This is a genomic window from Rhodococcus sp. ACPA4 (assembly GCF_002300185.1).
GTDB lineage: Bacteria > Actinomycetota > Actinomycetes > Mycobacteriales > Mycobacteriaceae > Rhodococcus_F > Rhodococcus_F globerula.
Genome location: NZ_NSDY01000001.1, coordinates 4772671 through 5003356, shown reverse-complemented (window position 1 = coordinate 5003356; position 230686 = coordinate 4772671). Strand labels below are relative to the sequence as shown.

Genomic DNA, 230686 nt, shown 5'->3' with positions numbered 1-230686 from the left:
GTGGATGACACGGGCGATGTTGGAACGCTTCGTGATGACCGCACCGCCGCCCGCGACAACTCGCACCGTGGTGTGTCGCAGATAGAACAGCACGTCCTTGGACCAGCCCCACAGGTCGTCGGTGTCCGTGAGCACCAATCCGGCTGCAACGGCGCCGAACTGGGAAGCGCCGAACAGCGGCGTAGCCGCTTGCAATCCCTTGGCCACCATCCCGAGTGGGGTGGTGACTGCTTCGGGGAGTGCATCGGAGAAGAAGTAGTTGTACGGGCCGTGCACTTCCCTCGACTCGGGCGGTTTGACCGGCGTCGGTGTCCAGATTTTCAGCCACGGCGTGGACGTGAAGGGGAACCAGATAGCTTCGACGCGTCCGGACGCTTCGACAAAGCTCTCGTAGGTGCGACCCGGCGATCCTGGCGGTGCAAAGAGTTCCTGCCACGGGATATCGGTGAAACTCTGGCAGCGCAGCCGGTAGTTCTCGCCGGCTTGCAGGGTGACGGAGGTGACGAATGTGCGCCCGAGATGGGTCAGAAATGCCGTGCTCTCGACATCGGAGCGGGCGAATTCGCGAAGCGTGTAGCTACCCGAACTGCTGTCCCACACCACGACGGTCATGGCCGTGATCAGGTTGCTCAGTGATCCGAACGACTGTCCGGGGGTAATGGTTTCTCCCGCTGCAGGATAGGTTGCGCCGTGGGCTCCGATTGCGAGCGCGCCGGCAATGGACAGATCCCCGATGGCCGGAGAGTTGGCCCAACCCAAGCCATGGTCCTGCAGCGCCGTGAGGATCGACTCGATGCTGGCACCGGCACCGGCGGTTACGACGGATTGCTCTCCGTCGCTGTGCACCTCGACGGAATTCAGGTGAACCATTGTGTCCACCAACAGCACTCGATCCACTGGTGCACCCGGGACCACTGTCAGCGGGCTCCACCCGTGCATCGTGCCGCGAGCGCGGACGGTGTACCCGTTGCGGTGCGCCCAGTTGGCAAGGGTCACCACGTCATCGGAGCTGCGAGCCGTTGCCGTCCACACACGATCGAGAACGATCTCCTTGGACCAGTTGGCGTAGGCCTGTTGGGAAAGCGGGATACCGGCCGGGAAGTCGGGCGGCGGGGCGAGGGTGGATTGTGGGCCCCATGGCACCGCTCCGGCCGGCGACCAGGTCAGGCCTGCGAGCGCAGCGGCGCCGACCCCGGCCGCCAGGAATCCCCGCCTGCTGACGGATCCGGCGTTGGATGGTCGATCCACTGCGCTTTGATCTGCTGAACCGCTGCGTTCCACGGACTACTCGTCTCTGCCGAATCGGACTTACGTTAGAGATGAACCTAGAACAAGTTCCATTACGATGCCAGTGGTTCCGTAATAAAAGGTTACGGAGTCGGTGAGAACACCGCATAGATGGCTTCGGACGCACCGTCGAACGCACCGACGATCAGCCAGACAGTGAGGAGCGTGAGCGCCGGGCCGATCAACACCTTTTCGAGGTTGCCACCCGCGCGGATCGACAGGAACGACGGAAGTCGCTGTTCCCACCATCGTTTGCCACCCAGCGGAATGAGCGGCGCAAGAAACGGCACGCCTTCCTTGGTGATGGCATCACCCAGACAATGCGTCGCACATCCGAGCGCAACTGCGACGCCCAATCCGGTGGACCCAGCCTCGCTCGGATACTGCTGCCACGTCACCGCAGACAGGACCAGCGCCAACGCGGAGACGACCAGCCAGCCCTTGTCCTTCGCAAAGTCCCCCGCGAGACCGCGAATCGCCAGCCCCAGACAGAAGAACAACGTGATGATGATTGCGGGCTTTCCGAACTGGACAACCAGCGCGGAAACGCCGGCGCCCAACCCGGCCGCAAACAAAGCCGTGTGGGTGAGTGTCCGGTGACCACCACGACGCTTACCGTCCTTCTTGCCTTTGGTGATCCGATAGAAGGCAACCGATATCGCGTCCACACCCTGCGCCAGTGCCTTGCTCAGTGGCCCGAACGACCGGGAAACCGTCGACTGGCTCGTGTCGAGATCCGGCAGCAACGCAGCACCCGCACACACCCCGGCAAACGTCAGGGTTTCGGCAGTGGAGGTAGGCCCACCCCAGTCGAGGGGCAAGAGTTCGGCAACCACCAGACCCACAGCAGCACCGGACATCGCGTGGGTGGGGCCCATGACCATGAAACACAACACCTTTCGAAACGCGCCCTGCGTCGAGTCCATCGGACTCGACCCAAGACACCACACACATGACGCCGACGGCGACGGCCTCGGCATGCTCGCCGAGACCGCCACGAACGTAGCAAGTGCTACCGACAGACTTCACCGTCGTCGTTCTCGAGTTCAGTACGGTCGTACCGTTCCCGGTCAAAACGGTTCATGCGTAGTTCCTTTCACGTGTTACCCCGCTGAGTCCTTTCGCGTGTCACCCCGCTGAGACCTTTCGCGTGTCACCCCGCTGAGTCCTTTCGCGTGTCACCCCGCGGCGACAGCGCAAGACAGAGCAACCCCTTCAACCAGCGGAGCGACGCCCGCCACGTCGAGTACCTCTGCCGGAACACCCTCGATCGTCGGGGCCCACTCGACGGTCGGCAGCGCCGGCATTCCCTCACGTGCAATGAAGATCGCAGCTTCGCTCGGTACTTCAATCGTGAGCGCCGCTGTACCGGCCTCCTCCGCGCGCACAACCTTGCCCTCGTCGATGAGCTTCTGCAGCTCCTCGTCGGAAATCGGCGTCGCGGCACCGCACGCTACTTCCGCTGCCACACCGGCTTCGGACGGAGCAGTCGCGATGGATCGCACGGCCACCGGCGATCCATCGGCAATGGGGTTGGAAGCCCAGGCGATTCCCGGAGTCACGGCCAGCCCGAGTACCGCCATGGACGCCACCACCACGCCGGTTCGCCTGGCTCGCTTGCCGTTCACTGTCAATCGCGTCATCGTTGTTCTCCTTGATCGAACGTTCTCGAATTCTCGGCGCGGTCGCATCCGAGAAACCCGAGGCTATGAAGCCAACCCTGCAGATCTGTTGTCGGTTTCTTAGGAGTTGATGAGAAAGCGGTGGCCCTCGCTCGGCGCGAGACCGTCGACAGAAATCCGGTGGCACTATGGCTGGGGTGAGTACACGCGAGCGCATCCTGATCGTTGACGACGACGCAAAGGTACTGAATTCGCTTGAACGTGGACTGCGACTGTCCGGCTTCGACACGGCAACAGCGGTAGACGGCCGTTCTGCCTTGGCCTCGGTGAGCAAGCAGTGCCCGTCTGCCCTCGTTCTCGATGTCAACATGCCCGGCCTTGACGGTGTCGGGGTAGTGACAGCCTTGCGGGCGATCGGCAACGACGTTCCGATTTGTGTACTCAGCGCCCGAAGTTCGGTGGGTGATCGCATTGCCGGGTTGGAGGCGGGCGCCGACGACTACCTCACCAAGCCTTTCGAGTTGGCGGAGCTTGTTGCCAGACTGCGCGCCTTGCTACGACGAACGACGCGAAGCGCCCCGACTCTCGATCACCCGATCACGGTGGGACCTCTGACGGTGGATCTCCGCGGTCATCGCGCCCATATCGGCGGCCGGCGAATCGAACTCACCAAACGAGAATTCGACCTGTTGTCCGTCCTCGCCGAGCATGCCGGCGTGGTGCTGAACCGCGCACAACTCCTGCGACTCGTCTGGGGCTACGATTTTGCCGCCGACACCAATGTCGTCGATGTGTTTGTCACCTACCTACGCAAGAAACTCGAGATCGACGGTGCACCTCGGGTAATCCACACAGTCCGCGGGGTCGGCTTCGTCTTGAGGGCCGAACGGTGAAGCGGCCGCTGTCACTGCAGACCCGAGTAGCCATCGCGTCGGGCCTGGCCGCCGGCATCGTCATTGCCGCGATCGGAATTGCGTTTGCGGTCTTCCTGCGCGTGGGCGGCTCCGAACAACTGGAACGCACTCTCGATTCGGTCACTCTCGGCATTGCGTCGAGTTCTCCGGCTGCAATTCTGTTCGAGTCACCCACCGCAACAACACAACCGCTCGTAGTCGACCCCGGCTTCAATGCCACGGGCATCAGCGCGTTGGCTACTACCGAGGTCCGCAGTCGAGATGTGCTCCTCCCGGGCGACAGCGGAGCTGCACTCGCCGTCACCATCCCCGAAGATCCACTCGCGCAGGCAATCCGCGAGCAGCAGTTCCAGGTGGCGGCTGCGGCAGTGGTCGCGATTCTCGCCGCGGCCGGGCTCGGTTGGTTCCTCACCGGCCGAGCTGTCCGCCCCCTGCAGCAATTAACCGAGACCACCAGTTCGATCGGCAGCAACCTCGACGTCGAAGGACTCTCCCTCCGGGCACCGTCAGTCCGTGGGACGCGCGAAGCCGAGGAACTGTCCGAAGCAATCCACAGCATGCTCAGCCGGATCGAAAGCGATCGAAGCCGCACCGAGGAAGCGCTGGAGTCGGCACGCGATTTCGCTCGCGTCTCCGCTCACGAGCTGCGTACCCCGCTGACGTCGATGCGCACCGATCTGGAAGTTCTCGCGACGCTGGACCTCACGGAAAGTCAACGCCGCGAACTGGCCGGCGAGTTGTTGGAGGCGCAGCGCCAGATCGAGCGCACCCTCACCGATCTGGAAACACTCGCCCTGGGTGACGTGGCCGATCCGAAGGACTGCGCCGACGTCGATCTCGTGGAGGTAGCCGATCGCGCCGTCGCAGATGTCGCTCGACTGCACCCCCAGGTCGCCGTCCGTTTGAAAGCGCCGGACGAGCTTTCGGTCCAGGCATTTCCCGCAGGCATTCGTCTGGTGCTGACCAACGCCGTCACCAACTCCGTCCGGCACGGCCACGCCGACGCGGTCGAGATCACCGTCCGAGCCGGGGTAAGCACGGGATCCGCCACGATATTCGTCGACGACAACGGTGCCGTCATAGCCCCGGCCGAGAGGGAAGCGATGTTCGAACGCTTTGTTCGCGGAACCGGCGCAGGCGAATCCGGGAGCGGCCTCGGACTTGCCCTTGTCGCTCAACAGGCTCAATTGCACGGTGGCAGCGCACGACTCGACGCAAGCCCTCTCGGCGGAACCCGATTGACCTTCTCCATCAACCCAATTCGACGTGCAGGGCCTCCAACAGCGGTTTTGCAGCCTCGTCGAAAAAGCGGTCTTGCGTATCGCCACCGATCTGCACCAGCGCCACATCGGTGAAGCCCGCATCCTTGTAGGCTTTGACCGCTTCGACGATCGCGTCCAGATCTGGACCGCACGGGATGTTTTCTGCCACATCTTCTTTGCGGACGAACTGCGACGCGGCAGCAAACCCGGCCGGGGTCGGCAGCTCGGAGTTGACGGGCCAGCCGAGGCCGAACCATCGGAATTGCTGATGCGCCCTGGCGATGGCGACGTCTCGATCGTCATCCCAGGAAATCGGAATCTGACCGATTGCCGTGCGCGCCGGAGGAAGTCCGAACGCGCGACCATGAACATGCTTCCATTGATGAACGAGCCGCGAATCAGGTTCCACACCGATCAGATCGTCCGCCATCGGCCCGAATCGCTCGACGGACTTGTCACCGGACATCGCAATCGCGAGTGGGACAGGAATTTCGGGCAAGTCCCAGATACGTGCCGACTGAACGTCGAAGTACTCACCCTTCCAGGTCACCAGATCTCCGGAATGCAGCGCCCGAATGATGGCAACCGCTTCCTCCAGCATGTCCATCCTGGCATCGATCGACGGCCATCCGTCACCGACCACATGCTCGTTGAGACACTCCCCGGTCCCTAATCCGAGCGTGAACCGCCCGTCCGCGAGTATCTGCACCGTCGCGGCCTTCTGAGCGATCACCACCGGGTGATAGCGAATACTCGGACACGTCACATACGTCATCAGATCAACCGATCCGGTGGCGTGCGCAATCGCTCCGAGAACGGACCAGGCGTACGGGGCGTGCCCCTGTTCGGTCAGCCACGGCGAGTAGTGATCACTCATCACCTCGAAGTCGAACCCGGCCTGCTCGGCCCGAACCGCATGTCGGACCAGGTCCTTTGGCCCAGCCTGCTCCGTCATCAACGTGTAGCCGATACGCATCATGGCCGATCATCTCCTCAACCCGAGTGCCGAAAGGGCTGCGCAGTGCCGAATTGGCCGCACTGACAGTCCTACGACTCGACTGCCCGCCGAAGCCTCAGTCGAAACAGTCTCGGCTGGCGCGGATCATGGAATGTACGTGAAAAGTGAAGGAGAATCGTCGTGGATTTTGTCGTCGAATTCATTCTTGCAACGCTGTTCTACTGGTGGGGGCTGCTCTGAAACGAGAAAATGCGGGCCGCTGCAAGGAGTTGGATTCCCTTGCAGCGGCCCGCATTCTTACGTACGAGGTTGCCTCTTACTGACCGGCGCGCACGCCTTCTTCGACGCGCTTGCCCAGATCGGCGTCCACGTTCTTCCAGTACTCGAAGACGCGCAGCAGAACTGCTTCGCTTACTCCGGCACTTGCGTGACCGACGATGTTGCTCACGAGGCGCTCACGCGCTGCGTCGTCGAGGACCTCACGGACCAAGGTTCCGGCCTGAGTGAAGTCGCCGTCCTCAGCGTGCTCGATGTATCCGGCGCGAACTGCTTCACCGTCGAACGACCACAGGCCTTCGTCACCGGCAACCGACGGATCGGCGTGCGGTCCGCCATATGAGTTCGGCGCGTACACCGGCGTCGACGGCGAGTTGAAGCTGTAACGCATGGCGCCCTCCTTGGAGTAGGAGTTCACCTCGTTCTTCGGTGCGTTGACCGGCAGATCGGCGTAGTTGGTGCCGATGCGGTAACGATGAGCGTCGGCGTAGGAGAACACACGGCCGAGGAGCATCTTGTCCGGGCTGAAACCGATGCCCGGCACCACGTTCGACGGCTCGAACGACGCCTGCTCGATCTGCGCGAAGAAGTTCTCCGGGTTGCGATTGAGAGTCCACTTGCCGACCTCGATGAGGGGGTAGTCCTTCTGAGACCACACCTTTGTGAGGTCGAACGGGTTGAAGCGGTAGCCCTCGGCCTCGTCGACCGGCATGATCTGAACGTTCATGGTCCAGCTCGGGAAGTTGCCGGCTTCGATTGCGTTGTACAGATCCGCGCGGTGGTAATCGGGATCGCTGCCGGCGAGGCTGTCTGCCTCGGCCTGCGTCAGGAACTCGATGCCCTGATCGGTCTTGAAGTGGTACTTCACCCAGAACCGCTCACCGGCGGCGTTGACCCACTGGTACGTGTGCGAGCCGAAGCCGTCCATGTTGCGCCACGTCTTCGGAATTCCGCGGTCACCCATCAGCCACGTCACCTGGTGCGCGGATTCGGGACGCAAAGTCCAGAAATCCCACTGCATGTCGTGATCGCGCAGACCCGAACCCGGCAGACGCTTCTGCGAACGGATGAAGTCGGGGAACTTGATTGCGTCCTTGATGAAGAACACGGGAGTGTTGTTGCCGACGAGGTCGTAGTTGCCCTCTTCGGTGTAGAACTTCATGGCAAAACCGCGCGGGTCGCGCCATGTGTCCGGAGAACCCTGCTCACCTGCAACGGTCGAGAAACGCACCAGCGACTCGGTCTTCTTCCCGGGCTGCAGGAACTTGGCCTTGGTGTACTTGCTGACGTCGTTCGTGATGACCAGTTCACCAAAAGCGCCGCCGCCCTTGGCATGAACGACGCGCTCCGGGACGCGCTCACGGTTGAACTGGGCCAGCTTCTCGATCAGGTAGTGGTCGTGAAGCAGGACCGGTCCCTGAGTACCTGCAGTCAACGACTCGTCGTCGCTGGCTACGGCAATACCGAAGTTGTTCGTGGTGGGCTTGGTCATGGCGAAGCCTCCTAAAAGTCAAATGGGCTGTGCGGCAATATGGGCCGTACTGCTAGCGGGCTGCATCGTGATTCTGTGAAACCGCGTCGGAAACAATGCCCGACTCGGCAGAACTCTTCAGGCAATCGTTGCAACGGCCCCAGAACACGACCTCGGCTTCATCGATCTCGAAGCCGTGATGGTCGGACGGTTCAAGGCAGGGAGCTTGGCCGACAACACAATCGACGTCGACGACCTTGCCGCAGCTACGACAGACGAGGTGGTGATGGTTGTCCCCAGTTCTCGTCTCGAATCGTGCGGGTGAACCCGCAGGCTCGATGCGTCGTAGCAACCCTGCGCTTACGCATGCCTTCAGCACGTCGTAAACGGCCTGGGTGGATACGGATCCCAACTGTTGCCGCACCTGCGCTGCAACAGAATCTGCGTCCGAATGCGGTTGGGCTGTAACCGCATTCAGAACTGCAAGACGAGGCGCAGTGACTCGCAACCCGGCCGCACGCAGTTGCGCCCGGAGGTCGAGATCCTGCCCGTCATCTTGCATGGTTCCAGTATGCGCCTTTTCTGGAATTAGTCAAGAAAAGGGTTCCCTAACCAAATAAGTGACGCGGCTCATAACCTTGGCCAGGGAACAAAACAGCTCGGGCGTCCGTTGATCACTCCGTCGGCGCCCGAACAAGCCCCGGGCCCCACCCCATTGTCGCTGCGAGCGACCTACCGCCGAGAGGCGCCTGTGGGGCGTCGACGCCGAAGGCCGTACAGCGTTTTGCTGTACGGCCTTCACCTGTTTCTCGGTCTAGACGCGCTTGGCGGGGCCCGTCCTCATCTTTCCGTCCGTGATGACAATTCCGTGGTGCGAGCCTGCTAACAGCCAGTTCGGCAAGGTCGATCCCTCGGATTCGACGTCGACGCGCGCGTAACGGAATCTGCCCGTGAGCCGCGCCGACGCGAGAGCCAACCGACCACCCTCGGTGGGTTGCGCAAAGCCCAGAGCTCCTACGATGGGCAGGCGCGGCCCCTTTGCCCGCGCAGTGGTGTTCACCTGCCAACCGTCCCCCTTCGCAGCCACACGGCCCAGGACATCCCCGTCGAACTGCGCGAGAACCTTCGGTAGTTCCCAATGGGTGCGGCCACCGTGCACCGAAGATTCCGAATCCACCGCGATGAAGGGCACCGCCATCCGAGGCATCGGCCCGATCCGCCTACCCGGCGCCCGCAGGACCGGACTCGCCAAGATTTCTCGATACGGCCCCACCGGAGAGTCCAGATAATCGACCATCATCGCCAAGGTCATCGGGATAGTTCCGCCCTCCGGCCCGAGTTCACGTGCCGCCGACGTGCTCCGATGCCACCACAACGTGGCCCGCACCCGCGCCGGCCACGGCGGCGGATCACTCGCCGGCCAGTCCGTGCGTTCGCTTGCAGATTCAGGGACGCTCCACATCGGGCACCTTCTCGGTTGGAAAAATCAGGGGAAGTCTCAGGGCGCCCGAAGCATGCTCGGGCACTACCGGATTGGACGGCGGCGTCGGGACGAGCCGAACGTACGGATCACCTACAGCCGGCCGGGCGTCATCTCCGCCGGCGTTCGGCCACAGCGCGCACGCCCGCTCAGCTTGAGCGGTGATGGTCAGCGAGGGGTTCACACCGAGATTGGCACTCACCACCGAGCCGTCCATCACGTGTAACCCGTTGTGCCCGTAGGCGCGCAGATAAGGATCTACCACGCCGGTCGACGGCGAATCACCTATCGCGCACCCACCGAGGAAGTGTGCCGTCATCGGAATATTCACGATTTCGGCGATGGAACCACCTGGATCACCGTCAATCTTCTGCGCAACTTTACGAATAGCAGTGTGACCTTGTGGAATCCACGTCGGTAGCGGATCACCGGGGCCGGGGCGACTGGTCAGAGAACGCCCGAACCTTCTTGTGTTCTTGGACAGTTCGAGCGAATTGTCGTCCGTCTGCATGACCAGCGCGATGACAGTCCGCTCGGACCAGTTCCGCACAGATAAAGACCGGGCAAATGCGCTCGGGTGACGTGCGGCAACTGCCAGCGTCTTCAGGACTCGCGGCACCTTGCCGCCGCCGTCGCTGAGAACAGTCTGCAGGAGACCTATTGCATTGCTGCCCTTGCCGTATCGCACGGGTTCGATGTGCGTGTGATCGTCCGGATGGAACGACGACGTGATCGCAACGCCCTGCGTGAAATCGCGTCGACGGGACTTCGATGTTGCCGCAAGCACCGCTTCGGAATTGGTGCGAACCACAGTGCCCAGTGCATTCGACAGATGCGGCAGCGCTCCGGATTCCTTCATCCCGAGCAACAATCGCGCTGTCCCGTAGGTACCAGCAGCCACTACCACCTGGTCGGCGGTGAAAATCTGTTCGCGCTTTCGAATACCGTCGGTCCGGCGCGCGAGAAGTTGATACCCACCGCCCTTGCGTGGCCGAAGTTCCCGCACAGTGGTCAGCGGATGAACTCGCGCCCCGGCATGTTCGGCCAAGTGCAGATAATTCTTGACCAATGTGTTCTTCGCACCGACACGGCACCCCGTCATGCAGCCACCGCATTCGGTACACCCGGTTCTCTCCGGTCCTTTGCCTCCGAAGAACGGATCGGGCACCGACACTCCGGCGTCCCCGAAGAAGACGCCAACAGGGGTAGACGTGAATGTCTCGCCCACACCCATTTCTTCCGCGACTTCCTTCATTACGGCGTCGGCGGGCGTGAACGAAGGGTTGGTTCGCACCCCGAGCATTCGTTTCGCCTGGTCGTAGTACGGCGCCAACTCGTCATGCCAGTCGGTGATGTGCGCCCATTGACGATCCTCGAAGAACCGCTTGGGCGGCTGATACAAGGTGTTGGCGTAGTTGAGTGATCCGCCACCAACTCCGGAACCCGCCATGACCAGCACATCCGGGAGCAGGTGAATACGTTGAACCCCGTAGCACCCGATCCACGGTGCCCACAAGTACTTTCGCAGACGCCAGCTGGTTTCGGGGAGCTCGTCGTCGGCGAATCTGCGACCAGACTCGAGCACTCCGACGCGATAGCCCTTCTCCGTCAGACGAAGAGCGGCAACGCTACCGCCGAACCCCGACCCGATGACTACGACGTCGTAGTGCGTTGCCGTCATGCCTCGACGCTTTCGATCTTCCGGGCCGAGTAGTTCTCCCGATCGAAATTCCCCAGCAGAGAACGGAATGTGAAAGTGAACGTCGGCCACTGCACCGAGTTACGTCCCTCCGCATCGATGTACCAACTCGAGCAGCCGCCCTTGTTCCACACCGTGCGCTTCAATTCGTGCTGAATTCCCTTGTTGTACTGCACCTGTACCGACTCATTGACGTCGAGGGTGTCGAGCCCCTCCCGCTTCATGGTGTTCAACGCGTCGTTGACGTACTCGGCCTGAGACTCGAGCATGTACACGATCGAGCTGTGGCCGAGGTTGGTGTTGGGACCGTACATCAGGAACAGATTCGGGAAGCCGCTGACCGTCGTTCCCTTGTACGCGCTGGGGCTACCGTTCCACTGTTCGGCCAGCGTTGCACCGCTCCTCCCCGTTATCAGTTGTGCGACAGGTGGTTCCGTCGGCGTGAATCCCGTCGCAAAAATGATGGTGTCGACTTTGTGCTCGATTCCGTGCCCGTCGACCACTCCGTCTTCGGTGACCGAGACGAGCCCACTGTCGACTAGGCTCACGTCCGCCCGATCGAGAGTTCGCAACCAGTCGTTGGACAGGAGCATTCGCTTGCAGCCGATGGTGAAATCGGGGGTCAGTTTCCGGCGCAACCCGGGGTCTTTCACCTGCCGACGCAGGTGCGCCTTTGCCACCATCTCGAAAGCCGGTAAAACCCAGGTGGCATGCGACATCGCCGCACCCAACGCTTCCCGAAAGCCGTAGACGGTACCGCGAACAGCCTTCTGCGCAGCGGGGACCTTGGTGTACAGAGCCTTTTGAATTGGGGGGAGTGATCTATCCGCACGCGGAATCACCCAGGCAGGAGTTCGCTGGAACACGGTGACATGAGTTGCCTCCTCCACAATTTCGGGAACGAATTGCACCGCCGAGGCGCCGGTACCGATCACCGCGATGCGCTCGCCGCGCAGGTCGTGCTCGTGGTTCCACGTCGCGGAATGGAAAGTGGTACCGGAGAATTGGTCAAGACCGGGAAAGTCGGGAACCTTGGGCGTGGACAGCGCTCCGGTCGCAGCGACCAGAGCCTTCGCCGTCAACGCTCCTTGGGACGTCTGTATGTGCCACAGTGACATTCCCTCGTCCCAGATCGCGGCCTCGAGTTCGCAGTTCAGAACCACTCGATCTCCGACGCCGGTATCGGCGGCCACCTTCTTCAGGTAGGCATAGATCTCGGGCTGACGTGCAAAGGTATGACTCCAGTCTGCGCTCGGGGCAAAGGAATACGAGTACAACGCCGTCGGCACATCACACGCACAACCGGGGTAGGTGTTGTCTCGCCACGTGCCACCGACGTCGGCGGCTCGCTCGATCAACACCACATCCGCTGCCGGGTCATCGCGAAGAACTCTGGCCGCCAGACCCATACCGGCGAATCCGGCACCGACGATCAGTGTTTCGACATGTTCGGGAAGTTTCACTTGTTCTCCACTCGGGATTGCCAGGCCGGTAGCAGCCGCGCGCGCAGCGCTTCGTCGGCTTCCGGGGTACGGAACAGGGCTGACACCGCAAGCCCTCGGACAAGTTCGACAGTCAATTCGACTGCCTCGGAGTCGAAGCGATCACCGAAGACTTCGGCGCTACCGAACTCGAGCGCCTCACTCACCTTGCGCTCGAGTGGCACAGTCGCCGCATGCAGTGCGGGGTCGGTGCGCGCCGCCACCCACAGTTCGAGGGCTGCATAGAACAGTGGACCGGAAAACGCGTCGGCCAGTATCTCCAGTCCGCGGCCACTGTCCACCTCTGCCGAAAGGATTTCCGCCAGCCGTTTGTCCACCAGGTATTCGACAGCGGCGACGACCAGAGATTCCTTGGTCGGGAAATGATGGAGCTGAGTACCGCGGGATACACCCGCTCGCCGAGCGATCTCCTGGGTGCTTGTCCGCGCGTAACCCAGTTCGACCAGCGATTCAATGGCTGCGTCGAGTAGTCGCCCACGCATCGTGGCTGTACGTTCTGCCTGCGTACGGCTTACTTTCACATCGGAAGTGGTCTCGGTCACATGATGACTGTAGATCGAAAACATAAAACAGTCCAGGCTGACTTCAAATAAACTTTCTCAATCAGTACCATACGGTATAGTATGGTTAATCTCGCGACTCTGCTATCAGGCGGTGACATGACAGCAAGCGATCGAACCCCTACGGCATTCCCCTATTGGGAAGGCATACAAAAACCCGGAATTGCTCGCGCACGCACAATCGTCAAAAAGCTGACCGGTGCCGACATCTTCCCCACTACCGAACAGGCACAACAGTTCTGTAATGATCTCTTCACTGGAGATCCCGTCGCCGAACGATTTGTCGACGAGGTCTATCGCGGCGAGACCGGGGCGAAAACCGGCCGCGCCATGCTCGAAACCGCCCTTACCCATGGCATCGACGCCGTGCCGGACGCTCCGGAATCCATGCGCGCACTGTTCGAGGAATTCGAAACGGTACCGGACTGGGTTGATCCGGCGCTGGTCGAGCAGGGCGCTGCAATCTGGCGGCGCTGGGGCACAATGCTGTTCAGTTTCGCAGGAGCGGAAACACTGGAAATCTACACCGAATCCGCAGTTGCCACGCCGCTCTCCCTCGCCGGCGGGTATGCGGGCGACAACGCATTACGCCGGTTCCTCGAAACCTGCCGATTCTGGATCGACGTATCCCAACCGGGAGCACTTCTCCAACCTGGATCTGCCGGTCGCGCAACAGCTCTCAAGGTTCGCGTGATGCACGTGTCCGTGCGGTCGCGAGTAGCCAATCACCCGGAATGGGATACCTCGAAGTGGGGGCTTCCTATCAGTCAGAGCTACATGCTCCTGACTTTGATCGCCGGCAGCGTCACCCCTGGCCTCGCACTGTGGACACTCGGCTACCACACGACGCCGTCCGAGATCCGGGCTCTGATCCACTTCCAGAAGTACATGGGACACCTTTTGGGGGTGCGCACCACGTGGTACCCGGAAACTGCCACGGATTCCCTACGCGCACTGGCCATGACGATCGTGTCGCGGTCCTACGACTCCGGCAAGCACGGCAGTGAGTTGATCGAGAGTTACCCGAAGGCTTTTGCGCCACGCGACGGCCACCGCGGACTCACCCGGCTACGAGAGGCGTACAACTTTCGCATCAATTCGGTGTACGCCGCGATGTTCATGGCCCCTGGTACACGGCGCAAGTACCGGATGCCCGGTGTCATTCCCTGGCTATTCATACCCGTCCTGAGATTGCCACTCATCACCGCGATGGAATTGATCAGGCGCTGCGTCCCCGGAACCGGCGCGATCGTGGAAAAGGTGATGGTCAAGCACCGCGAGAACTGGTACCAGGCTCAAATGAAGGGCCGCGAGGCCGAATTCGATGCAAGTGGCGCACTACGACGATAGGAGTCGCTCGATGACGACAATGAATATCGTGGAAGCGTGGAACGGACCGGGACGCAAAGACGGTGAGATCACTCGAACGCACCCGAGCGACAACGGCGCGCATCCATCAGACAACAAGTTTGCTTTCGAACACTGGTACTTCGACGCTCACCTCGACAGTGGGCACATCGTGGTTGCGATGCTACAACTGCGCGAACTCGTCAATCGCAAACCCGGAATCGAAATCCATATCTATTCCCCGGACGGTACGCGCCGGGAAGTCGTCAAGCCGTATTCCTCCGCCGACGTCAGTGCATCAACGGACAAGTGCGATGTTCGGATAGGCCCGAACAGCGCTGTAGCCGAATTCGATTCGGGAGACCTGCCGGTACACAGAGTGCATCTCGAAGAAGAAGACATTGTGTTCGATCTCGAATTTCGCAACGAGGTACCGAGTTGGATGCCCGGACGCGGACAGACCACGTACGGGGACACCGAGTTCTTCGCCTGGGTTGTCGGCGCACCGCGCGCCTCGGTGACGGGCACCGTCACTATCGGCGGCGCCACACTCGATGCCCGTGGTCGCGGCTATCACGACCACAACTGGGGCGTCGGGGACATGAAGCGGATCATCGATCGCTGGTACTGGGGGCGGTTGTATGTCGACGACTTCTCACTGGTCTACGCCACCGTGCACACCCAGAAGAAATACGGCGAGCACTGGTCGCTGCCGCTGATGCTGGCCCGCGGTGACAGTGTCGTTCTGAGCAACGGTGAACTGGAAATGACCGAAGGGCCGACGGTCTTCCACGACGTCGCGAATCGCTCGTTTCCGTCGACGCTGCGTCTGCACATTCCGGGGTCGGTGGATCTCACGCTGACGGTGCGCGAGGTAGTTCATGCGCACGATTTCCTGGCTGACGTTCCGGTAGCCCGAACCCGACTGGTCAAGCCCGTACTGAATCGACTTCTCGGCCGCCCCGGATATTTTCGTTTCCGTTCCGACTTCGTTCTGAAGGTGACGATCGACGGAGAAATGATCGAGCGGACAGGATCAACTCTGCACGAGATGGTTGCGCTCAAATGAGCGATGAGGCATTCGAGTGTGGACGTTGCGCCATCAGCTTTCCTGCGTCAGCAGCGTGAAGATTTTTCGGAGCTCGGCGCTGGTGGGCGTCGGGAGACTGCCTCGGCCGTGAACGAATCCGATTCCGGCATACACCAGAGCACCTGCCCGCAGGCGCGCACCTTCGGCGTCAAAATTCAACTCCAACAGTGCTTCCTGGATGATATCGAAGATTCGTTGATCGAGCTGACGTACGGCCTCGGCTACTTTCTCGTCACTTCGTGCCCATTCTCGCACCGCGATTTCGACGGACCAATTGCGCTCGTCGATCAGCAGTTGGGCCATCATCTCGAATCGCTGCTCCACCGGAATTGATTCGACGGACGCGAGCCCTCGCACAGCGTCGTTCTGTGTGCCGCACCAATAGTCGGCCATCGCTTCCATCAGCGCGCCGAGATCGTCGAAATGCCAGTAGAAGCTGCCTTTCGTGACTCCGAGTTCGTCGCACAACGTGGAAATCTTGACCCCGGAAACCCCCTCTCGCACGAGAAGATCAAAGGCCGCGTCGAGCCAACTCTCGACGCTCAGACGGTTGGCCCGCGCCATCAGCGCAGGCCGTTCTCGCGGGCGCGTTCAGTTCTCACTCTCACTCCTCGATCATAGATGCCCACGGCTGGTCCATCGCATCACTGCACGACACCACGTCAACCTTTACAGCGCCAGTTCGTTGCCTGACCTACGCCGCGGATGTTTCGAATTCTTCTGCACCGAGCTGTATTTCACCGAGTTGTGGACATAGCTGACGTCCATACCATACGGTGCGGTATGGAAGACTGAATCTCGGAGGAGGTGCAACCGGTGAGCCAAAGGTTCACGAGGCGTGCTTTGTTTCGTGCGATCGGCCTCGCTGGAACCAGCGCGGCTTTGGTGTCGGCTACGCATACTCCGACCCGGAGCGAACTGCGCAGTCCACTGATCTTTCACTCACCTCCCATGACGCCCTTCGTCGATGAACTCCCCCGGCCGCGTGTTATTTCCGGAACCGGAACCACTCTCTCACTCGACGCCGCTGTACACCGCCACCAATTCCACCGGGATTTCGATGCTGTGCCGTCGCTGGGGTTCGGCGGTGACCACTACCTGGGCCCCACCATCGAATGCCATGTCGGAGAGGCACTCACACTGAACTTCACCAACCGGCTCGAACGCCATCCACTGGCAGACGACATGGACACCAGCATCCACGGAGTCACCGAAGATCACCGGCTGGCTCCCCCGTCGTCGCTGCACCTTCACGGCGGTGTCACACCACCCGGCAGCGATGGGCATCCGCTTCTAGCCATAGCTCCCGGACGCAGCATCACTCACCATTTTCCGAACGAACAGCACGCGGGCCATTTGTGGTACCACGATCACGCCATGGGCATCACCCGCTTGAATGTCTACGCCGGGTTGGCCGGTCAGTATTTCCTGCGTGACGAATTCGACACCGGCCGAGAGGGAAACCCACTGGGACTACCCGCCGAAGAGTACGAGATGCCCCTGATTCTCCAGGAGAAGATCTTCACGGCCGACGGGTATCAATCCGTGCGTTCCACCCCGATCGTCCCGCAGGGTTCCTGGGAGGGCGGTGCCGTCGGAGACGTCGGTGTGGTTAACGGCAAGGTGTGGCCGCGGATGAATGTGGCACGCGGTTTGTACCGTTTCCGCATCATCAATGCCGGGTCGTACAGCGTGTGGAACCTGCACTTCAGCAACGGGATGCACTTCGCGGTCATCGGCAACGAACATGGCCTACTCGACGCTCCGGTACGCACGACAAGCTTTCGGCTTTCACCCGGTGAACGCATCGACGTGCTCGTGGATTTCACCGGCTTCCGCGAAGGTGATGCCGTCGAATTGATCAACGACGAGCAACCACCCTTCCAGGCTGCAATGCTCGGCGAGGTAGCGATGCCGGTGTTCTGCCGTTTTGTCGCCGATTCCCGTCGCGGGTTCACCGGCACTGTGCCGAACTCGCTTCGCGGCGTTGCACGGCAACCGTCGGCGCTTGCGCCGCTCGAGGTTCCCACGGTGATCCGAACGGTGACCGTCTCTCAGCCGTACGCACTCCGCCTGCCTCCGGCCATCATGTCTCTCAACAATCTGCGCTTCGACAGCACCGACATCGAAATGCCCCGGCAGGGCACCGTAGAACAATGGGACATCGTCAACATCACGCCCGATCCGCATCCCATCCACCTTCACCTTGTGATGTTCCGCATTCTCGGACGCGCACCCTTGAAGACCCTCGAATATCAAGCGGCACATCCTCAACCGCCCATCGGTTACAAGTGGACGCCTGCTGCCGACGGATTTCTCGGGGGCCCCATGATCGGGCCGGCGCAGTGGGAGTCCGGATGGAAGGACACCGTGCGGATCGACGGCGGCACCGTCACCCGAATCGTCGTAAGGTTCCCCACCGCCGAGGAACTCGGATTCGATCCGGACGCATTATTCAGCCCGGACGACTCAGCTCACACTGGCCATCACACTGCGGCACAACAGATCCAGGGCTATGTGTGGCACTGTCATATTCTCGACCACGAGGACCACGACATGATGCTGAAATATCGTACGGTCCGATGACCTCGACTCTCCCGCTACCTGATCCGGTCACCCGCTCGCAGGAGGTTGCTGGGAACGGCATGACCCACAATCTCTTCCGCGACACCTGCCGCGCGGATGGACGCGTCCAGATCGATCCCCGTCGCAATGCCCATGTCTCCCAGCATGTAGACCAGTTCTTCGGTGGCGATGTTTCCACTGGCGCCGGGAGCAAACGGGCAACCACCCAGCCCACCCGTGGAGGCGTCGAGGTTCCGAACTCCGTGCTGCACCGCTGTCAGCGCGCAAGCAAGACCACTGCCGCGTGTGTTGTGAAAATGAACGCCCAGGTTGTAGTCGCCGACATGGGCGTCAACCGCATCGATCAACTGCGCGACGCGTCCCGGAGTTGCCGTGCCGATAGTATCCGCGATCGAGAACTGATCGGCGCCGAATTCCCTGGCCTGCTCCGCAATCCGCAACACTCGATCAGGATGGGTAGGTCCGTCGAACGGGCAGTCCCACGCCGTCGAAACGATGACTTCGACTCGACCTCCGGCGTCGTGAACAATCTTGACCACGTCCCCGATACGCTCGGTAGCCTGCTCGGTGGTGGACCGAGTATTGGCTTCACTGTGACCGTTCGAGGCCGAGACGACATATTCGACGGTTCCCATACCGGCCGCTACCGCCCGTTTTGCGCCGCCGATTCCGGCCACCAACGCGGAGAACTCGACACCTGGCCACCGGTGCAGTTCTGCTGCCAGCGCTTCTGCGTCGGCTAGAGCCGGAACGGCGCGCGGTGACACGAATGACGTGGCCTCGATGCGCGGAACACCGGTTGCAACAAGAGCTTCTACGAGTCGAAGTTTCTCCGACAATGGCACCGGGGCCTCGATCTGGAGCCCGTCGCGCGGACCCACTTCACGAATGCTGACTTCGGTAACCGTCATGTCAGATCACTCCCTTCTCGAGCAACGTTGCCTGCTCGTCGTCCGAAAGCCCGAGGAGTCCACCCCAGACGGAGGCGTTGTCCTGGCCCGGCGACGACGCTCCCGCATTCCGCACAGAACCTGGTGTCTCACTGAAGGTCGGCACAACGCCCAAGCCCAGGACGTCCTCACCGATCCGGTCGTCGTAGTGACCGACCAGCATTCCGCGCTCGATCAACTGTGGATCCTTGACCACGTCTTCGACGGTATTGATCGGTCCGGCAACAACTCCCACCTCCGTCAGACGCTCCACCAGACTGTCGGGGTCCTGCAGCGCGACCCACGCGCCGATCAACTCGTCGAGCTCGTCCTGATGTTTACCGCGCGCAACATGATTGGAGAATCGGTCGTCCTGCGCCAGTTCCGGTCGACCCATTATCGTGCACAGCCGCACGAAGAGCGTGTCCTGATTGGCCGCGATGACCACCCAGTTTCCCTCGGAGGTCTGATAAATGTTGGAGGGCGCGATTCCTTCGAGCCTGGTTCCCGAGGGTTGACGGATGATGCCGCCGCGATCGTAGTCGGGAATCGTCGATTCCTGCACTGCCAGACACGATTCTGTGAGTGCAACGTCCACAACCTGGCCGCGGCCGGTTCGCTCACGGGACAGAAGCGCCGCCAGCACACCTTGTACCGCGAACATCCCGCCGAGCGAATCCCCGAGTGAGAGTGCGATACGCGGCGGTGCCTGGCCGGGATAACCGTTCAGGTGCCGGAAACCGCTGACAGCTTCGGCCACCGAGGCATACCCAGCGCTCTTGGCCTTCGGCCCGGTCTGCCCATACCCGGATACTCTGGCCAGCACCAGTTTCGGATTGCGCTCACTGAGCACGTCGAACCCCAGACCCCACTTCTCGAGAGTGCCCGGGCGAAAGTTCTCGACCACGACATCCGCGTGTTCGACCAGATCCAGAAACAGTTCCCGACCTTTCTCGACCCGCAGATCCAGCGTGACACAGCGCTTGTTGCGGGCGTGGACCGTCCAGAAGAATCGGTGACCGTCCTGCTCCGCCTGCCCCCAGGTGCGAAGCGGGTCTGGGCGATCCGGCGACTCGATCTTGATCACGTCGGCACCCATGTCGCCGAGCAGTTTCCCGGCGAAGGGTCCGGCAATCAACGTGCCGAGCTCGATTACCCGGTATCCGTCCAGGGGCCCGGTGGGCGCACCTTCCGACACAGCAGCCTCCTCGTGGGAACGTCTCTCCCTACGAAAGGTTACGTCACCAGCCGATACCTCAACATCATGTCGTGATCCTCGTGATCCAGCATGTGGCAGTGCCAGACGTACCCTTGCAGATCGCCTGATCCACCACCGTGTCCACTGTGTTCCATCGCAGGTTCCTTCATCGCAGGATCTACCACCGCAGCTCGGGGGAACGTGGCGTCGGGATCGAAGCCCAGTTCGTCGGCCGTCGGGAAGCGCACGATGATGCGCGTGATGGAGTTGGCATCCACGATGACGGTATCCTTGGCGCCCGTCTCCCACACTTCCGGCGCCCGCATCGGCGAGGTCACGAAATCGTCCGCCGACGGCGTCCAGCGCGTCCCGAGATCCGGCAACGGGTACGCAGCCGTGTACGCAGGTGTGTTGATGCTCTGCCTACCCAAGACCCGAAAAGTCACCAGGTGTAGGTGAATCGGATGCGGCTCTGTTGTGACGTTGATCAGATTCCACTGCTCGACGGTTCCCTGACGCGGCAATTCGATATCCGAGTCGGTATACCGCAAGTTGTTGAGCGACATGGTGATCGACGGATAGCTCGACGGCCGGGACAGTTGCATGATCGTCAGATTGCGGACTACGTCGGGCACGGCCGGGGGCGGTGGGGCAGCGGAACTCAATTGCTGCGGCACCGACCCGGTGAAACCCTTCGCGCTACTCACGTCGAACCGCGCGAACAGGGGCATCACCTGCGTACCGCGTTGCGCCACAGCCAAAGGCACCGGTTCATCGTTGCGCAGTTCCACACTGGTACCCGGTTCGAGCAAGCCGAAGTCGACCAGGAGATCAACCCGCTCGCCCGGGCTCAGACGCACATGATCCGTCGGCGCCGACGCTGCGAGCAATCCGGATTCGGAGCCGATCACCCAGAATCGCATACGATTTCCGAAGTACAGATTCCACACCGAGTACGACGCGGCATTGAGGACACGCAGGCGGTACAACCCCCGCGCCACTTCGATTCTGGGCCACACAACGCCGTTCACCACGCCAACGTCTCCGGGCGTCGCTGGATCCCAGGCACCCTGTGGTGTTGTCCACGTCGACCTGACGCTTTGCCGTCCGTCGGAGGTGAATACCTTGTCCTGCAATATCAGTGGCAGTTCGAACTCCCCCGACGGTAAGCCGAGCGGATTGCCGGCCGTACCGGTGTCGTAGTTGTCGCGAAGCAGATACATACCGGCCAAGCCCGCGTAGACGTTCAGCCGAGTCATCCCCATGGCGTGGTCGTGATACCAGTGATTACCGCTACCGCTGGGATTCCCGTTACCGGGGGCATTGCCGAACTCGTGCACCAATCCTTCGCCCGGACGCTGAATCAACTCGGGATTCCCGTCGTACTGCGGCGCGGTGACACCGCCATGCAGGTGCAGCGACGTGGGAACCTGTGTCCGATCGTTGTCGCTGAGACCGTGCAGACGCGAATCCACGTCAGCGGCAAGAGGATGCGTGGTGATGTCGTTGGCGTACCGCAGCGTTAACGACTGCTCGACATGAGCCTCGATCGTCGGCCCGAGGTAGTCCATCCCGCCGTACCCCAGCGAAGGCGAAGGCGCCAGGTCAGGATGGAACCGGTGCATCGACGACGCGGCACGAAGCTCCAGGTCGCTACCGGCCAATTTCGGCGGAAATACCAGCGCCTCACGAAAGGGTTCCAACCGTGGCGAAGGCAATTGGAGCGGCCGCAGCGGGTCGATGTCGGGCAAAGCTGCGTGCGCAGATTCCCGAGCTGAAGCGGACCCCACCGACAGCGCGCCAAGTCCTGCCATCAATCCCAAGCCCTGCAGCACCGCGCGTCGACGGATCTTGTGCGGCTTGCCCACCACAGGTTCATCCACTACAGGCCCCTATCGCTGACGGCATCCGGACCGGATTACCCCTGCGGCTTCGAGGTCAAACACCGACTGCCTTCCGCCGAGGACTCGACATCCTGATCGACGAGACCGAGTCGAGAGTTCGAGAAAACCCTTGAACTCGAAACTGTGTTCGATTAGGATGGAGTTATGCGGATCGGGGGATCCGGATCGGGGGAATTCAATGAGAATCGATACGTCAGATGTGGTTTCCGGTTCTGCCGTGGGATTACGGTCAAGGCTGTGGCAAGCGCCGGTAGCTGACCTTCGTTCGGCCGCAATCGAGGCGAGCGCGGAGATTTTGCGACTCGAAGCGATCCGCGTGGCCGTGGTCGACGAACTCTCGCTGCGCCCGGACGACCATGTGCTCTGCTACCGCGGCGTCGGCCGATGGCTGGCAGCAAATACGATGCTGCAGATCCCTGCCGGAAACAAGATCGCCGCCCTTGGCGTCGCACTGCGGGCGTTTCCCGCAGTCGCACAACGCTTCGACGCCGGAGATTGCTCGTTCGATCATGCGGCACTGATTATTTCGTTCTGCGAGTCCCCACCAAAAGGAATGCCGGCCGAGGCACTTCCCCAGTGCATCGACGTTCTCCTGGCTGCGGCATCAGGAGTCGACGCGACAACAACCAAGCTGCGGTACGTCATCGCCACGTTGGAGCGAATGTTCGAGTCCGACAACATTCCACCGGCCGAAGATATCGACCGGAACGAGCTCCGGATCGCGTCGACGTTGAACGGTCGGGTTGTCGTTCGAGGCGATTTCGACGCCGTCACCGGCGAAATGCTTCTCTCTGCCCTGTCGAATCTGACCATGCCCACCCCAGCACCGGACGGAACTCCTGATGCCCGTTCGGCAGCCAAGCGAACAGCCGACGGATTCACCGAACTGATCCGCCGCTATCTCGATTGCGCAAAAACCGGTATCGACGGCGGCCAGCGGCCGCATCTGAACGTGCACATCAATGCCCGAGATCTCGCCGAGCATCGAGACTGCGCGGCGCAAGAAGCCGTTGCAGAGGAAGAAGCTTCACTCGATCCGGACCTCTCCGATCTCGACGTGGGCCACATGCCGTGGATGGGACCACTGTCGGTCTCGCAGACCAGACTGCTCGGCTGCGACTGCTTCCTGTCGACAGTCCTACTCGACGACCACGGAGCGCCACTCGATGCGAGACCCGGAAAACGATTGGTCACAGCCGAACAACGGGTCGCATTGATCGCCCGGGACAAAGGCTGCGCCTTCCCAGGGTGTGAGTGCGTGCCGGCGTGGACCGACGCCCACCATATCCGTCACTGGTCGAACGGCGGGCCGACGGTGATGAACAACCTTGTCCTGCTGTGTCGTTCACATCATCGGCTCATGCACCGCAAAACCGGATTTGTTGGCAAATGGGAGATCCGGATGGGCGCCGACAACAAACCCTGGTTCATTCCGCCGCCGGCGATCGACCCGCAGCAACACCCAAGACCGGCAAACAACACCTATCGAACCTGAGAAAACGTCTCAGGCACAACAGAACACGGCCGAGCACCGCATCGAAGGAGACCTCGATGCGGTGCCAAAAGCCGTGGGTTCAGTCAGACTGCCTGCGGAACTCTGGTGATGCGCGGGAATCGCTCCCGAATTTCCGCCGGCGTGACAACCCTCGGGTCGAGAGGTTGCTCGTCACGCAGATGGCGCTCCAACACCTTGCCGGTCATCGGCGCAATGACTTTCAGAGCAGCGGTCATATTCTTCGGCGAACTACCCACACGCACCGCAGTTCGCACTGCCGGTGCAATTGCCTTGTCCAGCAACGCCGGTTGATCAAATCCACCCATGGTTCGCATCCAGCCCGGCAATGTCGCGATTGTTGCCGGCGCGACCAATCGACTGAAAGTCGCGAACTTCGTCTTTCCCTGCGCCCTGGGCGTTCTCAGCAGATAGTGCATCGCTCGGTCGGCGCGCTCGGACGTACACAGCCTCGGCCTGATCTCTGCAAAGTACTCACGTACCTCTTCGCGGGAGCGTGGAACGTCGGATGCCTTGCATGTCTGCAACTGCGCGGCAACTACACATTCCTCCCAGTACCGCTGCTCTTCGACGGCAGAAAGTGGACCCGGACCGTACATTTCGTAGCACTTGAGCACCGAATGCCAACCGGTCACATGGATCCAGAGTTGCGAGGCCGGATTGTTTGCACTGTAACGAGTTCCGGTGATCGGTTCGATGCCCGTGGCCTGAGCATGAACCGTCATGAGATGGTCGGACAAGGCCATCGCCGTCCGCCCGTCGGCGGTCGCGACAGTCAGGAAGTATGCCAGTGTTCGGTCGAGTCGCCCCGCTGGATCACTGTAGATACCACTCATATCTGCCACCGCCGCGGCAAGGAAGGGGTCGAAGTGCTCGAGCACCACCGACCGCTGGAAGCCGATCAATGCTGTCGGCGCGGCCCAGATCTTCCAACTGGGTGATCCTGGGCCGAAGAAGCCGTAATCCTCGCGCGGTCGATCCATAGCCAGTCCAGACATTCGAGGTCCCCTTCATCTCTGCCGCCCCACCAACCACCATTGAATACAACGCCACCGTAACAATTGCGGACGCCGAATACAACGGTTGCGTATTATTCACGAAGAAGTGGCAGGCAGATTAGGGTGGGATCGGAGGTGAGGCACACGATGACCAGGTCACAGGCAGACACAACGGACACACCGCGACGCAAATACGCCCCTCGCATGGCGCCCGAGCAACGACGCGAACAGTTGCTCGACGCAGCATTCGAGGTCACCGGCCGCGTAGGCCTGCACAACCTCAGCATGGAATCCGTCGCTGCCGAAGCCGGCGTCGGCAAGCCCGTCCTTTACACGATTTTCGATACCAGGACCGATCTCGTCGCCGCACTCCTGCGCCGCGAGCACGAGCGAGCCATCGCTCAGGTGCTCGAAACCATGCCGACGGATCTGAGCGAACTCGGCCCAGCGGCGTCATACACCGGAACCGTTGGCGCCTTCGTCGACGCCGTACTCGAGAACCCGACGCGCTGGCGCCTGATTCTGACGTCTGTCGAAAACGCCCCCAGCGAGTATCACGGCTTGCTGAAGCTCTCTCGCGGAGCCGTCTTCGCCCGCGCCGAAGAACTGGCCCGCGCCGGGATTGCCCTCGAACCGAAGCTCGAGGGCCTTGATCCGGTTCTACTCGCGCATACCATGATGTCGTTTGCCGAAATGCTCGGACGGTTGGCCGTCAGCGACCCCGAAACGTATACCCGAGAACGACTTTCCGCCTTTGCCGTTGCGCTCGCTCAGTCGGTCGGGCGTTAGCAGACCACTGAAACCTGTCGGTCGGATCTGCTTCAATACACGCATGACATCACCATCGATCGAACCGCTGCAGCTCTTCGAAACATCTCCCGGAAACTGGTCACTGATGCTCACCGACCAGCACTTCGGCAAGGTGGCAGCGGTATTCGAGCAGGTAGAGGGCTTCGAAGGTTCCGGCTACGACTGGGCTTCGGTGGCCCATGCAGTGGTGGGTCGCGACGCACCACATCTTGAGGGCCGATTCGGCACCGATCCCGAAGCGGGCATGTTTGTTGCGTACGGCGGCGACCACGAAGCTCTTGGTGAACTCGGTGTGCTTCTCGCCAAGGCGTATTCGGATGCCGAGTACCTCGGCGGACTCGTCGCCATTTCCGAACTCGACTAGAACTCCCTATCGAAACGACATCGGCCCCACACCTAGGTGCGGGGCCGATACCGAACAAAGGACTAGCCGACCAGCAGCTCGGCAATCTGAATCGTGTTGAGCGCGGCACCCTTACGCAGGTTGTCGCCCGAGACGAAGAGCGCGAGTCCGCGGCCTTCGGGGACACCCTCGTCCTGACGGATGCGACCGACCAGCGACGCGTTGCCACCGGCGGCGGCGAGCGGCGTCGGAACCTCGACCAGCTCGACGCCCGGAGCGTCGGCCAGCAGTTCCTTGGCGCGAGCAACCGAGAGCGGGTTGGCGAACTCCGCGTTGATCGCGAGCGAGTGCCCGGTCACGACGGGTACGCGCACGCAGGTGCCCGAAACCAACAGATCGGGAAGCCCGAGGATCTTGCGGCTCTCGTTGCGGAGCTTCTGATCCTCGTCGGTCTCGCCGCTTCCGTCGTCGACCAGCGAACCTGCCAGCGGCAGGACGTTGAACGCGATGGGGGCGACGTAGTTGTTCGGGGCCGGGAAGTCGACAGCGCTGCCGTCGTGAACCAGCTTCTCGGCGTCGCCGACAACGGCGCGCACCTGGCCGAGGAGTTCCTCGACGCCGGCGATGCCGCTACCGGACACAGCCTGGTAGCTGGAGACGATCAATCGCTGCAGACCGGCTTCGTCGTGCAGAACCTTCAGCACCGGCATCGCTGCCATGGTGGTGCAGTTGGGGTTCGCGATGATGCCCTTGACCAGGTTCTTCGTGTCCTGCGGATTGACTTCGCTGACCACGAGGGGAACCTCGGGATCCTTGCGCCATGCGGAAGAGTTGTCGACAACCGTCGCACCGGCCGCGGCAAAGCGCGGAGCCTGCGCACGGGACAGCGTCGCACCGGCGGAGAAGAGGGCGATGTCGATGCCCTTCAGATCCTCGTCGGACGTTGCTGCGGCATCCTCGACAACGATCTCTTCGCCGCGGAACGTCAGCTTCTTACCGGCGGAGCGTGCCGACGCAAAGAACCGCACCTTGTCCGCGGGGAAGTTACGTTCTTCGAGCAGAGTGCGCATGACGATGCCGACCTGACCGGTCGCACCGACAACAGCGATTGTTGTCATCAGAAATTACCGTCCTGTTCCTGCGTGTACTACAGCTTCTTCGTCGCCGCCGAGACCGAAAGCGGCGTGGATAACGCGCACGGCGTCGTCGAGTTCGGTGTCCTTGACCAGCACGGAGATGCGGATCTCGGAGGTCGAGATGAGGTCGATGTTGATGTCGGCCTTGGCCAGTGCCTCACAGAACGTGGCCGTGACGCCCGGGTGGCTCCGCATTCCGGCACCGACCAGGGAGACCTTGCCGATGTGGTCGTCGAACAAGATCTGTGTGAAGCCGATGTCTTCCTGACGCTTGGTCAGGATCTCGACGGCGCGGGGGCCGTCGGCGGTCGGCAGCGTGAAGGTGATGTCCGTCTTGTTGGTCTCCACCTTGGAGATGTTCTGCAGCACCATGTCGATGTTGATCTCGGCATCGGAGACAGCGCGGAACACCTTGGCAGCATGTCCCGGTGTGTCCGGCAATCCGACAACGGTGATCTTGGCTTCGCCGCGATCGTGCGCGACTCCGGTGATCAGGGCCTCTTCCACAGGAATGTCCTCCATCGATCCGGACACGATTGTTCCGGGCTTGGTGGTGTATGACGAACGGACGTGCACGGGCACGTTGTAACGACGGGCGTACTCGACGCACCGGAGCATGAGCACCTTGGCACCACACGCTGCGAGTTCGAGCATTTCCTCGAAGGAAACCGTCTCGAGGCGGTGAGCGTCGGGGACGATGCGCGGGTCGGCGGAGAAAACGCCGTCGACGTCGGTGTAGATCTCGCACACGTCGGCGTTGAGCGCAGCTGCCAACGCTACGGCGGTGGTGTCCGATCCACCGCGTCCGAGCGTCGTGATGTCTTTACTGTCCTGGCTGACGCCTTGGAATCCGGCGACCAGAACGATCGAGCCTTCGTCGAGCGCCGTGCGAACACGGCCGGGCGTGACGTCGATGATCTTGGCGTTTCCGTGGCTGCCGGTCGTGATGACTCCGGCTTGTGAGCCCGAGAACGAACGAGCCTCAGCGCCGAGAGAATGAATTGCCATCGCAACCAAGGAGTTGGAGATGCGCTCACCCGAGGTCAGCAGCATGTCCATTTCACGGGCCGGCGGGGAAGGGCACACCTGCTGAGCCAGGTCGAGCAGCTCATCGGTGGTATCGCCCATCGCAGACACCACGACGACGACATCATTGCCGGCCTTCTTGGTCTCGACGATCCGTTCAGCGACTCGTCGGATGCGCTCGGCGGTTGCCACCGAGGATCCGCCGTACTTCTGGACGACGAGAGCCACGCGTTTCTACCTCCAGGTCGAAATTGTTTACAGATACCAGAGGTCGAGCTTACCGACGTGGTCCTGGGACTTCCCGACGCGTACTGACCTCGGCCCTTACCTCGGGTTCGGATTCACGCCGGATCAGTTGCGAGATCCCGTTTCGCATTGACGTCGCGGAACGTGAACCACCGGCAACGTAACCGACAACGGCGACGGCAACTCCGCAGGCGAGGAGGATGCGGATGCTGCTGACCAGTGAACTCGCGACGGTGTCGAACACTGCAACAGCCGCATCCGGGGACACGATGTCTTGATTGTGTAAATAATCCCGGCGCACGACAGCCAGCGCCAGGCCGCGGTGCTCAACGCACCGGTCACGATCAGGACACAGCAGAGTATCCATCGCGACGCTCGGGTCACAGGCGATTGCCGCGAGTGGGCTTGATCTTGGCCGTGATGCGGTGGATACGGAGGTCGTCGGGAGGTATTCGGAAGGTCTCGTGCACGTCGACCGTCATCAGATTCTTGCCGAACAACCCTGCGTCGAGGAGGTACTCGGCTACGACATTATCGCCGTCGACGCTCCATTCCACATCTCGGATCGCACGCACCAGACGAAACTGTGGACCGCCGGACAGGCTGCGCCGCAAGTGATTTCCCGAAAACCCGGTTTTGATCCCCGCCTCGTGTCGCACGGCATCCGGAGCCAGCGGCACTGAATTACCGTCGTGGGAGAGAAGCGCATCGAGGTATGCGCGCGCCACAGCAATTCGAGGATCATCCATGCGATCAGTCGATCATTTCGGAGCACGAAACAACAGCACCGTTCAACGACAATTTCGGCATGTCGCCGAGACCCCACCTCATTCGCCGACATTCCAGGAGTAGAGTGCAGTGCATGCAGCGCGCACTCCTTCTTGGTTGCCGCGACGGGGTCTGATCCAGACTGGCCTCCCGTCGCGGGGTTTTGTGTGCGCCGGTCGACCAAGCCTTCCGGACTTTCGGTCATGACCAACAGGTCATCAGGCCGGGTCCACAATCGTTGGAGATCACCCCATGTCCCCCGCTGACGCATTCACCACCGGCACTCGCATCATCACGCCTCCCACCAAGCCGGCACCGGCCGATCAGCCTGCGTGGAACACGCAGAAGAACTCGTCGATGCCCACGTTCCGTTACCGGCCATTCTCCGAAGAAGTCGAAACGGTCACGCTGCCGGACCGCACTTGGCCGGACAAAGTCATCGACCGCGCCCCGCAGTGGTGCGCGGTGGACCTGCGTGACGGCAACCAGGCCCTGATCGACCCGATGAGCCCGGCGCGTAAGCGTCGTATGTTCGATCTGCTGGTCCGGATGGGTTACAAGGAGATCGAGGTCGGCTTCCCGTCGGCAAGCCAGACGGACTTCGACTTCGTCCGCGAAATCATCGAAGACGGCGCAATCCCGTCCGATGTCACCATCCAGGTGCTGACGCAGTCGCGTCCCGAGCTGATCAAGCGCACGTTCGAGGCGTGTGAAGGCGCTGAGAACGCGATCGTGCACTTCTACAACTCCACCTCGATCCTGCAGCGTCGTGTCGTCTTCCGCGCCGACAAGGCCACGATCAAGAAGATCGCCACCGACGCCGCCGAACTGGTGCTCGCCGAGTCGAAGAAGTACCCGGACACCAACTGGCGCTGGGAGTACTCCCCCGAGTCCTACACAGGCACCGAGCTGGAGTACGCCAAGGAAGTATGTGACGCCGTCACCGAAACCCTGGGTGCCACGCCGGCAAACCCGGTGATCCTGAACCTGCCCGCGACGGTCGAGATGGCCACGCCCAACGTGTACGCCGACTCCATCGAGTGGATGCACCGCAACCTGGCTCGCCGCGACTCGGTCATCCTGTCGCTGCACCCCCACAACGACCGCGGCACCGGCGTCGCTGCAGCCGAGCTGGGCTACCAGGCCGGCGCCGACCGCATCGAAGGCTGCCTGTTCGGCAACGGCGAGCGCACCGGCAACGTCTGCCTGGTCACCCTCGCCCTGAACATGTTCACGCGTGGCGTCGACCCGCAGATCGACTTCTCCAACATCGACGAGATCCGTCGCACGGTCGAGTACTGCAACCAACTGCCCGTCCACGAGCGTCATCCGTACGGCGGCGACCTGGTCTACACCGCGTTCTCCGGCAGTCACCAGGACGCCATCAACAAGGGCCTCGACGCCATGAAGATCGACGCCGACGGCCAGAACGCCGACGTCGACGACATCGTGTGGCAGGTTCCGTACCTGCCCATCGACCCCAAGGACGTCGGCCGCAGCTACGAGGCCGTCATCCGCGTGAACTCGCAGTCCGGCAAGGGTGGCGTCGCGTACATCATGAAGGCCGATCACGGTCTCGTGCTGCCGCGTCGTCTGCAGATCGAGTTCTCGCAGTCCGTCCAGAAGATCACCGACGGCGAGGGCGGCGAGGTTTCGCCGAAGGAAATGTGGGACGTCTTCCACGAGGAGTACCTGGCTCCCGTCCGCCCGCTCGAGCGCATGAAGCAGAAGGTCACCGCGTCCGAGGAGGACGGTGGCACTGATGCGATCACCGCGATCGTAAAGGTGAACGGCAAGGAGCAGGAGATCTCGGGTACCGGTAACGGCCCGCTCGCTGCCTTTGTCGACGCTCTGGGAAGCATCAACTTCGACGTTCGCGTTCTCGATTACTCCGAGCACGCCATGTCCGCTGGTGACGACGCTCAGGCTGCCGCATACGTCGAGTGCGCCGTGACCGGCCCCGACGGTCAGAGCACCGTCGTCTGGGGCGTCGGTATCGCTACCTCGATTACGACGGCGTCGCTGCGAGCAGTGGTTTCGGCAGTTAACCGCGCTAGCTAGGACAACTGTCGAGTGTGGCTCCTATCCATTCGGATAGGAGCCACACTTGTCTGAACTTCACATCGATTTTCGATGAACGACGTACGTCCTGAATCGGATATCAAAGAATTCATTACCGTTATTTCATCCTTTGAGGATGATGCGGATGTGGTCACCGCGTGAGATAGTTCATCTCAGACAATTCCGACCTGCGAAATGGGGCTCGACATGGATTCCTTCTGGGATTTCCTCTGGGTGATACTCGTCAGTTTTGCGTTCGTCGCATACCTGATTCTGCTGTTCTCAATCATTACGGACCTGTTCCGCGACCACAAGACTTCAGGCTGGAAGAAGGCTATCTGGGTATTCTTCCTCTTCGTCATTCCCTGGCTCACGGCGCTCATCTATCTGATCGTCAAGAGCGACGGTATGGCTCAGCGCTCCATGGAGGCAGCGCACCAGGTCAAGCAGGCACAGGACAGCTACATTCGTGAGGTAGCGGGTAAGTCTCCCGCCGAGGCAATCGCAGACGCGAAGGCACTTCTCGACGCCGGCACCATTACCGAAGACGAATTCGCCTCCCTGAAGGCCAAGGCTCTGGCAGCCTGATTCATCTTCAGTTCAATTGCAGGTTGCACCACCAAAGCGGGAGCGGCACTAATCGTGTCGCTCCCGTTTTGTTTATTCTCCGACGGCCCGTGCAACGTCGCGGAACGCCGCGAGCACCACTGCGATCGCGGGACTTCGATCGGCGTGCAATCGCGTGGCCAATTCATAGACCCGGGCAGCACGCACACCGGCGATCGGTTTCCTCGACACTGCAGGATGTGTGATCGCGTGCCGCGGCATCAACGCCACACCGTGTCCGGCGGCGACCAACTCCTCGATAACCCGGAAATCGTTTATCCGATGTCCGACGCGAGGTTGCACACCGGTAACAGCCGCAACTGACATCAGTACGTCGTCGACCGGAAATCCGCCGCGCACACTGATCCAGTTCTCGTCCACCAACTGATCCAAACGAACCGAATTCTGCTTTGCCAGAGGATGATCCGGACGCAGCACCAAGTCGATGGGCTCACGCATCAGAGGCTGCACGCTCACCCGCGGAAACGACGTCTCCGCAGCGCGTTCGTCGCGATGGGTGAGGATCACGTCGTGATCGGCCAGAAGCCGCGGCACCGCAGACGCCGGCTGATCCACGTCGCACGCATCGATGTCGACGCCGGACCCTTCGAGTGCCGTCAACACCCTGGGCAGCAGCAGCGCCGCCCCGGACGGAAAGAACGCCACCCGCACCTTGCCTCGCGGCGAACCCCGGTACGACGCCATCTCCGCGTCCGCACGTTCGAGAGCGGCCACCACGTCGTCGGCGCGCAGCACCAACGCACGGCCGGCGTCGGTGAGCCTGAGTTTGCGCCCGTCCGGTTCCAGGAGCGGCACACCGGCCTCGCGGGCGAGGATCTTGAGCTGCTGGGAGACTGCGGACGGCGTCATGGAGAGGGCGTCGGCGGTGCTTCCGACCGTTCCTCTGTCCGCCAGCTCACGCAGCACTCTCAACCGGGTTGCATCCATGTAGAAAAACTACATTAATGGTCCATCTTTATTCGCTTGTCCTGATGCTTTACACAGCTCACGATTAACGACATGACTCCTCGCGACCGCCTTCTCGGATTGACCGTCGCGATCATGTGGGGATTGAACTTCCTGGCGATCCGGGTCGGACTCGACCACTTCCCGCCGTACTTCTTCGCCGCGCTGCGCTTTTTGCTCATCGCGATTCCCGTGATGATCTTCGTGCCGCGCCCTCAGGTTCCGGCGCGATGGCTGTTGCTCTACGGCTTCGGTTTCGGTTTCGGCCAATTCGTCTTCCTGTACTGGGCGATGCACACGGGTATGCCAACCGGTCTCGCCTCGTTGGTCCTGCAGTCGTCCGCTCCCTTCACTGTTCTACTGGGCGCAGTTCTGTTGCGGGAGAAGCTCAGCGCGTGGCAGGTGTCCGGCATCGGTGTTGCCGTGGCGGGTATGGCCCTGATCGGATGGGATCGCTCGCACCAGGCCGCGTTGTTACCAGTGATCCTGACCCTGCTGGCCGGCTTGTCCTGGGCTTTCGGCAACCTCGGTAGCCGCCTCGCAGCTGCGGGTACCACCGGGGACCCAGCGCCCATGCGCCTGATGTTGTGGATGTGCGTCATTCCTCCGCTGCCGATGCTTGCCCTGTCCGCTGCCGTCGAAGGTCCGAGCACGGGCTGGGATGCCCTCGGAACCGCGTTCAGTGCCGACGGGTGGCCGGCGCTGATCGGACTCGCGTACATCGTGTTGATCGGCACCATCGCCGGGTCGGGCATCTGGACCATCCTGATGGGACGCTATCCCGCAGGCACGGTCGCACCACTCTCGCTGCTCGTGCCGGTAGTGGGAATCGGCGCATCCTGGCTGTTCCTGCACGAAAATCCCAGCGCATTGTCACTGGTGGGAGCCGTAGTCGTGATCGCCGGGGCAAGCGCCGCCCAGATCCGACGCACCCCCAAGGCCGCTGTTCCGTCGAACACACCCGTACGACAAGCACCTGCACGACTCGAAGTCTGACGGCGCGCTGTGCCAAACTCGGGCCGTGGGAACTGGACTATCGATCACGACACGCGGAAAGCTCGCCCTGCGCGCTGCCGCCACAGCCTCCTGGGCATCGCAGAAAGCCGGCCGCGGCAAGGGCTCCATGATCGGTGGGCTCATCGCCCTCAAGATCGACCCGACGCTGATGACCCAACTCGGACGCGGGAAGCGAACCGTTGTCGTCACCGGCACCAACGGCAAGTCGACAACAACGCGCATGACGGCAGCGGCACTCGCGACGCTTGGTGACGTGGCAACACAGGCCGACGGCGCCAACATGGACGCCGGAATCGTCGCGGCACTGGCAAACCGGATGAACGCGCCGGTCGCGGCACTCGAAGTCGACGAACTTCACGTTCCCCATGTCGCCGACGCCGTGAACCCCGAAGTGATCGTGCTCCTGAATCTGAGCCGCGATCAGCTGGACCGCGTCGGCGAGATCAACATGATCGAACGCAAACTGCGGGCATGCGTCAACGCGCACCCGAATGCGGTCATCGTCGCCAACTGTGACGACGTGCTGGTCACCTCCGTGGCATACGACGCCCCCAACGTCGTGTGGGTTGCGGCCGGCGGCGGCTGGGCAAGCGATTCCGTCAGCTGCCCGCGCACCGGCGAACCCATCGTGTGGGAGGGAAAGCACTGGCGCAGTACCGGTTCGGACTTCGCGCGGCCCGAGCCGGCGTGGTGGCTCGACGACGACAATCTCTACGGCCCTGATGGCTTGAAGATTCCGATGACGCTGACGCTTCCCGGAAAAGCCAACCGCGGCAACGCAGCTCAGGCCGTCGCTGCTGCAGTGGCCTTGGGCGCGGATCCGGTCGGCGCAGTTGCCGCCGCGTCGACGGTCCAGGAAGTTGCCGGGCGATACAGCACCGTCCAGGTGGGCTCCCATTCCGTCCACATGCTCCTCGCGAAGAATCCCGCCGGCTGGCAGGAAGCACTGTCGATGATCGACCCTTCCGTCGACGGCTTGGTCATCGCCGTGAACGGGCAGGTCCCCGACGGCGAGGATCTCTCCTGGCTGTGGGACGTGAAGTTCGAACACTTCGAAGGCGTCAAGGTAGTCGCGGCGGGTGAGCGCGGTACCGACCTCGCGGTGCGCCTCACCTACGCCGGCGTCGAGCACACCTTGGAGCCGGATCCCTTGCGCGCCATCGCGTCCTGCCCGCCCGGTCGCGTCGAAGTTCTTGCCAACTACACGGCATTCCGCGATCTGAACACCGCAATCGCCAAGGAGACTCGCGATGTCTGATTCGACAGTGCGCATCGGGCTTGTCCTCCCCGACGTCATGGGCACCTACGGCGACGGCGGTAACGCCCTGATCCTGCGTCAGCGCCTGCGCATGCGCGGCTACGACGCCGAGATCGTCGACATCACGCTCAACGACCCGGTGCCGGATTCACTCGACGTCTACGCCCTCGGCGGTGCTGAGGATTCTGCGCAGCGCCTCGCTACCCGGCATCTCGCGAAATACCCCGGACTGCAGCGCGCAGCCGAACGCGGCGCACCCGTCCTCGCTATCTGCGCTGCCATCCAGGTTCTGGGAAACTGGTACGAAACCTCGAGCGGCGAGCGCGTCGACGGCGTGTCGATGCTCGACGTCACGACCGCACCGCAGGAAAAGCGCTCGATCGGTGAAGTCATCACGAAGCCTTTGATCAAGGGGCTCACCGCACCGCTCTCGGGTTTCGAAAACCATCGTGGTGGAACCACTCTCGGCGCCGACGCGTCCGGCTTCGCACGCGTCACGCACGGTGTCGGCAACGGTGTCGGCGACGGCCTGGAGGGCGTCACCCAGGGTTCCGTCATCGGCACGTACATGCACGGACCGGTCCTGGCCCGCAATCCCGAGTTGGCGGACCTGTTACTGATGCGCGCTCTGGGCGTGGACTCACTCGAGCCCCTGCACCTGCCCGAGGTCGATCAGCTTCGCAAGGAACGACTCTCGGTTCGCTGATCTGTAGAGTTGGAGCGCTTCTGCATCCCGGCACTTCTGCTTACCGCACCAGGGCGCCTGGAAACGTAAAGTCGACACGGACCGCCCGACCACGAACAGGACGCCAATGAGTACCCTGCAAACTCTGGATCGTGGGCTGCGTGCGCTCGACATCATTGCCCAGTTCCCGACCGGGATTTCGGTTGCGGACCTTGCTCGTGAGCTCGACGTGCACCGAGCCATCTGCTATCGCATCGTTTCGACACTCGAAGCACATTCGCTGATCGCTCGCATCGAGGATGGACGGATTCGTCTTGGTGTCGGAGCCGCGGTTCTCGGTTCTTGCTTCGAGCCACAGCTCAACCGGGACGGGCAGTCCCTACTCCACTCACTGGCAAACACCACGCGTGCAACCGCCTTCATATCCGTTGCGCAAGGCCAGGATTGCGTTGTACTGATGGTCGCCGAACCCGAAGACACTCTCATCCGAGTGGGATACAGAACCGGCACGCGACACCCCCTCGACAAGGGTGCTGCCGGTATCGCGATATTGGCCATGCGGCCCGACGCTGCGTCTGATTCCGAAGAGATCAAACGGGCACGCAGGGACGGATACAGCCTGACTGTGGGGCAACTCGAGCACGGTGCCATCGGCATTGCCTCCGGGATTGCACTGCCGGAGAACCTCGGATCGGCTACGAACCTCGAGCGCAGCGTCGGCGTTGTGGCGATCGACGGTCTCGACACCGAACTCGCTGCCCAAGCCGTGATGACCACAGCGCGAGAACTCGAACGCCTCATCTCTGCCTGATCGTTCCGTCGGGGAAATCTTCGCCCGACTGTGTTTTTCAGCCATCTTGACCTTTGAATGTGACCTCACTTACCCTGAGCGAAGTGCGCTCAAAGCACACTATGTGCGTTATTAGTAACTTCACAGTTCAGGACGGTTTATAGAGATGTCAGAAGTCATGAACGGATGCCCGATCGATCATGCGGCTCTTAACTCGGGATGTCCGGTATCCGGAAAGGCAGCCAGCTTCAATCCCTTCGGCGGCGACTACCAGGTGGACCCCGCTGCGTCGCTGCGCTGGTCCCGTGACGAGGAGCCCGTGTTCTTCAGTCCCGAAATCGGCTACTGGGTCGTCACTCGTTATTCGGACGTCAAGGCCGTCTTCCGCGACAACATCCTGTTCTCGCCGTCCATCGCACTGGAGAAGATCACCCCTGTCTCGGAGGAAGCCACCGCCACCCTCGCCAAATACGACTACGCGATGTCGCGCACCCTGGTGAACGAAGACGAGCCGGCGCACATGCCGCGTCGCCGCGCGTTGATGGATCCGTTCACGCCGGCGGAACTCGTGCACCACGAGCCGATGGTTCGGCGCCTCGTCCGCGAGTACGTCGACCGCTTCGTGAACTCAGGCAAGGTCGACCTCGTCGACGAAATGCTGTGGGAGGTCCCGCTCACCGTGGCGCTGCACTTCCTCGGCGTGCCGGAGGAGGACATGGACGACCTACGCAAGTACTCGATCGCGCACACCGTCAACACCTGGGGCCGACCTGCACCCGAGGAACAGGTCGCGGTCGCCGAAGCCGTAGGCAAGTTCTGGCAGTACGCAGGCACGGTGCTCGAAAAGATGCGCAAGGATCCCTCCGGCCACGGCTGGATGCCCTACGGTCTCCGCGTTCAGAAGGAACAACCGGAGGTCGTCACCGACTCCTATCTGCACTCGATGATGATGGCGGGAATCGTTGCCGCTCATGAGACCACCGCCAACGCATCAGCCAACGCATTCCGCTTGCTGCTCGAAAATCGGAGCGTGTGGCAGGAAATCTGCGAGGATCCCGGTCTGATCCCGAACGCCGTCGAGGAGTGCCTGCGACACTCTGGCTCAGTTGCCGCGTGGCGCCGACTGGCCACTGCCGACACCCGAATCGGCGACATCGACATCCCGAAGGGCTCCAAGCTCCTGATCGTCACATCGTCCGCGAACCGCGACGACCGCCATTTCGAGAGCGGGGACGAGTTCGACATCCGTCGCGAGAACTCCAGCGATCACCTCACTTTCGGCTACGGCAGCCATCAGTGCATGGGCAAGAATCTGGCTCGTATGGAGATGCAGATCTTCCTCGAGGAGATCACCACACGACTCCCACACCTGGAACTCGTCCCCGATCAGGAGTTCACCTACCTACCGAACACCTCATTCAGAGGTCCGGATCATGTTTGGGTGCAGTGGAATCCGGACGCAAACCCTGAACTCCGCGATGCTTCGATTCTCCTGCGACGACAGCCCGTGAAGGTCGGCGAGCCGTCCAAGACCAATATCTCGCGCACGGTGCGAGTGGAGGCGATCACTCCCGCCGCCGACGGCGTGGTCACGGTGACCCTTTCCGATCCTTCAGGCAAAGCACTTCCGAAGTGGACGCCGGGCGCGCACATCGACATCGATCTCGGCGATCTGACGCGGCAGTACTCGCTGTGCGGCAACCCTCACGATCTGTCCCGCTACGAGATCGCCGTGCGCGAAGAGTCCGAGAGCCGGGGCGGCTCGCGCTACGTGCATCACACTCTCGAAGCCGGAAACACCCTCAAGATGCGTGGGCCCCGCAACCATTTCAAGCTCGATCCGGCTGCCGAGCGCTACGTCTTCGTGGCAGGCGGCATCGGTATCACGCCGATCGTGGCAATGGCCGATCACGCCAAGGCCGCCGGCAAGGACTACGAGATCCATTACTGCGGACGCGATGTCGCCACGATGGCGATGCTCGACAGGCTGAATGCAGATCACAGCGACCACCTTGTCGTGCATTCCAGCGCCGCTGGCAACCGTCTCGACATCGCGACAGTGTTCTCCACTGCGACGGCACACACTCAGATCTACTCCTGTGGTCCTGAACGACTGCTCTCCGCGCTCGAAGAGGCTACTGCGCACTGGCCGGAAGACTCGCTGCACGTCGAGCATTTCACCTCGACGGTCGCGACACTCGACCCGTCCAACGAGCACGCGTTCGAGGTCGAACTCCGCGACTCAGGTCTGACAATCCAGGTCGCTGCCGATCAGACCGTCCTCGACGCGTTGCGTGCCTCCAATATCGACATCCCCAGCGATTGCGAGGAAGGCCTGTGCGGTTCGTGTGAGGCCCCCGTACTCGACGGCGAGGTGGATCACCGAGACATGGTGCTCACGAAAACCGAACGCGCTCAGAATAAATCGATGATGACCTGCTGCTCGCGCGCCTGCGGACAGAAGATCACACTCGCGCTCTGACCCACATTTCCCCGTTTCTTCCCGACCCGAAAGGATCCTCATGGGATCACAGACAACCCAGGTCTCCGACCTGGAGGAACCTCCCGTCAGCGACGCCGTTCCCCGCAGTAGTTTCAAGCGCGTACTGACCGGCAGCATGGCTGGTGCCGTTCTCGAGTGGTATGACTTCGCGATCTACGGCATCCTCGCCGCAACCGTACTGGGGCCGCTTTTCTTCCCGGGCGACAGCGGCGTTGCGAAGCTGCTGCTCGCACTCGCCACCCAGGGCCTGGGCTTCGTCGCCCGGCCGCTCGGCGGCATCGTATTCGGGCACCTTGGCGACAAGTACGGCCGCAAGCCGATGCTGGTGACCACCTTCATTCTGCTGGGTACGGCGACTGCCGCGATCGGATTGCTACCCACCTACGAACAGGTGGGCATCTGGGCCACTGTCGGGTTGGTGGTACTGCGCATGATCCAGGGCTTCGCGCTCGGCGGCGAGTTCGGTGCCGCAGTGCTGCTGGTCAGTGAGTACGGCGAACCCAAGCGTCGCGGTTTCTGGGCCTCGTGGCCGCAGGCCGGTGCTCCGATGGGTACGGTTCTGGCCACTGTCGTGGTCTCGATTCTCGTATTCGCAGTCCCGGACGAGGCGTTCGACCAGTGGGGTTGGCGCATCGCCTTCCTGTTCGCGATCCCGCTGCTCGCCATCGGCTTCTGGGTGCGTCGCGGCGTCGAGGAATCGCCTGTGTTCAAGGCCGCACAGGAGCAAGCCGCACAGGCTCCGCAGGAAGAACGCTCGAGCATTTTCGAAGCCTTGTCGCGACCGAGTGTGGTGCTCATCGGTCTCGGTATGCGCATCGGCGAAAACATCGCTTTCTACATCTATACGATCTTCGTTATCGCTTACGCCACCACATATTTCGACTTTGCGCGCGGCGATGTCATCATGGCCGTTACCTTCGCCTCGGTGTTCCAGTTCGTCGGCATGATCGGTGGCGGAGCGTGGTCCGACCGTGTCGGCCGCCGCATCGCAATGCTCGTGCCCGCTGTCGTCCTCATGATCTGGGCGCCGGTCTTCTTCTGGCTCGTGCAGCTCGAGAGTCTTCCGATGCTGTGGCTCGGTGTGTGCGTCGGCGCACTGTTCCACGGCATGCTCGCCGGCCCGGAAGCAGCCTGGATCACCGAGTTGTTCCCGACCCGCTACCGTTATGCCGGCTCCTCGCTGGTGTTCCAAGGCTCGTCGATCCTCGCCGGTGCACCCGCCCCGTTCATCGCCATCTGGCTCATCGAGAACCACGGCGTCGGCATGGTCGTGGGTTACCTGGTTATCACGATGTCGATCACTGTGATCGCCCTGTTGGCAAGCCGCGAGACCAAGGGAGTCGACCTCGACAAGGTCGAGTAGTCACTGCAGCCCCGAGGACGTCGAGAACGGCAACGAGGTCATTGGGCGGACCTTCTCCGACTCCCGTGTGGTGTCTGTCGAGACTCGGTTTGCAACGCATCGTCGGAAATCTGGATCTGCGCCTGGGATCTGGATTTTCGACGATGCGAGACTGAACCGACGGCCTTACTCTGGTCGTCATTTCGAGAACACGCCTCGCGATCAGTGCGCGGCAGAGTCCTTCGTTCCCTCGGTGAGAACCAACTCCACTGCCAGCAGTGCCGCGCAGGCCAGACCGGCCACCAATTCCGGGACGGCGGTGAAAGTACCGCCCAGGATCACCGCAATAGCGACGCCGAATGGCACGAGGGTTCGCGTCGACGAATCGTGCAAGCGGATGTGAATGAACCACAGCGCTGCCAAGATGATGGCCACCGGCACCGTGACGGCCGCACCGGTCACCAACGCGCTGCCTTCGGCGTGGCCGGTCCAGTAGTCGACGCGGGAAGCCAGGCCGGCACCGATGGCAGCGGCGGACGCAAAGATGAAGTAGTGCCCGAAACCCCAGACGAAGGGCGAGACGTTGTCGCCGCCGAGAGCGTCGCCGGCGTTTCGCTGGAAGTACAGCCACCACAGGCTGAAGACGATCAGGATTCCGCCGACCACGACGTACGCCACTTTGGCCGCCGGATGTTCACCGGACACCGCGTCCTGAATCGCGACGGTGGTGGACAGAATCGTTTCGCCGAGAACGATGATGAAGAACAGTGAGTACCGCTCGGCGATGTGGTGTGGATGCCAGGGCGTCATTCCCGGCTTCTCCGACCACACCGGCACGGCAAATTCGCACAGCACCAGGAACAGGAACGTCGGGACGTAGATCGCGGCCGGTACAAAGTAGAAGCCGATCCACCCGAGTTGAACGAGCACGATACCGAGGGCGTATCTGCGGGCGGTGAGTGCGTGTTCGGGATCGTTCCTCGACACTCGAACCCATTGAATCACCAGGGCTATTCGCATGATGACGTAGCCGAGAATGATCAGCAGAGGATCGTTGTCGAAGAAGCGCGGAATCCCGGCTGCCAGTACCAGCGCGCCCAGAATCTGGAAGATCGTCAGAAGTCGCGCAATGCCGTCGTCGTTGTCGTAGGCGGAGGCAAACCACGTGAAGTTGAGCCAGGTCCACCAGATTGCGAAGAACGCCATCGCGAAGTGCCCGACACCTGTGGCCGCGTGCCCTTCACTGATCGCGTGGTGAAGGCCCGTGGCTGCCTGGGCAACTGCCACGACAAAGCACAGGTCCGTCAGCAGTTCGAGTGGTGTGGCTACTCGATGTGCCTCATGCGGATCACGGGGAACCAACGGCCGGATGAATGAATTGATACGACTCACGGTTCGCAGAGTAGCGCTCCGATAGCGGATGCGCTGGACCCACTCAGCGAGATTGTCCACTACAGCCGGGTTTGTCGTGATACGTGTAGAGGGAACAACTCCTGTCTGCGGTAGTCCTGCGGCAGTGACAATCAGCCTGCGGGCTCAGTCGCGTAACGAGGTAGTTCTCCATGTCTATTGCACTTTCCGAAGACCAGCGCGCTCTTGCGCAGTCGGTTCGCAGTTACATCTCGCGAGCGGACCCACTCGCCGAGGCTCGCGAGAGTCTCGACAATCCGACGCACGAATTGCCGTCGGGGTGGTCGACTTTCGCCGAGCTTGGCTGGTTGGGCGTCCACCTGCCGGAGGAATACGGTGGCGCCGGGTTCGGCTTGCCTGAATTGTCCGTGGTGGTAGAAGAATTGGGATCCGCGGTGACTCCCGGGCCACTGCTTCCGACGGTGTGGGCATCGGCGGTGATTGCCGCGGCAGGAGCTATCGAACAACAGGCCGAACTGCTTCCGGGTCTGATCGACGGAACCGCCGTCGCAGCAGTCGGAATCGCCGCGACGGCCACCCTATCGGGCGTCAGTGTCGAGATTGCCGAACCTGTCGAGGTTCTGTGCGCTGCGATGGCCGACATTCTTCTGGTCGCGATCGGTGAGGACGTTGTTGTACTACGGCGCGAACAGGTACAGATCACCGGCGCCCCGACGCTCGATCCGACGCGCCCGCTCTCTGCGGTGACCACAAACGGTAGCGTCGACGCCGTAGCGGTTCTGCCCGGCGCGAGTGCCAACGCAGTGTCGATCGGGCGCACCCTGGCGGCTGCCGAAGCCGCGGGCGTGATCACCGCGGCCACGAACCTTGCCGTCGAATATGCCAAGGCCCGCTTTGCTTTCGGCCGCGCAATCGGCTCGTTTCAGTCGGTCAAGCACATCCTTGCCAACATGCTCGTGGACCGCGAGATGTCCACCGCCGCTGCGTGGGATGCGGCCCAGGCAGCCTACGACAACGAGGATCAGAGCACCCTCACAGCGGCAGTTGCCGTGGTGACCGCGCTCCCCGCAGCCATGCGGGTAGCCCAGAAGTGCATCCAGGTGCACGGCGGCATCGGCTACACGTGGGAGCACGACGCGCACCTGTATCTGCGTCGTGCGGGCGCATTGAACGCCTCCTTCTCCCCCGTTGTCGCGCGAGCCGATATCGCCGACGCCACCGCCGCCGGCATCCGACGCGAATCGAGCATCGAACTGCCCGCCGAGGCCGACGAGTACCGCACGCAGGCTCGGGCTTTCGTCAAAGAAGCCGTCGCCGCACCCGCGGATCAGCTTCGACGCCTACTCGTCGACTCGGGTTATGCCGTTCCCCATTGGCCGAAGCCGTGGGGCCGCGGCGCGGGCGCCGTTGAGCAGTTGGTTCTGGAGGAGGAACTGTCGGCACTCGAGTTGCCGCAGTACGGAATCGGCGAATGGGTGCTCCTCACCGTTGTCGGACACGGCACCGCGGAGCAACACGAACGCTTTGTCGACGCCAGCCTCATGGGCACCGTGAAATGGTGCCAGCTGTTCAGCGAACCCGGCGCCGGTTCCGACGCAGCAGGCATCACTACCAGGGCGCGGCGCGTCGACGGCGGCTGGATTGTCAACGGCCAGAAGACCTGGACCAGCGGCGGCGTGACCTCCACGCACGGCATGGCAACTGTTCGCACCGACCCGGAGGCACGAAAGCACAAGGGCATCACCATGATGCTGATCGACATGTCTGCGCCCGGCGTGCAGGTACGTCCGATCAAGCAGATCACCGGCGATTCGCATTTCTCCGAGGTTTTCCTCGACGACGTGTTTGTTCCCGATGCCGATGTGCTCGGTGAAGTCAACGGCGGCTGGGGAGTTGCGCGGTCCGCACTCGGAAACGAGCGTGTCACCATCGGCCGGGAACGACTCGGTCTTGGCGTCACCTACAGCATCCACGATCTGTTCACCGTGGTGCGCGAACAGAACTCGGGCATGGATGACACGGTGGCCGACCTGGTTGCCGAGGATCTGGCGCTGCGGGCATTGACCACCCGAATCGCGGAACTCGCGGTGCTCGGCGCAGGACCGGGGCCCGAGGGCGCGGTCCTGAAACTCGTCGGCAGCGAACACGGTCAGCGACTCGCCGACGCCGGACTGCTGCTCTCCGGCTTCCTGCCCGCAGGCAGCGAACTGAAAATGCCTGTCCATCACAGTTTTCTGGAAGTGCGCTTCCAGACCATCGCCGGTGGTACGTCGGAAATCCTCCGCAACCAGATCGGCGAACTCATTCTCGGACTACCCAGGGAGCCAGCTCTTGCCTAACTCAGTTGATACCTCGCTCACCGGCCGCACCGCTGTCGTCACCGGCGCCGGAGCCGGCTTGGGCCGCACCGAAGCACTCGCATTGGCCGCTCGCGGTGCCAGTGTCGTGGTCAACGACATCGGTTCTGCTGCAGACGATGTCGTGCGCGAAATCGAAGCTCTCGGATCCCGTGCTATTGCGGTGACCGGCGACGTCAGCGACTGGTCGCTGGGAGATCACCTGGTGGAAGCCGCGGTCGATACCTTCGGCAGCTTGGACATCGTGGTCAACAATGCCGGAATCACCCGCGACGCGATGCTCTTCAACATGACCGAGAAGCAGTGGGACGACGTCATCGCGATTCACCTCAAAGGCCATGCGGCGCTCTCCCGCTCGGCTGCGGTGCATTGGCGCGCCGCGGGCAAGGCTGCTGGTGGCCCGGTGTACGGACGCGTCATCAACACGGCGTCCGAAGCGTTTCTGCTCGGCGGTGCTGGTCAAGCCAATTACGCTGCCGCCAAAGCGGGCATCGTGGCACTGACGCTGTCCACCTCACGTGGACTGGCGAAGTACGGCGTCACCGCCAACGCGATCTGCCCACGTGCCCGCACCGAGATGACGGCAGGCGTCTTTGCCGACGGTGAACCGGATACGGGACTCGACATCATGGCACCCGAACGTGTTGCTACCTTCGTCTCTTTCCTGGCAACTCCGGCAGCACAGACGATCAACGGCCAGGTGTTTGTCGTCTACGGCGACATGGTGGCGTTGATGGCCCCGCCCACGGTGCAACAGAAGTTTGTTGCCGCGGACGGGGTCTTCACAGTAGAAGAGTTCGCAGATCAGCTGGTGCCCTATGTCGCTGAACTACCTGCGGGACAAACCTATTCCGCGAGCAGCATCATCGAACTGGATACAACTGGCACCTAACCACTGTGCGCCTTTGTTAACCGCCCGCGGTTAACAAAGGCGCACAGCACGCTAGCTCGGCAACATCGCCAATCGGCCATGTGCGCGAAATTCCGCTTCTATGGCGTCTCGGCCACCGTCGTCGAGTAAGACGTACTCACGCGTTCGCCCCACCCTGGTGTACACGGAATCGTCTGTGGCCCAAGCTGCGCGCCGTAGCGGCGTCTTGTTGACCTTGTTGCTTCCGGTCAGGGGCAACCGATCGATGACCCGAACGAATCGTGGCCACCACTTTGCGCCCATGTCCGGCTGCTCGTCGAGGAAATCACCGAAGCTCTTGGGGTCGAAGCTCACGCCGTCTTCCATCTCGACCACAACCATGACCTGGTCACCGGTCCGCGGGTCCGGAACGGCGAAGATCGGAGCGGCAGCCACTCCCGGAACCCGTTGCAAGACACGCTCAACCGGCGCGGCAGAGAAGTTCTCGCTGTCCACGCGCAACCAGTCGGAGGACCGTCCGGCAAAGTAGAAGTAGCCGTCGCTGTCGCGGTAGGCCAGGTCGCCGGACCAGAAATCGGCGCCCTTGACTCGATCCGCCATCGCCCCGGGGTTCTTGTAGTACCCCTCGAACGTGTGAGCCAGGCCGATTGCCACCATCTCACCGATCGCCTCGGCGTTGACCAGACGACCGTCGCTGTCGAATTCCGCAGGCGGGCATTCGATACCTGTCGCTTCGTCGAGAACCCGGATGTCGAGACCGTTCTGCGGAATACCCAGAGAGTCCCGGGGCGTCTGCGGTGTGCGCCCGATCCGGAACACCCCTTCGCTGAGCCCGTAGCCCTCCATCACGGTGCATCCGTACCGCTCGGAGAATCGTCGGACGTCGGTTTCCGACGCCTCGGTGCCGAAGGCCAACTCCAGGGTGCTCTGCGCATCCCGGGGATCCTCGGGCCTGCTCAACGTGTACGACAGTGCCCGGCCGACATAGTTGACGTACGTGACGCCGTAGCGGTGGATGTCCGGACCGAACTTGCTGGCCGAGAACTTCCTTGTCATCGCAACCGTCGCGCCGACGCACATCGCCGGCGCCAGGTTCAACATCACCGCGTTGCCGTGGAAGAGCGGCATGCACAGGTAGGTCACGGAATCGCGGCGCAGCGATACCCGATCGACCATGGCAGCTGTCAAGCGTGCCAGCCGTCCCTGTCCGACGATCACGGCCTTCGGTGCACCCGTCGAGCCGGAACTGAAGAGCAGCAGCGCTTTTTCTTCCGGTGTCGGCACAGTCTCGGGTAGTGCTGCTCCGCGGAACGGCGCCAGGAACTCGGCGTACTCGGGGCTGTCGATGTTCAGGATGCGCTCGGGTGGCAGACCGTGGCCCGTGCCGTCGACGAGATGCGCCAAGGCATTCTCGGTGATGACGACGTCCACGTCTCCGTGGCTGATGTCATGTGCCAGCTCCGCGCCACTGCGACTGGCGTTGATACCGACAACGGCCGCGCCGGCCAAAGGTCCGGCGCCCAGCCAGAATACGAAGTCCGGAACATTCTCGAGCAGGATGCCCACGTGGATCTGACGGTCGCCTGGTTGCGGCACCAACGACGTCAATGCCGCTGCACGATCGGCACTTTCCTGCACCACCTCACGCCACGACCACGAGTTGTCCTCGTATCGAAGTCCAACTTTGTCGTCCTCGGCGCGGCTTCGAATGATTTCTGCGTACGTATCCACGTCGCTCCTTACTTCAGTAGTTCAGCCGGCACCGGGGCGGGCGGGTTGAAGGTGAGATAGTCCCCGGGGAAGCCGTCCTCGTCGAGGTCGTCTGGCTGCCAGCCGGCGAGCAGACCACTGCCGTCGAGCGCATGTACGGAACGACCGAACTCTTTGAGCAGGGGCAGACTGTATGCGACACGGCCGGTTACCTCGGACGGTTCAGCAGTGCAGAGCAGGAGTGCCGCTTCGGCCATCGTGTCCTCGGGTTCGGACGGCCATCCCGGAACCGCTGCGGCAGCGTGCTCGGTTGCGACGCCACGGTTGGGCGCAAGCGAATTCACCGCAATGTTGTCGCTGTACAGCTCCATCGCGGATCCCGTGCTGATCCGGTCCATCATCGCCTTCGTTCCGCCGTACAGCACTGATCCGGCCAGCGGATGCGGCGCAAAAGGCGGCCCGACGCGTGGCCCGGCCTGCCGGGACGAGATGTTGACGATCCACCCTGCGCCGTTCGCGCGCATGCTCGGGATAACCGCCTTCATCAGGTCCCAGGTGTTCCACACGTTCGTTTCGACGGAGTCGTAGAACCACTCTCGCGGCATGTCCGCAAACAGTGTCTCGTAGCGCCGCGACGCAGCCACGTTGTTGACGAGGATGCTCACCGGTCGTCCGAAGCTGTCCTCGATCCGCGCGATCAGTGCGGCGCGATCGAGTTCAGGAGTCCCCAGATCGACGGCAAAGCTTTTCGCGGTTCCTCCTGCCGCATTGATCAATCCGACGGTTTCCTCGAGCGAGCCTTGCAGGCTTCCGTCGCCCGCCCGCAATGTGCGCGATACCGCCGCGACGGGTATTCCCTCTGCTGCAATGCGTCTCGCAATCGCCCGGCCGATTCCCCGGCTGGCTCCCGTGACGACCGCGAGGCCTGTGAATGTGGTGCTGTCATTCGTCATGCGTTACACCTTCCATTTCCCCGACCACCGTGTCGGGCTGGTTTCCTTGACGCGTCCACTACCGCAGAATTTGTGGCAGAGGACCAAGTTGTACAAGCTGACGGCCGCGGTTCCGGCCGGTCAGTACGTTTTCCAACGCCTGCGGGGCATTCTCCAACCCGTCTACGACGTCCTCGCGATAATGCAACCGCCTTGCGTCGAGTTGTTCGATTGCCCACTCGCGGTAGCGCGGATAGTGCTCGTAATGGTCGTACACCACAAAGCCTTGAATTTTCAGTCGCTTGCGAAGAACCGGGCGCAGTGGTGGCCCGAAGTCGGCTTCGGCGCCGTTGTACTCACTTGCCATGCCGCACACCACAACCTGACCGAAGTCGTTGAGCTGCTCGAACACCGCTGCCAGCGTCTCACCGCCGACATTGTCGAAATACAGGTCGACGCCATCCGGGCAGGTCCTCGCCAGTCCCGCAGCGATCGTCTCGTCGGTCCGATCGATGCAGTCTGCAAAACCGAGTTCGTTCACGACGTAGGCGACCTTGTCACCACTTGCGATGCCGACGACGCGGGCGCCGGCCAGCGCAGCCAATTGTCCGGCCACCATCCCGACGGCGCCACCCGCAGCCGAGATCACCACCGTCATACCGGCTTCGAGCGTCGACGCGAAGTGCAGTCCGCAGTACGCCACAAATCCCGGCCTACCGAGTACTCCCAGTTCCGCTTCCAGTCGAAATCCCGGACGTGGCTCCAACAAGTCCAGGTGCTCGCCTCGGACCGTGTGAAAGACCTGCCACGTATTTCCGCCACGAACCAGGTCCCCTGGCACAAAATCCGGGTGGCGTGACGTGACAACCTCACCAACCAACGCACCGTCGAGGCCTGCCTGTGGTGGGCTCACCCCTGCCAGCACGATGTCGCCGATCCCGGCCACCGCTCCGAGCGGTCCTGGGCGTCCGTCAGCGGACGGTAGGCGCCGCCTGGCGCTGGGATCGATCGCCAGATAGCAAGCCCGGAACAACACCTCACCGTCTTGCGGCTGCTGAATTGAAGCCTTCTCGACCGAAAAGTCTTCCGCCTGTGGAAGACCCTGTGGTGCGCGCAGGACGCGCACCGCCAGGTTCTCCCCCGTGGTCATACAGGTGCGCCGATCGAAGCACCCTTCTCCAGAACATTGCCCAGTTCCATGCCGATCGCGCCCGCGCTTCCCAGGGAGAAGGCGATCTGACGCCCCCACAGGAAGTAGCGATGGATCGGGTAGTCGACATCAGCGCCGATACCGCCGTGCAGATGCTGCGTTGCGTGAACAACTCGGAGTCCACCGCGCGATGCCCACCACTTGGCTACCAGTGCAGCAGCTTCCGCTTCACTCTCCACTCCGGTGTCCATCAGCCAGGCCGCGCGTTGCGCGGTCAGTCGGATGCTCTCGGTATCGAGATACGCGTCGGCGGCCCGGACGGACACAGCCTGGTTGGTGGAGATGGGTCGACCGAACTGGATACGCTCCGAGGTGTACTTTGCTGCCATGGCCAGCGCTTCTTCGCACACACCAACAGCCAAGGCTGCCAGAGCAACCCGTGCTCGGCGCAGCGTCCATTCGTAAGTGGCAGTGCCGTCGCCAGGCAGAACGTCAGCGGCGCTGACGGTGGCCCCGTCGAACTGCACAGTGCTGTTGCTTTCACGGTTTGTCACGTTCAACGTGGTGCGCGAAAGACGATCGGTGCGCACGATCATCACGCTGGTTCCGCCGTCGGGCATCGCCACCGGAACAACCACAGCGTCGGCAACGTCAGCAGCGGACACTGAATCGACGGTTCCGCGCAGCGTCCATCCGTCACCCGTTGCCTCTGCCCGCACCCGCAGGTTGGCACCGTGTCCGATGTCGAACGCGCCGGTGACAATCACGGAACCGTCGAGCAGTCCTGGAAGCCACGACGCTTTCTGCTCTTCGCTGCCGAACTCTGCAATCGGCAGCGCCGCCGTTGCGACGACCGACCACAGCGGTACCTGGGCAACGCGTCGACCCTGCTGCTCGAGAACTGCAGCGAGCCCAAGCATTCCGAGCCCCGCGCCGCCCACCTCTTCGGGCAGGGCGATTCCCAGAACGTCGGAATCGGCCAGCACCTTCCACAGGTCGGCGTCGAAGCCGCCTGCACTCTCCACCGTACGTAGTCGGTCGACTCCGGACTTCGCAGCAAAGATCGATTCACTCAGATCCCGCACCGCGGACAGATTGTCGTCGAATTCGAATTCCATGTCAGCTCTTTTCGTTCGGTGTTGCAGCGGGGCGACGACGCGCAGCAAGCGTCATACCCAGGCACTTGGCCGCGACAATTTCACGCATGACTTCGTTGGTGCCACCGCCGAAGGTGTTGTTCTGAGCGCGTCGGCCGAGGTTCTCGACGCGGCCTTCGAGCACTGCACCCGGAGTTCCCGGACGCAGCAATCCCTTGGCTCCCAGCACTTCCTGCAGCATTCCGTACGTAGTCACGACGGCTTCGGTGCCGAAGATCTTGGCGGCAGCAGAATCACCACCGCCCAAGGTGTTTGCGGCAACATCGGCAACGAGTCGCAAGTTCATCAGATCGGCTGCACTGAGCAGCGCGTAGACCTCTGCCAGCTTTTCCCGAACCCATGGGATGTCGTAGACGTGGCCGTCACCGGCCGGTTCCGTCTTCGCCCACTCGACTACCTCGGCAAAAAGCTCGTTGGCGATACCACCGCGGGCGGCCAAGGCAACCCGCTCGTGGTTGAGCTGGTTGGTGATGAGCTTCCAACCCTGATTGAGCTCGCCGACAACGTTGGTGAGCGGTACCCGCACATCTTCGTAATAGGTTGCCGAGGTGCTGATTCCGCCAACGGTGTGAATTTCGGTTACGGAGAATCCGGGAGCGCTTGTCGGTACCAGTACCACCGAAATGCCCTCATGCGTCGGGGCATCCGGATCGGTGCGCACGGCCAGCCACACCCAGTCGGCAAAGACGCCGGCGCTGGTGAAGATCTTGTTGCCGTTGATGACAAGCTCGTCACCCTCGATGCGAGCTCGCGTTTCGAGAGCAGCGAGGTCGGTACCGGCGTTGGGCTCGGTGTAGCCGATGGCAAAGATCAACTCGCCGGCCAGGATCGGGCGCAGGAAGAAGTCCTTCTGCGCCTGGGTTCCATGCTTGATCAACGCGGGGCCAACCGTGTTCAGCGTGACAAGCGACAGCGGTGCATTGGCGCGAATCACCTCGTCGTAGAACACGTACAGAGCTTCGGGGTTCTCCCCGCGGCCACCGAATTCCTCCGGCCACCCCAAGCCCAACCAGCCGTCCTTGCCCATCTGGCGCAGGATGCGATCGAAGACGGGTCCGCCTTCGGTCTGATCGACCAACGCGCGGCGATCCTCGTCGTTGATGATTTCGGCGAAGTACGCGCGCAGTTCCTTGCGCAGAGTCTTCGACTCCTCTGACAAATCCAGGTACATGGGTAAGACTCCTCGAGAATATGGCTAGGAGCGCGGCAGGCCGAGAACGCGCTGCGCGATGACATTGAGTTGAATTTCGACGGTTCCGCCGCCGAAGAGAATCGATGGCAAACCGATGTGATCGATGCCGTAGTTGGCACGGGGATCGACCACTGCCGCACGTGGTCCCAGCAAGCGGAGCAGGTCTCGTGATCCCTCACGCTGGGCCAGTGCGTTGTATACCTTGGAGACGCTGATCTCGGCGCCGGGTTCTTGACCGGCCAGTCGAGCCGAAACGCCGCGCAGGTTCATGGCGGATAGTGCCAGTTCGCGAGAAATACTGCGCCCCAGACCTTCCACTGCATCCTCGCGCGAGCAGTCGTGACTACCGTCGGCGATAACCTGACGGAACTGCTCACTCGAACCGTGATGCAGACGCGAACCCATGCTCAGACGTTCGTTGGACAGTGTGGTCGCTGCAAGCTTCCAGCCCTGTCCCGGTTCGGCAACCAGGCACTCGTCCGGGACGAACACGTCGTCCAGGAACACCTCGTTGAACTCCGACTTGCCGGTGGACTGCTTGAGCGGCCGGACGTCGATGCCCGCCGACGTCATGTCGACCAAGAAGTACGACAGCCCACGATGTTTCGGAGCATCCGCGTCGGTGCGGGCGAGGCAGACGCCCCAGTCCGCTTCGTGCGCACCCGAGTTCCAGACCTTCTGCCCCGAGATGACCCAGCCGCCGTCCACCTTGCGCGCCTTGGTGCTCAATCCGGCCAGGTCGGAGCCTGCTCCCGGCTCGCTGAAGAGTTGGCACCAGATGATGTCTGCGCGCAGAGTCGGGTCGACGAACCTGTCCTGCTGCTCGGCATTACCGTGTTCGAGGATCGTCGGCAGCACCCATTCACCGATCACGGTGGACGGTTGCGCCCATCCACGTATGGCGAACTCGTGAGCGATCACTGCCTGTTCCTGGGGACCTGCCCCCAAACCGTAGGGCTCGCGGTAATGCGGGGCAACAAGTTTGGCCTCGGCAAAACGAGCACGCCTGGCGCTTCCCTTGGCCGGAGCCCAACTCGCGTCGGTGGTTCCGTCGTCTGGCAGCAGTTCCACGTCGGCAAACACCCGACGTATTTCAGCCCGCAATTCCGGCAACATGTCGGGATCGACAAACGAGAAGTCACGAACCGCGTCAGCCGAGCGCTCACCCAGTGTGTGCGCCCACCGCTCCTCCGCGCCGACAACAGCCGCGATGCTGAGCGCGCGACGCCAGTACAGATGCGCGTCGTGCTCCCAGGTGAAGCCGACGCCGCCGAGCAACGTGACACATTCGAGTGCGTTCTCGATCCCGATCGGCAACGCCGCAAGAGCAGCCTGAGCGGAAACGAGCTTCTGCTGGTCCACGTCGTGTTCTTCCGACCGTGCTGCGTCCCAGGCTGCTGCACAGGCAATTTCGGAACGCACGAGCATCATGGCCGCTTTGTGCTGCACGGCCTGGAAGCTGCCTACCGGGCTGCCGAACTGAACCCGAGTCTTGACGTACTCGACTGCTGTGCGCAGCGCCCAACCAGCAAGCCCGCTGGCCTCGGCGGCGTACACGGTATTGACGATCAACTCGACGCGATGCGGCGATAATCCGTCGACAATCTCCGCGGCCGACACCTGATGCTCGGTCAGAGTCAACGTGCCGATGGAGCGTGTCAGGTCGATTCCGTCCTCGACCTCCACTACCGCGGTGGCTGCCGGCGTAAGCCGGAACCACAGCGCACCTTCGCTGCTACGAGCCTGTACCAGAACGACATCCGCGCCGGGCAGGCCAAGGGCGGGGTCGGCAGTACCACTGACAGTCCACCCGGCGGCCGAGCGCTCCGCAACCAGAGAACCGCTGCAGACCGCACCCGTGGCACCATTTCCCAACTCGCCCAGCATGGTTGCCGCCGCGCTACCGGAACCGGTCGCAAGGACTCCACCGGTGATGACAGTCGGAACATACGATCCGGGGTAGAGCGTCATTCCCAACTGCTCGACGACCACTGCAAGTTCTGCAAGACCGGCACCGTCCCCGCCGTATTCCTCCGGCAGATGCACCGCATGCAGACCCTGGCTGACCAACGCCTTCCAGGAATCCGGTTGCTCGCCGGCTGCGTAGCGCGTGAAATTGGCTCGGGTATCGGCAACTGCGCTGTTGCGGGCCGCAAACGCGGCTACCGCTTCGGCGAGATCACGGTGGTCTTCGAGCAGGGACAGTGCCATGGTGGGTTCCTCAATCTTCGGTTTCTACTTCGGCGTCAGATACGTTCGAGAATCAGACAGGTGGTTGCGGCCGACGCGCAGATCGCGATGAGGGCGATGGACTTGTCGCGTCGTTCCAATTCGTCGATCGCATTGGCCAGCAGACGAATACCGGTTGCCCCGGCCGGGTGACCGAGCGCAATGGCGCCACCGTTGACGTTCAGCAGGTCGTGGTCGACGCCGTGTGCTTGCGCAAAGGACATGGGCACCGAGGCAAACGCTTCGTTGACCTCGAAAAGATCAATGTCGGCGATCGTCAGGCCCGTGCGTTCCAACACGATGGACGCGGCGTCCACGGGACCGTCGAGCATGAACTCGGTGTCGCCGCCGATGACGCATTGCGCCAGTATCCGGGCCCGCGGCCGCACGCCCAGTGCCGAAGCGCGAGTTGCCGACATCAGCAGAGCAGCACTCGCACCGTCCGAGACCTGCGAAGACGTTCCAGCGGTGTGCAATCCACCCTCTTGAACGGTGCGCAGCTTGGCGAGCCCTTCCAGGCTCGACTCGCGCAGTCCCTGATCACGGTGAACCGGAGTGTCCGACCCTGGAACCACCACGTCGATGATGTGCGAGTCGAATCGGCCGGCGTCCCACGCTGCAGCGGCCCGCTGTTGCGAGCGCAGCCCGAAGGCGTCGAGATCCTCGCGGCTGAAACCACGTTTGACGGCAATACGGTCTGCTGCGGTGTACTGATCGACGGTATCGAGTGACCACGACTCGGGCCGCGGCGTTCCGAGACCGGTGCCCACCTTGTAGGTGAGCGGAGCCCGCGACATCAGTTCCACCCCGCAGGCCACACCCACGTCGACGGCTCCGATGGCAATCTGGCCCGCCAGCAACTGCACCGACTGCTGCGCGGTTCCGCACTGAGCGTCGATCGTGGTGCAGCCCGCCTTCAGCGGAAGCCCGGCATGCATCCAGGATGTCCGCACGATATTGCCGAACTGTTCGCCGAGCGGCGTGACGCAGCCACCGATGACCTGATCGACGGCCTTCGGATCCACTCCCACCCGATCCAGCACACCGGACTGCGCATAACCCAACAGTTCCGCCGCGTGAACACCGGACAGCCATCCCTCACGCTTGCCGAACGGTGTTCGTGCTGCGTCCACGATGACGGGCTTCATGCCAACTCCTCGGTTCGTAATGCTGTCAAGTCCGGTAGTGCTGTTGTGTCCGGTAGTGCTGTTGTGTCCGGTAATGCAGTTCCGTCCAGACCGCGCACGGTCAACGCCCACTCGTCGATCAGGTCCAAGCTGACGCACGAACGCGCGGTGAACTCGGTGTCGCAATCACACAGCGCCGTGACCGCTTCCACCATTTGTTCCATAGATTCGACCTGATCCGGCCGAATAGTCTCACCGACCAGGACTCTTGCGCCCTCACTGAGCACCGCTGCCCGCGGTTCGATCGTGTTGACGCGCACGCCCTCGCCGTAGAGTTCGACACCCATTCCGTTGCTGATACGGTTCAGCGCGGACTTGGAGGCGCCGTACACAGTCATCGCGGTTCCCGGTTCGATCAAGGTGAACGGCGGACCTTGCCACTGTTTCGTGGTTCCACTGGACACATTGACGATCCAGCCGTATCCGTTTGCCACCATGCCGGGTATCACGGCTTGCATCAGGTCGAGTGGCGCGTGGACGTTTGCCTCGAAGACCACACGCCGCCGACGGAGCGGGTACTCGGACAGCGGCGCGTATATCGCTGCTGCCGCGTTGTTCACCAAAATGTCGATAGTCCCGCCGAGCTTCTCGATTGCCTGAGCCACGACGGTGTCGCGCTGCTGCTCGTCGGTCAGATCCGCGACCACTATCTCGACCTTGGTTCCGTACTTCGCAATTCGAGCGGCAGTCTCCTCGAGACTGCCAGGCAGGGTGGCGTGGGCACCGAGCGTCCGAGCCACGAGGGCCACGTCGGCACCCTCCGCTGCCAGTCTTTCTGCGACGCCCGCACCGATTCCACGACTGGAACCGGTGACAAGCGCCCGGCGGCCGTCAAAGCGCCTCGTCATGCTATTTGAACTTCGAGGCGAAGCGATTGATGCTCTCCGCAATCCGGGCAACTTCGTCGTCACGTAGGCCGTGACTCATGCCGAGTGTCATTCCTCGGGCAAAGACCGCGTCGGCTTCCGGCAATCCTTCGGCCGGCTGACGGAACTCGATGTTGTTCATCATCGGGTGACGAGTGACGTTGCCGCTCCACACAGTTCGGGTGTCGATGCCGTCGGCCTCGATGGCTTCCTGCAGGTCGCTACGCGTGAATGGTGCGTTCTCGTTGATCATCACGGGGTAGCACAGCCACGCCGTATCGAGACCGTCGAGTTCTACCGGCGTCGTGAAGAATTCGGGGTGAGCACCGTACGCCGCCGTGAAAGCAGCAAACGTGGCCTTACGCGTCTTGTAGTTCTCTTCCAGCTTGTCGAGCTGCACGACGCCATAGGCTGCGCCGAGCTCGGAGGGCTCGAAGTTCCACGACATGAGCTCGAAGATGAAGTCGTTGTCGTAGTCGACGCCGTCGAGTGTTTCACGGAAGACTCGGCCGGACTTGGTGCTGCCGAACAGGTTCGGCTCGCTACGACGGCCCCAGCGGCGAAGCAGCAGAGCCTTGTCGCGGCTGGCTTCGTCGTCGACACACACCATTCCGCCGGTTCCCGCGCACGTGATGATGTGTGCCATGGAGAAGCTGGTGACGACGATGTCTGCCCGGGAGCCGGTCGGAGTGCCGCGGAGCGTGGCTCCGATCGCATCACACGAATCTTCGATCACCTTGAGTCCGTGGCGATCTGCGATATCGCGAATGACGTCCCAGTCCGGGCAGTTGCCGGCCAGGTTCGGCATCAGGATGGCACCGGTCTTCTCGGTGACCATGGCCTCGATCTTGGTGACGTCGACGTTGAACGTGTTGGGTTCTACGTCCACGAACACCGGCACCAGGCCGGCACGCACGATCGGCGCGATGTCGGTGGAGAACGTCAACGGCGATGTGATGACCTCACTACCGGCGGGGAGTCCGAGCAGCTCGACTGCCAAGTACAAACCCGAGGATCCCGAGTTGCACATGACGCCGAACTTCTTGCCCGCCAAGGCCGCGATGCGTTCTTCCATCTCGAAGACGTTCTTGCCGATGCGCAGGCCCTGGTGCCCGCTGCGCAGTACGTCGACAACCGCCTGTATTTCTTCCTCGCCGTGGGTGGCCCTGGCGTAGGTGATCCGCTCGCTCATCTTTGTTCCTGCTTTCTCGAATATGTGCGGCAGATTCAGCGATCTGCCGAGAGGACGAGCGCACTGTGCGGGACGGGAGAACCGCCGGTCACGAGCACGTTGTCCAGAGTTTTGGTGGGTTGGTTGGTGGAGGTTCCCCGGATCAGCCGAACACCTTCGGCAATTCCGTTGACGCCGTGGATGTATCCCTCACCGAGTTGACCGCCGTGTGTGTTGATCGGCAGACGGCCGTTCAGTTCCAGATTGCCGTCGGCAATGAAGTCCTTGGCCTCGCCGCGTCCACAGAAGCCGTACTCCTCGAGCTGCAGCAGCACCATCGGAGTGAAAGCGTCGTAGAGAATCGCGGCGTCGATGTCGTCCGGGCCGATACCCGCCTGGTTCCACAACTGACGAGCAACCAGTTCGACCTCCGGCATGCTGTCGATGTCGTCACGGTAGTAGCTGCTCATCGAAATCTGTTGTGGACCAACACCTTGTGCTGCTCCGGTGATGATGGCCGGCTTGTGCGGCAGATCCCGTGCGCGCTCGGCACTCACGATGACCAACGCCTGCCCGCCGTCGCTCTCCTGGCAGCAGTCCAGCAGACGGATCGGATCGGCGATCATGCGCGAGTTCTGATGATCCTCGATCGTGATCGGCCGCTCGTAGAACCAGGCTTTGGGGTTGTTGGCAGCGTGCTTGCGTGAGAGGACCGAGATCTGCCCGAAATCCGCACTGGTTGCACCGTACTTGTGCATGTAGAGCTTGGCCAGGAACGCTTCCTGCTGAGCGGGAGTGAGTAATCCGTACGGGTTGATCCAGTTCCGGTATTCCTGGTCGGTGGTCTGGTTGTACGCAAAGGCGGGCGGACCGGCCCCGAAGCGATGCCCGGAACGCTCGTTCATGGCGCGGTAGACGACCACGACGTCGGCAACACCGCTCGAAACGGCCAGTGCGGCCTGCTGAACGGGCGCACACGCGCCGCCACCGCCGTGCGGGATCCGGCTGAAGAAGCTCAGTTCCGGGATACCGAGGGCGCGCGCGACGGCGATCTCGGGGTTGTTCTCCATGGTGAACAGCGAAAATCCGTTCACCTCTTCTGCCTCGATCTGAGCGTCGTCGAGCGCGGCGATCACCGATTCGCACGCCAACTGCCATTCGCTGCGCCCGGAATTCTTGGAGAACTCCGTCGCTCCGATGCCGGCGATTGCCGCTGCTCCGGAAAATCCTCGACTCATGCCGACACTCCTTCTACCGGTGCCACGGTCACCTTGGCACTGACGTGTGTTCCTCGTTCGTTGCGTCCGACCACGGCGATCGTGACGGCCGGGCCGACCTTCTCCACTACCTCGCCGGTGAAGGTCATCGTGTCACCGGGAAAGTTCGGAACTCCCAGCCGCAGTGAAGTTTTGACGATTCGAGAATTCGGTCCGGACCAATCGGTGATGTACCGGTCGATGAACCCGTTCGTGGAGTTGATGCTCATGAAAATGTCCGGGGTGCCACGTTCCTGGGCCTTGCCAGGATCGTGGTGCACGTCCTCGAAATCCTGCGACGAGATGGCCGCCGCGACAATGAGCGTCCGGTCCAGCGGCAGTTCGAGTGTGGGAAGGTTCGAGCCCACATCACACTGGGGAAAGGTCATCTCTCAGGCCTCCCCGCGGCGCCGAAGCTGCGGCAGGATCTCACCGTGAGCGTGCTCGGAGAAGCCGACTTCGAGTTCCATGCCGAATGCCAAGTCGTCGTGGTCGATTCCGGCGATGTCGGCAACCAGACGGGTCCCTTCTTCCAGGTCGACCAAGCCGACGGCAAGCGGGTACTCGAAGGCGGGATCCTTGGGGTGGTGAATCACCGTGAAACTGTGCAGTGTGCAGCGACGCGTGGATTCGACTGTGTCCCAACTGAACGAACGGCACGACGGGCAGGCGGGCGCAGGTGGGTGGCGAAGCGTCTTGCAGTCGGCACAACGCTGAATCTCGAGACGGCCTTCCTTGGCTGCCTCGAAGAAGAAGTCGTTGTCTCCGGTGACGGTCAGCCCCGGCACCGAGGTCCGGGGAACAGGTACTGCGTTTGTCGATGTTTCGGCCGCGCTCATGCGGGCACCTCCTGCGTGTCGGGGTTGAACCTCAAGATCCGAAATCGCTCTTCCACCAAGGTCTTGCCGTTGCCGTCTACGTAGTTCTTGAACAACGTGATGAAACAGCCGTGCCCGAGGCCGGTCTGCTTGAAAGGCGATATGGACTCGATCGTGAAGTGAGCGGTGACGTGGTCGCCCGGATTCAGTTCCGCGAAGTACTCCTGCTCCACATTGGTGGCGACAACCGAGGTGTAGCCGGCTTCGTCGAGCAGTGCGAGTAGGCGTGAGTAGGAAAAGTCCTCGGTGACGCCGTCGGCGCGGAGCTGCTGAACCTCGCGATAGCGCCGGTACCCGGACATCACCCAGGTCGAGATCATCGCGGGCGGGCAGACGACGTCGCGCCTACCGGTCGCCCTGGCCGCGTCGGCGTCCACGTAGACCGGGTTGTTGTCCTCGTGTGCTTCCACCCAGTTGCGAATCATCGCCTCGTTGACGGCGTAACGCGCAACTCGTGGCGGTTCGGCCTCCGTCCCGATGAATTGCGGGAACTGTGCCTCCAAGCTCTGCACTGAAACCTCCAGTAGGGTTAGAGTTGATCAAGCGCTTGATCCTGAAGTTAGCATAGGAGCCGGAAAGTTGAAATACGGCGCCGGATCACACCTGATCGGGTACGAACTCAGGCCGTCAGGCAGGATTGCTCGAAAGAGAACACCTGCCCGAAACGGGACAGATCAGCAGCGGAGAGCATGTGGCAGCCACACCCGATCGTCGAGACACAATCTTGGAAAGCTCGGCCGAACTGTTCGCGAAGAAGGGCGTCGCATCCACGACGGTCCGCGACATCGGCGAATCAGCAGGCGTGTTCTCCGGCAGCCTGTACCACTACTTCAAATCCAAGAACGCGATTGTCGCCGAACTGCTCCGGGTCTTCATGGCGGATATTCAGGAACGGTTCAACCAGGTCGAGCGCTCGGCCGACGGGCCGGAGGCGGTGTTGCGGGGCCTCATCCGGGAGACCTTGATCGTGATCGAACTTCACCCGCACCCCACCGCGATCTACCAGAACGAACGGACATACCTTCGCGACAACGATCTGCTGCAGTCCGTCGACGGCCCCTCTCGCGAGGTTCGCGAGCATTGGCTCAAGGCAATTGCGGAAGGCGTCGAACAGGGAATTTTCCGCAAGGACATCGCCCCCGAGATCTTCTATCGGTCGGTGCGCGACACCTTGTGGTCGACAAACCATTGGCCGGACCGCCAGAAGTACACCACCGAAGAGTTTGCCGATCTGATGATCACGCTCTTCCTCTCAGGCTTCCGAATCCCGCCTAAATCCTGAGTTCCGGCAGCTCGATATCGATCGAGGTGCGGCCTTGCGGGAGCAGGAACGACACTCCGAAGACAACCACCGCGCACGCAGCACACACCAGATAGGCGACGGCAAAACCTGCCCACGACGTCGAATGTTCACTGCCGGCGACGACATACGCCGCCAAGATCGTTGCCACTGTCGCACTGCAGAGAGTGCTGCCGGAGGTACGCAACAACGAGTTGACCCCGTTTGCCGCTGCAAGGCGCTGACGCGGCACCGCTACGAGAATGAGCAGCGACAGCGTGCTGTAGACGATCGCGGTTCCGATAGCCGTAATGAACAACGCGACAACCACTCCCCACAGGGGCTTACCCGCAACAGCGTGAATTCCGTAGCCGCCGGCAAGAAATGCAGCGCCGGCCAACATCGCTGTCCGCGAACCGAATCGGTCGGTGATGCGCACGGCGACCGGCGAGAACAGAACCATCGCAATGCTGGCGGGAATCTGGCACAGCGCCGCAGCGATGATGGTCAAACCGTATCCGGCCCCAGGACCCTGTGCGCCTTGCAATAACTGCGTGGTGATCAGCGTGTTGCCGAAGAACGCAAAGCCGACCAGAAGCGCGGCGATATGCGGGATCAGCACCGCACGCTTGACCAGGGCGCGAACGTCCACCAGAGGATTGACATTGCGTCGTTGCTGAAACACCCAGAGCGTGAAGAGAAGCGCCGACGACAACAGCATCGAGATCACCGAACCGCTCGCCCATCCCCAACTGCTGCCCTGTGTCATCGGGACAAGCAGCAAGACGAGCGCGGCGCTCAGGCCCACCGCGCCGACCCCGTCGAAGCGGCCGGACGGACTGACTTCCGACTCACGGATGAACAACCCGGCGGCAAGAGTCACCGACAACCCGATTGCCGTGGTGATCCAGAACAGCACATGCCAGTTCGAGTATTGAGCGATCATCGCCGAGAACGGAATACCAAGGGCAGTACCAACTCCGAGCGTCGAACTCATCATGGCGACGGCGCCGTTCACCTTGTTCCGGGGCAGTTCGTCGCGCAGCAGGGAAATTCCGATGGGGATGACAGCGGCGCCTGCACCTTGGAGAGCTCGCGCGAAGATGAGCACGGAGATATTCGAGGACACCGCGCACAGCATCGATCCGAGCGTCATCAAGAAGAACGCGACCAACAACATTTTCTTCTTGCCGAACATGTCGGCTAGACGCCCGAAGATGGGCGTGACGACGGCGCCGACCAGAAGTGTCACCGTCACAAGCCAAGACACCGCGGTGCGACTGGCGCCGGTGAAGTGCGGAAGTTCGGGAAGCAGCGGAACTATGACGGTTTGCAAGACGGCCTGAAAAACAGCGCCTGCGGAAACGATGGGGAACAGGAAACGGGAGCGCGCTACAACCGGTGGGACTGCTGGTGCACGGTCCAGCGTCGTCAACCTACCGCCACCTGTTCTCTAATAGTAAATATCCGTTCACCTACAGTAGGTGAACGGATATTTACCCCGCAAGTACAGTGACTACGATCACCCGTCGAGAAGTTTCTGCACCAACGGCGCATAAATCGCGACAACCTCGGCCTGAGTGCCCGTCGCGTGACCGGCCAACATCCGTCGACGCATGACGGCCACTCCCGCCACCATCGACATCGCCAGTTCGGCGCGTAGTCGCGCGTCCGGCCCCGACAACCGAGCGGCCAGCGCGTCGATCATCTGCGTCGAATAGTTCTCACGCAGTTTGCGGTTGCTTTCCTCACTCACCCCACTCATGAAGAGCAGGCTCACCGACAACGGCTTGTACGGTTCCTGCGGTTTGGTGAACAGCGACACCATCCGCTCACCGAGAGAATCGTTCGGAGCGTCGAAAACGGTATTCGCCGCCGCCCGGAAGTCGACCAACTCGTCGTACAACTGCTCTTTCGAACCGAAGTACTTGATGATGAGCGGTGCGCTGACCCCGACGTCTTCCGCGATGTCCTTGAGCGTGATTTCTCGATAGGGCCGCGTAGCGAAGGCCTTGCCGGCAGATTCCATGATCTGCGCGCGCGTCTCCTCCGAACTACGACGCCCCGACCGCGTACTCGTCATCAGGCGTTCCTGGACAATTCGCGGCGTCCGGACAATGCCCTGCCCAAGGTCAGCTCGTCCGCGAATTCGAGATCGCCACCCATCGGCAGACCGGAAGCCAAGCGCGAGACCGTCAAACCCGGAATGTCGCGCATCATCCGAACCAGATACGTCGCCGTTGCCTCCCCCTCGGTGTTGGGGTCGGTCGCGATGATCACCTCGGACACGTCCACGCCATCCTCTTGGTTTGCGATGCGGGCCAACAACTCCCGAATGCGGAGCTGATCCGGCCCGACGCCGGACAACGGATTGAGTGCTCCACCGAGAACGTGATAGCGCCCCTTGAACTCCCTTGTCCGCTCCACCGCCTGAACGTCTTTCGGTTCTTCTACGACGCAGATCACCGTTCGGTCGCGACGAGAATCCGCGCAGATCCTGCACTTCTCCTGATCGGACACAGTTCCGCACACCGTGCAGAACTGAACGCCGTCGCGGATGCGCTGCAGTGCATTCTTCAACCTGTCGATCTCCGGCGGTTCAACCGACAGAAGATGAAAGGCGATGCGCTGGGCGCTCTTGGGACCGACCCCGGGAAGTTTCCCGAGTTCGTCGATCAGATCCTGAACGGGACCTTCGTACACGCGGACTCGTCTCTAGAAACCGGGGAGACCGGGAAGGCCTCCGCCGAGTCCGCCGGCCAAGGGGCCGAGCTTCTCTGCTGCAACATCCTGAGCCTTGCGCGATGCGTCTTCGATGGCGCCGATCACAAGATCCTGCAGGGTTTCGACATCGTCAGGGTCGACGACCTTGGGATCGATCTGCAGACCGACCACCTCACCGGTGCCCTTGACCGTGGCAATAACCAGTCCGCCACCGGCCTGGCCGGTCACCTCCGCCTGAGCCATTTCCTGCTGCGCAGCCATCAACTGCTGCTGCATCTGCTGAGCCTGAGCCAGCAATGCGGACATATCGGGTGCTCCACCTGGTTGCACGTGCGGTCCTTTCTCCAGAGTTATCCCCACCAGCGTAGTCGGTGCGCGCTACCGTGAGCGGGTGCGCCGAAACCCGTCAGAGATCACAAAACTGCCTAATCGTCGTAGCCTCACGCTTGGTGTGGCTCTCGCAGCTACCTTGATCACCGCTGGATGCACTATCCCGACGGGCACAGCCGAGAGCGCCGCTGCGGTCACACCGGCGGCTGCGCCCGCTACCGAACCACTTATCGGCAAAGTCGTCTTCCTCGATCCCGGGCACAACGGCGCGAACGACGACACCATCGACACCCAGGTCCCCACCGGCCGCGGCGGCACCAAGAACTGCCAGACCACCGGCACCAACACCGACGCCGGATTTGCCGAACACACCTTCAACTGGGAAGTCACAAGCCTGGTCAAGAGTGAACTCGAAGCCGAAGGCGCCACTGTCCTCCTGAGTCGGCCAGACGACACGAGCGTCGGATCATGCGTCGACGCCCGAGCCGAGGCAGCCAATGCGTCCGGCGCCGACATCGTGGTCAGCATTCACGCCGACGGCGCCGACGCCAGTGCAGAAGGCTTTCACGTCTGCTACTCCGCGCCGCCCCTCAACCCCGTTCAGGCCGGACCTTCCGTGACACTGGCCGAAACCATGCGTGACTCCCTGACCGGCGCCGGACTCACACCGTCGACGTACATCGGCGAGAACGGCCTGTCGCCACGCGCAGACCTCACCGGACTCAATCTGGCGCAGCGGCCGTCGATTCTCGTGGAACTGGGAAACATGCGTAACGCCGACGAAGCCGCCCGGATGAGCAGCCCCTCAGGCCAAGCCGAATACGCCTCGGCGATCTCGGATGGCGTGCAGGCGTTTCTGACAAGCCAGTAGTCATCTTTCTGTGGACAACCTTTCTGGGGACAACCTTCCTGTGGATAACCACGGCTTATCCACAGGCTGATTTCGCAAGCGCCACAGCGGCGCCGCGCCAGCTACCGTTCCGGCATGGGCACGTTCCTTCAAGCAGATCTTGATGCACTACAGCAACTTTCGACGGATCTCCAAGCTCGAGCCGACGAGGTTGCCGGAGTCGACGCCGTCGCACCGGTCGCCGACGCCTATCTGTTCCTTGCCGGGCGAATCTCGGCATTAGCAGACGCCACCGCCCACACCGCGCGCCTGCTCGGAGCGGCAGACCGTGACTTCGCTGCCGCGCTTCACAGGATCTGAATTCGATGCGTCCGACTATCTCCGACGTTCGCGCCTTCTCACCTGAGCCACTGCGAACCGCGAGTTACCAACTGATCGAGGCAGATCGGCGGGTCGAAGACATACTCGACGTGGCACGACGCACGGTAGAGCGCGAATTCGACGTCTGGAAAGGCGAAGCCGCGACAGCAGCCTCCACCGAACTCTCGGCCACGCTCCGCACGTCGGGTCGTATATCCATTGCCGTGCGAAATGTGGCGGACTGTTATGCCGGAGCGGCAAATACGCTCGGTCATGCGTACCGCGCAGTCAACATGATCGTCGACGACGCGACTCTCACACACGGTCTGATCGTCACCGACAACGGCGAGGTCTTTCCGCCGGCACCTGCAACACCGGGGAGTCTGGCAGACATTCTGCAGGCAGACCACTATGCCGGGGCTGCAGCAACTTTTGGCATCAGGCTCTCCGAAGCCCTCGATGCAGTGGAGCACGTCGACCACACGGCCGCCGTCGCATTGACAACGGCATTGGGCCAACTCGCCGAGCTTCTGGGACCTCTCGCCGCGGTTGCACTTGATCCAGTCGGCCTGCCCGACAACCCCGCCGAACTGAGCAACTACTGGAACACCCTCTCCCCCAGTGAAAAAGACGCACTGGCGCTGCGCTATCCGGCAATCGGGAATCGAGACGGACTCCCCGCGCTTGACCGCGACTACTACAACCGGCGCTACTTGGAATCGATGCGCGAATCTTCGGCAAGTACCTACGCCGCCGTCGCCGCAGAGCTGCGGCCGGACATGTTCCTCCTGTCGGTGAGCCCCGACGGACACACCGCCATCGCACTCGGAAATCCCGATACCGCAGACAATGTCGCAACCCTGGTTCCCGGAACGGGGACCACCGTCGCCGGAATCGGCGGAGACCTTCAGAGAACCAGGGCGATGTACGACGCGGCCCGCGTGGCATCGCCCGGATCCGTCAACTCGGTCATTCTCTGGTCCGGATACGATTCGCCGCCAACCATTCCCGATGCGGGGCTCGACCGCTACGCCGATACTGCCGCACCCGCGCTGGACGCATTCCAGGACGGCTTACGCGCGTCCCACGACGGTCCTGCCTCGCACAACGTGGTCATCGGGCATTCCTACGGCAGCACCGTCATCGGCGCCGCCACCACCGACGGAGGCTCACTGAACGTCGACGATCTGGTCTTCGTCGCGAGCCCAGGTGTCGACGCGGAGCGCGTCGACGAATTGCGACTCGATACGACGGCGGAAGCCGATATGGGTGAACACGTCTACGCAACAACAGCATTCTGGGACCCCGTGCAGCTGATACCGAGAGCGCTCGGGATACACGGTTTCGATCCGGCCGACCCCACGTTCGGCGCCCAGGTATTCACGAGCGCACCAGGCTCACCGGGATTGGCAGTGCACAGCGACTACTGGAATGCAGAAAATCCGGCCCTGAAAACTCTGGGCCGGATCATCAGCGGGAAGTGAGCAGGAACTATCCGAGTTCACGCTTGAGGTTGTCCAGCACCGTAGCCTGAATGCGCTGCAAGCCCTTGGGCGCAAACGTCCGCTCGAAGAATCCGCCGATACCCGTAGCGCCCTGCCACTGAGTCAGCGTTGTCACGGTGGTACCCGTACCGTTGGGGGCCACGGTCCACGTGGTCACCATGCTGGAATTGGCATCCTTCTCCGTGATGACGTTGCCCTCGACCGTGACCGTCGCCTTGACGTTGCGCGAACGCTTTTCCGTCGCCTTGAGGGTCCACTCCGCAACTGTTCCGTTGCCCTGGCCACCACTGAGCACCTTGTAGTCGAGGTACTGCTCCGACAGAATGCGCGGGCGCACCGTCTCGTAATCGGAGAGTGCCGCGAGCACCTGCTCCGGTGTATGTGGAACGACCGTCGAACTCATTGCGTTGACCTGACCCATTACCCGTACTACTCCTCAGTTGACTACCTGCATGCTGCACAGACCCTTGTTTCCATACTGCCTGTTCCGGCCCGGTATCTCGACTATCGACCAGATCATGTGAGCTGGTTCACTATCGGTGCCGCAAATCCGCGACCGTTTGCAACAACTCGATCAAATTCCCGCAAATCGACCCCTACCGATGGCCCCCAGCAACCGCTAGGGATAGCGTCGAGGTTGTGACTCTCTCGTTCAATGGGGTAGTTCCGAAGTTTTCCAGGATCCGGGCAGGTAAGCGTCCGGGTTCCGACGGCGCGCGCGAAACCGGTTTTGCGCGGCACCGGGAAGGTGTTGCGCGACTTCTCGCGTCGTATCACGCGATACCCCCCGATGGTTCGGTCCGACTGGCCAAGAAGACCTCCAACCTGTTCCGGGCCCGTGCCAAGTCGTCGACTCCCGGCCTCGACGTCAGCGGGCTCACCGGTGTGATCGCCGTCGACCCGGTGGCACGGACGGCAGACGTCGCCGGCATGTGCACGTACGAGGACCTTGTCGACGCAACGCTTGCGTACGGGCTGGCGCCACTCGTCGTGCCCCAACTCAAGACCATCACGCTCGGTGGCGCCGTCACCGGGTTGGGAATCGAATCCACGTCCTTCCGAAACGGATTGCCGCACGAATCCGTTCTGGAGATCGACATCCTCACCGGAAACGGCGAGATCGTCACCGCCACACCTGACGGTGAACACGCCGAACTGTTCTTCGGTTTCCCCAATTCCTACGGCACCCTCGGCTATTCCACGCGGCTCAAGATCACCCTCGAACCGGTGAAAAAGTATGTAGCCCTGCGCCATCTGCGTTTCGATTCATTGAAAGCACTCGAAACCACGATGGACCGCATCGTCACCGACCGGGAGTACGACGGCGTCGCGGTCGACTACCTCGACGGTGTCGTCTTTACCGATGCCGAGAGCTACCTCACGCTCGGAGTTCAGACCGACGACGATGGGCCGGTCAGCGACTACACGGGACAGAACATCTTCTACCGTTCGATCCAGCATCCGTCGCTGGTGCATCCCAAAACCGATCGCCTCACCATCCGGGACTACCTGTGGCGCTGGGACACCGACTGGTTCTGGTGCTCGCGGGCCTTCGGAGCCCAGAACCCCAAGATCCGGCGCTTGTGGCCCAAGCAGTACCTCCGCAGCAGCTTCTACTGGAAACTGATCGCCCTCGACCACAAGTACGACATCGGCGATCGCCTCGAAAAGCGCAAGGGAAAGCCCCCACGTGAACGCGTCGTCCAGGACGTCGAGGTGCCCATCGAACGAACCGCGGATTTTGTCTCCTGGTTCCTCGAGGAAATCCCGATCGAACCGCTGTGGTTGTGCCCGTTGCGTCTTCGCGAGCCCAGTCCCGCCGGAACCTCCGCAGCGCGGCCTTGGCCGTTGTACCCTCTCGAACCCAAGCGCACCTACGTCAACATCGGCTTCTGGTCTTCGGTGCCGATCGTTCCCGGTGAGCGCGAGGGAGCAGCAAACAGATTGATCGAGGACAAGGTCGGCGACTTCGACGGACACAAGTCCCTCTACTCCGACTCCTATTACTCGAAAGAAGATTTCGAGGCGCAGTACTACGGCGGCGACCGATACCTGCACCTCAAGGATCGCTACGACCCCCATTCGCGTTTATTGGACCTATTTTCTAAGGCGGTGCAACGTAAATGACCACGTTCAAGGATTCCAAGAACCAAGAAAAGCTCTCCATCGCAGAGATTCTCGAGACGCTTTCCGACGGCATGCTGCCGCTTCGATTCACCGCCTACGACGGTAGTGTCGCCGGACCTGAGGATGCCGACTACGGCCTCCACCTCAAGTCGACCCGCGGAACCACCTATCTTGCAACAGCTCCCGGCGATCTCGGCATGGCACGCGCCTACGTCTCCGGCGACCTCGAAGCCGAGGGTGTTCATCCCGGCGACCCGTACGAGATCCTTCGCGTCATGGGCGACGAACTACACCTCAAGCGCCCCTCCGCACTGACGCTTGCCAGCATCACCCGCTCCCTCGGCTGGGATTTGTTGCGTCCCATCGCGCCGCCGCCGCAGGAACACCTTCCCCGCTGGCGCCGCGTCGCAGAAGGACTGCGGCACTCCAAATCTCGTGACGCCGAAGTCATCCATCACCACTACGACGTCTCCAACACATTCTACGAGTACGTCCTCGGCCCCTCGATGACCTACACCTGCGCGACCTACGAGAACGCCGAACAGACTCTCGAGCAGGCACAGGAGAACAAGTACCGCTTGGTGTTCGAGAAGCTCGGACTCCAAGAAGGCGACCGCCTCCTCGACATCGGCTGCGGTTGGGGTTCGATGGTCCGCTACGCCGCCCGCCGCGGCGTCAAGGTGATCGGCGTGACCCTCTCCCGCGAACAAGCCGACTGGGCACAGAAAGCCATCGAGGGCGAGGGGCTCGCCGACCTCGCCCAGGTTCGTTTCTCCGACTACCGCGACGTTGCCGAATCGGGTTTCGACGCAATCTCTTCCATCGGACTGACCGAACACATCGGCGTCGGGAACTACCCGGCGTACTTCGAATTCCTCAAGGGCAAACTTCGCGAAGGTGGGCGTCTGCTCAACCACTGCATCACCCGACCGGACAATCGCAGCAGTGCCAAGGCCGGCGGGTTCATCGACCGGTACGTCTTCCCAGACGGGGAGCTCACCGGTTCCGGCCGCATCATCTCCGAGATCCAGAACGTGGGACTCGAAGTGCGGCACGAGGAGAACATCCGCGAGCACTACGCCCTGACCCTTGCGGCGTGGTGCCAGAATCTGGTCGACAACTGGGAGGTCTGCGTCGCGGAGGTCGGTGAAGGTACCGCTCGCGTGTGGGGCCTCTACATGGCCGGCTCACGCCTGGGCTTCGAGCGCAATGTCGTTCAGCTGCACCAGGTTCTGGCTGTCAAACTCGGCGCCAAGGGCGAGGCACATGTGCCGTTGCGCCCGTGGTGGAAGGGGTAGGGGCCTTCGGCTCCTGTGTGCTTTTCTCTCCCCAGAACTGAGCGAACGTACCTTTCAGCGCGTTAGATGCGCCGAAAGGTACGTTCGCTCTTTTCAGGTGGGTCTGAATCAGCCCTTCAGCGACGCCGGCGGCGTGAACCGCTCACCGTACTTGGCTGCCAATTCCTCGGCGCGAGCGACAAATCCAGCCTTGCCGCCCTCGTAACCGGTGACGAACTGGCTGACGCCACCCGTCCAGGCCGGGTAGCCGATACCCATGATGGAGCCGATGTTGGCGTCGGCCGTCGTCATGAGGACACCTTCGTCGAAGCACTTGACGGTCTCGATGGCTTCGATGAAGAGCATGCGGTCGATGAGATCCTGGAGCGGCGCTTCCGTCGATCCTGACTTGAAGGCATCACGCAGACCCGGCCACAGGCCGGTGCGCTTGCCGTCTGCGTACTCGTAGAATCCGCCGCCGCCGAGACGACCGGTGCGACCACCGTCGACGAGGGTGTTGATGACGTCGCCTGCCGGATCTGCGGGCAATTCCTTGCCTTCGGCCTTGGCGGCATCCGCGCTTTCCTTGCGGATCTTCTGCATCAGAGTGAGGTTGAGCTCATCCGAAAGCTGCAGCGGCGCAGCCGGGTAACCTGCCTGCATACCGGCCTGTTCGATGGTGGCCGGTTCGATACCCTCGGCCAGCATGCCGATGGCTTCGTTGATGAAGGTGCCGATGACGCGCGAGGTGAAGAAGCCGCGCGAGTCGTTGACCACGATCGGCGTCTTGCGGATGGCCTGGACGTAGTCGAATACGCGAGCCAATGCCTCGTCGGACGTCTTCTCACCGCGGATGATCTCCACCAGCGGCATCTTGTCGACGGGCGAGAAGAAGTGGATGCCGATGAAATCTTCCTGGCGCTTCACACCGGTCGCCAGACCCGTGATGGGAAGCGTCGAGGTGTTGGAACCCAGCAGTGCGTTGGGTGCAACGATGTCCTCGATCTCCTGGAACACCTTGTGCTTGAGTTCCTGACTCTCGAAAACTGCCTCGATGACGAAGTCGACGCCCGCAAAATCGGCCGGGTCAGCCGTCGGGGTGATCTTGGCAAGAAGTGCGTCGGACTTCTCCTGCGTGGTCTTGCCACGCGAAAGTGCCTTGGCTTCAATACCTTCGGAGTAAGCCTTGCCCTTGTTGGCAGCCTCGATGGTGACGTCCTTGAGGACCACCTCGAAGCCCGCCTTCGCGGACACGTAGGCAATGCCTGCACCCATCATGCCTGCACCGAGAACGCCAACCTTGGTGATCGGGGTCTTCCCGATACCGGCGGGACGTGAGCCGCCGCCGTTGATGGCCTGCAGGTCGAAGAAGAACGCCTGGATCATGTTCTTCGCAACACGACCCGTCACGAGGGACGTGAAGTAACGAGCCTCGATGAGCATCGCGTTGTCGATGTCGACCTGCGAGCCCTCGACCGCTGCGGCCATGATGGCACGCGGAGCGGGCATGGGAGCACCCTTGAGCTGCTTACGCAGGTTCGCCGGGAACGCCGGAAGGTTGGCGGCAAATGCCGGGGTGGACGGAGTTCCACCGGGGATCTTGTAGCCCTTCTTGTCCCAAGGCTGAACGCCGCCTTCGGGATTGGCCTTGATCCATGCCTTCGCGGCCGGAACCAGTTCCTCGACGGAACCGACGACCTCGTCGACGATGCCAACTTCCTTGGCCTCTACCGGTCCGCGCTGCTGACCCTGCAGGAGCAGGTTCAGGAGGGCGTTCTGCAGGCCGAGCAGACGGACGGTGCGCACGATGCCGCCGCCGCCTGGGAGCAGTCCGAGAGTGACCTCGGGCAGACCGATCTTGACGCCCTTGACATCTGCGGCAATGCGGTAGTGCGTCGCGAGGGCAATTTCGAGGCCGCCGCCGAGCGCTGCACCGTTGATCGCGGAGACTACGGGCTTGCCGAGGGTCTCGAGTCGACGCAACGCGGCCTTGATGGTTCCGACCTCGGCGAAGATGTCGGGAGCCTGCTCGGGCCCGACCTTGATCATGTTCTTGAGGTCACCGCCCGCGAAGAACGTCTTCTTGGCCGAAGTGAGGACAACTCCGGTGATGGAGTCCTTCTCCTCGTACAAGCGGTCGACAGTGGCCTGCATCGACGCCTTGTACAGGTCGTTCATGGTGTTGGCGCCCTGGTTGGGGTCGTCCATGGTGAGCAGGACGATGCCGTCGGAGTCCTGCTCCCAGTTGATCATGTTGTTCTCGGTCACGCTGATTCGTCTCCTGTAGTCCGGTCGCGTCAGACGCGCTCGATGATGGTGGCAACGCCCATACCGCCGCCGATGCACAGCGTGACGAGAGCACGCTTGCCACCGCGACGCTCGAGTTCGTCGACCATCGTGCCGAGAATCATTGCGCCAGTGGCGCCGAGCGGGTGTCCCATGGCGATTGCGCCACCGTTGACGTTGAGCTTCTCGTCCGGAATGTTGAGGTCCTTCTGGAACTTCAGGACGACGGAGGCAAAAGCCTCGTTGATCTCGAACAGGTCGATGTCGTCAACCGTCAGGCCGGCCGCAGCCAGAACCTTCTTGGTTGCCGGCGTCGGGCCGGTGAGCATGATCGTGGAATCGGCACCGCTGGTCGCCGTCGCGACGACGCGGGCACGCGGGGTCAAATTCATTGCCTGACCGGCACTCTCGGAGCCCACGAGCACCAGTGCGGCGCCGTCGACGATTCCCGAGCTGTTACCACCGTGGTGAACGTGGTTGATCTTCTCGACCCAGTGGTACTTCTGCAGCGCTACCGCGTCGAAGCCGCCGACCTCACCGACGACACTGAACGCGGGTGCAAGTCCGGCAAGGTTTGCCGCCGTGGTGCCCGGACGCATGTGCTCGTCGTTGTCGAGAACGGTGATGCCGTTGATGTCCTTGACCGGGACAACGGACTTGGCAAAGTATCCGCCGGTCCAAGCCTTCGCGGCCAGATCCTGCGACCGGACGGCGTACGCGTCGACATCGTCACGCGAGAAACCCTCGATGGTGGCGATGAGGTCTGCGCCGACGCCCTGCGGAACGAAGTAGTTGTCGTAGTTGGTGGCCGGGTCCAGTGCCCACGGTCCGCCGTCCGAGCCCATCGGGACCCTCGACATGGACTCGACGCCACCGGCGATCACGAGCTCGTCCCAACCGGAGCGAACCTTCTGGGCTGCCATGTTCACGGCTTCCAAACCGGACGCACAGAAGCGGTTGATCTGCACGCCACCGACGGTGTCAGGAAGCTTCGCGTCGTTGACAGCGATGCGCGCCATGTCGGCACCCTGATCGCCCACCGGCCCGACGATCCCGAGGATGAGATCGGAGATCCGGTCTTCGTCGAGATCGGGGAAGCGCACGCGCAGTTCCTGGATCAGACCCGTGACCAGCGAAATCGGCTTGACCGAGTGCAAAGACCCTGTCTTCTTGCCGCGGCCTCGCGGGGTACGGATGGCTTCATAAATGAATGCCTCTGTGGTCACTGTGAGGTGTTCCTTCCGTCTAATTCGTCGAACCGGCCTGCAGTCAGACCTCCGGTCCACCCACTGTAGAACGTGTTCCAAATTATTGGGAAGGACCAAAGCGATCGTGCTTGATGACCGAGAGGATCAGACGGGCCGCACCTACTCGAGCTTGCGTGCTCCCAGGACGTCCTTGAGCAGTTCCTTTGCCACTTCCTCCGGGTCGCGACGGGTTGTCGGATCGGCAGGTTGCGCAGCCTCCGCGAACATCTGCTTTTCTTCTTCCGGCGTTGCCGCGGCAGGTGTCGCTTCGTAGTCGACCTCGGGGGCCGGTCCAGGGTCGTCCGGGTAATCCGGAGCCTCGGGCGGCGGAATGTCGTCGGAACCGCGATCTGCGCCCTGCGGCCGCGATGTCGACGCAGGAGCCTTGGCCGCCCGCTCCTGACTTGGCCGCGAGAACCGTGGCGCTGCCGCCGGGCGCGCCGGAGCCTCGGCCGCCTTGGCTGCCGGACCCGAACCGGCCGGGACAACCGGTGCACCCTCCTGGTATTCCACTTGCCAAGTGCCACCGAACATTTCGGAAAGCACTTCACAGATGACCGCCGCATTGTGCGGCGAGGTGACACGCGCACCGAGCACCGGAGTGACATGCGCAATCACCAACACATGGCCACGCACATCGTGAACCGTCGCGGCCGACAGCATGGCCGGTAGGACCTTGTTTCGCTCACCCACCTTGTTGCGCAACGTATTCCACGACTCGCGGAGTGTTTCGACGGTCGGGCCTGCCGAAGCTGGGGCCGCGACCGGTACCTCTTCCTCAACCGGAGTGGGCTCGGGTTCCGGTTCGGCAACCGGCGCGGGCTCGACAACGGGCTCAGGCGCAGGTTCGGGTGCAGCCTCAACCACCGGAGCAGGTTCGGGCTCAACAATCGACTCAGGCGCAGGTACAACCTCAACCACCGGCGCGGGCGCAGGTTCAGGCGCGGCCTCGACTACAGGTGCGGGCGGCACAACCTCCGGCTCTGCTTTGCGCTGCGACGGACGCTGGAACTTGGACTCCACTGGAGGCTCTGGGGACGGCGCCGGCGCAGCATGCACTGCCGGCGGAGCCGTACTCGAAGCAGCAACAACGGACCCTACCGGCGCGAAACCTGCTGCCGGGATACCTCTTTCGACCTTTTCCAACCGCTGAAGCAGAGCCGATTCGGAATCCGACGCCGATGGCAGCAGCATCCTCGCGCACATCACTTCGAGCAACAGACGAGGGGCGGTGGCGCCGCGCATCTCACCCAGCCCGGCGTGGACGGTCTCGGCAAAACGCGTCAGGGTGGCCGGTCCGACGTTCTGAATCTGTTCACGCATGGTGACCAGTTCAGCTTCGGGTGCGTCGACCAATCCTGTTTCGGCAGCGTCGGGAACTGCTTGCATCAGGATGAGATCGCGGAGGCGTTCGAGGAGGTCGAGTGCAAATCTACGGGGATCGTGCCCGGCGTCCATGACACGTTCGACGGTTCCGAACAGCGCGGCACCGTTACCGGCGGACAGTGCGTCCACGGCCTCGTCGATGAGGGCCACGTCGGTAACGCCGAGAAGTGAGAGAGCCCGCGGGTAGGTGACGCCTTCGTCGCCGGCTCCGGCCAGGAGCTGATCGAGAACGCTGAGAGAGTCACGCGGCGATCCGCCACCGGCCTTGATGACCAATGGGTACACCGCCGGCTCGACAGCGACGTTCTCTTGCGCACACACGTTCTCGAGGAGCCCGCGCATCGTGGACGGCGCGAGAAGCCGGAACGGATAGTGGTGCGTACGCGACCGAATGGTCGGAAGGACCTTTTCGGGTTCCGTGGTCGCGAAGACGAAGATGAGATGCTCGGGCGGCTCTTCCACGATCTTGAGGAGTGCGTTGAAACCCGCCGCCGTGACCATGTGGGCCTCGTCGATGATGAAGATGCGGTAGTTCGACTCGGCCGGCGCGTAGAAGGCTTTGTCGCGAAGCTCACGGGTGTCGTCGACACCACCGTGACTCGCGGCGTCGAGTTCGGTGACATCGACGTTGCCGGAACCGCCAGGACCGAGCGCGATACAGGAGTTGCACACTCCACACGGCGTCGACGTCGGGCCTTCCTTGCAGTTCAGTGAACGCGCCAGAATACGAGCTGACGACGTCTTTCCGCAGCCACGAGGGCCGGAGAACAGATAGGCATGGTTGATACGCCCTGCGTCGAGGGCGGTGCTCAGTGGTGCGGTGACATGTTCCTGCCCCACCACCTCGGCGAAGGACGCCGGTCGATACTTCCGGTACAGGGCCACGCGCAAAGACTACCGGCGAGGTACGACAGCTCGCCCGGTGCGGGTGCAACGCCCAGACGGATACGAAACATGTTCGCAACATGGTCGCAGCGCAGTGGAAACCACACGCACCCATCGTGGATGCCGAGCATGCGGACAGGTCCGCATGTGGGAGGAGAAAACTGTGCCCGCCACCATCGACGCCGGAGCAACCGCCTGGTTGCTCATCAGCACCGCACTCGTTCTACTGATGACTCCGGGCCTTGCCTTGTTCTACGGCGGCATGGTCCGCTCGACCGGCGTACTGAACATGATCATGATGAGCTTCGTCTCCATCGCGCTTGTCACCGTGGCCTGGCTGTTCGTGGGTTACAGCCTCGTATTCGGTGACGATCACGGCGGCATCATCGGCGGACTCGAACACCTCGGGATGGCAGGTATCGACCCGTCGACCGTGCACGGGAACGTTCCGGAAGTGCTGTTCGCGACCTTCCAACTGACGTTCGCCATCCTGACCGCAGCACTGATCAGTGGCGCCATCGCAGACCGGGCAAAGTTTTCCGCCTGGATGATCTTCGTCCCGATCTGGTCCCTCCTCGTCTACGCACCGGTCGCTCACTGGGTGTGGAATCCGGACGGTTGGCTGGCTCGAATGGGAGCCCTCGACTACGCGGGCGGCTTGGTCGTCGAGATCGTCTCCGGCGCGTCTGGCCTCGCTCTGGCTCTGGTCCTCGGTCAGCGCATGGGATTCAAAGCCGAGTCGATGCGTCCGCACAACCTTCCCTTCGTCCTGCTCGGCGTCGGCCTGCTGTGGTTCGGGTGGTTCGGTTTCAACGCCGGTTCCGCTCTTGCCGCCGACGGTATGGCCGCGCAGATCTTCCTCAACACCCTCGTCGCCGGTTGCACCGGCCTGTTGGGCTGGCTGTTCGTCGAGCAGAACCGCGACGGCCATCCCACGACCTTCGGCGCCGCGTCCGGCGTCGTTGCCGGCCTTGTGGCAATCACGCCGTCCTGCGGAACCGTCAATATGTTCGGGGCCGTGATCATCGGACTGATCGCCGGCATCGTCTGCTCCTATGCCGTTGGCTGGAAGCACAAGCTCGGCTACGACGACTCCCTCGACGTGGTCGGCGTGCACCTCGTCGGCGGCATCATCGGATCCCTGTTGATCGGACTCCTCGCGACGGCCGTCATGACCGGCGGCCCTGAAGGACTCTTCTACGGTGGCGGTCTTGCACAGCTCGGTAAGCAGTTTGTCGGTGTTGTCGTCGTCGCGCTCTATGCCTTCGGTGTCACCTACGGCCTCGGCAAGCTGATCGATCGAACCTTCGGCTTCCGCATCTCGCGCGAAGACGAGGCCCGCGGAATCGACGTCGCACTGCACGCCGAGTCCGCCTACGAGCACGGCGTCCTCGGACACGGTCCGATCGGCGGCCAGAACCCCAGTCCGTTCCTTCAGCGTCAGCGAGAGGAACGTGGGGAACGAGAACGCGACCGGGACTGAAGGCAGGGGTCAGCGGGGATCACCGCCTGCACAAGGCTCGTAGACCGAACTCGCGAAATCCGGGACGGTAGGTGCCGGCGAACCAGCGAGGGGCGCCTGCTCTTCCCATGATTCCTTGGTGATGGTCATCGGCAGGTAGGCGTCCTTCAACGCTTCCCAGGCCGCAGTTCCCGCCTCCGGAGCCACGCCGGTCAGCTCTGCCATCCACTTCCCCATTACGGCGGCGTTTTGCGGATCCTGCGAGAAATCGTAGGTGTCCCACATCGCCTTGCAGTAATTCATGACGTCATTCGGACGCTCTGCGATCGTGCTGCAGGACGCGGTGGGATAACCGTGATTGAGACCCGACAGCGCATTGCCGGGCTTACCGATGATGTCCGTGACACGCACGAACTCGGATTCGGAGAGCTGCGACGCCATGGTGGGACCGTAATAGAGGACGTCGACCTGTTTGGCCTTGAACGCCGCGATTGCGGTGGCAGGCGCTCCGACTCCGACAAAAGTTATGTCCTTGGCCGGATCCATACCCGCCTCTTGTGCCATCTGGCTGATCCACAATTCCATTCCCGCACCACGGGCTGTCACGCCGATCGTTTTGCCTTTGATGCTTGCCATCGTGGTGTCGGGATCGGCTGGGTCACCGGCAATCTCGGTTCCCGGTTGCGCGATCACATCCATCGTGTTGCCCACCAGGGAGCCAAGAGCTTTCACGCATGCGCCCTTCTCGATCGCCGGCCACAGCATCGCCGGCACCATCGAACCGACCGTGAGGTCGTTGGAGATGACCGCGGCGGCAACAGCATTGGTCAAGGCAGGTGGATTCAATTCGACGTTGACTCCACGCTTGTCGAAGAACCCCTCGTTCTCGGCGACGACGGTAAGCAGATCGGTGGGCACCCCTTGGGTGACTCCGATCCTCATGACGGAACCCTCTGCCGAAGCGGCATCACTCCCGCATGCCCCCAAAGTGAATGCGGCAACTGTCGTAGCGGCGATGAACATCGTCTTCGATGTCCGGAAACTTTGCGTGTTCAACTGATGTCCTCGAATACTCAAGTGGGTGACGGAATGTGGAGCCTGGACTAGATGACGACGCCGCCGTTGACGCTGATCACCTGGCCGACGAGATAGTGATTTTCACCGGCTAGGTAGAGCGCCAGGGACGCATATTCCTCAGGCTTTCCGAGCCGTCCGACCGGGATCATTTGATAGAGATTCTGCTTTTCCTCGTCGGTGGCATGTTCGAGATAGGCCTCGAACGGCGGAGTGAGCACACCTCCGCACGCGATTGCGTTCACAAAGATGTTGGCGCCGGCTACATCCAGGGCGACAGTCTTGGTCAGGTTCGCTACGGCGGCCTTGCTCGCGGAGTAACCAGGACTGTGCATGCTTGCGGTGGATATACCGGCGACAGAGGAAATGTTGACGATCCGGCCGTACTGCTGAGGTTCCATGTACTTCAGTGCCTCGCGGGTGCAGTAGAACAGGCCGTGCACGTTGACATCCCACCACCGGAGCCAGTCGTCATCATCGAGGCTGCTGGTAATTCCGACTGCGCGCCGAGGAACAGGTGTCGTGACGTACTCGTAGTGCTTGTTACGTCGAATCTCGTCGGCCGGCGAGGTCGGCACAATTGCCGCATTGTTCACGAGAATGTGGACGGTACCGAATCTCTCTGCTGCAGCCGTGAACATTTCGGCCACTTCACTTTTCGACGAGACATCACAACGAACCGGAAGACTCTCGCGCCCCAAGCCCTCGATCTCGGCTGATACCTCTGCGAGTTTGTCACCCTGAACATCACACAGGACAAGGTTCGCGCCTTCCTCGGCCATCGCGAGTGCGATAGCCCGGCCAAGACCTTGTCCGGCGCCCGTGACAACCGCAACCCGGTTGAGAAGTTTCATGCACAATCCCTTTCTCGAAGAAATACGTGTGCCGACAAAAAGGTGTGGACAACAGGGTTTTCGGGCACCGAGCATGTCGCGGGGCAATGCTCGGCCCAATCGATGTGACGACCATCACGCTACAGTCGGTCCCGGCGACCGCGTTGACAGATTGGGTCGATATCCTTGACGACATGGGACAACACGTCGAGAGTTCGGGCCGTCGATGCTGAGGCTACGTAGTGCTGTCTTGAACGGATATGTCGAAGTGGCACAGTCGGTTGGACTGAATCCTCACCCCCTGATGCGGGTTGCCGGGATCGACCCCGCCTCGTTTGCCGCGACGCAGGGATGGATCGCAGCGAAGTCCGTGAGCGAGTTGCTCGAACTCTCCGCATCACAATCGGGCCGTGACGATTTCGGCCTCAGAATGTCCCTTGATCGCGGTGTGTCGAACCTCGGTCCGGTGGGCCTGATCGCACGCGAGGAGCCCGACGTACGGAGCGCACTCGGAATCGTATTGCGCCACATGAAATTACACAACGAAGCAATCCGTCTCGATTTGACAGAATCTCGCGGCCTGGCCACGATTCGAGTGACGCCGATGGACGGGATGATCCTGGGACAGCAATCGGTGGATCTGGTTGTCGCGTCGACCCTACGAGTCCTGTGCGATTTCCTGCCCGACGAATGGCTACCGATATCCACCTGTTTCACACACGCTGCGCCCGCCGACGACGAGATGCACATTCGCATCTTCGGCCCGTCCATCCACTTCGATCACGAGATCGACGGAATCATCATTGCAACAAGCGATTTGGATGCACCAAATCGACTGTCCAACCCCGTACTTCGTCCGTTCGCCCAAGAGTATCTCGGACTACTCGCACCGCCGGAGAACCCGTCCCTGGCCGGACAGGTCCGAGACCTGATCGCCACACTGCTACCGACAGAGCATTGCTCGGTGACGCGTATCGCGCGCAGTCTGGGGATGGACAGGCGGACACTGCATCGGAGATTAGCGCAGTCGGGTGAGACGTACTCGTCGATCCTGGATGCGGTGCGACGCGATCACGCCACCTTGTCGATCGAGCGCGGGGATCGCTCCCTCACCGAAATCTCGGTGGAACTCGGGTTTTCCGAATTGAGCGCGTTCTCGAGGTGGTTCCGCCAACAGTTCGGGTGCAGTCCGAAGGCCTGGCCGCAACAGTAACTCCGGGCCGTTCACCGACTGCTTCGATGATGTCCGAGGTAGGCAATAGTGGACCGACTGGCGGTACAGCCGTCAGCCAACTGGAGCAATCGGTGTCGACCGAACCTTCTCGATGAACTCGCGGGTTTCCTCGGCATCACGCGGACGGTAGAGGCGCATGCCGTAATAGAACTTCTGCCCCTCCGTCGCGCGGATGACGTTCGGCTTGTTCGCTACGCGGTCGTCACCGAACCAGATGCTGATGGTGCCGTCGTCGTTGCGAACCAGTTCGCTGTCGGACAGGCCAGGTCGGTCGACGTCGAGCCAGCCCATCCCGTCGTACTTGATCACCGAGAAGTATCCGTTGCGCTCGTAGTCCAGCGGCGGAACAGCAAAGGTCCACACATCCACACCGGTGGATGTGGCCACCGCCTGGAAGTATTGGGCATCCTCGGGCGGCAGACCACCCCAGCCCAGGCGGGCGCCCAACAGGTGCTGGTAAGAATCCGTACTGACGGGGGTACCGAAGCCCTTGGAGAAGTCCGCCTCGGCGGCATGAGTTTCCAGCTCGGCGCCGACCGACTTGCGGGTGTCCTCGTCGAACTCCCGGCCTCGGTACGGATTGGACGTCGCGGCGGTGATCCGGCGTGCATCCTGCAACTCGTGGGCGCGGGCGAGCCCGCCCCCGGTCGCGGTGCGGCCCGCCACATACACATGAGTGCCGGTGGACAGGTCGGCGTTGCGCACTGTCAAAATCTCACCGGGGTAGATGACACCGACGACGTAATGGTTCTCGTCGATGATCTCGGCCACCTGGTATTCGCTGGACGGCGCGAGCGAGAAGGTGGCTTCCTCGGTCACGTCGACGACGGCGAAGGAGTAGATCAGGTCCACGTTCGACCGGATCACGACCTGGGTTTCGACGTTCACCGGCACCCTGGAGTGAAAGTACCTGTTGACGGGGGCCTTGGTGAGCTGCTCCCGGAAGTAGTGCGCGGTTTCAGCCTCGACGAAGTTGTCTCGGGTTACGATCTCGGCCACGGGGCGTCCCTTCTCGAATCAACAGATCAACGACGACGCTAATCGCCCGTGGAACCGCTGCCTTCGCCCGCCGCGGGTGAATTCACTGGCTGCGATATCTGCCCGCCCTGCATCATCGGCCGAGTTAGATCGAGCCCGCATCCCTGGAGAACCCTTTCGCGTCAGGGCGTGACCGACGCCTTCGCTGTGGACGGTTCAGCGCACTCTGGCGATCCCTCGCCCATCCGATCGCGACGATGTGCATGATCGACCGCCACACCTCTGCCCTGTCACGTGTGTTCGCGACAGGGCCTTCTCACTGGCGGGGTCAACTAATCAATCACGGCTGCCTTACGGGCCAACCGCCGCGCGTGCTCGCTGCGCGAGAATCAGTGCGAGTTCAGCGTTGCGCGCAACTCCCCCAACATGTCACGGAACTCCTTGCTGCTTTCCAGGCCGGCCTCATCTCGAGGTCGATCCATCTCGATTTTCATATCCACCACAACCTCACCGGCGCGCATGGCAACTACCCGATCCGCGATGAGCAATGCCTCGTTCAGATCGTGTGTCACGAAAACCACGGTCTGCCGTTCCTGGCTCCACACATCAAGGAATTCGTCGCGAACCACGTCGCGGGTCTGCGCATCCAGCGCCGAGAACGGCTCATCCATGAGGATCAATGCCGGCTTCATCACCCACGTCCGGGCGAGAGCCGCACGCTGACGCATGCCCTGCGACAGTTGCCACGGGTACCGGTCCGCTGCAGCCTCGAGTCCGACTCTGCGCAGCATCTCCATCGACCGCTCACGCCGCTCGGCCTTTCCGACATGAGCAAGCTCCATACCGAGCTCCACATTCTGCCTGGCCGTACGCCACGGATACAGCGCGTCACGGGCGAACATGTATCCCATCTCCGAACGCGCCTGCGCCGGACTGGTGCCCAGCACCGAGACGGAGCCGGTGGTCGGATGAATCAATCCCCCCATCAGATTCAGCGCTGTTGTCTTTCCGCAGCCACTGTGTCCTACCAGTACCAACAGCTCACCCCGCTTACCCGTGAGCGAGAGATCTCGAACTCCGGAGAAGGTGCTCGCGCCAGCTGGCGTGTAATCCAATGTTGCAGAACGAATCTCGAACGCGGGGTCTTCGACTGCAACGGCGTTGTCGGTTCCCACAGCTTTCACTCCTGTATACGTCATCATGCGTCCTGCGGGGGTTGCCAACGAAGAATCGACTTCTCGATACGCCCGGCGGCAGCGTTGAACACTGCGGCGATCACTGCAAGAACGATCAGCGCGGCGTACACCGTCCCGAGGTCGAACGCAGCCGAGGATGCCGAGATCTGCTGCCCCAAGCCACTTGTCGAGGCGATGAGTTCCGCGCCGACTACGCCGAGGAGCGAGTAGATCAGGCCTAGCCGAAGACCGGCGAAGATGGACGGCACGGCCACCGGCAAGAGCACCTTGTAGAAGCGCTGCCACTTACTCGCTCCCATGACCACGGACAGCCGAAGCAATTCCGAGTCGGCACTCGAAACACCGGCCCTGGTATTGATGGTGATGATGAAGACAACCAGCGTGAATGCCAGGACGATTTTCGAGGTCGAACCGATACCGAAGTAGATGACGAACACCGGGGCAAGAGCAATGCGCGGCATCGCATTGATCGCGTCCAGGAACGGAGAAACCACGGCCTCGACGCTCGGCGCCAGCGCGAGCCCGATGCCCGCGGCAATACCGATCACCGCGCTCAGAATCAATGCGATGAAGGCCGCAGACACCGTCGACCACAGGTCAGGCCAGAAAGTGCCTTTCTCCTGCCAAGCTAGAAAGGCCTCCCACACGAGCTTCGGGTTCGACACCACCAGCTTGTTCTCACCGGCGTAGTTGTAGCTGATCTGCCAGGCAGCCAGTATCGCGATCAGCAGCGCTATCTGCACCGCGAGTAATGATCCGCCGGAAAGTTTGGCCTTGGCGCCGGTAGCGCCGACAACAACTTTCTTACCCTTCGGCTTCTTTTCCTCTGGTGGGACAGGTTGAAGTACCGGGTCGACGCGCGTCGTCGCGACGGCAGCGGGAGGGGTCATCGCGGATCACCACCCGTGCACGGTTCGTACACCGAGCTGGCGAAATCCGGGGCGACGGGAGCCGGCGAACCAGCCAACTCGGCTTGCGCTTCCCACGATTCCTGCGTGATGGTCATCGGCAGATACGTCGATTTCAGTGCGTCCCAGGCTGCCGGTCCCCCGGCAGGCGAGACACCGATCAGCTCGGACATCCATTTGCCCATCGCCGCAGCGTTTTTGGGATCCTGCGCAAAATCGTAGGTGTCCCACATCGCCTTGCAGTAGTTCAACAAGTCGTTCGGGCGTTGCTCGATCGTGTTGCAGGACGCCGAGGGATACCCCTGAACAAGCGAGGAAAGCGCATTCCCGGGCTTGCCGATAATGTCCGTCACGCGCACTACTTCGGATTCGGGCAACTGCTCGGCCATAGTGGGGCCGTAGTAGAGAACGTCAACCTGCTTGGCCTTGAACGCCTGGATTGCTGTGGCCGGCGCTCCGACTCCCACGAACGTGACGTCCTTGGCCGGGTCCAGACCGGCATCGTTGAGCAGCTGCGTAATCCACAGTTCCATGCCGGATCCACGGGAAGTGACACCGATGGTCTTTCCTTTGATGCTCGCCATAGTGGTGTTGGGATCGGTGGGGTCACCGGCGATCTCGGTGCCCGGCTGCGCAATCACATCCATCGTGTTTCCCAGCGTGGAGCCCAAAGCCTTTGCACAAGCGCCCTTGTCGATTGCCGGCCACAAGGTCCCGGGCACCATGGTCCCGACAGTGATGTCGTTCGAAATGACGGCGGCGGAGAGGGCGGTGGTCAAGGAGGGAGGCATCAGTTCGACGTTGACCCCACGCTTGTCGAAGAAGCCCTCGTTTTCAGCAACGACGGTGAGCAGATCGCCTGGCACTCCCTGAGTGATTCCGATCTTCATGACAGAGCCGTCGGCAGAGGCAGAATCACTGCCGCAGGCACCCAAACTGAATGCGGTCGCTGTAGTGGCGGCGATGACCGCCGCCTTCCGTGCCCAAGAACGTTGTGAACTCATCTGACTTTTCTCATACCCTTTAGTGTCTTGTGAAGGTAGTCGCTACGAACCGGGATGCGAGCCAACACAATTGGTGTGCGCAAAATGCGCCGGCGGCTGTACTGAGCGTGTCCGGGGCACGGCAGTACTGGCGCGCCCCGGACAAAACATGCAGGTTGACGAAAAATCAGGCGTGGTGGGTGAAACCCAACTGACCCGGCCGACGATTCGGCGCATAACCCAACTTCGCCAACGTCTCATCGGTATCGGCATACCTCTGACCGATCCGATAAATATCGCGAGCTTCCTTACCCGTAGCCACCTCACGGCCCAACTCACCCGCAATACGCACCAACTGCTCGATCTGCTGCACCGACGTCATCTTCTCGCCCTTACGGCCCCAAATCGTGTCCTCGTTACCGCACCGCGCATGCAACCCCATCGCGATCGCCATCGTGTTCACCGGCAACACACTGCGCATCAACGTCTCGAGCGTCAGACACGCACCATCAGGAACCCGCGAAACGAAATTCATCATGTTGTACGGATTCGGACCGTCGAACCCACCACCGATCGCCACCCACGTCAAATTCACCGGACCCGTATAGATCCCCCGGCGGATCAACCGCTCCACCGTCTCGAGCTGCGGAATACTCGAGAGCTGGAAATGCGGCTGAATACCCGCCTCCTGCAACCGACGCAAATGCTCCGCCACCCACTCCGGACCCGCCGGAACCGTCATCTCACGGTAGGTGTTCGCCAACTCCGGACGCTCCATCGACGTCCCCGCAATATCATCCGGGGTCATCAACTCCATGATGTTCATCTGCGACGTATTGATCGCAATCGTCACCTGATCCGGAGCCGGATCCAACGTCGCCAACATATGCCGCACATCATCGGAAAGCCACTTCGCATCCGCACCTTCACCTTCCGGCGCAAACGAAATCGACCCACCCACCTGCAAAATCATCTCCGGCACAGCCTCACGCAAACGGCCCAACAACTCGTTGAACTTCGAAAGCCGCTTCGAACCCTTACCGTCAAGCTCACGAACATGAATATGCAACACCGTCGCACCCGCGTTGTAGCAATCCACCGCAGTCTGAACATGCTCGTCCATCGTCAACGGCAGATCCTCCGCAAAATCGTCCGGCTCCCACTCCGGACCATACGGCGCAACCGTAATCACAAGCTTCTCCTGAACCTCCGGGAACAGGGCATCATCGTGAAAATGCATAACAAAACTCCAATCAGATGAGAGCTGAGAAAGAAGGGGCGCTTCCCGAGACGACGTCAGTGTCAGCTCGCACCCGAAGGTCGTTGCATCACAACATGTATCGTCCCGTTCCACTCGAATGCCTGTGATTTGCCGCGCACTCGACCTTCCTGGTGATGGAGATCACGATAGCCGTGTCGAAGCAATAGAACTTGACGCATTGAGACAGGATTCTTGACCCTTGGGGCAGCCAAGGCCCGCATGACCCACTGAGATTACGAGTCCCGAAACGTCAATAGGCTTGTCTCATAATGTCAAATATCGATGGACCGATCCGGCTATCGTGACCCCGATACAAGAGTGTCGAGCGCCTCGTAGATCGCGCCGTCACAACGTAAATCGGGTTCCGCCCCCGGCGATCAACCACAGTGGCAGACCCGCGCCGGCGCTACGCCCCGAACATCACCAAACAACCCCGGAGACGGCAATGACCAACCCTTCCGCGAACGCCCCCTCAGTACCCACCGTCGTGATCGTGCCCGGCCTACGCGACCACGTCGACGAACACTGGCAGACTTTGCTGGAAAACAAGCTGGACCGGGTACGTAGCGTGCCTCCCCTCTCGGAGAACAAACTCAGCCTGGCTGCCCGGATCGCAGCCCTCGACGCGGTGATCAGCGACATCGACGGACCGATCGTGCTTGTTGCCCACAGCGCCGGTGTCATGATCACCGTCCACTGGGCTCTACAGGCGAATCGCCCGATCGTGGGCGCGCTACTGGCAACTCCCGCGGACCTGGAACGCCAACTACCCGAGGGTTATCCGATGCTGGAGGATCTCAGCACCAACGGATGGTTGCCCATTCCGCGCCGCCAACTGCCGTTCCCGAGCATCGTCGCAGTGAGTTCGAACGACCCGCTGGCCGATCGGCTCCGGGTGGCCAACATGGCCGAGGTCTGGGGCAGCCGTCTGGTCGACCTCGGCGACGTCGGACACCTGAATCCTGCCTCCGGGTACGGGGAATGGTCGCAGGCCGAGGAATTCATCGGCGAGCTGACCCAGGTGCGCGAAGACGTGGTCTCGCAAACGCTGACCTGAGCCCCCCTACCTACACTTCGAAGGACACGCAGCGATGCTCAATTTATCTGCATTACTGGAAGATTCGGCTCGGCGATACCCGGATCGAGACGCCGTCGTGCTCGGCGACGAGCGCCAGTCCTACGCGGAACTGAACCGCCATGCGAACAAGATCGCAAGCCTGCTCGTGGCCCGAGGCGTGCAACCCGGTGACAAGGTTGCGCTCTCCTGCCCGAACATCCCCGAGTTCCTCGCGGTGTACTACGGGATCCTCAAGGCTGGTGCAGTGGTGGTACCGCTCAACATCTTGCTGAAGGGCCGGGAGATTGCGTACCACCTCAACGACTCAGATGCGAAAGCATACTTCTGTTTCGAAGGTGGCCCCGACCTGCCGACCGGCGAGTACGGCCTCGACGGGTTCCAGGGTGCTCCCGCGTGCAGTCACATGTTCCTGATCACTGCCGATCCGCAGGGGCCGTCGCAACTCGCGGACGTCCACACGGTTGCCCAGGCGATCGCTGCGACGCCAAACGAGTTCGAAACCGTGGTGCGAGAACCGGCGGATACGGCAGTGATTCTCTACACCAGCGGAACCACGGGAACTCCGAAAGGCGCAGAGCTCACCCACTCCAACATGGTTCTCAACGCGCTCTGCGCCAATCGCCTCTTCGACAGCACCCCAACACAACTCGATACGTGCCTGATCACGCTCCCACTGTTCCACTCCTTCGGCCAAACCGTCGCCATGAACTCCGCACTTTCCGTCGGCTCGACGCTGGTCCTGATGCCCCGGTTCGAGGCCGCCGCTGCGCTCGCGTTGATGGAGCAGGAAAACATCACGGTCTTTGCCGGCGTGCCCACTATGTACTGGGGTCTGCTCGGCGCGCTCGACGGAGGAAATGTGGATGTCGAGAAGATTGCGCGGAACATGCGCAAGGCGATCTCCGGCGGCGCAGCGTTGCCCGTGGAGATTCTCACCCAGTTCAAGAGGCAGTTCGGCGTCCAGATCCTCGAAGGCTACGGGCTGTCCGAGTCTTCGCCGTTGGCACTGTTCAGCGACCCGGAGCGTGATCCTCGGCCGGGATCGATCGGAGTCCCGATCTGGGGCATCGAGGCGCGACTGGTGGACAAGCACTGGAACACCGTCACCGGCCAGGATCAAGTCGGTGAGATCGCTCTGCGCGGCCACAACGTCATGAAGGGCTACTACAACCGCCCCGACGCCACTGCCGAAGTCATGCATGACGGCTGGTTCCGCACCGGCGACTTGGCTCGCGTCGACGACGACGGCTTCTACTACATAGTGGATCGCGCGAAGGACCTGATCGTTCGAGGTGGATTCAACGTCTACCCTCGCGAAATCGAAGAAGTCCTCGTGACCCACGACGCCGTTTCGCTCGCCGCAGTCGTCGGGTTGCCCGACGAGAGACATGGCGAGGAGATCAAGGCGTTTGTCATCCTCCACCCGGCAGCGCAGATCACGGCTGACGACCTGATCGCGTGGTCGAAAGAACAGATGGCCAGTTACAAGTACCCCCGCCACGTCGAGTTCGTCACCGAACTGCCGATGACCGCAACCGGGAAAATTCTCAAGCGCGAACTCGCGGCCACCTCAACCGCCCGCTAGACCTGCTCGAATCGAACAACAAACGGAGGAATGATGACCGAGGACACCAACAGCTATCCAGTAGTCGAGGCGATGAAGGCCGGCGGCGGCTGGAACACGCTCTGGGACGGGTTGTACGACATGGACCCGAACTGGACCGAACTGTATATGAAAATGGCGATGGAGCCGTATCAGAGCGGTGTCCTCTCACCGAAAGTTGTTCAGCTGCTGTGTATCGCCGTCGACGCCTCCGCCACCCACATGTATGCACCGGGTACCAGGCGCCATATCCAGGCAGCCTTGGACATGGGGGTGACTCCGCAGGAGATTCTCGAGGTCCTCAAGCTGGCGACCGTGGTGGGTATCCACTCGTGCAACGTCGGCGTTCCGATCCTCGTCGAGGAGATGGAAGCACACAAGCAGCGTCAGTCGGATAACTGAATTCGGCAGTTCTTCTGTGCCACAACATCAGCTGACAGACGAATGGGCACCTACTCGCAAATAGCGGGTAGGTGCCCATTCGAGTTGCAATGGCGGATCAGGCGTTCATTGCAGGCGCTTTCTGAAGATTCTCCAGACGACGAATACCGGCCGGGTACGCACGCTTGCCCGCAATAAAGGCAACCACGGCGGCAATGTAGACCAAGGGTGAAAGCTGCAGCGCTCTCAGGAGTCCGAGATGATCGGCAAGAATGCCGATGACAAAGGGACCGAGCGCCAGTCCGAGCAGGTTGTTGGCGACCGTCAGCGTTCCCATGGCCGATGCGCGGATCGAATGATGCGTGAGGTTGGCGACCATCGCCGCTGTCGGACCCGAACAGCCGGCAGAGAAGAATGCGCCGATTCCCAGAAGTACGAGTTGCGCTGTGCCCGTGCCTAACCGGAGACCGATACCCAAGGACACCAGGGAGATCACACAGTAGACGATCGCCGTAGTCCACTTCTTTGCCGAGTTGTCATGGCTGAACCGGTCGGTGATGAATCCGCAGACCACCATGCCGCTGCCGACCAGGAGAACGAACACCGAAGCCATGACTCCGGCCTTGTCCGGCGCAAGATCGTAGTAGCGGTTGAAGAAACTCGGCAACCACGCCAGAAGTACAGCGGCAGTGAACATCTGCAGCCCGCCACCGATATAGGCGAACAGCACCGCCGGATTGGTGAACAATGTCGATACCGGCGCCCGGTACCCATCCGGTTCCACTGCGGCGCCGGCGGAACCCTCGACGGCGTGAGCGGCCAACTTCTTCTCGGTAACCAGAGCGCGGAACAGCGCAACGAGGATGAGACCGAAGATCGCCATCGCGGCAAAGGACCAACGCCAACTGAACTGAACGGCGATGAACCCGCCGATCGCAACACCGATCACCGAACCGAACGAACCACCGGCCATGAAGGCACCGGCCAGCATTGCATGCACTCGCGGCGCAAACACGCTGAGCACCACGGCAATACCGACACTGCCGTATGCGGCTTCACCGACACCGACGAGGAATCGCGCACCGAGCATCTGTTCATAGGACTGGGCAATCGCGCACAGCAGAGTAGCGACACTCCACAACACGGCCATCAGGATCAGGCTCTTGACGCGGCCCCAACGATCGGCCAGAAGTGAGAGCGGGAACGTCAGCAACCCGACCATCAGCGCGACAACACTGCTCAACGACGCCAAGTGCGAATCGGAGAGATCCCAATCCGCTTTCAGGATCGGGAAAACCGCGCTGAGGACCTGTCTGGACATGTAGTCCGAGAGCAGGAGGCCGAAGGCCAGCGCAAAAACGATCCAGGGGTATATCTTTCGCCGTCCACCGCTGCTGCGTGCGGTGTCCACGCTGAGCGTGGAAGTAGCCTGTAATCCCATGATTCTCCTTGGAGCATTCGAGGAAGGAAGACGACGGCGGAACCCTGGTCGAGGTATAAGTTTCCGGAAATCGCCTGATGGACAAAAGGTTCGGAAATTATGTATCAACAAATTCTGGGGATGACTCGGGGGCATGAACTGTCTCAGCTCATGCCCCCTGAGAATTATTGTCAGGCGTGGTGGGTGAAACCCAACTGACCCGGCCGACGATTCGGCGCATAACCCAACTTCGCCAACGTCTCATCGGTATCGGCATACCTCTGACCGATCCGATAAATATCGCGAGCTTCCTTACCCGTAGCCACCTCACGGCCCAACTCACCCGCAATACGCACCAACTGCTCGATCTGCTGCACCGACGTCATCTTCTCGCCCTTACGGCCCCAAATCGTGTCCTCGTTACCGCACCGCGCATGCAACCCCATCGCGATCGCCATCGTGTTCACCGGCAACACACTGCGCATCAACGTCTCGAGCGTCAGACACGCACCATCAGGAACCCGCGAAACGAAATTCATCATGTTGTACGGATTCGGACCGTCGAACCCACCACCGATCGCCACCCACGTCAAATTCACCGGACCCGTGTAGATCCCCCGACGGATCAACCGCTCCACCGTCTCGAGCTGCGGAATACTCGAGAGCTGGAAATGCGGCTGAATACCCGCCTCCTGCAACCGACGCAAATGCTCCGCCACCCACTCCGGACCCGCCGGAACCGTCATCTCCCGATACGTATTCGCCAACTCCGGACGCTCCATCGACGTCCCCGCAATATCATCCGGGGTCATCAACTCCATGATGTTCATCTGCGACGTATTGATCGCAATCGTCACCTGATCCGGAGCCGGATCCAACGTCGCCAACATATGCCGCACATCATCGGAAAGCCACTTCGCATCCGCACCTTCACCTTCCGGCGCAAACGAAATCGACCCACCCACCTGCAAAATCATCTCCGGCACAGCCTCACGCAAACGGCCCAACAACTCGTTGAACTTCGAAAGCCGCTTCGAACCCTTACCGTCAAGCTCACGAACATGAATATGCAACACCGTCGCACCCGCGTTGTAGCAATCCACCGCAGTCTGAACATGCTCGTCCATCGTCAACGGCAGATCCTCCGCAAAATCGTCCGGCTCCCACTCCGGACCATACGGCGCAACCGTAATCACAAGCTTCTCCTGAACCTCCGGGAACAAGGCATCATCGTGAAAATGCATAACAAAACTCCAATCAGATGAGAGCTGAGAAAGAAGGGGGGGACGATCAGAACGGTGCGTCGCCGACTATTCCGGCGCGTTCCATCTTTCGAACTGCAGGCCAATAGTCCTGCACTGCATAGTGTTGCGTTGAACGGTTGTCCCAGATTGCGACGCTGTTCTCGGTCCAGCGCCACCGAACCTGATACTCGGGAATCTGGGCCTGGCTTGCGAGGTAGTTGAGCAAGTTACTCGAGCCAGGAGCGAAGTCGATGCCGTATCGAATGTTCTCCGGTGTGTGGTAATTGACGAGGTGCGTCGCAAACGAATTGACAAAAAGAATCTTCTCGCCGGTCTCGGGATGCGTTCGCACAACGGGATGTTCGGCGTCCGGAAAGCGCTCCTTGAGCTGATGGCGCTGTTCGATCGGCATCCTGGCACCGAAGCTCGACTCGATACTGTGCCGGGCTTTGAGGTCCTTGATCTGGTCCTTGATGCCGGCAGGCAGATTGTCGTATGCCAGTGCCATGTTCACCCAGATGGTGTCACCTCCGACGGGTGGTGTTTCCACACAACGGAGTACGCATCCCATCGGTGGATTCACGCGCCACGTCGCGTCGCAGTGATAGGCATTCTCGAAATGCTCCGGCGGACTGTCGAGGTCTTTGTAGATGCGGACCAGCCCGGGATGGTCGGGATCGCTACCCAGCGCGGGATGATCCTCGAGGTCGCCGAAGCGTTGTGCCAGTTCTACGTGCTGCGCCCGGCTGAAGTCCTGGTCACGGAAGAACAGAACCTTGTGCTCGAGCAGGAGCGATTTGATTTCGGCGAACAAAGCGTCGTCGCGAGCGACAACGCCGAGGTCCACTCCGGACAGTTCGGCACCGATGGAGCAGGTCAGCTTCTCGACGGTGATCGACCTGGTAGCCGTATCAACCAGCGTTGCAGTGTTATTCATGACGATTCCCCTTTCGACGGATGGCGTCAGACGGTAAAGACGGAGGAACCGATACTGCGGCCGGATTCCAGATCGTGGTGCGCACGCACCGCATCTTCGAGTTCATACCGCTGATTGATTCCGATCTTGATCCGCCCCTCTTCGACGTGTGAGAAGAGTTCGGCGGCCAATTCGGCGCGCTCCGCCGGATCGGCGATGTAGTCGGCCAAGGCCGGTCGAGTGACAAAAAGAGATCCCTTGACCGCCAACTGCATTGCGTTGATCGGCGGCGTCGGCCCTGACGCGGTTCCGAAGCACACCATCAGCCCTCGGCGTGCCAAGGAGTCGAGTGAGACCTCGAACGTGGACTGCCCGATGCTGTCGTAGACAACCGGTACACCGACACCACCGGTGATCTCCCTGACCCGCGCAACAACATCCTCGCGGGTGTAGATGATGACCTCGTCGCACCCGTGCGCCAGGGCAACAGCTGCCTTCTCGTCTGTGGAAACAGTCCCGATCACCTTGATGCCCAGCAGCTTCGCCCACTGAGTGAAGATCAAACCAACTCCACCTGCAGCAGCGTGCAGCAGAACGGTATCCCCTGCCTTCAGCGGGTAGATGCGGCGCAGAAGGTAAGCCGCCGTGAGGCCGCGCATGGTCATCGCTGCTGCCGTCTCGAAATCGATACCGTCGGGCAACGCGATCAGGTCGGCAGCCGGCATGATGCGCTCGGTGCTGTACGCCCCGAGCGGACTGCCGGTGTAGGTCACCCGATCCCCCACACTGAAATCGGCAACTCCCGCACCGACCGCCTCGATAGTTCCGGCACCCTCGACGCCCATACCGGCGGGCAATTGCGCAGGGTAGAGGCCACTTCTGAAGTACGTGTCGGCGAAGTTGAGTCCGACGGCGCCGTGGCGAATCCGGACCTCGCCAGCACCTGGCTGACCTACCTCGACCTCTTCCCAACGCATGACAGACGGGGTACCGATCTCATGGAATCGAATGGCGTGTGCCACGATGCTCTCCAATTCTGTGGGCATACTCGACAAATTCGGTCGAGCTATGTTCGTACGCAACAACTTCCAGAAGTTACTTTCGACTCCGGGGTCGCGATCTGATGTGAACAACACTAGGTGAGATCCGGCTCACATGCTTAACTGTACGAGACACGCAGCACAACATTTCGGGACATTAAGTCAAGAACTAAGGAACCTCGTGAAGCCACTCGCCCGCTATGCGTCGCTCAACCGCTACGTCGACCTGTGTCGCTCGGTCCACATCGATGCCGTCGACCTGATGAGGAGCGTCGGCCTCGCTCCGGCAAGCCTGGCCAACCCCGATCAGTGGGTGCCAGCAGCCTCGATTGCCGCGCTCCTCGAACTGTCCGCAACGGAATCCGGGCGCGAAGATTTCGGCCTCCTCCTTGCCGAACTCCGCAGGCTGTCCAATCTCGGGCCGCTCAGCCTGGTCATCAGGGAAGAACCCGACGTCAGGAGCGCACTGGACGTCCTGATCCGGTACGAGCACACCTACAACGAGGCACTGCGCATCCGTCTCACCGAAGTCAGCGGATTGGCCACCCTGCGCATCGGCCTGGAAGTCGGCGATCCTGCCAATTCGAGGCCAACCGCAGACTCGGTCGACACCAGGCAGACCGTCGAACTCGCCGTCGGCGCAACCGTGCAGATCCTGCGGAGCTTTCTCGGGCCTGCCTGGCATCCGGTGAGCGTCGGATTCACACACAGCGCTCCGCAAGACACCAGTACACATCGACGAATTCTCGGCAACGCGGTGGACTTCGATCACGAGTTCACCGGAATCGTGTTCTATGCGAGCGATCTAGATGCCCGCAACGAACTGGCTGATGAGTTACTTCGCCCATATGCACGAGCATTCCTCGACTCGCTTCCCGCCGCAGATTCCTCCGATACCCTCAGCCGCACAAGGGAATTGATCGAAGTGCTGCTCCCCACCGGACGATGCTCCGTCGAACATGTGGCTCGGAGCCTCGGCTTCGATCGGCGAACCCTGCACCGCCATCTAGCAGAATCGGGTGATACCTTCACGGCTGTTCTCAATTCGGTACGCAGTAGCCTCGCGCAACGCTTGGTGTCGAACCCACGCTATTCGTTGACCGACGTTGCCGTGCACCTCGGATTTTCTACTCAAGGCAGTTTCTCGCGGTGGTTTCGCACGCAGTTTTCGATGAGCCCCAGCGACTGGAAAGCCCAGCGCCAAGGGTGAGAACGATCAGCTGACCAGCACAACACCGACCAAGGCGATCAGGGCCACCCAGACCGTCGACAATGCAGCCAACACGAATGGGCGCACTCCGACGCCGCGGATCACACTCAATCGCACACCGAGCCCGAGGGCAAACATCGCTGCCGCCAACAATGCGGTTTGCACCGTCTTCGCCACGCCGAGAACCTCTTCCGGGAGAATCCCCGTTGAGCGCAGCCCCATGAATGCGATGAAGGCCAACGTGAACAGGGGCACCAGCGGTGGCCGCTTCACCTGGAGATTCGAATTGTCGGACATCGCACGTTGACGGATACTCAGGAACGCCATGACGGGCGCCAGCATCAGTACACGCGCGAGTTTTACGATGGTGGCAACACCCAATGCGGTGGCACCGAGAGCACTGCCGGCGGCAACAACCTGCGCAACCTCGTGAATCGACCCACCGGCCCACATGCCCGCGCTGACGTCATCGAGTCCGAAACTCCTCGCCAACAACGGAATTGCCGGAATCATCAACGTTCCGAAGATCACCACCAGCGCTACCGCAGTAAGTAACTCTTCTTCTTTTGCATTCACCACGCCATCCGCGGCGGCCACAGCCGCGGCGCCGCAGATCGAGAAGCCGCACGCAATCAGAATTCGCTGTGTCCACGACAGACCCAAAAGCTTTCCGGCATACATTGTTCCGGCGATGCCAAGAACAACGATCGCCACGACGACGGCGATCACACCCCAGCCGAGACCGACGATGTCGCTGAACATCAACTGCAGACCGAGCAATGCGATTCCGATTCGCAGCAGCCGTTTAGACGAAAATGTCAGTCCCGGATGGAATTTCGCAGGCAGGGTGACAAGATTCGCCACGATCGCACCGGCGACGATGGCAATCAGCAGCGGGCTGACAGCGGAAAAGAGCCGCCCGACCCCCAGCGCGATTGCCGCACCGACGGCGCACAGGGCCACTCCGGGCACGAGCGCAGTGATACTCGCCCACCGCCGCACAGGCGCCGGCGAGGCAACGGCCGGTTTGTCGACCACGGACTTCACATCGCTGTTCACTCGTCCAGAGTCCGTCAGAAATCATTGGTGCGGTAGCTCGATTTCTGCTATCACGGCATATCAATACGATATGTCCGGGTAATTGGGTATAGCCTGAACGCATGACCCGACGCTGGCCGGACCTCACCACACTCGAGCTACTGGTCGGCGTCGATGATCACGGAAGCCTCAGCGCTGCAAGCCGTCTCGCGCATATCGCGCAACCCAACGCCAGCCGTGCGATCAAAGCGCTGGAACGCCAACTCGGTATGCCCCTGATCCACCGAAAATCGACCGGGGCGACGTTAACTCCGCAAGGCACCGTCATCGTCCATTGGGCCCGGCGTGTCCTGGCCAATTCGACACAGCTACTCGACGTGGCCGAAGGAATGCGGACCGAGCGATCGGCGGAGTTGACGGTCTGCGCCAGCATGACTGTTGCCGAACATCTGATTCCGGCGTGGCTGGGCACTTTTCGTGGGTTACACCCCGACGTCACAGTGCATCTGCAGGTCTACAACTCGACGCGTGTCATCGAAGCGATCGACGTGGGAATGTGCGATCTCGGATTTGTCGAATCCCCGACTGTGCCGAGGCACCTACACAGCATCACCGTCGCCCGCGATTCACTCGTGGTCGTTGTCGATCCCGATCACGCGTGGGCGCGTCGGCGTAAACCTCTCACCATCGGCGAACTGGCCATGACGCCGTTGCTGGTCCGCGAGCCAGGATCTGGTACTCGGACCACTCTCGATGTTGCGCTTTCGGAGTACGAGCGCGCGACGCCCCTGCTCGAGCTCGGTAGCTCGGCCGCCATCCGCACCAGCGTCCTCGGCGGTGTCGGACCGGCAGTGCTGAGCACTCTTGCAGTCAGTGAACAGGTGAAATCGGGTGACCTTCGGGTTGTCCAGGTGGACGGCCTCGACCTCGCACGCACCTTGCGAGCCGTCTGGCGGCCGCCGCGACAACTCGAAGGGCCGGCAGGCGACTTGGTGAAGCTGGTGCGGGCGAGTAGTACGCAGTTCGGCTGACTATTTTGCCTTTGCTGCAGCCTTGGCGGCTTTCTTGAACTCGCGGACCTCGAGGAGCGTCTGCTCGTCGACCACGTCGGCTATGGACCGCCGTGACCCGTCGAGTCCGTAATCCCCAGCTGCTTCGCGCCAACCGTCAGGCTGGACCCCGATTTGTTTGCCCAGCAGCGCCAAGAAGATTCGGGCCTTCTGATCGCCGTAGCCGGGCAGCGCCTTGAGTCGTTTGAGCACTTCCTTGCCGTTCGGATCACCCGACGTCCAGATCGCAGCGGTGTCACCGTCGTACTTTTCGACGATGAACTGGCACACGGATTGGATGCGTTCGCCCATCGACTTCGGGAAACGATGGACTGCCGGCGTCTGCGCGCAAATCTCGATGAACGCGTCCGTGTCCATCTCCGCGATGCGACGGACGTCGAGACCGTCCATGCGATCCGCGAGCTTCTTCGGCCCCAGAAATGCCGTCTCCATCGGAACCTGCTGGTCGAGCAACATTCCGAGCAACAAGGCCAACGGGTCCTCCGAGAGGAGAGCATCCGCTTCGGGGTCGCCGACGAGATTCAGATGAAGTGCCATACATCCGATCCTGCCATGTCAGGCCGGTGTGTCTGCAGCTTCCAGATTCGGCACTGTCCATTTCTTCCAACCGAACACGATCAGCGTCATGGCAGCGGCCACGACAAACACCCACAGATAGACAGCCACCATGGCGATTCGCAGGTAGTCGGGCGAGGGCAACATAAACATTCCCATGCCGATAAAGCGGTCGGTGCCCTGCATATCCGCCGCGGGTATCGGCCACGTGTGCGACCAGTTCAGGACGGGTAGGAGGAACACGATCGGCACGACCCAAGCCCAGATCTTCTTCGACGCCATCGCGTAGTGAGAAGCCAGGATCACCAGCGGAACAAACCACACCCAGTGGTGACCCCACGAGAAGGGGGACACGGTTGTGGCGGTGAGCCCGGTCATGGTCAGCCCGAGCAACTTCTGCCCCCTGCGGTGAGCCATCCACGCAGCTCCCAGTCCGAGACACACGGCCACCACGCTGCACCCGAGAACGAGCACTTTCGACGGCGTCGGCGTATGCGTCAACTGAGCGATCAAACCCGACACCGACTGATTACTCGGTGAGTCGGTACGTCCCACCCGATCGCTGTCGAAGAGCGTGCCGGTCCAGTAGGTCAACGCGTCGTTGTACATCACGATGAAACCCAAAGCCACCGTCGCGGCGAACGTGATCACCGCAGTCACCAAGGCGCGCCACTGCTTCGTGATGAACAGGTACGCCCAGAAGAACGCCGGAGTCAGTTTGACCCCCGCCGCGATCCCGGCGCCGATACCCCGAAGGCGACTTTTTTCGTCCCGGCCCAAATCCCACACGATCAACAGCAGCAGGAAAATGTTGATCTGCCCGAGCCACAGCGTCGTGCGTACCGGTTCCATGAACAGGAAAATGACCGTGGCCAACGCGCTCACCGCATACGTCTTGACGCCGAGGCGGTAGCCGAGATATTTCCAGCACAGCACGACCACCGCAAAAAGCGCGAGAACGTTGAGAACCGTCCACACGACGATCGCCTGTTGAAACGTGAGCACCGCCCACACCGTGAACAGGATCCCCGCGAACGGGGTGTACGTGAACATCATTCCCTGCAGAACCGGACCGTCGTACAACGGCAGTCCCTGCACCACAAAACTGCCGCCGTGGCGGTAGACGTCAAGATCGAGGAAATTGTGGAAAATGCCCCAATAGATCACATCCATCGGAACACCGAACAGAACCATCAGGACTGAAGCAACAGCAAGCACCACGAGAACGACAAAGCCGATCACACCGACCCGCATTATTCGCTGCGGAGTCGCCTGTCGTAATTCAGATGCCCCTGAACTCATCTCCACCACAGCACTTTCCGAAGCATTGACTGCACCCGCCACGTACAACCTCCGGATATGCGCCAATGTCAGGAACTGGTGCACCGAACGCTACAAGAGATGACCGACGCTCACGACTTGGGCGCGCCGTCACAGGCGACTCAGCTTTCGGTGAGACGCGATTCTGTTGCCGCCAACAGGACACACGTCGCGACACCGTCCATGGCTACCTCGAGATCCCCGAGTGAAGGGAAACTCGGGGCCAGACGAATGTTCCGATCATCCGGATCCGTGCTGTACGGGAAGGCAGAACCGGCCGCAGTGAGCGCAATACCGGCATTCTTCGCGAGTTCGATGACGCGCTTTGCCGTGCCGTCGACAACGTCGAGGCTGATGAAGTAGCCGCCCTTCGGCTCGGTCCACGACGCGACCTTCGACGCACCCAACCGATCCTCGAGGATCTTCAGAACCAACTCGAACTTGGGCGCGAGCAATTCGCGATGCTTCTCCATGTGTGCGCGAACGCCATCCGCATCACCGAAGAATCGCAAGTGGCGGAGCTGGTTGATCTTGTCCGGGCCGATACTCTTCTTACCGAGGTACTTCTGGTACCACGCAAGGTTCTCGGCAGAGGCACCGAAGAAACTGACGCCGGCACCGGCAAAGGTGATCTTGGACGTCGACGCGAACACCAGCGGACGGTTGGGATGTCCGGCTTCTGCAGCCATCGTCAGAACGTCGTACGACGGTGCGATCTCACCGAACAGTGGGTGAACCGCGTACGCGTTGTCCCAGTACAAACGGAAATCAGGCGCTGCGGCCGGCATCGACGCCAGCTCGGAGACGATTTCTTTCGAATACACCGCACCGGTCGGGTTGGCGTACACCGGAACAACCCACATCCCCTTGATCTGCGGATCCGCGGCAACCAGTTCCGCGATCTTCGCGACGTCAGGACCGTCGTGGTTCATCGGGATCGCGATCATCTCGATGCCCAACGACTCGGTGATCGCAAAGTGGCGGTCGTAACCCGGAGCCGGGCAGAGGAACTTGATCTTCTCTTCGCGCGCCCACGGCTGCGCCGAATCAGGAGTGCCGTGAAGAAGTGAGAACACCACGTTGTCGTGCATGATCTCGAGGCTCGCGTTGTTGCCGGCAAGAAGGTTGGCAACAGGAATGCCCAGCAGTTCACCGAAAATCGCACGCAGTTCCGGCAGCCCCGTCAAGCCACCGTAGTTGCGGCAGTCGGTGCCACTGCCGTCACGGAAATCACCGTCGCCCGGCAGCGCAAGCAACGCTGCGGAAAGGTCGAGTTGCTCAGGCGAAGGCTTACCGCGAGTCAGATCGAGGACGAGCTTCTGGGCCTGCAGCTGCGAGTACTTCGCGCTCTGACTCTCATGCTCGGAGGTGAGTTCTTCATGGCTCATCAACCCGATCTGGGTTTGGATAGGCATCCGGAGCGGCCTTTCACCGACGAGGCGGGGTCGGGATATGTGAAAAAATAGAGGACCCCGCGCACCCGGCAGAGCCCGTTGACCCTTGCTGCCTTCCGGCCCTGGGGGAGTTCACAGGATGCGCGCCGCGCGGGATCCAATGAACAGTGTAGACGGCCTTCCGGAACCTTGGGACACCACCCGCCGCGTTTCGGCCGGCAGCCGAATTGCCGCCACATAGCCGCAGGTCAGATACCCGTTTAACGCTTCAGTCGTTCTCTTGGGTATGCTTCTCCACGGAGGATTCGCCTAGTGGCCTATGGCGCTCGCCTGGAACGCGGGTTGGGTTAACGCCCTCAGGGGTTCAAATCCCCTATCCTCCGCCAAAGGAACCCCCTGTGAACTGCTGAGAAGCGGTTCACAGGGGGTTCTTTTTTGCGAGCGTTTTTTGCCGGGTTTCAGGCACGTCGCATGAACGAACCGCCGCCGAAGGGCGGGTCGTCGTCGACCGGTGCCCGGCCAGCTCGTCGCAGCAGATGAGTCTCGGGTACGGCCGGCACCTGATTGAACGCCTCCATTGCCCTGGCGACGCGAGAGTCGCGAAGGAGAGGCGCGCGTAGTTCCTGCGCGGCCGCCGCTGCTGCCGCGCAGGCGGTTCGGTGGGACGCTGTGATCGCGGCGGAGAGTGCAGCGGCGCCGGCCCCGAGGCAACTTTCAGTCAGTTGCAGGTCGGTAATCGCACCGAACGCGTCGACCTCGACGCTGACGGCACCACCTCCGGCATCTGCGCGGGCGCGAACTTTCCCGACCTCGATGTCGACTTGGCGGGCAAGGACAGTCAACTCCGGAAACGAGGATGCGGGCCCGGTCATGGCTGATCGATCTGCACGGGCGCGTTCGGATGATCCGACGCTTCGGGTCGAGGGAAACACGGCGACGACCCGCTCAGGCCCGCTCCTCGTGGATGCTCGTCGAAGACCATCCGATATCCATCCGGCAAAATGGTTTCGGTGCTCGTCGTGTCCCCGGCGGAGTCGTACGTTCGAAACTTCCAGCCCCGCTCAGTCCACAGATTGCGGATCGTATCGCCGAAACCTGGAACGCTCGCAGCGTCAGAAGACTCGAGGAAATACGTCACGCCGTAGTCCACGGATGTGTCCTTCGACAGATTGCTGTCGTTGCACGGGACGGTGCCACCCGGGCTGAGGGTGACTTTTTTGTTCAGCTCGGAATACCGCGTCAGGTAGGCACCCGGCGGCAGTGCCGCGATCGTTTCGGTCAGGTACTCGATCACCTTGGCCTGGGCCTGCGGGCGGGTCAGATTCATGTCGGCTTCCGTCACTTTTCCGTTCTCCGTCGTCGTACACGCCGACAGCAGCACTGCCACCGCGATACTGCTCGAGCCGAATGCTTTACGGCGTCGAGTTGCGTTGGTCATGGCGCTCCTAGTCCGGCGATCACATGGCCCATACCGGCAAGAGCCGGATTGTTGTTTTCCCAGTACTCACTGTGCGCGGCCGGGCTGGGGAGCTCACCCAGCAGACCGGCGTCGATCCCCGTCCCGGGTGCGGATTCGACAACGGTGGCACCGAATCCGATCAATGGAAGATCGTTCGCGGGATTCGCGCCATGCGAGAGACTGCCGAACACGTCCCCAATCATCGGAACCGGATCATTGGCCGCGGCGGTGGCGTATACGTGGCCGCCGACATGTCCGGGATCGATGCCCTCGAGGGAGAGTCCCTCGACCCGGTCCATCCCCACTCCGGGGCTACCCACGAAAAACAGATCGTTCGCGTCGATCGATCGTCCGCCCGAGGCCGCAGCGCCGATCACGGTCGATCCGTAACTGTGTCCGATAACCGTGTTGTGCGAAGGCGTGCCGTCGTGGGATGCACGGAGACCATCTTGGAACCGGTCCAGCGATCCGGCCCCACCATCGGCATACCCGTCGAGCCCTGCTTGCGGGATCGTTTGCGGCGCATCGTATCCGTACCAGGTCACCACGGAGGTCGATCCCTCGAGCCCCGCGAACCGTCGCTGGTATTCCGTCGAGTCCAACATCATTTGGGAGCGGTCGATGTCGCCGCCGATGGTTCCCAGGTGGCTGCCGGTGCCAGGTACGAACGTTGCGACGTTCGTCGCGGTGTCGGGATTATTCAGTGCCACGATGGCCCGACCTTTGTCGTCGACACCGAGCAGATACTTCTCCGAATCACCCTCCTCGGCGAGAGTGGGGTCGATCTGGTCGGCGAGGACGCCGTAACCGTCGAGACGCTGCTGCAGGTCCGCGCGTTGCTGCTGCCACCGCTCGTAGTCGCGGCGCGCCTGCTGGTCCGCCTCGTCCACGCTGCCCGCATCCGACGGAATGTTGCGACCCTTGGCCCAATCGGGGTGCCTGCCGTCGAGGTCGGCGAGTTCGGTCGACGTCGACGACTGCAGGTTGCCGAGGTTGATCCGGTTGAAATGATCGCGATCTACGGCTGGCATCCCGTCTCTGTTCCCGATTCCCGGATCGAACGCCGCGAGAGCATCTTTGTCGTTGGGGGACAGCGATTCCCAGAATTCGTTGAACTCCCTCGCACCGACCGGGGGGAAGGCGTTGCCGTCGAGGATCGCGGCCACCACCGCGCTCATCGTCTGCTGGGCGCTTGGGGACTGTGCGAGATCAGCGAGGTCTCCTGCTGCCTTCGACAAGGCCGCGGCAGCACCCTCGTCGAGGCTTCCCGCCATGTGCAAGGCCGGAACCAGTCTCGCCTCGAAGCTGTGCGCCTTCTCGTCGAACGCAGCCTGCCCCAAGATGTCGAGTGCAGTGTTACCGCTTCCGTACCGAGGTGCGCTCACTCGACCGTCATCGGCGACAGCCATGCCCTCGGCGATCGCACTGTCCGCAATGTCGATCACCGCCGCCCGCGCCGGCCCCAACGCGGCAGCAGCTTCACTCAACGCGTCGGCTTCGGCGAATACTCCTGTGGTCAGATGTGTCGCGGCAATACTGTCAGCCAAGGCTCGCGCCGACGCTGCAGCCGAGGCTTCGCCTTTCCACTGATCGAGCGCGAAGTCGACCGCGCGATGCGCTGATCCCACAGCGTGCATGAAGTCCCGGTTCTTCTGCTCCAATGCCGTTGCAGCGGCGGCTAAACCAGTCGGATCCCAGGCGCGGACCTGGGAGATCGTCGCCATCTACACGGCCGCTTGGTAGGTGGCCAGCCGGTTCCGGAATGCGACCTCGACAGCGTCGTAGCTGCTCGCACTGGATTGGGCAGCGTCAGCCATCGACGTCAACATCTCCGAGGTAGCGCGGTATCCGGTGGTAATCGGGTCACCGGCCCTCGCGGCGGCCGGGCCGCTCGCCGAATCGGGCATCGCCGCTGCCGCGTCAGCGAGAATTCCCGACACGTCGATGCCGGCAATCACGGCTCCTTGGTTTCTCACCGCGTCGGCCAACGCCCGTAGCGACTCGGCGTCTGCTTGTAGTACTTCGTTCCCCACCTGAGCCCCCCGGCTACGTATCGACGTGCGAAAAGCAGCGTAGCAGCGCATTGCCTGAACCCTGGTCGTTCTTGTCTGCCAGTTCCCGCTCCTCGTGCCCGAAGTGGCCGGGCCGATAGTGATCTGCGACACTGGCTGAAGTCGGTATTGACGGGTTACCGAGACGAGCAGCAACAGGGCGGCACTACATGAGCGTGATTCTCGCGGCGACGGATCAGCCTGCGCTAGCGGAGACCTTCGGCGTCGAACTCGAGCGCGTCGGCCACACCGTTCATCTGTTCGCGTCCGGACGAAACAGCCTCGACGCACTCGGCACCGACAGCTTCGACGTTGCCGTTCTCGATCTTTCACTCCCGGACATCGACGGCTTCGAGGTCGCCCGCCAAATCCGTCTCCGCAGCGAGATTCCGATCATCATGATCGTCGAGTCCCCCGAAGACATCGACGATGCACCACCACAAGTCGCGTCGGATTTCGCCATCAACCCACTCGACGCTCGCAGCCTCGATTCTCGGATAACGAGCCTCCTCCGCAGTACGCCCACCCCACAGACGGACAAGCGAGAGCGCCACGGCGAGTTGACGATCGACCGCCGATCCATGACCGCCACCATCCGCCGTCGACGCCTCGACCTCACTCGAACCGAATTGCGCCTGCTCCTCGAAATGTCGATGCACCCCGGCCACGTCTACTCCCGAACTCAGCTCCTCGCAAAGGTGTGGGGTGAAACGAATTCAACCAAGACTCGCGCCGTCGACGCCAATATTCAGAGCTTGCGGTCGAAAATCGAATCCGACCCGGCCAATCCCAAGTACATCAAGACCGTGCGCGGATTCGGATACAGGTTCGGTCCGATCGACTGACAAGAATCATCGGAAAACCACGGTGTCGGTAGCTCTGGCTAGGCTCGCGAAATGAGCTGGTATCTGCGAGAACTACTGCGTAGTGAAGCTCCCGACTGGCACGGCCCCGGGGACAGTGGTCACGTTCTCGGCAAATGTCCGAAATAACCAATCGCCGCCCCTGCCCCATCCTGAAGAATCAGTGGCATGACTACAGCCGATATCTCCCCCGCAGATCGCTACCGTGACCTCGGCGCCAGCTTCACCCAGCGGATCGACGCAGTACCTGAGGACCGGTGGGACAACAACTCTCCGTGCGAAGGGTGGACGGCTCGCGATGTGGTCCGGCACGTGATCGACAGCGAACGCGACATGGTCAAGGTCGTCGGCCTCGAATTGGCGCCGGGACCGTCCGTCGACGACAACCCGTCCGCCGCCTGGGCAGCAGTGCGCGATTCGATGCAGGCGATTCTCGACGATCCGGAAAAATCGACCCTCGAATACGACGGACATTTCGGCCGCACCAACCTGGGAGCCACCGTCGACGGTTTTCTGTGCTTCGATCTGGTCATTCACGGCTGGGACCTTGCAGCCGCTACGGGCACCGACACCTCGATTCCGGAAAAGGACGTCGATTGGGTGTCACAGATTGCTGCCGGCCTCGGTGATTCCATTCGTATGGCAGGGGTGTGCGGCCCCGAGATCCCGGTTGCCGATGATGCCGACAAAGCAACCAAACTCCTCGCATATCTCGGCAGGGCCGTCTGAAAAACCACCCCTGACGTGCGGATTGCTTCGATACGCGGGTAATGTCCGTCGCATGCCTGAACGTCGGAAATCAGCCACCAACCCGGACTTGCTGGCCACGGCGCTTTTCGATGTTGCCGCCGAATCAGGACTCGACAATGCGAGTGTGCGCGAGGTGGCAAAGCGCGCCGACGTCTCGATCGGCGCCGTGCAGCACCACTTCTCGACCAAGGACGAGATGCTCACATTTGCTCTGCGCACTCTGGCAGAGCGAATGCTGAGCCGTCTCACCCAATCCCCAGCCGGAACCGACCCGCACGTTGCGCTGTTCCAGGCTTTGTCACAACTGCTTCCCCTCGACGAGCAGCGCACGCGCGAAGCACACGTCCTTGCCGCATTTGCCATCCGGGCTGTCACCAGCGAATCGTTGGCGGAAATTCGGCGGACGATGCTGTTCACTATTCGCACCGGCATCTGCGCAGTTCTGATCGGAATCAGATTGCCTGAAGCTGAAACCCGCGCAGCGCTGCTCCTCGCAACCGTCGACGGACTCGCACTCGACGCGATAGGCAATCCCGGCATGTATCCGCCGCACTATCTCGAGTACGCCCTGGAGAGTCAGATAAAGCTCACCCTCCACGACATGGAAATTCCCGATGCTCTTGTATCCAGGGGCTGACGTGCCGGGATCAGGACGATTTGCACCGAGCCCATCCGGCGATCTACATCTGGGAAACCTTCGCACTGCCCTCCTTGCCTGGCTGTTTGCCCGGACCTCCGGTCGCGACTTTCTCATTCGCGTCGAAGATCTGGATCGTGTGCGGCCAGGCGCCATGGAACGCCAACTGAGTGACCTGCGAGCGCTGGGCCTCGACTGGGACGGCGACGTCGTCAAACAGTCCGACCGACTGCCGCGGTACGCGGACGCGATCACGTCGCTGACCGATCGCGGGCTGACGTACCCGTGCTTCTGCACCCGCAAGGAAATTCAGCAGGCACCCTCCGCGCCACACGCCCCGGACGGCGCCTACCCCGGAACGTGCCGGAATCTCACTCCTTCCGAGCAAGCCGTCAAGCTGGCCTCCGGCCGTAAACCCGCACTGCGCCTGCGTGCCGAGACGACGTCATTCACCGTGCGAGATATGTTGCACGGCAACATATCCGGAATGGTCGACGATGTGGTGCTACTCCGCGGAGACGGGGTTCCCGCATACAATTTGGCAGTTGTGGTCGACGACGGCGCCCAGAACGTCGATCAGGTTGTCCGCGGCGACGACCTCCTGACATCAGCACCGCGCCAGGCCTACCTGGCAACACTCCTGGCCATTACACCGCCGATCTACGCCCATGTCCCCCTCGCACTCAATTCCGAAGGCAAGCGTCTGGCCAAACGGGACGGGGCGGTCACGCTCTCCGATCAACGCGACCTCGGCCGCACCCCAGCCGAAGTTCTGACTCTGATTGCGTCGAGCGTCGGATTGGCCGAACCTGGTGAAGTAGTTTCGCCGACGGAATTGGCTGATCGCTTCGATCCACAGAAGGTTCCGGGCGACCCCTGGATCTTCACAGCTGTCGATCCCCTGGATCCCGTCAAGGGATCTTAGACAATAGTTAATCATTGGCAATTGCCGCGGAGTGAAGTACCGTTTCGGCATAGGTGAAGGGAACCAGGACGAGGAGCCCTGGGCAGGTTACAAGCGGGGCTTGCCCTCGACATGACCAAAGCACCCGCTGGAGGGCAACCGCACGGCAGTGCGTTAGGGCGGGAACAGAACGAAAAGGAATCCGCATGGTTCGCGAGCTTCGCGAGGCACTCGACGACCATCAATTCGAAGTGCTGTACCAACCCCAGGTACACCTGGAAACCTCGACTGTTACCGGCTACGAAGCACTCCTACGCTGGCGCCATCCCCTTCGTGGAGTCATCGAACCACAAGATTTCATGCGATCTGCTGAATTGTCCGGCTTGATCATTCCCATCGGATTGCAAACCCTCGACTTGATCTGCGCACACATCTCCCACTGGGATGATCAGTTGAATATCGCGGTGAATTTCTCGCCACGCCAGCTGTCGACCGACAATGCTGCCCGAGAAATAATCGACACCCTTGACCGCTCCGGCACCCCGCACAACAAAGTCATCGTAGAAGTCACCGAACTGGGCGTCGTCGGCCAGAATGCCGCCGCTACGCTGGCGACGCTGCACAAAGAAGGCATCCGGATAGCGCTCGACGATTTCGGAGCCGGCTTTGCGTCCTTTGCGGCTCTGTCGGAACTGCCACTCGATATCCTGAAGATCGACCAGAGCCTCACCTGGGCTCTCAGCGACGCGCAGCACTCGTCCGAGCGGGCATTCATCGTGATGGAGTCCATCGCCGCGATCGCCGACAAACTGGGAATGGAGTCCATCGCCGAAGGCGTCGAGACTGCCGAACAAGCAGCAGCCGTCACTCGCGCAGGATGCACCACAGGCCAGGGTTACTATTTCGGCAAACCCCTCCCCGCCGATGCTCACACCACGGCAATTCAGGAACCGCCGCTCGCAGTCGCATCACCTGCGCAGCATCGACGCTGGCGTTAGACGGAACCCACCGCCACTATAAAAATCACGAATATCACCCACATGGCGATAACCGAGGCACCGACGGCAATACCCGCAATCGCGAGCCCACGCCCCTGCTGGCCTGTTTGTTTAATCTGATTGAGCGCGACGACGCCCAGAATTATCGCGACAATCGCGCCGAGTCCGTAAAAGCAACCGCCGACTATCGCCGTCACCAATGACGCGATCGCAAGGCCGTTCGTTCCCACCGGTTGCACGTACCCACCGAACTGGCTGGGAGGTCCGTACTGCGGTGGCTGCTGGTACTGCGGCGGCTGTTGGTACTGCTGGTACTGCGGTGGTTGTTGGTATTGCGGTTGTTGATACTGCGCTTGTGGCTCTGGGGTCGGGGTGTACGACGGCGGTGGATAACCCGGGTACTGCTCGATTGGCGATGGTGTCGCCGGAATCTCCCAATACGACTCCTGTTGTCCCGCAGATTCTCCGTAACCTTCCTGCGGGAGGCTGGGAACCTCGCCATATCCGGGTTCAGGCACGTATTTATCGGGAGATATCTCGCCGTTCTCCCCGGAACTCGTCATGAAACGCAGCCTAAACCACAGGTGACATCAACACACGAGGGCGTAAGTGACACCAACATCTATCGCTTATGGCGGTTAAGGTCGTAATCACTGTCACACTCGAATGCTGTGTCCGGCTTGAACGCTTCGACGCGCATTCACGACTGAGGGGAAACAATGACAACCGGCGGTTACGACCCCAACAAGAATCCGAACGACGGAAACCAATCACCACAAGATCCGTACAGCCAGCCGCAATCACCGCCGCCCGGTAGCTACCCACCTCCCGTCACACCTCCCGGTGGCGGCTACCAGCCGACGGGAGGCTCTCCTGCCGGGCCGCCCCCGGGGAATTACCCGCCTCCCGGTGGATACCCGCCCCCGCAGGGCAACTACCCCCCACCGCAGGGGAACTACCCGCCGCCCGGTGGATACCCGCCGCCGCCTCAGGGCGGGAACTTTCCCCCGCCGCCGCAGTTCAATGATCAGGGCGCTTACGGCGGATCGACGCGACTGCCTTCCGGCGCTCAGCCGGGTGACCTGTGGTTGCGCCTCGCTGCGCGAATCATCGACGGCATCATCGTCGGCATCGTCGCGGCAATTCTCGCAGTCCTGGTCAGTGACGCGGACAGCTTGATTCTGATCTCCGGACTGTTCTCGGGGATCCTGACCTTCGCGTACTTCGTGGGGATGGAAGTAACCCAGGGTTGGACGCTGGGCAAGAAGATGCTCGGCCTTTCGGTGCATGGACCTGCCGGCGCTCCCAAGCCCACACCGCAGCAGTCCGCGATCCGAAATGCGTTCACACTGCTGTCGATCATTCCGATCATCGGCGGTCTCCTCGCGTTTATCGCGTACATCGTCATCGCGGTGACCATCAACAACAGCCCCACCAAACAGGGCAAGCACGACCAACTGGCCGGTGGCACCCAGGTAGTCAAGGGATAACCCAGAGCCCTCGCGAAAGCCCGGCAGTTCCTCGAGGAATTGCCGGGCTTTCTGCTGTGTTCTGGGCAACTGGACGGTCGCCAACTCGCTTGGAGACACCCTGAGGTGCTTGGATTGCGGACGTGACAGCTCAGGATCAGCAAGACTCATCGACTCAAGAGACCAAATTTGCGCACGTCAGCCTCGGTTATTATCCGACGATCGTCGCGCTGTTCACCGCAACGCTGCTGATCTCGAATGTGGCGGCGACCAAGGGGGTCGCCTTCTTCGCGGATTCCGAGTTGTCCCTCGGGCCCTTGCAGATCCTGCCCGTCATCACCGACGGTGGCTTCTTCCTCTTCCCACTCGCGTACGTCCTCGGTGACGTTCTCAGTGAGGTCTACGGCTTCAAAGCCACCCGGCGCGCGATCTACCTCGGATTCGGCGCGCTGATTCTTGCTGCCGCATGTTTCTGGATCGCTGTGCAACTGCCGTCGGCGGCCTTCTACGAGAACCAGGCCGCCCTCGAAACCGTCGTCGGTGTCATTCCCCGACTCCTGGTCGCCGGCTTGGCCGCCTACCTCGTCGGACAGCTTCTGAACTCCCTGGTCCTGGTCATGATGAAGAAGCGCATGCAGGAGAAGCACCTGTGGGCACGTCTCATCGGCTCGACCGTCGTCGGTGAATTCGCCGACACCCTCATCTTCTGCTCCATCGCGGCCGGCGTCATCGGCATCAGCACATGGGAAGACTTCATCAACTACGTGTTGGTCGGCTTCCTGTGGAAAACCCTTGTCGAGATTCTGGTCATGCCGATCACCTACCGCGTCATCGCCTACGTGAAGAAGCGCGAACCGACTTACGCCTGAGTCTGCGGGGCCTTCGGGCCGTAGAACTTTCCGAGCATGTCCGCCTTGAAGTCGTGGAAGTACCCGCCTTCGATGCTGGCTCGGATGTCGTCGACCAGCTTCACGGTGAATCGCTCGTTGTGGATGGTGCAGAGCGTCGACGCGAGCATTTCTTTCGCTTTGAAGAGGTGATGGATGTACGCGCGGGTGTAGTTGGCGCAGGTATAGCAGTCACACTCGTCGTCGATAGGTGTGAAATCACGGCGGAATCGGCTGGTGTTGATGTTGAACCGGCCGGAGCGCACGTAGATCGCGGCATTGCGCGCAACACGGGACGGATTGACGCAGTCGAAGGTGTCTGCGCCGTTCTCGATTGCGACGAAAAAATCGTCCGGTTCGCTGATTCCGAGCATGTGCCGCGGCTTGTGCTCAGGCAGTTCCTCGTTGCACCAACGCACAATTGTGCCGAGGTTCTGCTTCTCGAGGGCGCCGCCGATGCCGTAGCCGTCGAACCCGTACCCGTTCTCGCCTTCGATCGACTCGAGGCCACGGCACGCTTGCCGACGCAGATCCTCGTACTGCGCGCCTTGGATCACGCCGAAGAGAGCCTGATAGGGCTTGTCGGCGCGTTCGGCGGTGAGCTTCTCGTGCTCGTTGATGCAGCGAATCGCCCACGCCTGCGTGCGCTCGACCGATCGCTCCTGGTAACCGCGCGTATTGAGCAGCGTGGTGAGTTCGTCGAACGCGAACATGATGTCGGCGCCGAGTTGATGCTGTATCTGCATCGACACCTCGGGGGTGAACCGATGCTTGCTGCCGTCGAGGTGCGATTTGAACGTGACGCCCTCGTCATCGACCGTCGCAAGACGCTCTTTGCCCTTCGCGATCACGTCGTCGGACTGCACGCCGACGGCTTCCATCGCGAGTACTTTCTTGAACCCGACGCCAAGTGACATCACCTGGAAGCCGCCGCTGTCCGTGAAGGTGGGTCCGTCCCAGTTCATGAATTTGCCCAGGCCACCGGCCTCGTCGACGATGTCGGCACCCGGCTGCAAATACAGGTGGTACGCATTTGCGAGAACCGATTGCGTGCCCAATTCCTTGATCGACTCGGGGAGCACAGCCTTGACCGTCGCCTTGGTCCCGACCACCACGAACGACGGCGTCGCGATATCGCCGTGCGGTGTGTGGATGGTGCCGGTTCGTCCGAGCCGGTCCTCGATTCGCGTCCCCATCGTAAAAATCGACTCGGGACGCTTGTCGACAGCGGGCTCGGGCTGGGTCGGAACTACAGAAGTCACGGACTCAATCCTGTCACAGGACTAAAAATCGCCGTGATCACGGCAGAACGCGCAGCAACAGCATCGATCTTCGATCCGGCCCTGGTCTACTGACCGAACCCGAGCTGTATCGCCGCGCGAGAGTCCCACTCCATACTTCCTCCAGGCATCCTCCGGCTCGACCGGTGTACACCTCCAACCCGCTGACAGGAGCTCAATTGACGAGACAGACCTACAACTTCGTCACCGTCGACGTCACAGAGTCGATCGCCACCGTGACCATCGACAAACCTCCCGCCAACGCGTTCAATCCCAGCCTGATCGCCGAACTTCTGGAGCTACTGCCGGTACTAGCGTCGGACCAGAGCATCCGCGCCATCGTCATGACGGGCACTGGCCGGTTCTTCGTCGCCGGCGCCGACATCACCGTGATGCGCGAGCTGACCGAAGAGACTCAGCGGGCGATGCGCCCGTGGGTCGAGGTACAGCGGATCCTGGAGACGGCTCCCAAACCCGTTATCGCGAAGATCAACGGGCACGCACTCGGTGGCGGCGCCGAACTGACGTTGGCCTGCGACTTCCGCGTTATGGCACAGTCGGCGACCATCGGTTTTCCCGAGATAGGCCTCGGACTGTTTCCGGGTGCGGGTGGCAGCCAACGGCTTCCGCGCCTCATCGGCGCACACCGAGCCAAAGTGCTCATGATCGAAGGCAATCGACTGAGCGCCGAGCGCGCACACGACATCGGCCTGGTCGATGCTGTCGTTGCAGACGACGACCTAGATGCACACTGCGCTGACCTTGCGCGTGAGCTCGCATCGGAACCCACTGCCACCATCGGGATGATCAAACGCATTGTTGACGAGGGAATGTCGTTGCCGCTCGATCAAGCGCTGGACCTCGAATTCGACGCAGTGCTCGAACTGATCAAGACGAACGACGCTGCCGAGGGACTTCAGTCATTCCTCGACAAGCGCTCCCCCATCTTCACCGGACGCTGAAAGCTCCCCCTTTACCGAGAGGCCATCATGCTCAACAGATTTCAAAAGAAATGGGTGGGCGCGATCGCTACTCTCGCCGCCCTGTCGATCGCCGTCAGCGGATGCACCCGTCCCGCTACCGACAACTCCGCGGAAAGTGGTGGCCTGGTACGCATCGCTGTTGGTGTGGACCCGTCGTACGCTCCGATCTTCTTAGCTGACCACGAGGGCATGTTCGAGGCCGCTGGTCTCGACGTCCAGGTCATCCAGACGGAAGGCGGAGCAGCGGGTGCTCAGAACGTTGTAGCCGGAACTTCGGAGCTATCCGGCAATGCCGACTCGACAGCGCTGTCCGTCATGGCTGCCAACCCGAGCCTGCGGGCTCTTGGTGTCTTCCAGGAATCCGACCGGTACTTCCAGGTTGTGCTGCGCAATGGCCTCGAACCGAAGTCGATCAAGACCATGGGCGTCTTCCCCGGTATCGGTCTCTACTTCACGAACCAGTACCTCGCCAGCCTCGGCATCGACCCCGCGACCGTCACACTCGTGAGCACCAGTCCGCCCGAGCAGCCCGCGTTACTGGCGCGTGGCGATATCGACGGCTTCCTGTCCTTCGACCCGTGGGTGACACAGAGTTTGAATACCGGTGGACGCGTAGTTGCCACGACCGGTGATTTCGGCGCCAAGTACGCGCAGTGGATCATCGCGTCGGATAACTGGTTGTCCGCGAACGAAGAAACCGCAGGCAAGGTGTTCAAGGTGATCTCGGAAGCGTCGGCAATCGTGAACTCGGATCCAGATCGGGCGGCAACCGCAATTGCCTCGGCTATCCAGATGGACCCGGCCGAGGCTGCCGACCGGGTGGCCCAAATCGATTTCGGCGGGCGCGGATTCACCGATGACGATGTGGAGCGGGCAAACGAACTGGTTGCGTTCTTCCGCGAGCAGGGCAAGATCTCCGCAGACATCGATCCGTCGGCTGTACTTCTCTCGGGATGGGTCGAGCAGAACGCAGCCTGAGCGGCGTGTGAGAACGGGTCCGGTGGGCAGACCGGAATCATGTCGCCCACCGGACCCGAGAACTACGTTCGACACCAGTCGGTTCGGCGATATCTTTCGATTGAAACGGAGTAGTTGTGGTGCATCCCCCGGTACGGGTCGTAGAGATTTCCAGTCCGTTTGCGCGATTCGCCGGGCGCATCCTGGTCGGGCTGGGTTTCGAGGTCATTCTGGTAGAACCACCCACCGGTGACCCGAGTCGCGCCGAGTCCCAGGGTGATTCGTACCTGCATTGGCATGCGGGAAAGAAGTCGGTGGTTCTCGATCTGGGCGACAGCAACGACCGCGCCGAATTCGACACACTACTTCGCAGCGCGGATGTCCTGCTCGACGGCAGCGCGACCGGCGTTCCGCTAGAGCGCCGAGGCTCCCTCGTGCATGTCCGGGTGACGCCATTCGGCACATCGGGTCCCCGAAGTGAGTGGCAGGCAACCAACCTGACCGTAGCAGCGCTCGGCGGAATGATGGCTCAGGTCGGTGATCCCGAACACCCTCCACTCCTGCTCCCCGAACTCCAGGCTGAGCAGCTCGCCGGAATCAACGCCGCAATCGGCGTGCTGCTCGGACTGCGTTCGCGGTCCACGGGCCAGAACCCGTTGCTGGAGATCAGTGCTCAGGAATGTGTTGCCGCCGCGCTGGAAGCGGGCACTCTTGCCTACATTCACGAGGACCGTGTCCCGCCACGTCCTGGCCGCGTACATCCACTCGTTCCGCACGGACTGTTCCAGGCCGCCGACGGTTATGTCGGTGGCGGCCTCGGCGGTAGCCCCCGTATGTGGGACGGCATGCTGGCCTGGCTGATCGACAACGACGCCCAGGACGATCTCGACCAACCCGAGTGGTCCGACGCGGTCTACCGAAAGACACACCAGGAACACATCTTCGACGTTCTGTCAGCCTTCATCTCAAAGTGGCCGAAGGAAGAATTTGCAGTCAGCGCCCAGTCTCGCAAGTTGCCGTGGGCAGCGGTCGACCGGCCCGAAGAACTCCTGCGCAACCCACAACTCAACGACCGTGACTTCTTCACTGACGTGACCGGGGATCACGGCACCTACCGCGATCTCGGGTTCGGCTTCGCTTTCCCCGAAGGCCACCGCATCGGAACGCTCGAGGCCGCCCGGTTGGGTCAGCATCAGGAACTCTTGTCCACCAACACGACTGTGGCAGTGCATGAAACTCAGGAGTTCAGTGACACGGGCGCGCTCAGCCTCGACGGTGTCCGCGTGCTGGATCTCACCTGGGTGCTGGCCGGCCCGTACGGCACCCGAATCCTCGCCGACCATGGAGCCGAAGTCATCAAGGTCGAATCGATCGGACGCCCGGACCCAACTCGCTTCGCACCGTTCATGCATCTGTCGCGCGGGCCTCATGACAATCCGAACACCAGCGGGTACTTCAACGACGTCAACCGAAACAAGCGCAGCATCACGCTCGATACCCGATCCGCCGAGGGTCTTTCGGTCCTACGCGACCTGATCAGGAAATCCGACGTCGTGGTCGAGAATTTCAGCTCGTCGGTCATGGACAAGATGGGGCTCGGCTACGAACAACTGCGGGAACTCAACCCGGACATCATCTACGTGTCTATGTCCGGGATGGGTCACACCGGCCCTCGCAAGGACTGGGTATCGTACGCCGACATCGTATCTGCAAGTACCGGATTGACCTCGCTGACCGGTTGGAACGCCGACGATGTTGTCGGAGTCATCTACGGCCACGGTGACATAGTTGCCGGACTGCAAGCAGCAGTCGCGGCGCTGGCAGCTCTCGACTACCGCGACCGGACAGGGCGAGGCCAGCACGTAGACCTGTCACAACTCGAAGCCATGGCAGCGCACATGGGCACCAGTGTTCTCCGAGCGGCTCGCTCACAGTCCCCCGATCCGATCGGCAACAGCCACTGCGAACTGGCGCCGCACGGCGTGTACCCGTGCCACGGCGCAGACCGGTGGTGCTCGATTGCCATCCGCGGCATGACGGAATGGAATACGTTGTGCCGCATCATCGGAGCGGAGCACTGGATCGACAATCCCGATTTCAGGAGCGTGGAGGGTCGCCGAGCCAACCTCGAACGAATCGACGACGCGATCGCCGACTGGACCCGGACTCTGCCACCCGAAACCGTCATGGAGCGCCTGCAATCGGCGGGAATCGCGGCAGGCGCCATCCAGGACGGACGTGACCTGGTCGACGGTGATCCGCATCTGCGGGCACGCAATTTCTATTCCGTACAGGAACACCCCCTCGCGGGAACATTCCTCCACGAGGGCATCCCTGTTCGCCGCAACTCCGAACCCGGTTCGATTCGGCGCGCTGCACCGGTGCTGGGCGCGGACACCGACGACGTCCTGAAGTCGGTCCTCGGCTACAGCGACAAACGGATCACCGGACTTCGCGACCAGTCGATCCTGTCCTGACCGCACTCATATTCGTACAACCATTCACAGATCGCTACAAGGAGACACAATGCGCGCGGCCCGACTCCATCAGTTCGGCACCTCACCGGTAATCGACGACATCGACATTCCCACGCGTGAATCCGGCCAGACCCTGGTGCGGATCGACGCTGCTGCGCTCGGCCATCTCGACATCACCGTCGCGAGCGGAAACTTCGGAGTCAAGCCGAATCTCCCGCACATCGGTGGAACCGACGGAGCCGCGACGGTAGTCGAATCCGACACGTACGAGCCGGGCACTCGCCTTCTGGTCCGAGGCGGTGGCGTCGGCCTGTTCAAGAACGGTTGCTGGGCCGAGTATCTGGTGGCAGCAGACAAGGCCTTCACACCGTTTGATCCCGCACTGTCGCCGGCCGTTGCCGCAACGTTCTTTCTGCCAAGCACAACTGGCTACGTGGCCGTGAATGACGTTGCGGCCGTTGCAGCCGGCGAACGTGTGGTCGTCGCCGGAGCGTCGGGTGCTGTCGGATCGATGGCAGCGCAGTTCGCTTTGCTCGCAGGAGCGTCCGAGGTGATCGGTGTTGTACCGCGCGAAGATCAAGCTGCCCTGATCCCGGAAGGTGTGCGTCCCGTCGTCGGGCAAGGTGACGAACTGGCCGGTGTGCTGGGATCCGAGCCTACCGTCGACGCATTGATCGACACGCTGGGCGGTGACGGCTTGCCCCATCTGCTGGCAAGTGTTGTCCCCGGCGGCCGGGCGGCCCTGATCGGATACACGTTGGGTAAGAGTCTCACGCTGGACTTGCCGAACTGGTTGCTCAGCGACGTCCGGATCCTGCCCGTCAACATGATTCGCAAGACTGCCCGCCAAGCTGAACTGGCACCCGAGATGATCCGACTGCTCATCGAAGGCAAGATTTCCGTTGCAGTGCAGGAATTTCCGTTGGATGACATCGCAAGTGCACTGCAGTTGATGGGTGAGGGCAAGGTTGCCGGTCGGGCGGTCGTCGTACCCTGAGAGGGATACAATTACGCACCCTACGAGCCATCGGCAAGGAGTCGTTCATGCCCTGCGACACACATGCCATTCCGCGCTCGCTTCCGGATTTGATCCGGAGGCGAGCTTTAGAGCGTCCGGAGCACCCGGCCCTTGTCGTCGGCGGGATCACGGTCACCTACCGCAAACTGCTCGAACGCGCTGCGTCGATGGGGTCTGCTCTCCGCAGCGCGGGTGTCGGCCGCGGGGAACGTGTGGCGGCACTGTCCGGCAACAGGATCGAACTGGCAGACCTTGTTCTCGGATGCGCGTGGATCGGCGCGGTGGCCGTTCCGCTCAATACTGCTCTTCGCGCCGACAGTATTGTCAGCGCACTCGAACAAGCTGAAGTGCAACGCATCCTGGTTTCACCCGAATGCGCAAACGTTGTATCCGGATTCGATGGCACCGTGTGGGTCATGGGCGAACCACACGTCCCCACGGCCGGTTTGAATCCGGGTTGTGAACCCGAAGCAGTGGATCCCCTCGACATGGCCGCGATACTCTTCACTTCCGGCACCACCGGTATACCCCGGGGTGTGCGATGCCCGCATGCGCAGTTCCTGCAGTGGGGCAAAAGCGTTGGCGCCTCGTTGGGACTCACTCGCGATGATGTGCTGTACAACTGTCTGCCCCTGTTTCACACCAATGCTCTCAATGCCTTTGTTCAGTCCGTCTGGGCCGGGTCTACTTTTGTCTTGGGACAACGGTTTTCGGTCCGTAATCATTGGAGTGAGGTTCGTGAGATCGGGGCGACTGTCGACTATCTGCTAGGTGCGATGGTTGCGATGCTGATCAACGCGGACCCCGCACTACACGACCGGCAGCACAACATCCGGATTGCCTTGGCGCCCGCAACCCCTGCGCATCTGATCGAACCGTTTGCCAAGAGATTCGGTGTGGAACTCGTGGACGGATTCGGAAGTACCGAAACCAATCTTGTGATCGGCACGCTTCCCGGAAATCGACGGGCCGGATACATGGGCACCGTGATGAGCGGCTACGACGCTGCGGTGATCAACGACGGTAGCGCCGTACCCGACGGAGTGCCTGGCGAACTGGTTGTCCGCACCACGGTTGCCGGCTCGTGCTCACAGGGCTATCTGGGCGACCCGATTCCGGAGCCAGGCAGTTGGATCCACACCGGCGACAGGGTGATTCGTGATGCAGACGGCTGGTTCCGATTTGTCGATCGCATCAAAGACGTGATTCGAAGGCGAGGTGAGAATATTTCCGGAGCCGAGGTGGAAACAGTTCTCGCGCTGCATCCGTCGATCAGTCAGGTTGCCGTCTTCCCGGTGCCGTCGGAGCTGGCCGAGGACGACGTCATGGCGACTGTAATACTCCGTCCCGGTGCCGATTTCGATCCCATCTCGATTCTGGATTCTGCCCAGCAACAGTTGCCGTACTTTGCCCTCCCGCGGTACATCGACATCGTGGATTCGTTGCCACTCACCGAAACCGGGAAGGTGCAGAAAGCACCGCTGCGCGAGCGGGGCGTTGGCCAACACACCTGGGACAGCGAGAAGAGCAAGTTCAGCGCACGGCGGTAGAGCCTACTTGCCACAGCCGTTGAACGAACACATCACCGGACTGCAAATCGTACGCAGTGCGAGCGGGTCACTCGGTGAATGCGTGCACTTCATGGCATGAAGTTTGCGGGTGATCCCGACGCCTGCTGTGCGCAGGGCCCCGGTGATGCGACTGACGTTGAGCCGAGCCGTCGGCGCTGTCACGGACAACGCACCGGCAAGAGTGCGCGGGCCGCTGAACACCGGTACCGCGACGCTCATGTAACCGAGCCGCGTCTCCTCGACCTCCACCGCGAGCTGTTCCTTACGCATCCGCTCGAGTTGCTGTCGCAGCACACCGACTGACATCGTCGTCCGACTGGTCAAGGCGGTGAAACCCTGCTCGACCACCTCGTCGAAGACCGATTGCGGCGAGAAGGCAAGGATGATCTTGCCGGTGGCGGTGCAGTACAGCGGGAGCCGGCCGGCCACCCGCGACTGCTGATTGAGGCCGCGGTGTCCGATGATCTTCTCGATGTACAGGACGTCGATGCCGTCCCGCACCGCAAAGTGAACCGTCTCCTGTGTCGCCAGCAGCAGGTCCTCCATGTAGGGCAAAGCGGCGTCCCGCAGAATCCGCTGACGGGGCACCAACTGGCCAAGCTCGAACAATCGCAGGCCGAGCCGATACTTTGTGCCCGCGCGCTCGAGCAGTCCCCACTCGACCAGCTCGCCGGCCAACCTGTGAACCGTGGCTTTCGCGACCCCACTGCGCCGAGTGAGTTCCGTCAGAGACAAGTCACTGTGGTCGGTGTCGAAAGCGTCCAAGATCATTCGAGCCTTGCCCAGGACCGAGGACAGCTCTCCTGCGGGCTGCAACGGCGCAGCAGCACTTGGCGCGATGGGCAGTACTGATCCGAACCCGACGGATTGTTGTGGAGCGGCCATGAGTGTCCTCCTGAACGATCTGTGACAGCCTGCCGAGCCCGATTGCCACGGGACCGAATCAGTCGGGGTGCTCGTTGGGTGCAGGTGCTTTCGGAACCGACACTATGGTGACCATACGATGAGACGCACGCCACACGGTCCGCTCAGTGAACCCGTCCCGCAGAGTTTACACGGGGCGCCTACCTGCGTAATTCTCCAGAAACATGCGGACGGCGGATGAAATCTGCGGGGCGTGCTCTTCGATGAGCGCTACGGTCCCGGATTCGACGATCTCTGTTTCCACCACTGCCGCACTCGTCAGATGTGCACGCAGCGGGGCGACATTAGGCATCGAAAAGGGATCTCTCCGCGCGCCGATCAGCAAAACCGGCGCGGTCACCGAACCGATTCTTTCCTCCATGACGTAGCGAGCACAGGCTTTGTGGCCCTCCGCCGGATCAACCCGGTAGGCAAGCGCGTCCCGGATGAACCTGTCGAGCAGCGCGGTGCCGGGTTCCGGGTAGTACGGCCGTCGCATCTCCCACAGACTGGTGAGATGGCTGCCGTCTGCAGCTCGGTCAACGCAGTCGATCCCACCGGGTCCCGAGTGCCCCTCGCGGTAGTTGCGGTCGGCCCACGGGCACGACGAGAGCACGGCGGCGGCTACCCGCTCGGGGCGCGATGCCGCCATCTCGAGCGCCACTGCCGCTCCGGTGTGGTGGCCGAGAACCGTGACTCGGTCGACGCCAAGCCCGTCGAGCAATTCCCACGCACCTCGCGCATAGGTCTCGATGGTCTGCGGCCCGGGCACCGGAGCACTGTTGCCGTACCCCGGCATGTCCATCGCGACCACGTGGAAGTCGGCGGCAAGAAGTGGGATGAGCTCGCGGAACTCGTCCGACGAACGGGGTGCCTGATGAAGCAGGAGAATCGTCTCACCCGAACCTTGCTGCGCGTAATGCAATTGCCCGAAGGACGAATCCACGTATCCGAATCGCGTGCCGCTTCCCATCAGAACGCCGCAACCATCGGAGTGTCGACGCCGACAATATCGATCTTTGCCGAACCACCCGGATTTCCGACGGGTTCACCGCGGGTGGGCAAGATGTCGAGGAAGAAGCGCTTGTTGTCTTCCTTGAAGTCCGGGTCTGCCTTGCGGTCGACGGTGATCGCCTCTACCGGGCACGCCAATTCACAAGCGCCACAGTCGATGCATTCATTCGGGTTGATGTAGAGCTTGCGATCACCTTCGTAGATGCAATCCACGGGGCATTCTTCCATGCATGATCGGTCCGTGTAGTCGATGCATGCTTCACCGATGACAAATGCCATTGCCTAACCCTCCTGTTCCGTAGAGTGTCCGGGAAAGATCTCCGCTTCCGGATCCAGCACGGCCGCAGCGTTGTTCACAGCAGTCGCGGCTTCGCCGAAGCCGACGGCAATCAATCGGACCTTCCCGGGATAATCCGTGATGTCCCCGGCTGCGTACACGCGCGGAACATTGGTTTCCATCCGCGTGTTGACGGCGATATGGCGATTGTCGATCTCCATCCCCCAGTCCATCATCGGGCCCAGGTCAGCGGTGAATCCCAGTGCTGCGATGACAGATTGAGCCGGCAACGTGGACGTGCTCTTGTCCAGTTTGTGGGTGATGTCGACCTCGCCGATCCACCCGTTTCCACGTACCTCCGAGACATCCGCGTTCACAAGAACCTGGACACTGCTGTCCTGAACTTTGGCAACTGTGGATTTGTGCGCGCGGAATCGATCTCGTCGGTGAACCAGAGTGACGGACTTGGCAATCGGTTCGAGGTGGACAGCCCAGTCGAATGCGCTGTCGCCGCCGCCGACGATGACAACGTCTTTCCCCGTGTGCGCCGACAGATCCGGGACGAAGTAGCTCAATCCCCGATTCATGAACTCCGAACCCTTCGTCAACGGACGGGGCGTGAAAGTTCCGATGCCGCCGGTGATGACAACCGCGCCGGCGACCACCACCTGGCCTGTACTGGTGGTGATTCGCACCCGGCCGGCGTCATCATGCGACAACTCACGAGCCTGCATACCCAGCAAGTACACCGGATCGAATGGGGCAGCCTGGGCAATCAAGCCCTCGATGAGATTGCGTCCCTTGACCGAAGGGAATCCCGCAATGTCGAGGATTGCCTTCTCCGGGTACATCGCACTGACCTGTCCCCCCGGTTCCGCAAGGGCATCGATCACGGCAACGGAGAGGCCGCGGAAGCCTGCGTAGTACGCGCCGTACAGCCCGGCGGGGCCGGCACCAATGATCAGAATATCGACGCCGATCTCGTTGTCGGCCGCCGTGGAAGACGTTGTGTTCACACCCGATACGGTATTGCGCCGACGGACCCTCGCAAATGAAACCGGTCCGCTCAACAGACCTCGGTAACGTTTGCGGGACAACATGAAAAGAGCCCGCCGACCTTTCGGTCGACGGGCCCGTACTCACGAAATTCAGCGCGCGAACACCTCGGGTTCGTCTGCCGCAATCTTCTGGATGATGGTCGAGTAGGCAAACCACCCCACCTTCTCGGTGCCCACAGCCTCGTAGGTCTGCGCAGCGATCTTCTCGTGCAGGACAACCGGATCACCGGCGGCTCGCGCCGCCAATTCTGCCTGCATCGAACGCTCCATCGACACGTACCACCACACTGCGCTCTCGACAGAGGTTCCGACAGTCAAATGGCCGTGATTGGTCAGGATCACCGCTTTGTTCGATCCGAGGGCCGTCGCAATGCGAATCCCCTCCTCTTCATCGAGCGCCACCCCGTGATACTCCTCGTAGATCGAGTGGTCCTCGTGAAAGGCGCACGCGTCCTGAGTGATCGGAGCGAGGCGGCAGTGCAGCGAAGAGAACGCCTTGCCGTTCAGACCATGTGCATGAACAGCTCCGATCACATCGGGACGGGCCTCGTGAACCTTGCTGTGGATGACAAATGCTGCGCGGTTCAGCGGTCCGTCGCCGGAAATCACCGTGCCGTCCGATGCCACGTGCAGTAGTTCTTCGGGCTGGACCTGGGAGAAGTGCCGACCGAACGGCGCCGTCCAGAACGTTTCAGATTCTTCGGGATCTCGGGCCGTGATGTGTCCCGAGATTCCTTCGTCCAAACCGAATTTCGACAGTATCCGATATCCGCCGATGACGGCGGTCTTACGTCGACGTCGTTCGCTCTCGACGTCGGAGAACTCGGGCGGGCCAGGAATTCCGGCCTGCTCTGCAATGCTCAGCGGTTTACTCATGCTGCGCTCCTGACTATTTGACGCCGTAGCGGGCGAGGTACCGCGAGGACAGAATTCGGAGAATCCGGTCGAAGATGAAGCCCATGATGCCGAGGACGATGATGCCGACAAACGTCCAGTCGATTCGACCGTAGTTTCGGGCCTGCCAGATCATCGAGCCGATACCCTGGTCGGCGGCGACGATCTCCGCCGACACGATGGTGAGAAAGCTGTTACCCATGGCCAGGCGAGCACCGGTGACGATACCCGGGATCGAAGACGGCAGGACCACCGTTTTCATGATCTGCAGCTTGCCCGCACCAAGATTGGCTGCGGCCTGCAATTTGTTCTCGCTGATCGCAACAGTCGCGGCGATCGTGCTGACCGTGACGATGAACACCGAGGTGTAGAAGATCAGAACAACCTTCGACGTCTCACCGATGCCGAACCAGACGACGGCAAGAGTGACAAATGCGATCGGCGGAATGAACCGGAAGAACTCGATGTACGGATCGAGGAGCTGTCGTACGATGGCGATGCGGCCCATCAGAATTCCGACGGGAGCGCCGATCACGACGCCCAGAAACCAACCGATCAGAATTCGCTGACCTGACGCAGTGATCGACGACCACAGAACGCCGCTTTCCCACAGTTCCTGTGCCGCAGACCAGACCTCGGCCGGTGATGCAATCGTGGTCGGTCCGTACCACCACGCCAGGAACGACCAGATACCCAGACCGATTGCCGCTGAAGCGGCATACATCAGTGTCGCCTTGACAATCTTGGATCGCCGCGCCGACGAACGCTTTTGCGTCTGTGTCACCTTTACTGTTCTCACACCGGCTGAACCACCGGTCACTACAGCCGTCACAGCTCGTCCTCCTCAATGCCTTGGTTCCGCAGCGACGCAACCACTTCTGCCCGAATGTCGTCGCGCAGCTTCTCGTAGAGTTCGATCACCTCGGGATCGTTACGGTCCCTGGGACGAGCCGCATTGACCTCGTAGACGCTCTTGATCCGAGCCCGCGGGCCGGCCGACATCACAACCACACGGTCAGCCAATGTCAGCGCCTCGTCGATATCGTGAGTCACGAACACCACGGTGCATCGAGTGTGCCGCCAGATACGGTCGAGTTCGGTCTGCAGAACCTGACGAGTCTGAGCGTCCAACGCACCGAACGGCTCGTCCATGAGAACCAGCGACGGTTGGTTGGCCAGAACTCGTGCGATCTGAACACGTTGCCGCATACCGCCGGAGAGCTGCGAGGGGAACTTTGCCCCGGCGTGGGGCAAGCCGACCATCGCAAGGTACTCGGCGGCGATACTGGCCTGCTCGCTGCGGTTCGCTCCGCGCATCCGGGGTCCGTACGCCACGTTCTGGCTTACGGTCATCCATTCGAATAGCGCTTCGGAACTCTGAAACACCATGCCTGCGTGGCGGTTACTGCCGTCGACGACGTCTCCGTCGCACACAATCTCCCCGGCACTGGGTTCCACGAAACCGGCCATGGACGACAGCAGCGTCGACTTACCGCAGCCACTCGGCCCGAGCAGACATACGAATTCACCGGGCTGCACGTGCATATCGATTCCGGCGACGATCTCCGCCGCGCCGAAACTGATCCCGAGGTCGACCACGTCGATGGCCACACCCGTGTTCTTTTTACCGGGGCCGGTCGTGCCCGTACTACTTGTTGCGATACTCACTGTGCACCATCCTTGTACCAATCCAGAAGCATTGCCGATTCGAGATCCGGCTGGTCACTGAGAACACCGATCGACTTGTAGAAGTCGACGATCGACTGTGCCGACTCGATATCCGCAGCTTCGAGATTCACGACGGAGAAGTCGATCTCGTCGACCGCGGCAATAGTCTGATCCTCACTGACGTTCACAGCGGTCTTGGTCGCGGACGCTGCAGCTGCAGGATCCGACTCGACCTTGCGCGTTGCTTCGTCGAGCACCTTCGCAACGGTCCGCGCGGTCTCTTCGTTGGCCGACAGCCAGGGAGCCGTCGTGATCGCCCAGTGATGGTAGAACCAGCCGTAGTCTCCGGTGACTGCCACTACGTGGCCGGTGCCCTGATCCAGGGCTGTTGCCGGCCACGGCTCCCACAGAACAAACCCGTCGATGTCGCCGCGGCTGAGCAGCGCGGGCATGTCCGTCGGGGTTGCCGAGATCATTTCCACCGAGCCGGGGGCAATCGAATTGGCCGCGAGATACTTGTCCGTCGAAATCTGGCTCAGACCCGGGACGATGCCCATCTTCTTGATCGCAGCCGGTGAGTCGACGCCGTTGCGCAGCACAACCTTGATGTAGTCGCCCGACGCCTCGTACGAATACATCGCGCGCAACGACGGATTCTGACGCAACTGGGCGATGGTTGTCGTATCGGAGCTACCGGCGATCTGGACCTGCCCGGTCGAGAGTGCGTCGACGGCCTCGCCACCACGACCGAATTGGACAAGTTCGACGTCCAGACCTGCGGCGTCGAACATACCTTCCTGATCCGCCACGAAGAACGGAGCATAGGAAGCGTCGATTCCGACTGCGATACGCAGTGGTCCACTTCCGGCGGAATCAGCTGTGCTTTGCGTCGCCGGGCGGCTGCATGCGCCGGTTGCAACGGTCAGCAGCAGCGCAGCCGAAACAAGAGCAGTCCTTCCAAACTTTGACAGCGAGGCCATCTACTCACACCTTTGTTTGTGATCTGTGCCGCAGTTGCGGGTTGTGGAGAGCAAACCTAGCCGTGCCTACCTATGACCGAGAACCAACCGGGTCCACCGTGCGGACCGGGGACAGGAACTTACCTGGGCGAAACACCGCACCTGGAGGAACGTGCGAACCGAAATACTGCGGTAACACGGCCTTCGGTCACAATGTCCACCGAATTGTCTGCTTGCGCAGCGCGCCTGCGACATTCTGCGCCGTCATCGAGTAGATCGACGCACGCGCTCCGGCGCTGCCCCCTGCGACGTGAGGACTCAAGAGCGTCGAATCGAATCCGCGAAGGGGGCTCGAAATCGGCAGTGGTTCAACGTCGAACACATCGAGGGCCGCGCCGCCGATATGCTTCGAACGCAGAGCTCGTGCCAATGCAACGTCCTCGACAACAGCGCCGCGTGCCACATTGACGACGATCGCGCCGTTGGGCAACTGCGAAATTCGATCGGAATTGATCAGTCCCCGAGTTGATTCCGTGAGCGGGACGGCGAGCACCAGGACGTCGGAGAGAGGCAACAGTTCCTCGAGCGATACAAAGGTCGCATTCATAGGCTCGCGCGGTCTCGAACGCGCGGTGACGTAGACATCACAACCAAAGGCCCCGAACAACTCTGCACACCGACGGCCGATCGACCCGACCCCTACTACGCCGACCCGGCGCTGCGCCAAGTCGCGACAATCTCGCGTCAAGATGGATTCCTGTGGCCAGGACCCGCCGGTGACCTCGTTGTGCGCCCAGAACATGGAGCGGCACAACGCACCTGCCGCCAGCACTGCCCATTCCGCAACCGATTCCGCGTTGGCGCCGGGTGTATTCGCGACCGGAACCCCGAAGGCGCGCCACGCATCCACGTCGATGAAATTGGTTCCGGCACCTGGCTGTTGGACAAGGAGTAGTTGCCGTCCGAGTTCGGCTTCCTGCTTGCCGAGCGGCAGATCACCACTCCAGTCACCCACCACGACATCACACATCGGCAACAGTGCATGTAGTGCTTCCGTAGTGCGCTCGGGCAAGCGAACTACCTCGGCCTCACTTCCCACGGCGTCACGGATCGCGCTGCCAAGTCCGTTGTCGGCGTCTGCCGTCAGTAGAAGTACTTTCTTCACGAGAACTCCTCAGGGTGAGACGATGACTGTACCTTCGGAAAACGCCAGAGCCGGCCTCCTGATCGAGAGGCCGGCTCTGTTACGCAGCAGTCTGTTTGGTTCTCAGATGGCTGCCTTCGCGCTTGCTGACGCCTTGGCCAGAAACTCGAGGCTCAGCGGGTTGTACTTCGCTGCCTGCTCGTGCTGCGGCCAGTGACCGCACTCCGCGTAGAGCTCGAGCTGAGCACCCGGGATATCCTCGGCCATCTTCTTCGCCTCAGGAACGTCGCCGAACGGATTTTCCTGTCCCCAGACCACCAGGGTAGGCGCCTTGATGAGTGCCATCCGATCCGGGCGCAACAGATTCCGCTGGCGAACCTCCATCTCCTGCAAGGAAAGAAGGTTGTGGATGTTGGCCACGAAGTCGGGCTGGTGGTAGATCCGGTGACGCGCCTGAACCAATTCCTCCGTTGCATTGGCCGGATCGTGCATGAGCAACTGCATGCGGGCGCGGGTCAATTCGATGTCGTCGCTCTGAACGGCCTTCGCTGTCGAGGTCTTGATACGCTCCATCACCGTCGGATTCGCGACGGTACCGCCAGCCGCGAGCAACTGCAACGAGAGGACACGTTCGGGCTGCTCGCTGGCCAGGTAGGCGGCGACCCAACCACCGAGGCTCTCGCCCACCAGGTGCACACGATCCAGCCCGACCGCGTCGAGGTAATTCACCAAATGCTCTACGTAACGCGGAATCTCGTACGGGTAATCAGGCTTACCGGTGTAGCCGTGACCCAGCATGTCGATCGCATGAACCCGGTAGGACTCGGCGTGCGGCGCGATATTGCGTGCAAATGCCTCGAGGTGTCCACTGGTGCCGTGCAGGAAGATCACGGCCTCGTCGCCGGATCCGGCCTGCAGAGAGCGCGTGGGGACACCGCCCGCGTCGACGGTCGTCAACTCGAAATCGAGTCCGGCAAGTTCGTTCCAGATTGTCATGAGAGAAACTTCCTTTGCTGAAGGTGGCAGATTATGTTGTTACGCTGGCTGTTCCAGCTGGATCGAGAACCGCGACGCCCATACCGGTGAGCCACTCGGGAATCGCTTCGTAGGCAAGGCGTTCTCCCGGAATGTAGTCGAGCATGGCCGCCATCATGAGCCATGTCCGTAGCTCCTGCGCACCATTGCCCGCCTCGTCCTCGATCCGCTCCGTCGTGAACTCGGCAAGCTCACTTGCCTTGCCACTGGCAAACAGATCAAGAATTCGGTCATCGAACTCCGGGGTGATCGCGGCATCGGCGGCACGGATGATCTGACGCCGTCGGACGTCGTAGTCGGACCAATTCTCCCGACCGTCCAGCCAGGCTTGAACCATGAAATCCTCGTCCTCACCGTGCGGGTCACGCCAGTCAGGCCAGGGCAGCCGATGGGATAAACCGCCGGAGGCGATCACCACCACGCGGGTATCCGCAGGGTACGACGCAATGGCGTCCCGCAGAGCCTTCGCCACTTCCTCGCATCGCTTGAAAGTCGGCAGCGGCGGCGCGAATACGTTGACCACCAACGGAACTATCGGAACATCGATTCCGTCGAGAAGATACTGAATCGCGTGGGACTGACCGTGATCGATCTGCAATCGAGCCGAGTAGGCAAGATCGAACCGGCCACCTTCGATCAGCTCGTTTGCAAGGTGCCTCGCGAAGTCCACGTCCACCTGCTGCGGGCCCTTGGGTGTACCGGACTCGCCACTGGAAATACACTCGCCGACGCCGAGCGTGAAAGCCGGAATCAGATCCAGCCAGAAACCACGAAAGTGGTTGGAGCCGAGTATCAATACAACATCGGGATTCGCTTCCGCGATTTTCTCCCGGGTCAGATGCAGCGCGTCCCGGAAGCGTTCGGCCTCCGCCTTGTGCGTCGTCTCTTCCCAATGGGTGTTCATCAATGTGCTGTGGGAAGCACCGACACCCAGAACTATCTTCGCCATCAGTCGATTCCTACTTCCTCGAGCGAGCGGGTGACGGTATCGAGGGCCACTCGGATCAGATACTTCGTAAATCTTTCTGCTGCAGCCAGATCGACTGTGTTCATCCCCATCGCGAAGTCCACCTCGAACGGAGCGTCGACCACCTTCGGCATACCCACCCGGATCGTCGGGATGCCGCGGCTGCGCAAGATGTTTGCGTCGGTTGCACCACTGGCGTCGAAGAAGTCCTGATGAGGCTTCCCCTCAGCGGCTTCCCACGCGTCGACGGCCGAGTGCCGCAACCACATCCGCGGATCCGAACCCTCCCCCGGTATTGCCAGCACCTGTTCGACCTCGATCTGTAGATCCAGCGATTGTGCGATGTCCGCCGCCACGGCAGTGAGTTCACGTTTGGCGGCGGTGGGCGTCGTCCGTGGACTCAGCCGTAGATCAACGGTCAGGCGCACCTGCTCAGGGGTGAACGACGCTGTTCTCTCCCACCCGCCACGAATATTGGCCACAATTCCTTGCGGCGCAACCAATCCGTCCTGATGCGCCGCTGAGTACTTCGGGAACCATTCCTCCAGTTTCGCGACAACCTCACCGGCCGCGGTAATCGCGTTGCGATACGGCAGCCGGTGGCGAGAACCGACGTAGGTGTGCAGCCCGTGCACCGTGATCTCGAACCAAGCCAGCCCCACTTCTTCCCAGGAGACCGTCCAGCCCGGCTTGGCGATCAGCGCACAGTCCGCCCACACTCCCTGTTCCAGGAGGAACGAGCAGCCGGCGCCCTGACCGGTATTGCGCCGGGGGTTTCCGACACCGGGGCGGGCATTGGTCGGCATACCACCGGCACCGAATCCGAGCACCAGGTCACCGCGGAGTGGAATACCGGCTGCGGCAATTGCTTCGGCCGCTGCGATGATGCAGGCGGCATGGCCTTTCGGATTCGACGCACCTAACCCGATGACGTAGTTCTCGTCGACCTGGGCGTGCGGCGTCAGGTCGGCTCGCAACTCGTTTCCCACCCACGGTAGATCTTCTGCCGGATCACCTGTCGTGACGGTGTCGATCGGCGCATACAGCAACAGATCCGGCCCGGACCCGTCACCGCGCAACCGTCCCCACGAGTTCGCCTGCCGGTCATCGAGATCCATCGTATGGGCCTCGATGCCCGACGCCGTCAAGACCGCCGTGATGTGGCGGGCCAGCGGTGCTTCGTCGCCGGTGGGGCTGGGGATGTCCACAACCCCGGTGGTGAGATCTCGCAATCTCGCGCGATCGACGTTGGCCCAGGCCTGCTCGACCCATTCCCGGCGCGTGTCGTCGAGGCCTGCGAGAGCGTCGGCCCTCGCAGTGGTCATGGATTGACCTGATGTACCTGGGTATTGCTGCGTTCGCCCGCCAACTGCCATAGTTTGGGAACTGCCACGGCAACAGCGGCACCGATAGCGACTGCTGTCAGAATCTTGAACATGCGTTTCTCCTATTCGCTGGTGCCGGTGGGGATCTGGGCGTCGGTGACCGGAGCCGGGCGCGGGGCAGCCGTCCGACGCTCGCGGGTGGGCCGAACCGGCGCCTTGGGGGTGTGTTCGGCCGCGGCGGCGATCTTCTCGGCGTACTCTTCCTCTGCCAGATTTCGCCACGTTGTCAGCGATACGTCGGGTCGGTACAGCTTCTCCGGCGGCGCGTCGGTGACCTCGACCATCCACGCATCCTGCCCGGAAAACTGACCGTGGAACAGCCAGCGGATCGCGCCGAGGTACTTGGCGTAGAACCCCAATTTTGCTGCACCGGAGACGAAGTTGACCATGAGGCCGACATATTTGTGGTTGTCCTCGTCCACCGGCACGTAGAACTCGTAGTGAATGAACTTGGGGTACGCGATGCGCAGGACGCCGGGCATCGACAGCGAAGCAAAACCGGGAAAGTTCTGTGCTGCGATCACAGGATTGACATCCAGACCGGCACCGACGTTTCCGATCTGCGAAATCTGGGTCTCGTCGGGCTTCTTCTTCCACCACCGCTTATTGGTCCAGGTTCCCACGCCCGGGAAGTCGGCCTCCCAGTACACCTCTTCCTGTACCCGGTAAATCCAGCGACCCTCCGGGATGATGCTCGTGATGTTCCACGTAGGCATCGGCTTGAACAAGCGCCACAATGCGGTGCGGTGCAGGTACTTCGCATGTCCCTCGTCGAAACCGTTCTCACATGCGAAGCGCCAGTTACCTTCTCGCGGCTGAATGCGACCGCCGACGATGCCCTTGTTCTCCACGAGTTCACGCGGCAACTGGTCGTCGATGGACGGCGCCGGCTCGTTGGCGATCGGTATGTACACCCACACCAGACCGAGTCGCTCCTCGACCGCATAGGTCTGGACGTTCAGCTTGCCGCAGATCTTGGAATCCGGACCGTCGGTGATGACCGCAGCCAGTTTTCCGTCGGTGAGACGGTACGTCCAGCCGTGGTACGGGCAACTGACGGTGCCCGGGAACTGCTGATCACCCTCGGACAGTGGAACGCCGCGGTGCGGGCACCGATCATGCAGGGCGTACGCCTTACCGGCGTCGCGGATGATCGCCAGCTTTTCACCACAAATCGTGTAGCTCTTGGGATTTTTGGTGATGTGGTTCGACCACGTGACCGGGTACCAGTAACCGCGGTATCCGCTGCCGGCTGCGTTGTAACCCGGCCATGCCGTCCAATCCTGCCGACCGGCCGCTCGCGGCCGCTCGGGCAGCGCGAACGTGGCTTCCGACGCCTCGACACCAGTCATGTGAAGTCCTCTCGACACTGAACGTTTGAATGAAACAGATCTTGGGCGACATCGCGTTCTACGCCAACGGATTCGGTTCGCTCAGCAGACCCGGACCACCACAGCGGTTCCGACAGCACACAGGACACCGTCATCGGAGTGCTCTAGTAGAGTCAAAGTTTTTTTCTCACCATGTATCTCAGTGACTTCACCCGAGACTTCCAGTGTGGTTCCGACAGGAGCAGGCGCACGGTTCTGCCACGACACGGAGACAACGCCTTCATATCCACCGGCAAACTGTGCGGCAGCACGGTGGAAGAGCGTGCCCTGCAACTGAGCCATGACAACCGGCGCGGACAGCTTTTCCGTCGCAGCATAGGAGGCGTCGTAGTGAATACGGTGCGAATTGTGCGTCGACGCCCCGAATCGAAGGACTCGGACCGGATCGCATACCAAAGCGACCGACTCGATCGGTGTGCCGACGACTACGGGTTCGGTCATCGGACGATGAACTTCTCGACGACCTCGGCAAATGCGCCGGACTGCGCACCCCGATAGGTCTTGGTGACCGAAAGCAGCAGAAACTCGTCAGGAGCCCGACCTTTGATCGCCACGGTATCGAGTACCCGCGCTACGGTGACCGGCTCGCCGAACGGGGCTGGTTGCAGGAACGTCACACTCTGCCCGCCTGCCATCAAGCGAACATCGATGCCGTCTGTGCCCGGGACTTCGTCACGAAACATGCCGTCTGATCGGTACTCTCGATCGGATCCGCCCTGCGGACCACGCAAAAGCGAAGGCAGATACATCGGGTGGAGCGCAAATGCCGGGTGCTCCGGGTCCAGAAACCGGGGGTCGGTCTCGGCGGCGGCAACCGCAAAGGCAATCGACTCCGCCGGGCGCACCGTTCCCAGCTCTCGTGTTTCCCGCGTTCCGATCATCGCCTCTGCGCGATCACGCGCGTGCTCGAGTTCTGTTCTCATGCCAGCACGCTAGGCATTCGGAAGTGTCGCAGCCACGAACCGGGTTCGCCTGCCGGACCGCAATACTTCCCATTGCTGTCACCTCGAGGTCAGGTATAGCCATGGCTGATCAACCGAAGAGCTTGTACGCCAAAGCTGATGGCGTCACATTCCACTACTACGACCTCGGCGAGGGCGACCCCACGATTTTCCTGCACGGAGGTGGACCTGGCTGCACCGCGTGGTCCGACTTCGGGCCGGTGGCCCCTCTCTTCGCCTCGGATCGACGGGCGATTCTCGTTGATCTCCTGCAATACGGTCGGTCCGACAAGTGCACCATCACCGGCCCCATGTGGGACTTCCACGCCGCCAAGATGGTTGCTCTGCTCGACGAACTCGGCATCGAACGCGCCGACTTCGTCTGCAACTCGTGGGGCGGCACCATAGCGCTCAATCTCGCGGCAAAGTTCCCGGAACGCGTTCGCTCCCTGGTGATCACGGGCAGTATGCCCGTCTTCTACGGCCCGCTCGCGCCCCTCCCCGAAGATGGCCGTCGCGGCCGCAACGCCCGCGACGTCTACTACGGCGGCACCGGCCCCACCCTCGAAAAACTCCGCACCTTGATCACCAGCCTAGAATGGTTCGACGGATCGAAGTTGCCCGCCGAAACCCTCCAGATGCGATACGAGCAAAGCCTCGACCCCGAGGAAATGGCCTTGGCTGCCTCGGCAGACTCCCCTCGTGGCGATTGGCAGGACCTCACAGCCGAACTCGGCCAGATCCAGGCACCGACGCTCTTCGCCTGGGGAATGCACGACGCGTTCCTCACCCCGGACTACCCGCTCATGCTGGCGCGGATGATCCCGCATGGCCACCTCTACATCATGGACCAGGCGTCGCATCATCTTCAGGAAGAGCGGCCATACGACTACTACAGTGTTGTTTCGGGTTTCCTTGACCAACAGCACAACTGAACGAACGGTAATCGCCCCGACGGGCGGTGCACGGATCCGATTGGTACTGCTTCTCGGAATCCTCACCGCCCTCGGGCCGTTCACCGTCGACATGTATCTTCCTGCGCTGCCGCAGATCACGCAGGAATTCGGCACGTCGGAGACAATGGTTCAGCTGACCCTGACCGGGACGCTTCTCGGTCTTGCGTTCGGTCAGTTGATCATCGGCCCACTTTCCGACATCTACGGGCGTCGACGCCCCTTGCTCGTGGGCACAGTGATTCACGTCGGCGCATCGTTGGCGTGCTTCTTTGCGCCGTCCATCGAAGTCCTCACGACGCTGCGAACCCTTCAAGGTTTTGGCGCCGCGGCCACCGGTGTGATCGCGATGGCGATCGTTCGTGATCTCTTCACCGGACACGATGCGGCGGTGGTACTTTCGCGACTGATGTTGGTCATGGGCGTAGCGCCCATCCTGGCTCCGTCCATCGGCGGGGCACTGATGTCCGTAACACAATGGCGCGGAGTCTTTCTCGCTCTCTTCCTCCTGGGTATCGCCATGATTGCACTCGCCGCAGCGTCACTCCCGGAAACACTTCCACCCGAGAATCGGTCAGGCAAGGGCATCGGCGCGATAGCGCGAAGCTACATTGCACTCGGTCGTGATGCTCACTTCATGGTGTTGGTTCTCGTGTGCGGTCTCGGCCGTGGTGTGCTGTGGTCGTACATCGCGGCGTCGTCCTACGTAATGCAGGAACAGTTCGGTCTGAGCGCCACAGCGTACGGGTTTGCCTTCGCCGGCGGGGCCGTAGTGCTGATCGGCTCGTCTCAACTCAACGTCGTGCTGCTCGGACGGTGGTCGCCGAATTCCATCACGATCTGGGCAATGTGGGGCAGTAGCGTCGTCGGCGCTGCATTTGTTGCCGTTGCTGCCACCGACTCGTTGGGCTTCGTCGGGTTTGCCGTCCCCATCCTGCTGATGCTGTGCGCAACGGGTTTTGTCATGCCCAACGCACCGGCGGTTGCCCTGTCGCGTCACGGAGAAGCCGCGGGCTCAGCGGCCGCGCTGATCGGATTTGCGCAGTTCGGCGCTGCCGCAGTGGTCGCACCGATCGTCGGCCTGCTGGGTAATACCAGTCTTGCAGTGGCCATCTCCATGACCGGGGCTTCGGTTCTCGGAGTGATAGCACTGCTGTGGGTGCGTCGATAGGAACGCTTACGCAGAGCGTTCGAGAACCGACACCTTCCGGCTGATTCCGGCAGCTGCCGCGCGCAACGGCTCGGCAAAGCGCTCGGTATCCATTCGATACCGCGGACTCGAGACGCCGATCGCGGCAACCGCTTCCCCGTGTCCTCCGAAGATCGGTGCGGCGATACTCGACGTCCCCAGCCGAACCTCTTCGCTCTCCACCGCCAATTGCTCCGAGCGAACGGCATCGAGTTGCCTACGTAACCCGTCCTCCGAGTTCACCGTCCGGTCGGTGAACTCGACAAATCCGTTGGTTACCACCGCTCGAAATACGGAATCCGGCGAGTACGCGAGTATCGCCTTGCCGGTGGCCGTCGCATACATCGGCAGCCGGCCGGCCACCCGCGACGGCAGGTCCACACCGTGATGACCGGAGATCTTGTCGATGTACAGAACCTCGAGACCGTCACGAATCACGAGGTGAACCGTCTCCCTGGTTGCCGCATGAAGATCCTGCACATACGTAAGCGACGCCTCACGCAGAATCCGTTGACGAGGCACCAACTGGCCAAGTTCGAAAAGCCGTAACCCCAATCCGTACTTGGTCCCGACTCGTTCCAGCAGGCCCAGTGACACCAGTTCACCGGCTATTCGATGCACCGTCGCCTTCGCAACGCCGCTTCGGTTCGCAAGCTCGGTCAGCGAAAGCGCGCCCGAATCCGCGTCGAAGGAATCGAGTATCAGGCGCGCCTTCCCCAGCAACGAATGCACCGCCGAGCGCCTCCAGTACACAGATTGTGGTCCACCCAGCGGACCAAGTCTGCTTCAGTGTACTTAGGCCTTAGATCTCCGCGCCCACGAACTGACTGTTGTAGAGCCGGTAGTACGCACCCCGCGAGAGCAGCAGCTCCTCGTGGCTTCCCTGTTCCACGATGCGGCCGGCCTCCATCACCACAATCAAGTTCGCATCACGAATCGTCGAAAGCCGGTGAGCGATGACAAAGCTTGTACGGTCGCTGCGCAGAACCGCGGTGGCACTCTGAACCAGCAGCTCAGTGCGCGTGTCGACAGAACTGGTGGCCTCGTCGAGAATCAGAATGGACGGCTGCGCGATGAACGCTCGAGCAATGGTGATCAGCTGCTTCTCACCGGCACTGATGTTGTTGCCCTCTTCGTCGATGACGGTGTCGTATCCCTCGGGCAGGGAGTGCACGAACTTGTCGACGTAGCTCATCTTGGCAGCGCGCTGAATCTCCTCTTCGGTGGCGCCCGGCTTGCCGTACGCGATGTTCTCCCGGATCGTGCCGCCGAACAGCCAGGCATCCTGCAGAACCATGCCGATGCGCGACCGCAGATCGTCACGCGTCATCTTCGCGATATCGATACCGTCGAGAGTGATGCGACCCGAATTGAGCTCGTAGAACCGCAGAATCAGGTTGACCAGGGTGGTCTTGCCGGCACCGGTGGGGCCGACGATGGCAACCATCTGACCGGGCTCGGCCACCAACGACAGATCCTCGATGAGGGGCTGCTCCGGCTTGTAACTGAACGTGACGTCCTCGAATGCCACCCGTCCCTTGGACACGGCCGGGGACTGCGCGTCGGCGGGATCGACGGACTGCTCTTCCTGGTCGAGGAGCGCAAACACCCGCTCAGCGGAGGCAACACCGGACTGCAGCAGATTGGTCATCGACGCGATCTGCGTGAGCGGTTGCGTGAACTGGCGTGAGTACTGGATGAACGCCTGCACATCACCGAGCGTCATCGTGCCGGAGGCCACCCGCATACCGCCGACAACTGCGATGGCGACGTAATTCAGATTGCCGAGGAACATGACAGCAGGCATAACCAGACCGGAAATGAACTGCGCTTTGAAGCTCGATTGGTAGAGCTTCTCGTTCTGCGTGCGGAAACGCTCCTCGACCTCGTTCTGCCGGCCGAACACCTTGACCAACTCGTGTCCGGTGAATGCTTCTTCAACCTGCGCGTTGATGCCGCCGGTGCTCTTCCACTGTGCGACAAAGTGTTTCTGCGAGCGCTTGGCGATGACAGCCGTGACGATGATCGACAGCGGAACCGTCGCGATGGCGATCAAAGCCAGAATCGGCGAGATGACCAGCATCATCACGAGGATCGCGATCACCGTCATCACCGACGTCACCAGCTGACTTAGCGTCTGCTGCAGGCTCTGCGCAACATTGTCGATGTCATTGGTGACGCGCGAGAGAACATCGCCGCGCGCATGAGTGTCGAAGTACCGCAGCGGAAGTCGATGAATCTTCTGCTCGACGTCCTCGCGTAGGCGTCGAACCGTGCGTTGCACGACAATATTGAGCAGGTACGCCTGCAACCAACTGAACAGCGACGCGCAGACGAACAGCAGCAGCACGATCATCAGCACTCGGCCGACCTCGGCAAAATCGATCCCGGTACCGGGGACCACGTTCATGCCGGACACCATGTCCGCGAACTGATTCTGGCCCTGCTCGCGCAGACCCGCCACTGCTTGGTCCTTGGTAATTCCGGCGGGAAGCTGTTTACCGACAATGCCGTCGAAGATGAGGTTGGTTGCATTACCCAGGATCTTCGGGGCGATCGAAGACAGCACCACACTGACCGTGACCAGAACAAAAATCAGGATGACAGCGGGCTTGTCGGGGCTGAGCCGAGAAAGAAGACGCTTCAGCGAAGGGCCGAAATTCATGGCCTTCTTGGTGGGATCACCACCGCCGGGAGGTCCGATCGGAGGTGAGGAACTCGGCCGATTGCTCATGATGCGTCCTGTACGGCTAGCTGAGAGGCGACAATTTCGCCGTAAGTGGGACAACTGACTTGCAGTTCGTCATGGGTACCGACACCGACAATCGCACCGTCGTCGAGCACGATGATCTGATCGGCTTCGACGATGGTGGAAATACGTTGCGCGACAACGATGATGCAGGCGTCCCGGGTAACGGGCTGCAGCGCCGCTCTCAGTCTCGCGTCTGTCGTGAGGTCCAGGGCCGAGAACGAATCGTCGAACAAATAGATCTGCGGCCTGCGCACCAGTGCCCGCGCAATGGCCAGACGCTGACGCTGACCACCGGAAACCGTCGTACCGCCTTGCGACACCGGGGTGTCCAGGCCTTCCGGCATCGCGCGGACGAAGTCTGCGGCCTGAGCGACCTCGAGGCATTCCCACAGCCACTCGTCGGTGGCGTCGGGGTTGCCGTAGCGAAGGTTGGTTGCGACGGTTCCCGAGAACAGGTACGGCTTCTGCGGAACAAGTCCGATAACGGAACACAGCAGGTCGGTGTCGATGTCGCGCACGTCGACACCACCGACGGATACCGACCCGGATGTGGCGTCGATGAGTCGCGGAATCAGGTTGAGCAGCGTCGTCTTACCGGATCCGGTGCCGCCGATGATCGCGGTGGTCTTGCCTGGTTCGGCCCGGAAAGTGATGTCGCGCAACACCGGTTCCTCGGCGCCGGGGAACTGGAACTGAGCGCCGCGAAGTTCGACGACGCCCGGGTTCTTCAGTTCTCGAATCGGGTTCTCGGGCGGAATGACCGACGACGCTGTATCGAGCACCTCGGAGATACGTTCCGCGCAGACCGATGCACGCGGCAGCATGACGGCCATGAAAGTAGCCATCATGACGGCCATCAGGATCTGCATGATGTAGCTGAGCATCGCGGTGAGCGAGCCGATCTCCATGGCCCCACTGTCGATCTGATGCCCACCGAACCAGATGACCGCGACACTGGTGACGTTGCTGATCAGCATCACCAGCGGGAACATCACCGCCATCAGTTTTCCGACACCGAGCGCCGTTTCGGTCAGTTCGTCATTGGCTACACCAAAGCGCTTCACCTCGGAAGGCTCGCGAACAAACGCGCGGACAACCCGGATACCGGTGATCTGTTCGCGTAGAACACGGTTGACCGCGTCGAGACGACCCTGCATGAGCCGGAAGCCGGGAACCATCCGCGCGATCAAAAAACCCATCGAAATCGCCAGCAACGGCACGCTGATACCCAGAATCCAGGACAGATTCAGATCCTGACGCAGCGCCATGATGATGCCGCCGACGCACATGATCGGAGCCATCACGAGGATGGTGCAACTCATCACGACCATCATCTGCACTTGCTGGACGTCGTTGGTATTTCTGGTGATCAGGGACGGCGCACCGAAATAGCCGACCTCGCGGGCCGAGAAAGTACCGACCTGATGCAACACCGACGCCCGCAGATCGCGTCCGATGCCCATGGCAACACGAGCACCGAAGTACACCGCACCCACGGAGCACAGGATCTGCGTCAACGTCACAAGGAGCATCACCCCACCCGTTGACAGGATGTAGCCCGTATCCCCCTTTGTCACACCGTTGTCGATGATGTCGGCATTGAGACTGGGAAGGTAAAGGGCAGCCATAGTCGAAATAAACTGCAGGACGACAACGCCCGTGAGTTCGCCACGATAGGGCTCTAGGTAAGTGCGCAGCAGCCTGATCAGCATAGTGAGCGAAGGTTACCAATCTCTGCCGACAAGTGCCGCAAGGTTTTTTCGGCCACCGGGAACTCCGACAAAAACACACGTGCCGCAACCGACTTGGAGTCGATTGCGGCACGTGTGTAGGACCCTGCTGTGCAGTTAGGCAGATGTTGCAGCCAATTCCGCTTCCTTGTCGGCGCGGAGTTGCTGGCTCAGCTTCTCACCCTCGATGTCGACGTTGGGCAGAATCTTGTCGAGCCACTTGGGCAGCCACCACGCCTTGTCGCCGAGCAACGCCATGACCGACGGAATGATCACCATACGAACGATGAAGGCGTCGAAGAAGACTGCGGCAGCGAGCGCAAACCCGATCGACTTGATGAACGAATTCGGCTCCGCGATGAAGGCACCGAACACGGAGATCATGATGATCGCGGCAGCGCTGACAACCCGGGCACCGTGATTGAAGCCGATGGTGACAGCCTGCTTGGCGTTAGCTCCGTGGACGTACTCCTCACGCATGCGCGTCACGAGGAACACCTGGTAGTCCATCGCGAGTCCGAACACCACACCGATCAGGAAGATCGGCATGAAACTCACCAAAGGTTGCGGGTTCGAGATAATTCCCAACCAGCCGTGCTGGAAGATCGCAACCGTGGCGCCGAATGTCGCGAGCACGCTGAGCAGGAAGCCCAACGTCGCGGTCAGCGGAACCAGGATCGAGCGGAACACCAAGAGCAACAGGATGAATGCCAGGCCGACCACTACCGCAAGATAGGGAACCAACGCGTCCTGCAAGGTATCCGAGATATCACCCTCGAGTGCAGTCTGACCTGTGATTCCGTAGCTCACACCGATCGAATCAGCCAGTCCTGCTTCGGCACTGCGGAGACTGCTCACCAACTCCATGGTTGCCGGATCCGTGGGACCGGTTGTCGGAGTGATCAACATCTGCGCGGTATCGCCGGCCTGGTTGACTTTGACGATCTGTGCATTCTGGACGCCGTTCAGCCCCGAGATCGTCGAGACGACCTTCTCGAATGCCTCGCCGGCCGGAACGTCTGCACCCTGTGCGTCGATGACACCGAGCAGCGGACCGTTCTTACCGCCACCGAAGCCCTCGTCGATCAAGTCGTACGCCTGACGCGAACTTGTTGCCGGATCACCCGTTGCCTCCGACGGCAATGACAGGCTCAATCCCGTTGCCGGCAAAGCCAAAGCGCCCAGAAGTACAACGCCGCCGATCAAAGGAACGAGCGGGCGTCGCACGATGGCGCTGATGTAGCGCAGAGCCAGCGTTGGCTTACCCGAATCCTCGGACTCCTGAGCCTTCTTGCCGAGGAACGGAATCTTGCCGGCAAAAGCCTTCCGGCCGAAGATACCCAGGATCGCGGGCAACAACGTCAAGGCGATGAGCACTGCGATGAGCACTGTAAATGCCGCTGCCGCACCCATATCCGAGAGGAACGGGATGCCGACGACACGCAATGCCACGAGGGCGATGATGACCGTCAGACCAGCGAATACGACTGCGGAACCGGCAGTTCCGACTGCGCGTCCGGCGGCTTCCGATCGGTCGTCGGTCAAGGTCAGCTCATGCCGGAACCTGGACATGATGAAGAGCGAGTAGTCGATCGCCACTGCCAGACCGATCATGATCGCCAACGTCGGCGTCATCGATCCGAGGTCCATGAAGCCCGTCGCGACGGTAATACCGAGGCTGCCGATTGCGATACCGATGATCGCGGTGATCAGCGGAAGTCCGGCGGCCACAAGCGAACCGAACGTGATTGCCAGAACGACGGCAGCGACGGCAATACCGATCAACTCGGTGAGCCCACCGGGCATCTCGGCTTCCTGCGCCGCAGTACCACTGACCTGGACGTTGAGTCCTTCGGCCCGTGCCACATCGGCAGCAGCATTGATCGACTCACGCATCGCCTCATCGGCATCGGTGACAGCGCCGACAAAGGGAACCTCGATGTATCCGACCGTGCCGTCCGCGCTGAGCGGCGACAATGCCGCAGCGTCTGAGCTTGCTTTTGCCTCGGAAGTTCCGGCAGCAGCGGCCTGCTCCTGGAACATCGCCGTCATCGAATCATTGGCGGCAACCGGGTTGACCAACGCCTTCGCGGCCTGTTCCGGCGTCGCCGTAGCCGGATCGACCTTGGCAGCGTCCTCGACCGTGTCGATCGCGCGGATCTGCGCGAGCATGTCGTCCATGGCCTTGACGTTTGCCGGATCAGCCAACGTCGTACCTGCAGGCGCTTGGAGAACATATCGGGCACTCAACGAATCCATAGCGTTGGGAGCGTCCGGGAAACGCTCCGCCATCAGGTCTTGGGCCTGCTGCGCGGGAGTACCCGGAATGTTGAAGGAGTCCTTGGTGGGACCGGACAGGGTCGCAGCCCCGACGCCCATCAGAACCAGGATTATCAACCAAACGCTGAGGACCGCGCCTTTTCGCCGGTAGGCGAACTTGCCGATCCGATAGAGATAGGTGGCCACGACGGGCTCCTTGCTGTTTCGGTGCGTGTACGTGGACAGGTATTAGGTGTGCGTGCTGAAGACGCGGTGTCTCAGAGACGCGGTGTCTCAGAGACGCGGTGGCGGCGCAGGCAACCCTGCACGAATTTGCCGAAAAGCGTCATGGACCAGTTCTTCCGGTCCGGAAGCATCCGACTTTCCGCCGGACCAGATGGCGATCACCGATTTAGCGGCTCCGGCCACCGCTCCGAGGAGGAGTGTCGGGTACAGGTCACGCTCGACATCCGTGCCGGTACGTTCGGCCAATGCCTGAGTGACTGCACGGTTGATCCGCTGATGCATGTCCGCAGCGTCCCGATAGAGAGCGGGACTCGCGTCCGACAGCATCCAGATACTTGTTGTCTTACTCGCTGTCGGACCGGAGCCAGTCACGATTTCGACCACAAGATCCTCGAGGACGTCGAGAATCGGTTCGCCCGCGGGCCGAGATGCAAGCGCCTCGATCCAGAGAGTTACCGATTCCTCGAAGCTGGCGAGTACCGCCTCCTCCTTGCTGGAGAAGTAGTTGTGGAATGTCCTCGTCGACACTCCAGCCTCGGACGCAATCGCGTCGGCGGTGACGCACTCGATTCCGAGAGCCCGAGCGAGCCGTTCTGCCGCACTGCTGAGTGCAGCGCGGGTTGCCGCCTTCTTGCGGTCTCGGAGACCTGGCTCGGTTATCACTCTCTCCACGTTACGGAACTTGCAGACATCTGCAAGTTTGCAGAGTCATGCAAAATTGTGGATTCCGGCACAGCTTCGCGGCAATTGTCGGGTAGGTCACACTCGCCAGGCTCGCGGATCGGCACCGCCTCGACAAAAGCCACGCCTACACCAGACAATGGTCAAAACGGTTGCCATTGATTAACCAACCGCGTGGATTAACCGCTGCGGATCAACCACCCGATCTTGAACAACTGAGGAATTTCATGGACCCACTCCTACAAAGCTGGCCGGTGCCGCCTTCGGTCATGCTGTGGGGATCGAAGAACGGCCCCGGCTCAATGCTGCGGCTCGTCAACTTCACCATCGGGTTCTGCTCGCTCAACTTTTCCCTGGTTGCCTATCTGTTCCTGATCAGCGGCGAAGGCCCCGACCGACAGTTCGCGCGCACCTGGCTCATCGCATTCGCGACCGTAAACCTCATCCCCACTGCCCTTTGGTTCCTCGGAAAAGTTCGCGGGTCGCGCGCTCTGAAACTGTTCGGGATCTGGGCAGATCTGGGAACAGCCTCCGTCATCATCACGTTCACCAGCCACGATGCAGCACTCTTCGGCGCGGTGCTCTTCGTAGCCTCCGGCGCCTACTTCACGTACTTTCTCAACTTTCGATGGCTCGCCTTCCACCTTGCCTTCTCCTGTACGTTCATCATTTCCCTGGCGATCCTCGCCATCACCCGCGGGACGCTGCCCACTGCCGGCGTCATCGCGCGCACCGACGTAATCCTGTGCGCCGTCATCTTCATCCCGGCCACCATCCAACTCGCCTGGCGGCAACTACTCGCACGCGCCAACGGATCGAAAGTCGACGCACTGACCGGCCTCCTCAACAGGCGCGGACTCTGGGACATGGCCGAACGGGTCTGGTCGACCTCACACGCCAACCGCGTCGACGTTGCGGTCGCCGTCGTCGACATCGACAAATTCAAAGCCGTCAACGACGCCTACGGGCACGAAGTCGGCGACACCGTCATCATCAGAACCGGCAACCGACTTCAACAACACGTCAACGGATTCGGATACGCAGCGCGCACCGGCGGCGAAGAATTCACGCTCGTCATGATCGGAACGCCATACGGACTACGCAAACGCATAGCGACTCTGCCCCGCGCAGTTGTCGAAGCCACGGACGCACCCCTGGCGACAGTCAGTATCGGCGCCTCCACGATGCCGTTCACCCCAGACATGGAGCAATTCGACTACACCGCGTTCTCCCGCGCGATAGTCCATGCCGATCATCTGATGTACGAAGCGAAATCATCCGGCGGGAACTCCGCGAATACCGCGCCACTCGACATGACGCGCTTCGACCGATCCGGGAACTGACGTCAGCGCCGCTACAGCCCCCAACGTCAGCGCCGCTACAGCACTTAACGTCAGCGCCGCTTCCAGGCCCCCGGATCCGCCGTCAACTGATTCACAAAGTCAGGTAGGTGGCCGTCGGCCACATCCGCCATCGTGACGTTCTCGAGCACCGCGCGAAGATTGACGCGGACCGCTATCCACACATCCTTGAGCTGCGTCGCCGGACCCGTGTAATCGACATCCTCGGGGCGCTCCCCACGGATCGACGCCAACGGACCTTCCACTGCACGGATGACGTCGGCAATCGTGATTTCCGGCGCGGGACGGGCAAGCCAGTAACCACCCTCGGGTCCGCGCTTACTCGTCACAAGGCCGCCGCGTCGTAGATCCGACAGAACTGCCTCGAGAAACTTATGGGGGATCACCTGCGACGTTGCGAGAAACTCGGCTTTGGCCGGGCCTGGACCAGCTGCTGCGAGTTCCGCCAACGTTCGCACGGCGTAGTCCACCTTTGCGGTGATGTGCACCGGCAATTCCTACCATTCCCCTATGGAAAGGCGCAAGGGAATGCATCTTCCATGTCGTTACACATTAATGCATAATGTAACGATAAACCCGTGAACGGACAGGACAACTAGCGTGTGGGACACCCTCCTCGAATCTTGGAAGTCTCTCCTGGAACCACTCCATGACCCGGTAGCGCTGGCCATCCCCGCGTTTGCCCTCTTCCTGGTGATCGAATGGGCAGCAGCGCGCAAACTCGAGGATCATCCCGACCACGCCGACGGCCGAGCACACCCCGCGACGGGCGGTTACCGTGGCGTCGACGCCCGCACGAGCGTCCTACTCGGAGTGGTCTCCATCGCGACCAGCGCCTTCTGGAAAGTTCTTGCCCTGATCGGATATTCCGCCATCTGGGTATATCTCGCGCCATGGCATCTCTCACCGAGCGCCTGGTACACCTGGGTGATCCTGCTACTCGGAATCGATGCCCTCTACTACGCGTATCACCGCATCGCACACCGCGTTCGAGTTATCTGGGCAACACATCAAGCGCACCATTCGAGCGAATACTTCAACTTCAGCACCGCCCTGCGTCAGAAGTGGAACAACAGCGGCGAAATAATCATGTGGCTACCGTTGCCGTTCCTCGGAATTCCGCCGTGGATGATCTTCGTCGGCTTCTCCGTCAGCCTGGTCTACCAGTTCTTCGTACACACCGAGCGGGTCGGAAAGCTCTGGCGTCCCATCGAATTCATCTTCAATACGCCATCACACCACCGCGTTCACCACGGGTCGGACGCCGAATATCTGGACCGCAACTACGGCGGAATCCTCATCGTCTGGGATCGGATCTTCGGCAGCTTTGCCGCTGAAACACACCGGCCGACATACGGACTCACGACGCCGGTCGGAACGTACAACATCTGGAAACTGCAAACGCGCGAATACGCTGCCATTGCCCGCGATTGGAAAGCGTCGACGTCATGGCGCAATCGCGCCGGCTATGTGTTCGGGCCTCCCGGATGGTCACCGAAAGCCGAACTCACGTCACCAGAATCCACAACCCACTAGCCGCGAGAACCAGCAGGCTCACCGCCAGTACAGCGCCCATGCCCAAAGCGGGCGTTGCCTTTTCCCTGGCAAAGAGCTCGAGCCGCGCAGATCTCGACCGACGCTCGTAGATCGTGACGGCAACAATCAGGACAGCCGCGATTGCCGGACCGATCATCGCCACCGAACCGAACGGCGGCAACCAGCGCAGGCACGCCACGGCCAAACCGAGGATGGACAGACTCGTACGCACGAATGAGAGCGACGTGCGTTCGGACTGTAATCCCTTGTCAGGAGGGCTGATCGCGCTCCTGCCCGAAGGACTGATTGCGTCGGACGGCTCTACGGTAGTCAAGCTAGTTCACAACCTCGACCACGAGGACAGTCGCACAGATGACCAGAACGATTCCCACTACCGGCGCCATGAGAGGCACCGGCAGTGAGCGTTCAGCTCGCAATGCCCGCTCCGCACTGATCCAGTGGACAAAAGATGTGATGGCGATCAGCGCTCCGCCAACAAGGAGGAGCGCCGCCAGACCGGAGCGAACGCTCTCGTTCAGAATGTCGCCGCCAAAAGCCTCCAGGCCGACGCCCGACGCGATGAACGCAGTCGCGGTGCGCACCCAGGCCAAATATGTCCGCTCGTTTGCGAGAGTGAACCGCGGATCCGGGTCTTCGCCTGAGCGGAACGGCTTCCACAATCGCATTAGTGGGACCGTCCGCCGAGACAACACTCGTACCTGAGGACGCGCCGCGAATTCAAGTTCATGTCCTTAATCTTCCCTGGCGGCGGAAACGCACCGCCATCCGGGCTTGATCAGGACTGGTCGAGCGATACCAGAAAGTCCACGCTGCCACTGCCGTCGACAGTTACGAACCCGAGGGACGGAGGCTGCACACCGAAGTCGGTCCACGTCACCGGAATGGAGCCGGACGCGATCAGCGTGTCACCGGAGTGCAGAACCGTCATGTCCACGGACACCGGCTTGGACTGGCCCTTGAGCGTCAACGTGCCAGGCACCGTCACCGTCGCAGTTGTCCCATCCGTCGGCACCGACGACAGATCCACCGGCGAGTCCATCGTGAACGTCGCCGTCGGATAGGTGCTGGTGTCCATCACGTTGCCCGTGAACTGGCTGTCACGCCGGTCGGAGTCGGTCTTGATACTCGCCACCTGCACGGTCACTTCGCCGGCCGTGAGCTTTTCACCGTCGACCGTCGCATTGCCACTCACCTCTCCTGTGGTGCCTACGACAGTCACACTCGATCCGTTGAGAATCTCGTGCACGGTGTACCCGGCTGCCGTCTGGTTGTCCCCTTGTCCCGCGACGACGGTCCACGCACCGTCAATCGACCCGGACGCCGCCTCGGCACCTTCCGTAGACACCACGGCTGCGGGAGCGTCATCTTCTGCGATGAACTTCCCGTACGCCCACGGCCCCACGAGTAGGGCGAGCACGACCACGACTACTGCTCCGCCGATCCACCACATCTTTTTCATGCGTTCGACGATAGTTGCAGCTTCAACGGATGTCAGGGGTTGCCAACTGTGGGAACTCTGTGAATGTGCTCCGTGACGACTGGGCACGAGAGGTCATCTGCGGCACTTGGTAATGATTTGGTAAAGTAGCACCACGCTTCGAAGGAGGTGTTCACAATGTCGGACCTGGCCCTCCTGAGCGACGACGAGTTGGACGAGCGTCGAATCGCCCTCAGTCAATCACTCACTGCCGCAGCCTATTTGATACCTACCCCGGCGCCGTCGTTCTTCGAGAAATTGAAGCAGGATATCGACGACGCCGCGGCAGAGTGGAATGCGCGACGCTCCTGAGGACGGTCAGCCGCGGGCGCGGACAAACTCCGCGTCCGGATTGCCGGTGCCCGAACCGGAGACCTCGAGGTGGTTGCCACCACCGCGACCGGGCTTGCGCCGAACGATCGCGACGACGAGAAGGAGCACCCCCACCAGCGCAGACACGAGCGGAACCCAGAATTCCGCTATCTTCAGCTGCCGTTCTCCCCGTGCAACCTTGTCGGCAACCTTCTGGATCGACGCGTCGGAGGTCTGGGCCCGGACCTGGGAGAGATCGAGAAGTGGCACCAACGCGCCTCCCGACGCGATATTGAGCACTGCGGTTTGGTTCTGGGCGATGCGGATGGGCGTACCGAAATGAGTGTCGACAGCGGCGTCGAGCATGTTCACCGAGGTGTACGTGAGGGGCACCGGGTCGGGCGCAGCCGCTAGTGCTTGTTCCACTGCAGCCGCCCGGTCAGGCGACAATGCGGGAATCAAGGTCCGCACTATCTCACGCGGCAGTGTGGAGCCATCCCCGCCCGGGACGAGAGCTGCGATTCCAGCCATGACCGGACCCAGAACCACGGGGTCCACGATGGGAGCGGTTGCCGTGCCGGTGAATTCGTACACCTCGCGCCCCGCAAGCGTCGTTGTTCCGGTGTAGGTGACAGGTTGAGCAGTGCGTGTCACCTGGTCGTAGACGAGCGCGTCGTCGGTGGTGGGGTTCATCGGGAAGGACAGCGTGATTCCGCCGCGTTGGTCCTCGACCGACACTCCGTCCGGCGGGGCGGCTTGGGTGAAATCCACGCGATTAACGGCAAAAGAGCGGACATCGGTGATGTCACCGCTCGGAAGATGGGTGACCACTGTGCACGTGACGAGCGCGGTATCTCCTACTACCCGATCAACTTTCAACGAGCGGTCAATGGTGATCGGCGTGCCCGCGTCAAGCCCGAAGGTCGTGGGGTCGATCTGGCGGAGTGCGCCCTCGAACAGTGCGCCCTCTTTGGTATCTGCGGGCAGCTTGGACATATGCGGCACAACAACGTACCTGATCACCGCCGCAGCAGTGATCAGCATCAAGCCGACGATAAAGAGTGCAATGGACGAACGGCGCAGGGCCATATGGTTTCTCCTCGGAAAGCGAGCGAATTGCTCAGCCGTGAGCGGTCGGTTGTCCGGTCACTCGACGACGGTTGGTGAACAGCTCATCGCAGGCACTGAATCCACCCGCGGATCGGACGCTGTCAATTGAAAACCGACTCAGCGTCGAAATATGTTCTTGTGGAGGGTATTCCACACACTGGCGTGACACAAGACACATTTGGGGAATTGTTTCCGGGTTTGAAAGTTCTCTCGCAGAGACGATCCAGGCCTCGCGGAAGGCACAGGCATGGCAAGATTGCGGCCCCGACTTCGGAAAGTCGGGGCCGCAATCGCGCCTTATTCAGTTGTACAGACTGGTTTGTTCCGGTCAGCCGTTGTCTGCTGAATTATCTTTCGGGTCAGCGGAATCCGCGGCAAGCAAGCGCTTCGCCGCCAAGCGCAGGCGCCGTTTCACCTCGTGGGCTGACGTTTCCCCGTTCAGCCAACTGCCGACACTGGCGACCCACAGGGTTTCCACCATGCACAGCGCGCGTAACTGCATTGGGCTGCAGCGATGGTCGGGGCCCCACGCTTGAACTGCGGCAATAGAGGTGAAGGGGGTGGACCAGGGTGTTATATCGGTGACTTCTGCAGAATGTCGGACTCGATCGGGGTCGAACTCGAGCACTGTATTGCCCGCGGCCAGCACGGAGTGTGCGAACCCCGGATCCTTGACCATCGCCACGAAGGCCCGGACAAACACTTCTCCGGCACGACCCTCCGCCGTCCGCTGTCTTGGCGGACGACGGAGCACGTCCTCGGCCAGAGAGTCCAGTTCTGAACTGACGGCGGCCGTGATCAGCTCGTCTTTGGACGCATAGTACTTGTACAGCGTCGAAAGGGCGGTTTGGGCACGACGAGCGACCTCCCGCATCTGCACGGCTTCGTAGCCACCGGCGGATGCCAACTCACGGGCCGCTTTCACGACTCGCTCGACACGGAATGCCTTCGCCTCAGGTGTGCGGCCATTAACCTTCACTGCGGCCATCCGTGCTGTCCCCAATCGTGTACCGAAATCTGACACTGTCGCATCAGCCACCACGATATCGTCCCGGCCCCAACCCCAGTTCACACGCTCAGCGTCCGGTACTCGTTCTCGCCGAGTATGCGTTGGTCAGCTAGGAACCTGGCTCATGAACAAGGACGGGTGCAGGCCGTCTGCCAACGGTCGGAACTCCCCTTCGACCTTAGCGGCCAAGTCGTCGAGGTCCCATGGCCCGTCTGACGACACCGAGGCAATGACGTCGGGGTTGTTCCACAACTTCACCTCGAGGCCGGAGGCGCCGAGGGTGCGGCCCGACAGCCAATCGGAACCCGTACCGGCGAGGTACGTGACGATGGGCGCAATATTGTCCGGCGAGTCGTTGCCGGGGACTGCATCGAATCCCAGTTGCTTCTCGTCGGGGATGGTTTGTGTCAGTCGGGTGGCGGCACCCGGAGCGATAGCGTTGGCCGTCACGCCGTATCGCGCCAGGGCATTTGCAGTGGAGGCAGTCAAGCCGACAATGCCCATCTTTGCTGCGGCATAGTTCGGCTGACCCGGCGAACCCTGCAGTGCGGAATCGGAAGTGAAGTTGATGATGCGGAAGTGGCCGTCGGGATTCCGCAGCGAACGCCAGTAAGCTGCCGCCGGCTTGATGGTGCTGAAGTGGCCACGCAGATGCACGCGGATGACCGCATCCCAGTCTTCTTCCGGGAGGTTGAAGATCATCTTGTCACGCAGGATTCCCGCAACGTTGACAAGAATGTCCAGCTTGCCGTAGTTCTCCAGTGCGAGATCGACCAGCCGCTGACCGGTCGCGACGTCGGCGATGTCTCCGCCGTCTGCGACAGCGGCACCGCCACCGGCAACAATTTCAGCAGCGACGTCACGCGCCGGTCCCTGGTCCCCGCCCTGGCCGTCCGGTGACGAGCCGAGGTCGTTGATGACAAGCTTTGCGCCCTGTGCGGCGAACAACTTGCTGATCGACGCGCCGATGCCTCGTCCGCCGCCGGTAATGATCGCTACGCGACCTTCGAGTGAACCCATGAATCTTTCCTTTGTTAGTGCCTCGACGAACATCGCGGCGAATCGTTATGGAGTGGAGAGTCAGCGGATTGTGGCGGTGCCCATGTCGATGACGACGTCACCGAGATCGTCGACCGTCCGGAACCGAACGCCTTTGCCGTCGTTCCAGATCGAGGTGGTAATCGACTGTCCGGGCAACACGGATTTGGTGAACCGCCCGGACATCCCAGTGAAGCGTTTCGGGTCCGAATCGGCCACAACATGCAGGAGGGCCCGGCCGGCGTAGCCATAGGTGCACATTCCGTGCAAGATGGGAATATTGAACCCACCGCGGGCACTGAATGCCGGGTCCGAATGCAAGGGATTCCGGTCGCCACTGAGTCGGTAGAGCAGCGCCTGGTCCGGTCGAGTCGTGTATGTGACAACGTGATCCGGTTTGCCCGTTGGCAATTCCCATGCGGTCGACGGCCCTCGCTCACCGCCGAACCCCCCGTAGCCTCGCAAGAACAACCCGGACTCGAGAGTTCCCACGATCTGGCCGACAGAGTCGCGGGCAACGGTCTCCGTCATGATCAAGGCACCGGAACCCTTGTCGTAGACGCCGGTGATCGTGCCAGTGGTTTCAACGCGGCCGTCGGTCGGAAGCGGGCCCGTCAGGCTGAGCGCTTGCGATGCATGCAACACCTTGGTGAAGTCCACATCGTCGGGTAGCAAGGAGTCGTCGCCCGACAAAGCCACATTGGCAAAGGTCGGGAGCACCATCTGCTTTATGCCCTCACTGTTCTCTGTGGTGAACTCCAGCTCGTCCAGCGGGTCAGGCTGACCGGCGCCGACACCCAGGGCATACAGCAGTGCGTCTTTCGACGTCCAACTCTTCCAGACAGGTTTGCCGGTGCGTCCGACGAGTGAGCTGTCGATCGGCATGTAGAACCTCGATTTCATCCAAGTGATATTCCGCAGGAGCGGACCGGGGTTACCGGACGGTAAGTGTGATTCGGATCGACGAGAACGCCGAAAACGTTGCCTTACAACGCTCTCCAACTAAAGAGAACACGTTACGTATGTGATTGGCAAGTCTCTCGTCCAAGGAGGACAGTTCGATTTTTCGGATTTTCGACCAGGCCTTGACATAAAGGATGAACTGGATCACTCTGGTCGTGACAGAACGCGTTCCGTTTAGGCAAAACTAGCGGAACGTGTTCCTTTAAATGAAACGTAACGGTACGTATTTCTTTACGCGAACAGTAACGGCACATGTTCTTTTTGCAACGCTAAAGGACTGAATTCCGTTGAATACCTTCATGAGTTGATCCCAGACCCATACGACGAAAGGACTGTCGATGACAGGGCCTGTACCGGTTCCGACCCCGGCCACCGCTCCCTATTGGGAGGGTGCGCAGCGGGAGGAACTCACGATTCAACGCTGCCAGTCGTGCACACAGCACTACTTTTATCCACGACCTTTCTGCCCGCATTGCAACTCCGACGACGTGGTGTGGACCCCTGTCAGCGGCCGAGGCCGACTGGTGTCCTACGTAATCAACTACCGACCGATTCCCCCGTTCGATTCCGAGACCCCCATCGTCGTCGCACTGGTCGAACTCGACGAGGGACCACAATTGATGAGCAACGTGATCGGGGTGGATGCCGACCCCGGGAACCTCCCGCTCGACCTCGCGCTCGAAGTCACGTTCGTCGAACGTGGAGACACGAAGCTCCCCATGTTCACGCCGCTGCAGGAGTCCGCCAGATGACAACAAGCCATGTGACATCTATGCACAACGGAAACATCGTGATCGTCGGTGCGTCGGAGACGACGGAAATCGGTGTATTGCCAGGCATGTCCATCCTCGATCTCCATGCCAATGCCGCCCGCAACGCAATGGCCGACGCAGGCCTCACGCCAGCGGACATCGACGGCGTCGCTACCACCGGCCTGCTTCCGATGGAAGTCAGTCACCACCTGGGTATCACGCCTCATTGGCTGGACGGAACAGGCGTTGGTGGATGCAGTTTTATGCTTCATGTCCGTCACGCCGCGGCCGCCATTGCTTCCGGTGCCGCTGACGTCGTGCTCGTGACGCATGGCGAGTCCGGACGGTCCCGCGTTGGCGCTCCACCATACTTGACGCCTTTGGATTCCATGACCGGTCAGTTCGAGGCCGTCTACGGCGCAAATATGCCGTACTCGACCTTTACAGTCCCGGCGCTGCGCTTTCTGCATGACCGCGGAATGACGCTTGAGCACCTGGCTGAGGTTGTTGTTGCACAGCGCAACTGGGCCCTCGACAATCCGCGAGCTTTCCGTCGCAAGCCGACGTCTGTGGATGAAGTGCTGTCCGGTCCACCGGTGGCCTACCCGTTTACCCGTGACATGTGCTGTGTGCTCACCGACGGTGGCGGCGCCGTGATCCTGACCAGTGCCGAACGGGCGGCAGACATGCCGGGATCCGATCGGCATGTGTACCTGCTCGGTTCCGGCGAATCTGCCGAAGGCCCACTGGTTTCGCAGATGCACGAGCCCGGATCGTTCCGTGCATTCCGTGATGCCGGCGCCGATGCCTTCGCCACCGCGGGAATCACCCGCGACGATGTCGACCACCTGATGGCATACGACGCCTTCGCCCACGTTCCGCTCTACATGCTCGAGGATCTCGGGTTTGTCGGTCACGGTGAATCGGGAGACTTTGTCGCCGAAGGACATACGTCCAAGGGAGGCCGACTTCCGATGAACACCAACGGCGGTGGAATGTCGTACACACACAGCGGGATGTACGGAATGTTCGCCATCCAGGAGGCGGTCCGTCAGCTACGCGGGGAGGCCTGCGAGCAGGTTCCCGAAGTCGAAATCAGCTTCGTCCAGGGAGTTGGATACTTCTTCGGCGCCGCCGGCAGTTTGGTTCTCTCGAATCGGCGTCCGTGAGGGAAATCTTCTGTCCCAGAACGCAACACCTGCGACGATCAGGAACCTCGTCGACCGAACAAATGACCGCCAGGAGCCACGGAAAGGTACCTGCATGACCACCTCACTTCCATTCACCGATCACCCGGTGACTGCCCCGAACATCGATGTCACAAGTGTCGAGTTCTGGGGTCGGACATTTGCCGAGCGGGACAAGACATTCGCCTGGCTGCGCGAGAATGCTCCGGTGAGCTGGCACAAGCCGATGGAACGCCCGCATTTCAAACCCGACGACAGCGAGAAAGGGTTCTGGGCACTCGTCAAAAGTGCCGATATCGCCTTCGTGAGCCAGAATCACGAAATCTTCAGCTCCGATCAGGACTCGGCGCGGGGTGTAATGTTCCCGCCAATTGACCGCGAAACAGTCGGTGCCCCAACCTTCCTCGTGATGGATCCGCCCTACCACACCCGATACCGCCAGGTAATCAGCTCGGCGTTCACTCCGAAGGCCGTCAAGCGTCTACGCGAGAAGATCGAAGAACGCGCCGAGCAGATCGTCGGCCGAGTCGTCGGTGCGGGCGAGTTCGACTTTGTCGAAGAAGTCGCGTCGAAGTTGCCGATGCTCACTGTCGCCGATCTTGTCGGCGTCCCCGAGAGTCTGGTCGAAGAGTTCGCCAAAGCGGGCGACAACTTCGTCAACGCAGGTGACCCGGACGAATGCCCAGCGGATCTGACACCGGCCGAGTACGCCATGCAGCAGATGGAAAGACTGTCGGAGATCGGCAATGACTTGGTCAATTTCCGTCGTGAGAATCCGGCCGACGACATCGCAACTGCGCTGGCAAACGCCGAGTTCGACGGCAAACCTCTCTCCGAGCTCGAAATCGCCTCAACGATGGTCCTGCTCAGCGTCGCCGGCAATGACACCACCAAACAGACCACCAGCCACACCGCCTTGTCACTGCACAAGAATCCGGACCAGAAGCGATGGCTGACGGAAGACTTCGACGGCCGCATCGCGCAGTCGATCGAGGAGTTCATTCGCCACGCTTCACCCGTCCAGAACTTCGCGCGCACGGCCACTCAGGACTTCGAACTGGGTGGAACTCAGCTCAAAAGGGGCGACAAGGTCGTCATGTTCTACGGCTCGGGAAACCGGGATGAGGACGTCTTCGAGGATCCCCATCGATTCGATTTGCAGCGCAGTTTCACTAACAACCATGTTTCCTTCGGCGGCGGCGGGGTCCACTACTGCCTCGGCCACATGGTCGCCAAAGCCCAACTGCGGGCACTGTACTCACAAATCCTCACCAAACTTCCTGCTATGGAGGTCGGCGAGCCGGTGTACCTCTTCAGCGACTTCATCAACGGGATCAAGCACCTCCCGGTACGCGTATAACAAACTCCAGCAAAGAACAGGAACGACGCTATGAAAATCAATGTTGATCGCGGGCGGTGCACAGGAATCGGAATCTGCGAATCGGTAGCCGAGGACTACTTCGAGGTGGCGGACGACGGTTCACTGATTCTCCACAAGGAGTTGGTCGATGCCGGTGACGAGAACCTCGCCCGGGAGGCTGTTCGTGCATGTCCGGCCAAAGCCCTGACACTCGACGAGACATGATCGTGAACGCAACAGATATCGATCATGGAGCCGGACTGGTTGTCGTCGGGGCGTCACTGGCCGGTCTGCGGGCTGCGGAGTCCGCCCGTCAAGCGGGGTTCGCGGGACCGATCACGCTGGTCGGCGACGAGTTCCATCTTCCCTACGACCGGCCTCCCCTGAGCAAGCAGTTCCTGAAAGACGGCGCCGCGCCCGACTATCACACTTCGGCCGAGGAGCTCGCCGCCCTCGATGTGAAGCTTCGCCTCGGGGCGCCGGCGACGGGACTGGACCCCGCATCGCACCGCGTGCGTGTTGGTGACAACGACTGGCTTCCGTACCAGAAGTTGATCATTGCGACAGGTGCGTCACCACGCTCTCTTCCTGACATGCCGGATCTGGAGGGCGTTGTCGGGCTTCGCACTCTCGATGACGCACTCGCCCTTCGTGAAAGACTCCGCCCTGGAATCAAACTCGTGATAGTTGGCGCCGGATTCATCGGATCCGAGCTCGCCTCGTCCGCCCGAGATCGCGGCGCAGACGTGACGATCGTCGAGGCCGCCCCCATTCCACTCGTCCGTGCAGTCGGCGAGACCGTTGGCCAGGCGCTCGCAAAGCTTCACGAACGCAACGGAATTCCACTCCTGTGCAATGTTCAGGTCGAGGGGCTGATCGGCACCACTCACGTCGAGGCGGTCCGGCTGAGTACCGGCACTTCGTTGCCGGCTGAGCTTGTTGTCGTCGGTGTGGGAGCGTCTCCCGCGACGGGGTGGCTGGCAGATTCGGGTATCGAATTGCACCCGGCGGATGGTGGAGTGATGGCAAACGAGTTCCTTCAGACCTCGCTTGAAGACGTCTATGCGGCGGGCGATGTCGTCCACTGGCCCAACCCTGCATTCGACGGACTGTCGGTGCGGCTCGAGAACTGGACCAATGCTGCCGATCAGGCGCACCAGGCTGCCATCAATGCCGTTGCGCCGGAAGATGCCAAGCCGTACGAGACCGTCCCCTATTTCTGGAGCGACTGGTATCAGAGCCGCATCCAGTTCGTCGGCACGGCAGTCGCCGATGAAGTGGTCTTTGCCTCCGGTGATCCTGACACTGACAAATTTGTGGCGCTGTACCGCTCGGGCGATCGACTGGTCGGCGCTGCCACCTTGAACGAACAACGCAAGATCATGAAGCTGCGTCGCATTATCGCAGGTAAAGGCGTCTGGGCAGATGCGCTCGAGCTCGTTAATCCCACGGAGAAGAAATCATGACCACTACCGCAATAGCCGCCGTTCTGCGTGACAGCGACGGCAAGTTCGAACTCGAGGAAGTGGAGCTCGGGCCGCTGGAGTCGGACGAACTTCTCGTCAAGGTGGTCGGCGCCGGGTTGTGCCACACCGACCTTCTGCTACGGGATCCCAATTTCCTGGCGCAGACCGGGCCGATCATTCTCGGCCACGAAGGTTCCGGCATCGTCGAAGCGGTCGGCAGCGCGGTCAGAGGCGTCGAAGTCGGCGACCACGTGCTGATGAGTTTCGAATCCTGCGGTCGCTGCCGCAACTGCCTTGCTGGAAGCCCTTCCTACTGCGACGAATTCATGTCTCGAAACCTCACGGGGCGCCGCGCGGATCTCAGTACCGGTGCGCTCGATCGGAATGGCAACCCGGTGGCGAACCGGTGGTTCGGGCAGTCGTCCTTTGCCACGCACGCCATTGCAACCGAACGCAATGTGGTCGTGGTCGACAAAGCGCTGCCGCTCGAGCTTCTCGGTCCTCTCGGCTGCGGCTTGCAGACGGGCGCTGGTTCGGTTCTCAACGAAATGAAACTGGCTGCTGGACAAAGTATTGCAGTGTTCGGAGCCGGTGGTGTCGGACTTGCGGCAGTGATGGCAGCCAAGGCTGCAGGTGCCCGTGACATCGTCGTGGTCGACCTGGTCGACTCTCGGCTCGAAACGGCTGTAGAAGTTGGTGCTACCCGAACGGTGCGCGGCGATGCACCGGATCTCGTCGAGGCAATCAAGAACGGCGGGCGTGGACTTGACTTCTCCTTCGAAACGACCGCAGTGACCTCTGTCATCACAACGGCTGTCAGCATCCTCGACACCCCGGGTAAGGCGGTGTTGGTGGGCGGCGGTTCCGGAAAGCTCGACATCGACCCAGTTCTGTTGGCAGGCAAGTCAGTGACGTATGTGCTGGAAGGGAGTTCGGTCCCGCAGGTCTTTCTCCCGCAGCTGGTGGATCTGTGGCAACGCGGTTGGTTCCCCTTCGACAAGCTCGTCCAGACCTACACGCTCGATCAGATCAACCAGGCCGTGGAGGATTCGCTCTCCGGCAAGGCAATCAAGCCGGTGCTGACGCCGGCGCACCACTGACCACGAAATGGATCGAGAATGACCTCAACGGATTCGCTATTCTTGTCTGCCGCAGCAACATCGAACGGACGCGATCTCCCTACCACGGGTAGCTTCGGGGTGATCAATCCCGCGACGGGTGAGGTATTCGCACAGGCACCGTCCGTCACGCCGGATCAGCTCGACGGTGTGTTCGCCGCGGCTCTGACCGCGTACGAATCTTGGCGGTTCGACGACGAATTTCGGCGTGACTCATTGCGCCGAGCCGCAGACGTCATCGAGAGCCGGATCGGCGAACTGGCCCCGATCCTGACGATGGAGCAGGGCAAGCCCCTCACCGATGCCGCAATGGAATTCGGCGTCGCGGCGATGTGGCTGCGCTACTACGCCGATCTCGACATCCCTCGGGAAATCATCCGAGACGATGCCGAGGGCTTCGAGGAGGTCACCCGTCGACCGATGGGGGTCGTCAGTGCCATAACCCCGTGGAACTTTCCGATCGCGCTTGCGATGTGGAAGATCGCGCCGGCACTGCGCGCGGGCAACACTATCGTCGTCAAGCCCTCTCCGTACACACCGCTGGCAACGCTTGCGCTCGCCAACGTCCTTCGTGGCACCTTCCCTGACGGTGTACTCAACGTGGTCACCGGGCCGGATCCGCTTGGCGCAACTATGGTTTCGCACCCAGTTCCGCGCAAAGTCAGTTTCACCGGTTCGACCTCGGTCGGGCGAAAGGTCGCTCTCGGGGCTGCAGACGGCCTCAAGCGCATCACTCTGGAACTCGGCGGAAACGATCCCGCCGTCATTCTCGGAGACGTGGACGTCGAGAAGATCGCACCCAGCCTGTTCCAAAGCGCATTCAACAACAACGGGCAGATCTGTCTGGCCGTCAAGCGCGTGTACGCACACGAAAGTATTCAGCCTCAACTGGTCGAGGCCCTCAGTGAAATTGCCAAATCCGTCAAGGTCGACGAGGGCACTGTCGACGGAACGGTGCTCGGGCCCATCAACAACAAGCCGCAATTCGATCTGGTCAAGACCTTGGTTGCGGATGCGTTGAACAACGGTGCGAGGGCCGCCGCCGGCGGTGGACCAATCGACCGCAAGGGTTACTTTCATCAGCCGACCATCCTCGACCAGGTCGACGACGGTATGCGCATCGTCGACGAAGAGCAGTTCGGTCCGGCGCTTCCCATCGTCTCGTTCCGAGACGAGGCCGACGTCATCGTCCGCGCCAACCGCGGAGAGTACGGACTTACCGCGTCCGTGTGGTCGGGCGACGCCGAACATGCCGCAAGGCTCGCTCCGCAGATCGACGCCGGTCAGGTCTCGATCAACGGGCATGGCAGCGGTGTTCTACCGCATCTCCCGTTCGGCGGTCACAAGTCCAGTGGCATCGGAGTCGAAAATGGCCCTTGGGGTCTACACAGTTTCACCGAACTGCAGGTGATCACGGGACCTTCGCGCCACTAGCCGCTATGCGGTCGACCTTTGGCAACCAATGTCCACAGAGTGCTGGACATTGGTTGCCATCGGATTTCCAGTGGTACTTGGAATGCGTGGGCGAACGCACACGTCCGAAAAAATTACGAACACTTTCGCAATAGTCACCGATATCCCTCCAGGAAAGAGGACATTCATGTCTACCGTGGTCAACAGCGAGCGCGAGGATCGCCAACAGCCGACGGGCATAGCAATGCCCGGCGCCTGGCTTCTGGGCCAACGTGATCCCAGTCGGCCCGCGATCGTTATGGAAGGCAAGACAACAACTTTCGGTGAGCTTGTCAGTAAGGCCAACCAGCTCAGCAACAAGTTCGCCGATCTGGGGTTGACCAGAGGCGATGTCGTCGCGGGTCTACTGTTGAACGGTACCGAGTTCTACGAAATTACTCTGGCATGCACGCAAAGTGGTTTGTATTTCGTTCCGATCAATACTCATCTGGCGGGACCTGAAGTCGAGTACATCGTGCGCGATTGCGACGCGTCCGTCCTTATCGTTCACGCAGAGCTCGCCGACAAGGTTGTCGGCCGGATAGAGGACGCAGTTCCGCACCGCGTGGTTATCGGTGGCGCGCCGGCCGACTGGTCCAGCTACGAAGCCTTTACCCTCTTCGCCGACGAAACTCCCGCCACCCGCTCGCTGGGCTCGGCGATGATGTACACCTCCGGCACAACTGGCCGACCGAAGGGCGTCCGCCGCCCGATGATCGATGCAACGCCCGAGAGCCCGCTCCAGGCGACCGGTCCGTTCTTCGAGCACGTGGGAATACCCCATGGGCCTGGACGGCATTTGGTGTGCTCGCCCGTGTATCACGCTGCGCCGGGCGGTGTTTCACTTTCTCTGTTGCATGCTGGGCACACGCTGTACGTCTTGCCTGGCTTCGATGCAGAAACGGTGCTTCGAACGATCAGCGACAAAGCCATTACTTCCTCCCATATGGTTCCCACGCATTTTCAGCGGCTTCTCGATTTACCGGCAGGCGTTCGTAACAGCTGTGATATCTCGAGTGTCGATGTTCTTTTTCATGCCGGGGCTCCGTGTCCTCCGGCAACCAAGCGCGCCATGATCGATTGGTTCGGTCCGGTTCTGGTTGAATATCTCGGCTCCACCGAGGGGCTCGTGTGCGTGTGCTCCACCGCCGAGTGGCTCGAACATCCGGGCACCGTCGGGCGACCGGACCCGAGCGCCGTAGTGCTCCGAGGGCTGGACGGAGAGCAGGCTCCCCCCGGTGAAGAGGGCACTATCTATTTCAAGACCAGCCCATTCGAATACTTGGGAGATCCGGAGAAGACCGCTGCTGCGCAGTGGGGCGAATTCACTACGTCGGGAGATGTCGGACGCTTCGACGACGACGGCTACCTGTACATATTGGATCGGCGCGCAGACCTGATTCTCTCCGGCGGCGTGAACGTGTATCCAGCGGAAGTCGAGGGCGCACTGCTCGAACATCCAGACGTTGCCGACGTCGGAGTCATCGGCGTCTCCGACCCGGAGTGGGGCCAACGAGTGGTGGCGATCGTCCAATTGGCGTCCGGATTCAACGACGACGAAGACCTCCGCGCAAAGCTGGACCAACACGTACGTGAGCAGATCGCCGGCTTCAAGCGACCGCGCGAGTACATCTTTGTCGTGGACTTTCCGCGATCGGCCGCGGGCAAGGTGTCGCGCCAAAAACTGCGGGAACTTGCCAACGGTCAGTAGTGACACCCCATGCGTCGGGGCGACCCATCCGCCCGACATAGCTAATAGTCCCCTCACGTTGGCACGTCGACGCAATCTGCGCCGCCTCGTGGACCTTGCAGAATCCACGGAAGATCCTGCTTCCTGCCACGGCTCCCAGGATCGCCTGTGGTGATCGCATTCGCGGGCTCCTGGTTGGTCAGTGACCTCGGTAATCACTGACCAACCAGGAGCCCATGAGTCGTTCTACGCCGCAGCACCGTAATCCGCCTCTCCCGAAGCGAGAATCACGGGCGCTGGCTGCTCAGGCGCCTCAGGGGAGCTTTTGGCGGTGGCGGAGGGATTTGAACCCGAGTTGACCACCAGGGGCAGCCGTTAGCATCACGCCATGGAACTTGGGGTACATTTCGCGCTTTCAGACCACGTGGCAGCGGAACTTCTCGACGCACGTGGCGACGACGACAGACTCGATGCGTTGGTCGAGGACATCGAGGAGACAGGGCGCTCCGAGTTCTCATGCGACACGGACAAGGCGTGGGACCCGATCCTGTGCTCCCTCTCCAATGGCGGGTACCAGCGCGCGCCCGAGAACTGGCCGGCATGTGGCGTGATCTTGGGGGACGAGGACCTCAACACGAACACCGACGACCAACTGATTACCTATATGACGCCCAATCGGGTCGCCGAAGTCGCCTCGTACCTGGCGGAAATCACCGAATTCGAGTTCGGCGCAGGCTATGACGCGATGCCGCTCGACGACCGCAACCCGGAGTACGGCGTGGACGAGCGCACGTACGCCTGGGGTTGGCTGCAGGAAGTGGTGGACTTTTTCCAGCGCGCGGCCCGCGACGATCGGCACGTGGTGTTCACCGTGCGGTTCTGACTGCCCACCACTGTCCGCAGGCGGGTCTCGATCGTCCTACTCGTTGTGTCCTACTCGTTGTGTCGAGCGACTCTCAACGCAGCTGCAGCACCGGCAAGAAACACAAAAAAGCTCCCCACCTGCGTGAACAGGTGGGGAGCTTTTGGCGGTGGCGGAGGGATTTGAACCCTCGGACGGGGGTTACCCGTCACACGCTTTCGAGGCGTGCTCCTTAGGCCGCTCGGACACGCCACCGTTGGTGACTTTACCGGATGGTGTGCCCGAGACCGAAATCGCCTGGTGGCGGATCGTTAGGTCAGCTTGTCCTTGACGCTGGAAGCAGCATCCTTGACCTTCTCACCAGCGTCTTTGACCGCCGATTTCACCTGGTCGCCTTTGCCTTCGTTTTCGAGGTCTTTGTTGCCGGTGACACTGCCAGTAGCTTCCTTGGCCTTGCCGCCGAGATCTTCTGCCTTGTTCTGAGCTTTGTCTGCGATTCCCACGAGTACTCCCTTGAGTGAACGCGAAACAAATCACCTTCCGGCAATTCGCAGATACCGTGACGGCATCTGTCCTCCACCATGCCTGCGTCTGCCGGTTACTGCCACCCCGATGTGGAATCCGTCTCGCTCGGGAATAGCGGAATCAGCCCCGCTGATCGCGGAAGAAATCCTCCAAAAGCCCAGCACATTCGTCTTCGAGCACCCCACCGCGCACCTGCGGACGGTAGGTCAATCTTCTGTCCCGAACGACATCCCACAGCGATCCGACGGCACCGGTCTTGGGCTCCCAGGCCCCGAAAACGACCCTCGAGACGCGGGCGAGAACCAACGCTCCGGCGCACATCGTGCACGGCTCGAGAGTGACGGCGAGCGTCGCACCTTCCAGACGCCAACCGTCGCCGTAGATTTTCGCCGCTGCACGCAACGCAAGAATCTCGGCGTGAGCCGTGGGATCGGACGACGCTTCCCGCGCATTGGCCGCACGGGCAACCTCGACGCCGTCCGCGTCGAAGACAACCGCACCAACGGGAACGTCGGAGACCGATGCACTGCGCGCGGCACTGATGGCCGCACGGATCATGCGCTGATCGTCAGCGAGTGACATCTACCGTGGGAGCTTGTCGAGCACGGCAGAGAATTCGGATTCGAATCCGAGTCGCTGCGCGATCATCGCCAACTGCTCGTCGGGGTACAGATCGGTGTCGGCAGTGATCACCGAGAGAACGGGTTCCGGTAGCCCCAGATCAGCCAGGACCGACAGATCTCCCTCTTCCCAGGGCTCGACATTGTCGAGGTCATCTGGATCGATGTCGGGGATTTCAACGTTCAGCGCGTCGAGGACGTCCGCTGCGATGTCGTAGTCGATCGCGGCGGTCGCGTCGGAAATCAGCAGATGCGTTCCCGTCGGCGCAGGCCGCAAGATGATGAAGAACTCTTCGTCGACGTCGATTAGGCCGAAAACGGCACCCGAGCTACGAAGCTCGCGGAGTTCGGTTTCGGCGCTCGACAACGACGTCAAAGCCGCAGAGGTCAAAGCCTTGACCGTCCACTTGCCTTCGTCACGTACCACTGCCACGCCGAAGCCTTCGAACTCCTCCGACTGGTTCGAGGAGGCGCTCTTGTTACTCGCGCGCTGTGCACCCATGGCGCAACGGTAGCCCGGCTAGTGCCCGTGAGTGAAGTCCGCGCCCGGATATGCCAACCTGAACGGGTGTCTGCGACCGATTCTGCCCCTCCCGTCTGCGTCCTCGGCCTCGGTTTGATCGGCGGTTCGCTGTTGCGCGCCGCTGCCCGCGCCGGTCGCGAGGTGTGGGGTTACAACCGTTCGAGCGAGTCGGCCGACGCAGCGCGCGCCGACGGTTTCGAAGCCAACACCGATCTTGCTGCCACTCTTCGAAAAGCGCAGGAGACCGGCGCAATCATCGTGATCGCCGTGCCCATGCCGGCCGTCGACGCCACCCTCGAAGCCATTGCCGCACATGCCCCGAACAATCCGATCACCGACGTCGTAAGTGTGAAGGGCGAGGTGAAGGCAGCCGTCGAGCGTCGTGGCCTGAGTGCCCGCTTTGTCGGCGGCCATCCCATGACCGGAACCTCGGCGTCTGGCTGGGCGGTTGGCGACGCAGACCTGTTCATCGACGCCGTGTGGGTCGTGGCCACCGACGACGGCGTCGACGCAGATGTGTGGACGCAGGTCGCGGACCTCGCTCTGGACTGCGGTTCCGTCGTGGTTCCGGCCGAATCTCTCGAACATGACCGGGCTGTGGCCCGGATTTCGCATCTGCCGCACCTGCTCGCCGAATCGTTGGCGATCACCGGCGCCGCCGGTGGTGAACTCGCGCTCGGGTTGGCCGCCGGATCGTTCCGCGACGGCACCCGCGTGGCCGGCAGTGCGCCGGGACTGGTGCGGGCAATGTGCGAGGGCAACCGCGATGCACTGCTGGTCGCATTGGACGAGGCTCTCGCTCTACTGCAGAGGGCGCGAAGCGAACTGCACGCGCACGGTTCGACAGCGGAACTCGTCGATGCCGGGTTTGCCGCGCGAGGAGCCTACGAATCGCATGAGCGTTGGGACATCACCGAGGTGAGCGTCGGAGAATCCGGCTGGATCGACCGGATGCGCGACGCCGGCCGCCGCGGCGGCGTGATCCGGCAACGCAGGTAGATCCCCGCTGTCAGATCCCGACTGTCAGATCCGGCCGGCCAGTCCTGGGTAATCGAGGATGAATCCTTCGTGGTCGACGGTCACCGTTGCACTCGATACGGGTGACATCACGCTGATGCCGTCGGTACCGCTGCTGTACGTGATGGTTGCGGCTTCGACCCGCAGATCCAGCAGGTTGACGTACACAACCGGAACCTCGACATCTTGGGTGTCGTTCTGCAGCCCGAAACGCCTGATGGGAAGGGTGTTGAAGAACGGGCTGAGGATCACGTCGACGTCGAGCGCGCCGGAGAAGGACGAGCGCTGGTGGTTGGCGCCGTTCTCCACCATCCAGGTTCCCTCTTCGTCTCGGCTGATCGACATCTGACGCTCACCCGCAGCGAGGGCGGTACGCACCGACAACCTGCGCGTGATACCGGCCTCGTCTGTGACCAGGTCATATGAGGCGCTGAATGCGGGATGTTCGCTACACGCGCCACCGATGATCCGGCCTGACGCCTTGATGCGATTTCCGCTCAACTGCACGCGTACCGACTCCATGCGAGGAGCGTTGTGCGCCTGCCAGGTCAATACCGCAGGCCAGGATGCGCTATCGGAAGGTTGGATGCTCACCCGACCACGGTAATGGACGATGCCCTCGAGAGCACTGCTGGCTGGTGATTATTACTGCGATCAGGGACCTTTTCCGCGGCGTCGGTGACCTGGGACTGTGTGTGTAAGGCGATTCACAGCCCGATACGGCCGCCGATACGTGCGGAATGCCGGTGCGCGAAAAGTTGTGGCAAAAGCTGTCGGACTTCTCGAGTAACGTGCTTACAAGTCGGTTCGTGAGGAAGGGTGCTGTGACGTCGTCGCAAAGCATGGTGGGGTTGTTTGCCGGTATCGGTGGGCTCGAGTTGGGTCTGTCGGAGCACGGGTGGAACACCGAACTGCTGTGTGAAATCGACCCGGGCGCCCAGGCAGTTCTCCGTTCCCGTTTCTCGGACGTCCCCTTGCATGGCGATGTCACGAAACTGCGTGCGCTCCCGGCCGATATCGACTTGGTTGCTGCCGGTTTCCCGTGCCAGGACCTCTCGCAGGCCGGTAAGACTGCGGGCATTACCGGCGCCCGCTCGGGCCTCGTCGACGAAGTATTTCGACTGGTCAAGCGCAAAAAGGGTCCACGGTGGCTGGTCATCGAAAACGTGCCATTCATGCTGCAGCTAGGCAAGGGCGCAGCCATGCGGCACATCACCGACGCTCTCGAAGACCTCGGTTACACGTGGGCGTACCGCGTTGTCGACGCCCGGGCATTCGGTCTCCCTCAGCGCCGCCAGCGCGTCATCATGCTGGCATCGCGCACCGAAGATCCCCGCGAAATCCTCTTCGGACAAGATGCCGGTGAGCGACTCGGCGGCGACCCTGCCGATTTCCCGTGCGGCTTCTACTGGACCGAGGGCACCCGCGGACTCGGTTGGGCCGTCAACGCCGTACCGACACTCAAGGGCGGTTCGTCCGTCGGAATCCCCAGCCAGCCGGCCGTCCGCTTACCTTCGGGTGAGATCGTCACGCCAGGACTGGTCGACGCCGAACGTCTACAGGGTTTTGATCCCGACTGGACACTGCCGGCCGTCGACGTTCCCGGCCTACGCCACAGCCATCGCTGGAAGCTCGTCGGCAATGCCGTGAGCGTGCGAATGGCGTCGTGGGTGGGTAGCCGTCTGGTCGACCCCATCGAATACGACGCGGAGTACGAGACACCCCTCGAACCTGGCGACGCCTGGCCGAGCGCCGCGTGGGGCCGTAACCGCCAAGCGTTCCGCGTCCACACCTCGACGTGGCCCGTTCAACACGACTACGAGGATCTGAGCGGATTCCTCGAAGACACTCGGTTGCTGTCCGCTCGGGCCACTGCGGGCTTCCTCAAACGCGCACGCATGGGCAACCTTCGCTTCATCCCCGGATTCATCGAGGACGTCGAAAGCCATCTCGAGCGGATGGGCGGATATCCCGAGGCAGTGGCATGAGCGGGGCAGTGACATGAGCGAGGGTTCACTGTTTCCCGAGCCGGAGACCCTGTTTCCCGAAACGCTGTTTCCGGAACCCCAGCACGAACCACTGTGGGACGCATTGCGACTCGCGGGCGACAAACCTGCGGCAGACGCCGATCGCGGCGAGAAGAAGAACTACGCGCAGCGGCTTTCCAATCAACTCGCCCAAACGGTTGCCGACGCCTTGCGCCCGCTGTACCCCAACATCACCCCCACCGCTACGGGCGAAGGTCAGGAAGCGACGGTCGATGTCGCGAAGGGCCGAAAGCGCTTGGATGTCAAGGCACTCGACCCCACACTCGGCTTGATCCTGTGCGTATCGATCAAGACGTACAACTTCCAGGACTACAGTCCCCGCAGCGGAAAGCTCGGCCGCTGGACCAAGAACATCGTCCGCAATGATCACGAATTGCGTGGCGAGGCAATGGTTCTGCATCAGCGACAGCCCTACAGCGTTCTGGTAGCCGTCATGTTCGAGCCGTACGCCACGTGCGACGACGGCGACCCCACCAAGACCAGCGACACCGGCAAATCCTCGTTCGCCCACCACGTCACGACGCTGTCGAAGCGTTCCGGCCGCGGCAAACGTGCGGTTGTCGGCGTTCCGGGTAAGGCGTGGGTTGATCTGGGCGCCGAGGACACGCGCTACGACCTCTTCGAAAAAGTGTTCATCGGACTGTACGAAACCGATGGCGGCGTACGCTTTTTCGACGTCGACGAGCCGCCTCCCCGCAACGGCCGTCCCACCGAGAGTCAAACACTCTCGTTTGACGATTTTGTCACCATCGTGCACGGTGAAGTGGAGCGTCGCAACAGGTTTGCCCCCACCTGGTCAGACCCGGACGACGGCGACGACTCCGACAGCTGAACCCCACGAAAGTGAAGACAGTGCCCGCGACGGATCCGACAACCAGCGCTCGAATGAGCGCACAGCGTCGACGCGACACCAAACCCGAGATCGCGATCCGGCGCGAACTTCATCGGAGTGGACTGCGGTACTTCGTCGATCGGGCTCCTGTCAAAGGTGTTCGTAGACGGGCCGATTTGGTGTTTCCGCGGCGGAAGGTGGCGGTGTTCGTCGACGGCTGTTTCTGGCACTGTTGCCCGCTCCACGCGACATACCCCAAGAACAATGCGCAGTGGTGGGCGGACAAGTTGGCCGCCAACGTGCTGCGAGACCGGGACACCGATGCACGCCTCGCCGAACAGGGCTGGACCGTCATCCGCATCTGGGAGCACGAAGATCCGTCGACGGCAGCCGAACGCGTCCGGAACACTCTTCTGTCTCCGTAAGCTTCGTGAGGTGAGCGGACTTGGTGGAGCGCGAGTAGTTCTGGCGGGTGCGTTGATTCTCGGTGGAATCGTGTACTCGTCGTGGGTTCTGGAGTTCTTCCTCGACACCGGACTTGATCCCGTGACGTCGTTCCTCAGTGAACTCGACGCGGCAAATCAGAAGTACCGCGACGTGTTCGGTAACGCCGACGTTATCTCCGCCGTTTTGATGTTGGTGTCAGCGACGCTCGGGCTACTGGTTACGGAGCGACGCAAATTCTATGTGGCGGGCTGGATTGCACTGGCTGTGTTCGGCGTGGCCACGATTGCGGACGCGTCGTTTCCGCTGGACTGCTCCGGCCCGGATTGCGCGGCGAGCGAGCCCGGCGGACTACTGCCGCAACTACATCACGTTCATGCTTTGACCAGCAGCGTAGCGGTCTTTGCGATCTTCACCGCGATGATCACGTTCACCGTCGGGGCCTTCCGTTATCGCGAGCATCCGCTGTTGCGCACCGTCGGATTGGGCCTTTTGATCGTGACTTCCCTTGCGACGGTGTGGATGTTGACAACTAACGGCATAGAACTGGCCGGCGGCGGTAATCTGGGCTTGGGAATCGCCCAACGTGCACAGGTTTTGGGAATGTCTTTGTGGCTGTGCACCCTGGGTTGTGCGGTATTGCGGCGACAGGAAAGGTTTTTGAACAGCGATTTCGGGCGATCCTGACATACACGGACCTACCGAAGGGTGTGCCCATGTCACTCGCGTCGACGTTCTTCTCCCACCCACATCAGGCGTTCACCACGGGGTTTTATCGCAACGAGTCGTTCGACTACGAACTGCGAGTTCTCCTCGGCCAGGCAACGTACGGCGCCTCCGATACCGGAGAAGTTCTTGCTGCCATTGCCGAAGTCGGCGACAAAGACCACGAAGGTTGGTACGTCGCGTGGTTCGACCTCGGATCACGGATCTTCGAGGAAGCCGAGGAATCCGCGCGCGCCGGACATCCGCGCAGCGCGTCGAGTGCGTACCTGCGGGCAGCGTCGTACTTCGCTGTTGCCGTCAATGCCGTCGACGGACTGACCGACGACTCTGTTCTGGTTCCCACTTTCCGGCATCACCGCAGCGCGTGGGACGGTTTTGTCGACACCACCTCGCACTCCGTGGAGCGCGTGCGGATTCCGTACGAGGACACCACGATGCCCGGGTACTTCTTCCGTCCACCCGGAGATGTACGACGCCCGACGCTCATCATGGTGAACGGCAGCGACGGCCCCATCAGTTCGATGTGGGTCAACGGCGGCGCCGGAGCGCTCGAACGCGGCTACAACGTGCTGATGTTCGACGGACCGGGTCAGCAGTCCATGTTGTTCGAGAACAATATTCCGTTCCGCCATGACTGGGAAGCTGTCATCACCCCTGTCGTCGACTTCCTGATCGACCGACCCGACGTCGACGCGTCGAAGTTGGCGATGTGCGGCATCAGTCAGGGCGGCTATTGGGTGCCACAGTCACTGGCATTCGAGCATCGGATCGCCGCGGCAATCGCCGATCCCGGCGTGGTCGACGTATCCGCGTCGTGGCTCGTTCACATCCCGCGCGGCATGCAGAACTTGCTGGAAGAAGGCAAGTCGGAGGCCTTCGACCGGGACATGGCGATGGGGTTGCGAGCGTCGAAGGAAACGGCCCGCATCTGGCGTTTCCGAGCGCGGCCATACTTAACTGACGGCTACTACAACACTCTGGCCGAGGTACGGAAATACCGCCTCGAACACGTTGCGGGCTCGATCACCACTCCCCTGCTGATCACCGATCCCGAACACGAACAGTTCTGGCCGGGACAATCGCAACGCCTCGCCTCATTGTCCGGCGGGCCCACCACGGTGGTTCCGTTCACGGCAGCAGAAGGCGCGAGTTTCCACTGCCAACCGATGGCAAGGCGCCTCACCGACCAACGCATGTTCGACTGGCTCGACGAGCAGTTGGGGCTCTAGACGACCGAAGCGACCTTCGCCGGGCGGTTCAGCAACGTTGCACACATCGGGAGCAGCAGAACGGTAATTGCGCCCGCCGCCACCAGAATCGACGCATTGTCCGACGACATCTGACCGGCACTGACAGCAGCACCGGTGACGGCCACGATCATCGGCAACCCAGTAGCGCCGTACAGCGCGACCTGTGCACTCTCCCGGGTACTGAAAGGCGGTTCGACCCTCTCGAACTTGGTCGTGAAAAACACCGGCACACCGCGAACCACGATGATGAGAACAAGGAACGCCAGCAGGACGGTGGGATTCTCCGCGACCGCCGACACGTCGATTGCCATTCCGGAAGTGATGAAGAAGATCGGAATGAGGAATCCGAAAGCAATACCGTCGAGCTTGATCTCCAACCGCTCGTTGCCGTCGGCCATCAGGCGTCGCAGGATGAAACCGGCCGCAAAGGCGCCGAGAACAACGTCCAGCGAGAATACGGCCGAGAGTGCACCCAGCCCGACCAGCAACAAGATCGTCAGGCGAACCGTGGTCTGTGCTGTGGTGTCCGCTCCGGAACGGACAAGTGTGTGCGTCCACGATCCGTGCGAAATCAGCTTGGTCGGCAGCACCGCAAGAATGACCGCGATCAGCGCGAATGCCGCGAGGACCACCAGCGACAGGACAGCGCCACGCGCACCGAGCAATACGGCCATCGCAACGACAGGGCCGAGTTCGCCGACAGCGCCGTGATTGAGGACCGTCCGGCCAAGCCGGGTGTCGAGGATTTTGTTGTCCTTGAGAATCGGCAGCAGGGTGCCCAACGCCGTTGACGTCATCGCAATCGCAACGGCCGCTTCTGCGGAGATCACACCCTGCGCCCCCAAGAGCGCGACAATCGCAAACGCCAAGGCGAGGCAGAACAGCCACGTGTACAGGGCTCGCCGGCCACCAGCGCCACTCAGTTCCTTGCGGTCGATCTCGTAGCCGGCGAGCAGAAACAGCATGCCGAGGCCAAGTTCCCGAAGTATCCCGATGGCCTCACTCTCTGCCGCCAGGTTGAGCGCAAATGGCCCGACAACCGCGCCGGCGACCAACAGCAGCACAACTTCCGGTACCAGGCGCCGCGGGAACAGGCCCGCGACAAAGGGCGCGAGCGCAGCGATCAGCGCAATCCAGAACAGCGACGAGGCAATTGAGGGCACGGATCATTATCGGGCATTTACGACAGATGTGCCTGCGATTACATCAGCGGCGCGTTACCGCTCTGAGTTATTTTCGCCAGAACAGGTGGTGGGTCATCCCACTCGGGCTTGGCACGATCTCGAGATTGAAACGGTCACGCAGCTCGTCCGGCGACTCCCAGAGACGGAGCCCGGAACCGAGCTCGACCGGAGAAACCGCGACGTGCATGGTGTCGACGAGATCCGCGTCGAGAAACTCCTTGATTGTGGTCACCCCACCGCCGAGCCGGACGTCCTTACCCTGTGCGGCCTCGCGGGCCTGCTCGAGCGCGGTCGTCGGGTCTGCGTCGACAAAATGAAAAGTCGTGTCGGAAAGGGTGAACGACGGTCTTGGGTGGTGGGTCATGACAAACACGGGCGTGTGGAAGGGCGGCTCGTCGCCCCACCATCCCTGCCACTCGAGGTCTTTCCAGGGTCCACGCTGGAATCCGAATTTGTTGCGGCCCATGATTTCGGCACCGATATTCTGGGCGAAGTCGCGAGAGAAGTAATCGTCGAGCCCTCGACTTCCACCGGGGTCGGTTCGATTCGGCCAGCTGGCCGTGGCTCCGGCCCACGCAAACATATCGCGATGGTCGAACCCGAACGGGCTCTCGAAACTCTGGTTCTCACCCGCGGCGACTCCGTCACTGGAGATGGTGAAGTTCTGGACCCGTAGTAGCTGATTCACTGTGCGCTCCCACACTCTCGATGATGGTCATACGGGAGTTAAGACTCGGAGGAGAGGTGAAACTCATCGGCGGCGGGACTATGCATTAAGCCTGATCGTCCATGAGACCGAGCGTGTCCCAAGCCTGCTCGATGCGTCCGGCCGAAAAACGAGCATCGGAGCTTTCGAGCTCGGCGAGGATGGCCTGGACGACAGCGACCATGGCTGTCAGCGACGGAGTCACGTAGATACCCTCGATCGGGGTGATCACGACGTGATCGGCGTATGTGTTCAGGGGTGACGAGTGCAGGTCGGTGAGAACGGCGATAGTCGCGCCCCTTTCGCGTGCAAGACGGGTTAATCCACGCAATGTACTGGTGAGGCGCCAAACATTGATGACGATGACACAGTCGCGTTCGTCCAGGTGTGACACGTGTATCGCCTGCGACGTTGCGGAGCCGGCCGAGAGGCGGATGTCGTATCCGTAGACGGACGCCAGGTAACTGAGTACCTGTGCGGGTCCTGCCCCGGATCCACTGGTGATCAACACGATTCGACGGGCCGCTTTCATCGCGTCGGAAACGCTCTTGATGGCAGTGATGTTGGCCGCGGACGAGACGGCGGCGAGGTTTGCCACATCCTGCCTCAGCATTTGCGCCGCCGCCTCCGTCGATTCGGGGCGCTCGGGATTTGTTGTCACGAGTGAGTCGAGATATTCGGCTCTGAGCGCTTGACGAAGATCGCTCCACCCCTCGAACTGGAGTTGCTGGGCGGTCCGCACAACAGTGGAGACATTCACTCCAGCGCGCTCGGCGACTTCGCGGCCAGATGCATACGAGGCGAACTGCGGCATCTGTGCAAGAACTTGTATGACCCGATCGGCCTGAGCTCCGAGGTTCGCGCGCTCTGCTCGTTGCGCGAGCATCGTCCCAACCGTCACCTCGGAGCGCCTCTTTTCACTGGATCTAATACATGGCATCAAGCGTCGCTGACGACCTGAAACACGTCACTGGTCGCAGTCACGCTATCACCGCAATCTCAGGCCTCCTTGGGGAAACTTCGCATGAACAAAGTGTTGCATGAATCACGACTATGCATCTAATGTTGCGCGCATCCCAGCCTCGACGCGAGCATTCACGCAGCCCACGGACAACAATCAGTCGCTTTCAAGGAGAGACCATGCACACTCGGGTAATTAACGCCCACACGCTCGAACCCTCGACTGGCGAGCGCCAGAAGAATGCCTGGATCGACATCGCCGACGGGCGGATCGTCGACAGCGGGGTGGGGCGGCCCCCCCGCTTCGCCCGGCGACATTCGAATCATCGATGCAGGTGGGGGCACCGTCATGCCCGGCTTGGTCGACGCCCACGTCCATATCCTGGTGACGACGACAAATACCGCCGAAATTGCTGGATGGACGCCGGGTTATGCGACTGTGAGAGCGCTGCGCTCGGCGGGCGACATGCTCCGACGTGGTTTCACCACCGTGCGTGATGTCGGTGGCGCCGACCATGGAATGGCCCGCGCTTTGCAAGAGGGCTTGGTCCCAGGGCCGCGACTGATCTTCGGCGGTAAAGCACTATCGCAGACCGGTGGCCACGGAGACTTCCGCTCTCTCAATGACACCTCTGTGCCCTGCTGTCAGCTGAAACCCGACTTCGGACGGATCGCGGACGGCGTTGATGCCGTTCGCCACGCGGCCCGCGACGAGTTCCGCAAGGGCGCGCATCACCTGAAGCTTGTCGTCTCCGGTGGGGTCGCATCCCCGACTGACGAGATCTCAGCGGTCCAGTACACACAGGAAGAGATACGTGCGGCTGTCATCGAGGCTGAGAACCACAATCGGTACGTCACGGTGCATGCCTACCACCCGCGCTCGGTGAATCAGGCGCTGAGGGCTGGCGTGCGATGCGTCGAGCACGGCAACCTCATCGACGACGAGTCGATCCGCCTGCTCATCGAGAACGACGCCTTCTTGGTACCGACAATCATCACGTACGAGGCGATGTACGAGGCCGGTGCTGCTTCCGGCCTGTCCGCAGGATCATTGAAGAAGCTCGACGAGGTTCGGACAGCGGCCGTCGGCGCGCTTGAACAGGCCCACCGGGCAGGAGTGAATCTGGTCTACGGCACCGACTTGCTCGGGCATCTGCAAACGCGTCAACTCGAAGAGCTCACGATCCGTGCGCGCGTTCAGCCGATCCTCGACGTGATACGCAGCGCCACCAGCACTGCTGCGCGCTTGCTCGGAATGGAAGGAGAAATCGGCACCCTCGCGCCGGGCGCTCACGCGGACCTCCTCGTGTTGGACGGGGACCCGGAGCAGGATCTCACTGTCCTCACCACGCCGGAGCGGTACTTGCGTCACGTGATCCACGGCAGCGGCGTCACCGACATCGCTAGGTGATGGACATAACAGCGGGATGCGGAGGCCTACGTCGCCAATAGACATCAGGCCAATCGGATGCATCCGTGTGCATGTGCAGAAATACAAGAAAGCCCCTCACCGGCATCTCTGCTGGTGAGGGGCTTTCTGTTGTGCGCCCGAAGGGATTCGAACCCCTAACCTCTTGATCCGTAGTCAAGTGCTCTATCCGTTGAGCTACGGGCGCATGTTCTGTTGTGTTGCTGGTCTTGCGTGTCTTGCCGTCGTACTTTCTATCATTTCTTACCCGCCGGTCAAAATCACCGGCGTGGCGGAGGCGAGAGGATTTGAACCTCCGGTCCCTCGTAAAAGGGACAACTCATTAGCAGTGAGTCCCATTCGGCCGCTCTGGCACGCCTCCCTGGGGGTTCCGATCCTTTCGGACCGCCGGGACGAAAGATTACACACTTCTCACCACCAAAGGCAAAACGAGTGGTCAGAGCCCTGATTCATGGCGTTATCGCAGGTTGCCGTCGAACCAGTCGAAGATCCGGGTGCGGGCGTCGATGATCGCGGCTGCACAGGGATCGTCGTCGTCCCGGCCTTCGGGGACTTGTGGTGGTTCGTCGGCTCGATGCTGCAATCCTGCGTAGCTCACCACCAGGGTCGCCACGTCGGCTTTTGCCGTCGCCTCCCTCAGTCTGTTGACGTGCTCGGGTGGAGTGTCGGGATCGTCCTCCCCGTAGAGGGCGAGCCACGGGGCTTGCAGGGACACCGCTGCGTCGAGCAATGCCTGCGCGTCGACGGACAGCGCTTCGACGATCCCACGAGCGGCGACACTCACAGCCGCACCGACGGGACGACTGGTTGCGACGAGCATCGCCGCGGTGCCTGCCGCGTCGAAACCGAGGACGCCGATGGTGTCGGCCGGGACGTCGCGGCCCGTGAGCCAATCGAGGGTCGCGTCGACGTCGGCAAAGAGGTTGTCACCAAAAACATCGCCCTGGATTACCTCGGGTTCACGGTGAAAAAGATGCGGGGCGACGGTCAGCCAGCCGTCGACGGCAAGGGCAGCCATCAACTCGAGGAGCGCTTTGCTGAATTGCCTCGCCTCGTGCAATACGACGATCGCGCCACGGGTCGGGCCGTCGGGTTCCACCACGGTCAGTGGCACAGTGGCGACGCCGCCGTCGGCCACCCGCAGATTCGCGGCATCTCGGAACATTCCCGACATGCTTCCTACTCTGACACGTGGACGGCTCGAGCGCACCGAATCAGAGCGCGCATAATCGGACTGTGACCCCACACATTCGCCCCGACCTCGCTTCGATCCCCGCCTACGTTCCCGGACGCAATTTTCCGGGTGCGATCAAACTCGCGAGCAACGAAACGACACTTGGCCCGCTGCCCAGCGTCCGTGATGCCGTGGCCGAAGCTGTCGGACACGCGAATCGTTACCCCGACAACGGCGCGGTGGCATTGATCGAGACGCTTGCGTCATTCTTGAATGTCGAACCGGCAAACGTCGCTGCTGGTTGCGGCTCTGTGACGCTGTGCCAAGAGTTGGTACAGGTCACATGCGATCCGGGCGACGAGGTAATCTACGCGTGGCGCTCCTTCGAGGCCTACCCGGTGGTGACTCAGGTTGGCCACGCGGTGTCGGTGAAGGTCCCGCTGGCCGAGGATTTCGGGCACGACCTCGGCGCGATGCTCGCCGCGATCACGGACCGCACGCGCCTGATCTTCATCTGCAACCCCAACAACCCGACCGGCAATGCACTGTCGAAAGCGGAACTCGAAAGCTTCCTGAACGCCGTCCCGCCCCGCGTCGTCGTCGCTCTCGACGAGGCGTACTACGAGTACTCCCGATCCGATGCGGACGGCATCGAACTGTTCCGCAATCGCCCGAATGTGGTTGTACTGCGCACGTTCTCGAAGGCGTACGGCTTGGCCGGTATCCGGGTGGGTTACGCGGTGGCCCATCCCGAGATCATCGTCGCGCTCGGCAAGGTCCACACACCGTTCTCGGTGAGCGCGCTCGCGCAGACCGCCGCCATCGCATCGCTGGCCGCAGCCGACGAACTCCTCGCCCGCACCGACGCCGTCATCGCGGAGCGGACTCGCGTTCGCACCGCACTGATCGAGGCCGGCTACACCGTCCCCGAATCGTCGGCGAATTTTGTCTACCTGCCGCTCCGCGAACTCTCTCCCGGCTACGCCGATGCAAGTACCGAATCCGGCATCCTGATCCGCCAGTACGGCACCGAGGGCGTCCGCATGACCATCGGCGATCCGGACGAGAACGATGCCTTCCTCGCATTTGCCTTGACCGACGAAGCCAAGCGCTTGGCGGGAATCGGCGTCAGCGCGTGACACTTGATACATAACTGTTACGCCCAGCCCTAGAATTCGTTCTCGCGGCCAGGCACACTCAGGAAGGTTCGAAACCGGTCCGGAGGAAGGAGCACGAAGTATGACGCGAGGCATCACACGCGCTTGTGCTGTGCTCGCGACTTCTCTCCTCGCAACCTCCCTGAGTGTGACTGGCGTGGCTAGCGCCCAGAGCCCCGATACCGTCTCGGTCCGGTTGCTCGCGTTCAACGATCTCCACGGCAGTCTGCTGCCACCAGAAGGCGAACGCAGCCAAATCATGCAGGCCGACGGTTCGTACACCCCCGCGGGCGGCGCCGCATACCTCGCCGCGTACGTGTCCCAGCTGCGAAACCAAGCGTCGAATTCGTTGCTCTACTCCGTGGGTGACAACTGGGGATCGTCCGCACTGGAATCGTCGATGTTCAACGACGAACCAACAGTCGAATTGCTCAACCGCATGCAGATCAATGCGTCGGCGATCGGCAATCACGAACTCGACGACGGCCTCGCGGAATTTCGTCGGATGGAATCGGGTGGGTGCTCCGCGGAGAACGCCTGCACCTTCAGTCCCACGTTCGGCGGAGCCAATTTTCCGCTGATGGCGGCCAACATGACGTATACCGACGGCACACCGGCGACGCTGCCCTTCACGGTCGACATCGTGGACGGCGTTCCCCTCGGCGTGATTGCGATTGCGGCAAGTAACACAGCTCAGATCGTGGCACCGGACGGCGTTTCGACCCTGAAATTCGGCGACGAGGTCGAAGCAATCGATCGCACCGCGGACGTTCTCGACTTCTTCGGCGTCAAAGCCATCACCGTGCTGTTGCACCGCGGCGACGAACCGGACATTGCGGGTGGGCCAAACGACTGCAACGTCACATCCGGTCCCGCTCGCGACATCGCGTTGCGAGCATCGCCGAAAGTCGACGTCATCTTTACCGCGGACAGTCATCAGCAGTACAACTGCGAATACCCCGATCCCGCCGGAAATCCCCGCGTGGTGATGCAGGGTGCGTCGCACGGTCGCATCGTCTCCGTCGCGGATGTCGTGATCGACCGCACCACTCGGGACGTCCTGCGCGATCAGACATCGTCGTTCAATCAGATAGTGACACACGATATTTCGCCGGACCCCGACACGGCAGCGCTTGCCGATCAAGCATGGAATGCGGCTGCCGAAGTGGCACAACGTCCCGTCGGGACAATCACCGCCGACCTGACTCGCGACCAGACACCCAGCGGAGAATCCGCCATCGGCAACCTGATCGCCGACGCTCAATTGGCGGCTGGCACCGCGCGGGGAGCCCAAATCGCTCTGACCAATCCGGGCGGAATCCGCGAAGACCTCGACACTGGAACAGTGACCTACCGCCAGGCCCATGCGGTGCAACCGTTCGGCAACAGCCTCGAGGTGCTGTCCATCACAGGGGCGGCATTGAAAGATGCGCTGGAACAGCAGTTCCAATTTTCGCCGGAATACTTGCCGTTCGAACGAATCCTCGCCCCGTCTGCTGGTTTCACCTACACACTCGACCGCAAGGCCCCCGCCGGGTCACGCGTCTCGGAAATGCGCCTGAACGGCGAAAACATCAACCCGGACACGGTTTATCGTGTTGCGGTCAACAAGTTCCTCGCCGAAGGCGGCGACGGGTTCACAGCCCTGCGCAGCGCCACCGAAACAACCGGCGCGGGCAACGACCTCGACGCCCTGGTTGCCCTGTTCACCTCCGGCTCACCAGTTCCGCCGCCGGCCACCGATCGCATCCGCACGGTCGGCTGAATAGGCATCAGCGAGCCGATTGCCTAGTCTCGACTGGTGATCATCGCGACCCATAACGGCAAGTTCCACGCAGACGACGTCTTCGGCGTATCGCTCCTGAAGCAGCTGTACCCCGACGCCACCGTCGTACGCACCCGTGACGAGGACGTCCTGAACAGCGCAGACATCGTGCTCGACGTCGGCGGACGCTACGAGCCGGCAGCCGGCCGTTTCGACCACCACCAGCGCGGTGCGGGCGAACGCAGCAACGGCATCCTGTACTCAGCCTTCGGGTTGCTGTGGCAGGAGTTCGGCCTGAAGTTCTGCAACGGCGACGAGTCCGTGTGCCGTCGTATCGACGGCCGCCTGGTCGAGGGCATCGACGCCGTCGACAACGGTCAGGAGATCTACACCCTCAACGAGTTCGGCACCAAGCCATTCGACCTGTCCGCGGTTCTGGATCTGTTCAATCCCATCTCGTCCACCGACGAGGAGTTCGATACACAATTCGAACTCGCGGTTGCGCTCGCAACACAGATCCTGATTCGCTTGCGCGCCAAGTACGCCGGCGACGCAGCGGCCGAGAAGGAGTTCGCGGACACGTACGCCAAAGCGTCGGATCCGCGATTTGTCGTCCTGGAACGCTTCATTCCGCACGGCCGCGCGGCGTCGGCTCAGCCGGAGCTGTTGTTCACGATCTTCCCGAACACCAACGGCGGCTGGTCGATTCAGACCGTCAAGCCGGCTGATTCGAAGTTCGGTTCACGAAAGCTGTTGCCGGAGCAGTGGCGCGGCCTCAACGGTTCGGATCTGGCGGCCGAAACCGGCGTCGACTCGTCTGTGTTCTGCCACAAGGCCGGATTCATCGCTGCCGCGCACACTCGCGACGATGCGATGAAGCTGCTGGAATTGGCTCTCGCAGAGTAGATCCTCAGCGTGGTTCTTCAGCGACGGAGTGCGGATTCCAGTATCGGCCAGGAATCGTGCAGTGCATCCTCGTAATAGGGCCACGAATGGGTTCCGCTGTCCCGGTAGGCAAACACTCCCGCGATGCCCAGACCTTCGAGCCTGCTCTCGAAGGCCTGGGTGCACGAATGGACGAGCGCTTCGAGCGGCCCACCCCGGACAATCGCCGTCGCTCCTTCCAGAGTGAGGGCTGTGTTGTGCGCTCCTGGCAATCCGCTGCTCGCAGAGCTGTAGATCGTTTTGCCACGCAACGCCTCCGCATTGCCCGACGGATTGTGATTGCGCCAATCCGGATCCCCGGCCGGCCCCCACATATTCGTGGCGTCGCCGTTCTTGCTGGCAACCGTGGCGCGCACGAAGTCCTGTGAGTACGTCGCCGTGGTGTCGAGACACCCACTGTACGAAGCCAATCCCGTGTACAAGTCCGGATTCCGAGTGATCAGGTTGCCCGCAGCCAGAGCGCCCATGGATACGCCGCCGACAACATTGGTGCCGTTCCCCGCGAATGCCTCGTCGATGAGGGGCGGTAACTCTCGCGTCAGAAACGACTCCCACTTGTTCACACCGAGGTTCGGGTCGTTGCTGCGCCAGTCGGTATAAAAACTGCCGGTACCTCCCACCGGCAGAACCACATTGACGTCCTTGTCGGCAAAGAACGCCTCGATGTCGGTGTTCTGCGTCCACGTACTTTCGGTGTATCCCGACTCCGACCCGGCACTGACCCCGTCGAGGAGATAGAACGTGGGCCGAGTGCCCGGAGCGCTCACGGGATGCAGAACCTGAACCTGAACTTCACGGCGCATCGACAGGGAGTCGACAAACACTGCACTGCGAGTGGGCGTCAACTGCTCGATCCGTGCGATATGAGCGATCTCTGTCTCGGGGTGAGCGACAGCTGTATCGGAGTGCGCAACGCCGACGAGGCCGAATGCACTTACCGAGAGAATCACTCCGAGTACCACTGACGTCCGCATAAGTGGCCCCCTTCTCACATAACGCCCTGCCAGACTGTTCGGTCGTGGCTGCCGATTCGACCGAAGGATTGAGTCGATCAAAAGCCGGGTATGCGTCACTCTTGGCAAGTTCTCCACCGATGCACACACAGGTGTGGATAACTTCATTCACATCCAGCCCACGACTGTGCATAACCTGTGCACAACTACATGAATTACATCAAGGTTATTCCACCTACCTCGACTAACAGGGTTCTACACAGTGTGGATAACTTTGTCCTCAGATTCGCCGAACCGTTGCCGTTTCGGGCGTGTCCATGCAGTTCCGACCCAACGCGACATGATTTGTTCACAAGGAGGCAACTCCCCATACTGAGTCCATGATCTCCGCCCTGTTGGCCGCTGCCGCCGTTCTGGCACTCCTCACACTCGTGCCCGGACCGGACATGGCCGTCGTGACGCAGGCAGCGCTCACCGGCGGTCGATCGTCCGGATTCCGGGTAGCGGTAGGCATCATCAGCGGACTGCTCGTATGGGGCTTGCTCACCGTGCTCGGTTTGTCGGCGTTGCTGGCCGCTTCCGCGGAGGCGTACACCGCGGTGAAACTCGCCGGCGCTGCCTATCTGATCTATTTGGGGGCGCGAGCGCTGTGGGGCAGCCGTTCATCCCAACTGCGCAGCGTCGACGCACCGCGTTCGCAAAAGGCCGGGACCTGGAAAACCGGTTTCACCACCAACCTTCTCAACCCCAAAATCGCGGTCTTCTACACCAGCCTGCTGCCGCAACTGGTTCCAGCGGGATGGCCGACGGGTCCGTCACTCGCACTCCTGGTGATCATCCACGCAGCGATCTCCATCGCGTGGCTCAGCGCCTACGTCGTGCTTCTCTCCCGCGCCCGTAGCACCTTCGAGAAGCCGAAAGTGCGGCAGGCACTTGAACGTGTGACCGGCACGGTTCTTCTAGGATTCGGAGCGAAGATCGCGCTGGAAGCGCGCTGAGTCGACACATCAGAGAAGAGCACAACAGTGGGCGCGTGGGGATCGGGACCGTTCGAGAACGACGGTGCGGGGGATTTGATTGCATCCATCGGGCACGGTGATTTCACCTTCGAGTCCGTGGAATGGGCGTTCGAGGACGACTACCTCGAGGTGGACGGCGGCCAGATCGCCGTTGCCTTACTCGAATTGGTGCTCATCGTGCGCGCCGATCGCAAACGGGATCCTGCCGTCGAGGAACTTGCTCTCGACGCCTTTGCCGACGCCTTGACCAGCGAGCGGCTCACGTGGCTGATCGAGATGGTGGAACGCACCATCGCGTCGACCGACTCGGAACTGTTCGAGCTCTGGGACGAGCAGGGACCGGAAGAACTTGCGGCCTGGCGGATCCCGGTTGTCGACGGTCTCGAGGATCTGCGTGTGCTGTCGGTCTGATCTAGGTCAGTAGCCCGCCGACGGATCGATCACGGCAGCGAGGTCCTCACCCGCAGCAAATCGAGCAACGTTGGCGGCCACGTGATCTGCCAGGACGCGCGTGAGCGTCGTAGCCGGGTTGGCGACGTGCGGAGTGATGATCGCGTTGGGCAGCTTCCACAACCGGTGTCCGTCCGGCAGCGGCTCGGGATCTGTGACGTCCAGTGCCGCACCGCCGATCGATCCGGCTTCGAGGGCGTCGACCAGCGCATCCGTGTCGACGAGATTTCCGCGGGCGATGTTCACGATCCAGCTCGACTCCGACATCTGGTCCAGTTCCGCCTTGCCGATCAGATGCCGGGTCGCCGACGTCGATGGTGCAGCGATCACGAAGTGGTCTGCCTTGGACCAGATTTCACCGGTGCGATCGGCCGAGAGCGTTTCGACGGCTCCTTCGACGGGGGTCCCCGAGCGGGTGATCGCGATAACCTCGACCTTGGATGCGGCGAGGTACGGGATCAACGCGCGACCGATTCCACCGCAGCCGACGATCGCCACCGTCGAGCCCTGCAGGGTACCCACTCGCGGATCGAATTCTTCTTTACGCCACGACTGTGCCGCCAATTGTTCGGGGAGAGAGCGCACTCCAGCAAGGAGGAGCATCATCGTGTGCTCGGCCACGTTGCCCGCATACGCGCCGGCAGCGGACGTCCAGACCCGCTTGTCGTCGATGACGCCGGCGTCGAACCAGGGCTCGATCCCGGCAAACGGCAACTGCACCCAGCGAACCGAGTCGGGCAGCGACGACGGGAACGTGTCCGGCCCATGCGCCCAGACGACGCCCTCGGCCTCGGCGAGTGGAACGAGCACTCCACCGGCTCGGCGAATCCCGTCGGCAAGGTGCGGATCCTCGACGGGACCGAGATGGATGCGAGGGGCGCTGGTGCCTGTCATGAGAGACGCTTTCTATTCAAGGGAAGTGGCGGTGGGGCGATCCGACGACGGCAGTCATGTCCCCATCACCGTAGAGTATCTCCCGTTCTCTAGCCGTTTGCTTTCGCGATCGAGTCCTTGCCCTCTGCGGCGCCGCCCTTGATGGTGTCGTGCTGGACGGGAACGAACTTCTTCTTCGGTAGCAGGAACAGCCACGTCGCAAACACGAACGGACCGGTTCCCGCCGGCAGACTGATCGGCGCGAAGGCCGAGACCAGGGTGCCGTGAATGACTACCGTCACCAGCACCCCGAAGACCGTATAGGCAAACACACGCCACGACGGGTTGTAGAACACCGACCCCAAGGCGATAGCCGTCAACACCGAACTGAGCCCGTAGAGGCCGTTACCGATGTCGACGGTGTTTGCGCCGAGCGCAAGTACCGAACCGATCGCTACGGCGGAACCGATGAGGGCGAACACCGCCGCCCACCGGGACGCAACGAGCAAGGCGACCACGAAGATGATTCCGGTGATGGTGTTGTTGATCAGAAATATCTGGGAGACGTTGCGAAACAGTGTGTCCCAGAGGAAGCCGAACGTGATGTCGGCGTGAACCGATGAATCCCCGATGTGCTGCGGGAACTGTGCGGCACTGAGGTCCGACGTTTCGATCCGCAGGAACTGGAAGGCGGCCAGAAGGAAGAACCAGTTGACGAGGTTGAACGGAAAGGTCAGCGCCGGCACACCCCAGGTCTTGAAGACGTTGGCAACCGCAAGAAATGCGATAGTGGACGCCGCAGCGCCGACAACCAGGTAAATCCACAGCATCACGCCGCCGGCAAGGAACGTGGGAAATGCTGCGCCGACCAGGATTCCGTTGTATCCGTACAAACCGATGCGCATCGAATCGTCATCCGAATGCAGCAGCATCCCGGTAACCGTGGACACCACCAAACCCACTACCGCGCCGATCGCCACGGTGATCGTGTCGGCGGCTATCGCACCCCAGAAAATACCGATGAGAAACAGCAGTCCGGTCAGGGCATTGCCCTGAAACATCACCTGCCCGGAGCCCTTGAGGTTGGTGTCGATGAATCGCAGCACGACGTTCTTGTCCGCGATATCGTCCCAGGGTTTGGTGATGGTGGTCATCGCACATCCCTCACACTTCTTCTCCCGGCGAACCGCGTCATCCCCAGAGCGGGACGGGCGGAATAGTGGTATCCAGAACCGACTTTCGAACGAGCGACCAGAAATCACGAACCTTGGCTTTGACCGGTTCACTCTCGGGCCCCAGGACCTTGAAGATCAACCCGGCATCGTTCGGTAGTCGGCTCGCACCCGAGAAGACCTTCCCGTCGGGCCCCGGAACAACCTGTTCCAGTATCTCGTCGGCATTCTCTTTCGGAGTGAGCAGAATGACGTTGCCGAAGACGTCGTACTCCCCCATGATTCCCTTGTATCGCACCGGGACACGCTGCGGTTCGATCACCAGTTTCTCGGTGAAGAGATCCGCTCCGTCCGGGCGCCGCGCCTTGATCAGGGTGGAGTACAGGTCGTAGACAAACAGCTCCGTATCGGACCGGGCGCTCCTGTGGTACTTACGGCCAGGCATCACAATTTCCGAAAATAGCAGCGTTGCAGACGGATCCACCGTGACATCGGTGCGTGCGAAGTACCTCGCATTGCGGTGCGGGATAGTCACACCCGGCATCAGTTCGAGATACGAATTCTCAGCCAAGGTCACCTTCTGCAACTGCGACGCATGATTCGCATCCATTTGATGCACCTTGGTTGCCGACTGTGTCGTGACGTGCGCCAAGGATCCGGGTTCCATGTCGATGGTCAGGAACAGCCGATCACCCTGCAACACACTGCCGGACGTCGAGATCATGTAGACGCACGGCATTGCCGGCAACGCTTCGTCCCAGTACAGCGCCTGTTGAACAAGTAAAGGCGTCTTCCGATACATGTCCCGGAGAATCGTCTTGTCGCCGCGATCGACAAAACGCATCTCGAGCACCCCGGTCTTGCCCACCTTGCCGGCCGGGGCTTGCTTCGGCTGATCCTGGTACTGGTCGAGTTCCGGAACGGTCGGGATCGGCCCCGGGAGCGACCGCGAGGCCCCCGAGGCAGCTGGAGCGCTCACTTGGCGCTCGCTCCCACTTCCTCTTCGTCGAAGAGGACACCGTGCACGATGAGGTCCACCACTTCCTTGATTCCCTCTCCGGTCATGCAATTGGTGAAGACAAACGGCTTGTCACCGCGCATTCCCTTCGAGTCTCGATCCATGACACCCAGATCGGCCTTCACGTACGGTGCCAGATCCGTCTTGTTGATGACCAGGATGTCCGACTGCGAGATCCCGGGTCCGTTCTTACGCGGAATCTTATCTCCCGCAGCTACATCGATGACGTAGATGAAATAGTCGACGAGAGCGGGACTGAACGTCAGAGTGAGGTTGTCACCACCACTTTCGATGAACACGATATCCGTGTCCGGGAACGTGCGTTCCATGTCCTCGACCGCCGCGAGGTTCATACTGGGGTCCTCGCGAACGGCGGTATGGGGACACGCACCAGTCTCGACTCCCACGATACGTTCTTCCACGAGAACACCTTTGAGTGCCTTGCGCACATGCTTGGCGTCCTCCGTGGTAACCACGTCGTTGGTGATGATCAGTACACTGGTTCCCCGCTTCACGAATTCAGGCGTAATCGCCTCGATGAGGGCAGTCTTGCCCGAACCCACAGGACCGCCGATTCCGATGCGCGTTGTCTTCTTCATGATTCTCCTTCTAGTTCATGAACATTCGGACATGCGCCTTGACATGAACCGCTGCCAGAATGTCGATCATCGGGGAAAAGTTGGACATGTCATCAAGCCCGTACTCGCGAACGGCCGCATACTCGCCGTCGGCGGTTTGATTCACCTCGAACAGAATCTCCTGCGTGGCAAGGTGATCTACCCGAACGATACGGAGCGCCGCACCGAGCAACGTCATCGCCACACCGTACTGATGAACGGTAAAGGCATCATGCTCCGGAGAACCCATCTCCGCGAAGGCAATTCCGAGACCCGCCGGATACGTGCCGGGGGTTTCTCCAGCCTCGATCGCCGATAGCCACTTGTCGAACAACGTCTCACCGGCGAGTCGGCCGCCGAGCTCCGCCAGTTTCTTACCCATCCGGGTAGTCATCGTTCGGGACTCTTCGTTCAGTTTGCGTTCGATCACGGCATGATCCGCCGCCAGAATCGCCGAGAAATTACCGTCCGACGCACCCCGGTGGGCGGCCAGCACGGCGATACCATCGCAGGTCGCGCCCTGATGCGCGGCCGAGAGAACAAATTCCCGCAACGACGGAGCATCGGTGACAATTCCTTGCGCCACGGCCGATTCCAACCCGTTCGAGAACGAGAAGGAACCGACCGGGAACATCGAATCGGAAAACTGCATCATCCGCATCGCACGGTTGATGCTCAGCTGCGACCCTTCACCCGAGGGGGTCATGGGTATGCCCCTCACCCTCGCGCGCTGCCGCACCGAACAGTCGGCGTGCCTCGTGCGGAGCAATGTAGGGAATGACCTCGGAGCCAGGAATGAAGGTGTACTCGATGCCCTCGAACGCATGGGTGCGCATCACCGAACCCATGACCGCCTTGTCTACCGTCAGCGGAACATAGACCTTCATTCCCTTCACCACTGCCGGCCAATGCTGGTTACCCACAGCGTGACCCAACTCGAGACACGTCTGGATCATCTTCTCCGGTGTCACGTCGAGCAATGCACTGAGGTCGATCTCGAGAACGTCCTTGAGGTTGATCCGCGCGACAACGAGGGTGTTCTCCGGCTCGTCCCACAGCAGAATGTCGCCGTCCTGCAACTGAACACCGCGGTCGAGTGACACCGCCAACTCACGTCCGCCCACGGTCGTGCGTCGCAACCGGCTCTTCTGCGCTTCCCACTGATCGAGTGAAAGTACGTCGATTACTGCCTTCTCGAGTCGACCGGCCCACTCTTCGTCAGTCTCCTTCCCGAGCAGCGCGTCGACTCGAGCAGGCTTGCCTGTCGGCGCCGTCATCTCGCCGTGAGTGTGTGCGATTGTTTCAGACACAGGAGTCCCCTAACTGAAGAAGTAAAGTTGGTTCAGGCGAATGGATTCGGCCGGTTCTACGTACGCGTGAACGCCGTCCGCCGTCACCGCGAAGGTCTCCGGATCGACCTTGATCTCCGGAGTGGCAGAGTTTCGCACGAGGTCGCGTTTGGTCACGGTGCGAGTGCCCTCGACGGCAAGAACTTGACGCTCGAGTCCTAGTCGATCCTTGATGCCGTCATCCAACGCGGCCTGGGACACAAACGACACCGAACTCTCGGGCAGTGCCTTACCGAACCCACCGAACATCGGCCGGTAGATCACCGGCTGCGGGGTCGGTAACGATGCGTTCGGATCTCCCATGGCGTGCCAACTGATCATTCCGTTCTTGATGATCATTTTAGGCTTCGCGCCGAAGAAAGCGGGTTCCCAGAGAACAAGATCCGCCATTTTTCCCGGCGCGATGGAACCAATGACATGGGACAACCCGAATGTCAGGGCCGGGTTGATCGTCGTCTTCGCGACGTACCGTAGGACCCGGAAGTTGTCGTGCGTCTTGGAGTCCTCCGGCAGCTTTCCCCGGGCACGTTTCATGCAGTCAGCTGTCTGGATCGCCCGGAGCCAGTTCTCCCCGACACGGCCCATTGCCTGCGAGTCGCTCGAGAACATCGAGATGACCCCCATGTCCTGCAGCACGTTCTCCGCACCGATCGTCTCCGCGCGAACGCGTGACTCGGCAAACGAAACATCGGACGGCACTTTGGGATTGAGGTTGTGACAAACCATGATCATGTCGAACAACTCGGCTTGCGTGTTGATGCCGTACGGCAACGTCGGGTTGGTCGACGCTGGAAGAACGTTGTCCTCACCGGTCACCCTCAGGATATCCGGTGCATGGCCGCCGCCGGCGCCCTCACTGTGATAGGTGTGAATGGTGCGGCCCTCGAATGCCGCAATGGTGTCTTCGACATAGCCGGCCTCGTTCAACGTATCCGTGTGTATGGCAACCTGAACGTCCATCTCGTCGGCCGCACGCAGCGACGCCCGGATCGCGGCTGGTGTTGCGCCCCAGTCCTCGTGGACCTTCAGTCCCGCGGCACCTGCCTTGATCTGCTCGATCAATGACGGATAGCCGGACGAGTTGCCCTTACCCAACATGGCGATGTTGACGGGAAGACCCTCATTGGCCTTGAGCATCATTTCCATGTTCCAGATACCCGAGGTGATGGTGGTGCCGTTGGTACCGTCCGACGGCCCGATACCGCCGCCGATCAGCGTCGTCACACCACCACTGAGCGCGTGGTACGCCTGCTGAGGAGAAACGAGGTGGACGTGCGGATCAATACCAGCGGCAGTCAGAATCAGCTGCTCACCGGAGATGGCATCCGTTGCCGGTCCCGTCGTGAGTCCCGGCGTCACCCCGTCCATCGTGCTCGAGTTGCCGGCCTTGCCCCACCCGACGATTTTGCCGTCCTTGATACCGACATCGGCTTTGACGACGCCGATCGTGGCGTCGAGGATCACGACGTTGGTGATCACCAGATCGAGTGCGCCATCGCGACTACACGACGCCGGATCCTGGCCCATACCGTCGCGCAGAGTCTTGCCACCGCCGTAGATCGACTCATCACCGATGGTTCGAAGATCTTCCTCGACCTCGATGTACAGGTCCGTGTTGCCGAGCCTGATCTGGTCACCTTTCGTGACACCGAACAGGCCCGAATACTCTTGCCGTGAAATGCTTGTCATGAGTATTGCTCTCCTTCGGCCACCGTGAACGAGGCTCAGTCGGATTGTGGTTCGGACAAGAAGCCGAGCTCATCTGCAAGAGCGACGGCACGGGGCAAGCGCGGGCGATACGCGGCGTGCGTGGGAGCCCAACCGTCCACCAAACTGTTGAATCCGTGGGCGCGCTGCTTGCCGCCGAACGGCACCAACGTCACTTCCTTCTCGTCTCCCGGTTCGAAGCGCACGGCAGTACCGGCCGGGATGTCCAGACGCCAGCCGAACGCCTTCTCACGATCGAAGGACAATGCTCGATTGACCTCCATGAAGTGATAGTGCGATCCCACCTGAATGGGCCGGTCACCCGTATTTCGCACACGCAGCTTCAGACGCGGCCGACCTTCGTTGATCTCGATCGGTTCATCCCGCAGGACGTATCCCCCGACCGGAACCTTCTTCTCGTCGCCGGAATTCTTCTTCGATGATTTTGTTGCCATCTTCGGGTGCTCCTGAGTTGGTCTTTCAGCCTGAGTTCGTTACGGCTACTGGATGGGCGAATGCACGGTGACGAGGCGGCTACCGTCGAGGAAGACCGCCTCGACCTGCACGCGCGGAATCATGTCCGCGACACCGTCCATGACGTCGTCGACGGTCAATGCGTGCGACGCGTCCGCCATGACTTCCTCGAGAGTTTTCCCCTCGCGAGCACCCTCCAATGCAGCCGCCGTGATGACAGCTACCGACTCCGGGTGATTAAGCTTGAGCCCCTTTGCTTTTCGTCGCAGAGCCACGTCAGCCAACATGAGGATGGTCAGCTTGTCGAGTTCTCTCGGTGTCAGATGCATTCCGACAACTCCTTCTCGCTCATACTCTTCACTTCCGTGTGGTCAGCTGGAAAGCTGGTCAGGTTCCGGTACCAGGTGCGCGCGACCCCGACAACGGTTCCGCGGATTGCTGCACAAATCCGCTCCTCCTTCCCAGGGAGTGCCGGTTGATTGCGTCGAGCACGGCTTGGGCGCGCTCGGACGGTACAAGAACTTCGACCCGCAATCGGTCGGTGAAGACGACGTCGTTGCGTTGGCCGCGGAACTTGAGAGAATCCGAATCACTCGCGGACACATGGGCTTCCGAAACCACGATCGACTCCGCTCCCGCAGCCAGCAATGCCTCACGCAACTTCTCCGACTCGATGGTCTGGAGGACCGCAGTGATCAGTTCATGCTTCGGCGCATCGGGATGTGGAGCAAGCTTTTCTCCGTCGGCTACGACTCCCCCGTCGAACCCGGTCGATTGCGGTGCTCCACCTGCTTCGACAAACGCCGGGTTGTAGCGGTAGGCGTCCATGCCTTGCTGACGACGGTCGATGTTCACCTGGTCTTTCGGAGCCAGCTTGAGCCCGATCGTCTTCTCGATTCCCATGGCGATCAACCAGGTCACGACAAACGAGAAGGCGATGACGGTGATCAGAGCCAAAGCCTGCTCACCGAGTAGACCGAGGCCGCCACCGAACAGAAGTCCGTCGCGGCCGATCGGGTTGATCGCCTTCTCTGCAAACAAACCGAGAAGCAGCGATCCGAGGATGCCGCCGACAAAGTGGACGGCGATGACGTCGAGTGCGTCGTCGAACTTGAAAATGGACTTGAGCGCCAATCCGAAGTGGCAGATCAATCCGGCAAGCACACCAATTGCCAAGGCGGAGAACGTACTCACGAAGCCCGCGCAGGGTGTGATGGTCGCCAAACCTCCGACCGCGCCGGTGATTCCACCGATCGCCGTGGCTTTACCCTCGGTGTATCGCTCGATGACCAGCCAGACGACCATGCCGCCGGCAGCGGCAATGTGAGTGTTGATCAAGGCTTGCGCCGCAACACCATCCGCAGCCAGACCGTCGCCGGCGTTGAAACCGAACCAGCCGAACCACAAGATGCCAGCACCGACCAGAGCCAACGGAACGGAGTGAGGAACGGCTTCCGCGTTCGGCCAGCCCGGGCGTTTGCCGACAACCAACAAGATCGCGAGTGCTGCGGCGCCCGCCGACGCGTGGACGACGATTCCGCCGGCCCAGTCCTGCGCCCCACGGAGCGCCAACCAGCCTTCAGGATTGAAGAGCCAGTGGGCGATCGGGGGATAGACGATGATCGACCACAGAACAAGGAGAACAGCCCACCCCAACGGCTTGAGACGGTTTGCCGTGGCACCGGTGATCAAAGCAGGCGTGATGATCGCGAACATCATCTGATAGGCGACAAACGCCAAGGTCGGGACTGCAACAGCCCCCTCGATCAAGTGGAATCCCGGCGCGGCTGCGGTGTGAATGTCCTGCAAGCCGAAGAGTTTCAAGTCGCCGAGGAAGCCGGATCCCCAGTCGCCGCTGAACGCAAAGCTGTAGCCGAAGACAACCCAGGTGATGGACACCAAGCCGAGCGGAACCAGGTTCTGCTGCAACATCACCAGCGCGTTACTGCCGCGCACCAATCCAGCGTAGAAGAACGCGAGACCTGGAACCATAAAGAGGACAAGCCCTGCGGAAATGAGCACCCAGGCCGTGTCACCACTATTTATAACGGGTTCGGCGAGCATCGGTAAAACCACCTCCGAGTAATAAGACCGTAATAGGTCTCGATTTTTCTCGTTACGCGTACGAACGACGGTGCGCGGTTAACACCGACAGCGAATATCCAACCGAAGGCGCCGGTGCCATGGTTGCACATTTCGTACCGAATGGTGGGGTTGCTCTGCTCTGCCAACTTAGGGAGAGTTCCTGAATTCGGAGTCGAAACAGTAACGGACAGAACTTATTTCATTCTTTCGGTCACCGAACAATAACAATAGTCAGTCAGCACAGTTACGGCGCGACACCGCATCGCGGCGCTTCTCTAACATGCTTTCGATTGCAAAACATCGAAGTGGAAATAAAAGTTGCCCAAGTCCACGTCAATACCTATCCGAATGGTCAGGTAATTACGCGAATTAGTGGCCTAACTGTTCAGTTGAACATCCACAAATCCGCGATTCATTCTTGAATATCCCCGCAAGGTTGCGTACTGCAACAAATAGATTGAACCGTGTCTCTGCAGCTGGCGACAAAAAAGTCCCCCACCTGCGCAAGCAGGTGAGGGACTGTTGGCGGAAGCGGAGGGATTTGAACCCCCGGTGGGTTTAACGCCACGCTCGCTTTCAAGGCGAGTGCATTCGGCCGCTCTGCCACGCTTCCGTGGGCGATACTATCCGGTGCACTCGCGAACTGTGAAAACGGCTCCCCGTTACTCAGCGATCGCCGATGGCCGCGTCAACCTTCGAGAAGACGTCTGCCAGCACTTCCAGTTCATTGGGCGTCAACAAATCCACGAGATTTTTGCGCACGCCGGCGACGTGGGTGGGTGCGGCAGCAGCGAGGCGTCGTCGGCCCTCGTCGGTGATCTGCGCAAGCACGCCACGCCCGTCCTCGGCGCAGGTAGTGCGCTCGACTATGCCCTGAGACTCCATGCGACGGATCTGGTGCGTGAGGCGGCTACGAGAGGACAGGACACCGTCTGCCAAGTCACTCATCCGAGTTGAACCGTCCGGGGCTTCCGACAACATCACGAGGATGCGGTAATCCGCCAACGAGAGATCATGCGAATCCTGCAGCTCCCGGTTCAAGACCTCCATGAGCCGCTGATTGCCGTCCATGTAGCCGCGCCAGGCACGCATCTCGGCAGGCGTCAGCCACGGAGTCTCTTGCTGCGCGGGCAGCATTTCCTGCTGCGAAGGCAGCATTTCCTGCTGCGAAGGCGACGTTTCCGCCGGTACGCTGGACGGCTCCCGGAGTACGGGTGCCTCGTCGGTTGTAGTGTCAGTTGTCACGGCTCCCCAGTTTAGACCTGCATACGCCACATTCAGTCTTCTTCACAGGCCTGAAGTCCTGAAGCGGCCAAGGGCGCTAATGTCCGGAAGTGGCCACCAATAGGGACCTGTCGATTTCCCCCACCGACGACACCCCAGCCAGTCCCATCGTGAGATCGAAATCGGCGAGCAGGCTCCGCAAAGCATGGCGGACGCCGTCCGCTCCGGCCAATCCCAAGCCGTATACCCACGGCCGCCCGTACAAAACCGCCTTTGCTCCGAGCGCCAGCGCGATGATCACGTCCGCACCACACCGAATACCCGAATCCATCAGGATGTCAGCTTCGTGTCCGACGGCCGACGCTATGGGCCCCAACGCGTCCAACGCGGATATCGCCCCGTCCACCTGACGACCACCGTGGTTGCTCACGATGATTCCGTCGGCACCGGCCGCAACCGCGGCGCGAGCGTCGTCGGGATGGACAATTCCCTTGACCGCGATCGGAAGTGACGTCCACTGGCGAAGTTTCGCAATATCTGCCATCCGAACGGCGTGATTGCCGAACAGCGACACCCACGTCAGAACCGCAATCTGCAGTGCCTCCGCACTTTCCTCGGGCGGTGTCGCCAACTTTGCACGGAAGACCGGATCGGACAGATAGTTCGCGATGCCTTTCGCCCGCAGGAACGGCAAGTGCCCCAGTTCCAGATCCCTTGGACGCCAACCCATGCCGGGCGTATCGGCCGTCACCACGATGGCCTTCGCTCCCGCGATGTCAGCACGGCGGACAAGCGATTCGGCAAGCTCGTCGTCCGCCGGCCAGTACAACTGGTACCACCAGTTATCTCCCGACACCGCGCCGACATCTTCGATGGTCGACGAGGCCGCAGTCGACAAAACCGAGCCGATACCCAATTCCGACGTGACCGAACCGACCGCAACCTCTGCGTCGTCGTGTACCAAGCCGAGTACTCCGACCGGCGCGGTCAAAATCGGCGCAGCCAAACGCGTACCGAGCACCTCGACGCTCAGATCACGGGCATCGGGGGCGGCGGCACCTCGAAACATGCGTGGCACTATCGCGTGCTTCTCGAACGCCCGGAGGTTCGATGCTGCGGTGCGTTCGGTCGAAGCGCTGCCCGCGATATATCCGAAGGCTTCGGGTGAGAGTTGCTCACGCGCGGCAGCTTCCAGCCCAGCCGCTGTCATGGGCAGCGACGGAACGGTGCCGCCCAGGCCGCTCAGGTAGATCTCGTTCTGCATGTTCCCGAAGTAAGTCACGACAGCGACGGTAGCGCCAAACCCTCCTATTGCGGGGCGATTCGCTAGCGTCGTATCCATGTACGCCATCACTATCGACCAGCCCGGCGGCCCCGAGGTCATGACCTGGGCGCAGCAGCCCGATCCGAAAGTGCCTCGCGGGCATGTTCTGGTCGACGTCGCCGCGACCGCCGTCAACCGAGCCGACCTCCTGCAACGCCAAGGTTTCTACCCGCCGCCAGCCGGCACGAGTGACGTCCTCGGACTCGAATGCTCCGGCGTCGTCAGCCAGCTCGGCGAAGGTGTCACCGGATGGGCCGTCGGCGACGAAGTGTGCGCACTGCTTGCCGGTGGCGGATATGCCGAGAAGGTCGCAGTACCTGCGACACAACTCCTTCCGGTACCCGAGGGAGTGGATCTGCGAGTCGCTGCTTCCTTGCCGGAAGTCGCCTGCACGGTCTGGTCCAACGTGGTCATGCGCGCCGGACTGCGCCGCGGACACACTCTGCTGATCCACGGGGGCGGCGGCGGAATCGGAACTCACGCCATCCAGGTCGGCAAAGCTCTCGGTGCGCGAGTTGCCGTGACCGCCGGCTCGGAGGAAAAACTGGCGCGCTGCCGTGAGCTGGGTGCGGACATCACGATCAACTACCGCGAACAGGACTTTGTCGCCGCTCTCGCCGAAGCCACCGACGGACACGGCGCGGACATCATTCTCGACAACATGGGAGCGTCGTACCTGGGCCGGAACGTGGACGCCCTCGCGGCGGACGGGCACATCGTCGTCATCGGGATGCAGGGCGGACGCAAGGGCGAAGTCGACATCGGCAAGTTGTTGGGGAAACGCGGAAGCATCACCGCGACGGGCCTACGTGGGCGTCCGATAACGGGGCCAGGCGGAAAAGCCGAAATCGTGGCCGACGTTCGAGCCAAACTGTGGCCGTTGATCGCCGACGGTTCCGTCCAACCGGTCGTTTCCATTGAGCTTCCGATCGCCGAAGCACCGTTAGCTCACCAATTGCTGGATTCGCCCGAAACGGTAGGCAAGGTCATCCTCACCGTGAAGTGACGTAACAGGTACGAGATCAGCCGAGCGTGCCGAGTTCGGCAACAAGTTGGTTGATCTCGTATCGCGTCGTATACGGCGCCAACCCGATCGTGACTGCGCCACCCTCGTCGTTGACACCCAACGCGTCGAGGAGGCGTGAATTGCCGTGAGTGCCGCTCATGACCGCAATCCGCTTGTCTGCGAGATGCGCTGCCACCTTGTCGGCAGCCGTACCGTCGAGCGTGAAGCTGACCGTCGGAACCCGCGTCGGGGCATGCCCGATGACCATGACATTCGACAGCGCGGACAGGGACCGCAGCAGGTGCTCGAAAAGGCCGTCTTGATAGTTCTGCAGTGAACTGATCGACGTTTCGAGGCGCTCGCGGCGACTGCCAGTGGCCGATTCATCGAGGCCTGCGAGGAAATCGATCGACGCGGTGAGCCCGGACAGCAGCGCGAACTGATGCCCACCCACTTCGAGACGTTCGGCACCACGCGCGTACGGGTTGAGCGAGACGGCGGGGATACGGTCGAGCAGGCCGGGATCGCGGAACACCAGGGCACCAACCTGCGGACCACCCCAGGACGGCGCACTGACCGCGATGATGTCTGCGCCGAGTTCGGCCATATCCAAATGCGCGTAGGGAGCAGCACCAACAGCGTCGACGACCATGAGGCCGCCGAATTCGTGCAGCCGATCCGCCGCAGCACGCACATTGGGCGCCGAACCCACGATCGGCGAAGCCGCAGTCAAAGCTACAAGTCGCGTCGTGGAGGTAATAAGCTCGTTGAACTGCCAACTAGGTAGTTCGCACGTCTCGATTTCAACTTCCGCCCAACGCACCTGTGCGCCGTACCGACCGGCGACGCGCAGCCAGGGCGCCACATTTGCTTCTTCGTCGAGCCGGGAGAGCACCAGGCCGGTACCGAGGCCCAGTCGCGAACTCAGAGACTCCGCCAGCCAGGCCAGCAGGACCGCCCGGTCCGAGCCCAGGACAACACCCGCCGGATCACCTCCGACGAGATCTGCAACGGCGGAACGAGCACTGTCCAGGATTGCCGCGCTACGACGGTTCGAGACGTGCCGACCGGACGACGACGACGCGGCTGCCCGGAATGCGGTGGACACTGTCCGAGAGACTGCGTCGGGAATCTGCATACCCGCCTGCGGGTCGAGGTGGATCCAGCCGTCACCGAGTGAGGGAATCAATCCCCGAACGCGGGCAACGTCGTAAGCCATGCTCGACACTCTAGGGGCATGCGGCTCTGTAGTCGAAGGCAGACACCGAAATACCCGTCAGTACAGTTACTTTTCGGTTACCTTTTCGGGGTTAAGTGCAGTTTGCCGCCCTGACACGACAAGATGGAGCTATGAACAAGCCAGAGGAAGAACGGATACTGGTCATCGGCCCCGACGGCGCGGAGACAAACGGCGCGGAGACGAACACCGATCGGCAAGACGCCAGGGAGCCCGAAGGCGAATCGATCGCCGACATGGTCGAGCAGCCGGCCAAGGTCATGCGAATCGGCACGATGATCAAACAGCTCCTCGAGGAAGTGCGCGCCGCACCGCTCGACGACGCCAGCCGAGTACGGCTCAAGGAAATCCACCGATCCTCGATCCGTGAACTCGAGCAGGGCCTCGCACCGGAACTCCGCGAAGAACTCGAACGGTTGACACTGCCCTTCACCGACGATTCCGTTCCGACCGACGCAGAACTGCGGATCGCACAGGCACAGCTGGTCGGATGGCTGGAAGGCCTCTTCCACGGCATTCAGACAGCACTGTTCGCCCAGCAGATGGCGGCACGTGCCCAGCTCGAACAAATGCGTCAAGGTGCACTACCTCCGGGCATGAGCATCGGCGTCCCGCACACACCGGGGAACCCCGGGCACCCCGATCAACAGTCCCCCGGCACCGGCCAATATCTGTAACTCCGGCCACCACAACACCCGAGGAAAAGTTCGCACTGCACCGGGGCCGGTAGGCTCGACCTCCGTGTCAGCATCCGCAACCGAATCCGAGACGTCGGAGCAACCTGTGCCCGTGTCCGACTCCCAGACCTTCCATCGCGCTTTCAAAGACCTGCGCGATGGACTACGGCAGCGCGAGTTGTGGCTGAGCCTCGGTTGGCAGGACATCAAGCAGCGGTACCGCCGGTCAGTGATCGGCCCCTTCTGGATCACCATCGCCACCGGTGTCCAGGCCGCGGCGATGGGCCTCCTGTACTCCGCTCTGCTGAACATCCCGCTCAAGGAGTTCCTGCCGTACGTCACGGTCGGGTTGATCGTCTGGAACCTGATCAGCGCCAGCATCCTCGAGGGCTCCGAAGTCTTCATTTCCAACGAGGGCCTGATCAAGCAGCTGCCGTCGGCGCTGAGCGTGCACGTGTATCGCCTGGTGTGGCGTCAAGTGCTGTTCTTTGCGCACAACTTCGCGATCTACATAGTCCTCCTGTTCGCGTTCAGCATCTGGCAGAACATGAGCTGGACGGCGCTCGCGGCAATACCCGCATTCGTGCTGATCGTGGCGAACACACTGTGGGTATCGATCGTGTTCGGCATCTTCTCCACGCGGTACCGCGACATCGCACCCATCCTCGGCAGCCTCACCCTGCTGCTGTTCGTGCTGACACCGATCATGTGGACGACGCAGGCTCTCAAAGATCAGGGCGGGCAAGCCGCAGACCGAGTGAAGCTTGCCGAACTCAACCCGCTGTACCACTACCTCGAGATCATCCGAGCACCACTTATCGGAGCCGATCAGCAGGCATACCACTGGTACATCGTCATCGCCCTCACCGTTGTCGGCTGGGCCGTCGCGCTCCTGGCACTCCGCAAGTACCGGGCACGCGTGCCCTACTGGGTCTAGAGGAAAAACACATGAGTCAGCCAGTCAGCATCCACACGCAGAACGCGTGCGTCGACTTCCCGATCTTCGACGCCAAATCCCGCTCGCTCAAGAAAGCTTTCCTCGGTAAGGCCGGCGGATCCATCGGCCGCAACGACTCCGATGTTGTTGTCGTCGAAGCTCTCCGCGACATCACGATGACCCTCAAAGAAGGCGACCGCATCGGACTGGTCGGCCATAACGGCGCAGGCAAGTCCACCCTGCTGCGACTCCTCTCCGGGATCTACGAACCGACCCGCGGAACAGCCACCATCCGTGGCCGCGTCGCGCCGGTCTTCGATCTCGGGGTCGGGATGGACCCCGAGATTTCCGGCTACGAGAACATCATCATCCGCGGCCTTTTCCTCGGTCAGACCCGCAAGCAGATGCTCGCGAAAATGGATGAGATCGCCGAATTCACCGAACTCGGCGAGTACCTCTCGATGCCACTGCGCACCTACTCCACCGGCATGCGCGTGCGCGTCGCCATGGGTGTTGTCACCAGCATCGACCCGGAAATTCTGCTCCTCGACGAAGGCATCGGCGCCGTCGACGCGGAATTCATGAAAAAGGCCCGCGTACGGCTGCAGAAACTGGTCGAACGCTCCGGCATCCTGGTCTTTGCAAGCCACTCCAACGAGTTCCTCGCCCAACTGTGCAACAGCGCGATGTGGATCGACCACGGCCAGATCCGCATGCATGGTGACATCGAAGACGTCGTCCGTGCCTACGAGGGCGACGACGCCGCCGAACATGTCCGCCACGTGATCAGAGACATGGAACGGGAGACGCCCGCGTGAGCACACCCGAGAAGATCATCGGGGTCGTCGTCACACACAAGCGTCGTGAACTGCTGGCCGAATCGCTGAAGGTGCTCAGCACGCAGACCCGGCCGCTCGATCACCTCGTTGTCGTCGACAACGCCGACGAAGACGCGGTGCGCGAACTGGTCGAAGGCGCTTCCCTGCCCACCAGCTACATCGGTTCGAAGCACAACCTCGGCGGTGCCGGAGGATTTGCCCTTGGCATTCTGTATGCATTGTCACTCGGCGCAGACCGGGTTTGGCTCGCCGACGACGACGGTCGCCCCGAGGGACCCGAAGTGCTCGAAACACTGCTCGCGTGCGCGCTCCGACACGACCTTGCCGAGGTCTCTCCCGTCGTCTGCGACATCGACGATCCCGACCGCCTGGCGTTCCCCCTGCGCCGCGGCACCTCGTGGCGTCGGTTGCGTAGCGAACTCGACACCTCCGAACTCGGCGACGAGGACCTCCTGCCGGGGATCGCATCCCTCTTCAACGGCGCACTGTTCACCGCCGACGCCATAGACGCCGTCGGTGTTCCGGATCTTCGGTTGTTCGTCCGCGGCGACGAAGTGGAAGTACACCGTCGACTCGTACGATCCGGCCTGAAATTCGGCACGTGCCTGAAGACCGCCTACGTACATCCCAACGGCGCCGAGGAATTCAAGCCGATTCTCGGCGGGCGGATGCACACGCAATACCCGGACAACGATACGAAGCGCTTCTTCACCTACCGCAACCGTGGGTACATCCTTGCACAGCCCGGAATGCGCAAACTGCTTCCGCAGGAATGGATTCGGTTCGGCTGGTACTTCCTGATCACGCGGCGCGATCCCGCAGGTCTACGAGAATGGATGCGACTGCGCAAACTCGGCCGAGAAGAGAAGTTCGAGCGCCCGAGTTAATTTAATTCGGTTGCACCGCTCTGCCACCGTCTGAGACGATTCTGCACCGACGCATGGTGCGTCCTGAGATTTTCGAGGAGTGAGTATTGATGACTGTCGTGTTCTGCACCTATCGCACCGTCAATACTCACGATTCTTCGTACTCGAGGACACCTTCACCATGCCAGAAAACAGCACATTACTGACCGAATACGGTTGGAACGCAACACTTTCGGAAACATTCGACGCACTGCTTGTCAATTCACCTGACACGGAACCTGGGCGCGTCATACGCGTGGACCGCGGCCAGTGTGACATTGCCGTCGCGACCGGTACCGTCCGCGCACTCAGTGGCAGCAATTCGCTGTGTACCGGCGACTGGGTTGCAGTCTCCAAAGTCACGCGCGCCAACACAACGCCCGCCAACACCACGCCCGTCAACACCACGAGTGAGACCGAAACACCCTCGGTCACTTCGATACTCCCACGATCGAGCAGCATCGTTCGATCCGCCGCATCCGGAAAATCCGAAGGTCAGATACTGGCCGCGAACGTCGACACCGTCGTCATCACCACAGCGTCGGACGGCGACGTCGACCTCGGACGCATCGAGAGACTACTCGCACTCGCATGGGAAAGCGGCGCAACACCGGTCGTCGCGCTCACCAAAACCGATGCAGCTCCTGATATTTCCGCCGTTCTTGCCGAAGTTTCCGCCGTCGCACCCGGCGCAACAGTGCTCGCCGTCAGTGCCGAAACCAGCGAGGGAATGGACATACTCGACGCAGTTCTGGACGGCACCGTGGCGATACTCGGTCCTTCCGGCGCCGGCAAATCAACTCTTGCCAATGCGCTCCTCGGTGATACCGCCGCGAGCTGCGTACTCGAAACGGGCCGGGTGCGGGCCGGCGACGGCAAAGGACGCCACACCACCGTGACAAGAGAACTGATTCCGTTTTCCGGCGGCCGGACGCTCATCGACACTCCGGGGCTGCGGGGCGTCGGCATGTGGAACGCCGGCGAGGGTATCGACAAGACGTTCCCCGAGATCGAGGAACTGATCTCGGCCTGCCGGTTCTCCGATTGCGCACACAACTCCGAGCCTGGGTGCGCGGTCGTGGGCGCACTCGAACGCGGTGATATCGACGAGCGCAGACTCAGAAGTTATCGGAAACTACAGCGGGAGAACGCGTGGAACGCCGCACGCAGCGACGCCCGTTTGCAGGCGGAACGCACGCGAGAGATCAAGGTGCTCTCCCGCCGCATCAAGGATCATTACCGGGGCCGAAGACAGTAACGGCCGAACCCTGGCAGCATGGGGGTGATCCCGACGAGAGGTTGCCATGTTCGAGCAGTTCCGTTCCAGCGCCAGGACCAAGCTTCAGCGTGCGGTATCCGAGGTGATCGAGAACGCCGACCGCCATAATGCCGAGCGCACACGGCAGATTCTCGACGAACTAACGCGCTCGCACGACGAACTGGCCGGGGCCCGCGAAGATATCGCGGGCCTTCGGAGCAGAATCGACGAACTGGAATTCCGCCAACGCCGCGACCTTGCCTACGCAGTCGATTTGGAAGCAACCGCGTCGAGCGCGTCGTTCATCCTGGAACACATGCGGGTGGCGCAGACGTTCGGTCATCCTCACGACACACTGCGACACGCATTGAATTTGGTCGAGATTCCAGGAATGGCACTCGAATTCGGCGTCGCATCCGGAACGACCTTGAAGATCATCGCCGACGAATTTCACGAACGTGATGGCATCGTTGCCGGCTTCGACGTGTTCTCCGGGCTACCGGAAACATGGCGAACCGGATTTCCGGCCGGTGAGTTCGCCCAGGAATCTCTCCCCGAAGTACCTGGGGCACAACTTGTTCCAGGACTCTTCGAGGAAACACTACCGACCTTCCTCGATCAGGAACGTGAAACCGTGGCGTTCCTGCACGTCGACGCCGACCTCTACTCGTCGACCAAAACGGTGCTCGATCTACTCGGAGACCGCCTAGTCCCGGGATCGATCATCGTGTTCGACGAATTCTTCAACTACCCCGGGTGGCAGAACCACGAATACCGGGCGTGGACGGAATACGTCACACGCACCGGCATCTCCTTCGAGTACGTCGGTTACACCTTCGACAACGAACAGGTGATAGCCAAGATAGTCAGGTGAGAGTCACTTCTCGTACAGGCGAGCCCAGTTCTCGCGGCTGGTGAGCTGCGGGAACTCCCGGGCGAATGCCTCAGCGACACTTGGCGATTCGGCCAGGAATCGCTTGATCACGCCGGCAAGGCGACCACTCATCTCGGCAGCCGTCTCACTGTCGAAGCGGCGTTCACGCACGCCACCCTGCGAAGCGTCGGTCACGAAGACATGATCGAAGCGTCCGACGTGCCACCACTGCGCGTCCTCGTAGGAGATCGCCACCGGACCCCGCTCGAGCTGGTTGCGAGCCTGCATCACAGCGCGTTTCGCAAGAACAAGATCGGTCCACAGGCCGGTCTTGGGACTGGGCGCAACGCGGCGAATCGGCAGTCTTCCCGGCAACTCAGACGCCGGACGAGTCACCGTCTCCGGGAACCGCTTTCGTTCCTGGTTGATCGTCGCCAATGCCTTCTGTCCACCGTCGGCCAAGCCCGCCGGGCCTTCCAGGAATCCCTCGATCGCCCGGATCTGTGTGTGCGCAAGGCCGTACTGCAAACCGACTATCGAATGCGAAATGTCTCGCGCCAGTTGCTTGGCCAGTGTCTTCGGCGCAAACCCTGGATCGAGTGCCGCGGTGATCAGACCGTTGCGAGTACTGAAGTAGTGGGCAAAACCGTCGACGTCCTTCCAGTAGAAGTCCGCATGCCAGACCGCGGCCGACGGCAACGTGATGGTGGGGATTCCGGCCCGTCCGGCGCGCAGGCTGTACTCGACGTCGTCCCACTGGAAGAACACCGGGAGGGGCAGCCCGATGCGTTCGATGGCTTCAGCGGGGATCAGGCACGTCCACCAACCGTTGTATTCGGCGTCCACTCGGCGTTCCGGCAGCTTCTCGAGCACGCTCCGGTTACGGACCCCGTGCTCGTCGGTCGGCACACCGCGCTGAAGGGTGCCCAGATCGACGCGTTCACCCGAAGCCAACAAGTAGTCGGGATTGAACAGGAAAAGCATCTGAGCGCCGATCAAGGCCGGTTCCGTTGTCATGTTCGCAAACGCACTCAGTCGAAGGACCGATTCCGGTTCACACAGAATGTCGTCGTCCATCAAGATCACGTCGGAGTGCGGTCCGGCCTCCGAAGCCTCGTACAGTCCTCGCGTGAAACCGCCGGCACCGCCCAGGTTCGCCTGCCGCAGGTACTGCAGGCGCGATCCGAACTTCTTCGACACTTCCTGGAAAAGCTCACGACTCTCCACCGGATCGGTGCCCTGATCGACGACGTACAACGCGTCGAGCAACCCCAACACGCGTTCGTCGGACGCAAGAGCCTCGACGGTGCGCGCACAGTCGTCGGCGCGGTTGAACGTGCAGATCGCTACCGCTACCGGCCGGATCAGCTTCGGTGAAACGACGGACCATTCGACGTCGTCGACAACTGCGCCGCCGCCCTGCGCTTCGAACTGCAACCACAGCGCGCCGCCGTCGACAAAAGTGTCGAGAGGCGCCGTCATGGAAATCTGCTCGGTTCCGGTAACAACGACATTGGTCACGATACGACGGTGACCACCGATGTCGGACGCCTGAATTTGAACGCGGCAGGCCGTCTCGGCTACGACGCGCGCGGTGACGGTGACCTCGGTGACAGCCGTCCACCGCTGCCAGTAGCTGGCCGGAAATCGACCGAAGAAAGTATTGGTGTGCGCAACAGCTCCGGGCTGAAGTCGCAGTTCGAACCGAGATCGTGTCGACATGCCGACCTTGGTTACGGCGTACAACTCGTCACTGGCGACGGGAGAGGTTCCGGTGAACAACGTGCGCTGCGCGACCAGGCGATCCGAGCTCGCACGATGTTCGATCAACTCGACCCCGCTGTCGGACTGCCCGGTGTCGGACTGGCCATCGGTCACTTTCACGGTATCCACACCTCGCAGGGTATCGCGAACCCGCTCACCCCCGCGGCAAGCACCAGGCCACGCTGGTTCTACCCGCGGTACCCCGGGCCGGCCACCGCGGCCAGCTCCTTCTTCCTCCGGCGAAGCGACAACAATCCGTTTGCCATTTGAATGACGTCCTTGGGCGAAATCCGGCTTGCATGCGCGAGGTGATCGTCACTGAGACGAATCGGAACCTCCACAGGGCGCACGCCCGCCAATTCCAGCGCGTAGTCCAGTTCCGTCGTAAACAGAAAACCTCGCTCGGCCAAAGCCGGCGCGATCTGGCGCACCAAGGTGCCGTCGACGATGAACGTTCCCTGCGGATCACCCGTCCGGGTACCCAATATGGCTCGCCGAAGGGTGGCAAATCCACCGGTCATGATCGCTCTCAACAGGCCACGCTGCACCTCGGATTCCGCGTGGGCCTTCGAACCGATGACCACAGGAGGAACAGACCCCAAATCAGCCATCACACGGTTCGCGCCTTCGATGTCGCCGAAACCGAACGGCAGATCGTCCGCGGTGAGCAACACCCGCTCTCCCCGTGACGCGATGATTCCCGCGCGCAGTGCCGCACCCATGCCTTTGTCACTGGTCATGGGGCGGAAAGTCACGGCCGGCCAGGACCAGGCAGCCGACAACGCGGCACACACGTCCGCAGTGTTATCCGTGGAACCGTTCTCCACGACGATGATCTCGACGGGGTTGGTGCTCTTGGCAGGGTTGGCGCTGAAGTACTCGGCGAACTGTCGCACCGTCGACTCCAGTACCTCACCTGAGTTGTATGCGGGGATGACCACCGAAAGCTCCGGCGTAGCTGATTCCCCACGAACGGGTTCCGTCCGCGATGTCGCCACGTGCCGATCTCCTTCTTCCCCGACTGCAGTTCGAACTCGTCGGAATACTACGCTCCAAGGAAATGGGCTCCGAGAAACAGGGCTCTGAGGGACAGGGCACGCCCCGGGCTCCGAAGTACAGCCATCGACTCGACGACGAAAGCACATCGTGAAATCTGACTTGCCGCTTGCTCAACGCGTAGTGCCGCCGATTCTGCTCGCCGCTCTGGTTTCGATCGTCGCGGCAATCCCACTGATTTCCAATCGCTGGTTCTACTACTGGGACGACAGTGCAGCAGCTTTCACGCCGGGATGGCACACGATCGGCGAACGAATTCTGTCCGGTTCGTGGCCGACGCTCATTCCCGAATTGTGGGCCGGTGGAAACGTCACCGCCGAAGCCCTTTACGGGACATACAATCCCGTGATCCTTCTGGATTCGGTTGCCATCGCGCTCATTCCGAACCTCGGCATCGGGATCACGCTCGTCAAAATGCAATTCATGGCCATACTTGCCGTCGGTGTCTACCTCGTGGCTCGGCAGTACGGCGCAAACCGGTCGATGGCATTCATCGCCGGCTTTGCCATGCCATTCGCCGGTTACACGCTCTACTTCGACGCTTCCAGTTGGGCATCCGGACTGATCGCCTTCGCGTGGATCCCGCACGTGTGGTGGTCGACGCGGGCCAGTGCACTCGGGCGCGTGAATCCGCTGGTACCGATCGCATTCGGCTATCTCGCCATGACCACCGGAAACCCGTACGGAGCGGTTGGCGTCGCTGTCGTCTATATCGCCGTCATCGCGGAATGCATCGCGATCAAACGGGCAGGCAGTATCCGGTCACTTCTCATCAGTGCCACGGCGATCATCATGATGTCGCTGATCGTGTACCTGCCACTTCTGTTCACCACCGGCGTATCCGTGCGCACGCAGTCCGGCATCGCGAACGACGGCTCGCTACGCCCCGATCTCGGTGATCTGATCAACGTTTCAGGACCTTCCAACCAGCCGTACGTCACGGCATTTGCATCACCTGCCATGACGATTCCCCTGGTCTACCTGGCTTGGTTCCTGATCCCGCTTGCTCCCTGGATTCGATGGAGTTCGCTCAAGACGCTGGGGCGTCACAGTGTTTCGCTCTTCGTCTTCGGCGGAATCTACGTGGTGCTGCTTCTCGGCCCGTCGAATCTGTGGCTGTTCCGTTGGCCGGCAAGACTTCTCGAATACGGCCAACTGCCCGCCATCGTTGTCACGGCGGTTGCTCTGTCCGCAGGCTTGCAGCGTGATCGAATCCGCGCGCGATCGACCATCACCGCAGGATTGTTGGCGCTCCAGTTCTATCTCGCCTGGTCGAATGTCCCCGAAGACATCGGCATTCACTTCGCATCGCTGCTCATCACCGTGGTTCTGACGGCCGTCGCTCTGATCGTGGCCTACCGGAAACCCCGCTACCTGGCAGGTGCACTCGCGGCCGGCATCGTCGTAGTGCTCAGTGCCCAGACAAACTTCTGGTTCACCGGAAACTACAACGTCACACCGTGGAAGTTCCCGCGGCAGATCGCGTTCCTGGAGTCGAAATTCGAAGACCGATACCAAGGAACAACTTTCGCCATCGCCGATCCCGTCAACATTCCGCTCGACAACCAAACCGGACAGTGGGGAGATTTGCTGTTCGGAAATGCCTGGCAGCCTGCGGGCGTCGACGCCGTAAACAGCTACGCGGGAATCAGCTACAACGACTTCGTTCAAGCCCTGTGCCTGAACTACTACGGCGGCGTCCAGTGCCCCGACGCAGTCGATCGACTACTCGCCGAGTCACCGGGCACCGGCGTGTCCTGGCTCGACGCGATGCGCATCGATACCGTCGTCGTTCAGAATTCCGGACCGTACGGTGGAAAAAACGCACTCGACGCCCTTCCCGAGAGCGACTGGACCGTCTCGCCCGATCGCGTCGTCACGGTCGGCCGCCGCACCACCGATCACCAGTGGCCGGACGGTCGTGTCTCCGCAACCACACCGGGACTCGATGTTCAGGGCGACGCCGCCGCAACGGACACCCGGGAAACCGTCGAGTACACCGGATCAGGCACGGTCACCTTCGCCCTGCTCGCCTGGCCCGGCTGGACCGCAACCGTAGACGGGCAGTCGGTGGAAACGAAGGCCAGCCCCGGCGGCTTGTTGCAAGTCGATCTACCGCCGAGCGCCGACGCCGGATCGACACTCACCATCGAATTCGCCCCGCCTGGAAGCACATTCGGATGGGGCATCGCCGGCGTCGGGCTACTGGTCGCCTTGTCTCAAGGCGCCTGGGCGTTCCGAACGCGGCGCAATCAGGAAGAAAGCGTCGCAGCGAGCGCAGATTCCGTGACTTCGTGAACCGCACGGTGAGCGGGCAGAATTGACGCCCGCTCACCGTCCGCATCACCCGTTCCCTGCACCAACCCGAGGAAATGCGTCAACTGCGCTGCCAGCGGCTCCTCGCTGTAACGGATCGTCGGAATCTCGATGACCGTCTGCTGCTGGTAGCCGTCCCGATCGGTGGGCATGTTGTCGTCGATGTGACGGTAGATCGTGATGTCGCGACGAAGCAGATCGATCTCGATGAGTCGATCAGCCTCGAGCAATGACAGTTGACGGATCTTGCGCTGGCTGATTCGGCTGGCCGAAATAGTCGCCACCGCACCCGAATCGAAACGCAGCACAGCGTCGGCGCAATCTTCCGACCGGTTCTGCACGGAAGTCGGATGGAAGTATCCGAACTCGCCTTTAGCCAAACTCGGCTCCGAACCGGCAAATCCGATAGCCAAGTCGATGTCGTGAATCAACAAGTCTGTCGCGACGCCCGTCGGAATGCGAGAAACGAACGGAGAGTGACGAATACCGTTAACCTGCCACACATCGCCGGAGAACTCGCGTGCAGTGCGAACAGCTGGATTGAAGCGTTCGAGGAGACCGCACATCAGCGGAACACCGGACGCGCGTGAACGATCGACCAAGTCGACGCTCTGCTCGTATGTCGCGGCCAACGGCTTCTCCACCAGAACGGGCTTACCCAGATCGAGAACCCGTCCGGCCAACTCGTAGTGGGCCGGTGTGGCTGCGGCGATCACCACGGCGTCGATACCGTCGAGTGTGTCGAAATCCGCAGCCCAGCGCGTATCGAACCGCTCCGCAACAGCTTTGCCCTGTTCCTCGCGCGGCTCGATCAACAACTCCAACTCGCACAAAGCCGACTGCGCGATGACACGCGCATGCAGCGAACCCATCTGACCGGAGCCGACAAGGGCAATACGGGGCTTGCTCGTGGTCATTTTCAGGCCTCCATAGCGCCGCGCACTGCGGCAACGATCTGATCGACATCTCCGGCGGACAATGCCGCGTGGACCGGAATACTCAAGCACCGCGACGCCACCGACGTCGCAACCGGCGTGTCCTCGATCACCACACGGGGATGTTCGCGGTAGCACTCGTAGTCGTACACAGCCTTGGGGTAGTAGATCCCGCTGCCGATGTCCTTCGCTGCGAGACGCTCGCTCAATTCGTCGCGAGAAATCGGTGCGTCCTCGGCCAACAACAAGGTGAACTGGTGCCAGACATGTCCGCGGCCGGACAGTTCAGCCGGCAGGATCAGCCCGTCGACATCTTTCAAACCGACTCGTAAGGCTTCCGCATTGCGTCGACGCGCCTCGACCTGCTGCATGTACGTCGCCATCTGCGGCAGCGCCAAGCTTGCCTGTAGGTCGGTCATCCGGTAGTTCTGGCCGACCATCTCGTACTGGTAGCGAGCCCGCATACCCTGGTTACGCAGGACACGAAGTCGGTCGGCTGTCGCGTCGTCGTCAGTGGTGATCATTCCGCCTTCGGCGGTCGTGAGGTTCTTCGTCGCGTAAAACGAGAAGCAGCCCAACCCGAAACTGCCGGCGCCGCGTCCCTCGAAGGTCGCACCGTGAGCTTGAGCAGCATCCTCGACGACGGTCAGGCCGTGCGTCGTGGCCAAGGGCATCAACGCCCCCATGTCAGCCGACTGGCCGTACAGGTGGACTGGCATCAGCACCTTCGTACGATCGCCGATTCGGGCTGCAGCGGCAGCGGGGTCCAGATTGAAATCGGACTCGGAAATGTCGGCGAACCTGGCCGTCGCACCGGCCTCGAGAATCGCATTCAACGTGGCAACAAATGTGAACGGCGTGGTCAGAACCTCGTCACCGGGCTGCAGATCCTGAACCTGAAGTGCCGCGATCAGCGCCGTGGTGCCGTTGTTCACCGCCACCGCATGACGAGTACCGACCAAAGCCGCGAACTCGTCCTCGAGCCGCTTGACCTTGGGGCCCTGCGCGACGATCCCCGATCGCAGAGTGTCCAGCACCTCGCGCTCGACTTCTTCCCCGAACGAGATACTGGATATCGCGATCACTGAGTTACCTCCGATAGATTCATTCGACTGTCGTCGGAACGAAATACTCCGACAACCAACGAAGCGTATCGAAACGCAATTCGATACTTCGAGAGGATTCCGGAACACGCATGTCTTCACGACCTGACTGCCATATCCATCCCACCGCCCTGGTCGGCGCCGAAGTACTGATCGGAACCGGTGTGACGATCGGACCGAATGCAGTCCTGACCGGTCCACTCGACATCGGCGACGACTGCTGGATCGGGGCGGGAGCCGTGCTGGGAGCACCACCGGAGATCCTCGGCGCACACCATCCCACCTCGTGGTCCGACAGCGCGGGCCTCGGAATCCGCATCGGCGCCCGAACCACAATCCGTGAACTGACCACCGTCCACCAGGGCAGCGAACGACGCACTGAAATCGGTGACGATTGCTTCGTGATGAACCGTGTCGGCATCGAACACGACGTTCAGGTCGGTGACCGGTGTGTCGTGTCGTCCGGGACTACGCTCGCCGGGCATGTCAGCGTCGGAGACGGCGTCAATCTGGGGATGCATACCGTCGCTCATCAACGACGCGTCATCGGATCCGGATCCATGATCGGTATGGGAACCGTGGTGGTCAAAGACGTTCCTCCGTTTGCCAAGGCCTTCGGCAATCCGGTGTTACTGCACGGCGTCAACCGGATCGGTATGAGCCGTTCGGGCATCTCCGAAGAAGCTGTCGAGGCAGTTGCGGCGATCTACGCCGCCGGAAGCTTCGACGGTCTGGCCGCCTTCCCGGATTCTCTGCGCGACGCCTTCACCTGGTGGCGCGAACGGGCCGACAAACCACTCGTTGTGTAGCTGGGAGAACCCTGGTTGGTATCGTCAGGCAAATGACGAACGGGTGGGAAGTTTCAGGCGCGTGAGTACACCCCCCGAATCCGAACATCCCAAACCCGAAATGCCGGTCGACGATGTCGAGCCAGCCGCGAAGCCGAACACTCTGCGCGGACTGCTCGTCAACGGATTCAAAGTTCTGGTCACCGTCGCGATCGTCATTGCAATCATTTTTGCGGTGAAGTCCCAATGGGCCGCCGTCAAAAGCACGATCACCGAACTGAACTGGTGGACGCTCGCTGCGTCGTCGCTGTTCATCTTCCTCGGCATGGGCGCCGCAGTGCGATCCTGGCAACACGCACTCGGTGCCCTGGAACAACCGATCCCGGCGTTCGACGCTGCCCGCGCTTATCTGGTCGGCCAACTCGGCAAGTACCTTCCCGGCAGTGTGTGGGCATTTGTGCTGCAAACGGAACTCGTGAGGCGCGCCGGCGTGTCCCGGGCCGCAGGCTTTGTCGCAGTGCTGGTCACGGTCGGGTTGAGTACAACTTCGGCGTTGGTCGTGGGACTCTTCGGTCTACCTGCTCTGTTCGAGGTCAGCACGGTAGCAGCGGTCGGCGTGATCATCCTGGTACCGATCGCATTGGTCTGCGCGTACCCACCCGTCCTCACCCGTTTGGTGAACCTCGCGCTGAAATTGCTCCGCCGCGCACCCCTGCACAAACCGCTCACAATGCACAAAATAGCCCTCGCGCTGGGTTGGTGCGCAGCTAGTTGGGTGCTCTACGGCATCCAACTGTGGCTGCTCGCGTCCAGCTCGGCGGGATTCGAAATTCGTGGGCTCGTCCAATGCATCGGGGCTCTCGCCCTCGGTATGTGCGCGGGCGTCCTGGTATTTGTCGTCCCGTCCGGAATCGGTGTCCGCGAAGCCGTCATCGTCGCGGCGCTTTCGCCGTTCATGGATGCGGGCGTCGCGCTCGGCCTCGCGCTGGCGTCGAGGCTGCTCTTCACCCTCTGCGAAGTCTTTGCCGGCGTCGTGGCTGCGCTCTCGGGATCGCGGGTCCTGCGCAACGCTCTCGTGCACGAGCGTTCCCGGGTACCCGCTCCCAGCAAAGCCTGAGCTGACAAGTCCAGTAAGCCGCTCAGTCCACGACAGCTTCCGAAGCTGAATAGCCTGCCTCGGTGACAGCCTTCTGTGGACGCCACCACTGTTCGTTGTCGCGATACCACTCCACGGTGGCTTCCAATCCACTGCGGAAATTGCGATACCGCGGCTGCCATCCCAGTTCCCGTTGAATTCGCGTCGGATCGATCGCGTAACGCATATCGTGGCCTGGACGGTCAGTGACAAAGTCGAATTCGTCTGGTTTGCGCCCGAAAATCTCGAGCAGGGCTGCAATCACCGTCCGATTATCCGTTTCACCATCCGCGCCAATCAGGTACGTTTCGCCCGACTTGCCTCGTTCCAGGATGTCCCAGACCGCACGATTGTGATCGTCGACGTGAATCCAATCGCGAACGTTGCGACCTTCCCCGTACAACCGGGGACGCACACCGTCGATCAGATTTGTGATCTGGCGCGGGATGAACTTCTCGACATGCTGAAACGGGCCGTAATTGTTGGAGCAATTGGAGATCGTTGCCTCGATCCCGAACGAACGCACCCATGCCCGCACAATCAGATCGCTCGACGCCTTTGACGCCGAATACGGACTCGAAGGGTTGTACGGCGTCGACTCGGTGAATCGCGTCGGGTCATCCAGTTCAAGATCGCCGTACACCTCGTCCGTCGAGATGTGGTGATACCGAACCTCATGCGCCCGAACAGCCTGCAGCAGCGAGAACGTGCCCATCACGTTGGTTCGGATAAACGGTTCCGGATCACTCAACGAATTGTCGTTGTGGCTCTCCGCCGCAAAATGCACCACCGCATCGGACCGCGCTACCAACTCGTCCACCAAGCCCTGATCGGCGACGTCACCGTGAATGAAGTGGATACGATCCTCCACCTCGGCAAGTGAGCTCCGATTACCGGCATAGGTGAGAGCATCGAGAACCGTAACCTCGACGCCTGGACGCGAAGTCACCGTCTGGTGAACAAAATTGGCGCCGATAAACCCGGCACCCCCGGTGACCAGCAGTCGCACGTTCATCTCCTCAAGCTTGCCGAACCCTTCGAACCTTACCGCCCGTCGGCGCCTGACCGGTTTGCTCGTCGGATCTGACCGCTTTGCCCATTAGTGCCCGATCCGTTTGCACATCGGTGCCCGATCCGTTTGCCCATCGGTGCCCGATCCGTTTGCACATCGGTGCCCGATCCGTTTGCTTCGATATGCGCACGTGAAGGACACTGCACGTATGCGTGGAATCATTCTGGCCGGCGGCACAGGCTCTCGCCTGCACCCGATCACTCTCGGAGTGAGCAAGCAGATGCTGCCGATCTACGACAAGCCGATGATCTACTACCCGCTTTCCACCCTGATGTTGGCGAACATTCGCGACATTCTCATCATCACCACGCCGCACGACTCCGAACAATTCAGGCGCCTACTCGGTGACGGTTCCCAATTCGGGGTCAATCTGACCTACGCGATCCAGCACGAACCGAACGGACTCGCAACAGCATTCGTCCTTGGCGCCGAACACATCGGGAGCGAATCTGTTGCACTTGTCTTGGGCGACAACATCTTCTACGGTCCGGGTCTGGGCACCCAGTTGAAGCGATTCTCCGACATCGACGGAGGGGCGATCTTCGCCTACTGGGTCTCCGATCCCACCGCCTACGGGGTCATCGAGTTCGACGACGCCGGACGCGCGATCTCCATCGAGGAAAAGCCGGAATCCCCGAAATCGAACTACGCCATACCCGGACTGTATTTCTACGACAGCGACGTTGTGGACATCGCGCGAGACCTGAAGCCCTCCGACCGAGGCGAATTCGAGATATCCGACGTCAATCGCCACTACCTCGACGCGGGTCGTCTACAAGTCGATATCCTCCCCCGTGGAACCGCCTGGCTCGACACCGGCACCTCGAACTCCCTTCTCGAAGCCGCAAACTACGTGCGGACAATCGAGCATCGTCAGGGCCTCAAAATCGGCTCACCAGAAGAAGTTGCCTGGAGGCAGGGATTCATCACCTCCGACCAAATGCGCTCCCAAGCAGAAACATTGGGTAAATCTGGCTACGGCGATTACCTCCTCGCCTTACTCGAACACGGCAAGGAATGGTGACATGGACATCCGCGAACTGAAAATTGCCGGAGCTTGGGAAATCACTCCCCGACAGTTCGGAGACAACCGCGGCGTTTTCCTCGAATGGTTCAAGAGCTCAGCATTCACGGCCGCAACAGGCCGCAACCTCGAACTGGCGCAAGCTAATTGCTCGGTTTCTGCAGCGGGCAGTCTGCGCGGAATCCACTTCACCGACACACCTCCCGGGCAAGCCAAGTACGTCACTTGCGTCAAAGGGGCGTTCCTCGACGTGATCGTCGACCTGCGCGTCGGATCCCCGACATTCGGCGAATGGGATTCCGTCCTGATCGACGACATCGACCGCAAAGCGGTCTACCTGTCCGAAGGCCTGGGGCACGCCATTCTGTCCCTCGAGGACGGATCGACCGTCATGTATCTCTGCAGCATCGAGTACTCCCCGCAATTCGACCGCGACCTCGACCCTTTCGATCCGGAACTGAACATCGCCTGGCCAACAACCGACCGGGCAGGTCACCCCCTGGCCTATGAACTGTCTGCAAAAGATAGTGCCGCACCATCACTCGAGGCACTTCGCACGCAAGGACTCTTGCCCAGGTTCTAGGGGCCCAGGTTCTAGGCGCCCAGGTTCTAGGCGCCCAGGTTCTAGTGCCCCGTTTTGTGACCGCATCACCGCCGAATCGGTAATCTGCACCAAAATAGATACACCGGTACTGGTAACCGACGGGCATGGGTACACAGGCGACATGGGTACACCGACGACATGGGTCCACGGATGAGCGAAGACAGTGGTAGCCGCGGCACCAAACGGGGCCTGTGGATCGCCGTACTGCTCGTCCTGGGACTCGGTGGTCTCACGCTGGCCGCGCCGCCGCTGACACCGAGCTCACTAATACCGAACTCACTGCAACCGAACTCACTGCAACCGAACGCCCAGTCACCCGTCACGGTCATCACCACCACCCCGCCGCCGCCTGCGATTTCGCTGACGCCACAGGAACTGGTCGCGCGGGTCGTCTCCAGCATTGTCACCATCACTTCGTCCGCCAGGTTCACCACCACGGCAGGAACAGGTATTGTCCTGTCTCCGGACGGGGTGGTCTTGACCAACCATCACGTGATCAGCGGTGGCACCGAAATCACGGCCGTGAACATGTCCAATGGACTGATCTACGACGTAGAAGTACTCGGTTACGACAGCGGCCAAGACCTCGCAGTACTCCGGCTCGTCGGAGCGTCCGACCTTCCAGTTGCCACCGTGGGAAGCTCACAGACAGCCGCGCGAGGTGATCCGGTTACCGCCATCGGAAACGCGGACGGGGAAGGAGTTCCACTTCCTGCGCTCGGCACCATCACCGGTTTCGGGGTCACAGTCAACACTCGCAATTCGACGGATGGCTCACGAAATCAGCTGAAGGGCCTCATCGAGGTCAATGCCGACATCCGGCCCGGCGATTCCGGCGGACCACTTGTGAATGCTGCTGCCGAATTGATCGGAGTCAGTAGCGCCGGCAATGCCATCGCCATCGAAGATCGAACGGAAGTCTCACCCGCCCCGCAGTCTTACGCGATCCCGATCGACACGGCGCTTCCGATTGTCGACCAAATACTCAGTGGTCGCTCCTCGGAGACGGTACGTGTAGGCCCCACGCCGGTGCTCGGCGTAGCAGTCAAAGATCACGTGGGCTCCCCGCCTGGTGCGGAAGTGGTTGCAGTGAGCTTCGATTCGCCAGCAGAGCTTGCCGGGTTGACCGAAGGTGACGTGATCACGAATTTCGGGGGAGCTCCCATCGCCTCGACGTCCGACCTGAATATCGCGATGAGCATGCGTCACCCTGGCGATACGGTCGACCTGATCTGGTTCGACGCGCAAGGCCAACAGCGGTCAGGTTCCCTCGTCCTCGACGAGGGACCGCCGCGTTGAACTGCCACGTTGACCTGTATCAAGCTCTTCAATTCGGCTCAGGATCTTGATCCTCTCTCGAAGACCGTCTCTGCCGATTCGGGTCTCCTCGATGTAGTTTCTTGCGCCACGCAATGATCGAATGCGCTCGTTCCAGCAATTCTCGTGGATGGTGCCGGGAGTTCACTCGAGGCCGCCGTTCCGGATCGATATGCGCCGGCGGTGTCCACTCCGTTCTTCCGGTGTACCCGTCGTTCTCGTTCCGCGCGTTGGTGATCCAGCCCTGCGAGCCCTTTTTGACGAGACCGTGGCAGCTGTCGCAGACGAGTGTGAGGTTTTCGATATCGGTGAGCCCGTCATCATTCCATTCGGTCATGTGGTGGACAGCGCACCGCGAGGGTGGTGCGTCGCAATCGGGCCGCGTACATCCCCGGTCAGCTGCAATAAGTGCCAGGCGCTGATCAACAGTCGCGAGGCGCTTCCCACGACCGAAATGCAGCGGGCGGCCGTCATGATCGAAGAGAACCAACACCGGATGGGATTTCTCGGACATCGCGAGCGCGTCCCGAATCGGCAGAATACCGCCGGTTGCCGTGGTTGCCACGCCACCGATCGATTCCTCCAACTGCTCCAATGTCATGGTGACGATGACTGTCGCGGGAAGGCCGCGATGGTTGCCCAGCACACCTCCGTCGAGGACACATTTCAACAGCGCTGAAAATGCGTCGTGGTTTCGCTGACCGGCGGTACGTGTGTCACGTGACGCGGCTGCCGCAATTGCCGACTCGCCCACCTCAAAGCAGTCCCCGCCAGGTGATTCCGGATCATCCGGGTTGTTCATCCCTGGTCTCGCCCATTTGGCCAGCACAACATCAAGTTGTGCCTTTGCAACCGGATCGAGCTCACCGGAGATCCGTGCCATCAGATCTGCGTCCTGTCTGCGCACACTGAGGTACCGCCGACGTCGCCGATCCCTGTCATCGGTTAGTTCACCGTCTGGGTTGAGCCAAGCCAATGCCTCGATGCCGGCAGCCGTCACTCCTTCCGGAGTGCCCGTGCGCGCGTATTCGGCGAGCACCATTTCGAGGCTTTGTCGGTCTTCGAGTTCAAGTGCCGCAGGCGCTTTGTGCATGACATCCGCGATCGCCGATATGTGATCACGGCCGATATCCCCGTCACGTGCTGCATCAGCGGTTTCGGGGAGCACCGCGGGAGTCTGCTCCCCGAAGGCCGAAACTTGTTGCACCACAGACCGTGCCGCCCGCACACGCCGTGACGCGTCCGACGCAGAAATACGGAGAACCTGCACGAGCAGTTGATTCGGCGACCGAAGCCCCTGTCCCACGTGCAGGCTACGTTCCATTCCTTCGGCCACGAGTTGATAACCAACAGCATCGATCAGCCGAACTGTTCGCTCGAGATCTCGCAATGCAGAGATGATTCCGTCGTCGGTCAACGCCGCAGACGAGCACTGCACCAATTCTTCGGCAGCGCACGACAACACATCGACCAACTGGCGATGACCCCCGTCATCTGGTGCAATATCGCTCACTGAACCCCCCGGTTCGAACTTGCACCACACCCTATTCCGAGGGTCCGACAAGAAACTCCAGCAAGACGAGCGTCAGATGAACACCGTCAAGACTCAGGCGATGCGCGCCCGAATAAACGTTGCGACGTCACGGAGAGCTGCACGGCTTTCGGGCAGACTCGGCCACACCGCTGGGAAAGCGTGAATCTGCCCGTCCCAGATTTGCAGTGAACATTCGACACCGGCTATCGAAAGTCGTTGCGCCATCAGTTCCGCGTCCACTCTGAGCACTTCGGATTCCGCTGCTATCAGCAGCGACGGCGGAAGCCCTGCAAGGTCTCCGTCGACCGGCGACGGCATTACGCCGCCCAACGAACCGATTGCTGTCAAAGCAGAAACCGGGGCGATGACATCGCGTCGAGCATTGGCGTGTGCAGATTTTGCGGTGCAGTCCAGGTCGAGGAATGGCGACAACCCAACCAACCCTGCAGGCGCAAGATCAGTGGCAGCCGCCGCCAACGCTGTGGCAAACACCAGAAATCCGCCCGCCGAATCACCGGCGAAGACAGTCTTTTCCGGTAATCCGCCCTGCGCGAGAAGCCAGTGATACGCGCTCAGGCAATCATCAACCGATCCACTGATGCTCGTGTACGGCAACTGCCGGTACGCAAGATGCAACACCGGCAAACCTGTCCGCTTGGCAATGCTCGCAACCACTGGACGATGTGTGTTGAGGCCACAACACATGAAGCCGCCCCCGTGCAGGTACAAAACCGCTCCGTCGCGAATATCGGCCGTAGAACCGGCTGTGCGCACCAGTTCTCCGTCGAAGCCCGATCCCCCGCCGAAATCAGGAAAACGAATCATCTCTCGATCGATTCCCGACGGAATTCGCATCCGTGCCGCCGAGTCCAATACCGCTGCGCGCCGAATTGCGCCGTATGTCAACGGCGCCACTCCGACAACCGGACGCACCATCGCGCGACACACGTTGTACAGAATCCGCGACGAGGTACTCGGGCTGCCGAACCGCGTGCCGGTTCGGCGAGTGATTATCGGAGACGGGGACATCCGCCTAGATTAAGGGCGGTCAGTTTCCGGCGAGGTCGACTTCGTCAAGATCTTCGACGATAGTGACTTTTCGCTTCCGCCCACCGATCACTTTCCCGAAGTTGCGTAGTCCACCGGACGTCGGCTTGGGTGCGGGCGGAATGCGCTGGGGTGCAACGCGGGTGCGGGCTGCACGTTGTACCGGTTTAGGAGCGGGTGCCACCGGCGCAGCAGGAACAGGAGCAGCCGGCGCGGCATATCCAACCGACTCAGCGACTTCCACAACCTCGCGAACGACAACCTCGCGCACCACAACCTCAGCCACCTCGACAGGCTCGGGCACTTCGACAAGCTCGGGCACTTCAACAAGCTCCGGCAAGACAACCCGCTCCTCAACAAACGTCGCCTCAACCTGCGCCGGCCCGTCGAAGACGGGGAATTCCAGCGCCCATCGGACGCGGCTGTCCAACCAACGTGAGTCGAGTTCGCGCAGTAGATCCGGATGCCACGACGCTTCCTGCGTGTCACCGAACGCCCGTGTGTCGTCGCTGACCCACAGTATTTCGGTGCCGGGATTCCGATCGGCCAGATCGAGCAGGGTCAACCAGTTCAGCGTCGCGGGGTAGCCGTCACGCTTTTTCTTGTCGACGTACGGCCGTTGCATCGCTATCGCGCGTTCGGCCAGGAGCAGGTGCGGCACGTCGACAGGGTCGATGACCTCTATGCCGATTCCCTGCAGATCGTCGACCAGATCTTGCACATAGCCGTCCGCTTTGTCGTGGGCGGCGTCGATGAATCGGGTGAGGTCCCGGCGTAGACCGAGTCGGTCGTACATCCGCGCTTGCACGCTGAGAGCGGCGATCATGTCCGCGGATTCCTTGCGGTAGCGATTTGCGACGTCGAGGGCAACGAGGCGCGGGACCACAACGCGGAGTCCGCGAGCTTTGGCGTCGGCGACGGAATTGTCGAACCGTGCGCCGCGGACCAAGGCGGAGGAGTCGAGGACGATGATCATGACCTGCATTCTCCCTCAAGAACGGGACGAATGCGCCAATTCACGCGGCCCTTAATTCACACAGCCCTTAATTGCTGCAACTCTTACTTGATATTGAAGATCACAGCTCGCTGGACGATGAAGTTGATGACCGTTGCGGTGCCCTGCGCGATGACAAACGCCAGAGGCATGCGCCACCATTCGTCGGCGAGCACATGCAACATCACTGCGTTGAGCCCGACCTGAACGGCAAAGGTCACCGCGTACAGCACGACAACAGCGATAAACCGGGCGCGCGACGGCTCGGCCTTGAACGTCCACCGGCGATTGATCAGATACGCCGTGGTGGTACCGGCAACGAAGCTCAGAGCTTTTGCTGCGGTGTACGACAGCCCCAACGCGTGGAGCAGCGCATACAGCCCGTAGTCCACGATCGCCGACAACCCGCCCGTCGCAACAAACCGGACGATCTGCGTTTTCAGGTCGAGAGCGTCATCGGCGAGGTCCGTCGTGACGGGAATCTCCACCGGCAGAGGGACGTGGGGTTCGTGCTGGTGGTTCGCAGGCGTTTCGGGCACGACGACGAGCGTAACGACTCCAGCCCAAGCCGTCCGGCTGTACTCCCAGGTAACCTCTACGTTGATGTCCACGACAGCAGAAGAGACGCCCAAGCAGGCTCTCCACACCCAAGCCCGCACCCTCACCGGTTGGGGACGCACCGCCGCCACCACCGCACAGGTGTTGTCCACCCCCGACGTGGAAGTGATCGCAAGTGCGGTCGCCCAGGTTGCGGAGAAGAACGAGTCCAAGCCGTCGCATTTGCGACGCGGTGTCATCGCGCGCGGCCTCGGCCGTTCGTACGGTGATCCGGCGCAGAACGCAGGCGGCTTGGTCATCGATATGAATGCGCTCAACCGTATTCATCGCATCGATCGTGACACCGCTTTGGCGGACGTCGACGCCGGGGTGAACCTGGATCAGCTGATGAAGGCTGCTCTGCCGTTCGGCCTGTGGGTTCCCGTGCTGCCAGGTACGCGCCAGGTCACGATCGGCGGCGCCATCGGTTCCGATATTCACGGCAAGAACCACCACAGCGCGGGAAGCTTCGGCAACCACGTCGTGTCGTTGGATCTGCTGACGGCTGACGGCAAGGTTCGCACCCTCACCCCCAAGGGCGGGCGTAACGATCCCAAGGCTGCGCTGTTCTGGGCCACGATCGGCGGTATGGGCCTGACGGGCATCATCCTGCGGGCCACCATCAAGATGACGCCGACCGAGACGGCATATTTCATCGCCGACGGCGATGTCACCAACAGCCTTGACGAGACCATCGCCTTCCACAGCGACGGTAGCGAAGGCAACTACACCTACTCATCCGCATGGTTCGACGCGATGTCCGCGCCGCCGAAGCTCGGCCGGGCAGCTATTTCGCGGGGCAGTCTGGCAAAGCTCGATCAGCTTCCGACCAAGCTGCAGAAGGACCCGCTCCGGTTCGACGCGCCCCAACTTCTCACCGTTCCCAACGGACTCCCCAATGGGCTGGGCAACAAGCTGATCTTCGGCGCAATGACCGAGGCATGGTTCCGCAAGTCCGCGACGTACCGCGACAAGGCCCAAAATCTGACGCAGTTCTACCACCCCCTCGATATGCTCGGGGAGTGGAACCGCGCCTACGGATCCAACGGATTCCTGCAGTACCAGTTCGTGGTTCCGCCGGAGGCTGTCGAAGAGTTCAAGAAGATCATCGTCGACATTCAGCGCAGTGGTCATCACTCGTTCCTGAATGTGTTCAAGCTGTTCGGCGAGGGCAATCAGGCTCCTCTGAGCTTCCCGATCCCGGGTTGGAACATCTGCGTCGATTTCCGCATCAAGCCGGGCCTCAACGAATTTGTCACCGAACTCGACAAGCGAGTCCTCGAATTCGGCGGACGCCTGTACACGGCCAAGGATTCGCGGACGTCCGCAGAGACCTTCCATTCCATGTACCCGCGCATCGACGAGTGGATGGCGACGCGCCGAAAGTACGACCCCACAGGCGTTTTCGCCTCCGATATGTCCAGAAGGCTGGAACTGTGATCAACGCTGTAGGTAACCCGCAAACTGTTTTGCTTCTCGGTGGAACGTCCGAGATCGGCCTCGCGATGTGCGAGGAGTACTTGAAGAAGTCGCCGCTGCGCATCATTCTGGCGACGCTGCCCGGCGATCCCGGCACCGATGCCGCGGTCAAGGGCCTCGAAGCCAAGGGCGCCACCAAGGTTGAGGTCGTCGACTTCGACGCTGTGAAGTTCGACAGCCACCCCGACGTCATCGACAAGGCATGGGCCGGCGGCGACGTAGATGTCGCGATCGTTGCGTTCGGTTTGGACGGTGACGCCGAGGAGCTGTGGCAGAACCAGCGCAAGGCTGTCCTGGTCGCAAACGTCAACTACACCGCGGCAGTCTCCGTCGGCGTGCTGATCGGCGAGAAGATGAAGGCTCAGGGCTTCGGCAAGATCATTGCGATGTCGTCGGTTGCCGGTGAGCGCGTGAAGCGCGCCAACTTCGTCTACGGCTCCACCAAGGCCGGTCTCGATGGCTTCTATCTGGGCCTCGGCGAGGCTTTGGCGGAGTTCGGCCCGAGCGTAACGGTGGTTCGACCGGGCATGGTGCGCACCAAGTTCAGCGCCCACGTCAAGGAAGCACCCCTGACCGTCAACAAGGAAGACGTCGCGCGGCTTGCTGTTGCAGCGTCGGACAAGGGCAAGGAAATTGTCTGGGCACCGGGCCCGTTCCGCTTCGTGATGATGGCTCTGCGCCACGTGCCGCGACCTATCTTCCGGAAGCTGCCCGTCTAAGCTCTTTTTCGTGTCACAGACAACAGCTGAACCAGCTCTGACAACTGCCTCCCCGTCGCCGTGGCGTAATGCCGCGGCGACGGTGGTGGAAATGGTGCTCGCGGCACTGGTAGCGGTCGTCGTCGCCGCTGTCGGACTGTTCGCGTTCAGCCAGGTCGACTGGCCGGCGTTCACGTCGTCGAATGTCACTCAAGCCGTCACGACGGTCTTGCAGGTTGTCTGTATCGCCGTGATCGGCGTCGCCGTGCTGATGTTCCGCGCCCGCAAAGCGCAGCGAACTGCAAAGCTCCTCTCGTGGGCGGGGCTTTCGGGCTTCGTCACCACGACGCTCGGACTCCCTCTCGCCGCAACCACGCTGTATCTGCACGGGGTTTCGGTCGATCAACAATTCCGCACCGAATACCTGACTCGGCTCACGGATTCCGCTGCGCTGCAAGACATGACGTATGTGGATCTCCCGCCGTTCTACCCGGCCGGCTGGTTCTGGGTCGGTGGACGCGTCGCAAATCTGCTGGGCATGGACGGCTGGGAAGCCTTCAAGCCCTATGCGATCGGCTCGATCGCCGTTGTCGCCGTGATTGCACTCGTGTTGTGGACCAAGCTCATTCGACGCGACTGGGCGGTAGTCGCGGCGTTGGCCGTTACCGCGGTTGTGTTGGCGTACAACTCCCCTGAGGCGTACGGCGCCGTCGTCAACCTCCTGATCCCGCCGGTGCTCATCCTCGCTTGGGGCGCCCTCGATCGCCCGGGTTCGTCCCGGTTTGCCGGAGCGGGAGCAGTTCTCGGCACCGGCTTGTTCCTCGGATACGCAGCGACCGTCTACACGCTGTACCTCGGATTTGCCGCGTTTGCGGTAACACTGATGGGTATCGTCGCGGCGGTTCTCGCAGCCCGCGCCCAGAACACCTGGAAAGCCGCACTCGGACCACTGATCCGACTGATCGCCATCGCCGTCATCGCCGGCGTGGTCGCTCTGACTGTCTGGGCTCCCTACCTGCTCGAAGCGCTCTCGGGCGCTCCCGCCGAGTCGGGCACCGCTATGCATTACCTCCCGGATTCCGGCGCGGTACTCCCCTTCCCGATGCTGCACTTCTCACTCGTCGGCGCGCTGTGCATGTTGGGCACGATCTGGCTGATTTCCCGGTTCCTGTTCTCACGCAGGGCACGGGCGCTGGGTATCGGCGTGATCGCCGTGTACCTGTGGGCCCTGTTGTCGATGATGTTCACGGTTGCCGGCAGCACTCTTCTCGGATTCCGGCTCGAGCCGGTTCTGATCGGGCTCCTCGCCGCGGCAGGTGTGTTCGGCTTCTTCGAGTTCGCCGGCTGGATCGTGTTGGCCACCAGCGAGAATCCGCGGGTCAAAGCAGTACTCGTTGCTCTCGGCGTCATCGGCGCGATTTCCTTTGCGCAGAACATCCCGCAGGTGCTGGCCCCGGATATCGCTGTGGCATACAGCGATACCGACGGAAACGGCGAGCGCGGAGACAAGCGCCCGCCGGGAGCCGAAGCGAATTACGCGGACATCGACCGCATCATCCGCGAACAATTGGGCCGCGAGCCCCACGATCTGGTGGTCCTGACAGCCGATATCGGCTTCCTGAGCTTCTACCCGTACTTCGGTTTCCAAGGATTGACGTCGCACTACGCAAATCCGTTGGCAGACTTCCGGGCCCGCGCGGAGCTGATCGAGAAGTGGTCGGAACTCGAGACACCCGACGAGTTGATTGCCGCATTGGATGCCGCACCGTGGCGCAGCCCCGACGCATTTGTCTTCCGCCAGGGCGCCGACGGATACACCCTGCGCCTGGCCGAGGACGTCTACCCCAACGATCCCAATGTCCGCCGGTACACGGTCACGTTCCCCAAGGAGCTGTTCGACGATCCTCGCTTCACGGTCACCGAGCAGGGACCGTTCGTGGTTGTCACCCGCAACTGACGCGGTACCCCCGATAACAGTAAACAAACGGGATATTCTTCACAGTCGGCTTGCCGGTGACGGTCGTTGACGCGCCCCCTCCGCACCCCTAACTTCATAACGTGACAAAAACCGATGCCCGCACGGCCATGATCGATGCGGCCGAGCGATTGGTGGCGGAGCGCGGTTTAGCAGCACTGACCTTGCGCGACGTCCAGATCGAGGCTGGGCAGGCAAACAAGTCGGCAGCGCAGTACCACTTCGGTTCACGCGAAGGCTTGCTGTCCGCGGTGATCGAGTCACGCATGAAGCCGGCTGCGGAGCGCCGACACGATCTCCTCAACGCGATCGACGTCGCACAGCAACCGCCGACCATGCGCCAACTCGTGGAAGCGTCGGTGCTGCCGTTGGCCGAGCAGACGATCGAACGTGAGCACAGTTTGTACGCGCGCTTTCTGGTGCAGTCCATCTTCGATCCGGGAATGTCGACGGTCATCCGGGACCACCTGCAGGCAGCGACCTTTCGCGACGTTCAGCAGCGCATTGCGTCGGCGTCGGAGTTGCCGACCGATATCGCGGATCTTCGCGCGGGCACACTCAGCGTTTTGGCCATCGTGACATTTGCTACCTGGGAAGGACGAGTTCACAGCCCTGCACAAGCCAAGCTCATCGTGGCCGATCTGATCGAGAGTTGCCTCGGTGCGTTGAACGCGCCGGCACCCCAACCCTGATCACACCCGGCCCCAGTTAGACCCCTAGTCAGACAGGGGTCGAGTTTGTCCTCGCCACCACCGGGGTATTCGACTGCTTCACGACGCGGTTGACATGACAACTGCGCACCCATCGTGGCGGGGCAGGTGATGACATTGAGCGAACTCGTTGCGCAGAGTCACGAATTGGTTCCACATCGCGCGATCCTGGACGCAGCAGAGCACACTCTTGTCATTGCGCGAGGTAAGCCATACGGCCCCGAGCAGGCATTTCACGAGCTGCTCCGTGTTGCGACAGAGCATCGGATCGCGGTGCTCACTTTGGCGCGGGCTCTTATCGACGTGTCGCAGACACGTGAACCTGAGAGCCTTCCGAAGGATCTGCCGCATACCGTCGCTGCGGCGCAGTGGGGTGCACTTCTGGATCTCCCCACCCGGGAAACACTGCACGCGCACGACACCGACGACGCCGAGGTAGAAAGTCACCCAGCCGACGAACCTGCTGTCGATTACCTGCTCTCGACAGATCTTGCCGGTCGCATCGTCTTTGTGTCGCTGGCGTTCACCATCGCTGCGATTGTGGGATTCTTTGCCCACGACTGGGCGCTGTTACTTCTTGTGACGGCGGCATGCACGGCGTGGGCGGCGGTGGCACTCGCAATGAAGGCCGTCCGCGCCTCCCGCACTCACCGCCGGTCGATCCCTACCGAATACCGGTCGAATACGCAGGCTCCCAACAACTCTCACCGTCACACTGTTGCAGCGTGACGGTGAGAGTCGTAACGATCAAAGCCTCTGCCCTTAAAGTCAAAGTCTCTGCGGCGCTCCGTATGTGACGACCGTGTCCCCATTGGATGTCACGGCCTTTGCGTACGGCCGGATGGTGACCGGACCGATGGCACCCTGCACGTATCCGTGGATTCCTTGCATCCGCACCGTCGCTTCGCGGCCGTCGAATGTCTGATCTTCGAGCAACTCCACGTCGGTAATTCCACCCGGCGCCAAATCCACGTCAAGTTCCTGTGACGGGATGATGTCTCCACCGAGTACAAATGCATTCGAGATGTCGAGTCCCAGAGCCGGTTCGGGAATGAACCCGATTCCGAGGTTGGTTCCGCTCTCCACGCCCCAGTCGAGTCCGGGGCTGTTGAGGACAACCGTGGCACCGGTCAACGCGATCGGGTAGCCGATTTGGTAGCCGATCGTCAGTTGGGTTCCGGTGAAACTGTCCGCGTCTGGGCCGTCGATGCGCACCGACGCAACGCCGTCGTGGAAGAACTCGACGCTCAGTGGCGAACTGTCGAGCGGCGGGACTGTGTGGATGGCTGTGTCCATCTGCAGGACTTCTATGCGGTTTCCCTTGACGTCCGTGATCGAACTCGCGTTGTCGACTCCCGCCGACGCGTTGGTGCTGCCGAACGCGACGGCAAGGGCGGCCACTGCCCCGACAGCCCCGATGCGAGCCCCGTTACGAGCCTTGTTCCTACTCGCTGCGCGTTTACCCCCTGCGCCGCCGCAAACCCGTGTGTTCGTCATGCACAAGCACCATCCCATCAGGTTGTGACCCCGATGGGTTCCCGCTTTGTCGAGAACGCGATCCGTCGGGGCTGTGTGAACGAATTCGGGGTACACGAATTCGAGCAGGACACCTCCGAGGTACCCATGTCACAAAGCCGCCAAACTCGACCGACCGGTTATCTCGAATGAGGCACGAGCGGGCATGAACTGCCCCGAATACGGCCTGCTCGCGCAGCTGCAGGCTGGTCTCCAGGCCATCGTTCGTTACGCTGGCGGGATAAGTTATCGAATCGATACCTTCAGCGGGTACCTCGTAACCACCGAGGAACCGCCGAGACAACCACCGAGGCAACCACCGAGATTGGTTTCATCCGAAAGGCGCCGACTGCATGACCGAGACTCTGCCCGAACCTCAACAACAGCTGGTCGAGGCGACACCAGGGCGGGTCCGTTCAGTTATCAGCCGAGGCCGGATGGTCGATCTCGCGATCATGGTGCTCTTTGTCCTGGCCGCGTTCTGGGTGATGTCGAATCTCTGGCGCAACCTGGAGTCCGGTTATCTGGTCAACGCGGGCCGCGACCAGTCGATGTGGGAATGGTTCTTCGCCGACACCGCGCACGCGCTCTCTCAGTTCCGCACACCGTTGTACAGCGACCTGCTGAATTATCCGCTCGGTGTGAACCTGATGGCCAATACCGCGATGTTCGGCATCAGCATGCCGCTGGCGCCGCTCACCTTGCTTTTCGGGCCGACGCCGACTTATGCGATCGGGCTGACCTTAGGCCTGGCCGGTACCGCAATCGCCTGGTACTGGACATTTTCTCGGCATGTGCTGACGGGCGTTTCTGTTCGGGTGAAGTGTGCGGCCGCAATTGGTGGCGGGTTCTGCGGATTTGCCCCTGCCATGATCTCGCACGCAAACGGTCACCCGAATTTTGTGGCCTTCTTTGTCATTCCGTTCATCTTCATGCAGGTTATCCGCGTTTCACGTGGAACCAATGTGGTCAGGGACGGCGTCGTCCTTGGCCTGCTCATGGCGTGGCAGATCTTCCTCGGCGAAGAACCACTCCTCATCTTCACCATGTCCGCGATGGTGTTCGGCGCGGTGTACGCACTCTCGGATCTTCCGAGAGCGCGGGCTGCGATCAAGCGCAGCCTGCCCGGCTTGGCCGTCGGCGCAATCGTGTCCATCCTCATCACTGCGATACCGCTCCATTCACAGTTCTTCGGTCCCGCAAGCTACGACGGCGTCGGCCACGGCCAGGCGGGAGCCGACTTCGGCGCCTTCACCACCCTCCCCACCGAATCGGTGGGCGGCGACAAGACCGGCGCCGAGTACCGCATGAACCCCACCGAGGAGAACTCGTACTTCGGTTGGCCGATCGTCATTCTGATCTTCTTCGCGACGGTATGGCTGTGGAAGATGAAGCTCACTCGCGCCGCTGCGGCCGTCATCGTCGTGATGGGCGTGCTGTCACTGGGGTCCGAGCTTGTCTACAAGGGCGATCACACCGGCATCACGTTGCCCTGGAAGTTCCTGGCCCACTTGCCGCTGTTCGAGTCGGTCCTGGAGTCACGCTTTGCCATGGGTGCAATTCCCGCCATCGGGTTGCTGCTGACATTGGGTACGTATCGCGCGCTGGTGGAGCTTCGTAATCCCCGCGGCGGCAATTCTCGCGGCCCTGGCCTGATATTGCCCGGCGCGTGGTTGGCGGTGCTGGCGCTCGCAGTGGTTGTCCTGATTCCGACGCGCATCGATACCGTCGAGCGCCCGGACACCCCGAAGTTCATCACCAGCGGATCGTGGGAGAACTACGTCAGCGACGGCAGCCTCGTGTCGGTTCCCGTGTCCAGCGGTGAAGAAGCGCGGGCCATGCGCTGGCAGATCGATGCCGATTTCGGCTTCCCGATCGCCGGCGGCTACTTCGTCGGCCCTCATTCGATTACCCGCGGCGGCATCTACGGGGCTGAGTTCCGCCCCACGTCGTCGCTTCTGGTCAAGACCAACGAGACCGGTCAGATCCCCGTTGTCGACGCCACCACCCGCGCCGACGCCCTCACCGACCTGCGGTTCTGGCGTGCCGACGTCCTGGTACTCCCGAAAGCAAGCAACGACAACGCGTTGCGTCAGACGGTCAACGCTCTGGTGGGCTTCGACGCCACCTCGGTCGACGACGTCTGGGTGTGGGACGTCCGTGACCTCGTGAGCGGTAAGACGACCAACAAGTAGCGCTTCCTTAAGTCGTCTCTCAGGATGTAACGGGCGACACTCGCCTAACATCGTTCCTTGTGCCGTCTGACGTAGTAGTGCCCCCACAGTCTCCGCCCACTGGCCCCGACGCTCGCCCCGAGTCGGATGCCCAACGGGTGCAGAAGGCACGAATCATCGCGATCGTCACCGGTCTGCTCGGCATGCTGCTGGCGCTCGCCACCCCGTTCCTCCCGGTCGATCAGAAGGCAGCAAGTGTCAGCTGGCCGCAGGACGGGTCGTTGAACAGCGTCTCGGCGCCGCTAATCTCCTACTCCCCGACCTCCCTCGACATCACCATCCCGTGCCCCGCGCTTGGCCAGCTCGGCGAAGACGGCGGCACGCTGGTCTCGACCATGCCGAACGGTGCGCCCGACCGCGATGCGCGCGGCCTGACCGTTCGGACCACCGCGGATCGCCTCGAGGCGATCACCCGCGAATCGGTACTGATCTCGGCGCCATTGGGCGAACTCACCGGATGCACCGGGCTGACCATCACCAGCGACTACCAGCAGACCGTCGCCACCGTCACCGGAATCGACGGCCTTACTACAACCCTGACCGGCGACTACCGTCCGCAGGTTGTCGGCATCTTCACCGATCTGCAAGGCGCTCCACCTGCGGGCCTGTCCGTCAACATGGACATCGACTCCCGATTCTCTTCCAGCCCAACACTTCTCAAACTCTTTGCGATGATCGTCGCGGCACTCTCCACGATCGTCTCGCTGTACGCGCTACACCGGATCGATGGCGTCGACGGCCGACGCGCACGACGGTTCCTCCCGGCGCGGTGGTGGAAATTCACGGGCGTCGACGGCCTGGTCATCGGCACGCTCCTGCTGTGGCATGTGGTGGGCGCCAACACGTCCGACGACGGATACCTCCTCGGCATGGCCCGGGTTTCGGAACATTCGGGATACATGGCCAACTACTTCCGTTGGTTCGGTGTTCCCGAAGCGCCGTTCGGTTGGTACTACGACGTCCTCGCGGCGTTCACCAAGGTGAGCACTGCCAGCATGTGGATGCGGTTGCCCGCGTTGATCGCCGGCATTCTGTGCTGGATGGTGATCAGCCGCGAGGTGATCCCGCGGCTCGGTGTTGCGGTGCGCCGCAACAAGGTTGCCATCTGGACCGGCGGCCTCGTTTTCCTGGCGTTCTGGTTGCCGTACAACAACGGTTTGCGTCCCGAACCGATCATCGCGCTCGGCGCTCTTCTGACGTGGTGCTCCATCGAACGTGCCGTTGCCACAGGCCGTTTGCTGCCTGCGGCGGTTGCGGTGCTGATTGCCGCGTTCTCCCTCGCTGCCGGCCCGTCGGGACTCATCGCGATCGGTGCACTGCTCGCCGGGGCGCGCCCCATCGTGCAGATCTTGATCGCCCGCGGCAAACGAGTGGGTTTCTTCTCGCAGATCATGCCGGTACTCGCGGCCGGAACCGTCGTACTTGTTGCGGTGTTTGCCGATCAGACGTTGGCGACGGTGCTCGAATCGACCAGGGTGCGAACAGCTATCGGCCCCAACGTCCCGTGGTTCGAGGAGCGAGTTCGCTGGGACGCTTTGATGACCATCTCCCCCGACGGCTCGTTGGCACGCCGCTTCGGCATGTTCGTGATGATCGTCGGACTGATCTTCTGCGTCATGCTGATCCTGCGGAAGGGCCGGATTCCCGGCACCGCGATCGGGCCGTCGCGCCGGATCCTGGGCATCGTGTTCGCGTCGCTGCTCCTCATGCAGTTCACGCCGACCAAGTGGACTCACCACTTCGGCGTGTATGCGGGGCTGGCAGCAACGGTGGCCGTGCTCGCCGCGGTGGGAGTCAGCGCGTCGAGCATGCGTTCCAAACGGAACCGCGCGCTCTTTGCCGCAGGCATCCTGTTCATCCTGGCCGTGGCGTTCACCAGCTCCAACGGCTGGTGGTACGTCTCGAGTTACGGCGTCCCGTGGTGGGACAAGCCGCCGTCCATCGCCGGCAAGGGCTTCTCCACCGCGTTCCTCGGCCTGACGATTCTCGCGTTGCTGCTGGCTGCGTGGTTCCACGTTCGTGAACCCCTCGAGAAGTCGACTCCGAAGAAGAACAACGGCCGGACAGCTCGCCTGCTCGCCGCGTCCCCGTTGACGATCGCGGCAGGCGCGGTTGTGCTGTTCGAGGTGTTGTCCCTGGTCAAGGGCGCGGTCGCGCAGTATCCGGCGTACTCGATCGGCAAATCCAACGTCGAATCCGTCTTCGGCGGAACTTGTGGCCTCGCCGGTGAGGTCCTGGTCGAATCCGATCCAGATACCGGTGTTCTGCAGCTGATCGACCGCCCCGCCGACCTGGCAGGCGCAGGCGCTTTCGGGGCAACCGAATCAACAGGATTCACCCCGGACGGAGTGGCGAGCGACCTGACCGCAGATGCCGAGGACAAGGCTGCCGGCAGCGCCAACAGCCTCGACACCACCACGTCGGCAAACGGCACCACCACCCCGGGAACGGGCGCAGGTACCGGAGGCGGATCGGCGTCGACGGCCGGAATCAACGGAAGTAACGTTGCGCTCCCGTTCGGCCTCGATCCCGCGACCACTCCGGTTCTCGGCAGCTTCGGCTCGTCGGAAGCCGCTTCCCTGACCACCGGTTGGTACGCCTTGCCACAGCGCAGTGACGCGGCGCCGCTGCTGACCATCGCTGCCGCCGGGCGTATCCGCTACGTCGACACCGACGGCATCGTCACACCAGGTGCAGTTGTCCACGTCGAATACGGCAAGACGCAGGCCGACGGCAGCGTGACAGCGCTCGGCCAGATCGATCCGATCGATATCGGCCCGTCTCCGTCGTGGCGCAACCTGCGTGTCCCGATGGATCAACTCCCCGCCGATGCCGACACCGTGCGTGTGATCGCCAGTGACTCCGACATCGGCGGCGAGAAGTGGGTTGCACTCACCCCGCCGCGGGTTTCCGACATGCGCACTCTGCAGAGCGTCGTCGGATCCACCGATCCGGTACTGATGGACTGGGCTGTGGGTCTTGCGTTCCCGTGCCAACGTCCGGTCGATCATCTCTACGGCGTGGCCGAAGTTCCGGACTGGCGCATCCTTCCCGATCGCATCGGTGCGGAGTCCACCAATGCCTGGCAGGACCACTACGGCGGCGGTCCGCTCGGCTGGACCAGTGAGTTGCTCGCAGCCCGCACCTTGCCGACGTATCTCGACAACGACTGGGATCGCGACTGGGGTTCGCTCGAGCAGTACACACCGCTCGATCCGGCGGCGGAACCCGCTCAGATCGACGTGACCACCGAGACCCGTTCGGGCACCTGGACACCAGGTCCGATTCGTTACCAGTCATAACTGTTACCGGTGGACCTACCAAACCTCCCGGGCACGGTAGGTCCACGGGTAACACTCGCATAACATCGGTAGCCGTGCCAGACGTCGCCACAGTGCCACCCTTAACTCCGAGTTCGCCGCCATCCCGTCCGGATGCACGGATGCGCTTCCGACAAACGCGATTGATCGCGATAATCGCGGGCCTCATCGGATTTGTTCTGGCACTCGCCACCCCGCTTCTTCCTGTGGTGCAGACGACGGCAGCGGTCAACTGGCCGCAGAACGGCGTGATCGGCGACGTCGAGGCACCCTTGATGGCTCAGGTCCCCATCGACGTCAACGCGTCGATACCCTGCACCGCTGTCGGCTCCCTTCCCGCGGGCGGCGGCATCCTCATGTCCACGGCCCCCGCTCAGGGCGACGGTGCGGCCCTCAGTTCCATGTTCGTGCGTGTGTCCGAAAGCAACGTCGACGTCCTTGACCGCAATGTCGTCGTCGCGTCGGCTTCGCGTGAGGACGTCGAGTCCAGTCGCTGCACCGCCATCACGTTCAACTCCGACGTCGACCGGACCGCCGCAGCATTCGAGGGACTCACCTACCCCGACGGCAACCCCGTTCGTGGACAACTCGACGGCGACTTCCGCCCCCAGGTGGTCGGTGTCTTCAGCGACCTCCCCGACGGCGCGGCCCCCGAGGGTCTCGGATTCTCGATGACCGTCGATTCCCGGTTCTCGTCCAGTCCGACGACGCTCAAGCTGGTTGCGATGATCGTGGCCGTCTTGTCCACCATCGTGTCGCTGATCGCCCTCGCCAAGCTCGACGGAATCGACGGCCGCACTCACCGCCGCTTCCTCCCCGCACGCTGGTGGAAGTTCTCCGGACTCGACGGCGTTGTTGTCGGCACGTTGACCTTGTGGCACTTCATCGGCGCAAACACCTCCGACGACGGTTATCTCCTCACCATGGCCCGCGTTGCTCCCGACGCCGGATACATGGCCAACTACTTCCGCTGGTTCGGCGTCCCCGAAGCCCCGTTCGGTTGGTACTACGACGTGCTGGCGGTGATGGCCAAGATCTCGACGGCCAGCCCGTTCATGCGCCTGCCCGCGTTGATTGCCGGAATCCTGTGCTGGATGGTCATCAGCCGTGAAGTTGTTCCACGCCTCGGACGTGCGGTCCGCCGGAGCAACGTCGCGCTGTGGACCGGCGGGATGGTCTTCCTCGCATTCTGGCTCGCCTACAACAACGGTCTGCGACCCGAGCCCATCGTCGCGCTCGGCGCCCTGCTGACGTGGTGCTCCATCGAGCGCGCCATCGCGACCGGCCGACTGTTCCCGGCTGCCGTTGCAGTGCTGATCGGCGCCTTTACCCTCGCTGCTGCCCCCACCGGATTGATGTGTATCGCAGCACTTCTCGCGGGTATCCGGCCGCTCATCCGAATCGTCGTGAAGCGTCACCGTGAGGTCGGCACACTGCCACTGCTTGCACCGATCGCGGCGGCCGGAACCTTGGTGCTTGTCGTCATCTTTGCTGATCAGACGCTGGCCGGCGTTCTCGAGGCCACCCGCGTCCGGACCATCATCGGACCGAATCTCGAGTGGTACAAAGACTTCCTGCGGTACTACTACCTCTTTGTCGACACGGTCGACGGCTCGGTAGCCCGCCGATTCGCCTTCCTGACGATGATCCTGTGCCTCTTCACGACGCTCTTCGTGTTGCTCCGACGCGGCCGGGTTCCCGGCGCCGCTACGGGTCCGTCGTGGCGTCTGGTCGGAGTTGTCTTCGGCACCATCTTCTTCATGATGTTCAACCCCACCAAGTGGACTCACCACTTCGGTGCGTACGCCGGCATCGCCGGTTCGCTCGCGGCACTGACAGCTGTTGCTGTATCCGCGTCGGCACTGCGATCGCGCCGCAACCGCTCGGTGTTCGTGGCCGGCCTGCTCCTGATGCTGGCGTTGACCTTTGCCGGCATCAACGGCTACTGGTATGTCTCGAGTTACGGTGTGCCGTGGTTCGACAAGACTGTTTCCTTGAGCGGACACGAATCAAACACCCTGTTCCTCGCACTCTTCGGGCTCGCTCTGGCCGTCGCGGCCTGGCAGTACCTGCGTGAGGGATTTGCGGCGGCACCGGAAAAGCCGAACACCGTCAAGGGCAAGCGGATTCGCAAATTTGCCGCAGCGCCGCTGACCGTGATCGCCGGCCTCATGGTGCTCTTCGAAGTCCTCTCTCTCCTCAAGGGCGCCGTCTCCCAGTACCCGGCATACTCACTGGGCCGTAGCAACATCGAAGCCCTCGCCGGAAAAACCTGCGGCATGGCCGAAGACGTGTTGGCCGAGACCGACGTCAACTCCGGCAACCTGGCGCCCATCCCCGGCCCTGGATTCAATGCCGAAGACCCCTTGGCGGGCGAAGAGGCGAAGGGCTTCTCCGCCAACGGTGTTCCCACCGATCTGACCGCGGACTACATCGAGGTCAAGCAGGGCATGGGAAACACCGATACCCAAAGCGTCGGCCCCACATTCGAAACCGGTTCGGACTCCGGAACCAGCGGCGGCACCGGCAATATCGGCGTCAACGGGTCCACCGCCAAACTCCCCTACGGCCTCGACCCGGCCACTACGCCCATCATGGGCAGCTACCAGGCCGGCGTGCAGGAACCGGCGTCACTGATCTCGAGCTGGTATCAATTACCCGCTCGCAGCGAACAATCTCCGCTCGTTGTCATGTCGGTAGCCGGACGCGTCTGGTCCGTCGACAACACCGGAGCGGTGACCTACGGTCAGTCACTGCTCGTCGAGTAC

At 61.6% G+C, this 230686-nt stretch carries 213 protein-coding genes, 5 tRNA genes and 1 other RNA gene (2 of these 219 running past the window's edge); 91 read left to right on the top strand and 128 right to left on the bottom strand.

Annotated features, from left to right (window positions below):
- The 3 genes from CJ178_RS22910 to CJ178_RS22900 form a co-directional block, all read right to left on the bottom strand.
- Window positions 1–1248, bottom strand: partial view of a cholesterol oxidase substrate-binding domain-containing protein gene (locus CJ178_RS22910; RefSeq protein ID WP_257013329.1) — the 5' portion only. The gene continues 498 nt to the left of window position 1, outside the view; only the first 1248 of its 1746 coding nucleotides appear in the window; its start codon is at window positions 1246–1248; its stop codon lies off the left edge, out of view.
- 122 nt (window positions 1249–1370) lie between these two features.
- Window positions 1371–2171: a metal-dependent hydrolase gene (locus CJ178_RS22905; RefSeq protein ID WP_033235971.1), complete on the bottom strand. Its 801-nt coding sequence runs from the start codon at window positions 2169–2171 to the stop codon at window positions 1371–1373.
- A gap of 294 nt (window positions 2172–2465) precedes the next feature.
- Complete coding sequence (locus tag CJ178_RS22900) at window positions 2466–2930, bottom strand: hypothetical protein (protein ID WP_033235913.1); 465 nt, start codon at window positions 2928–2930, stop codon at window positions 2466–2468.
- 167 nt (window positions 2931–3097) lie between these two features.
- Here CJ178_RS22900 and CJ178_RS22895 point away from each other — a divergent pair, with 167 nt between their 5' ends.
- Window positions 3098–3802: a response regulator transcription factor gene (locus CJ178_RS22895; RefSeq protein WP_033235912.1), complete on the top strand. Its 705-nt coding sequence runs from the start codon at window positions 3098–3100 to the stop codon at window positions 3800–3802.
- Window positions 3799–5178: a sensor histidine kinase gene (locus CJ178_RS22890; protein WP_095887736.1), complete on the top strand. Its 1380-nt coding sequence runs from the start codon at window positions 3799–3801 to the stop codon at window positions 5176–5178. The genes CJ178_RS22895 and CJ178_RS22890 overlap by 4 nt, the downstream gene beginning before the upstream one ends.
- On the opposite strand, the gene CJ178_RS22885 is transcribed toward CJ178_RS22890, so the two are convergent.
- From CJ178_RS22885 to CJ178_RS22855, 7 genes are all read right to left on the bottom strand, one after another.
- A complete protein-coding gene (locus CJ178_RS22885; RefSeq protein WP_033235910.1) occupies window positions 5075–6064 on the bottom strand; it encodes an LLM class F420-dependent oxidoreductase in 990 nt (329 codons plus the stop codon). The two genes, CJ178_RS22890 and CJ178_RS22885, sit on opposite strands and share 104 nt — an antisense overlap.
- Window positions 6065–6359: 295 nt before the next feature.
- Window positions 6360–7811 (bottom strand): catalase, encoded by a 1452-nt coding sequence (locus CJ178_RS22880; RefSeq protein WP_095887735.1) that lies wholly within the window; start codon window positions 7809–7811, stop codon window positions 6360–6362.
- A 52-nt stretch (window positions 7812–7863) separates the two neighbouring features.
- Window positions 7864–8352: a Fur family transcriptional regulator gene (locus CJ178_RS22875; RefSeq protein ID WP_033235908.1), complete on the bottom strand. Its 489-nt coding sequence runs from the start codon at window positions 8350–8352 to the stop codon at window positions 7864–7866.
- Between the two features lie 252 nt (window positions 8353–8604).
- The gene (locus tag CJ178_RS22870; protein ID WP_095887734.1) at window positions 8605–9252 is read right to left on the bottom strand and encodes a hypothetical protein; all 648 of its coding nucleotides are present in this window, start codon (window positions 9250–9252) and stop codon (window positions 8605–8607) included.
- Window positions 9236–10951, bottom strand: coding sequence for a GMC oxidoreductase (locus CJ178_RS22865; protein WP_095887733.1), 1716 nt, complete (start codon window positions 10949–10951; stop codon window positions 9236–9238). The genes CJ178_RS22870 and CJ178_RS22865 overlap by 17 nt, the downstream gene beginning before the upstream one ends.
- On the bottom strand, window positions 10948–12432 hold the full coding sequence (locus CJ178_RS22860; RefSeq protein ID WP_095887732.1) for a flavin-containing monooxygenase: 1485 nt from the start codon (window positions 12430–12432) through the stop codon (window positions 10948–10950). The genes CJ178_RS22865 and CJ178_RS22860 overlap by 4 nt, the downstream gene beginning before the upstream one ends.
- A complete protein-coding gene (locus CJ178_RS22855) occupies window positions 12429–12953 on the bottom strand; it encodes a TetR/AcrR family transcriptional regulator (protein WP_230590310.1) in 525 nt (174 codons plus the stop codon). The genes CJ178_RS22860 and CJ178_RS22855 overlap by 4 nt, the downstream gene beginning before the upstream one ends.
- A 177-nt stretch (window positions 12954–13130) precedes the next feature.
- On the opposite strand from CJ178_RS22855, the gene CJ178_RS22850 reads away from it, so the two are divergent.
- Both CJ178_RS22850 and CJ178_RS22845 read left to right on the top strand, forming a co-directional pair.
- A complete protein-coding gene (locus CJ178_RS22850; protein ID WP_095888108.1) occupies window positions 13131–14381 on the top strand; it encodes an oxygenase MpaB family protein in 1251 nt (416 codons plus the stop codon).
- 10 nt (window positions 14382–14391) lie between these two features.
- Window positions 14392–15447 carry a lipocalin-like domain-containing protein gene (locus CJ178_RS22845; RefSeq protein WP_095887731.1) on the top strand — a complete coding sequence of 352 codons (1056 nt, stop codon included), beginning with the start codon at window positions 14392–14394 and terminating at the stop codon, window positions 15445–15447.
- Between the two features lie 33 nt (window positions 15448–15480).
- On the opposite strand, the gene CJ178_RS22840 is transcribed toward CJ178_RS22845, so the two are convergent.
- Window positions 15481–16032, bottom strand: coding sequence for a TetR/AcrR family transcriptional regulator (locus tag CJ178_RS22840; RefSeq protein ID WP_033235901.1), 552 nt, complete (start codon window positions 16030–16032; stop codon window positions 15481–15483).
- A 387-nt stretch (window positions 16033–16419) separates the two neighbouring features.
- Here CJ178_RS22840 and CJ178_RS22835 point away from each other — a divergent pair, with 387 nt between their 5' ends.
- Window positions 16420–18054 (top strand): multicopper oxidase family protein, encoded by a 1635-nt coding sequence (locus CJ178_RS22835; RefSeq protein ID WP_306453207.1) that lies wholly within the window; start codon window positions 16420–16422, stop codon window positions 18052–18054.
- Window positions 18055–18068: 14 nt separating this feature from the next.
- On the opposite strand, the gene CJ178_RS22830 is transcribed toward CJ178_RS22835, so the two are convergent.
- From CJ178_RS22830 to CJ178_RS22820, 3 genes are read right to left on the bottom strand one after another with little or no spacing between them, the layout of a single operon-like run.
- A complete protein-coding gene (locus CJ178_RS22830; RefSeq protein WP_095887729.1) occupies window positions 18069–18965 on the bottom strand; it encodes a hydroxymethylglutaryl-CoA lyase in 897 nt (298 codons plus the stop codon).
- 1 nt (window position 18966) lies between these two features.
- Window positions 18967–20181 (bottom strand): CaiB/BaiF CoA transferase family protein, encoded by a 1215-nt coding sequence (locus tag CJ178_RS22825; protein ID WP_095887728.1) that lies wholly within the window; start codon window positions 20179–20181, stop codon window positions 18967–18969.
- Window positions 20182–20219: 38 nt separating this feature from the next.
- Window positions 20220–21995 (bottom strand): multicopper oxidase family protein, encoded by a 1776-nt coding sequence (locus tag CJ178_RS22820; RefSeq protein WP_172937728.1) that lies wholly within the window; start codon window positions 21993–21995, stop codon window positions 20220–20222.
- Window positions 21996–22263: 268 nt separating this feature from the next.
- Here CJ178_RS22820 and CJ178_RS22815 point away from each other — a divergent pair, with 268 nt between their 5' ends.
- Entirely contained in the window at window positions 22264–23580 is a 1317-nt protein-coding gene (locus CJ178_RS22815) for an HNH endonuclease signature motif containing protein (protein ID WP_045066527.1), read from the top strand.
- 83 nt (window positions 23581–23663) lie between these two features.
- Here the strand turns inward: CJ178_RS22815 and CJ178_RS22810 are convergent, their stop codons facing one another.
- Window positions 23664–24596: an oxygenase MpaB family protein gene (locus tag CJ178_RS22810; RefSeq protein ID WP_095887727.1), complete on the bottom strand. Its 933-nt coding sequence runs from the start codon at window positions 24594–24596 to the stop codon at window positions 23664–23666.
- A 147-nt stretch (window positions 24597–24743) separates the two neighbouring features.
- Here CJ178_RS22810 and CJ178_RS22805 point away from each other — a divergent pair, with 147 nt between their 5' ends.
- Together CJ178_RS22805 and CJ178_RS22800 are read left to right on the top strand one after the other, a co-directional pair.
- Window positions 24744–25385, top strand: coding sequence for a TetR/AcrR family transcriptional regulator (locus CJ178_RS22805; protein WP_095887726.1), 642 nt, complete (start codon window positions 24744–24746; stop codon window positions 25383–25385).
- Window positions 25386–25428: 43 nt separating this feature from the next.
- Window positions 25429–25770: an Imm51 family immunity protein gene (locus CJ178_RS22800; RefSeq protein WP_033235895.1), complete on the top strand. Its 342-nt coding sequence runs from the start codon at window positions 25429–25431 to the stop codon at window positions 25768–25770.
- 62 nt (window positions 25771–25832) lie between these two features.
- On the opposite strand, the gene CJ178_RS22795 is transcribed toward CJ178_RS22800, so the two are convergent.
- The 4 genes from CJ178_RS22795 to CJ178_RS22780 form a co-directional block, all read right to left on the bottom strand.
- On the bottom strand, window positions 25833–26867 hold the full coding sequence (locus tag CJ178_RS22795) for an aspartate-semialdehyde dehydrogenase (RefSeq protein ID WP_095887725.1): 1035 nt from the start codon (window positions 26865–26867) through the stop codon (window positions 25833–25835).
- A gap of 6 nt (window positions 26868–26873) precedes the next feature.
- A complete protein-coding gene (locus CJ178_RS22790; protein ID WP_019746567.1) occupies window positions 26874–28139 on the bottom strand; it encodes an aspartate kinase in 1266 nt (421 codons plus the stop codon).
- Between the two features lie 49 nt (window positions 28140–28188).
- Window positions 28189–28425 (bottom strand): hypothetical protein, encoded by a 237-nt coding sequence (locus tag CJ178_RS22785; RefSeq protein ID WP_233364838.1) that lies wholly within the window; start codon window positions 28423–28425, stop codon window positions 28189–28191.
- Between the two features lie 112 nt (window positions 28426–28537).
- Window positions 28538–28906, bottom strand: coding sequence for a hypothetical protein (locus CJ178_RS22780; RefSeq protein ID WP_095887724.1), 369 nt, complete (start codon window positions 28904–28906; stop codon window positions 28538–28540).
- A gap of 271 nt (window positions 28907–29177) precedes the next feature.
- Between CJ178_RS22780 and leuA the strand changes: the two genes are divergently transcribed.
- Both leuA and CJ178_RS22770 read left to right on the top strand, forming a co-directional pair.
- A complete protein-coding gene (gene leuA / locus CJ178_RS22775) occupies window positions 29178–30986 on the top strand; it encodes a 2-isopropylmalate synthase (RefSeq protein WP_033235892.1) in 1809 nt (602 codons plus the stop codon).
- A gap of 207 nt (window positions 30987–31193) precedes the next feature.
- Window positions 31194–31574: an SHOCT domain-containing protein gene (locus tag CJ178_RS22770; protein ID WP_033235891.1), complete on the top strand. Its 381-nt coding sequence runs from the start codon at window positions 31194–31196 to the stop codon at window positions 31572–31574.
- A 72-nt stretch (window positions 31575–31646) separates the two neighbouring features.
- Here CJ178_RS22770 and CJ178_RS22765 read toward each other — a convergent pair whose 3' ends face one another.
- Window positions 31647–32540, bottom strand: a complete 894-nt coding sequence (locus CJ178_RS22765; RefSeq protein WP_095887723.1) for a LysR family transcriptional regulator — start codon at window positions 32538–32540, stop codon at window positions 31647–31649.
- A gap of 72 nt (window positions 32541–32612) precedes the next feature.
- On the opposite strand from CJ178_RS22765, the gene CJ178_RS22760 reads away from it, so the two are divergent.
- From CJ178_RS22760 to CJ178_RS22735, 6 genes are all read left to right on the top strand, one after another.
- Window positions 32613–33554, top strand: coding sequence for an EamA family transporter (locus CJ178_RS22760; protein WP_095887722.1), 942 nt, complete (start codon window positions 32613–32615; stop codon window positions 33552–33554).
- Window positions 33555–33579: 25 nt separating this feature from the next.
- Window positions 33580–34833, top strand: a complete 1254-nt coding sequence (locus CJ178_RS22755) for a Mur ligase family protein (protein WP_045066517.1) — start codon at window positions 33580–33582, stop codon at window positions 34831–34833.
- Complete coding sequence (locus tag CJ178_RS22750) at window positions 34826–35539, top strand: type 1 glutamine amidotransferase (protein WP_033235887.1); 714 nt, start codon at window positions 34826–34828, stop codon at window positions 35537–35539. The genes CJ178_RS22755 and CJ178_RS22750 overlap by 8 nt, the downstream gene beginning before the upstream one ends.
- 106 nt (window positions 35540–35645) lie before the next feature.
- Window positions 35646–36329, top strand: coding sequence for an IclR family transcriptional regulator (locus tag CJ178_RS22745; protein WP_095887721.1), 684 nt, complete (start codon window positions 35646–35648; stop codon window positions 36327–36329).
- A 157-nt stretch (window positions 36330–36486) separates the two neighbouring features.
- Window positions 36487–38790, top strand: a complete 2304-nt coding sequence (locus CJ178_RS22740) for a cytochrome P450/oxidoreductase (protein WP_095888106.1) — start codon at window positions 36487–36489, stop codon at window positions 38788–38790.
- 40 nt (window positions 38791–38830) lie between these two features.
- Complete coding sequence (locus CJ178_RS22735; RefSeq protein WP_092805804.1) at window positions 38831–40174, top strand: MFS transporter; 1344 nt, start codon at window positions 38831–38833, stop codon at window positions 40172–40174.
- A 201-nt stretch (window positions 40175–40375) separates the two neighbouring features.
- On the opposite strand, the gene CJ178_RS22730 is transcribed toward CJ178_RS22735, so the two are convergent.
- Window positions 40376–41545, bottom strand: coding sequence for a low temperature requirement protein A (locus CJ178_RS22730; protein WP_095888105.1), 1170 nt, complete (start codon window positions 41543–41545; stop codon window positions 40376–40378).
- 170 nt (window positions 41546–41715) lie between these two features.
- Between CJ178_RS22730 and CJ178_RS22725 the strand changes: the two genes are divergently transcribed.
- On the top strand, window positions 41716–43863 hold the full coding sequence (locus CJ178_RS22725) for an acyl-CoA dehydrogenase (RefSeq protein WP_095887720.1): 2148 nt from the start codon (window positions 41716–41718) through the stop codon (window positions 43861–43863).
- Window positions 43856–44773 carry a 3-oxoacyl-ACP reductase gene (locus CJ178_RS22720; protein ID WP_095887719.1) on the top strand — a complete coding sequence of 306 codons (918 nt, stop codon included), beginning with the start codon at window positions 43856–43858 and terminating at the stop codon, window positions 44771–44773. Before CJ178_RS22725 ends, CJ178_RS22720 begins: the two co-directional genes overlap by 8 nt.
- A gap of 51 nt (window positions 44774–44824) precedes the next feature.
- Here the strand turns inward: CJ178_RS22720 and CJ178_RS22715 are convergent, their stop codons facing one another.
- The 13 genes from CJ178_RS22715 to CJ178_RS22655 are packed head-to-tail and all read right to left on the bottom strand — an operon-like array spanning window position 44825 to window position 58992.
- Window positions 44825–46483, bottom strand: coding sequence for an AMP-binding protein (locus tag CJ178_RS22715; protein ID WP_095887718.1), 1659 nt, complete (start codon window positions 46481–46483; stop codon window positions 44825–44827).
- Between the two features lie 8 nt (window positions 46484–46491).
- On the bottom strand, window positions 46492–47415 hold the full coding sequence (locus CJ178_RS22710) for an SDR family NAD(P)-dependent oxidoreductase (RefSeq protein WP_095887717.1): 924 nt from the start codon (window positions 47413–47415) through the stop codon (window positions 46492–46494).
- 58 nt (window positions 47416–47473) lie between these two features.
- Entirely contained in the window at window positions 47474–48544 is a 1071-nt protein-coding gene (locus CJ178_RS22705) for an MDR family NADP-dependent oxidoreductase (RefSeq protein ID WP_095887716.1), read from the bottom strand.
- The gene (locus CJ178_RS22700; protein ID WP_092805798.1) at window positions 48541–49662 is read right to left on the bottom strand and encodes an acyl-CoA dehydrogenase family protein; all 1122 of its coding nucleotides are present in this window, start codon (window positions 49660–49662) and stop codon (window positions 48541–48543) included. Before CJ178_RS22700 ends, CJ178_RS22705 begins: the two co-directional genes overlap by 4 nt.
- Window position 49663: 1 nt before the next feature.
- Entirely contained in the window at window positions 49664–50872 is a 1209-nt protein-coding gene (locus CJ178_RS22695) for an acyl-CoA dehydrogenase family protein (protein WP_095887715.1), read from the bottom strand.
- Window positions 50873–50896: 24 nt separating this feature from the next.
- On the bottom strand, window positions 50897–53104 hold the full coding sequence (locus CJ178_RS22690; RefSeq protein WP_095887714.1) for an acyl-CoA dehydrogenase: 2208 nt from the start codon (window positions 53102–53104) through the stop codon (window positions 50897–50899).
- A gap of 35 nt (window positions 53105–53139) precedes the next feature.
- Complete coding sequence (locus tag CJ178_RS22685) at window positions 53140–54270, bottom strand: steroid 3-ketoacyl-CoA thiolase (RefSeq protein WP_033235878.1); 1131 nt, start codon at window positions 54268–54270, stop codon at window positions 53140–53142.
- Window positions 54267–55157 (bottom strand): SDR family NAD(P)-dependent oxidoreductase, encoded by an 891-nt coding sequence (locus CJ178_RS22680; RefSeq protein WP_095887713.1) that lies wholly within the window; start codon window positions 55155–55157, stop codon window positions 54267–54269. Before CJ178_RS22680 ends, CJ178_RS22685 begins: the two co-directional genes overlap by 4 nt.
- Window position 55158: 1 nt before the next feature.
- The gene (locus tag CJ178_RS22675) at window positions 55159–56367 is read right to left on the bottom strand and encodes a DegT/DnrJ/EryC1/StrS family aminotransferase (protein WP_033235876.1); all 1209 of its coding nucleotides are present in this window, start codon (window positions 56365–56367) and stop codon (window positions 55159–55161) included.
- 35 nt (window positions 56368–56402) lie between these two features.
- Window positions 56403–57584 (bottom strand): lipid-transfer protein, encoded by a 1182-nt coding sequence (locus CJ178_RS22670; protein ID WP_033235875.1) that lies wholly within the window; start codon window positions 57582–57584, stop codon window positions 56403–56405.
- Complete coding sequence (locus CJ178_RS22665; protein ID WP_033235874.1) at window positions 57581–57991, bottom strand: acyl dehydratase; 411 nt, start codon at window positions 57989–57991, stop codon at window positions 57581–57583. The genes CJ178_RS22670 and CJ178_RS22665 overlap by 4 nt, the downstream gene beginning before the upstream one ends.
- A gap of 3 nt (window positions 57992–57994) precedes the next feature.
- Window positions 57995–58441 (bottom strand): Zn-ribbon domain-containing OB-fold protein, encoded by a 447-nt coding sequence (locus CJ178_RS22660; protein WP_045066505.1) that lies wholly within the window; start codon window positions 58439–58441, stop codon window positions 57995–57997.
- Window positions 58438–58992, bottom strand: a complete 555-nt coding sequence (locus CJ178_RS22655) for an FAS1-like dehydratase domain-containing protein (protein ID WP_033235873.1) — start codon at window positions 58990–58992, stop codon at window positions 58438–58440. Before CJ178_RS22655 ends, CJ178_RS22660 begins: the two co-directional genes overlap by 4 nt.
- Before the next feature lie 179 nt (window positions 58993–59171).
- Here CJ178_RS22655 and CJ178_RS22650 point away from each other — a divergent pair, with 179 nt between their 5' ends.
- The gene (locus tag CJ178_RS22650) at window positions 59172–59762 is read left to right on the top strand and encodes a TetR/AcrR family transcriptional regulator (RefSeq protein WP_033235872.1); all 591 of its coding nucleotides are present in this window, start codon (window positions 59172–59174) and stop codon (window positions 59760–59762) included.
- On the opposite strand, the gene CJ178_RS22645 is transcribed toward CJ178_RS22650, so the two are convergent.
- The 4 genes from CJ178_RS22645 to CJ178_RS22630 all read right to left on the bottom strand — a co-directional run bounded on the left by CJ178_RS22645 (window position 59752) and on the right by CJ178_RS22630 (window position 62813).
- Window positions 59752–61194 (bottom strand): MFS transporter, encoded by a 1443-nt coding sequence (locus CJ178_RS22645; protein ID WP_095887712.1) that lies wholly within the window; start codon window positions 61192–61194, stop codon window positions 59752–59754. The two genes, CJ178_RS22650 and CJ178_RS22645, sit on opposite strands and share 11 nt — an antisense overlap.
- 87 nt (window positions 61195–61281) lie before the next feature.
- Complete coding sequence (locus CJ178_RS22640; RefSeq protein ID WP_033235871.1) at window positions 61282–61842, bottom strand: TetR/AcrR family transcriptional regulator; 561 nt, start codon at window positions 61840–61842, stop codon at window positions 61282–61284.
- Window positions 61842–62462 (bottom strand): recombination mediator RecR, encoded by a 621-nt coding sequence (recR, locus tag CJ178_RS22635; protein ID WP_033235870.1) that lies wholly within the window; start codon window positions 62460–62462, stop codon window positions 61842–61844. Before recR ends, CJ178_RS22640 begins: the two co-directional genes overlap by 1 nt.
- A 12-nt stretch (window positions 62463–62474) precedes the next feature.
- Window positions 62475–62813 (bottom strand): YbaB/EbfC family nucleoid-associated protein, encoded by a 339-nt coding sequence (locus tag CJ178_RS22630; RefSeq protein ID WP_033235869.1) that lies wholly within the window; start codon window positions 62811–62813, stop codon window positions 62475–62477.
- A gap of 121 nt (window positions 62814–62934) precedes the next feature.
- Between CJ178_RS22630 and CJ178_RS22625 the strand changes: the two genes are divergently transcribed.
- The 3 genes from CJ178_RS22625 to CJ178_RS22615 all read left to right on the top strand — a co-directional run bounded on the left by CJ178_RS22625 (window position 62935) and on the right by CJ178_RS22615 (window position 65507).
- A complete protein-coding gene (locus CJ178_RS22625) occupies window positions 62935–63684 on the top strand; it encodes an Rv3717 family N-acetylmuramoyl-L-alanine amidase (RefSeq protein ID WP_257013325.1) in 750 nt (249 codons plus the stop codon).
- Window positions 63685–63798: 114 nt separating this feature from the next.
- The gene (locus CJ178_RS22620) at window positions 63799–64023 is read left to right on the top strand and encodes a hypothetical protein (RefSeq protein ID WP_095887711.1); all 225 of its coding nucleotides are present in this window, start codon (window positions 63799–63801) and stop codon (window positions 64021–64023) included.
- Window positions 64024–64028: 5 nt separating this feature from the next.
- The gene (locus tag CJ178_RS22615) at window positions 64029–65507 is read left to right on the top strand and encodes an alpha/beta hydrolase (protein ID WP_095887710.1); all 1479 of its coding nucleotides are present in this window, start codon (window positions 64029–64031) and stop codon (window positions 65505–65507) included.
- Window positions 65508–65514: 7 nt separating this feature from the next.
- On the opposite strand, the gene CJ178_RS22610 is transcribed toward CJ178_RS22615, so the two are convergent.
- A complete protein-coding gene (locus CJ178_RS22610) occupies window positions 65515–65949 on the bottom strand; it encodes an SRPBCC family protein (RefSeq protein WP_033235866.1) in 435 nt (144 codons plus the stop codon).
- A 260-nt stretch (window positions 65950–66209) separates the two neighbouring features.
- Here CJ178_RS22610 and CJ178_RS22605 point away from each other — a divergent pair, with 260 nt between their 5' ends.
- Entirely contained in the window at window positions 66210–67655 is a 1446-nt protein-coding gene (locus CJ178_RS22605; protein ID WP_095888103.1) for an FAD-binding oxidoreductase, read from the top strand.
- Window positions 67652–68953: a class I SAM-dependent methyltransferase gene (locus CJ178_RS22600; RefSeq protein WP_095887709.1), complete on the top strand. Its 1302-nt coding sequence runs from the start codon at window positions 67652–67654 to the stop codon at window positions 68951–68953. Before CJ178_RS22605 ends, CJ178_RS22600 begins: the two co-directional genes overlap by 4 nt.
- A gap of 108 nt (window positions 68954–69061) precedes the next feature.
- Here CJ178_RS22600 and CJ178_RS22595 read toward each other — a convergent pair whose 3' ends face one another.
- The 3 genes from CJ178_RS22595 to CJ178_RS22585 form a co-directional block, all read right to left on the bottom strand.
- Complete coding sequence (locus CJ178_RS22595; RefSeq protein ID WP_095888102.1) at window positions 69062–71185, bottom strand: 3-hydroxyacyl-CoA dehydrogenase NAD-binding domain-containing protein; 2124 nt, start codon at window positions 71183–71185, stop codon at window positions 69062–69064.
- A 44-nt stretch (window positions 71186–71229) separates the two neighbouring features.
- On the bottom strand, window positions 71230–72444 hold the full coding sequence (locus CJ178_RS22590) for an acetyl-CoA C-acetyltransferase (RefSeq protein ID WP_033235863.1): 1215 nt from the start codon (window positions 72442–72444) through the stop codon (window positions 71230–71232).
- A 141-nt stretch (window positions 72445–72585) separates the two neighbouring features.
- Window positions 72586–74736: a DNA polymerase III subunit gamma and tau gene (locus CJ178_RS22585; protein ID WP_095887708.1), complete on the bottom strand. Its 2151-nt coding sequence runs from the start codon at window positions 74734–74736 to the stop codon at window positions 72586–72588.
- Window positions 74737–74899: 163 nt separating this feature from the next.
- Here CJ178_RS22585 and CJ178_RS22580 point away from each other — a divergent pair, with 163 nt between their 5' ends.
- On the top strand, window positions 74900–76219 hold the full coding sequence (locus CJ178_RS22580; protein WP_033235861.1) for an ammonium transporter: 1320 nt from the start codon (window positions 74900–74902) through the stop codon (window positions 76217–76219).
- Between the two features lie 9 nt (window positions 76220–76228).
- On the opposite strand, the gene CJ178_RS22575 is transcribed toward CJ178_RS22580, so the two are convergent.
- Complete coding sequence (locus CJ178_RS22575; RefSeq protein WP_143547534.1) at window positions 76229–77254, bottom strand: ABC transporter substrate-binding protein; 1026 nt, start codon at window positions 77252–77254, stop codon at window positions 76229–76231.
- Between the two features lie 47 nt (window positions 77255–77301).
- Window positions 77302–78126 carry an SDR family NAD(P)-dependent oxidoreductase gene (locus CJ178_RS22570; RefSeq protein WP_095887706.1) on the bottom strand — a complete coding sequence of 275 codons (825 nt, stop codon included), beginning with the start codon at window positions 78124–78126 and terminating at the stop codon, window positions 77302–77304.
- Window positions 78127–78373: 247 nt separating this feature from the next.
- Here CJ178_RS22570 and CJ178_RS22565 point away from each other — a divergent pair, with 247 nt between their 5' ends.
- Window positions 78374–79318, top strand: a complete 945-nt coding sequence (locus CJ178_RS22565) for an AraC family transcriptional regulator (RefSeq protein WP_204368972.1) — start codon at window positions 78374–78376, stop codon at window positions 79316–79318.
- Between the two features lie 72 nt (window positions 79319–79390).
- Here the strand turns inward: CJ178_RS22565 and CJ178_RS22560 are convergent, their stop codons facing one another.
- From CJ178_RS22560 to CJ178_RS22540, 5 genes are all read right to left on the bottom strand, one after another.
- Window positions 79391–80338: a DUF1214 domain-containing protein gene (locus tag CJ178_RS22560; RefSeq protein WP_095887705.1), complete on the bottom strand. Its 948-nt coding sequence runs from the start codon at window positions 80336–80338 to the stop codon at window positions 79391–79393.
- A 368-nt stretch (window positions 80339–80706) separates the two neighbouring features.
- Window positions 80707–81516: an ABC transporter ATP-binding protein gene (locus CJ178_RS22555; protein WP_045066868.1), complete on the bottom strand. Its 810-nt coding sequence runs from the start codon at window positions 81514–81516 to the stop codon at window positions 80707–80709.
- Complete coding sequence (locus CJ178_RS22550) at window positions 81516–82403, bottom strand: ABC transporter permease (RefSeq protein WP_095887703.1); 888 nt, start codon at window positions 82401–82403, stop codon at window positions 81516–81518. The genes CJ178_RS22555 and CJ178_RS22550 overlap by 1 nt, the downstream gene beginning before the upstream one ends.
- Window positions 82400–83425 carry an ABC transporter substrate-binding protein gene (locus tag CJ178_RS22545; protein ID WP_033235858.1) on the bottom strand — a complete coding sequence of 342 codons (1026 nt, stop codon included), beginning with the start codon at window positions 83423–83425 and terminating at the stop codon, window positions 82400–82402. Before CJ178_RS22545 ends, CJ178_RS22550 begins: the two co-directional genes overlap by 4 nt.
- A gap of 166 nt (window positions 83426–83591) precedes the next feature.
- Entirely contained in the window at window positions 83592–84644 is a 1053-nt protein-coding gene (locus tag CJ178_RS22540) for a 3-keto-5-aminohexanoate cleavage protein (RefSeq protein WP_033237424.1), read from the bottom strand.
- Window positions 84645–85110: 466 nt separating this feature from the next.
- On the opposite strand from CJ178_RS22540, the gene CJ178_RS22535 reads away from it, so the two are divergent.
- Genes CJ178_RS22535 through CJ178_RS22525 form a run of 3 tightly spaced genes read left to right on the top strand, consistent with a single transcriptional unit; the run spans window position 85111 to window position 87748 of the window.
- Complete coding sequence (locus CJ178_RS22535) at window positions 85111–85722, top strand: RBBP9/YdeN family alpha/beta hydrolase (RefSeq protein ID WP_095887702.1); 612 nt, start codon at window positions 85111–85113, stop codon at window positions 85720–85722.
- 34 nt (window positions 85723–85756) lie between these two features.
- Window positions 85757–87328 (top strand): long-chain-fatty-acid--CoA ligase, encoded by a 1572-nt coding sequence (locus CJ178_RS22530; RefSeq protein WP_095887701.1) that lies wholly within the window; start codon window positions 85757–85759, stop codon window positions 87326–87328.
- Window positions 87329–87361: 33 nt separating this feature from the next.
- On the top strand, window positions 87362–87748 hold the full coding sequence (locus CJ178_RS22525; RefSeq protein ID WP_218833740.1) for a carboxymuconolactone decarboxylase family protein: 387 nt from the start codon (window positions 87362–87364) through the stop codon (window positions 87746–87748).
- A gap of 97 nt (window positions 87749–87845) precedes the next feature.
- Here CJ178_RS22525 and CJ178_RS22520 read toward each other — a convergent pair whose 3' ends face one another.
- The 4 genes from CJ178_RS22520 to CJ178_RS22505 all read right to left on the bottom strand — a co-directional run bounded on the left by CJ178_RS22520 (window position 87846) and on the right by CJ178_RS22505 (window position 92329).
- Window positions 87846–89168, bottom strand: coding sequence for an MFS transporter (locus CJ178_RS22520; protein WP_095887699.1), 1323 nt, complete (start codon window positions 89166–89168; stop codon window positions 87846–87848).
- A 170-nt stretch (window positions 89169–89338) separates the two neighbouring features.
- Entirely contained in the window at window positions 89339–90391 is a 1053-nt protein-coding gene (locus tag CJ178_RS22515; RefSeq protein ID WP_033237424.1) for a 3-keto-5-aminohexanoate cleavage protein, read from the bottom strand.
- 46 nt (window positions 90392–90437) lie between these two features.
- Complete coding sequence (locus tag CJ178_RS22510; RefSeq protein ID WP_095887698.1) at window positions 90438–91328, bottom strand: TauD/TfdA dioxygenase family protein; 891 nt, start codon at window positions 91326–91328, stop codon at window positions 90438–90440.
- 26 nt (window positions 91329–91354) lie between these two features.
- Window positions 91355–92329, bottom strand: a complete 975-nt coding sequence (locus CJ178_RS22505; protein WP_095888101.1) for a quinone oxidoreductase family protein — start codon at window positions 92327–92329, stop codon at window positions 91355–91357.
- A 199-nt stretch (window positions 92330–92528) separates the two neighbouring features.
- Between CJ178_RS22505 and CJ178_RS22500 the strand changes: the two genes are divergently transcribed.
- Window positions 92529–93557 carry an AraC family transcriptional regulator gene (locus CJ178_RS22500; RefSeq protein WP_095887697.1) on the top strand — a complete coding sequence of 343 codons (1029 nt, stop codon included), beginning with the start codon at window positions 92529–92531 and terminating at the stop codon, window positions 93555–93557.
- A 6-nt stretch (window positions 93558–93563) separates the two neighbouring features.
- On the opposite strand, the gene CJ178_RS22495 is transcribed toward CJ178_RS22500, so the two are convergent.
- On the bottom strand, window positions 93564–94616 hold the full coding sequence (locus tag CJ178_RS22495; RefSeq protein ID WP_095887696.1) for a YeiH family protein: 1053 nt from the start codon (window positions 94614–94616) through the stop codon (window positions 93564–93566).
- A 101-nt stretch (window positions 94617–94717) separates the two neighbouring features.
- On the opposite strand from CJ178_RS22495, the gene CJ178_RS22490 reads away from it, so the two are divergent.
- Window positions 94718–95626, top strand: coding sequence for a LysR family transcriptional regulator (locus CJ178_RS22490; RefSeq protein WP_095887695.1), 909 nt, complete (start codon window positions 94718–94720; stop codon window positions 95624–95626).
- Here CJ178_RS22490 and CJ178_RS22485 read toward each other — a convergent pair whose 3' ends face one another.
- From CJ178_RS22485 to ffs, 4 genes are all read right to left on the bottom strand, one after another.
- Window positions 95627–96202, bottom strand: a complete 576-nt coding sequence (locus tag CJ178_RS22485; RefSeq protein WP_033235040.1) for an HhH-GPD-type base excision DNA repair protein — start codon at window positions 96200–96202, stop codon at window positions 95627–95629.
- Window positions 96203–96220: 18 nt separating this feature from the next.
- Window positions 96221–97522 (bottom strand): glycosyltransferase 87 family protein, encoded by a 1302-nt coding sequence (locus tag CJ178_RS22480; protein ID WP_095888100.1) that lies wholly within the window; start codon window positions 97520–97522, stop codon window positions 96221–96223.
- A gap of 140 nt (window positions 97523–97662) precedes the next feature.
- A complete protein-coding gene (locus CJ178_RS22475; protein ID WP_033235042.1) occupies window positions 97663–98955 on the bottom strand; it encodes an aminotransferase class I/II-fold pyridoxal phosphate-dependent enzyme in 1293 nt (430 codons plus the stop codon).
- Window positions 98956–98997: 42 nt separating this feature from the next.
- Window positions 98998–99097: signal recognition particle sRNA small type (gene ffs, locus CJ178_RS22470), an RNA gene on the bottom strand.
- A gap of 135 nt (window positions 99098–99232) precedes the next feature.
- Here ffs and CJ178_RS22465 point away from each other — a divergent pair.
- Window positions 99233–99320: transfer RNA gene (locus tag CJ178_RS22465), tRNA-Ser, on the top strand.
- Between the two features lie 72 nt (window positions 99321–99392).
- On the opposite strand, the gene CJ178_RS22460 is transcribed toward CJ178_RS22465, so the two are convergent.
- Genes CJ178_RS22460 through CJ178_RS22445 form a run of 4 tightly spaced genes read right to left on the bottom strand, consistent with a single transcriptional unit; the run spans window position 99393 to window position 102426 of the window.
- Window positions 99393–99806: a YbaB/EbfC family nucleoid-associated protein gene (locus CJ178_RS22460; RefSeq protein WP_033235052.1), complete on the bottom strand. Its 414-nt coding sequence runs from the start codon at window positions 99804–99806 to the stop codon at window positions 99393–99395.
- The gene (locus CJ178_RS22455) at window positions 99803–100372 is read right to left on the bottom strand and encodes a hypothetical protein (RefSeq protein ID WP_095887694.1); all 570 of its coding nucleotides are present in this window, start codon (window positions 100370–100372) and stop codon (window positions 99803–99805) included. The genes CJ178_RS22460 and CJ178_RS22455 overlap by 4 nt, the downstream gene beginning before the upstream one ends.
- Window positions 100369–102117, bottom strand: coding sequence for an alpha/beta hydrolase (locus tag CJ178_RS22450; RefSeq protein ID WP_095887693.1), 1749 nt, complete (start codon window positions 102115–102117; stop codon window positions 100369–100371). Before CJ178_RS22450 ends, CJ178_RS22455 begins: the two co-directional genes overlap by 4 nt.
- Window positions 102118–102426, bottom strand: a complete 309-nt coding sequence (locus tag CJ178_RS22445; protein WP_033235054.1) for a hypothetical protein — start codon at window positions 102424–102426, stop codon at window positions 102118–102120. It lies immediately after the preceding gene.
- Window positions 102427–102614: 188 nt separating this feature from the next.
- On the opposite strand from CJ178_RS22445, the gene CJ178_RS22440 reads away from it, so the two are divergent.
- From CJ178_RS22440 to CJ178_RS22420, 5 genes are all read left to right on the top strand, one after another.
- Window positions 102615–103289 (top strand): response regulator transcription factor, encoded by a 675-nt coding sequence (locus tag CJ178_RS22440; protein ID WP_033235055.1) that lies wholly within the window; start codon window positions 102615–102617, stop codon window positions 103287–103289.
- Window positions 103290–103475: 186 nt separating this feature from the next.
- Window positions 103476–104036, top strand: coding sequence for a TIGR03086 family metal-binding protein (locus tag CJ178_RS22435; RefSeq protein ID WP_095887692.1), 561 nt, complete (start codon window positions 103476–103478; stop codon window positions 104034–104036).
- 52 nt (window positions 104037–104088) lie between these two features.
- Window positions 104089–104694, top strand: coding sequence for a TetR/AcrR family transcriptional regulator (locus CJ178_RS22430; RefSeq protein WP_033235057.1), 606 nt, complete (start codon window positions 104089–104091; stop codon window positions 104692–104694).
- Window positions 104672–105619 (top strand): tRNA glutamyl-Q(34) synthetase GluQRS, encoded by a 948-nt coding sequence (gene gluQRS / locus CJ178_RS22425; protein ID WP_095887691.1) that lies wholly within the window; start codon window positions 104672–104674, stop codon window positions 105617–105619. Before CJ178_RS22430 ends, gluQRS begins: the two co-directional genes overlap by 23 nt.
- Before the next feature lie 185 nt (window positions 105620–105804).
- Window positions 105805–106596 carry an EAL domain-containing protein gene (locus CJ178_RS22420; RefSeq protein ID WP_045066463.1) on the top strand — a complete coding sequence of 264 codons (792 nt, stop codon included), beginning with the start codon at window positions 105805–105807 and terminating at the stop codon, window positions 106594–106596.
- Here CJ178_RS22420 and CJ178_RS22415 read toward each other — a convergent pair.
- A complete protein-coding gene (locus CJ178_RS22415; protein WP_095887690.1) occupies window positions 106593–107159 on the bottom strand; it encodes a DUF4190 domain-containing protein in 567 nt (188 codons plus the stop codon). The genes CJ178_RS22420 and CJ178_RS22415 overlap by 4 nt on opposite strands.
- Before the next feature lie 156 nt (window positions 107160–107315).
- Here CJ178_RS22415 and CJ178_RS33665 point away from each other — a divergent pair, with 156 nt between their 5' ends.
- Window positions 107316–108086, top strand: coding sequence for an RDD family protein (locus tag CJ178_RS33665; protein ID WP_095887689.1), 771 nt, complete (start codon window positions 107316–107318; stop codon window positions 108084–108086).
- Window positions 108087–108208: 122 nt separating this feature from the next.
- Window positions 108209–108934 (top strand): queuosine precursor transporter, encoded by a 726-nt coding sequence (locus CJ178_RS22405; protein ID WP_033235061.1) that lies wholly within the window; start codon window positions 108209–108211, stop codon window positions 108932–108934.
- On the opposite strand, the gene tgt is transcribed toward CJ178_RS22405, so the two are convergent.
- Window positions 108925–110214: a tRNA guanosine(34) transglycosylase Tgt gene (gene tgt / locus CJ178_RS22400; protein WP_372472349.1), complete on the bottom strand. Its 1290-nt coding sequence runs from the start codon at window positions 110212–110214 to the stop codon at window positions 108925–108927. The two genes, CJ178_RS22405 and tgt, sit on opposite strands and share 10 nt — an antisense overlap.
- 197 nt (window positions 110215–110411) lie before the next feature.
- On the opposite strand from tgt, the gene CJ178_RS22395 reads away from it, so the two are divergent.
- From CJ178_RS22395 to CJ178_RS22375, 5 genes are all read left to right on the top strand, one after another.
- A complete protein-coding gene (locus CJ178_RS22395; protein ID WP_095888099.1) occupies window positions 110412–111194 on the top strand; it encodes an enoyl-CoA hydratase/isomerase family protein in 783 nt (260 codons plus the stop codon).
- Window positions 111195–111248: 54 nt separating this feature from the next.
- A complete protein-coding gene (locus CJ178_RS22390; RefSeq protein ID WP_257013322.1) occupies window positions 111249–112193 on the top strand; it encodes an ABC transporter substrate-binding protein in 945 nt (314 codons plus the stop codon).
- A 116-nt stretch (window positions 112194–112309) separates the two neighbouring features.
- Complete coding sequence (locus CJ178_RS22385) at window positions 112310–114649, top strand: CaiB/BaiF CoA-transferase family protein (RefSeq protein ID WP_033235065.1); 2340 nt, start codon at window positions 112310–112312, stop codon at window positions 114647–114649.
- A 49-nt stretch (window positions 114650–114698) separates the two neighbouring features.
- Window positions 114699–115646 carry a quinone oxidoreductase family protein gene (locus CJ178_RS22380; protein WP_095887688.1) on the top strand — a complete coding sequence of 316 codons (948 nt, stop codon included), beginning with the start codon at window positions 114699–114701 and terminating at the stop codon, window positions 115644–115646.
- 47 nt (window positions 115647–115693) lie between these two features.
- Complete coding sequence (locus CJ178_RS22375; RefSeq protein ID WP_033235067.1) at window positions 115694–117217, top strand: crotonobetainyl-CoA--carnitine CoA-transferase; 1524 nt, start codon at window positions 115694–115696, stop codon at window positions 117215–117217.
- Between the two features lie 3 nt (window positions 117218–117220).
- Here the strand turns inward: CJ178_RS22375 and CJ178_RS22370 are convergent, their stop codons facing one another.
- The 15 genes from CJ178_RS22370 to CJ178_RS22300 all read right to left on the bottom strand — a co-directional run bounded on the left by CJ178_RS22370 (window position 117221) and on the right by CJ178_RS22300 (window position 130856).
- The gene (locus tag CJ178_RS22370) at window positions 117221–118123 is read right to left on the bottom strand and encodes an IclR family transcriptional regulator (protein ID WP_033235068.1); all 903 of its coding nucleotides are present in this window, start codon (window positions 118121–118123) and stop codon (window positions 117221–117223) included.
- 166 nt (window positions 118124–118289) lie between these two features.
- Window positions 118290–119114 (bottom strand): alpha/beta fold hydrolase, encoded by an 825-nt coding sequence (locus tag CJ178_RS22365; RefSeq protein WP_033235069.1) that lies wholly within the window; start codon window positions 119112–119114, stop codon window positions 118290–118292.
- Window positions 119114–119434: a DUF362 domain-containing protein gene (locus CJ178_RS22360; protein WP_033235070.1), complete on the bottom strand. Its 321-nt coding sequence runs from the start codon at window positions 119432–119434 to the stop codon at window positions 119114–119116. Before CJ178_RS22360 ends, CJ178_RS22365 begins: the two co-directional genes overlap by 1 nt.
- A gap of 3 nt (window positions 119435–119437) precedes the next feature.
- The gene (locus CJ178_RS22355) at window positions 119438–120448 is read right to left on the bottom strand and encodes an NAD(P)/FAD-dependent oxidoreductase (protein WP_033235071.1); all 1011 of its coding nucleotides are present in this window, start codon (window positions 120446–120448) and stop codon (window positions 119438–119440) included.
- Between the two features lie 132 nt (window positions 120449–120580).
- Window positions 120581–121477 (bottom strand): class II aldolase/adducin family protein, encoded by an 897-nt coding sequence (locus CJ178_RS22350; RefSeq protein ID WP_255285238.1) that lies wholly within the window; start codon window positions 121475–121477, stop codon window positions 120581–120583.
- Window positions 121380–122168 carry an ABC transporter permease gene (locus CJ178_RS22345; protein ID WP_230590189.1) on the bottom strand — a complete coding sequence of 263 codons (789 nt, stop codon included), beginning with the start codon at window positions 122166–122168 and terminating at the stop codon, window positions 121380–121382. The genes CJ178_RS22350 and CJ178_RS22345 overlap by 98 nt, the downstream gene beginning before the upstream one ends.
- 44 nt (window positions 122169–122212) lie before the next feature.
- On the bottom strand, window positions 122213–123052 hold the full coding sequence (locus tag CJ178_RS22340; RefSeq protein ID WP_051730580.1) for an ABC transporter ATP-binding protein: 840 nt from the start codon (window positions 123050–123052) through the stop codon (window positions 122213–122215).
- Window positions 123049–124032, bottom strand: coding sequence for an ABC transporter substrate-binding protein (locus CJ178_RS22335; RefSeq protein ID WP_033235074.1), 984 nt, complete (start codon window positions 124030–124032; stop codon window positions 123049–123051). Before CJ178_RS22335 ends, CJ178_RS22340 begins: the two co-directional genes overlap by 4 nt.
- A 187-nt stretch (window positions 124033–124219) precedes the next feature.
- Window positions 124220–125176 carry an NAD(P)-dependent oxidoreductase gene (locus CJ178_RS22330; RefSeq protein ID WP_033235075.1) on the bottom strand — a complete coding sequence of 319 codons (957 nt, stop codon included), beginning with the start codon at window positions 125174–125176 and terminating at the stop codon, window positions 124220–124222.
- A gap of 102 nt (window positions 125177–125278) precedes the next feature.
- Entirely contained in the window at window positions 125279–126151 is an 873-nt protein-coding gene (locus CJ178_RS22325) for an alpha/beta fold hydrolase (protein ID WP_033235076.1), read from the bottom strand.
- A 31-nt stretch (window positions 126152–126182) separates the two neighbouring features.
- On the bottom strand, window positions 126183–127139 hold the full coding sequence (locus tag CJ178_RS22320; protein WP_095887687.1) for a catechol 1,2-dioxygenase: 957 nt from the start codon (window positions 127137–127139) through the stop codon (window positions 126183–126185).
- Window positions 127139–128482 carry a M20 family metallopeptidase gene (locus tag CJ178_RS22315; protein ID WP_095887686.1) on the bottom strand — a complete coding sequence of 448 codons (1344 nt, stop codon included), beginning with the start codon at window positions 128480–128482 and terminating at the stop codon, window positions 127139–127141. Before CJ178_RS22315 ends, CJ178_RS22320 begins: the two co-directional genes overlap by 1 nt.
- A gap of 122 nt (window positions 128483–128604) precedes the next feature.
- Window positions 128605–129894: an aromatic ring-hydroxylating oxygenase subunit alpha gene (locus CJ178_RS22310; protein ID WP_033235079.1), complete on the bottom strand. Its 1290-nt coding sequence runs from the start codon at window positions 129892–129894 to the stop codon at window positions 128605–128607.
- 81 nt (window positions 129895–129975) lie between these two features.
- Window positions 129976–130374 carry an acyl dehydratase gene (locus CJ178_RS22305; RefSeq protein ID WP_095887685.1) on the bottom strand — a complete coding sequence of 133 codons (399 nt, stop codon included), beginning with the start codon at window positions 130372–130374 and terminating at the stop codon, window positions 129976–129978.
- Window positions 130371–130856 (bottom strand): FAS1-like dehydratase domain-containing protein, encoded by a 486-nt coding sequence (locus CJ178_RS22300; protein WP_033235081.1) that lies wholly within the window; start codon window positions 130854–130856, stop codon window positions 130371–130373. Before CJ178_RS22300 ends, CJ178_RS22305 begins: the two co-directional genes overlap by 4 nt.
- Before the next feature lie 101 nt (window positions 130857–130957).
- On the opposite strand from CJ178_RS22300, the gene CJ178_RS22295 reads away from it, so the two are divergent.
- Complete coding sequence (locus CJ178_RS22295) at window positions 130958–131809, top strand: alpha/beta fold hydrolase (RefSeq protein ID WP_095887684.1); 852 nt, start codon at window positions 130958–130960, stop codon at window positions 131807–131809.
- Window positions 131790–132998: a multidrug effflux MFS transporter gene (locus CJ178_RS22290; protein WP_051730592.1), complete on the top strand. Its 1209-nt coding sequence runs from the start codon at window positions 131790–131792 to the stop codon at window positions 132996–132998. The genes CJ178_RS22295 and CJ178_RS22290 overlap by 20 nt, the downstream gene beginning before the upstream one ends.
- A 6-nt stretch (window positions 132999–133004) precedes the next feature.
- On the opposite strand, the gene CJ178_RS22285 is transcribed toward CJ178_RS22290, so the two are convergent.
- The 5 genes from CJ178_RS22285 to CJ178_RS22265 all read right to left on the bottom strand — a co-directional run bounded on the left by CJ178_RS22285 (window position 133005) and on the right by CJ178_RS22265 (window position 140666).
- Window positions 133005–133748, bottom strand: coding sequence for an IclR family transcriptional regulator (locus tag CJ178_RS22285; RefSeq protein WP_092805710.1), 744 nt, complete (start codon window positions 133746–133748; stop codon window positions 133005–133007).
- 70 nt (window positions 133749–133818) lie between these two features.
- Window positions 133819–135750: an ABC transporter ATP-binding protein gene (locus CJ178_RS22280; RefSeq protein ID WP_084702606.1), complete on the bottom strand. Its 1932-nt coding sequence runs from the start codon at window positions 135748–135750 to the stop codon at window positions 133819–133821.
- Complete coding sequence (locus CJ178_RS22275) at window positions 135747–137480, bottom strand: ABC transporter ATP-binding protein (protein WP_095887683.1); 1734 nt, start codon at window positions 137478–137480, stop codon at window positions 135747–135749. Before CJ178_RS22275 ends, CJ178_RS22280 begins: the two co-directional genes overlap by 4 nt.
- A gap of 135 nt (window positions 137481–137615) precedes the next feature.
- Window positions 137616–139964, bottom strand: coding sequence for an MMPL family transporter (locus CJ178_RS22270; RefSeq protein WP_045066448.1), 2349 nt, complete (start codon window positions 139962–139964; stop codon window positions 137616–137618).
- Between the two features lie 87 nt (window positions 139965–140051).
- Window positions 140052–140666: a TetR/AcrR family transcriptional regulator gene (locus CJ178_RS22265; protein WP_095887682.1), complete on the bottom strand. Its 615-nt coding sequence runs from the start codon at window positions 140664–140666 to the stop codon at window positions 140052–140054.
- A 245-nt stretch (window positions 140667–140911) separates the two neighbouring features.
- Between CJ178_RS22265 and CJ178_RS22260 the strand changes: the two genes are divergently transcribed.
- Window positions 140912–142027 carry a GGDEF domain-containing protein gene (locus tag CJ178_RS22260; protein WP_095887681.1) on the top strand — a complete coding sequence of 372 codons (1116 nt, stop codon included), beginning with the start codon at window positions 140912–140914 and terminating at the stop codon, window positions 142025–142027.
- Between the two features lie 50 nt (window positions 142028–142077).
- Here CJ178_RS22260 and CJ178_RS22255 read toward each other — a convergent pair whose 3' ends face one another.
- Window positions 142078–142533: an RrF2 family transcriptional regulator gene (locus tag CJ178_RS22255; protein ID WP_045066446.1), complete on the bottom strand. Its 456-nt coding sequence runs from the start codon at window positions 142531–142533 to the stop codon at window positions 142078–142080.
- A 112-nt stretch (window positions 142534–142645) separates the two neighbouring features.
- Here CJ178_RS22255 and CJ178_RS22250 point away from each other — a divergent pair, with 112 nt between their 5' ends.
- Entirely contained in the window at window positions 142646–143581 is a 936-nt protein-coding gene (locus tag CJ178_RS22250; protein ID WP_095887680.1) for a sterol desaturase family protein, read from the top strand.
- Here CJ178_RS22250 and CJ178_RS22245 read toward each other — a convergent pair.
- From CJ178_RS22245 to CJ178_RS22235, 3 genes are all read right to left on the bottom strand, one after another.
- Complete coding sequence (locus tag CJ178_RS22245; RefSeq protein WP_052683456.1) at window positions 143553–143915, bottom strand: DUF202 domain-containing protein; 363 nt, start codon at window positions 143913–143915, stop codon at window positions 143553–143555. The genes CJ178_RS22250 and CJ178_RS22245 overlap by 29 nt on opposite strands.
- Window position 143916: 1 nt before the next feature.
- A complete protein-coding gene (locus CJ178_RS22240) occupies window positions 143917–144267 on the bottom strand; it encodes a YidH family protein (RefSeq protein ID WP_045066442.1) in 351 nt (116 codons plus the stop codon).
- A gap of 110 nt (window positions 144268–144377) precedes the next feature.
- A complete protein-coding gene (locus tag CJ178_RS22235; protein WP_045066440.1) occupies window positions 144378–145061 on the bottom strand; it encodes a YceI family protein in 684 nt (227 codons plus the stop codon).
- 156 nt (window positions 145062–145217) lie between these two features.
- Here CJ178_RS22235 and CJ178_RS32865 point away from each other — a divergent pair, with 156 nt between their 5' ends.
- The gene (locus CJ178_RS32865) at window positions 145218–145391 is read left to right on the top strand and encodes a hypothetical protein (protein WP_165826333.1); all 174 of its coding nucleotides are present in this window, start codon (window positions 145218–145220) and stop codon (window positions 145389–145391) included.
- A 6-nt stretch (window positions 145392–145397) separates the two neighbouring features.
- On the opposite strand, the gene CJ178_RS22230 is transcribed toward CJ178_RS32865, so the two are convergent.
- The 4 genes from CJ178_RS22230 to CJ178_RS22215 form a co-directional block, all read right to left on the bottom strand.
- Window positions 145398–146480: a porin PorA family protein gene (locus CJ178_RS22230; protein WP_095887679.1), complete on the bottom strand. Its 1083-nt coding sequence runs from the start codon at window positions 146478–146480 to the stop codon at window positions 145398–145400.
- Window positions 146481–146829: 349 nt separating this feature from the next.
- A complete protein-coding gene (locus tag CJ178_RS22225) occupies window positions 146830–147540 on the bottom strand; it encodes a TetR/AcrR family transcriptional regulator (RefSeq protein ID WP_141485430.1) in 711 nt (236 codons plus the stop codon).
- 75 nt (window positions 147541–147615) lie between these two features.
- Complete coding sequence (locus CJ178_RS22220) at window positions 147616–148530, bottom strand: SDR family NAD(P)-dependent oxidoreductase (RefSeq protein WP_045066436.1); 915 nt, start codon at window positions 148528–148530, stop codon at window positions 147616–147618.
- A 60-nt stretch (window positions 148531–148590) separates the two neighbouring features.
- Entirely contained in the window at window positions 148591–149451 is an 861-nt protein-coding gene (locus tag CJ178_RS22215; protein WP_233364875.1) for a MaoC family dehydratase, read from the bottom strand.
- A 398-nt stretch (window positions 149452–149849) separates the two neighbouring features.
- On the opposite strand from CJ178_RS22215, the gene CJ178_RS22210 reads away from it, so the two are divergent.
- From CJ178_RS22210 to CJ178_RS22170, 9 genes are all read left to right on the top strand, one after another.
- On the top strand, window positions 149850–150263 hold the full coding sequence (locus CJ178_RS22210) for a Zn-ribbon domain-containing OB-fold protein (RefSeq protein WP_033235097.1): 414 nt from the start codon (window positions 149850–149852) through the stop codon (window positions 150261–150263).
- Window positions 150260–151432, top strand: a complete 1173-nt coding sequence (locus CJ178_RS22205) for a thiolase C-terminal domain-containing protein (protein WP_033235098.1) — start codon at window positions 150260–150262, stop codon at window positions 151430–151432. The genes CJ178_RS22210 and CJ178_RS22205 overlap by 4 nt, the downstream gene beginning before the upstream one ends.
- Window positions 151433–151526: 94 nt before the next feature.
- Complete coding sequence (locus tag CJ178_RS22200) at window positions 151527–152810, top strand: cytochrome P450 (RefSeq protein WP_045066434.1); 1284 nt, start codon at window positions 151527–151529, stop codon at window positions 152808–152810.
- A 30-nt stretch (window positions 152811–152840) separates the two neighbouring features.
- Window positions 152841–153035, top strand: a complete 195-nt coding sequence (locus CJ178_RS22195) for a ferredoxin (protein WP_045066431.1) — start codon at window positions 152841–152843, stop codon at window positions 153033–153035.
- On the top strand, window positions 153032–154276 hold the full coding sequence (locus CJ178_RS22190; protein ID WP_095887677.1) for an NAD(P)/FAD-dependent oxidoreductase: 1245 nt from the start codon (window positions 153032–153034) through the stop codon (window positions 154274–154276). Before CJ178_RS22195 ends, CJ178_RS22190 begins: the two co-directional genes overlap by 4 nt.
- Window positions 154273–155376: an NAD(P)-dependent alcohol dehydrogenase gene (locus tag CJ178_RS22185; protein ID WP_024488211.1), complete on the top strand. Its 1104-nt coding sequence runs from the start codon at window positions 154273–154275 to the stop codon at window positions 155374–155376. The genes CJ178_RS22190 and CJ178_RS22185 overlap by 4 nt, the downstream gene beginning before the upstream one ends.
- Window positions 155377–155394: 18 nt before the next feature.
- Window positions 155395–156828, top strand: a complete 1434-nt coding sequence (locus CJ178_RS22180; RefSeq protein WP_033235100.1) for an aldehyde dehydrogenase family protein — start codon at window positions 155395–155397, stop codon at window positions 156826–156828.
- Window positions 156829–156994: 166 nt separating this feature from the next.
- The gene (locus tag CJ178_RS22175; protein ID WP_202026363.1) at window positions 156995–158557 is read left to right on the top strand and encodes an AMP-binding protein; all 1563 of its coding nucleotides are present in this window, start codon (window positions 156995–156997) and stop codon (window positions 158555–158557) included.
- Window positions 158558–158924: 367 nt separating this feature from the next.
- Window positions 158925–159419 (top strand): DUF1877 family protein, encoded by a 495-nt coding sequence (locus CJ178_RS22170; protein ID WP_095887676.1) that lies wholly within the window; start codon window positions 158925–158927, stop codon window positions 159417–159419.
- 143 nt (window positions 159420–159562) lie between these two features.
- Here the strand turns inward: CJ178_RS22170 and CJ178_RS22165 are convergent.
- The 4 genes from CJ178_RS22165 to CJ178_RS22150 form a co-directional block, all read right to left on the bottom strand.
- Window positions 159563–159653, bottom strand: a tRNA-Ser gene (locus CJ178_RS22165).
- 56 nt (window positions 159654–159709) lie between these two features.
- Window positions 159710–159901 carry a CsbD family protein gene (locus tag CJ178_RS22160; RefSeq protein ID WP_033235102.1) on the bottom strand — a complete coding sequence of 64 codons (192 nt, stop codon included), beginning with the start codon at window positions 159899–159901 and terminating at the stop codon, window positions 159710–159712.
- 142 nt (window positions 159902–160043) lie between these two features.
- Entirely contained in the window at window positions 160044–160505 is a 462-nt protein-coding gene (locus CJ178_RS22155; protein ID WP_045066420.1) for a nucleoside deaminase, read from the bottom strand.
- Window positions 160506–161045, bottom strand: coding sequence for a tRNA adenosine deaminase-associated protein (locus CJ178_RS22150; protein ID WP_033235104.1), 540 nt, complete (start codon window positions 161043–161045; stop codon window positions 160506–160508).
- A gap of 48 nt (window positions 161046–161093) precedes the next feature.
- Here CJ178_RS22150 and CJ178_RS22145 point away from each other — a divergent pair, with 48 nt between their 5' ends.
- Window positions 161094–162065, top strand: a complete 972-nt coding sequence (locus CJ178_RS22145; RefSeq protein WP_095888096.1) for a prephenate dehydrogenase — start codon at window positions 161094–161096, stop codon at window positions 162063–162065.
- 24 nt (window positions 162066–162089) lie between these two features.
- Here CJ178_RS22145 and CJ178_RS22140 read toward each other — a convergent pair whose 3' ends face one another.
- Window positions 162090–162677, bottom strand: a complete 588-nt coding sequence (locus tag CJ178_RS22140) for a putative glycolipid-binding domain-containing protein (RefSeq protein WP_072782699.1) — start codon at window positions 162675–162677, stop codon at window positions 162090–162092.
- A gap of 248 nt (window positions 162678–162925) precedes the next feature.
- Between CJ178_RS22140 and CJ178_RS22135 the strand changes: the two genes are divergently transcribed.
- The 5 genes from CJ178_RS22135 to CJ178_RS22115 are packed head-to-tail and all read left to right on the top strand — an operon-like array spanning window position 162926 to window position 167362.
- Entirely contained in the window at window positions 162926–164071 is a 1146-nt protein-coding gene (locus CJ178_RS22135) for a DNA cytosine methyltransferase (RefSeq protein ID WP_172936952.1), read from the top strand.
- Window positions 164072–164084: 13 nt separating this feature from the next.
- The gene (locus tag CJ178_RS22130) at window positions 164085–164963 is read left to right on the top strand and encodes a hypothetical protein (RefSeq protein WP_045066418.1); all 879 of its coding nucleotides are present in this window, start codon (window positions 164085–164087) and stop codon (window positions 164961–164963) included.
- 20 nt (window positions 164964–164983) lie between these two features.
- On the top strand, window positions 164984–165388 hold the full coding sequence (locus CJ178_RS22125; protein WP_092805926.1) for a very short patch repair endonuclease: 405 nt from the start codon (window positions 164984–164986) through the stop codon (window positions 165386–165388).
- Window positions 165389–165398: 10 nt separating this feature from the next.
- Window positions 165399–166094: a DUF998 domain-containing protein gene (locus CJ178_RS22120; protein ID WP_045066414.1), complete on the top strand. Its 696-nt coding sequence runs from the start codon at window positions 165399–165401 to the stop codon at window positions 166092–166094.
- A gap of 29 nt (window positions 166095–166123) precedes the next feature.
- Entirely contained in the window at window positions 166124–167362 is a 1239-nt protein-coding gene (locus tag CJ178_RS22115) for an alpha/beta hydrolase family protein (RefSeq protein ID WP_095887675.1), read from the top strand.
- Here the strand turns inward: CJ178_RS22115 and CJ178_RS22110 are convergent.
- From CJ178_RS22110 to CJ178_RS22100, 3 genes are all read right to left on the bottom strand, one after another.
- Entirely contained in the window at window positions 167359–168546 is a 1188-nt protein-coding gene (locus tag CJ178_RS22110) for a cation:proton antiporter (RefSeq protein ID WP_095887674.1), read from the bottom strand. The genes CJ178_RS22115 and CJ178_RS22110 overlap by 4 nt on opposite strands.
- 67 nt (window positions 168547–168613) lie before the next feature.
- Entirely contained in the window at window positions 168614–169255 is a 642-nt protein-coding gene (locus CJ178_RS22105; protein ID WP_095887673.1) for a dihydrofolate reductase family protein, read from the bottom strand.
- Between the two features lie 85 nt (window positions 169256–169340).
- Window positions 169341–170174 (bottom strand): MurR/RpiR family transcriptional regulator, encoded by an 834-nt coding sequence (locus CJ178_RS22100; RefSeq protein ID WP_095887672.1) that lies wholly within the window; start codon window positions 170172–170174, stop codon window positions 169341–169343.
- Between the two features lie 300 nt (window positions 170175–170474).
- Here CJ178_RS22100 and CJ178_RS22095 point away from each other — a divergent pair, with 300 nt between their 5' ends.
- Complete coding sequence (locus CJ178_RS22095) at window positions 170475–171644, top strand: metal-dependent hydrolase family protein (RefSeq protein WP_233364878.1); 1170 nt, start codon at window positions 170475–170477, stop codon at window positions 171642–171644.
- A gap of 132 nt (window positions 171645–171776) precedes the next feature.
- Here CJ178_RS22095 and CJ178_RS22090 read toward each other — a convergent pair.
- From CJ178_RS22090 to CJ178_RS22080, 3 genes are all read right to left on the bottom strand, one after another.
- Window positions 171777–171849 (bottom strand) — tRNA-Arg (locus tag CJ178_RS22090).
- Between the two features lie 82 nt (window positions 171850–171931).
- A tRNA-Ser gene (locus tag CJ178_RS22085) sits at window positions 171932–172023 on the bottom strand.
- A gap of 96 nt (window positions 172024–172119) precedes the next feature.
- Window positions 172120–172836: a dienelactone hydrolase family protein gene (locus CJ178_RS22080; RefSeq protein ID WP_033235114.1), complete on the bottom strand. Its 717-nt coding sequence runs from the start codon at window positions 172834–172836 to the stop codon at window positions 172120–172122.
- Window positions 172837–172898: 62 nt separating this feature from the next.
- Between CJ178_RS22080 and hisC the strand changes: the two genes are divergently transcribed.
- The 3 genes from hisC (at window position 172899) to CJ178_RS22065 (ending at window position 176664) form a co-directional block, all read left to right on the top strand.
- Window positions 172899–173975: a histidinol-phosphate transaminase gene (gene hisC / locus CJ178_RS22075; protein WP_045066851.1), complete on the top strand. Its 1077-nt coding sequence runs from the start codon at window positions 172899–172901 to the stop codon at window positions 173973–173975.
- 100 nt (window positions 173976–174075) lie between these two features.
- Window positions 174076–175758 carry a bifunctional metallophosphatase/5'-nucleotidase gene (locus CJ178_RS22070; RefSeq protein WP_033235115.1) on the top strand — a complete coding sequence of 561 codons (1683 nt, stop codon included), beginning with the start codon at window positions 174076–174078 and terminating at the stop codon, window positions 175756–175758.
- A 36-nt stretch (window positions 175759–175794) separates the two neighbouring features.
- Window positions 175795–176664 carry an MYG1 family protein gene (locus CJ178_RS22065; protein WP_033235116.1) on the top strand — a complete coding sequence of 290 codons (870 nt, stop codon included), beginning with the start codon at window positions 175795–175797 and terminating at the stop codon, window positions 176662–176664.
- 17 nt (window positions 176665–176681) lie between these two features.
- Here the strand turns inward: CJ178_RS22065 and CJ178_RS22060 are convergent, their stop codons facing one another.
- Entirely contained in the window at window positions 176682–177677 is a 996-nt protein-coding gene (locus CJ178_RS22060; protein ID WP_095887671.1) for an alpha/beta hydrolase, read from the bottom strand.
- Window positions 177678–178036: 359 nt separating this feature from the next.
- Between CJ178_RS22060 and CJ178_RS22055 the strand changes: the two genes are divergently transcribed.
- Window positions 178037–178654 (top strand): LysE family translocator, encoded by a 618-nt coding sequence (locus tag CJ178_RS22055; protein ID WP_033235118.1) that lies wholly within the window; start codon window positions 178037–178039, stop codon window positions 178652–178654.
- Window positions 178655–178681: 27 nt separating this feature from the next.
- Window positions 178682–179086, top strand: coding sequence for a DUF4259 domain-containing protein (locus CJ178_RS22050; protein ID WP_095887670.1), 405 nt, complete (start codon window positions 178682–178684; stop codon window positions 179084–179086).
- A 6-nt stretch (window positions 179087–179092) separates the two neighbouring features.
- On the opposite strand, the gene CJ178_RS22045 is transcribed toward CJ178_RS22050, so the two are convergent.
- The 13 genes from CJ178_RS22045 to CJ178_RS21985 form a co-directional block, all read right to left on the bottom strand.
- Window positions 179093–180019 carry a D-isomer specific 2-hydroxyacid dehydrogenase family protein gene (locus CJ178_RS22045; protein WP_095887669.1) on the bottom strand — a complete coding sequence of 309 codons (927 nt, stop codon included), beginning with the start codon at window positions 180017–180019 and terminating at the stop codon, window positions 179093–179095.
- A gap of 89 nt (window positions 180020–180108) precedes the next feature.
- Window positions 180109–181152, bottom strand: coding sequence for an urea transporter (gene yut / locus CJ178_RS22040; protein WP_095887668.1), 1044 nt, complete (start codon window positions 181150–181152; stop codon window positions 180109–180111).
- Window positions 181153–181189: 37 nt separating this feature from the next.
- Window positions 181190–182149 carry an urease accessory protein UreD gene (locus CJ178_RS22035; protein WP_095887667.1) on the bottom strand — a complete coding sequence of 320 codons (960 nt, stop codon included), beginning with the start codon at window positions 182147–182149 and terminating at the stop codon, window positions 181190–181192.
- Window positions 182146–182787: an urease accessory protein UreG gene (gene ureG / locus CJ178_RS22030; RefSeq protein ID WP_033235122.1), complete on the bottom strand. Its 642-nt coding sequence runs from the start codon at window positions 182785–182787 to the stop codon at window positions 182146–182148. The genes CJ178_RS22035 and ureG overlap by 4 nt, the downstream gene beginning before the upstream one ends.
- 10 nt (window positions 182788–182797) lie before the next feature.
- Window positions 182798–183511: an urease accessory protein UreF gene (locus tag CJ178_RS22025; RefSeq protein ID WP_095887666.1), complete on the bottom strand. Its 714-nt coding sequence runs from the start codon at window positions 183509–183511 to the stop codon at window positions 182798–182800.
- A complete protein-coding gene (ureE, locus tag CJ178_RS22020; RefSeq protein ID WP_257013310.1) occupies window positions 183495–184115 on the bottom strand; it encodes an urease accessory protein UreE in 621 nt (206 codons plus the stop codon). Before ureE ends, CJ178_RS22025 begins: the two co-directional genes overlap by 17 nt.
- Window positions 184116–184124: 9 nt before the next feature.
- Window positions 184125–185843, bottom strand: coding sequence for an urease subunit alpha (locus CJ178_RS22015; RefSeq protein ID WP_033235125.1), 1719 nt, complete (start codon window positions 185841–185843; stop codon window positions 184125–184127).
- 35 nt (window positions 185844–185878) lie between these two features.
- Window positions 185879–186316 carry an urease subunit beta gene (locus CJ178_RS22010; RefSeq protein WP_033235126.1) on the bottom strand — a complete coding sequence of 146 codons (438 nt, stop codon included), beginning with the start codon at window positions 186314–186316 and terminating at the stop codon, window positions 185879–185881.
- Between the two features lie 45 nt (window positions 186317–186361).
- Complete coding sequence (locus CJ178_RS22005; RefSeq protein WP_033235127.1) at window positions 186362–186664, bottom strand: urease subunit gamma; 303 nt, start codon at window positions 186662–186664, stop codon at window positions 186362–186364.
- Window positions 186665–186722: 58 nt separating this feature from the next.
- Complete coding sequence (gene amt / locus CJ178_RS22000) at window positions 186723–188399, bottom strand: ammonium transporter (protein ID WP_257013309.1); 1677 nt, start codon at window positions 188397–188399, stop codon at window positions 186723–186725.
- A gap of 544 nt (window positions 188400–188943) precedes the next feature.
- Window positions 188944–189033: transfer RNA gene (locus tag CJ178_RS21995), tRNA-Ser, on the bottom strand.
- Window positions 189034–189086: 53 nt separating this feature from the next.
- A complete protein-coding gene (locus tag CJ178_RS21990; protein WP_033235227.1) occupies window positions 189087–189557 on the bottom strand; it encodes a MarR family winged helix-turn-helix transcriptional regulator in 471 nt (156 codons plus the stop codon).
- A 184-nt stretch (window positions 189558–189741) separates the two neighbouring features.
- Window positions 189742–190986, bottom strand: coding sequence for an alpha-hydroxy-acid oxidizing protein (locus tag CJ178_RS21985; RefSeq protein ID WP_095887663.1), 1245 nt, complete (start codon window positions 190984–190986; stop codon window positions 189742–189744).
- Between CJ178_RS21985 and CJ178_RS21980 the strand changes: the two genes are divergently transcribed.
- Entirely contained in the window at window positions 190985–191974 is a 990-nt protein-coding gene (locus CJ178_RS21980) for an NAD(P)H-quinone oxidoreductase (RefSeq protein WP_095887662.1), read from the top strand. The two genes, CJ178_RS21985 and CJ178_RS21980, sit on opposite strands and share 2 nt — an antisense overlap.
- A gap of 16 nt (window positions 191975–191990) precedes the next feature.
- On the opposite strand, the gene CJ178_RS21975 is transcribed toward CJ178_RS21980, so the two are convergent.
- Window positions 191991–193193: a cysteine desulfurase-like protein gene (locus tag CJ178_RS21975; protein WP_033235130.1), complete on the bottom strand. Its 1203-nt coding sequence runs from the start codon at window positions 193191–193193 to the stop codon at window positions 191991–191993.
- 131 nt (window positions 193194–193324) lie between these two features.
- On the opposite strand from CJ178_RS21975, the gene CJ178_RS21970 reads away from it, so the two are divergent.
- The 6 genes from CJ178_RS21970 to CJ178_RS21945 all read left to right on the top strand — a co-directional run bounded on the left by CJ178_RS21970 (window position 193325) and on the right by CJ178_RS21945 (window position 198701).
- Window positions 193325–193888: a bacterial proteasome activator family protein gene (locus CJ178_RS21970; protein WP_033235131.1), complete on the top strand. Its 564-nt coding sequence runs from the start codon at window positions 193325–193327 to the stop codon at window positions 193886–193888.
- Between the two features lie 64 nt (window positions 193889–193952).
- A complete protein-coding gene (gene wzm / locus CJ178_RS21965; RefSeq protein WP_095887661.1) occupies window positions 193953–194825 on the top strand; it encodes a galactan export ABC transporter permease subunit Wzm/RfbD in 873 nt (290 codons plus the stop codon).
- Between the two features lie 11 nt (window positions 194826–194836).
- Window positions 194837–195643 carry a galactan export ABC transporter ATP-binding subunit Wzt/RfbE gene (wzt, locus tag CJ178_RS21960; RefSeq protein ID WP_033235133.1) on the top strand — a complete coding sequence of 269 codons (807 nt, stop codon included), beginning with the start codon at window positions 194837–194839 and terminating at the stop codon, window positions 195641–195643.
- Window positions 195640–196551, top strand: coding sequence for a galactofuranosyltransferase GlfT1 (gene glfT1 / locus CJ178_RS21955; protein ID WP_095887660.1), 912 nt, complete (start codon window positions 195640–195642; stop codon window positions 196549–196551). Before wzt ends, glfT1 begins: the two co-directional genes overlap by 4 nt.
- Window positions 196552–196711: 160 nt before the next feature.
- Entirely contained in the window at window positions 196712–197827 is a 1116-nt protein-coding gene (gene rsgA, locus CJ178_RS21950) for a ribosome small subunit-dependent GTPase A (RefSeq protein ID WP_095888095.1), read from the top strand.
- A gap of 46 nt (window positions 197828–197873) precedes the next feature.
- Complete coding sequence (locus CJ178_RS21945) at window positions 197874–198701, top strand: TylF/MycF/NovP-related O-methyltransferase (protein WP_033235135.1); 828 nt, start codon at window positions 197874–197876, stop codon at window positions 198699–198701.
- A 3-nt stretch (window positions 198702–198704) separates the two neighbouring features.
- Here the strand turns inward: CJ178_RS21945 and CJ178_RS21940 are convergent, their stop codons facing one another.
- Both CJ178_RS21940 and CJ178_RS21935 read right to left on the bottom strand, forming a co-directional pair.
- Complete coding sequence (locus CJ178_RS21940; RefSeq protein WP_179300833.1) at window positions 198705–200585, bottom strand: glycosyltransferase; 1881 nt, start codon at window positions 200583–200585, stop codon at window positions 198705–198707.
- 68 nt (window positions 200586–200653) lie between these two features.
- Window positions 200654–201463 carry a glycosyltransferase gene (locus CJ178_RS21935; protein ID WP_095887659.1) on the bottom strand — a complete coding sequence of 270 codons (810 nt, stop codon included), beginning with the start codon at window positions 201461–201463 and terminating at the stop codon, window positions 200654–200656.
- Between the two features lie 148 nt (window positions 201464–201611).
- On the opposite strand from CJ178_RS21935, the gene CJ178_RS21930 reads away from it, so the two are divergent.
- Window positions 201612–203819 carry a hypothetical protein gene (locus tag CJ178_RS21930; protein ID WP_095887658.1) on the top strand — a complete coding sequence of 736 codons (2208 nt, stop codon included), beginning with the start codon at window positions 201612–201614 and terminating at the stop codon, window positions 203817–203819.
- Here the strand turns inward: CJ178_RS21930 and CJ178_RS21925 are convergent.
- Window positions 203774–204754: a Gfo/Idh/MocA family protein gene (locus tag CJ178_RS21925; RefSeq protein WP_033235138.1), complete on the bottom strand. Its 981-nt coding sequence runs from the start codon at window positions 204752–204754 to the stop codon at window positions 203774–203776. The genes CJ178_RS21930 and CJ178_RS21925 overlap by 46 nt on opposite strands.
- 2 nt (window positions 204755–204756) lie before the next feature.
- Window positions 204757–205857, bottom strand: a complete 1101-nt coding sequence (locus CJ178_RS21920) for a DegT/DnrJ/EryC1/StrS family aminotransferase (protein WP_045066372.1) — start codon at window positions 205855–205857, stop codon at window positions 204757–204759.
- Window positions 205858–205967: 110 nt separating this feature from the next.
- Between CJ178_RS21920 and CJ178_RS21915 the strand changes: the two genes are divergently transcribed.
- Both CJ178_RS21915 and CJ178_RS21910 read left to right on the top strand, forming a co-directional pair.
- Complete coding sequence (locus tag CJ178_RS21915) at window positions 205968–206684, top strand: DapH/DapD/GlmU-related protein (RefSeq protein ID WP_095887657.1); 717 nt, start codon at window positions 205968–205970, stop codon at window positions 206682–206684.
- 100 nt (window positions 206685–206784) lie between these two features.
- On the top strand, window positions 206785–207780 hold the full coding sequence (locus tag CJ178_RS21910) for a lysylphosphatidylglycerol synthase transmembrane domain-containing protein (RefSeq protein WP_033235141.1): 996 nt from the start codon (window positions 206785–206787) through the stop codon (window positions 207778–207780).
- Window positions 207781–207802: 22 nt separating this feature from the next.
- Here CJ178_RS21910 and rfbB read toward each other — a convergent pair whose 3' ends face one another.
- Complete coding sequence (rfbB, locus tag CJ178_RS21905; RefSeq protein ID WP_045066849.1) at window positions 207803–208807, bottom strand: dTDP-glucose 4,6-dehydratase; 1005 nt, start codon at window positions 208805–208807, stop codon at window positions 207803–207805.
- A gap of 211 nt (window positions 208808–209018) precedes the next feature.
- Between rfbB and rfbA the strand changes: the two genes are divergently transcribed.
- The 3 genes from rfbA to CJ178_RS21890 all read left to right on the top strand — a co-directional run bounded on the left by rfbA (window position 209019) and on the right by CJ178_RS21890 (window position 211797).
- Window positions 209019–209894 carry a glucose-1-phosphate thymidylyltransferase RfbA gene (rfbA, locus tag CJ178_RS21900; RefSeq protein WP_033235232.1) on the top strand — a complete coding sequence of 292 codons (876 nt, stop codon included), beginning with the start codon at window positions 209019–209021 and terminating at the stop codon, window positions 209892–209894.
- A gap of 1 nt (window position 209895) precedes the next feature.
- Window positions 209896–210477 (top strand): dTDP-4-dehydrorhamnose 3,5-epimerase family protein, encoded by a 582-nt coding sequence (locus CJ178_RS21895; protein WP_092805623.1) that lies wholly within the window; start codon window positions 209896–209898, stop codon window positions 210475–210477.
- A gap of 171 nt (window positions 210478–210648) precedes the next feature.
- Complete coding sequence (locus tag CJ178_RS21890; protein ID WP_095887656.1) at window positions 210649–211797, top strand: S1C family serine protease; 1149 nt, start codon at window positions 210649–210651, stop codon at window positions 211795–211797.
- 28 nt (window positions 211798–211825) lie between these two features.
- On the opposite strand, the gene CJ178_RS21885 is transcribed toward CJ178_RS21890, so the two are convergent.
- From CJ178_RS21885 to CJ178_RS21870, 4 genes are all read right to left on the bottom strand, one after another.
- Window positions 211826–213328 (bottom strand): HNH endonuclease signature motif containing protein, encoded by a 1503-nt coding sequence (locus CJ178_RS21885; RefSeq protein WP_257013307.1) that lies wholly within the window; start codon window positions 213326–213328, stop codon window positions 211826–211828.
- A gap of 93 nt (window positions 213329–213421) precedes the next feature.
- Complete coding sequence (locus tag CJ178_RS21880) at window positions 213422–214378, bottom strand: alpha/beta hydrolase (protein WP_095887655.1); 957 nt, start codon at window positions 214376–214378, stop codon at window positions 213422–213424.
- A gap of 19 nt (window positions 214379–214397) precedes the next feature.
- The gene (locus CJ178_RS21875; RefSeq protein ID WP_095888092.1) at window positions 214398–215372 is read right to left on the bottom strand and encodes a PIN domain-containing protein; all 975 of its coding nucleotides are present in this window, start codon (window positions 215370–215372) and stop codon (window positions 214398–214400) included.
- 83 nt (window positions 215373–215455) lie between these two features.
- Complete coding sequence (locus tag CJ178_RS21870; RefSeq protein WP_172936890.1) at window positions 215456–215929, bottom strand: GtrA family protein; 474 nt, start codon at window positions 215927–215929, stop codon at window positions 215456–215458.
- 64 nt (window positions 215930–215993) lie between these two features.
- Here CJ178_RS21870 and CJ178_RS21865 point away from each other — a divergent pair, with 64 nt between their 5' ends.
- From CJ178_RS21865 to CJ178_RS21845, 5 genes are all read left to right on the top strand, one after another.
- Window positions 215994–217427, top strand: a complete 1434-nt coding sequence (locus tag CJ178_RS21865) for an FAD-binding oxidoreductase (RefSeq protein WP_095887654.1) — start codon at window positions 215994–215996, stop codon at window positions 217425–217427.
- Window positions 217424–218185 (top strand): decaprenylphospho-beta-D-erythro-pentofuranosid-2-ulose 2-reductase, encoded by a 762-nt coding sequence (locus CJ178_RS21860; protein ID WP_033235147.1) that lies wholly within the window; start codon window positions 217424–217426, stop codon window positions 218183–218185. The genes CJ178_RS21865 and CJ178_RS21860 overlap by 4 nt, the downstream gene beginning before the upstream one ends.
- A 91-nt stretch (window positions 218186–218276) precedes the next feature.
- Window positions 218277–220121 carry a galactan 5-O-arabinofuranosyltransferase gene (locus CJ178_RS21855; RefSeq protein WP_095887653.1) on the top strand — a complete coding sequence of 615 codons (1845 nt, stop codon included), beginning with the start codon at window positions 218277–218279 and terminating at the stop codon, window positions 220119–220121.
- Between the two features lie 101 nt (window positions 220122–220222).
- Window positions 220223–220831 carry a TetR/AcrR family transcriptional regulator gene (locus tag CJ178_RS21850; protein ID WP_257013306.1) on the top strand — a complete coding sequence of 203 codons (609 nt, stop codon included), beginning with the start codon at window positions 220223–220225 and terminating at the stop codon, window positions 220829–220831.
- A gap of 129 nt (window positions 220832–220960) precedes the next feature.
- The gene (locus tag CJ178_RS21845; protein WP_095887651.1) at window positions 220961–221578 is read left to right on the top strand and encodes an ANTAR domain-containing protein; all 618 of its coding nucleotides are present in this window, start codon (window positions 220961–220963) and stop codon (window positions 221576–221578) included.
- A gap of 39 nt (window positions 221579–221617) precedes the next feature.
- Here the strand turns inward: CJ178_RS21845 and CJ178_RS21840 are convergent, their stop codons facing one another.
- Entirely contained in the window at window positions 221618–222364 is a 747-nt protein-coding gene (locus CJ178_RS21840; RefSeq protein WP_072782726.1) for an MspA family porin, read from the bottom strand.
- 353 nt (window positions 222365–222717) lie between these two features.
- Here CJ178_RS21840 and CJ178_RS21835 point away from each other — a divergent pair, with 353 nt between their 5' ends.
- The 3 genes from CJ178_RS21835 to CJ178_RS21825 form a co-directional block, all read left to right on the top strand.
- Window positions 222718–224559: a glycosyl transferase gene (locus CJ178_RS21835; RefSeq protein WP_095887650.1), complete on the top strand. Its 1842-nt coding sequence runs from the start codon at window positions 222718–222720 to the stop codon at window positions 224557–224559.
- 59 nt (window positions 224560–224618) lie between these two features.
- Window positions 224619–227900, top strand: coding sequence for an arabinosyltransferase domain-containing protein (locus tag CJ178_RS21830; RefSeq protein ID WP_373557464.1), 3282 nt, complete (start codon window positions 224619–224621; stop codon window positions 227898–227900).
- Between the two features lie 140 nt (window positions 227901–228040).
- Window positions 228041–230686 carry the 5' portion of an arabinosyltransferase domain-containing protein gene (locus CJ178_RS21825; protein ID WP_373557463.1) on the top strand. 588 nt of this gene lie beyond the right edge of the window, so only the first 2646 of its 3234 coding nucleotides appear in the window; its start codon is at window positions 228041–228043; the stop codon falls past the right edge of the window.

What these genes read in the sequence shown, in the direction of transcription:
- CJ178_RS22865 (WP_095887733.1), bottom strand. Translation starts at nt 10,951, where the DNA reads ATGACGGCAACGCACTACGACGTCGTAGTCATCGGGTCGGGGTTCGGC.
- CJ178_RS22810 (WP_095887727.1), bottom strand. Translation starts at nt 24,596, where the DNA reads ATGTCTGGACTGGCTATGGATCGACCGCGCGAGGATTACGGCTTCTTC.
- yut (WP_095887668.1), bottom strand. Translation starts at nt 181,152, where the DNA reads ATGACCACCATCACCAAACCCTGGGACGATATCGCGGACAAGAACGTC.
- CJ178_RS22095 (WP_233364878.1), top strand. Translation starts at nt 170,475, where the DNA reads ATGCCTGGATCGACATCGCCGACGGGCGGATCGTCGACAGCGGGGTGG.
- CJ178_RS21975 (WP_033235130.1), bottom strand. Translation starts at nt 193,193, where the DNA reads ATGGCTTACGACGTTGCCCGCGTTCGGGGATTGATTCCCTCACTCGGT.
- CJ178_RS22170 (WP_095887676.1), top strand. Translation starts at nt 158,925, where the DNA reads ATGGAACTTGGGGTACATTTCGCGCTTTCAGACCACGTGGCAGCGGAA.
- CJ178_RS22880 (WP_095887735.1), bottom strand. Translation starts at nt 7,811, where the DNA reads ATGACCAAGCCCACCACGAACAACTTCGGTATTGCCGTAGCCAGCGAC.
- CJ178_RS22360 (WP_033235070.1), bottom strand. Translation starts at nt 119,434, where the DNA reads ATGGCATTTGTCATCGGTGAAGCATGCATCGACTACACGGACCGATCA.
- CJ178_RS22155 (WP_045066420.1), bottom strand. Translation starts at nt 160,505, where the DNA reads ATGTCACTCGCTGACGATCAGCGCATGATCCGTGCGGCCATCAGTGCC.
- CJ178_RS22490 (WP_095887695.1), top strand. Translation starts at nt 94,718, where the DNA reads ATGACCCGACGCTGGCCGGACCTCACCACACTCGAGCTACTGGTCGGC.
- amt (WP_257013309.1), bottom strand. Translation starts at nt 188,399, where the DNA reads ATGCTCGCCGAACCCGTTATAAATAGTGGTGACACGGCCTGGGTGCTC.
- CJ178_RS22680 (WP_095887713.1), bottom strand. Translation starts at nt 55,157, where the DNA reads ATGACGAGGCGCTTTGACGGCCGCCGGGCGCTTGTCACCGGTTCCAGT.
- CJ178_RS22215 (WP_233364875.1), bottom strand. Translation starts at nt 149,451, where the DNA reads ATGAAATCGAGGTTCTACATGCCGATCGACAGCTCACTCGTCGGACGC.
- CJ178_RS22195 (WP_045066431.1), top strand. Translation starts at nt 152,841, where the DNA reads ATGAAAATCAATGTTGATCGCGGGCGGTGCACAGGAATCGGAATCTGC.
- CJ178_RS22695 (WP_095887715.1), bottom strand. Translation starts at nt 50,872, where the DNA reads ATGTACCTGGATTTGTCAGAGGAGTCGAAGACTCTGCGCAAGGAACTG.
- CJ178_RS22510 (WP_095887698.1), bottom strand. Translation starts at nt 91,328, where the DNA reads ATGAATAACACTGCAACGCTGGTTGATACGGCTACCAGGTCGATCACC.
- rfbA (WP_033235232.1), top strand. Translation starts at nt 209,019, where the DNA reads ATGCGTGGAATCATTCTGGCCGGCGGCACAGGCTCTCGCCTGCACCCG.
- CJ178_RS22010 (WP_033235126.1), bottom strand. Translation starts at nt 186,316, where the DNA reads ATGGCAACAAAATCATCGAAGAAGAATTCCGGCGACGAGAAGAAGGTT.
- CJ178_RS22740 (WP_095888106.1), top strand. Translation starts at nt 36,487, where the DNA reads ATGAACGGATGCCCGATCGATCATGCGGCTCTTAACTCGGGATGTCCG.
- CJ178_RS22725 (WP_095887720.1), top strand. Translation starts at nt 41,716, where the DNA reads ATGTCTATTGCACTTTCCGAAGACCAGCGCGCTCTTGCGCAGTCGGTT.
- CJ178_RS22670 (WP_033235875.1), bottom strand. Translation starts at nt 57,584, where the DNA reads ATGAGTCGAGGATTTTCCGGAGCAGCGGCAATCGCCGGCATCGGAGCG.
- CJ178_RS22240 (WP_045066442.1), bottom strand. Translation starts at nt 144,267, where the DNA reads ATGCGATTGTGGAAGCCGTTCCGCTCAGGCGAAGACCCGGATCCGCGG.
- CJ178_RS21875 (WP_095888092.1), bottom strand. Translation starts at nt 215,372, where the DNA reads ATGATCATCGTCCTCGACTCCTCCGCCTTGGTCCGCGGCGCACGGTTC.
- CJ178_RS22080 (WP_033235114.1), bottom strand. Translation starts at nt 172,836, where the DNA reads ATGTCGGGAATGTTCCGAGATGCCGCGAATCTGCGGGTGGCCGACGGC.
- CJ178_RS22055 (WP_033235118.1), top strand. Translation starts at nt 178,037, where the DNA reads ATGATCTCCGCCCTGTTGGCCGCTGCCGCCGTTCTGGCACTCCTCACA.
- CJ178_RS22770 (WP_033235891.1), top strand. Translation starts at nt 31,194, where the DNA reads ATGGATTCCTTCTGGGATTTCCTCTGGGTGATACTCGTCAGTTTTGCG.
- CJ178_RS22700 (WP_092805798.1), bottom strand. Translation starts at nt 49,662, where the DNA reads ATGGAATTCGAATTCGACGACAATCTGTCCGCGGTGCGGGATCTGAGT.
- CJ178_RS22835 (WP_306453207.1), top strand. Translation starts at nt 16,420, where the DNA reads ATGACGCCCTTCGTCGATGAACTCCCCCGGCCGCGTGTTATTTCCGGA.
- CJ178_RS22885 (WP_033235910.1), bottom strand. Translation starts at nt 6,064, where the DNA reads ATGATGCGTATCGGCTACACGTTGATGACGGAGCAGGCTGGGCCAAAG.
- CJ178_RS22545 (WP_033235858.1), bottom strand. Translation starts at nt 83,425, where the DNA reads ATGAGTTCACAACGTTCTTGGGCACGGAAGGCGGCGGTCATCGCCGCC.
- CJ178_RS22135 (WP_172936952.1), top strand. Translation starts at nt 162,926, where the DNA reads ATGGTGGGGTTGTTTGCCGGTATCGGTGGGCTCGAGTTGGGTCTGTCG.
- CJ178_RS22675 (WP_033235876.1), bottom strand. Translation starts at nt 56,367, where the DNA reads ATGAGCGAGCGGATCACCTACGCCAGGGCCACCCACGGCGAGGAAGAA.
- CJ178_RS22855 (WP_230590310.1), bottom strand. Translation starts at nt 12,953, where the DNA reads ATGCGTGGGCGACTACTCGACGCAGCCATTGAATCGCTGGTCGAACTG.
- CJ178_RS22515 (WP_033237424.1), bottom strand. Translation starts at nt 90,391, where the DNA reads ATGCATTTTCACGATGATGCCTTGTTCCCGGAGGTTCAGGAGAAGCTT.
- CJ178_RS22295 (WP_095887684.1), top strand. Translation starts at nt 130,958, where the DNA reads ATGGCTGATCAACCGAAGAGCTTGTACGCCAAAGCTGATGGCGTCACA.
- leuA (WP_033235892.1), top strand. Translation starts at nt 29,178, where the DNA reads ATGTCCCCCGCTGACGCATTCACCACCGGCACTCGCATCATCACGCCT.
- CJ178_RS22875 (WP_033235908.1), bottom strand. Translation starts at nt 8,352, where the DNA reads ATGCAAGATGACGGGCAGGATCTCGACCTCCGGGCGCAACTGCGTGCG.
- CJ178_RS22025 (WP_095887666.1), bottom strand. Translation starts at nt 183,511, where the DNA reads ATGACCCCCTCGGGTGAAGGGTCGCAGCTGAGCATCAACCGTGCGATG.
- CJ178_RS22070 (WP_033235115.1), top strand. Translation starts at nt 174,076, where the DNA reads ATGACGCGAGGCATCACACGCGCTTGTGCTGTGCTCGCGACTTCTCTC.
- CJ178_RS21890 (WP_095887656.1), top strand. Translation starts at nt 210,649, where the DNA reads ATGAGCGAAGACAGTGGTAGCCGCGGCACCAAACGGGGCCTGTGGATC.
- CJ178_RS22745 (WP_095887721.1), top strand. Translation starts at nt 35,646, where the DNA reads ATGAGTACCCTGCAAACTCTGGATCGTGGGCTGCGTGCGCTCGACATC.
- CJ178_RS22690 (WP_095887714.1), bottom strand. Translation starts at nt 53,104, where the DNA reads ATGGCACTGTCCCTGCTCGAAGACCACCGTGATCTCGCCGAAGCGGTA.
- CJ178_RS22200 (WP_045066434.1), top strand. Translation starts at nt 151,527, where the DNA reads ATGACCACCTCACTTCCATTCACCGATCACCCGGTGACTGCCCCGAAC.
- CJ178_RS22750 (WP_033235887.1), top strand. Translation starts at nt 34,826, where the DNA reads ATGTCTGATTCGACAGTGCGCATCGGGCTTGTCCTCCCCGACGTCATG.
- CJ178_RS22415 (WP_095887690.1), bottom strand. Translation starts at nt 107,159, where the DNA reads ATGACGAGTTCCGGGGAGAACGGCGAGATATCTCCCGATAAATACGTG.
- CJ178_RS22520 (WP_095887699.1), bottom strand. Translation starts at nt 89,168, where the DNA reads ATGGGATTACAGGCTACTTCCACGCTCAGCGTGGACACCGCACGCAGC.
- CJ178_RS22530 (WP_095887701.1), top strand. Translation starts at nt 85,757, where the DNA reads ATGCTCAATTTATCTGCATTACTGGAAGATTCGGCTCGGCGATACCCG.
- CJ178_RS22185 (WP_024488211.1), top strand. Translation starts at nt 154,273, where the DNA reads ATGACCACTACCGCAATAGCCGCCGTTCTGCGTGACAGCGACGGCAAG.
- CJ178_RS22365 (WP_033235069.1), bottom strand. Translation starts at nt 119,114, where the DNA reads ATGGGAAGCGGCACGCGATTCGGATACGTGGATTCGTCCTTCGGGCAA.
- CJ178_RS22540 (WP_033237424.1), bottom strand. Translation starts at nt 84,644, where the DNA reads ATGCATTTTCACGATGATGCCCTGTTCCCGGAGGTTCAGGAGAAGCTT.
- CJ178_RS22620 (WP_095887711.1), top strand. Translation starts at nt 63,799, where the DNA reads ATGGGCACGTTCCTTCAAGCAGATCTTGATGCACTACAGCAACTTTCG.
- CJ178_RS22450 (WP_095887693.1), bottom strand. Translation starts at nt 102,117, where the DNA reads ATGGCGACGATCTCCCAGGTCCGCGCCTGGGATCCGACTGGTTTAGCC.
- CJ178_RS22300 (WP_033235081.1), bottom strand. Translation starts at nt 130,856, where the DNA reads ATGAGAACAGAACTCGAGCACGCGCGTGATCGCGCAGAGGCGATGATC.
- CJ178_RS22600 (WP_095887709.1), top strand. Translation starts at nt 67,652, where the DNA reads ATGACCACGTTCAAGGATTCCAAGAACCAAGAAAAGCTCTCCATCGCA.
- CJ178_RS22235 (WP_045066440.1), bottom strand. Translation starts at nt 145,061, where the DNA reads ATGAAAAAGATGTGGTGGATCGGCGGAGCAGTAGTCGTGGTCGTGCTC.
- CJ178_RS22230 (WP_095887679.1), bottom strand. Translation starts at nt 146,480, where the DNA reads ATGGCCCTGCGCCGTTCGTCCATTGCACTCTTTATCGTCGGCTTGATG.
- CJ178_RS22895 (WP_033235912.1), top strand. Translation starts at nt 3,098, where the DNA reads ATGGCTGGGGTGAGTACACGCGAGCGCATCCTGATCGTTGACGACGAC.
- CJ178_RS22175 (WP_202026363.1), top strand. Translation starts at nt 156,995, where the DNA reads ATGTCTACCGTGGTCAACAGCGAGCGCGAGGATCGCCAACAGCCGACG.
- CJ178_RS21880 (WP_095887655.1), bottom strand. Translation starts at nt 214,378, where the DNA reads ATGTCCCCGTCTCCGATAATCACTCGCCGAACCGGCACGCGGTTCGGC.
- CJ178_RS22610 (WP_033235866.1), bottom strand. Translation starts at nt 65,949, where the DNA reads ATGGGTCAGGTCAACGCAATGAGTTCGACGGTCGTTCCACATACACCG.
- CJ178_RS22335 (WP_033235074.1), bottom strand. Translation starts at nt 124,032, where the DNA reads ATGGCCTCGCTGTCAAAGTTTGGAAGGACTGCTCTTGTTTCGGCTGCG.
- CJ178_RS21980 (WP_095887662.1), top strand. Translation starts at nt 190,985, where the DNA reads ATGTACGCCATCACTATCGACCAGCCCGGCGGCCCCGAGGTCATGACC.
- CJ178_RS22665 (WP_033235874.1), bottom strand. Translation starts at nt 57,991, where the DNA reads ATGACCTTTCCCCAGTGTGATGTGGGCTCGAACCTTCCCACACTCGAA.
- CJ178_RS22210 (WP_033235097.1), top strand. Translation starts at nt 149,850, where the DNA reads ATGACAGGGCCTGTACCGGTTCCGACCCCGGCCACCGCTCCCTATTGG.
- CJ178_RS21865 (WP_095887654.1), top strand. Translation starts at nt 215,994, where the DNA reads ATGTCCACGACAGCAGAAGAGACGCCCAAGCAGGCTCTCCACACCCAA.
- CJ178_RS33665 (WP_095887689.1), top strand. Translation starts at nt 107,316, where the DNA reads ATGACAACCGGCGGTTACGACCCCAACAAGAATCCGAACGACGGAAAC.
- CJ178_RS22795 (WP_095887725.1), bottom strand. Translation starts at nt 26,867, where the DNA reads ATGACAACAATCGCTGTTGTCGGTGCGACCGGTCAGGTCGGCATCGTC.
- CJ178_RS22480 (WP_095888100.1), bottom strand. Translation starts at nt 97,522, where the DNA reads ATGAGTTCAGGGGCATCTGAATTACGACAGGCGACTCCGCAGCGAATA.
- CJ178_RS22260 (WP_095887681.1), top strand. Translation starts at nt 140,912, where the DNA reads ATGGACCCACTCCTACAAAGCTGGCCGGTGCCGCCTTCGGTCATGCTG.
- CJ178_RS22830 (WP_095887729.1), bottom strand. Translation starts at nt 18,965, where the DNA reads ATGACGGTTACCGAAGTCAGCATTCGTGAAGTGGGTCCGCGCGACGGG.
- CJ178_RS22420 (WP_045066463.1), top strand. Translation starts at nt 105,805, where the DNA reads ATGGTTCGCGAGCTTCGCGAGGCACTCGACGACCATCAATTCGAAGTG.
- CJ178_RS22375 (WP_033235067.1), top strand. Translation starts at nt 115,694, where the DNA reads ATGCCCTGCGACACACATGCCATTCCGCGCTCGCTTCCGGATTTGATC.
- CJ178_RS22550 (WP_095887703.1), bottom strand. Translation starts at nt 82,403, where the DNA reads ATGACCCCTCCCGCTGCCGTCGCGACGACGCGCGTCGACCCGGTACTT.
- CJ178_RS22485 (WP_033235040.1), bottom strand. Translation starts at nt 96,202, where the DNA reads ATGGCACTTCATCTGAATCTCGTCGGCGACCCCGAAGCGGATGCTCTC.
- CJ178_RS21840 (WP_072782726.1), bottom strand. Translation starts at nt 222,364, where the DNA reads ATGGGATGGTGCTTGTGCATGACGAACACACGGGTTTGCGGCGGCGCA.
- ureG (WP_033235122.1), bottom strand. Translation starts at nt 182,787, where the DNA reads ATGAAGAAGACAACGCGCATCGGAATCGGCGGTCCTGTGGGTTCGGGC.
- CJ178_RS22305 (WP_095887685.1), bottom strand. Translation starts at nt 130,374, where the DNA reads ATGACCGAACCCGTAGTCGTCGGCACACCGATCGAGTCGGTCGCTTTG.
- CJ178_RS22525 (WP_218833740.1), top strand. Translation starts at nt 87,362, where the DNA reads ATGACCGAGGACACCAACAGCTATCCAGTAGTCGAGGCGATGAAGGCC.
- CJ178_RS22710 (WP_095887717.1), bottom strand. Translation starts at nt 47,415, where the DNA reads ATGACGAATGACAGCACCACATTCACAGGCCTCGCGGTCGTCACGGGA.
- CJ178_RS21895 (WP_092805623.1), top strand. Translation starts at nt 209,896, where the DNA reads ATGGACATCCGCGAACTGAAAATTGCCGGAGCTTGGGAAATCACTCCC.
- CJ178_RS22820 (WP_172937728.1), bottom strand. Translation starts at nt 21,995, where the DNA reads ATGGCAGGACTTGGCGCGCTGTCGGTGGGGTCCGCTTCAGCTCGGGAA.
- rsgA (WP_095888095.1), top strand. Translation starts at nt 196,712, where the DNA reads ATGCCAGAAAACAGCACATTACTGACCGAATACGGTTGGAACGCAACA.
- CJ178_RS21855 (WP_095887653.1), top strand. Translation starts at nt 218,277, where the DNA reads ATGGTGCTCGCGGCACTGGTAGCGGTCGTCGTCGCCGCTGTCGGACTG.
- CJ178_RS22435 (WP_095887692.1), top strand. Translation starts at nt 103,476, where the DNA reads ATGACTACAGCCGATATCTCCCCCGCAGATCGCTACCGTGACCTCGGC.
- CJ178_RS22660 (WP_045066505.1), bottom strand. Translation starts at nt 58,441, where the DNA reads ATGAGCGCGGCCGAAACATCGACAAACGCAGTACCTGTTCCCCGGACC.
- CJ178_RS22475 (WP_033235042.1), bottom strand. Translation starts at nt 98,955, where the DNA reads ATGCCTATCCAAACCCAGATCGGGTTGATGAGCCATGAAGAACTCACC.
- CJ178_RS22735 (WP_092805804.1), top strand. Translation starts at nt 38,831, where the DNA reads ATGGGATCACAGACAACCCAGGTCTCCGACCTGGAGGAACCTCCCGTC.
- CJ178_RS22370 (WP_033235068.1), bottom strand. Translation starts at nt 118,123, where the DNA reads ATGGCCGCTCCACAACAATCCGTCGGGTTCGGATCAGTACTGCCCATC.
- CJ178_RS22205 (WP_033235098.1), top strand. Translation starts at nt 150,260, where the DNA reads ATGACAACAAGCCATGTGACATCTATGCACAACGGAAACATCGTGATC.
- CJ178_RS22615 (WP_095887710.1), top strand. Translation starts at nt 64,029, where the DNA reads ATGCGTCCGACTATCTCCGACGTTCGCGCCTTCTCACCTGAGCCACTG.
- CJ178_RS21985 (WP_095887663.1), bottom strand. Translation starts at nt 190,986, where the DNA reads ATGGATACGACGCTAGCGAATCGCCCCGCAATAGGAGGGTTTGGCGCT.
- CJ178_RS22190 (WP_095887677.1), top strand. Translation starts at nt 153,032, where the DNA reads ATGATCGTGAACGCAACAGATATCGATCATGGAGCCGGACTGGTTGTC.
- CJ178_RS21835 (WP_095887650.1), top strand. Translation starts at nt 222,718, where the DNA reads ATGACCGAGACTCTGCCCGAACCTCAACAACAGCTGGTCGAGGCGACA.
- CJ178_RS22275 (WP_095887683.1), bottom strand. Translation starts at nt 137,480, where the DNA reads ATGCTGATCAGGCTGCTGCGCACTTACCTAGAGCCCTATCGTGGCGAA.
- CJ178_RS21970 (WP_033235131.1), top strand. Translation starts at nt 193,325, where the DNA reads ATGAACAAGCCAGAGGAAGAACGGATACTGGTCATCGGCCCCGACGGC.
- CJ178_RS22315 (WP_095887686.1), bottom strand. Translation starts at nt 128,482, where the DNA reads ATGACCACTGCGAGGGCCGACGCTCTCGCAGGCCTCGACGACACGCGC.
- CJ178_RS22595 (WP_095888102.1), bottom strand. Translation starts at nt 71,185, where the DNA reads ATGATCAACTGGGAGCAGGACTCCGACGGCATCGTCCTGCTCACCATG.
- CJ178_RS22805 (WP_095887726.1), top strand. Translation starts at nt 24,744, where the DNA reads ATGACCAGGTCACAGGCAGACACAACGGACACACCGCGACGCAAATAC.
- CJ178_RS22705 (WP_095887716.1), bottom strand. Translation starts at nt 48,544, where the DNA reads ATGACCACGGGGGAGAACCTGGCGGTGCGCGTCCTGCGCGCACCACAG.
- CJ178_RS22765 (WP_095887723.1), bottom strand. Translation starts at nt 32,540, where the DNA reads ATGGATGCAACCCGGTTGAGAGTGCTGCGTGAGCTGGCGGACAGAGGA.
- CJ178_RS22840 (WP_033235901.1), bottom strand. Translation starts at nt 16,032, where the DNA reads ATGGCGCGGGCCAACCGTCTGAGCGTCGAGAGTTGGCTCGACGCGGCC.
- CJ178_RS22180 (WP_033235100.1), top strand. Translation starts at nt 155,395, where the DNA reads ATGACCTCAACGGATTCGCTATTCTTGTCTGCCGCAGCAACATCGAAC.
- CJ178_RS22870 (WP_095887734.1), bottom strand. Translation starts at nt 9,252, where the DNA reads ATGTGGAGCGTCCCTGAATCTGCAAGCGAACGCACGGACTGGCCGGCG.
- CJ178_RS22280 (WP_084702606.1), bottom strand. Translation starts at nt 135,750, where the DNA reads ATGAGCAATCGGCCGAGTTCCTCACCTCCGATCGGACCTCCCGGCGGT.
- CJ178_RS21925 (WP_033235138.1), bottom strand. Translation starts at nt 204,754, where the DNA reads ATGACCACGAGCAAGCCCCGTATTGCCCTTGTCGGCTCCGGTCAGATG.
- CJ178_RS22900 (WP_033235913.1), bottom strand. Translation starts at nt 2,930, where the DNA reads ATGACGCGATTGACAGTGAACGGCAAGCGAGCCAGGCGAACCGGCGTG.
- CJ178_RS22535 (WP_095887702.1), top strand. Translation starts at nt 85,111, where the DNA reads ATGACCAACCCTTCCGCGAACGCCCCCTCAGTACCCACCGTCGTGATC.
- CJ178_RS22130 (WP_045066418.1), top strand. Translation starts at nt 164,085, where the DNA reads ATGAGCGAGGGTTCACTGTTTCCCGAGCCGGAGACCCTGTTTCCCGAA.
- CJ178_RS22015 (WP_033235125.1), bottom strand. Translation starts at nt 185,843, where the DNA reads ATGACAAGCATTTCACGGCAAGAGTATTCGGGCCTGTTCGGTGTCACG.
- CJ178_RS22325 (WP_033235076.1), bottom strand. Translation starts at nt 126,151, where the DNA reads ATGACAATCTGGAACGAACTTGCCGGACTCGATTTCGAGTTGACGACC.
- gluQRS (WP_095887691.1), top strand. Translation starts at nt 104,672, where the DNA reads ATGCTCTTGTATCCAGGGGCTGACGTGCCGGGATCAGGACGATTTGCA.
- CJ178_RS22430 (WP_033235057.1), top strand. Translation starts at nt 104,089, where the DNA reads ATGCCTGAACGTCGGAAATCAGCCACCAACCCGGACTTGCTGGCCACG.
- CJ178_RS22455 (WP_095887694.1), bottom strand. Translation starts at nt 100,372, where the DNA reads ATGACCAACGCAACTCGACGCCGTAAAGCATTCGGCTCGAGCAGTATC.
- CJ178_RS22850 (WP_095888108.1), top strand. Translation starts at nt 13,131, where the DNA reads ATGACAGCAAGCGATCGAACCCCTACGGCATTCCCCTATTGGGAAGGC.
- CJ178_RS22685 (WP_033235878.1), bottom strand. Translation starts at nt 54,270, where the DNA reads ATGAAGCCCGTCATCGTGGACGCAGCACGAACACCGTTCGGCAAGCGT.
- CJ178_RS22320 (WP_095887687.1), bottom strand. Translation starts at nt 127,139, where the DNA reads ATGGCGAAGATAGTTCTGGGTGTCGGTGCTTCCCACAGCACATTGATG.
- CJ178_RS22570 (WP_095887706.1), bottom strand. Translation starts at nt 78,126, where the DNA reads ATGAAACTTCTCAACCGGGTTGCGGTTGTCACGGGCGCCGGACAAGGT.
- CJ178_RS22310 (WP_033235079.1), bottom strand. Translation starts at nt 129,894, where the DNA reads ATGACTGGTGTCGAGGCGTCGGAAGCCACGTTCGCGCTGCCCGAGCGG.
- CJ178_RS22780 (WP_095887724.1), bottom strand. Translation starts at nt 28,906, where the DNA reads ATGGATGATCCTCGAATTGCTGTGGCGCGCGCATACCTCGATGCGCTT.
- CJ178_RS22815 (WP_045066527.1), top strand. Translation starts at nt 22,264, where the DNA reads ATGAGAATCGATACGTCAGATGTGGTTTCCGGTTCTGCCGTGGGATTA.
- CJ178_RS22440 (WP_033235055.1), top strand. Translation starts at nt 102,615, where the DNA reads ATGAGCGTGATTCTCGCGGCGACGGATCAGCCTGCGCTAGCGGAGACC.
- CJ178_RS21845 (WP_095887651.1), top strand. Translation starts at nt 220,961, where the DNA reads ATGACATTGAGCGAACTCGTTGCGCAGAGTCACGAATTGGTTCCACAT.
- CJ178_RS22460 (WP_033235052.1), bottom strand. Translation starts at nt 99,806, where the DNA reads ATGACCGGGCCCGCATCCTCGTTTCCGGAGTTGACTGTCCTTGCCCGC.
- CJ178_RS21990 (WP_033235227.1), bottom strand. Translation starts at nt 189,557, where the DNA reads ATGCTGCCCGCGCAGCAAGAGACTCCGTGGCTGACGCCTGCCGAGATG.
- CJ178_RS32865 (WP_165826333.1), top strand. Translation starts at nt 145,218, where the DNA reads ATGTCGGACCTGGCCCTCCTGAGCGACGACGAGTTGGACGAGCGTCGA.
- CJ178_RS22905 (WP_033235971.1), bottom strand. Translation starts at nt 2,171, where the DNA reads ATGGTCATGGGCCCCACCCACGCGATGTCCGGTGCTGCTGTGGGTCTG.
- CJ178_RS21910 (WP_033235141.1), top strand. Translation starts at nt 206,785, where the DNA reads ATGCCGGTCGACGATGTCGAGCCAGCCGCGAAGCCGAACACTCTGCGC.
- CJ178_RS22150 (WP_033235104.1), bottom strand. Translation starts at nt 161,045, where the DNA reads ATGGGTGCACAGCGCGCGAGTAACAAGAGCGCCTCCTCGAACCAGTCG.
- CJ178_RS21915 (WP_095887657.1), top strand. Translation starts at nt 205,968, where the DNA reads ATGTCTTCACGACCTGACTGCCATATCCATCCCACCGCCCTGGTCGGC.
- CJ178_RS22380 (WP_095887688.1), top strand. Translation starts at nt 114,699, where the DNA reads ATGCGCGCGGCCCGACTCCATCAGTTCGGCACCTCACCGGTAATCGAC.
- CJ178_RS22115 (WP_095887675.1), top strand. Translation starts at nt 166,124, where the DNA reads ATGTCACTCGCGTCGACGTTCTTCTCCCACCCACATCAGGCGTTCACC.
- CJ178_RS22800 (WP_033235895.1), top strand. Translation starts at nt 25,429, where the DNA reads ATGACATCACCATCGATCGAACCGCTGCAGCTCTTCGAAACATCTCCC.
- CJ178_RS22005 (WP_033235127.1), bottom strand. Translation starts at nt 186,664, where the DNA reads ATGCATCTGACACCGAGAGAACTCGACAAGCTGACCATCCTCATGTTG.
- CJ178_RS21945 (WP_033235135.1), top strand. Translation starts at nt 197,874, where the DNA reads ATGTTCGAGCAGTTCCGTTCCAGCGCCAGGACCAAGCTTCAGCGTGCG.
- CJ178_RS22640 (WP_033235871.1), bottom strand. Translation starts at nt 61,842, where the DNA reads ATGACGAGTACGCGGTCGGGGCGTCGTAGTTCGGAGGAGACGCGCGCG.
- CJ178_RS22220 (WP_045066436.1), bottom strand. Translation starts at nt 148,530, where the DNA reads ATGGGTTCACTCGAAGGTCGCGTAGCGATCATTACCGGCGGCGGACGA.
- CJ178_RS22760 (WP_095887722.1), top strand. Translation starts at nt 32,613, where the DNA reads ATGACTCCTCGCGACCGCCTTCTCGGATTGACCGTCGCGATCATGTGG.
- wzt (WP_033235133.1), top strand. Translation starts at nt 194,837, where the DNA reads ATGAGTCAGCCAGTCAGCATCCACACGCAGAACGCGTGCGTCGACTTC.
- CJ178_RS22845 (WP_095887731.1), top strand. Translation starts at nt 14,392, where the DNA reads ATGACGACAATGAATATCGTGGAAGCGTGGAACGGACCGGGACGCAAA.
- CJ178_RS22060 (WP_095887671.1), bottom strand. Translation starts at nt 177,677, where the DNA reads ATGCGGACGTCAGTGGTACTCGGAGTGATTCTCTCGGTAAGTGCATTC.
- CJ178_RS22555 (WP_045066868.1), bottom strand. Translation starts at nt 81,516, where the DNA reads ATGACGTATACAGGAGTGAAAGCTGTGGGAACCGACAACGCCGTTGCA.
- CJ178_RS22045 (WP_095887669.1), bottom strand. Translation starts at nt 180,019, where the DNA reads ATGACAGGCACCAGCGCCCCTCGCATCCATCTCGGTCCCGTCGAGGAT.